Here is a 230,686-nt window from a genome sequence, read left to right on the forward strand (position 1 = left end):
ACGAGCGCGTTGCCCAGGCGATGAGCGTCTTCCTGAAGATGATCAAGGATTCGTCCCAGCACGTCGATCGTCTGGACAGAAGTCTGCTCGACTTTCATATCGAACACCTTGACCAGCAGATCAGCCGTCAACTTGACGCGATCATGCACAACGAGACCTTTCAGCGGATCGAATCGGCATGGCGTGGGTTGAAGTTCCTGGTTGATCGTACCGATTTCCGCAAGAACGTCAGGATCGAAGTGCTTGACGTATCGAAGGATGCGCTGCGCCAGGACTTTGAAGACACGCCGGAAGTCATCCAGAGTGGCCTGTACCTGCATACGTATATCCAGGAATACGACACGCCGGGTGGCCAGCCTATCGGCTCGATCATCTCGAACTACGCGTTCGACCGTAGCACGCAGGACATTACGCTGCTGCGCAACATATCGAAGGTGTCAGCCGCCGCACACATGCCGTTTATTGGTTCGGTGTCGCCGAAATTTTTCGGCAAGGAGTCGATGGAAGAGGTGGCAAGCATCCGCGACATTGGCAATTACTTCGATCGCGCCGAATATCTGAAGTGGAAGAGCTTCCGCGACTCGGACGATGCGCGCTACATCGGCCTCACGCTGCCACGCTTCCTCGCGCGTCTTCCGTACGGTCCAGAGACAGTTCCGGTACGCGCGTTCAACTACACGGAAGCAGTCAAAGGTCCGGACCATAGCCGTTACCTGTGGGCGAATGCATCGTTCGCGTTTGGCGCGAACATGGTGAGGAGTTTCATCAGGAACGGTTGGTGTGTGCAGATCCGCGGTCCTCAGGCGGGCGGTCTCGTTGAAGACCTGCCGATCCACCTGTACGACCTTGGCACTGGCAACCAGGCAAAGATTCCTAGCGAGGTGCTGATTCCGGAAACGCGCGAGTTCGAATTCGCCAATCTAGGTTTCATCCCACTTTCGTACTACAAGAATCACGACTTCGCGTGCTTCTTTTCAGCGCATTCGGCACAGAAGCCGGCACTTTACGACACGAAAGAAGCTTCAGCGAACAGTCGCGTCAACGCGCGCCTGCCGTATATCTTCCTGCTTTCGCGCATCGCACACTATCTCAAGCTGATTCAGCGCGAGAACATTGGCACAACCAAGGACCGGCGCCTGCTGGAGTTGGAACTTAACACGTGGGTCAAGACGCTCGTGACGGAGATGACTGATCCGGGCGACGACCTGCAGGCGTCGCACCCGTTGCGCGAAGCGAAGGTGATTGTCGAGGATATCGAGGACAACCCGGGCTTCTTCCGCGTGAAGCTGTTCATCGTGCCGCATTTCCAGGTCGAAGGGATGGATATCAATCTGTCACTTGTCTCGCAGATGCCCAAGGCCAAGAACTGAGCATCCATTGCAGAAGTAGTTATCGCCGCGATGTGCTGAGAGGGCGCGCGCGGCGAATGATCCGCAGGGTACCGGTGGATTGCTGATCGATCCGCATATAAACCAATGAAGATGAAGATAACAAGACCGCTGTGGGCTCAGGGGATTTTCATGACACCCCAGCATTTCCAGCAGCAGGCCCTGTGGGACCGGTTCGCCGATGAGCGTGTCGCGCGTATTGCCAGTCCTGAGCCGTGGGGAATAAGCAGGGTTGCCTTGGACGCGCACGCACTGGCGATCCATCGGCTTCAGATGACCACGCTGGACTTGCGGCTACCTGACGGCACGTTTGTCGATAGTGAAACAGCCGACTGGCTGCCCGCCGTACGCGATCTGGGCGATGTCCCTTCGGACACGGAGGCCGTGGTCGTACTGGCAGGCCTGCCGCTCTTCGACGCGCAAGGCGGCAACTGCATCGAGGCGGGCGTGAAGCCCGCTCGTCCACGCCGTCTAGTCCGCGAGTATCTGCAAGTCGCGGACCTCAACGGTGAAGGCAAGGAAGAAATTAGCGTCGAGCGTCATGCATTGGCGCTGCTGTTCGACTTCGAAAAGTATGGCGACTACGTAACGTGTCCGGTCGCCCGCCTTGTGCGCAATGCGCAAGGCCACTTCGAGATCGACCCAACATTTGTGCCTCCGTGTCTCGTTCTGTCGGCAAGCAGCCAATTGACGGCACGCATGAACCGCTTGGCAGAAGTGCTTGCCGCGAAAAACGCGAGTCTCGCCGTGCGTCGGCGCGAGCGCTCCGACCAGATCGCCGACTATGCGGTTGCGGACGTATCGCTATTCTGGCTGCTTCACAGCGTGAACAGCACGTGGCCCGAACTCGCAAGACTGTGCCAGGCGCCGCATCAGCATCCCGAGCGCTTATACGGTGTGCTTGCGCGCCTTGCCGGTTCATTGCTCACGTTCTCGACCACCGAAACGCTTCAGGCGATCCCGCCGTACGACCATTACGCGCCCGAACCGGTGTTCGCGGAACTGGAATCGCTGATTCGTACATTGCTCGACACAGTAATCCCGTCGCGCGTTGTGCCGATTACGCTCGAGCGTGCAAGAGGAACGGTTTGGGTCGGAAAAATCAACGACGAACGGCTCGTCGAAGGGGCTGACTATTACCTGTCGGTCCAGTCCGGCGTGCCGGCTCACGTATTGCTTGAGCAGTTGCCGCGCTTGTGCAAAGCAGGTGCTCCGGATGAAGTCGAGCAGATTGTAAATTCGGCGTTACCGGGTATCCCGTTGCGCGCGATGTCGCGCCTGCCGGCAGCCATCCCGATCCGCATTGAGAATCAATATTTCGCGCTCGATAGCACGCACCCCGCGTTCCAGCGAATGGTCGCCGCGCGCGCGTGCCAGTTTTACGTCCCGGCTTCGATTCCAGACGTGTCGCTTGAACTCTACGCGGTGCTCCCGACATGACGTCCGTCGAAACTGCCTACCCTACGCTCCTGCCGGTCGCGTTGCGCGACACGGCGTTAACGGTCACGAGTCTGTCCAGTGACGCCGCGCCGGCATCGTCCTTTGACGACTTCCGCCGCAAATGCAAAAAACAGATCGAAGGGCTCCGTGCAGAGCTGAGGTCGGCAGGGCATCCACGCGACGTGGTCGAAGATGCGGCCTATGCGCAATGCGCATTGCTCGACGAAGCGGCACTCAACATGCTCAAGGGCAGCGACCGCGATGCCTGGGAACGTGAACCTCTGCAGGTGGTCGAGTTCCAGAGTCACGATGCTGGCCAGGAACTCATTACTCGTATCGAGCGGCGTCTGGCCGAGCCGCAACCCGTGCTACCGCTTCTCGCCATCTTTGGCGCCGTGTTAAGTCTTGGCTTCACCGGCAAGTTCGCGATCGACGGACGTGATGCGCGTGCGGCGCTGATGCGCGCTGTCGATGAGCGCCTTGCCCGTGGTATCGGCCGCACGGACCCGACAGGTGCCGTGATAGTCACGCAAGGAGTCGGACATCGCTGGCTCGACAAGCTGTCGCCAATTGCATGGGTCATGATTGCCAGCGTCGCCGCGGCGGTCGTCTATTTCGCGATTGATCAATGGCTAAACGCCTCGATCGCCCAAATTGCGCAATGACGGGGATACGCTTGTCTGGTTATCCCTATCGAACGCTTTTTGTATGGATTGCGACGCTCGCGCTGATCTGGCTTGCGGCGTTCTCGCCGTGGTCGTTCACGTGGAATGCAGTTTGTGCAGCCCTGGTCGTTCTCATGGTGGTCGTCGCCATCGTCATTGCGACGCGACGCATCCGTGAGCTCCGGCAAGCCACACGGTACGTGCTATCCGCGATCGATACCGCGCTGGCTTCACTGCCATCCGACATCAAACGCAATACGCCACTGGTAATCGTCGTCGTCGGCGCACCGTACATCGAACGAACGGTCCGCGAGACACGTCCCGAAGGAACACCTCTCGAGGAAGGGGGAGACCCTGAAGGCTCGCTCGCGGACCTGTTTGGCCCCGACCTCGTGCGCATTACCGACACGGCAATCTGGGTGCGCTCAAATGATCCGACACGGCTCGCGCAACTAGCGGACGCGCTCAAGCGGTGGCGCAATGGTCAAGGTCCGGATGCGGTCGCGTATCCGATCGCCGCTGACCGGATCGACAGCCAGCCCAGTTTGGCTGCCGCACTGAAGCGCTGGCGTGTGGCCATCGCCGAGGCGAGCCGTGCTGTCGGCTATCCGTTACCGGTGTGTGTCGCAGTGTACGCGGAGGAAACCGATCCAGCGGCCGACGACTGTCCCTGGTTTGGCGTCTCTGGCGGCGGCGACCTGCGGATCGAAGCCTTGCCTGCACTCGTCTCGTCGCGTCTCGAGCATTACACGCGCGTGGGCATGTCAATCGACCCTGAACCCCGCGCACGTCGCGCTGCACGACTGGACGCCCTCGCACGCTGGGCCTGCGACGCAGTGCTACCTGCACTAATCGACGTTCAGCGCGGCAGTCACCCGTTGCGCGTCAACGGGTTCGGCGTAACCGCGATCGAAGGGCGCCCATCCCCGCACTCGCTATACAGCCAGTTCGTTGCGTCCATTACCGGCTTGGCACTTTCTACCGTCAACGGCGCGCGACTCGCCTGTCCGTTTCCAGAGACGCTAATCCGTGGCATCCCGCCTCAACCTGTAAGACGATCTTTGCCGCGGGCACTGGCTCATACATTCGCCTGTCTTGCGGCGTGCTTCTGCGCTGCTGCAGCCGCTTCGGCCTGGCAGAATCGCGGGCTGGTTGAACGTGTCGTGGCTGACATATCCCGCTACAAGGCAATCGTGCCTGGCCAGGATGCGGCGCGCGTCGACGCGCTGAAGGCAGTCAAGCGCGACCGTGACGAACTCGAGCGCTACGCCACCTCCGGTGTGCCGCCACGGCTGGGACTGGGTCTCTATCGAGGCGCGCCGCTGTTGCCGATCGCCAATGCGCTGATTGCAGGCTATCAGCCGCCGGCACTGCCGCCGCCGACCATCGAACTCGACAGTCTGTCGCTGTTCAGTACCGGCAGGGCTGTCCTGAATCGCGGTTCGAACCGCGTTCTGGTCCGCGCGCTGGAAATGATCAAGGCGCACCCGGGCAAGCGCGTTCTTGTCGCCGGCCATACCGATTCGGTGGGCGGTTCATACAGCAATCTGAAACTCTCCGAGGCGCGCGCCGCCTCCGTGCGCGACTGGCTGGCAGATGCTTCCGGTATCCCGCCGACGCACTTCGCGATTCAAGGCTACGGCGACACCCGCCCGAAAGCCTCCAATGACACAGAGGCTGGGCGTGCGGCTAACCGTCGTGTCGAAATTACGCTCATTCCTGACTGTCGCGACGATCGCAGTAGCGGTTTAACCCCCCAAGGCCATCCGGCCTGTTCATTCGAGTAAAAGGAGAAAAAACAATGGCAATTCCTGCATACATGTGGATCAAGGACGATGGCGGCGCCGATATCAAGGGTTCAGTGACGGTTCAGGGCCGCGAAGGCAGCGTCGAGATCGTCGCGCTCGATCATGGCGTGAACATCCCGACCGATGCGAACACCGGCAAGTTGACCGGCACGCGCGTGCACAAGCCGATCACCTTCACGAAGGAAACCGACGCATCGACGCCGTACCTTTACAAGGCGGTGACAAGTGGTCAGACGCTCAAGTCAATCGAGATCAAGTGGTACAAGATTGATGACGCGGGTAAGGAAAAAGAATACTTCAACACGAAGCTCGACAACGTGAAGGTCGTAGCGGTCAAGCCGAAGATGCTGGATATCAAGAACCCGGCCTACGAAAAGCACAATCATCTGGAAGACGTCGAACTGCGCTACGAGAAAATCACGTGGTCGTATAAGGACGGCAACATCATCCACGCCGATAGCTGGAACGAACGTTCGTAGAAGGGACGAGTCACGGTGCCTCTTCACTTCTCCCGCGGGGGCACCGTCTTTAACGCACGTACCGTCCTCAATCCGGTTCGTGCGATTTTTATCTATATCGCTCCTGCTATCCATTGCCATGACTGTCCGAGACCCTTCTCAATTTCTGCGCCGCCTCAACGATCATTGCGCCCGCTCGCTTGCCGAGGCGGCCAGCCTGTGCGAAATGCGCGCTCATCGCGATATTGAAATTGAACACTGGTTGATCAAGCTGCTGGAGTTGGGCGAAGGCGACCTCGTGGCGATCGTGCGCCGTTATGAACTCGACGCGGACGGCATCTGGAACGGCTTGCTCAGCGCGATCGACCGGCTTCCGGGCGAGTTGCGCGGCAAACCAGGTCTCTCCCGTCGGCTCGGACAATTGCTGGAAGCGGCATGGATGTACGCCTCGCTTGATGCTCGTGCCACCTCGATCCGCTCGGCGCACCTGCTGGCCGCGCTCGCTGACGCTCCCCATCTGTTACGCGCGCCGGACGCGTGGCCGTTGCTCTCCGTGTCGGCTGCGCAGATCGGACGCTTGATGCCTGCACTCGACAGGATGTCGGTGGAAGCAGCGGGCGCATCTATACAGCCAGACGGCGATGCCGATACTGCGTCTGAGCGCGTGAGTAGAGCGCCTGGCAATGCCGAGGTCGGCTGCGCCACGGACGAAACCGCATTTCACGCCGCTTTCAGCGATCAACCCTCATTGCCGGTAGCCAGGTCGCGCGGACCCTTTCCCGGGCAGCCGGGATCTGACGCGCTGCAACACTTCACCGTCGACATCACTCAGAAAGCGCGCGACGGCAGAATCGATCCGGTTTTCGGCCGGGATGTGGAAATCCGGCAGATGGTCGATATTCTTGCACGGCGCCGTAAGAACAATCCGATCCTCGTCGGCGAACCGGGTGTCGGCAAGACTGCGCTGGTCGAAGGACTCGCGCTGAAGATCGCTGAAGGTGACGTGCCGGCGGTGATCCGCGAAGTCAGCGTGCTAACGCTCGACCTCGGTCTGCTTCAGGCTGGTGCCGGCGTCAAAGGCGAATTCGAGCAGCGACTGAAGAATGTGATCGACGCGATACAACGGTCGCCGACACCGATCCTGCTGTTCATCGACGAAGCGCATACGCTGATCGGCGCGGGCAACGCCGCAGGCGGCGCAGATGCTGCTAATCTGCTCAAGCCGGCACTGGCGCGCGGCGAACTGCGCACGATTGCCGCAACCACCTGGTCCGAATACAAGCAGTACTTCGAGCGCGACGCTGCACTCGAACGGCGTTTCCAGATGGTCAAGGTGGATGAGCCCGACGATAACAATGCATGCCTGATGCTGCGCGGCCTGAAGGAGCGCTACGCGAAGCACCACGGCGTGCACATCACCGACGCGGCGGTCTCCGCCGCGGTGCGTCTCTCGCGTCGCTATCTGACCGGCCGTCAGTTGCCGGACAAGGCTGTCGATCTGCTCGATACTGCTGCGGCGCGCGTCCGTATGAGTTCGGAAATCACCCCCATCGCGATCTCCGCCTGTCACGCCGAACAGGCTGCGCTCCAGGTCGAACGCAGTGCGTTAGTCGAGGATCATGTCGCCACGTCCGTGGATGTCGGCGAACGGCTGGTCGCGATCGACATTCGCCTCGCCAATCTCAAGGTCGAACTCGATGCGCTTGAATCCACGTTCGCCGAACAGAAAGATGCCGTTGCCACGCTGCAAAAACTGCGTGAACAATGGCACGCGGCAGCGGAAGAAAGCGCACGTCGCGACTTGCAACAATCTATTCGCGCCGCCCATGAAGTACTGGCCAGACACGGCGCCGACGCGTTGATTCAAGCGGAAGTGGACGAAGCGGCCGTTGCCCGCGTGATCGCCGATTGGACCGGCGTGCCGGTCGGCAGTTTGCTGGAAGACGAACTCGCGACGCTGCTCGAGATCGAGACGCGCCTCGGCCGTGTCGTAGTTGGTCAGGATGGCGCTCTCGCCGCGCTTGGCAAGAGTCTGCGCGCCGCCAAAACTGGCCTCACGTCTGACGAAGCGCCGCTTGGCGTGTTTTTGCTGGTTGGTCCGTCTGGCGTGGGCAAGACGGAAACGGCCCGCGTGCTGGCCGACCTGATGTTCGGCGGGGAACGTGCGCTGATCACAATCAACCTGTCCGAATACAAGGAAGCACACACGGTCTCGCAACTGAAGGGCTCTCCGCCGGGTTATGTCGGATACGGAGTGGGGGGCGTATTGACGGAAGCCGTGCGCCAGCGCCCGTACAGCGTGGTTCTGCTGGACGAGGTCGAAAAGGCGCACCGTGACGTGCTGAACCTGTTCTATCAGGTGTTCGACCGTGGCTTGATGCGCGATGGTGAAGGCCGCGTGATCGACTTCCGCAATACGGTGATTCTGATGACGTCGAACCTTGGCAGCGAACAGATCATGGCCGCGACGGAGGCTGTCGCGGAGGCCGGCGACATTACTACTTCGATGCTGATGGAAACGATTCGGCCGCTCCTGATCGAGCACTTCCAGCCGGCGCTGCTCGCGCGTTTCCAGACCGTCGTGTACCGGCCGCTTTCAGCCGGGGCGCTGGCGTCGATCGTGCGAATGAAACTCGACAAGGTGGCACATCGCATCGAGCGCCGGTTTGGCGTACCGCTCGTATGTGATGACTCGCTGGTACGCGAACTTGTGCGCGCGTGCCAATTACCTGACTCCGGCGCGCGCAATATTGACAGTCTGCTCGATCAGCAGATTCTGCCGATCCTGTCGCGCGGATTGCTCATACGCGTGGCCGCGCGGCAATTGCCACGCGAAATTACGCTGTCGTTCACCGAGGAAGGTGGCATTGCGGTGAACTTTGACAGCACGATTGAGGCAGCGGTATGACCCGCGGTGGGCCGGGTCTCTTCGAGGCGGTGACGGGTCATTTTGCCAACGGCGCTGCCGTCGCTGATTTCGATGCCGCGACTCAGACCTTCCTGTCCGTGCAGGACAATATCCAACGTATCCTGAACAGCCGGCGCAACGGGCTCGCGCACCTTCCCGATTACGGACTCGACGACTTGTCGGAAATCTATCGCCATTTGCCGTCGTCTGCGCACAAGCTCAGAGGTGCGATCGAGGCGACGCTACTGAAGTACGAGCCACGCCTGGAATCGATCGACATCGATATCGAAGACACCGAACCGGGCATGTTGCTGAGTTTCACGATGGGGTGTCATCTGCGTCAGGCAGGGCTGGTTCGCTTCGGCACGCACTTCACGCCCGATGGGCAGACGCGACTCAAGATGCTGCAGGCCGATCATGACCGCGACTAACGGGGCGGCGTGTCCGGATTGCGTCGGCCTTCGGCGAACTGCTACCCAGGCCCAAGCTGGCACCAACAATTTCCAATAAGAAACGAACGCACAAGCTACACCGCGTTGCCCCGCCATCAACAGCAGCCGCCCACGGCACCGCCCAACGCCACGTCACTCCTGCCTTGCATCAAGCTCACAAGCCCATCCGGCCTGATCCGCCGCCCGGCCCCGGGCAAATACGCTTGCCGCCATAAAATCCCGCGTGTATAGTTTCCGAACTTACTCTTGTTTCGTATCGGAAATTAAAGGGATTCTCATGGACGCTTCCACCATCCTCGCCGACCTCGGCATCGCCCACGCGGCGCAAGCCGGCGACATCGCGGTTCATTCGCCGATCACCGGTGAACTCATCGGCCGCGTGGCCAGCAACACGGTGGCGGAAGTCGACGTGGCCCTTGCCAATGCGAAAGAGGCATACACGGCGTGGCGCAACGTCCCGGCGCCGCGCCGCGGCGAACTGGTGCGCCTGCTGGGCAACCGTCTGCGTGAAAAGAAGCAGGCGCTGGGCAGCATCATCACGCTTGAAACCGGCAAGATCCTGCAGGAAGGCATGGGCGAAGTGCAGGAAATGATCGACATCTGCGACTTCGCGGTCGGTCTGTCGCGCCAGTTGTATGGCCTGACGATCGCTTCGGAACGCCCGGGCCATCGTATGGCTGAAACGTGGCATCCGATGGGTACGTGCGTCGTGATCTCGGCGTTCAACTTCCCGGCGGCGGTGTGGTCGTGGAATGCAGCGCTGGCGCTGGTCTGCGGGAACGCGGTGATCTGGAAGCCGTCGGAAAAGACGCCGTTGACCGCGCTTGCCGTCAACCAGATTCTCAGCGAGGCACTGAAGGAATTCGGCGATGCGCCGGCAGGTCTCACCGCGCTGATCAACGGTGGCCGCGATGTCGGCGCGAAGCTGGTGGCCGACCCGCGTGCGTCGGTCGTCAGCGCGACGGGCAGCACGGAAATGGGCCGCACGGTCGGGGTTGAGGTGGCGAAGCGCTTCGGCCGCTCGCTGCTCGAACTCGGCGGCAACAACGCGGGTATCGTCGCGCAAAGCGCGGATCACGAGCTCGCGATGCGCGGCATCCTGTTCTCCGCGGTGGGTACGGCGGGGCAGCGTTGCACGTCGCTACGGCGTCTGTTCGTGCACGAGAGCGTGTATGACAAAACCATCGAACGTCTGAAGCAACTGTACAGCAAGGTGCCGATCGGCAATCCGCTCGAAAAAGGCACGCTGATGGGGCCGCTGATCGACAAGCAATCGTACGCTCGCATGCAGGAAGCGCTGCAGCAGGCCACGGCCGAAGGCGGCAAGGTGTTCGGCGGCGAGCGCGTCGAGGTAAAGGGTCATGAAGGCGGGTACTACGTGCGTCCGGCCATCGTCGAAATGCCGTCGCAAACGGAGGTGGTGCTGAAGGAAACCTTCGCCCCGATTCTGTATGTGTTGCGCTATTCGGATTTCGCAGATGCGGTCGACGCGAACAATGCGGCGGTGCACGGTTTGTCGTCGTGCGTGTTCACGACCGATCTGCGCGAAGCTGAACGCTTCCTGTCCGACTCGGGTAGCGACTGCGGTATCGCTAACGTGAACATCGGACCGAGTGGCGCGGAAATCGGCGGCGCGTTCGGTGGCGAGAAGGAAACCGGCGGCGGTCGTGAGTCGGGTTCGGATGCGTGGAAGGCCTACATGCGCCGCGCGACCAACACGGTCAACTATTCGTCGGCGTTGCCGCTCGCGCAGGGCATTGATTTCAATATCGCCTGATCCTGTAAGTAGCAACACAGTAAAAAAACAATAAAGCGGTAGAGCACTCAGCGGAAAACAGCGGCGCATTCATGCGCCGCTGTTCACAACCTCTTTCATCAATCCGTTTGCGCCGCCGGCCGTTTCTGAGCGGCTATGCTACTCGTGGAGTAAGACGTGAGTTCCAAGGTCGTGATCGTCGGCGGTGGGGTGATCGGCAGCTCGATTGCGTATTTTCTGCGGCTGTCCGATCCGACGGTCAGCGTCACGGTCATCGAACGCGATCCGACTTATGCGCGTTCGTCGTCGGCATTGTCGGCGGCATCCATTCGTCAGCAATTCTCTACGCCGCTTTCTATTCAGATGTCGCTATTCGGCATCGAGTTTCTGCGCTCGATCGGCGAGCGGCTCGATATCGACGGCGCGAAACCGTCGATCGATCTGCACGAAGGTGGCTATCTCTTTCTCGCCACACCCGCCGGTGAGGCGACGCTGCGTGAGAATCACGCACTGCAAAAGAGTCTCGGCGCCGATATCAGTTTGCTCGACAAAGATGCGTTGCAAGCGCGCTTTCCCTGGCTCAATACGGAAGACCTCATTGCCGGCGCTTATGGCGAAAGCGGTGAGGGCTGGTTCGACGGCTATGGTTTGGTGCAGGCGCTGCGCAAGAAAGCGCAGGCACTTGGCGCGCACTATGTTGCCGCCGACGTCGCCGCGCTGCATCGCCAAGGCAAACATGTCACGCAAGTTCAAACCGCGAATGGCGAGGTCTACGCCTGCGACGTGGTGGTGAACGCTGCGGGTGCCTGGTCGCGCAAAGTCGCGCAGTTGGCCGGCATCGACCTTCCGGTGTTCGCACGACGCCGCAGTATTTTCAATGTTACGTCGCCCGCGCGGCTCGAACATTGTCCCTTGCTGATCGATCCGAGCGGCGTGTATTTTCGGCCCGAAGGCAAATCGTTCATCTGCGGTACGTCACCGTCAGCGGATAACGATCCTGACGATTTGCCGCTCGATGAAGTCGATCACGCACTATTCGACGACGTGATCTGGCCGACGCTCGCGCACCGCGTGCCGCAATTCGAAGCGTTGCGCGTGCAGAATTGTTGGTCAGGCTATTACGAATACAACGTGCTCGATCAGAACGCGATCATCGGTTATCACCCTAGCGTCGATAACTGCATTTTTGCCAATGGGTTTAGCGGGCACGGTCTGCAGCAGGGCCCGGCAACCGGTCGGGGCATCAGCGAATTGATTCTGCATGGCCGCTATACGACGCTTGATCTTGGTTCGTTGAGCTTCGCTCGTGTGCTCGAAAACCGGCCGATCGTGGAGAAGAACGTGGTTTAGCCGGTGCGTTGGAGGTGATGCGGAAAACGCAATATGTAGTGCATAGATATCGTTTGCCGCCCACCCCGACGATCGCCACAATCGATGCCGATCTTCCATCGACAAGATAAGCGGCCTGCCACTATGTTCACGTTCAACCCCGCATTCGAAGCGCCGGCTGGTTCGCCGATTCGCGAGCTGTTCAAGTATCTGGCGCAGCCCGGCATGATTTCGTTTGCCGGCGGCTATCCGGCAAGCGACCTGTTCGACAGCGAAGGTCTCGATGCGGCCGCGGCGCGTGCGTCGCAGCAGGCTACGCTCTGTCTGCAATATGGTCCGACGGATGGCCTGCCCGTCCTCAAGGAACAACTCGCGCATCTGATGACACGGCGCGGTACGTCCTGTACGCCGCAGGCATTGCTCGTCACGACCGGTTCGCAGCAAGGCTTCGATCTACTGCTGCGCGTGATGGTCGCGCCTGGCGACGTGGTGCTGGTCGAGCAACCCGCTTATCCGGCGACCTTGCAGGCGCTGAAGTTGCAGGAGGCCGATGTCGTGACCGTGCCTGTCGATCAGGACGGGCTCGATGTCGCCGCGCTCGCCGCGTTGCTCGAAGCGGGCACACTAGCGCGACCACCGAAGCTGCTCTACACCGTACCGACCTTTGCTAATCCGACTGGCGCAACCTTGTCGCACGAGCGCCGTATGGCGTTGTTGAAGCTAGCGGCGCGTCACCATTTTCTGATCGTCGAAGACGATCCCTATGGCGACTTGCGTTTCAGTGGCGCGGCGTTACCGTCGCTGCTCGCGTTGAGCGATCAGGTGCCCGGTTCACGCGACTGGGTTGTCCATTTTTCGAGTTTGTCGAAGATCGTCGCGCCGGGTTTGCGGGTCGGCTGGATGGTCGCGCATGCGGAAATTTTGCGCCGTTGCGTGGTCGCCAAGCAAACGGTCGACCTGTGCAGTTCGCCCTGGGCCCAGGTGATCGCCGCCGAATATCTTGCGAGCGGCGCGCTGGAGCGTCATCTGCCGCGAATCATCGACGCCTACGCTGGGAAGTGCCGCGCGCTATGCGACGCACTCGATGAGCGTTTGGGTCGTGCCATCGCGTTTCATCGTCCTGCCGGCGGCATGTTCGTGTGGGCGCGATTGACGGGTGGACAGAACGCATCCGATTATCTGCATGCCTGTATCGAGCGCAACGTCATGTTCGTACCGGGCGTCGCATTCTATAAAGACAATATCGATCTGACGGCACTGCGCCTGTCATTTGCCGCGCCCGGTGTAGCCGAAATCGAAACCGGTGTGCAGAGAATGAAGCAGGCGCTCGCACTCTTTTGACGACAGCTAACTCGGCTAACGCGGTATTGGTGGCAAAACTGTATGAACAGTGCTTGAAATAACCCGGTGAGCACGAACTGCGCAACCGGGTTTTTTATGCAGATGCTAAATCGCGGAGATTTAGGATAAACATCCCGGTCCGCTAAAGCGGCGTAAGGTCGCCGCGGCCGGACAGCGCTCGACAGCCTTCCCTGCATTGTTGGGCACGGCAGCAAGCGTACGTGCTGCTTTCTCCGCAGACCGGCGCCGTCTTCCCATGCTGTTTAACTCAAGTCGCTGCTTCGAGCCGACACGCTTTCTAATGATTTAATCCCACTCGCTCGATATTTCCGTCAAACTCCTGAAACATGGCTGATTGTTAAATGAAGAGTCTCACTGGTTTGGGGTTAAAAATATCGGTTATCATCGCTGCCTTCGGCGAATGCTTCCGATGAGTTAATTCATCGGTCATCCACGTTAATACCGTCGCATCGAACCAGAAAAAATCAGATGAAGATGTCGCGTAAAAAGATTGCAATCCTGGTAGTCGGTCTTCTGGTCGTGGCCGGCGTGGTCATTCAGGCGGTGTGGCGTCCATTCGCGCATCGCAAAGCCGCCGAGACCGCCGAAGTCGTGCTCGATATTCATCATCCGGATGCGGTGATCGACAGCGAAGCGCTCTCGCGTTTGCCGCGCGACATCTTGCGCGTGCCACTGTTGCACGACGTGTTGACTCAGGACTTCGTCGACTATTACGAATCGAACGACACGCGGTTGTCCACAGAAGGCGCGCTGCGGCGTCTCGCATTCGAACATCAACTGGACTGGCGCGATGAATTGATCCGCCGTGTATTCGACGAACCCGCGCACGTGCTGCTGTGGCGCTCGCCGGATGGCCGCCTCGGCTACTGGGTGATGTCGATGCACCGTAACGGTCTGGCGAAGCTGCTGCAAGGCTTCGGCAACGTTGCTGCCAGCGACTCGCAGTTGAGCCAGGTGGCCAGGCTCTCCGGCGACGTACCGGTTTACGCGTTGAAGCTGGCAGTTGGCCGCACGATTCTGTTCGCAACGAAAGACGACCGCCTTGTCGTGATGTCCGCACCCGGCGTGCTGCTCGACGCGAAAGGCAGCTTGCTGAGCGAGCGGGCCGACGCCGTGTCCGAGATGCTTTCGTCGGGCCGCGACGATGCGGCGCGCGCCTATCAACTGGACGCGCCCGGCGATGCACCGAAGGGGCACCGGCTGGTGGTGTCGGCGAATTATTTGTCGTTTGGCTATCAGGCGTTTTTCTCGGGTATTGATGCGCTGCGCTTCGACTTTTCGTCGAACGGCAATGCCGCGGCGAACTGGCAGACCTCCGCGCTGATCGAGCCGGGCAAGTTGCCTCAGGAGTGGAACAGCGCCGATTTGTGGCGCGCGTTGCCGGCCAATCCGGCAGCGTGCACGAGCTTGCCGGCCGACTGGAAAGAGGCATCGGGTCTGTTGGGCAAGGTCGCGGATGTTGGCGCGGATGGCGCCGCTGTGATCGGCGATCAGCTCGCCGGCCCCGCGGCCGTCTGCTGGTATGCGAAGTCCACTTTGGTCGCGCCGGTCTTCGTCGCTCGCGTGAAGACGCAGGACGTGGCGAACCTCGCTGTGCTGAAGACCGCACTCGGTAAAACCTTTGGCGACGTGATCGGCGCGTACGAGGCGAAGGCCGCCAAATCCGGCGAAGCTGACGCGGGCTATCGTCGCTTGCCGGTCACGAAGCACGACCAGGGCGCCAGCGTCACCGTGTGGCAACGGCCGGTCAGTGCGCGCTCTGGCACTGCCGTGTCGAGCAAGGCGTCGTTCGCATCGCAACTGTCGGCGGAGCGCTATTTCCCGGTGACGCTCGCACTGGCGCACGGTTATCTGATTTTCTCTCCTGATTCGCGTCTCGTCGACGATACGCTCGCTGTGCTCGACAAGCGCTATCCGGCGCTCGCCGATACGCTCGCGCCGCAGCGTCTGCCGCACACGATTCTCACGCTGACGCCTTCGTCCGCGGCTGCGTTGATCGAACGCGAAGCGGGCGCGGCGTTGCCGGCGGATCAGGAAGCGGTGTTCCGCAATGCCTCGCGTACTCATCTCGTGCCGAAGCTGCATGCGCTCGCACATTACCCGCCGGTTTCGTTGACGCTGCCGCAGAACTTGCCCGGCTCCACAGGTTGGGTGCCGGTGGAGTGGTGGTTCGATCGTGCGAAGGCGGGCGCAGGTGCGGATGCCACCACGGGCGCGGCCGATGCGCCTGCGGATCAGCCCGGCACCGAGGGCGATTGAGTGCGCCGCGTTCACGTCTCCGGCGCGGCGCCGGTGATCACGCGCCGCGCCTGGCTCGCGCGCGCGGCTTCCGCGTTCATGATGGCCGGCCTCGCGCCCTGTGCAAACGCGCTCACGAGCACCGCCGCGTCGCCCGACCCCGACGCGCTCTCACCGCAGCAATCCGCCGCGTTTCGCGCCTGGTTCGTGCGCATCGTCGACCAGCAAATGCGCCGCGGCCCGACGCCGCGCTGGACGCAACGCGATTGCGCGGGTCTCGTGCGCTTTGCCGTCGGCGAAACGCTCAAGCCGCATGACAGCAAATGGTTGCGCGCCAACGGCATGACCAGTCTCGCGGACACCAGCAGCATGCCGCCCGAACTGCAACTGTCCGCATCGCAACGCGGAATCGCGAACCGCTGGACCCAGCTCGACGGTTCCAGCGGCGCATACGCCTCGGCGATCGCACTGATTCAACGCAATAGCCGTTTTGTTTCGAAGGACGTCAACCAGGCGCTGCCTGGCGACCTGCTGTTCTTCGACCAGGGCGACGACCAGCATCTGATGATCTGGCTGGATCGCTACATCGCTTATCACACAGGCACCGTTACGCCGACCGATACCGGTCTGCGCGCCGTGGCCGTCTCCGACCTGATGCAATGGAAAGATTCCCGCTGGCAGCCGCTCGACGGCAATCCGAATTTCGTTGGCGTGTTTCGTTTGGACTTTCTGACACCATGACCCGAATGAACTTCGTCACTGCGTCGCGCGCCTGGCTCGGCAACTTGCATCGTCGCGCGGGCTTCGCTGCGGTCGCGCTTCTCGCGGCCATGACGCTCGTCATCGCACCGGCGGCCCATGCCGACGACGACGCTTCGAGCACCGCCGCCGACACCAACATCGCCGCGAACCCGACCTTGCAACCGGCGCCGTCGAGCAATTTCGCTTCGCAGAAGGTCGACGGTCAACCGTTCTTTCTGCTCTCGGACGCGAGCTTCGGCAGCGATCAGTTGGCGCAGGTGCGGCTGGAAGCGCCCGGCCGCGACTTCAAGGATGCACTGCAAGCGTATGGCGGCGCGGACATCGTCGTGTATCGCGTGCCAAAGCCGTTGGATTTTTTGAAGGCGCAGAAGAATCTGCATCGCCTGAATGTCGCGCCGAACTATCAGGGCGAAGGGCTGGCGAATACGCTGGCTTATCTGTGGGACCGCTGGTTCACCGAAGCACGCCGCGCCTGGCAACGCGTGCTGTCGTTCGCGACACGCAGCAAGGCGACTGAAGCCGAACCGCAATTCAAGCTCGGCGAGCAGGCCGGCAAGCAGACGCAATTCCAGCAGAACTCCCAATTCGCGCCGCTGAAAGGCTATGACATGGTCGCGCGCTTTCGCTATCCGATCTGGGACGCGAAGGTGATTGCGCCGCCGAAGGGTGTGAACCTCGAGGGCAGCAGTAGTAACTTTATCGAAGCGAGTTCGGGCAACGTAATGATTCCGGTCGGCAAACTGCCGCCGGGGCTGTATATCGTCGAGGCGGTGATCGGCAACTATCGCGCGCATACCTTGCTGTTCGTATCGGACACGGTCGCGGTCGTGAAAGCGGCGTCGAGCGGCATGCTGGTGTGGACCGCACGGCGCGATAACGGCAAGCCGGTGCCGAATACCGACGTGAGCTGGACCGACGGCGTAGGCGTGCTGCAAAGTGGCGCCACCGGCAGTGACGGTGCACTGGTGCTGCAACACGTGAGCCCCGAGCGCAGTTACGTGCTCGGCACCGATCCGCAAGGCGGCGTGTTCGTCTCGGAGAATTTCTATTACGACAGCGAGATCTACAACACCAAGATCTACGCGGTGACCGACCGTCCGATGTACCGTGCCGGCGATGCGGTGCATGTGAAGTTCATCGGTCGTACGTTCCAGAACGCGACGCAATCTACCGCGCCTGCCGACGCCGATATCAAGCTCGACGTACTCGACCCGAACGGTTCGCCGGTCGCGACCAGCAAGGTGCATTTTGCTTCCGATACGGGCGCGGAGTTGTCTTTCACGCTGCCCGCCGATGCAACCGCCGGCGGCTACACGCTACGCTTCGATTACAACGGCGATGTATACGGCAGCGCATTTCGCGTCGCCGAATACGTGAAGCCGCATTTCGACGTCAATCTGTCGATGGATAAAGCCGACTATGCGACAGGCGAGCAACTGAAGGGCAAGATCCAGTTGCGCTATCCGGACGGCAAGCCGGTGCGCGACAGCAAGGTTTCGGTCACGCTGCGAGCGCAGAAAGTGACGATCGTCGATGGTGAACTGCGCTATGCAGGGCTGTTTCCGGTCAAACTGGAACAGCAGGAACTCACAACCGACAGCGACGGCAACGCGAGCCTCACGCTGCCCGCAGCCAAAGAACCGAGCCGTTATGCGTTGACGCTGTTCGCGCAGGACGGCGCGGCCTACAAGGTGCGTGTGACGCGTGAGGTGCTGATTGCACGCGGCGCGACGCCTTATCGCCTGTCGACGGCCAAGTCGTTTTCGCAACCTAAGGAAGCGGTCAATTTCGATCTGCAAGCACTCGGTACGATCGACCCGTCTTCACATGCGCCGACCAAGTGGGAATGGACGCGGCTGGAATCGCAGACGCACGGCGAAGGCGCGCTCAAAGGCACAACGGCAGGCGGCAAGCTGTCGTTCCCGGTGCAATTCGACGAACCGGGTTCGTACATGCTGTCGGTCAAGGACGACACAGGTAATCTGCTCGCCGCTGCGAGTCATTGGGTTGCGGGCGATGGCCTGAAGGCGATTCCGGGTAGCGTCGAGATCGTGTTCGATCGCGACAAATACAAGATCGGCGATACCGCCGAGGCGCTGATCACGTTCCCCATGCCGGTCGACGATGCCTTGCTGACACTGGAGCGCGACAACGTTGAACACCGTGCCTTGCTGACAGCCGGCGGCGACTGGCTGCAACTGCAACGCGTGGCGCCGTCGCAGTGGAAAGCACGCATTAAGGTCGGCGAAGAATTCGCGCCGAACATGACGTTCTCGGTGCTGTACGTGCACGCCGGCGAATACGTGTTCCAGAACGCCGGCATCGTGGTCGCGCAACCGCAGATCGAACTGAATGTGAAGAGCGACAAGCCGGTGTACGGTCCGGGTGATACGGTCACGCTGAACTTCGACAGCACGCTGAATGGCAAGCCGGAAGCGGCGAATCTGACGGTGAGTGTGGTCGATGAAATGGTCTACGTGTTGCAACCGGAAATCGCGCCGAATATCGTCGACTTTTTCTATCACCCGCGCCGTAATAATGTGCGGACGTCGTCGAGTCTGTCGTTCATTACGTACGACCTGGCGCGCTCGCCGTTGAAGGGCGCGCCAGGCGGCCCGCAACGCGCGAACTACAACGAGCGCGGCGTGAAAGTGCTCGAACGGCCGCGTCGTGACGATCAGGACACGGCCGCGTGGGAAGGCACGTTGAAGACGGACGCGAACGGTCACGCCACCATGACGTTCAAGATGCCGGACTCGCTGGCCCGCTGGCGCGTCACCGTGCGCGCGGTGGCGCCGGACGGCATGGTTGGTCAACGCACCGCATACGTGCGTTCGGACAAGGCGCTGTATCTCAAGTGGAGCGGGCCTTCGCATTTCCGCGCCAACGATCAGCCGGCCATCGACATGATCGCCTTCAATCAGACCGACGCGGATAAGGACGCCGAGTGGGTGGTCGACGGCGGCGGTCTCTCGTTGAACCAGAAGGTCACGCTCAAGCGCGGCGCCAACTATTTGCGTCTGCCGACTGGCGCGTTGAAGGCGGGTGTGATCAACGCGACCTTGCGTCGTGCGGGTAAGGATGTGGATCGCTTGCAGACCACTATCCATCTCGATGCGAGCGGCTGGCTCGATCTGCATCAGAGCACGGTGACGCTCGACGGCTCGAACAAGCCGCTCAATCTGCCGCAAGATGCGCAGGACGTCAGCGTGCGTTTCATCGGCAGTGCAGCGAGCCAATTCGCGCGCGTCGCCGACGATCTGATCAATTACCCGTACGGTTGCGCCGAGCAGACGTCGAGTCGCCTGGTTCCTTTGGCGCTTGCTCACGATGCCATTGGCCGTGGTGACAACGCCAGTTCGACGCAAGGACTCGAAGCGCTGTTGCGTAATCAGCGGCAACGTCTGGCGATGCTGGCGGGTGTCGGCGGCACGTTCGGCTGGTGGGGCGATACGACCGGCGGCAGTTCGCTGATTACCGCCTATGCGTACTACGCGGACTGGCTCGCGAGCCGCAGCCTCGGCATTACGCTGCCTGCCGACAACTGGCAGCATGCGATGGACGTCTATCGCGATGCGGGGGCGAAAGAGCCGCTGTTGCATCGTGCGCTGGCGCTCTGGTTCATGCAGCAGATGGGCTTGCCGGTCGCAACGCCGGTGTCGGGCGTCGCGGCGGACTTGATGAGCGATGCAGCGGCTACGGGCAATGCTTCGACCCCTGCGCGCAACGGCACGTATGGCGCGTCGGACAGCATCGTGTTCGCGCAAGCCGATTCGCCGCGCGGCAAGCAAATGGCGACGCTGCTGGTCGCCAACATGGCGCGCAGTACGAGTGCTCAACTGCCGGATGGCTTCGATGCCACGATGAGCGCCGCGCGTACGGCATTGGCTAACGATCCCGCACCGCTTGTGCAGAGCCTGCTTTATATGACGGGTGGCGACGGTGGCGCGGCGGTCGATGCATCGGCCTTGCTCGCGAAGAGCAGCGCCGACTATCCGACACTCGATCGCGCGCTCACGTTGCTGTGGGTGCGCAAAGCGCTCGGAGGCGACGCGGCGCCGGCTTCGCTGCCGTCGCTGCAAGGAGCGGGCTGGACGCGCGCTTCGACGCCGACCGGCACGCCGCTGTGGAAATGGACCGGCGTGGCACTTCCGACCACGCTCGATGCAGGCGGCGCGCGCACCGACGTGAACGCACTGGTCTCATTCCGCAGCCATACGAGCGAGGACAGTCGTCTGAACATCACCGTCGAACGTCGTTTCTACAAGCTGGAGCCGCTTGAAGTGAAAGCCGATCCGAAGAAGGCGGGTGATGCCGAAAGCCAACTGGGCCGCTCGGCGTTCACCGCACGTCGGGTAAAGCCAGGCGATGCGATCGACAGCAATGCGTTGTACGTCGACGAAGTCACGCTCACGCCGCGCTCCGGCAACGCCTACCACTACGGTTTGCTCGACGTGCCGCTGCCACCGGGCGGCGATGTGGAGGCGACCAGTTGGGGTGTGTCGATCGATGGTTTGCCGGGCGAGAAAGAAGGGGTAAGCGGTCCACAGCCGTTCGCGCGTGCCGCTTCGTATGAGATGGGCGAGTTGGCCTATCACCAGCCGGTGCCCTTGCTCGATCGTCCGGTGACGCTGCGGCAACTGGTGCGTTTTGCTTTGCCGGGCACGTTCGCGTTGCCGCCCGCCCGCTACTTCCGCATGTATCAGCCGGACGCCAAGGCGTTTGAAGGCGGCAAGAGCGATCGCGTGACGACCCTGCGCATCCAGTAAGCGAGATCGCCATGTTCTTCGCTCTTCGGCACTCGCGCGATCGTCTGGCAGCTACGCTGCGGATCGCGCTCGCCGTGGGGGCTGGGTGTGTTTTTGGTGGAACAGGTGCGGCAGCGGCTGCGGTGATGGCATCGTCGAGTGCGTCACTAGCTGCGGGGGCGAGCTCGTCGCCGATTGCGTCGTCAAGCTCATCGCGAGGCTCAACGTCGAGCTCGTCGTTCGCCGCGTCCTCGTCGCAAACGCTGCACTTCGCCTGGTTGCGCGACGGCCAATCGCAGCTTTGGCAGTTCAACGCCCGTGGCGCCGCGGACGATCTCGTGCCGCAGTCCGCGCGTCCGTTGCCGACGACCCTGGAGACGCCGCTCGGCAGCGTGTGGAAGCTGTTCGTTTACGGTTATCTGGTCGATCGCAATATCGCCACGCCGGATTACACCTGCAGCGGCGGCGATCCTGAGGAAGTGTATTGCTGCATGACGGGTGGTCACATCGACCGCGAACATGCGCTGGTGCAATCGTGCGGACGTTTTTTCGAGCCTGCACGCCTTCAACTCGATCCCGCCGATTGGCGCAAGTATTGGACGGCCGCGCATGCGCCCGTCTGGCTGCGCGATCTGCACGCGATGACGCCCACGCGCCGCGAGCCGGTGACCGACCTGCTCGCCGCATTGCAGGCGATGCCGGCACGGCCACGCGAAGCGGCGGCGAGTACGCTGGTGTCGGTGCTGACGAGCGGACGCGGTGAGGGCACCGTATCGCTGTATGGCAGCGTGCTGCGCGCCAAAACGTGGACGATGCCGGACCCGGCGCGGCCTGGCGCCTCGATTGGCGGCGCGGCGGGCTGGCTCGCTGACGGCACGCCAGTGTGGTTGGGCGGCCTCGGCGGCAGCGTGCGCGTACTGGCCGCCGCGGCGCCGCGCATCGCGCCCTTGCTCAAGCAAATCACCGTACCGGACGACAACGCGTGCGTACTGGTCGATTTCTTCAGCCGCTATCCGATTCGTCAAGTGCTCGGTGACAAAGGGCCTGCAGCGGCACCCGATGGTCCGCTGCGTGGCGATTTCCGGATCGGTTTCGTCAACGGCAACTGGGCGCGTGTGGAAAGCCGTGGCGAACTGCGACTCGATCGCGACGCCGCAGGTGCGCCACAAGTGGTCGGCCGCTTCGGCATGAATGACTACGTCGCACGAGTGGTCGAGCGCGAAGGCGACACGAGCCAGCCGGAAGCGGCGAAAGCGCTGGCGGTGGCGGCGCGGTCCTACGTCGTGCAGCACGGCAATCACGACCACGGCTGTTTCCGTATTGACGATAGCAGCAGCACGCAGCGCGTCCTGCCGCGCGTGCCGACCGCTGCGGCGCGCCGTGCGGCTGATATGACTGACGCACTGGTGCTCACCGGTGTGCCGGTTCAGTATCACCACGACAAGGCCGCGCCCGGTCAGATGAGCTGGCTTGCCGCGAAGGCGCTCGCGCAAACCGGTCTCACTTTCGACGCCATCCTCTCGCGCACCTGGCCGCAGGCGACCCTGACGTCGTTCGAGAGCCCGTTGTCCGGCGATTGCATCCAGGTGGCCGGCGCCCAGCAATGGCTGCAGCGCAACGCGCCGTTGTGGGCGCGGCGCATGGACGGTGCGGCCGGCTACGAGACGCCCGATCTGCCGGCCGTGTGCGCGGTGCGTGAGGGGCGGCCCTATGCGGACGCGCAGCGCAATCGCGTGTACGTGTATCGCCTGCAAACTGAAGAAGATCGCATCGCGTTGGCGCATGAATATATTCACCTCGCGTTCCAGCATCATCCGCGTGGCCTCGATGAAGCGTTCGTCGAACGTACCGCGCGCACGCTGATTCGTACCGACAATCCGATCCAATGAATACCGTCTCGCGCTCGCTTTCCGCCATGTTCCGCGCGCTCCCTGTGATGCGCCGCGTTCGAATTCTTGCGGCCGTTGCTTTGGCGCCTCTTATGCGGTGCGTTCGAGTTCGCGTGGCAGTTACCTTGCCACCTCATACGCGCGGTGTTCGAGTTTGCACGGCAATTGCCGTGGCCTCGGCTGCGCTGGCGGCGAGTATGGCGACGAATGTACAAGCTGCCGGCGCAAATGACGGCGGCGGTGGCGGCGCGCTCGCCGATCTCACCGGCGCGTTCGGTGGCTGGCGTCACAGCGGACTGACGAACGAAGGCGAGCACTTCGTCGCGGCATATCCCCGGCCGCCGGTCGATCGTGGCGCGCAGCGCTATCGCACGCTGATTGAAGGACGCCTGAAGCACATCGACAAACACGCCCGCAAGCCGCCGACGCTGGTCGTCAACGGCAATCCGACGCCGCTCTATACCGACGACGAAGGTGCATTCGCGCGTCCGTGGGCATTCGGCGCGGGTTCGAACAGCATCGAATTGATTTCCGCCGACGGCAAACAACGCCAGCGCATGCAGTTCTACGAAGCCGACCGCAGCAAGCCGCAAGCGAAGCTGCGCGCGATCGTCACGTGGGATGATCCGAAAGCGCAGGTGGATCTGCACGTGATCACGCCGGACGGTCTGCACGCGTTCTTCGCCAACCCGACGCTCGAAGACGGCAGCGGTTTCGACGTCGATTCGGTGGACGGTGCGGGGCCGGGGATATTTTCGTCGGCGGCGCCCGAGCACGGTACGTGGCTGTTCTTTCTGAATTACTGGGGCAACTTCGATTCGACCGGCTACAACTTCGACGCCGCCGCGCACGAGCGCGACGTGATTACCGCGACGTTGACGCTGGTGTTCAATGAAAACACGCCGAACGAGCGGCGTGAAACGATGGTCGTGCCGCTGCGCAAGATCGGCGACCTGCTACTCGTGAAAAGCGAACGACTCTGACAGCGGGATGGGAGCAGTGACGATGAAGGTCAAGACGACGGGTTGGGTGAAGGCTGGCTGGATGGTGCTCGTCGTCGCCTGTTTGCAGGCTGCGACGGTGGCGTACGCGAGCGATATCGACTTCGGCGCGCCGCTGAATGGCTGGCGCAACACCAGCGGCGACAGCGAGCGCTATACGCAGGACGTGCATTACCCGGCGGTGTCGGTCACGACGCCCGAGGGGCAGTCGAGGTTCGCGCTGATCGAGGGGCAAATCCGCAACGCGCCGAAGAAAAAGGGCACGTCGGTAGGCACGCTGGTGGTCGACGGTACGCCGTTGCCTCAGCGGGTGGAAGAGGACGGCAAATTTTCGCGGCCTTACGCCTTTCCGTCCGGCAGCAACAGCGTTGAACTGCGGGCGCCGGATGGTTCGCGCAAGCGCGTCCAGTTTTACGACGCGTACAGCGGCAAGACCCAGCCGAAGTTGCGCGTGGTGCTCGCGTGGGACACCGACGGGACCGATCTGGATTTGCACGTTGTCTCGCCGGACGGAGTGCATACCTGGTATGGGGACCGCGTGGCGCCAAACGGCGGCGCGCTCGACGTGGATGTGACGACCGGCTACGGGCCGGAGATTTACTCGTCGGCGGCGCCGTTGAAGGGTACGTATCTGGTGTACGTAAATTATTACGGCAACGGAAACAGCGGCAGCGATATCACCGTCGCGCAGGTAACGATCATCACGAACGAAAATACGCCGGACGAGAAGAGCGAAACGATTCGCGTGCCGATGCGTAAGCCCGGCGAACTGACGCTCGTGAAGACGTTTGTGATGCCCTAAGCCTAAGGCAATGCATTTTGCCCGCGGAGCCGCACGCTCCGCTGCTTGCGACCCGGTGCGAGCAGAGGGTGAAATCTCAACATGCTCAACGACTTGTGTGAGTCTTGCGCAGGATACGCTCGGCCTCGAGCGGCCGGATCTGCCTCAGGAAACACGCAATGCGTTTTACACGGCGGGGCGTTGGCTGGCAGCGGGTATTACTATCGGCGGGAACATTTCTTTGCTTGCTTGAGGCGTCGCCGTCGAACCGGTCGACGCGCTACGCATTCCGGCGATGGCCATGTACACGTCACGCGGGATCGAATGGCTCGACGACAGCCTCCCCGATCTGGCCGAGGGGCATGCAAGGAATCAAACGTATGACGTGGTAATGCTCACCGCAGTGTGGATGAGCCTGGATGCGCAGCAACGTGTGCGGCATGCGCTTGCCATGCGTGACGCACGACAAGCGCAACCCGTTTTAACGGTCGAGGAACGACTTCAGGCGATCTGCGCGGCTCGGATGCATCAGCTTACGCATTGCCTTGCTTTCGATCTGACGAATCCGCTCGCGCGTGACGTCGAACTGCTTGCCGACTTCTTCAAGCGTGTGGTCCGACTTCGTGTTGATGCCGTAGCGCATACGCAGCACCTTTGCTTCGCGCGGCGACAGCGAGTCGAGCGCGTCGTCGATGGCGGCGCGTAAGTCGGCCTGCATCGCTGCATCAGCCGGCGAGGACGCGGCCGAATCTTCGATCATGTCGCCGAGCGTGGCGTCGCCGTCGTCGCCGACTGGCGTCTCCATCGACACAGGCTGCTTGGCGATCTTCAGAATGCCGCGCACCTTCTCTTCCGACAGTTCCATGCGTTCGGCGAGCACCGACGGATGGGCTTCCTGACCGGTCTGCTGCAAGATCTCGCGCGAAATGCGGTTGAGCTTGTTGATCGTTTCGATCATGTGCACCGGCACGCGAATCGTGCGCGCCTGATCGGCGAGCGAGCGCGTCACGGCCTGGCGAACCCACCACGTTGCATACGTCGAAAACTTCCAGCCGCGGCGGTATTCGAACTTGTCCACCGCCTTCATCAAACCGATGTTGCCTTCCTGGATCAGGTCGAGGAACAGCATGCCGCGGTTCACGTATTTCTTCGCGATCGAGATCACGAGACGCAGATTCGCCTCGATCATCTCGCTCTTGGCCTTGCGCATCTTCGACTCAGCCGCGACCATCTGACGATTGATCTCTTTCAGATGCTTGAGCGGCAGCGAAACGGTCGCCTCGATGTCGATCAGCTTTTGCTGCTCCGATTGGATCGCCGGCAGATGGCGTTCCAGCGCCGCGCCGAACGCCGACGCACCGCGCGCGGCACGTTCAGTCCAACCCAGGTCGGCTTCATGACCCGAAAACGACTCGATGAACTGCTCGCGCGGCATGCCGCTCTTCGTCACGACGATTTGCAGAATGCGACGCTCGATCGCGCGAACCTGCGCGACCTGATGTTGCACGTCGCCACACAAACGGTCGATGGTGCGTGCCGTGAAGCGGATCTTGGCAAGGTGCTGCTGGGTCTCCTGGCGGGCACGCAGGTAGGCCTTCGAGCTGACGTCGCCGCGCGTGTGCGAGGCGTTCATCTGGTCGGACAGGATGCCGACCTGGGCGAAGATTTCGAGGCAGTCGTTCGTGAGCTGCTTCAGACGTGCTTCGTCCGCTGCCGAGGAATCGGCCGGGCCGGCGTCGTCGTCGTCTTCGCTATCGCTGTCGTCATCGTCGGTCGCGTCGGTGTCAACGTCCGCCGCGGCGTCCGCGCTCGCACTGGCGTCTTCCGCAGCGACCGTGTCCTCATTCAGACCGTCGACCAGCTCGTCGATGCGCAATTCGCCGTCCGCGACCTGCTGGGCGCTCGCCAGAATGGCGGAAATCGCGAGTGGGCAAGCGGCAATCGCCTGCACCATTTCGTGAAGACCGTCTTCGATGCGCTTCGCAATCGCGATTTCGCCCGCGCGGGTCAGCAGCTCGGTTGCGCCCATTTCGCGCATGTACATGCGCACGGGGTCGGTCGTACGGCCAAACTCGGAATCGACAGTGGACAACGCGACTTCGGTTTCCTCGTCTGCCTGATCGTCCGACACCACGGCGGGGGCGTTCGAGTTGAGCAGCAGGGTTTCCGCATCCGGAGCCTGCTCGTAGACCGCCACGCCCATGTCATTGAAGGCGCTGACGATGCTGTCGATAGCCGCCGTTTGCGCGAAGTTGTCGGGCAGGTGGTCGTTGATCTGCGCGTGGGTCAGGTAGCCTTGCTCCTTGCCCAGCTGGATCAGCGCGCGCATCTGGCGCTGGCGTTCTTCGGCTTGTTGCGGCGCAAGTTCAGCCGCTACGGGGATCGCTTTGCCGCCGCCTTTGCCCTTGGCTGTGCGGCCAGCGGGCGCCTTGGCGGTGTAGCCGGCAGTTTCGTGTTGCGAATCTTCGCGATCAAAAGGGTTCACGTATTCTCCTCTAGAGGCTTCGCTATGAGACGCAAGACGCGACCGTCAGGCGTTTCGAGCATGGCTCAACATCACCTGAGTGACTCAACGCGGTTGTTTGGCTGTGCTCTGGGGAGCAAAAAAGATGAGCCCGCGTGAAGCGGGCCGATAGAAAAGTGCGAAATTCGCGCGGCTCGCATTATATACGACCTTGCGCCTTCGCGCTCATTGTGAGCACACCATTTTGTCGTGCACTCCTGTCGCAGACTCCCTCGCGCCCCGCTGGTCATGGGCGGGTGCTCGTTACGAACGGCGTGCCGGCCATTCGTCGCGCCTAACGACAAGCCTCTTACTATAGATGAACTCACGCGTCCTCGCACGGCGTGCTCACATTTTGCCGCCTCACTATATATAGGGGCGCTATAGCTGGACGCAAGTTCTGGCGTTGATTCGCTTTTGCCCCAAAGAAAATTCACAAAAGGGGGTTGACGACATGCCGGCCGTTCTTCATAATCTCGTTTCTCTGCTGCAGATGCAGCGACGCAGAACGAAGCGGTGCCGGGTGGTTGTGAGGTTGACGACACGCGGTGCGGTTTTTGGTAGTGAATGCGAAATCGATCTTTAAAAATTAACAGCCGATAAGTGTGGGCGCTTGATGCGCGACGCGGCGGTGGGTCCTTCGGGGCCTGCTGCAAAAGCGAAAGTATCAAGTCTCACACTAGTATTAAAGGAAGGTTTTCCTGCTGGGGTGGAAACACGGCGGCAGGATGATCATTCGTCAGTACGTTGAGTGAGCGACCGGGTTCGAAAGAGCCCGAAAAACAGTAACAGGTTTGAACTGAAGAGTTTGATCCTGGCTCAGATTGAACGCTGGCGGCATGCCTTACACATGCAAGTCGAACGGCAGCACGGGGGTAACCCTGGTGGCGAGTGGCGAACGGGTGAGTAATACATCGGAACGTGTCCTGTAGTGGGGGATAGCCCGGCGAAAGCCGGATTAATACCGCATACGCTCTACGGAGGAAAGGGGGGGATCTTAGGACCTCTCGCTACAGGGGCGGCCGATGGCAGATTAGCTAGTTGGTGGGGTAAAGGCCTACCAAGGCGACGATCTGTAGCTGGTCTGAGAGGACGACCAGCCACACTGGGACTGAGACACGGCCCAGACTCCTACGGGAGGCAGCAGTGGGGAATTTTGGACAATGGGGGCAACCCTGATCCAGCAATGCCGCGTGTGTGAAGAAGGCCTTCGGGTTGTAAAGCACTTTTGTCCGGAAAGAAAACTTCTGCCCTAATACGGCGGGAGGATGACGGTACCGGAAGAATAAGCACCGGCTAACTACGTGCCAGCAGCCGCGGTAATACGTAGGGTGCAAGCGTTAATCGGAATTACTGGGCGTAAAGCGTGCGCAGGCGGTCCGCTAAGACAGATGTGAAATCCCCGGGCTTAACCTGGGAACTGCATTTGTGACTGGCGGGCTAGAGTATGGCAGAGGGGGGTAGAATTCCACGTGTAGCAGTGAAATGCGTAGAGATGTGGAGGAATACCGATGGCGAAGGCAGCCCCCTGGGCCAATACTGACGCTCATGCACGAAAGCGTGGGGAGCAAACAGGATTAGATACCCTGGTAGTCCACGCCCTAAACGATGTCAACTAGTTGTCGGGTCTTCATTGACTTGGTAACGAAGCTAACGCGTGAAGTTGACCGCCTGGGGAGTACGGTCGCAAGATTAAAACTCAAAGGAATTGACGGGGACCCGCACAAGCGGTGGATGATGTGGATTAATTCGATGCAACGCGAAAAACCTTACCTACCCTTGACATGTATGGAACCTGGCTGAAAGGTCGGGGTGCCCGAAAGGGAGCCATAACACAGGTGCTGCATGGCTGTCGTCAGCTCGTGTCGTGAGATGTTGGGTTAAGTCCCGCAACGAGCGCAACCCTTGTCCCTAGTTGCTACGCAAGAGCACTCTAGGGAGACTGCCGGTGACAAACCGGAGGAAGGTGGGGATGACGTCAAGTCCTCATGGCCCTTATGGGTAGGGCTTCACACGTCATACAATGGTCGGAACAGAGGGTCGCCAACCCGCGAGGGGGAGCCAATCCCAGAAAACCGATCGTAGTCCGGATCGCACTCTGCAACTCGAGTGCGTGAAGCTGGAATCGCTAGTAATCGCGGATCAGCATGCCGCGGTGAATACGTTCCCGGGTCTTGTACACACCGCCCGTCACACCATGGGAGTGGGTTTTACCAGAAGTGGCTAGTCTAACCGCAAGGAGGACGGTCACCACGGTAGGATTCATGACTGGGGTGAAGTCGTAACAAGGTAGCCGTATCGGAAGGTGCGGCTGGATCACCTCCTTTCTCGAGCTAGACGTGTCAAAGCGTTGAGCGCTCACGCTTATCGGCTGTGAAATCAGGACAGATACGCAGACAGACTCAGGGGTCTGTAGCTCAGTTGGTTAGAGCACCGTCTTGATAAGGCGGGGGTCGATGGTTCGAATCCATCCAGACCCACCACTGTTTCTGCGGTGGCTGCAGCTAACCGGTGAGGACCCCGGGGCGAACAGGTTGCGTGATCTGTATGACTGGGGGATTAGCTCAGCTGGGAGAGCACCTGCTTTGCAAGCAGGGGGTCGTCGGTTCGATCCCGTCATCCTCCACCAATCTTCAATGCCTAGCGTTCGGTATTTACCGAGCTTTATGCATTGGCGATTGAGCCAGTCAGAGTGATATGAAGCAGAGCTTTATATCGGCTGTCGTTCTTTAACAATCAGGAAGAAGTAGTAAAGAGATTCACGAAAGCGTGTCTAGAGATGGGCATGTGAGTAGGTGAATCAGGGTTGTGATTGTATCAATGTATGAAAAGGGAAATCGAAAGATTGCTCTTGGAATACGGCGCAACACGAATACTCAACCTGTAGCGACTGTGACGAAACACTTCATCCCCCGTGGATGCAGTGCGAGACACACCCGTTATAGGGTCAAGCGAACAAGTGCATGTGGTGGATGCCTTGGCGATCACAGGCGATGAAGGACGCGGTAGCCTGCGAAAAGCGGGGGGGAGCTGGCAAACGAGCTTTGATCCCCCGATGTCCGAATGGGGAAACCCACCTCTATTGAGGTATCCATGGCTGAATACATAGGCCATGAGAAGCGAACGCGGTGAACTGAAACATCTAAGTAACCGCAGGAAAAGAAATCAACCGAGATTCCCAGAGTAGTGGCGAGCGAAATGGGACCAGCCTGTACTCTTTATCTTCATTGTTAGTCGAAGGCTCTGGAAAGTGCCGCCATAGCAGGTGATAGCCCTGTAGACGAAAACAGCGAGGAAGAACTGGGTGTACGACAAGTAGGGCGGGACACGTGAAATCCTGTCTGAAGATGGGGGGACCATCCTCCAAGGCTAAATACTCGTGATCGACCGATAGTGAACCAGTACCGTGAGGGAAAGGCGAAAAGAACCCCGGGAGGGGAGTGAAATAGATCCTGAAACCGCATGCATACAAACAGTAGGAGCCTCCTTGTGGGGTGACTGCGTACCTTTTGTATAATGGGTCAGCGACTTACATTCAGTGGCAAGCTTAACCGATTAGGGAAGGCGTAGCGAAAGCGAGTCCGAACAGGGCGTTCAGTCGCTGGGTGTAGACCCGAAACCAGGTGATCTATCCATGGCCAGGATGAAGGTGCGGTAACACGTACTGGAGGTCCGAACCCACTAACGTTGAAAAGTTAGGGGATGAGCTGTGGATAGGGGTGAAAGGCTAAACAAACCTGGAAATAGCTGGTTCTCTCCGAAAACTATTTAGGTAGTGCCTCGTGTATCACCTTCGGGGGTAGAGCACTGTCATGGTTGTGGGGTCCATTGCGGATTACTACGCCATAGCAAACTCCGAATACCGAAGAGTGCAATCACGGGAGACAGACATCGGGTGCTAACGTCCGGTGTCAAGAGGGAAACAACCCAGACCGCCAGCTAAGGTCCCCAAATATTGCTAAGTGGGAAACGAAGTGGGAAGGCTAAAACAGTCAGGAGGTTGGCTTAGAAGCAGCCATCCTTTAAAGAAAGCGTAATAGCTCACTGATCGAGTCGTCCTGCGCGGAAGATGTAACGGGGCTAAGCAATATACCGAAGCTGCGGATGCACATTTATGTGCATGGTAGGAGAGCGTTCCGTAAGCCTGCGAAGGTGCATTGAAAAGTGCGCTGGAGGTATCGGAAGTGCGAATGCTGACATGAGTAGCGATAAAGGGGGTGAAAGGCCCCCTCGCCGTAAGCCCAAGGTTTCCTACGCAACGTTCATCGGCGTAGGGTGAGTCGGCCCCTAAGGCGAGGCAGAAATGCGTAGCTGATGGGAAGCAGGTTAATATTCCTGCACCATTGTTAAATGCGATGGGGGGACGGATCGCGGAAGGTTGTCCGGGTGTTGGAAGTCCCGGTTCCTGTGTTGGAGAAGGCGCTCAGGCAAATCCGGGCGCGCAATTCAAGGGCATGGGACGAGCCGCTTAGGCGGTGAAGCAACTGGAAGTGGTTCCAAGAAAAGCCTCTAAGCTTCAGTTTAACAAGACCGTACCGCAAACCGACACAGGTGGGCGAGATGAGTATTCTAAGGCGCTTGAGAGAACTCGGGAGAAGGAACTCGGCAAATTGGTACCGTAACTTCGGGATAAGGTACGCCCCTGTAGCTTGATGCGCCTGCGCGCAAAGGGTGAAGGGGTTGCAATAAACTGGTGGCTGCGACTGTTTAATAAAAACACAGCACTCTGCAAACACGAAAGTGGACGTATAGGGTGTGACGCCTGCCCGGTGCCGGAAGATTAAATGATGGGGTGCAAGCTCTTGATTGAAGTCCCGGTAAACGGCGGCCGTAACTATAACGGTCCTAAGGTAGCGAAATTCCTTGTCGGGTAAGTTCCGACCTGCACGAATGGCGTAACGATGGCCACACTGTCTCCTCCCGAGACTCAGCGAAGTTGAAGTGTTTGTGATGATGCAATCTCCCCGCGGCTAGACGGAAAGACCCCATGAACCTTTACTGTAGCTTTGCATTGGACTTTGAACCGATCTGTGTAGGATAGGTGGGAGGCTATGAAGCGTGGACGCCAGTCTGCGTGGAGCCGTCCTTGAAATACCACCCTGGTTTGTTTGAGGTTCTAACCTTGGCCCGTGATCCGGGTCGGGGACAGTGCATGGTAGGCAGTTTGACTGGGGCGGTCTCCTCCCAAAGTGTAACGGAGGAGTACGAAGGTACGCTAGGTACGGTCGGAAATCGTGCTGATAGTGCAATGGCATAAGCGTGCTTAACTGCGAGACCGACAAGTCGAGCAGGTGCGAAAGCAGGTCATAGTGATCCGGTGGTTCTGTATGGAAGGGCCATCGCTCAACGGATAAAAGGTACTCTGGGGATAACAGGCTGATACCGCCCAAGAGTTCATATCGACGGCGGTGTTTGGCACCTCGATGTCGGCTCATCTCATCCTGGGGCTGTAGCCGGTCCCAAGGGTATGGCTGTTCGCCATTTAAAGAGGTACGTGAGCTGGGTTTAAAACGTCGTGAGACAGTTTGGTCCCTATCTGCCGTGGGCGCTGGATATTTGAAGGGGGCTGCTCCTAGTACGAGAGGACCGGAGTGGACGAACCTCTGGTGTACCGGTTGTCACGCCAGTGGCATCGCCGGGTAGCTATGTTCGGAAGAGATAACCGCTGAAAGCATCTAAGCGGGAAACTCGCCTTAAGATGAGATATCCCCGGGGCTTCGAGCCCCTTGAAGGGTCGTTCAAGACCAGGACGTTGATAGGTCAGGTGTGGAAGCGCAGTAATGCGTTAAGCTAACTGATACTAATTGCCCGTAAGGCTTGATCCTATAACAGGTGTGTTTTGCGTGATGAGTTAGCACTTCAGTGCTTACTCAGGACCACCCCCGAAGGGGGCAGGGACACACGACGCACGGTTGAGATCAGTGTTGTGCCAGAAACAACACAACTCCCGCTGGTGAGCATCACCAGAAACTACTTCTTCCAGATTGGCTGTATTGCTCCCCGAGCAGTACGGCAACAAGTCATGCCTGATGACCATAGCGAGTCGGTCCCACCCCTTCCCATCCCGAACAGGACCGTGAAACGACTCCACGCCGATGATAGTGCGGATTCCCGTGTGAAAGTAGGTAATCGTCAGGCTCCCCTGCAGTAACAGAAACCCCACCCCTCAACGGTGGGGTTTCTGCGTTTACCGCAGCAAAAACGGCGTCAATATTGCCGAAAAATCGCCGACGGGGGACCCCCGCCGACCTAAGCTATCCCATCCCGCTAAGCCCGTTTCCGCATCGGCATCTGATACGACAAGCCTGCGGTAAAGCGGTCGAGTCGTTCGCTGGCATCGGTGATCGCCCAAAGGGGTGCGCTGTGCAGTTGCCGATCGTAATTTGTTGTGATTTCGGCGAAAAGCGCGAAGCCTGCGCTGTCCAATCTCCACTCGCCGGTCTCACGGCCGATATCGAAAACCGTCGATACCGCGCCCTCTGCCGCGCCAAGTTGCTCGCCGGTCACCGAGCCGAAGCCAGACTCAGCCAGAAAGCCCGCCAGCAGCATGACTTGCGTGAGTGTTTGCGCGTCGCTCGTGCTGCCGGCGCCGCGGCGCAAGGCGTCGAGTGCCAGATGTACGCGCAGAGCGAGGTCGTCGGCGATCTGCCGGGCGATCGGCAGCAGCATCGCCTTGGCATGCCGCGCACGCGCCACGCCGGCGTTACGGGAAAATGGGATAGCTTGTGCCATGAAGGTCCAATGTTTATGCTTGTGCAGATGCAATAACGGCGCGGGCGGCAAAAGGTTGAGGCCCCGTCGCGCCAATCCCACGCTAACCGGCCGTCAGGCCCGGCAGCCGGCCGTTTTGCGGGGACAAGCGGTTGCCTCGCAAGCAGCCGATCGCAGATATGACGTGATGGTGTCGCCTTCGCGCACGTCGCTGTCGAGGCGCACCGCGCTACCGTGGCACACCTCACGCGCCTAAGCTTTCATTCCGCTCGCCTGCTGACTTTCGTTTTCCCGCCATCCTGTCGCAATGTTTCGTTGACCAACCCTCGGAACCATCGATGTCCCGCGTCATTGTGATACCGGGCGTGCCAGAACTGTTGCACGGTCAGATCGGGTAGTTCGATCGGTAGCTCAAACACGTCGACATTGGCAAGCCGGGCGAACAGATCCGCGAGCTCGTCCGGTACGGCCGCGACAAAGTCTGACGTCGCCACGAGACTCGGTACCGCCAGCAGGTACGGCACATCCACGCCGACTTTCAAACGCGCGCCGTGGCGCCTCAATTCTTTCTCGAGCAGTTGATTGGTCAGTGCTAACGTGCCGGCGACCACATGCTTTCTCTCCATGAATTGCTCGAGCGTCATGCGCACTTTCTTGCGCGTCTTGCCGCCCCGGACGATGCCGACCAGCGACCGGCGAAATAGCGGTTGCTGACGAAGATTCTCTCCGAGCTTGCCGAGATAGCCGATTGCCAGATCCACGGCGCCGTCCTGAAGCGCGCTTGCGAGTTCGAGGGACGGTACCTGAATCGGCTTCAGTGAAGCCAGCGGTGCACGTTCGCGCAGCGCTGCCAGCAGCCTCGGCAGCAGCACGATCACACCCATGTCGCTCAGGCAAACCGAGAACGTGCGGATGGACGTGCTGGCATCGAATGATTTCGCACTCCAGATTTCCTGTTGCACGACATTCAGCACATGCGCAACACCTTCGATCAGACGCTCGCCAACCGGTGTCGGCGCCATCACAGAACCGGCGCGGACGAACAGATCGTCCTGAAACAGGGTGCGTAGTTTACCGAGTGCATGACTCACCGCCGGTTGTGTGAGACCCAACCGGTCTGCCGCTCGCGACACGCTTCGCTCATCGGCCAGCGCTTGAATGACATACAGGAAGTTAAGGTCGGGTGGCGTCATCTATGCACCAGTTTCATAATGAATATGAAAGTCATTGTATAGATTTATACAGTGTCGACGTTTATTGTCCCACCACGGACACAAAAGGATAGGAGACGGAAGTGGTGGACTGCGACGTAATCATCGTGGGCGGCGGCCCAGTTGGGTTGTTTTTAGCTGCTGAACTTGGGCAGCGTGGCATCAGCGTCGAAGTATTCGACTGCAAGCCTGGCACCAGTACACACCCCGCCGCGAACGCCAATAGCGCACGGACAATGGAACATTTCCGCCGTATCGGCATTTCCTCCACCGTTCGTTCGCTGGGTTTGCCGCGCGACTACGCGCCGGATGTCGCTTACTTCACGTCGATCGTGGGTCATGAGCTGGCTCGCCTTTCGCAGCCCGCATCGCGTGATGCCGTGGAGTGGGCCAAAGCACACTCGTTTACGTGGGCGACGGCTGAGCCGCCGCACCGCTGCTCACAACTCTATGTCGAGCCTGTTCTGCTGAATGTGGCGCGTAGCAATACCACCTGCCGTGTGCATTTCAGTGCAACTGTCGTTGAGTTTTCGCAAAACGACGAGGCGGTCGAGGTGACTGTCGAAATGAATGCAACCGCTGCACGTCCAGCACAAACGCGGACCGTTACCGCGCGCTATCTGATCGGCTGCGACGGCCCGCGCAGTTTCGTGCGCAAATCATTGGGCGTGCGGTACGAAGGTGTCGCCGGCGAAAAGCGGGAATTCATGGGTGGGCAGATGTCCGCCGTATACTTTTACGCTCCGGACATCTATCGCGTTAGCCCGCACGCTCCTGCCTGGCAGTACTGGACATTCAGCCAGAAGCAACGTGCGCTAATCATCGCAGTCGACGGTCAAGGTCATTTCATCATGAACGTGCAGATGCGCGACGATGAAGTGCCCGACGACGGCAGTGTTAGACGGCGTATCGCCGAAGCGATCGGTGCCGACATTCCTTTTGAGTTGAAAAGCAGTTCGACGTGGACCGCGGGTTTCACGCTGGTCGCGGAACAGTTCTCCGTTGGCCGGGTGTTCCTCGCCGGCGATGCGGCCCATCTCTTCACGCCCACAGGCGGCCTTGGTTACAACACGGGGATTGAAGACGCGGCGAATCTCGCCTGGAAACTCGAGGCAATGATCAAGGGCATCGCGGGCGAAGCGCTCGCCACTAGCTACGAAGCCGAACGCCGTCCCGCCGCACTGAGAAACACCGCGTTCGCACGCGGATTCGCCGACAGCATTGGCCATTTACAGGTGCCTGCCGAGACGCATGTGAACGGAGCAAGCGGTGAAGCAGCGCGCGCTGCAGTGGGCGATTACCTCGCGTTTCATGCCACGGCCGAATTCGTGATTCCAGGTGTTCACCTGGGCACGCGCTACGAGTCGTCACCGCTTGTCGAGGCGGAACCAGGTCCTCAATCGCCTGATACCGCGAACCTTTACGTGCCATCCGCGCGGCCCGGTCATCGTGCACCGCATGCGTGGCTCGCCGATGGCGCCTCTCTGTACGATCGTTTCGGGGCCGGTTTCACATTGCTCTGCACGGGTAGCGCCGGCGCCAGTGCCGAAGGGCAATGCGAGGGTCCCCTTCATCGCGCAAAAGTAACGCTTCCGGATCTCACTGTCGTTCATATCGATGATGTGCACATCGCGGAACTCTATAAGGCTGCTTTCGTACTGATACGACCAGACCAGCATGTTGCATGGCGCGGTGACGTACTGAATGCCAGCTTTGAGAGCGCTGCATTGAGGGCGGTGGGACGCGCTCCGGAAGGCATTGCTTCATCGACAGATGTCGCTTATCCGTCTGCGGCATAGCGAACTCAAACCAGCGTCAAAAAACAAGCGACGCAAAGATATTCGAAATAAAAAGATATACCGCATAAATCAGAAATAGTTTCGCACCAAAGCGAACCCAATATTTGGAGACAAAAATGCATGCGCAAGCAATTACGCCTCATAACCTGGTGGACGACAGAAAGACGTCATCGCTACAAATTCTCACGCTGATCCTGTGTTTTTTCGTTGTCGCGGCCGACGGTTTCGATGTCGCCTCGGTGGGTTATGTAGCGCCCTTGCTAAAGAAAGCATGGTCACTGAGTCCAGCTCAGCTGGGCCCGATTTTCGGCGCAGGGCTATTTGGCCTGACGATCGGTAGTTTCCTGTTCGGGCCGCTTGCCGATCGCATCGGACGCAAGCGCGTCATTACGATCTCGCTGGTGCTGTTCGGCATCGGCAGCTTCGGGTGCGCTTATGCACCGTCGCCGATATGGCTGATTGGGCTGCGTTTCGCTACGGGGGCGGGTTTGGGCGGCGCCATGCCGAATGCGATCACATTGTCGTCCGAGTTCAGTCCGGCGCGCAGCCGCGCATTACTGGTCACGCTGATGTTCTGCGGCTTCACGCTTGGGCTGGCCTTCGGGGGTGCAGTCGCGGCATTACTGATTCCGAGCTTCGGCTGGCCGGGCGTATTCATTTTCGGTGGCCTGTTTCCGTTGCTGCTCACGCCAGTTGTCTGGCTCTGGATGCCTGAATCACTTCGCTTCATGGCAGGCAAGCCGCGTTACGAGCGGGAAGCGCGTCAGGTTCTCAGGCGGCTGACGGGAGACCCAGATACGCCTTTCGAGCAGGTGATACCCGAAGACGCCAGGACCGGTGCGGCCCGCGAAACGGCGATCGGGACGCTGTTCAGCCGTCGTTATCGCAGCGGCACCTTGCTGTTGTGGCTGGCGTTTTTCTGCACGCTCTGGGTCTACTACCAGGTCAGCAGCTGGCTGCCGACTGTCATCACCAGCGCAGGTATCGATGCTGCGCACGCCGCGCGTGTCGGCGCCATGTTGCCGTTGGGCGGCACCATCGGCGCGCTGATCAATGCACGCCTGATGGACCGCGTGAATCCGTTCTTCGTGCTGGCCGGCTCCTACGCCGTGGCTGCTGTTTCGATCGGGTTGATTGGCTTCTCGATCAACGAACCCACGTGGGTCTATGTGACCGTCTTCATGGCAGGGCTGGGGCTGTCTGGGGCACAGACCGGCGCCAATGTGCTCGTCGCCGGCTTCTATACGACTGCCGCACGCGCCACCGGCGTGAGCTGGGCGCTCGGGGTCGGCCGTATCGGCTCGATCATCGGCTCGATGACAGGTGGTGTTCTGCTGGTCGCATTTCATTCTGTCGAGGCTGCGTTCGTCGCGTTTGCCGCGCCCGTGGTCATTGCGGGTGTCGCGATGCTTGCTAACGGCTGGTTCTATCGCGATACAGACACTGCACAGGCCTGACATTCCGGTAACTGCGCGTCGTGGTCCGGGCTTTATCGAATGGACCTCGGCCGGGCTGGGCGACTTTGCCTGCAGCACGGAAGCATGACGATAGCTGACGTCATGTAAAGCTCAATTCAGCCATAAAAAATCAACGATCAGGTTCGGAGACATGAAATACAAAACGATTGCCGCAGCCGCCGCGCTCGCCATCAGCGGTTCCGCTCATGCCCAGAGCAGCGTCACGCTTTACGGGATTATCGACACCGGGATCGAGCTGGTGACGCATGCCGATGCCGCTGGCGACAAGGTCATCCGCATGCCGGGCATTACCGGCTCGATGCCGTCACGCTGGGGGCTCCGTGGCAGGGAGGACCTGGGTGGTGGACTCGCCGCGATCTTCACATTGGAAGATGGCTTCAACACGAGGGCCGGCGACATCAACCAGGGTGGTCGACTATTCGGCCGGCAGGCGTGGGTCGGATTGACCAACCAGTACGGCGCACTTACTTTTGGTCGCCAGTACACGATGACCTTCTGGGCCATCGCCGATTCCGACGCGCTTGGACCGGATATTTACGGTGGTGTCGGATCGATTGATGCGTATATCCCGAACGCGCGCAGTGATAACACGGTCGCATACAAGGGCACATTCGGTGGGCTCACGGTTGGTGCGACCTATTCGTTTGGCCGCGACTCGGCCGGTACCGGCAACTCACCCGGTCAGGGTACCTGCGCAGGCTCGATTCCCGGAAATTCTCAGGCTTGCCGACAATGGTCAGCACTGCTTCGCTATGACGCGAGTTTTTTCGGCGTTGCGGCATCGTATGACGAACAGCGCGGTGGTCCGGGCGCTGCTGCGAATATCTTCAACGGTATCGCACCAATCGCGCTGACCAACAGCGGCGATAAGGATGTGCGCACGCAATTGAATGGCTACTTCAAAGCGGGACAGTTGAAAGTGGGCGGCGGCTGGCTGGGACGTCGTGTTGAAACGGTCGCCCCCGCGTTGCCCGACGTGCATACGGATATCTTTTATCTGACCGCTACGTACTACGTGACGCCTGCTGTGGTGCTGGACGGTGGCGTGTACCGGACCGTCGATACAAAGCAGGACACGCGCGGTACCTTGACCGCACTGCGCGGCACCTATCTGCTGTCGAAGCGGACCAGCGTCTATCTGCAAAGCGGGTATCTGTTCAATAGCGCGAAGGCGCGCTATACGCTGAGTCAGGGTGGCCCCGGCACCACGCCGGCCGCCGGTATTGGACAACTCGGCGTTATGGCGGGGATCAAGCACTCATTCTAAAGAGCAGTTAGCGGACGCTCGTGATTCGCCAATACAACGGAGACAACACTCAATGCCTCGCACAACAACACTGCGCCGCGGCGCTGCAATATCGTTCATCGCCATCGTATTGGGCGGTTGCGGTAGCAACGATGTGACGCCCGAACAGTCGGCCGCGCCGTTAAACAACAACGTGACGATTGTCTCAGGTAGTCTCGTGGGCAATCCCGCGGACGCGTCGGGTATCGTCAGCTTCAGGGGGATTCCCTACGCGGCCGCGCCAGTGGGTAATCTACGCTGGAAGGAACCGCAAGCGGTGCAGCCATGGAGCGGCGTGCGGAATGCGACCACGTTCGGCGCGAAATGCTGGGCCGCGGCGGCCATGGGCGGTCCGATCGCGACGGCGAACGTCAGCGAGGACTGCCTTTACCTGAACGTCTGGAGTGGTGCGAAAACGCGCGGCGCCAAATTGCCGGTGATGGTGTGGATTCACGGTGGTGGTTTTCAGTTCGGCACGGCGTCGGACGACTCGCTGGACGGCACCGCACTGGCGAAGAAAGGTGTGGTGCTGGTGACGCTGAATTATCGGCTTGGCGTTTTCGGTCACCTGTCGAGACCGGATCTCGACGCCGAGTCGAATGGTCACAAGTCAGGGATGTACGGTATCGAGGATCAGATCGCGGCGCTCATGTGGGTGAAGAACAACATCGCTGCGTTCGGCGGTGACCCGGCTAACGTGACCGTGTTCGGCGAATCGGCGGGCTCTCATTCGGTGGGCTTGCTGATGGCGTCGCCACTTGCTACCGGCCTGTTCCAGAAAGCTATCGGCGAGAGTGGCGCATTCTGGGAAAGTGAACACGGTGAAATGAAGCCCTACGCCAATGCCCAGACGATGGGCATCGCGTTGGGCACTCAGTTCAACGCCGACACGCTCGACAAGCTGAGAGCCGTCCCCGCGCTGGCTCTGGAGAATGCGACCAACTGGACCTTTGCGACCGATCCCGGGTTGACTAACTATTCGCCGATCGTCGACGGTTATGTGTTGCCTGAAAATCCCTACGTCCGCTTCATGAATGGACGCCAGAACGACGTACCGTTGCTCGCCGGCTGGAATGCCGACGAAGGCCTGGCGTTTTTCAATCGCGCGTTGCCGAACACCAGCGTTCAGGCTTACACCGATGCTGCGTCGGCTGAATTCGGCGCCGCGAATCTGGCGAGCTTCCTTCAACTCTATCCGGCTTCGTCGGTTGCTGAGGCGGAGCAGTCGGCTCAAGTGCTGATTGGCGATCAGGTCATCAAGTACCAGACGTGGGGTTGGGTCACGCAGCAGAAGAAGACCGGCCATTCACCGGTGTTCGTCTACCACTTTGAACAGACCTCGGCGTACAACCCAATCGCCACGCACTCGACGGACGTGGCCTATGTATTCGGCAATTTTCCCGCTAAAGGGGCGGTCACGGCGAGCAGTCAGGATATGTCAGTATCCAATGCGATGCAGTCATACTGGACGAACTTCGCCCGTACGGGGAATCCGAATGGAGCCGGCCTGCCGCAATGGCCGCAGTATGCGGGAGCGGGCAGCCAGACTATGCGACTAGGTGCGGTTATCCAGGCTGGACCCGAAGAGGGCACGGCGCGCTTCCAGTTTCTGGATCGCTTCCGGGGCAACGGTCTGATTTCGGTGAGTCAGCAAAATTAGTCAGCAGAGTGCGCGGTGGCTTGCGGCCGCCGCGTCTTGCTGAATCCGGCTCACTCTTCCTCCTTCTCATCAGCCGGCGCCACACTACGCGCCCTGACGCGCCGACGAATCTCCGAATCGAGAATCAGTCGGCCGCGCAGCTTGCCCTTCATCCGCTTCACATAGCGTGGCGCTTCGGTCATGTGGACCACCATTAACTCGCGCACCTTTTCCACGTCACGTTCGCGCGCCGCTTTCGTGATCGCTTTGTGAATCTTCACGTTGGCGAGGCCGAAGCGTTCGTGTTCGACTTGCGGTGTGTCGTTACGAAACTCGATCAATTGCCGAATCATTTCGTTGATCAGTTCGCAACTGAAGCGCAGAAACGGATTCGGATTTGCCGCCGCGAGGATGTCGTGAAAATTCACGTCTTCCTGACGTTGCCGCACGATGTCCTGTCCGCCACGCGACGAAGCCGGTCGATCACAGCACGCAATGCTCGCGTCGAGTGCCTCGAAATCCTGCTCCGTCAGATGTGGCACCGCACCGGCCGCCAACTCCGGCTCCAGCAATTTACGCACGGTGTAAATGTCGTCGATCGAGACATCCTTGAAGAACAAGTAGTTCTGCAAGAGCTGTAACGTGCGGTCGAGTGGCACTTCGACCACCATGCCGCCGCCGCTTGGACCGGTGGTCACCTTGATGAGACCTTGTACCTCGAGCGACTTCAGCGCCTCGCGAATCGTGCTTTTGCTCACCGAAAAGAGCTGCTGCAGTTCCACCTCGCGCGGCAGGCGGTCACCCGGTTTCAGGTCCTTCTCCGTAATGAGCCGCTTGATCTCCTCGGCGACCAGATCGCCGCGCTTTTGCTGCTTGATCTCAATCGCGGCGCCAGCCCTGGCGCGGTCCATGGCCATTTTCGTGACTCCCTGTTTGTCCTGCATGCTCTTTCAACGGGCCCGTCGTGGCACGGAAAGCCGTACCGTCGCGGCCAGGAATTTTGCCTTATTGACACTCGAATTTATTGTACCTACGATCGAGTCCAACCTATTTATCATGATAAATAGAATAAAGTCGGCGTGATGGAAAACTTTCCGATGGCCAGCAAGCTTTCGCAGTCGTTCGCGCAGTCTTTCAGTTTCGCAGCCGGTCCGTGCGTGTCTTTTTCTTAAGGAGCGTCATTTTGAATCGCCGAAATATGTTGAAGCTGGCCGCATTGTCGGCCGTTCCGGGGACGTTGGGCTCGTTGGTTGCGCGTAGTGCTTTTGCGCAGGCCGGGGCTCTGCAGTTCGCCTGTCCGGTGCCGATGTCGGGCCCGTTCGCCGCGAACGGCAAGTACGCCGACCTCGGCATGAAACTCGCGATCGAACAGTACGGCAAGGTACTCGGCCAACCGCTTGCTTATACCGTGCTCGATACGGAAGGCAAGCCCGCGACAGCCGTGCGTCGCGTGCAGGAAATCGCGCAGCAGAAGAATGCGCGTTTCTTTGCCGGTGGCATTTTGTCCTCCGAAGCTTTGGCGATGGGCAAGGAAGTGCAGAAGGCCGGCGGCATCTTTATCACCACGGCAGGCGCAGACGAAATCACCGGGAAGGACTGCAACGACGCGACTTTCCGCTGGTCCGTGCCGACCTACGGTGCGATCGAACAGACCGTGCGCCCGCTGATTCAGATGATGCCGAAAGCAAAGCGCTGGTACACCATCACGCCGCAGTACGTATTCGGCGATGGTTTGCTATCGGCGGCCAAGGCGATTTTCAAAGAGAAGGGTATTGAGCATGTGGGCAATAGCTATCACTCGCTCAACGAGAAGGAATTCAGCGGTTATCTGACGAATGCGGTTGCTGCGAAGCCTGACGTACTGCTGATTCTCAACTTCGGGTCGCAATCGTCCGATACGTTGCGCCAGGCCGTGAGCTTCGGTATGAAGAACAATTGCACGATTCTGCTTGCGTGGGCCTCCGGCCTGGAGCAGTTCGAATCGCTCGGGGCAGACCTGTGCGAAGGCGTCTATTTCGGCGCACAGTATTGGCATGACATCGACTCGCCGCTCAATCGTGATCTCGTCAAACGCAGCAATGCCGCGTTCAAGGCCAATCCCAATTACAGCCTCGCGGGTTCTTACATCTGCACAAAGATCTTGCTCGACGGCATTGTGAAAGCGGGCACGGTCGATCCAAAGAAGGTGGCCGCGACGCTCGAGGGTATGAAGTATGACGGCTTGACCGGTCCGGAGGAAGTCCGCAAGGGCGACCATCAGGTGCTGAAGAACTACTATCTGTTGAAGGGCAAGGCGAAGAACAAGATGAAAAACGCCGACGACTACGCGGATATCGTGAGTTCCGGCCAGTCGTTCCTGCCGCTCGACAAGACCGGCTGCAAGATGACCTGATGCATCCGTGCCGCAATACTGCATACACTGTGGCACGCCCATTAGCGAAACCCCATCGCTAAACTCTTTAGACGGACGCCATGAACGTTTATCTCCTGCAGATCGTCAACGGCATCGGAGTGGGGATGCTGTATTTCCTGCTCGCGGTTGGGTTGTCCATCGTGTTCGGCTTGCTGCGCTTCGTGAATTTCGCGCACGGTGCGTTCTATCTGCTCGGCGCGTATTTCTGTTATCAAGCAATGCAGTGGTCGATGAATTTCTGGACTGCGCTCGTCGTCGTGCCGATCGTCGTCGGTGCGCTTGCGTGGGTTGTCGAGAAGCTGATCCTGCGGCACGTTTACGCACAACAGCACGAGTTTCATATTCTCGTGACGGTCGGCCTTGCTCTCGTCGTGCAGGAATGCGCGATTCTGATCTGGGGCCCGCTCGGCGACAATGTACCGGTTCCCGACATGCTGAACGGCGTGGTGATCTGGGGCAGCTTCGTGTATCCGAAGTACCGCCTGTTCGTGATCGGATTCACGGCCGTATTGGCTGCGCTGTTGTGGTGGGTGCTGGAAGGCACGCGGCTCGGTAGCGCGGTGCGCGCTGGCAGCGAATCGACGGAGATGGTGTCGCTGCTTGGCATCAACGTGACGCGCGTCTTCAGTCTGGTGTTTGCGCTGGGCGCCGCCACTGCCGCGTTGGCGGGTGTGCTCGCCGCACCGATTCGCGGCGTCGATCCGTTCATGGGTATCGAGGCGCTCAGCGTCGCATTCGTTGTGGTGGTGGTTGGCGGGATGGGCAATTTTCTGGGGGCGCTCGTCGGCGGATTGCTGGTTGGAATCGTGCAGAGCGTGATGAGTACGCTGTGGCCGGAGGGCGCGCGGTTGATGATCTATGTCGCGATGGCCGCGGTGCTGTTATTACGCCCGAATGGTCTGCTCGGGAGAGCGGCATGATCGATACCTCGAAACCTGGCGTGCAAGCCGCCTCTTCCCGGCCGGCTCAACGTAGCTTGAAACACGCGTTGCATCGCTATCGCTTCCTGTTGTTTGCGCTGCTGGTCGTGTGCGTGCTGCCTCTCACGCTACGCTCCGGATCGCTTGCTACGGAAGTGCTGGTGTTCGCGCTCGCCGCACTCGGTTGCAATCTGCTGCTCGGCCACACGGGCTTGCTCTCGTTCGGCCAGGGCATTTTCTTCGGGCTCGGCAGCTATTGCGCGGGCCTTGTCCTCACTAGAACGGCGATGCCGATACCCGTGGCACTCTTTGCCGCGATCGTGGCCGGCGGAGTTGCCGCTGCACTGGTCGGCTGGTTTTCGATCCGTCAGCGCGGCACGTACTTCGTGATGTTGACGCTCGCATTCGGGCAACTCTTCTACTTCCTCGCTTACACCACGCCCGATCTGACCGGTGGCGACAACGGCTTGCTCGACATCCCACGCCCGGCACTGGGGTTGTTCGGCAAAGCACTCGTGCCGTTGACCTCGCCGTGGCAGTACTACGGGTTCGTGGCCGTGCTGTTCCTCGTGGTGTTCTGGTTGCTAATGCGTGTCTCGCATTCGGTATTCGGCCGCACGCTGCTGGCGATCCGCGACAACGAGGCGCGCGCGGCCGCGGTCGGCTACGACGTCAAACGTTTCAAGCTCATGGCGTTCGTGATCTCTGGCGCGGTGACGGGCCTCGCTGGTGCGTTGCATGCACTGATGACCGGTATCGCGCCGCTGTCCAACATTGATTACCACACGAGCGAGATGATTCTCGTGATGACCGTGATCGGCGGGACCGGCAATCTGTTCGCGTCGGTGCTAGGCGCGGCGTTCTATGTGCTGTTCGCCGATTGGCTGTCCACGCTGTGGCCGCGCTGGCTGTTGCTGCTCGGCATCGTGCTGATCGCCGTTAGCCTTTTCATGCAGCGCGGGCTATGGGGTTTGGGCGAACGAATCTGGCAAGCACTGCGGCGCAAAGCATCCGTCGATGCTGACAACGATACCGGTGACCGCGCAGCCAGGGAGCGCGTATGAGCGAAGCGATTCTGCAAGCGAGCGGTGTGGTGAAGCGGTATGGCAAATTCACGGCGCTCTCCGAAGTCAATCTGCGCGTCATGCCACGTACCGTGCATTCGGTGATCGGTCCAAATGGCGCGGGCAAAACGACGCTGTTTCACGTGTTGACAGGCACGTTGCCCATTACCGAAGGGAAGATCATCTTCGACGGCCATGACGTGACGCGCGAACCCGATCATAAACGCGTGCGCCGCGGCGTCGCGCGTTCGTTTCAGGTGACGAGCCTGTTCGCCAATCTAAGCGTGCGCGAGAATCTGCGGCTCGCCGCGCAAGGTGTCGACGCGGTGCGTGCGTTGAACGCGTGGACGCCGCCGCATGGCGCGCTCACCCATGCGGATACTGTCGACGGTGTGCTTGAACGCCTAGCATTGCAGCGCTTTAGCGAGGTGCCTGCGGGCGCGCTGTCGCATGGTCAGCAGCGGCGGCTTGAGGTCGGCATGGCGCTCGCTGCGCGGCCCAAGGCGATCTTTCTGGATGAACCGACTTCCGGCATGGGCATCGACGACCTCGAGGACATGAAGCAACTGATCCGTGGCCTGCGCGACGATTACACCGTCGTGCTGATCGAACACAACATGGGCATTGTGATGGACATCTCGGACACGATCACCGTCATGCAGCAAGGGCGCGTGCTGGTGGAAGGACGCCCGGACGATATTCGCGGCGACGAGCGTGTACGCAGCGCCTATCTCGGCAACATGATCACCGGAGGCCGTGCATGATTCTCGACGTGCAGCAGATTCACGGCTTCTACGGTAAGAGTCACATCCTGCAAGGTGTGTCCCTGCAAATCAACGATGGCGAGACGGTCACATTGTTAGGCCGTAACGGCGCCGGTAAGTCGACCACGCTCAAGGCCATTGCCGGTGTGATCGCGCCACAGCAAGGTACGGTGACATTTAACGGCAATGCAATTGCCGGCATGCCGTCGCACAAGATCGCTTCGCGCGGCGTGTGCTTCGTGCCCGAACATCGCGGCGTCTTTCGTCTGTTGACTGTCGAAGAAAATCTGCGGCTCGGCGCGCGCAAGGATTCACCCTGGCAACTCGACGATATCTACCGAATCTTCCCGCGCCTGAAAGAGCGGCGTACGAACGGTGGCGCGCAACTCTCCGGCGGCGAACAGCAGATGCTCGCGATCGGTCGCGCGTTGATGAATCATCCGCGACTGTTGATGCTCGACGAACCGGTTGAAGGTCTCGCACCGGTGATCGTCGAAGAGATCGTCGCACAACTCAAGTTGATTCGTGAAGCGGGCGTCGCGATTCTGCTGGTCGAGCAGAACCTGGAAGTCTGCACGCAACTTGCGGATCGCCACTACATCATCGAACAGGGCGTGATCGTCTACGAAGGCAGCAACGCTTCGTTCGCCGCCGACGATTCGATCAAGGACCGTTATCTCGGCGTCGGCGTCGTCTGACGCGTACGCAGTCTTCACTAAGAGGAAGCATCGATGCAAGTTCATGAATCAACAACCGCCGGGACGCTCGCTGATCTGCGTATCGACGGCGGGCGGCTCTGGGACAGTCTCATGCAACTCGCGCAAATCGGCGCGACGGATAAAGGCGGTGTGTGCCGGCTCGCGTTGACCGAACTGGACCGTAAGGCGCGCGACCTATTTAAAGCGTGGGCGAAGGAGATTGGCTGCAGCGTGCGAATTGACGCGATCGGCAATATCTTCGCGCGTCGCGCGGGTTTGCGTGACGACCTGCCGCCGGTGATGACCGGCAGCCACATCGATACGCAGCCCACGGGCGGTAAATTCGACGGCAATTACGGCGTGCTGGCCGGTCTCGAAGTGTTGCGCACGCTGGCCGACGCCAATGTGCGGACGCTCGCGCCGCTGGAAGTCGCGGTATGGACCAATGAAGAAGGCTCGCGTTTCGTGCCGGTGATGATGGGCTCAGGCGTGTTCACGGGTGCGTTCACGTTGGAGCACGCGCTCGAACAGCGCGATCGCGAGGGCATTTCGGTGCGCGACGCACTCGCGTCAATCGGTTATACGGGCGAAAACGGCAAGCCCCATGCAGTCGGCGCGTACTTTGAAGCGCATATCGAACAGGGGCCCGTGCTGGAGGCGCATGACGTGACGATTGGCGTCGTACAGGGCGCGTTAGGTCAACGCTGGTACGACGTGACGGTGCACGGCATGGAGGCGCACGCGGGCCCCACGCCGATGGAGCTGCGCCGCGACGCGTTGCTCGTCGCGGCGGATCTGATTCATGCGGTGAATCGCATTGCCCTCGATCACGCGCCGCATGGACGCGGGACGGTCGGCTGGCTCGACGTGCATCCGAATTCGCGCAACGTGATTCCTGGCCGCGTCACCCTCACGGTCGATCTGCGGGCAGCCGACGATGCCTCGCTCTCTGAGATGGATGCCGCGCTACGCGCTGTTTGCGCGGCCGCGGGTAAGCAGGCAGGCATCACCGTCGACGTCGAACAAGTGGTGTATTTCCCACCCCAACCGTTTGCGGCGGATCTGGTCGCCGCAGTTCAGCGCGGTGCGGACACGTTCGGTTTTTCGTCGATGGATGTCATCAGCGGCGCCGGCCACGACGCCGTCTACCTCGCGCGTGTGGCGCCGGCCGCCATGATCTTTGTGCCGTGCAAGGACGGCATTAGCCATAACGAAATCGAAGATGCGCGTGCGGATCACCTGGAAGCCGGCTGCAACGTTCTGTTGCAGGCCATGCTGAACGCCGCACAAACGGCAGGGAGCACGCAGGTATGAAGATCCTGATTGCAAGGATGAATCACGAGACGAACACGTTCTCGCCGGTGGCCACGCCGCTTGCAGCGTTCGGCCGCAACGGCCCGACCTACGGCGAAGATGCGTTCAAGGAAAACAAGGGCATGCAGACGGCAATGGCCGCGTTCATCGACGCAGCCGAGCGCGAGCATGCCGGGATCGTGACGCCCATTTCCGCATCGGCGAATCCGAGCGGCCGGGTCGAGGCCGCCGCTTATGACGCGATCTGCGACGCGATCGTTGCGGCCGCAACAGGTTGCGATGCCGTGATGCTCGACCTGCACGGCGCGATGGTCGCCGAGAATTCGAACGACGGTGAGGGCGATCTGCTCGAACGCGTACGCGCCGCATTGCCTGATGCACCTATTGCGGTTGCACTCGATTTGCATGGCAACGTCACGCAAAAGATGATCGATAACGCCGACGTGATCGTCAGTTTCAAAACTTATCCACATGTCGATATGTACGAGACTGGCGCGCATGCGGCGCGTCTGATGTTCGACCTGGTCCACGGCAACGCGAAGCCGGTGATCGCGTGGCGCCAACCGCCGTTGCTCACGCATACGCTGCGCAGTGCGACGGCCGAAGGCGCGATGAAACGTGCCGTGGACGCCGCACGCGCAGCAGAGGCCAATGGCATGCTCGCGGTGTCGGTGCTGTCCGGTTTCTCGCTAGCCGATATCGAGGCGCCGTGTATCAGCATCGTCGTGGTGGCGAACGGTGAGCGTGAGCAGGCGGAAGCGGTGGCGGAACGCATCGCGCGGCAGATATGGAACGAGCGCGAGGATTTCGTTTATCGCAGCGCGCCGCTGGCGGAGTCGGTGGCGCAGGCCGCAGCGTTTGCGCAGGGCGCCGACAAACCGGTGCTGTTGCTCGATCATGGCGACAACTGCATGTCGGGCGGCACGTGCGACACGATGGATCTGCTGGACGAAGCGCTCAAGCAGAAGCTCGAAGGGATCGTCAGTGGGCCGTTGTGCGATCCGCAAGCCGTCGCGGCACTGATGGCGGCGGGCGTCGGCAGCACGGTGACGGTGACGATCGGCAACAAGGTCTCAGGCAGCGCGGTGACCCCGCAGCCACCGGTTGCCGTGACCGGTGTGGTGCGTGCGCTGACCGATGGCGAATACATCATCAGCGGCCCGACCTACACAGGTCAGCGTGCGTTCATGGGGCGCGCGGCGGTACTCGACACCGGCACGGTCAAGCTCGTGATGACCGAGCGCACGCACGAACCATGGGATCTCGGCGTATTCGAGAGCGTCGGCATCGATCCGCGCCGTGCGCGTTTCCTGTTGCTCAAATCGCGCATGTACTGCCGCCCGGTCTTTGTGCCGATCGCCGCAGCGTTGGTGGAGTGCGATAGCCGCGGCGTGACGAGTTCGGATTACGGGCTGTTCAAGTTCAAACACGTGAGGCGGCCGGTTTTTCCGCTGGATACGCAGACCGAGTGGGCGTCGACGAACTGAAGCGAGTTGCTTGAGGAACCGCGCGGCGAACCCAATGAACCCCCGCTCGCAAACATACTTGCTGTGTGGGACTTGTGCGTCGCTCCCGGAGTCTCTATAATTCGCGCCTCTAAAGGCTCGTAGCTCAGTTGGTTAGAGCACCACCTTGACATGGTGGGGGTCGTTGGTTCGAATCCAATCGAGCCTACCAACGCATAGTGACGCAGACGAAAGCGGTTCAGCTTTCGTCTGCTGTCATGTTCTTGCTTCCTAGGCGCACATTGTCATCGTGCGACCGTCCCGCCAGTCTCTCCCCTCCGTATTGCTTGTATTTCGCCACAGCTTGACTCGTTCGCGATGTCTTCGCGCGCTCGCTGCATGTCGATGCATTTTCACTAGCGCATGGCGGTCACGCATGCCGGGGCATTTGCGTAAGTACTGCCGCCGCTTCACGTCGCATTCTTCCAATGCTTGGTACAGTTGAGCCTTCAGGTTTCGCAACTGCATAAACTGCCGTGAGCTCGCGACATAGCGCCGGCAGCTTAATAGGATGCTGACACAATGAAGAAGCTCATCAACGACGTCTCCGCAGTCGTCCCCGACATGCTCGACGGACTCGCGGCGCTCAATCCCAATCTCTTGTTGTTGCAAGGCAGCACGATTGTCGTGCGCGCCGACGCCGAGGCTGTTGCCGCGCGCGGAGAAGTCGCGTTGATCTCGGGTGGCGGCTCGGGCCACGAACCGGCTCATGGCGGCTACGTAGGTCATGGCATGCTGAGTGCAGCGGTAGCGGGCGAGGTGTTCACGTCGCCCTCCACGGACGCCGTGCTCGACGCGATCCGCGCGGTAGCCGGTGTCGCGGGTGTTCTGCTGATCGTGAAGAACTACACGGGCGACCGCTTCAACTTCGGCCTCGCTGCCGAGATCGCACGCACGGAAGGCATCCCCACAGAAATGGTGATCGTCGCCGACGACGTCGCCTTGACGGCGAGCGGTGACCACGCGGGCCGTCGCGGGCTCGCGGGGACCGTGCTGGTTCACAAGATTGCCGGCGCGGTCGCCGCAGCAGGACGTCCATTGACCGAGGTTGCACAGATTGCGCGCGACGTGGCCGCCTCGCTCGGCACAATGGGCGTCGCGCTCACGCCGTGCACGGTGCCGGCCGCAGGCAAGCCGGGCTTCGAGCTGGCCGATGGCGAAATCGAATGGGGCCTCGGCATTCATGGCGAACCCGGTGTGGAGCGCGGCGCGCTGGAACCCGCCGACGCCATCGTCGAAAGACTGCTGGCGAAGATCGTCGACGACTTGTCGTTGCAACCTGGCGCGCGGGTGGCTTTGCTGGTGAACAATCTCGGCGGCACGCCTGCCAGCGAATTGAGCATCGTGGCCGGGTCTGCGCTTCGTTATCTGGGGGCACACGGCATCCATGTCGAACGTGCGTGGGCCGGTACATTCCTGAGCGCGCTCGAGATGTCGGGCGTCTCGTTGACATTGCTGCGCGTGGACGACGAGCGGCTCGGCTGGCTCGACGCCGCCGCGCACACCAGCGCATGGCCCGCGCTGAGCGGGCGCGTCGCGCAGGTTTCTGTGCGGCCCGCACCTGCTACGCCCGATCGTACAAACGGCGCGACACTCACGCGGGAGGCAACTCTGCGCCACGTGATCGAAGCCGTTTGCGCGTGCCTGCTCGAAGCCGAACCCACCTTGACCGACATGGATCAACGCGTCGGCGATGGCGACCTCGGTATCAGTCTGTCACGCGGGGCGCGTGGCATTCTCCATGAACTCGATACCTATCCTGCGGAAACAACACCGGGCGCCGTGTTGCGCAGTATGTCCGCAACAGTCCGGCGCGTGGTCGGCGGCACGTCGGGCCCGCTTTACGCAGTGATGTTGTTGCGCGCCGCGGTCGCGCTCGAACAATCGGGTGGATCGTCGGCGAGGGTGTGGTCGGCGGCGTTTAGTGATGGCGTCGCTGGATTGATGGATTTAGGCGGTGCGCATCCGGGCGATCGCACGATGGTCGACGCGCTGAAACCCGCCGCCGATGCATTGCACGCTGCGCTCGCCAAGTCAGAAGACGGGCTTGACGCGGTATTGAAAGCAGCGGTCGATGCTGCAACCGAAGGCGCGGCGCAAACAGCATTGATGCATCCGCGGCGCGGACGGTCGAGTTATGTTGGCGATCGCGTGCTCGGTTATGCGGACCCGGGTGCGCATGCCGTGGCGTTGTGGCTCGCTGCGATTCGCGCGGCGCTGGCTGATTGAGCGGCTAAATCGCTAGCCGAGCACCGAGCACCGACAACCACGGCCGCAAAAACATGCAAAAGCCCGTACGACTAACGCCGGGCCCACGCGCATACGCCTAACTCAAAGACAGCACTCGCCATCGAAATACGCCTTGCGCCAGCGCGTGATCGTCACGCGCTCGAACAAGTCGACCAGAGAAAATGGATCGGCGGCAATAAACTTTTCAGCTTCCTCGCGCGTTTCCAGATCGACGACATACACGCCGCCGCCCGCGCCGCTACCGTCGTCGTTCAGCTTTGCGCCGCAGGCGAGCAGCAGCGCCTTGTTCTTTTCCAGAAACGCCAGGTGCGTCTCGCGCTCGCGCGTGCGGACGTCGGCGTGACCGGGCTTGTCGAAAGTTTCGATGATATAGGGCATGCGTGTTCCTTTCAGTTCGGCGCGATAGCGGACGGATGCTGCGCGAGCGGCGTAACGTTGACAACCATATACGGAAACAGCGGCAGCGAACTGAGCAGCGTATGCAGCTCGTCGTTCGACTCGACGTCAAACACACTGTAATTCGCGTACTGTCCGGCCACGCGCCAAAGATGACGCCACGTGCCCTCATGTTGCAGCTTCTGCGAAAACGCCTTCTCTTCGGCCTTCAGGCGATCAGTGAGTGCCTTATCGGCGTCGGCAGGAATCTGAACCTGCATATGAACGAGATACAGCATTCGAACTTCTCCATCGAATGAATAGACCGCCTTGCGGCGGCCGCATGTTTGCTCAACCCCAGGCGAGAATCGCCACGGTGTACACGATGCCGATCCAGAACATCATGATGACCGTATAGCCCATGATGTCCTTCAGTTTCAGCTTCGACAGCGCGAGCGCCGGCAGGATCCAGAACGGCTGCACCAGATCGTTCCATGCGTTGCCGAGCATCACGGCGGTCGCGGTATGTGCCACCGATGCGCCAATCGACTTGGCCGCCTCGATCATGAACGGCCCTTGAATCACCCAGTGACCGCCGCCCGAAGGTGCGAAGAAATTGATGAAAAACGAACTGATCAAGCCCCAGAACGGCAACGTCGCAGGCGTCGCGATCTTGACGAAGAAATGCGAGAACGTGTTGACCAGGCCTGAAGACGCCATGATCGCCATGATGCCCGCATAAAACGGATACTGCAGGATGATGCCGCCGATCGTGCGAATGCCTTCGTTCAGCTTCTCGACATAGCGAATCGGCGTGCCCAGCAGGATGATGCCCAGAAACAGAATGATGAAGTTGATCAGGTTCAGGTCCATGGAACCGCCGCCGTGGAAGTACAGCACCACGTAGACCACGCCGATGGCGCCGATCAGGTAACTCAGCAGGCGGCTGTTGTTCAGGCGATTGGCAATCGTGTTGCTTTCGTCGACATCCACTGCCGGTGCCATTGCTTTGGGCGCGTCGTTCAACGCACGGTCGATCTCCGTAACCGGCTGGCCCGGCTTGGGATGCAGCCAGGCATTCAGCAGCGGCAGTGTGATGATGACGACGAGGCTCGTGATCAGCATCGCAGGCGAGAAAATCGTTTCCGACAGCGGAATCACACCCATCTGCGCTTCCATCGGGTGACCCTTGGTGGAGATCAGCACCGGAATACTCGCCGACAAACCGAGACCGTACATCGTAAAGCCGCTATAGGCCGACGCGATGATCAGTGGGTAATGCACGCCTTTGATGCTCATCGCCAGCTTGCGCGCAACGATCCCACCGATCACCAGACCGAAGCCCCAGTTCAGGTAGCTGCCGATACCGCCAACGAGCGTCGCGACGATCACCGCCATGCGCGGATCGTGCACCCGAGCGACGAGTCGATCGAGAAAGCGTTCGGTGAGCGGTGCGGTGGCGAGCACATAGCCCATCGCGAGAATCACAGCCATTTGCGTCGTAAACGCGAGCAGCGCCCAGAAGCCTTTACCCCAACTCAGCGTGAGCGCGCTCACCGCCTGGCCTTGAACCAGCACGGCGAGAATCATCGTGAGCAGGGTGAGGCCGATGGCGAAGACGAACGGATCGGGCAGATACTTGCGCATCAGCTCCGTGAAGAAAGCGGTAATTTTCTGCATGTGACTGTCTCTAGCTTTGGTCGAATAGTATTTATCGGGTCATGCGGCGGGTACGACGGATACAGTGGATGAATCCGGATGTGACTTATGAATCGTTTTGAGCGGAGTCCTTGCGATAGCGGGCCAGCCTCATCAATGCGCGGTCACGCCACGCAACGCGTTGTTCCCACTGTTCGAGCGGCAACGCGCTGCGTCGCGCGGCTTCCACGCCGGCGACGAGTTCCGGCGTCCACGGATCGTTCTGGCCGCGCTCCGCGCCCATGCGCGCATACGACGGTCCCATCTTCTGCGCATGCGAAGCGATGCCGCCGCGCGTATTCAGATCGGCGGTTTCGAACGGCCCGATCACCGACCAGCGCAACCCCAGTCCTTCGCGTACGACGGTATCGACGTCGTCCACTGACGCAACGCCGTCGCGCACGAGGCAATACGCTTCGCGCAATAACGCGCCTTGCAGCCGGTTGAAGATGAAACCTTCCACTTCTTTCGCGACGCGCACCGGCTTGAGGCCGGCCTCGGTGAAGAGGCCGATTGCACGGATAACGGCGTCGTCATTGGTAAAGGGCGCGGGCACGATTTCAACGACGGGAATCAGATACGGCGGATTGCCCGGATGAGCGACGAGGCACCGGCCACGACCCGGCAGTGTTTCATCGACAAAGCGTGAAGTCGCCAGAAACGACGACGCGCTCGCCAGAATCGCTTGCGGCGGCGCAGCGCGATCGAGTTCGATGAACAACTCACGTTTAATTTCTTCACGCTCCGGTGCGCATTCCTGCACGAGATCGGCGTCAGCCGCTGCTTCTTCTAAAGTCGCGACGATTTCAACGCGTGCTGCTACATCGTGGGGGGATTCGTCGAGCAGACCGAAGCGCGTCAACTCGATAAGCCGTTGCATGACTTCGGCCTGCGCAAGTTCACGCCGCTCGGCCGCTGGATCGAATAGACGCACTTGCCAGCCGGCCCGCGCGAATACCACGGCGAAGGCAATGCCGATACTCCCACCACCGATAATTCCCACACGCCGCGTAGCCTGTGCGTCCATGCTCAGACTCCCGCGACGCCGACAGTCATACCGCCGCACACGTACAACACCTGGCCCGTGACGAACCCGCTGCGTGCATCGAGCAGATAGGACGCGGCATGCGCGACGTCTTCCGGCGTTCCCACACGCTTGACCGGCACGCTGTCGATGATCGCGCGCGTGCGCGGTGCATCCGGTGGATTCGCGCGATCGAACAGTTCAGTGCGGATCGGGCCCGGACCGATCGCATTGGCGGTGACGCCGAACGCGCCGAGTTCGAGCGCCCACACACGCGTCATGCCGATCAGTGCGGCTTTGGTTGCCGAATAGGCGGTGCGCAATTCCTTGCCGAGCGCCGCGCGCGACGACATATTCACGATGCGACCGAACCCCGCTGCCTTCATGCCCGGCAACAACGCCTGCATGCATTGCAGCGAACAGCGCACGTTGAGCGCCCACGCGCGTTCGAGTTCTTCGAGCGATTGCTCTTCCGCAGTCGCTGGCATCACGACGCCGACGTTGTTCACGAGACGCGTGATCGGACCGTTTTCGAGTGCGCGTTCGAGCGCCGCCGCTGTTGCCTGCGGGTCCGACAGATCGGCAATCAGTCCATTGCCGACGCGATCGATCACGACCACGTCGTAACCATCCGTCTTGCAACGCTCAGCGCATGCCGCGCCGATGCCGGCAGCGCCGCCGGTAATCAAAACTCGTTCTTTGGCCATGTTTCGGATTCAGGGTAATAAAAGAGGAAAGGCTCAGACGGTGGCAATCGGCGTAACTGGCGAACCCATCGCGCCCGGCAACCTGAGCGGCGGCGCCGTCAGCATGAAATGCGAGCGGCCGTTGGCGCGCAGCCACACGGCGAGATCGCGCAAGTACCAGAGTTCTCCGAGCGGCAAACCAAGCTTGAAGAGGCAATGGTGATGCAGTGGCATCAACGGATGCTCGCCAGGCCTGGCCGGTGCGCGTGCTGGATAGCGTTCCACTGCGTAGTTATCCGCAGCGAGCGCGGCGATGCCGGAATCGGTGATCCATTGCAGCAGGCGTTCGTCGCGGCCGTCGAGTGCGCAGCAGTGGCTATTGAGCACGCTTTCGTCAGGCTGGCGATTCATTTCCAGCACCATCTCGGCGAAACCGGTACGCAGCACCAGCATGTCGCCGCGTTCGATCTCGACGTGATCGGCTTCGATCGCAAACATCAGATCGTCATAGCCGACCGTTCGATGTTCGCGCGCATAGTGCGCCACCAGATCGACCAGTACGCCGCGACCCTGCATGCCCTTCACGGCGAGGTTCTCAATGCCGAGCACGTCGGCATGGCTGTGTTCGCTGCCGCAAGCATGTGGCGCGAAGCCTTCGTCCGCCCGGTACTCGATCGGCCCGACGATATCTGTATTGGCGCGATAGCCGTTGTAGTAGACGCTTTCCGGCACGCCGTCGCCGTCCGCATCGAAGCGTGCGCCCACGTGCGCGAGCGAATCCCATTGCGTCGAGTACTGCAGGCTCAACAGCACCTGGTCGTCGCTGACCACGTCGGTCGCGCCGGCTTCGTTGCGCGCGAACGGGAAGTTGACGTAGGGCAAGCCGTCTTTGAACGTCGGCCGTAGCACGGGGGGATGACGGCGCACGTTGAGCTTGCTGTCGCCGGGAAAGTCGAGCGGCAACGACAGGCAGAAGCTCAACCCTGCACGGATTTCACGCGCGCCTTTGAGGACCTGTTCCGTGCCGATCAGATTCGGCCTGCCGAGTTGATCGTCGGGGCCGAAGTCGCCCCAGTTCGATCCTTCGGGTTTGTTCTTCCAGCGCATTTCACGTTCCTTTGCTGATCTGGCCTGTGCGCTTCGCCGTTCGGAGCGCAAGCAATGAACGGCAGTGCGCGTTGTCACGCGAGCAGTGCAGGCGGGATCTGGCCATAAATTTCAAGCAGCGCTTCGATCGCGCGGGGTTCGTTTTTCAACAGCCGCGCCTTCGGGCCGCCAATCACGAGCGCGAACGCCTCGCCATGAATCAGGAAACCGCGTGCCAGTCCAGCCACGTCTTCGACGTTTTCGCCCGTCGAGCGATGCCAGCCGTTCTTCACGCCCTGCTCCACTTCGACCTCCAGCGTCTTCCGGTCGATCACCGAACCATCGGTCGATGCGGTCAGGGGCTCGCAACTGTCGAGCAGCTTGCGCCGCGCGTCTGTGGAAAGGGCGCCGAGCAAAGCCTTGCCCGCCGCGCTGGCATGCAGGTACATGAAGCCGCCAGGCTCGTCGCTATAACGGATTTTCTGGCGCGATTCCATCACGTCGAGATAGACGACGCGGTTGCCGGCCAGCGTGGCGAGCGCCGCGGTCTCGCCGGTGGCGTCGCGCAGGGAGGTGAGCAGCGGCTGGAACAGCAGCGTCAACGGGTCCTCGCTGCAAATGTCGCGAGCGACATGCAACAGCCGTTGCGTTGGGTAATAGCCGGCCTTCACGCCCGGTGCGTAGAGATAGCCCTTGGCCACCATCGTTTGCAAGAGCGCGTGACAACTCGATAGCGGGATCTCGGTTCGACGCGCGATCTCGCTATAGATCATGGGCTGCCGCACTTCGGCAAAGAGATTTATCACGTCGAAGACGCGCACTGCAGTTTTCACATCCATGAGAACATTATCGGTATTTCGATAACACGATGGCAATAGGGTGCGGGGTATACACCTATGCCCTGATGTCCTGCTATGGAGTGGTTTAAGGGTAATCCCTTAATTGACGCCCGTTAGGAGCGATCCCTATAGTCGCGCTTTCTGTTCGCTAAAGGAATGTAAGTTCTTTGTGCGAACAAAAGCGATGAGCGGACGCTGAGTCCGTCTCGTGCATTCGCGACACAAAATGGAGACGTACCACGATGGCGCTCACGCTCGAAACGCAACACCGAAATGCCCGCAAAGCGGGCATTGCATCATTCGTTGGGACAACGATCGAATGGTATGACTTCTATGCGTACAGCACGGCGGCGGCGCTAGTGCTCGGCAAGATCTTCTTCCCGACAACCTCGGCGTTGGCCGGCACGCTCGCGGCGTTCGCAACTTTCTGGGTCGGCTTTCTGGCGCGGCCGATCGGCGGGATCATCTTCGGTCACCTCGGCGATAAGGTCGGCCGCAAGAAGACGCTGATCATCACGCTGATGCTGATGGGTTGTTGCACGACTGGCATGGGTCTGCTGCCCACCTACAACCAGGTCGGGCTATTAGCGCCCGCGTTGCTGATTCTGCTCCGTCTGATGCAGGGTATTGCGATGGGCGGTGAGTGGGGCGGCGCCGTGGTGCTGTCGTCGGAACACGCGCCGAAGGGCAAGGAGATTCTCTATTCCGCTTTCGCGCAGCAAGGCTCGCCTGCGGGCAACCTGCTGGCGACCGTGGCTTTCCTGCTGATTTCGATGCTGCCCGATCACCAGTTTATGACGTGGGGCTGGCGCATTCCGTTTCTGTTCTCAGCGTTGCTGGTGGTGGTTGGCATGTTTATCCGCATGAGCGTTGAAGAGTCGCCGGCCATGCAGGAGTTGAAGGACAGGAACCAGGTCGCGAAACTGCCAATCGGCGAAGTCTTGCGCAACCATAAAGGCCTGGTGGCGATGGGCGTGGGCGCCTGCGTGATCGGCCTGTCGGCAACTTACTTCAAAACGACTTTTGCGTTGTCGTGGGCGGTAACGAGCATCGGTTTCGACCGCACGCAGTTTCTCACGGTGATTACCGGCGCGATCATTGTGCAACTCATTGTGCAGCCGTTCGGCGCGGTACTCGCCACGAAAATGGACTTGAAAAAAGCGGTCATTTACATGCTGGTGCCTGAAATTGTCGCACTGCCGCTGATGTTCTCGCTGATCGCCACCGGCTCGACGAAACTGGCGATGCTGGGCATGGCACTCGCCTCGATTCCGCACTCGCTGTACTACGCCGCGATGGCCGGCATTCTGGCGAAGTCGTTCCCGGTTCAGGTGCGCTACACCGGTATTTCGCTTTCCTATCAGATTTGCGGCATGGTGTTCGCCGGTACTACGCCGATTCTCGGACAGTACTTGCTGGGCGCGACCGGATCGATTCTTTCAGTCGTCGCGTTGGGGATTTTGCATGTACTGATTACGCTGTTCTGTGCGCTGGGATTGATCACGCGTATGCATCAGGAGGGGGCGCGCGACGCAGCCCGTTCGGCTGCGCTGGCGCAGAACTGATCGCTCTCTGGCCGAAAGCGTGCTGCCACTAGCCTGAAGAAGCAGTCCGCCGTCGCCGACGAGGCGGACTTTGGCCTGGCCGCTTCGCTCAGGAACCGCGCTGCAGTGCCGTCGTTGTCGACACGCTGCAGTTCCCGGATTCCTGCTCGAAGCTGTAGAACGAGGCAGGGGTTGTGCATAGAATCGCGTCGACCACCGCTGCGTCCAGGCTGAGTTCCAATAGCGTCGATAACGACTGGCCGTAGTTCATCACCTGTTCGTACTGGGTATGGGGCCAGTCGCTTCCCCACATCAGCCGCTCAGCGCCGAAGTGTTCGACAAGCCGACTCGTCGCCTCATGCACAAAGTCAGAACCGGCAAGCGCACATCGGTAGGCGCCCGAGACCTTGACCCACACGCGGCCAGTTCTGCCATACCCGAGCAACGTTTTGAAGCCGGGATCGTGAATTCCTTTCTCAGGGTCGGGTCGTCCAAAATGATCGACGACCACGGGTACCCCGGCCTCCAGCAGCCGGTCGAGCATCGGCGCCAGGTCCCGCGCATTCCGGTGTAGTTCGACGTGCCAACCCAGTCTTGACAATCGTTCGAGCAAGGGTGTCCATGATTTCGCTGCGAGATCCGGCAATGGCTGATCGATCAGGTTGAGCCGTATACCGGCTATCCCTTGACCATGCAGTTCGACCAACTCTTCCTCGGAAACATCAGGCGCGACGACCGCTACGCCTCTTAAGCGGCGTGTGTCTCGGGACAGTGCTCCCAACAGGTATCGATTGTCTATCCCGAGAAAGCTCGGCTGTACCAGAACCGCGTGCCCGATGTCGTGCGTGTCCAGCAGTTGCAAATAGGTGTCGAGCGTTGCGTCGTAGCCAGGTGCGTAGCGTCGGCTATCCGCGAGCGGCAAGCCTCTCTGGAAGACGTGCGCGTGAGTGTCCACGCGGGAGGAGTGAAACCGGGTGAGGGAGGAGGCGGGCGCACTCATGGTCAGTTCCGCGGCGAGTCCAGGGTCAATCGTGCATTGTCGGCGGCATCGGGCGCAGATTCAGGTACCACGCCACGCAGACGTTTGCCGCGCGTCTCGGGAAGCAGCAACACAGCGATCATTGCGAGGCCGTAAGCAATGGCTGCGTCGATGCCGATCGCCATACCGAGCGACATCGAATGACTCATGTAGCCGACGAGGACAGGAAAGCCCGCCGAGGCGATCCGTCCGAAGTTGTAGCAGAATCCGACGCCCGTGCCGCGCATGTCGGCCGGATACAGTTCATTGAAAAGCGGTCCGAGGCTTGCCGGGATGCCCGCGGCGAACAAGCCGAGTGGGAAGCCCAGCACGAGCATTTGCGTGTTGGTCAGCGGCAGCATCACATAAGCGAGAACCGTAACGATGCAGCAGAACGCGAAGAGGGCGACGTTGCGCCGGCGGCCAATGCGGTCGAGCAGATAGGCGCTTGCCATACAGCCGCACCAGAAAGCCACGATCACGACCGCCAGATAGCCACCGGTGTTCAGGACCGACAGGTGCCGTTCTTTGGCAAGGAAGGTGGGCAGCCAGGTCATGATCGCGTAGTACCCGCCATGAGCGCCGGTGCCTAGCACGGCGCCGATTATGGTGGTCCGGAGCACACGCGGCTGGAAGACCTGGGTTATCTGCCCGAGCACCGAGACCTTGGGTGCTGTGCTTGCAGGCGCAATGCGTACCGGTTCTTTCAGATTGCGGCGTACGAATAGAACAAGGCACGCCGGCACCAGGCCGACGGCGAACATCACGCGCCATGCAGTGTCCGACGGCAACCAGGAGAACGCCGCGGCATACACCAGCACGGCCGCGCCCCACCCAACCGCCCAGGCGCTTTGTACTGCACCCATCGCCTTGCCGCGGTGTTCGGTACGAACGGTTTCCGCCATCAGTACGGCACCTGCGGCCCACTCGCCGCCGAATCCGAATCCTTGCAGCGCCTTGAGAATCAGGAGTTGCGGGAAGTTTTGCGCGAACGCGCAGAGAAAGGTGAAGCCGGCGAACCAGAGGATCGTCATTTGCAACGTCCGGACTCGCCCAATGCGGTCCGACAACGCACCTGCGATCCAGCCGCCGAGTGCCGACGATATCAACGTCACGCTGCTGATCGCGCCGGCCTGCGTATGGTCGATGCCATACGCGGCAATGATCGCGGGAATGGCGAGGGTGAACATCTGCACGTCGAGCGCGTCGAGCCCCCAACCCGCAAAGCACCCCCAAAAGGTGTTGCGTTCGAGGGGCGTGCCCTGCTTGTACCACGTGAACATAGCTATCTCCGTCATGCTTATCATATTGTCATATATATGACTATATGAATGGTGGTCGCAAAGCCATGAAAAGTCATTGAGTATTAACCCTTGCTCACGCCGCCGCCGCGGGATGTTGTACAGTAGTTACTCCTCTGAACAACTATATGATTACTATGGAAGCGGCCTCTTTCGTGACCAAGCCGGATGGTCGGTTGCCCCGTTATCAGCAATTGCGTGACGACCTGGTTGGCCGCATTGCCGCAGGTGAGTGGGCGCTGGAGGAAGCCATCGCCACAGAGGCGGAGTTGGGGCAGTTCTATAACGTCTCCACTGGAACGGTTCGTAAGGCAATTGATCTGCTCGTTGTCGACGGCGTGCTTACGCGTAGCCAGGGCAAGGGCACGTTCATTCGCCGGCCTCGTTTCGATTCGTCGCTGTTTCGCTTCTTCCGTTTCAAGTCGCGCACTGGTGAGCCGGTGCGGCCGACAGCGCGCGTGCTCAAGCGTGAAATCGTGAAGCCTGGCGAAGAAATTCGCTCTACTTTGCGGATGAAAGCCTCCGAGAAAGCCATCCACCTGTCGCGTGTGCGACTGATCGAAGGTCAGGCGGTTCTGTCTGAAGAAATCTGGTTGCCGCGCGGGCGTTTTGAACCGTTGGCCACGTTGCCGCTCGGTGATTTCGAGGACTTGCTGTATCCGTTGTACGAGCGCCTTTGCCGGCAGATCGTGGCGTCCGCTACGGAAATTCTAAAAGTAGAGCAAGCCACGTCCGACGACGCCTCGCTTCTCGATGTGAAACTCAGCAGCCCCGTCATTCAGGTTCAGCGTGTCGCGTCGGACTTTGCGGGTACGCCGTTCGAATGGCGCAGCACGCGCGGGGCCGCCACGGCGTTTCAGTACCAGGTGGAAATTCGCTGAGCCAACGGCCCGCTGGAATACCGCAGGGCTGATCCGGCGTGTGATCGATCGCGCTGTATCAGGCCTCGCTTCATCGGCTGCGACGGGGTCTATCTTGATCGGTCCCGCGCTTGCTGGTGCGCCTCAGCCTCAGCCTTACCCACCGTTTCTTGAACACAGCGCCGCCAGGATCGCTAGGACGGTACGCGCCTATTCGGGTATCACCTCATGGCGTCCAATGCCAATTCATATAAACATATATATGACTACATCATATCTGGCCGTTTTCTCGACGTAGCGGCTGCTGTGCCGTGAGACGAGTGTCGATGGCGGCCGGCGAAACCCGGAGCAGACATGTCGACGCAGGCAGGATTTGAGCAGCAGGTAATGAAGAAGATGGCGTGGCGGCTCATGCCGCTTCTGATCGTCATGTTTCTGATTTCGTTTATCGACCGCCAGAACGTCGGTTTCGCCAAGCTGGAGATGGTGCACGCCCTCGGCATGACGGAAGCTTCATACGGGCTGGGGGCCTCGCTGTTCTTCATCGGCTACCTTATCTTCGAGGTGCCGAGCACATTGGCGCTGCATCGTTTCGGCGCGCGGACCTGGCTCGCACGCATCATGATGACCTGGGGTGTGGTCACGGTGCTGATGGCGTTCGCGCGCTCGTTGCCCGCCTTCTATTCCTTTCGCTTCGCACTGGGCGTTGCCGAAGCCGGTTTTTATCCCGGCGTCATCTACTACCTCACGCAGTGGTTCCCACAAAGCTATCGCACCAAAGTACTGGGGTTCTTCACGCTGGGCAGTTCGCTTGCCAATATGCTGGGCTCGCTGGTCGGCGGTCTTCTGCTGACGCTCGGCGGCACGTGGGGCTTCGCGGGTTGGCAGTGGGTGTTTATCGCCACCGGCATTCCTGCCATTCTGATTGCGTTCGTCGCGCTTAAATATTTGCCGAATTCGGTGAAGGATGCGCCGTTCCTTTCGCAACAGGAGAAAGACGTCGTCATCGCCGCGCTCAAGCGGGAAGCGTCGGATGACGCTAAAGCGACGCGGCCTTGGGGCGCGTTGCTCGATCCGAAGGTTCTCATGTTCGCGTTGACGTACATGCTGATGTCGACGTCGCTGTACGGGGTGACCTACTGGATGCCGACGCTGCTGAAAAGCGACGGCGTATCGTCGTCACTGAACGGTGTGCTGAACATGATTCCGTGGGCGCTCGCAACGCTGCTTCTGCTGTGGCTGCCGGGCAAGCTCAAGCGTGAGCGCGTCGTCCTGAAGGCGATGAGCGTGGTGGCGGGCATCGGCGTCGTTTGCTTCGCGTCGAGCCTCGTCCTGCCGACCGCGTCGATGCGCTTCGCCGCGCTGTGCCTTGGCGGAGCATGTATTCCCTTGCTTTATCCGTGTTTCTGGTCGCTGCCCCCGCGGTTCTTTTCGGGCGCGAGAGCCGCGGCTAGCGTGGCGGCGATCAACGCGATTGGCAATCTCGGCGGCTTTGCCGGGCAGAACCTGATGCCTTATGTCGGCAAGGTGGCACACAGCCACGTCGCGCCGATGCTGGTGCCTACGGCGTGCCTGTTCGCGTTGGGGATCGGCACGGCGCTCGCCGCGCTGATCGGCGCGCGTCGCAGGATGACGCTCGAGTCGCCGACGATTCGTCCGACTTAAGTCGTCTCGTTGATCCCCTCAAGGGCGGAGCAGATCGAAGCCGGCTAGCGCGACGACCCCACTGACGACGATCAGGGCCACCGAATGCTGTCCGAAGTAGAGAAGGCCCGCGGCCGACCAGCTCGTTAGACAGAATGCTGCAATACGTTTCATCGTTTAGAAGCCCAAAGCAATAGCCAATAACCCGCTGACCACCCCGCAAGCCACCACTGCCAGCGTCACCACCGTCAGCACGCGACTGGGAAACGAACGGCCGAGCATCGCCATTGATGGCACGCTGATCAGCGGCAGCGTCATCAGCAATGCGCCAGCCGGTCCGGCGGCCATGCCGAAGGAGAGCATGGCCTGAATGATCGGCACTTCGCCAGCGGTCGGAATCACGAACAAGGTGCCGGCAATCGACAACGCAATGATCCACAGCAGGCTGTTATCGATGCTGGGTCCGATGTGCGGAAACAGCCATGCCCGCGCTGCGCCGAGAATCAGCACCAGCACGATGTATTCAGGAATCAGCCGCAGCGTCATGGTTCCGAGGATCTTCACCCAGCGCGTGAACGCGGTGCCTGGATCGTCGCGGGTGACCAGTTGCGCCATGGCTTCGCGCGATGCTTCGGCTTCTTTCGGCGTGACCATACGGTTCACCAGATAGCCGAGTCCGAACACCATCAGGAGGCCCAGGGCAAGCCGCAAGCCCATCCATTGCCAGCCGAGCACGAAGCCCATAAAGATCAATGTGGCCGGATTGAGGGCCGTGTTACCCAGCCAGAACGCGATCGCCGCGCCCGGTGCGGCTTGACGGGCGCGCAAGCCGGCCACGACCGGCGCCGCGCAGCACGTGCACATCATGCCCGGCAACGACATCAGGCCACCCTTCACCACACTGCTGAAGTCGCTCCGGCCGAGCGCACGCGCGACCCACTGTGGCGGAATCAACGCCTGCACCGCCGAGCCCAGCAGAAGGCCCAGCACCATGGCTTGCCAGATCGCCTTGCCGTAGGCCAGCGCGTAATCGATGGCCGCCTGCCACGACGCCGCCGGTGCGCTCGACGACGTGCCCATCAGGATCGACTTGCCGATGGAGTGCTGGCTCGCGGCGACGAAGGCGCGGTTGTAGTACGGGAACCACTTCACATAGAAGAGGCCGACGACGGCGATCAGCAGAAACACGATCCAGCCAAGGGCGACACGGGGCTGCCGAAGGGTTGATTGCATGATGAATGGTCTTAACTTTAGTTTTTGGATCAGATGACGGCGAGTGCGCTGTTATCGAGTTGAGCGAGGAGTGCTTGTGCCTGCTCGACGACATCGGCGTCGTTGGGTCGAAAATTCATTTGCAATGCACGCGGCAGGTGGACGAAATGCTGATGGCTGCTGCGCGCGTATGCCGGATCATAGTGCCGTTCGATCAGCTCGCGGGCGAGTTCGGCCCGGCTATTTTCATCGACGAGGTGTTGCCATCCCATAACACGCTCGCGGCTATGCAAACCGATCATCTTCTGCAGTTGCGCTTTCAACGATTCCGGATCGTCGAACAGATGCGCATAGTCGTGCAGCAGGAACGCCGCGCGGTCTTCGTGGCTCGATAACACGTCGACGCAGGCGCCCTGATGAAACGTATCGAGGAGCGCGAGCGGCAGCGAAATCGAACCAATCCGCCGGCTTTCCGCTTCGACGAATACCGGCCGTTTGGGATCGAACGTGCGCAGGGCGCTCACCAGCAGCGTGTCGAAGCGCTTCTGCGACGGTTGCGCAACGCCTGCCCACGCGCCGAGCAGCGAGCCGCGATGGGCCGCCAGCGCTTCGAGATCCAACGTCTGCGCACCGGCCTGATTCAGCGCTTCGAGCAGGCGTGTCTTGCCGCTGCCTGTCGGGCCTACCAGCGCGATGTAGTTGAATGCCTTCGGCAATGAGTCGAGGGTGTCCAGCGTTGCGCGCCGATAGCCTTTATAGCCGCCGTCCAGCTGACGTGCCGGCCAGCCGATCATATTGAAGAGCGTTGTGACCGAACCTGAGCGCTTCCCGCCGCGCCAGCAATAGATCAGCGGCCGCCAGTTGCGTGGCCGGTCGGCAAAAGTCGTTTCCAGGTGATGCGCGATATTGCGCGCAACCAGCGCCGCGCCGATCCGCGTGCCTTCGAACGGCGAGACCTGTTTGTAAGTCGTACCGACCAGAACCCGCTCTTCGTTGCTCAGCACAGGCGCATTGAGCGCGCCGGGAATGTGGTCTTCGGCGAATTCGAGAGGCGTGCGCACATCGATGATTTCATCGAAATCACCGGCTTGATCGAGGCGGACGAGTAGGTTTTTCAAGGGCTTACGGACGAAACGAACCGGCAGGAGGAGCGAAATTATCGCATGCTCCGTGAATGCCGGCTGGCGGGCCGTTCAGCCCCGCTTCCAGACCGTGCGCCTTGCCTCGCCCACAAACCCCACTTGCTGGTCAGATCACCTCGACTCGCTTTTCTCCGCTGACCATTTCCCCGATTACGCGCGCCTCGTCGAAACCGTCGGCGCGGAATAGGGCGAGCACCTCGTCGACCGTTTCCGACGCGCACGATACCAGCAGACCGCCCGAGGTTTGCGGATCGGTGAGCAGGGTGCGGGCAGTCGACGGCAATGAGTTCGGCAACAGGATGTCTTTGCCGTAAGCGTCCCAGTTACGCCCCGAAGCACCGGTAAAAATGCCGGCCTCCGCAAAGCTGAGCACGCCCGGCAGCCAAGGCAAATCCGCATAGCGCACGCGAGCGGTCAGATTCGAGCCGCGCGCCAATTCCAGCGTATGACCCAGCAAGCCGAAACCGGTGATGTCCGTGAGGGCGTGCACGCCGTCGAGCGCGGACAGCGCCGCGCCCGGCCGGTTGAGCTTGGTCGTGGCCGCGATCATCGCGGCATAGCCGTTTGAATCGAGCCGGTCCTTTTTCAATGCCGCCGATAGCACGCCCACGCCCAGCGGCTTGCCGAGGATCAGCACGTCGCCCGCTTGCGCACCGGCATTACGTTTGACCCGGCGCGGATCGACCACACCGATCGCAACCAGGCCGTATATGGGTTCCACCGAATCGATCGAATGGCCGCCAGCGAGCGGAATGCCGGCCTCGGCGCAGACGGACTCGCCGCCCATCAGCACCGCTGCGATCACGTCGTGCGGCAGCACATTGATCGGCATGCCGACAATCGCCAGCGCCATGAGTGGCTTGCCGCCCATGGCATAGACATCGGACAGCGCATTGGTTGCGGCGATGCGGCCGAAATCGAACGGATCGTCGACGATCGGCATGAAGAAGTCGGTGGTGGCGACGATCGCCTGCTCATCGTTGAGCCTGTAGACAGCCGCGTCGTCGGCGGTATTGTTGCCGACCAGCAGGTCGGGAAAGAACGGCAGCGGCGCGCTGCGCTTGAGCAGATCGGCGAGCAGGCCGGGGGCGATCTTGCAGCCGCAGCCTCCGCCGTGCGACAGGCTGGTCAGGCGGGGTGAATGGCTTGCGGCAGGGAGGGTATCGGTCATTGTGGAGCGGATTTCGGGCTTCGAATGACCGCATTATGGCGGTTGTTCGCGCGTGGCGCAGGACGGCGGCCACCCACCGGCTTCGTTGAAATCGGCTGCGGCGCTTCATATTTGACAATGTCAATCAGATGCACAGTCTCGCTGCAGGACTTCATATCGGCTTCTATAATCGATTTTAGTATCCCCAAAAAAGCTGAGGCCATTACATGACCCACATGTCCCGGCGACAGTTTCTGAAGGTCTCCGCCAGCACGCTCGCCGGATCAAGTTTGGCCCTCATGGGCTTCTCTCCGGCACCCGCGCTAGCCGAAGTCCGTCAGTACAAACTGTCGCGCACAACTGAAACCCGCAACACCTGCCCGTACTGTTCGGTGGGCTGCGGCATCCTGATGTATGGACTTGGCGACAACGCCAAGAACGCAAAGTCCAGCATCATCCATATTGAAGGCGATCCCGATCACCCGGTGAATCGCGGCACGTTGTCCCGAAGGGCGCGAGCCTGATCGACTTCATTCACAGTCCGAGCCGTCTGAAGTATCCGGAGTACCGCGCGGCTGGATCGAATGAATGGACGCGGATTTCGTGGGAAGACGCGCTAGACCGTATCGCCAAGCTGATGAAGGAAGACCGCGATGCCAATTTCGTCGAGACGACGGAAGACGGCAAGAAGGTCAACCGCTGGCTGACCACCGGCATGCTCGCTGCATCGGCCGGTAGTAATGAAGTGGGATATTTGACGCACAAGACTGTTCGCAGTCTTGGCATGCTCGCATTCGATAATCAGGCACGTGTCTGACATGGCCCGACGGTGGCAGGTCTTGCCCCGACGTTTGGCCGTGGAGCGATGACGAACCATTGGGTCGACATCAAGAACGCGGACGTGATTCTGGTAATGGGTGGCAATGCGGCCGAGGCGCACCCGTGCGGGTTCAAGTGGGTCACGGAAGCGAAGGCGCATCGCAAGGCAAGGTTGATCGTGGTCGATCCGCGCTTTACGCGTACGGCATCGGTCGCGGACTACTACGCGCAGATTCGAACCGGCTCGGACATCGTGTTCCTGGGCGGGGTGATCAACTATTTACTCACCAACGACAAGATTCAGCACGAGTACGTCAAAAATTACACGGATATGCCGTTCATCGTGCGCGAGGATTTCTCGTTCACGGATGGTCTGTATTCCGGCTACAACGCGGATAAGCGCAGCTACGACAAGAGTTCGTGGGATTACGAGCTCGGCGACGACGGCTTTGCCAAAGTCGATCCGACGCTGCAACACCCGCGCTGTGTCTATCAATTGATGAAGCAGCACTACTCGCGCTATACGCCCGAGCAGGTCGAAAAAGTCTGCGGCACGCCAAAGGAAAAATTCCTGAAGGTGTGCGAGATGCTGGCATCGACGGCCGTCCCTGGGCGCGCCGGTACGATCCTGTACGCGCTCGGCTGGACGCATCACTCGGTCGGCTCGCAAATCATCCGCACCGGCGCGATGGTGCAATTGCTGCTGGGCAACATCGGCATTGCGGGCGGCGGTATGAATGCGTTGCGCGGTCACTCGAACATCCAGGGTTTGACCGACCTCGGCCTGATGTCGAACCTGTTGCCAGGCTACATGACTTTGCCGATGGAAGCTGAGCAGGACTTCGACGCGTACATCAAGAAGCGCGCAACCCAGCCGTTGCGTCCGAACCAGCTCAGCTACTGGCGTAACTACCGCGCGTTCCACGTCAGCTTCATGAAGTCGTGGTGGGGCGATAACGCGACCGCCGGGAACAACTTCGGTTTCGACTATCTGCCGAAGCTCGACAAGTCGTACGACATGCTGCAGGTCTTCGAGCTGATGAACCAGGGCAAGATGACCGGCTATATCGCGCAGGGCTTCAACCCGCTCGCCGCGGCGCCCAACAAGGCGAAGATCGGCGCGAGTCTGGCCAAGCTGAAGTGGCTCGTCATCATGGATCCGCTCGCCACTGAAACCTCCGAGTTCTGGAAGAACTTCGGCGAGTTCAACGACGTCGATCCAGCGACGATCCAGACGGAAGTGTTCCGGCTGCCAACCACGTGTTTCGCGGAAGAGCGCGGCTCGCTGGTCAGTTCCAGCCGCGTGCTGCAGTGGCACTGGCAGGGCGCGGAAGGCCCGGGCGAATCGAAGAGCGACCTGGAAATCATGTCAGGGCTCTGGCTGCGCATTCGTAAGGCTTATAGGGAGAACGGCGGCAAGTATCCCGATCCGATTCTCAACATGAGCTGGCCGTATTCGGACCCGGAAAGCCCGACGCCTGAAGAGATCGCCATGGAGTTCAATGGCAAAGCGCTGGCTGACGTGACCGACGCTACCGACAAAACCAAGGTGCTCGCCAAACAGGGCGAGCAGTTGGCGGGCTTCGCGCAGCTTCGGGACGACGGCAGCACCGCAAGCGGCTGCTGGATCTTCTGCGGTGCATGGACTCAGGCGGGCAACCAGATGGGGCGCCGCGACAACTCCGACCCGACCGGCATCGGCAATACGCTGAACTGGGCGTGGGCGTGGCCCGCGAACCGGCGGATTCTGTACAACCGTGCTTCGTGCGATGTCGCTGGCAAGCCGTTCGATCCCACGCGCAAGCTGATTGCGTGGAACGGCAAGGCGTGGACAGGAGCGGATATTCCTGACTTCAAGGTCGACGAACCGCCTGAAAACGGCATGAATCCGTTCATCATGAACCCTGAGGGCGTCGCGCGTTTCTTCGCGCGTGACGGTTTGGTGGAAGGTCCGTTCCCCGAGCACTACGAACCGTTTGAAACACCGCTCGGCTACAACCCGCTGCATCCGGACAACAAGGCGGTCGTCAGCAATCCGGCGGCGCGCGTGTTCCCGGACGATCGGGCCGCGTTCGGCACGCATGAGAACTTCCCGCATACGGCGACCACCTATCGTCTGACCGAACATTTCCACTACTGGACCAAGCACGCGCATTTGAATGCGATTGTGCAGCCGCAACAGTTCGTGGAAATCGGCGAGGATCTGGCGAAGGAGGTGGGCGTAGTCGCGGGGGATCGCGTCAAGGTGTCCTCCAACCGCGGGCACATCATTGCCGTGGCGGTCGTAACCAAGCGGATCAAGCCGCTGATGATCGAAGGGAAAATGGTCCAGACAGTCGGGTTGCCGCTGCATTGGGGCTTCAAGGGACTCGCGAAGCCGGGCTATCTCGTCAATACGCTGACGCCTTCTGTGGGCGATGGGAATTCGCAAACACCGGAATTCAAGTCGTTTCTTGTGAAGGTCGAAAAGGCATAAGGAAAAGAGATGGCACTGCAATCACTGGATATCAAACGCCTCTCGGCTACCACCGTGCCGGAGACCCAAATCCGCGAGCCGGTCACGGGAACGGTCGCCAAGCTCATCGATGTGTCGAAGTGCATCGGTTGCAAGGCGTGTCAGACAGCGTGTATGGAATGGAACGATCTGCGCGACGAGGTGGGCGTCAATCACGGGGTATACGACAACCCGATGGATCTCACTGAGCATTCGTGGACGGTGATGCGGTTCTCGGAATACGAGAACACCGAGGGCGATCTCGAATGGCTGATCCGCAAGGATGGCTGCATGCACTGTGAAGATCCGGGCTGTCTGAAGGCCTGCCCGTCGCCGGGCGCGATCGTGCAGTACACGAACGGCATCGTGGATTTTCATGAGGAAAACTGCATCGGCTGCGGCTATTGCATAACCGGTTGCCCGTTCAACGTGCCGCGCATTTCGAAGAAGGACAACCGCGCGTACAAGTGCACGCTGTGTTCGGACCGCGTGGCTGTCGGTCAGGAACCGGCGTGCGTGAAAACCTGTCCGACCGGCGCGATCATGTTCGGCACCAAGGAGGACATGAAGCAACAGGCGGCGGATCGGATCGTCGATCTGAAGGAGCGCGGTTTCCAGAACGCGGGTCTGTACGATCCTGCCGGCGTGGGCGGCACGCACGTGATGTACGTGCTCCATCACGCCGACAAAGCCAATCTGTATCACGGCTTGCCGCAGAATCCGAAGATCAGCGCGATGGTTTATCTGTGGAAGGGGCTGGCGAAACCGCTAGCGCTGGCTGGTATCGCGTTTGCCGCGTTGGCGGGGTTCTTCCACTACACGCGCGTCGGCCCGAACGAGGTGACGGAGGCGGAAGAAGCCGAAGCACAGCACGAAGCCGATGAAGCACGCCGTTCGCAGGAGGCATCCGATGAAGCACGCTGAAAACCATGAGCACGTTGTGTTGAAAGACGTGAAGGGCAACAGTCTGATCCAGCGCTATACGCCGAATGAACGGACGAATCACTGGATCACCGCCATCACGTTCGTCTTGCTGGCGCTCTCCGGCCTCGCCATGTTTCATCCGGCGATGTCGTGGCTCTACGCGATCTTCGGCGGCGGGCAATGGACGCGAATTCTGCATCCGTTTGTCGGCTGCGTGATGTTCCTGTCGTTCCTGATTCTTGCGTTGCGTTTCTGGCACCACAATTATCTCGACCGCGCCGACATCCAGTGGATGAGGCAGATCGACGACGTGCTCAACAATCGCGAGGAAAAGCTCCCCGCGATCGGTAAGTACAACGCCGGTCAAAAGCTGCTATTTTTCATGATGGTGATCTGCCTGCTGCTGTTGCTGGCGAGCGGCATCGTGATCTGGCGGCGCTATTTCTCGTTCTATTTCCCGATCGAGGTCATCCGCCTCGCAGCACTGGTTCATGCCGCTACTGCGTTCGTGCTGATCGTGGGAATCGTCGTGCATATTTATGCGGCGCTGTGGATCAAGGGATCGATCGGGGCGATGACGCGTGGTACCGTGACCTACGGCTGGGCGAGAAAGCATCATCCGAACTGGTTCAAGGAAATAATCGGCAAGTAGGATCGGTAAGAAGCGCGGCGCAACTTGCCGCGCACCGCACCTCGAGCCGCCGCGGCTGTTCGATGAACTGCGGCGGTTCTTCAGTTTTCAGCGCAGTTTTTAGAGGTTGATACTTTGGTTCAACGCATTCTTGAAGCCGGCGATATCGAGTCGCTCGATCACACCGCGATTCCCCGCATCCGTACACCGGAACGGCTGGTGGTCTTTTCGGCGCGCGCCGCGCGGTTGCGCCAGCTCGCGGCGCGCAGCAATCCGATTGCCGGCTATTTGCGCCTGATGGCCGTGCTGGCAGATGCGCAGCAAGCCGTGATCACCGGCTTCAAGGCGAAGCCGCCCAGCGCCGAACTGATCGCGAGCGCGCAACAGCATTCCATGCCGCTGATTCCGGCGCTCTCTGGCGTACGCGATCCGGCGTGGCACGACGTTTTGCGTCAATTGCTCGACAAGGTGAAAGCCGCGGGTCCGCTCACGCCGCCGCTCGAAGCGCTCATTGAAAAGCTGCGAACACTCGATCAAGCCACCCTCGATACTCAGGCTGACGCGATCTTCGCGCAGCGCTTCGGGGAAGTCGATCCTGCGAGCGCACCGTTCATCATGGCCGCGCTACAAGTGGTGTGGACTGACCTCGCCGCCGATATCGACAAGCGCGCGGTGCCGTACATCGAGACGCTCGGCCTGTGTCCCGTATGCGGATCGCATCCAGTCGCAAGCATGGTGCGCGTAGGCGGCACATATGACAATTACCGCTACCTGCAATGCGGCCTGTGCGCGACTGAGTGGCACATGGTCCGTTCGAAATGTTCGACCTGCGACTCGACCAAGGGCATTGCCTATCATGCCGTCGGCTCGCAGGACGCCGACGAAGCCACCCGGGAAGCCGATACGAGGAATGCGTTTTTGAAGGCGGAGTCGTGCGACGAATGCCATACTTACCGGAAGATCGGCATTCAGTCGAAGGACTACGATTTCGAACCGTTCGCGGACGATCTCGCCAGTCTCACGCTGGACCTGCTGATGGGAGCGGAAGGTTACCGGCGCGCGTCGCCGCATCCGTGGCTCTGGCCGGAGCGGGCCGATAGCGCGGCTGAGCCTTCCGGCGTATCTGGCTGAAGCGCGACTGAGAAAAAGGATTGCCTGGTGAGCGATGTAACCGGCTCTGAATTGCGCGCGCTGATGGCGCGTGTGCCGTCGGTGGAAAAAGTGATGGCGTCGGCCGAGTTTGCGGCGGTACTGACGGAGTTCGGCCGCACGCAGGTGTTGGGTGCCTTGCGTCACGCGCTCGACACCTGGCGTGCCAGCGCGCAGCTAGGCGCCGCGTCGGTGAGCGCGCTCGATGTCGCGCAACTGCAGGTATCGGTCGAGGCCGCGCTGCGCCGGCGCAACGCAGCCCGCTTGCGCAGCGTCTTCAATTTGACCGGCACCGTGCTGCATACCAATCTCGGCCGCGCGTTGCTGCCGGACGAAGCGGTACAGGCCGTGATGAAAGCGCTCACGCAGCCGGCCAATCTCGAGTTCGATCTCGGCACCGGCAAGCGCGGTGATCGCGACGATCTGATCGACGAACTCATCTGCGAACTGACCGGCGCCGAAGCGGCGACCGTGGTCAACAACAATGCCGCCGCCGTATTGCTCACGCTATCCGCGTTGGCGTCGAAAAAAGAAGTGATCGTATCGCGTGGGGAACTGGTTGAAATCGGCGGCGCGTTTCGCATTCCCGACATCATGAGCCGTGCGGGCGCGAGGCTGCGCGAAGTCGGCACCACGAATCGCACGCACCTGAAGGACTACGACGAAGCCATTGGTCCGCAAACCGCCCTGCTGATGAAAGTCCACGCGAGCAACTACGCGATCAACGGATTCACCAAAGAGGTCAGTGTTGGCGCCATCGCACCGCTGGCCCACGCGCACGGCATTGCCGTTGCCGTCGACCTGGGCAGCGGCACGCTGGTCGATCTGACGCAATGGGGCTTGCCACGCGAGACGACGGTGCGCGAAACCATCGAAGCCGGTGCCGACCTTGTCACGTTCAGCGGCGACAAGCTGCTTGGCGGCCCGCAAGCCGGGTTGATCGTCGGCCGGCGTGATTTGATCGCGAAGATCAAGAAGCATCCCCTCAAGCGCGCGCTGCGGGTCGGCAAATTGACGCTCGCGGCGCTGGAACCCGTGCTTCAGATGTATCGTGCACCGGAGAAGCTCGCTGAGCGGCTGACTACGCTGCGCTTGCTCACGCGCCCGAGCGACGACATCCGGCTCGCCGCGGAGCGGGTGCAGCCTGCGCTGCAGCGTGCGGCTGGAGAGCGCTACGTCGTGGTGGCCGAGCCTATGTTTAGCCAGATCGGCAGCGGGGCGTTGCCCGTCGATGTGCTGCCGAGCTACGGCCTCGTCGTCAGAGTTGCAGACGGCAAACGTGGCGGCCGTCAATTGCTCGCGCTCGAGAAGCGGTTGCGGGAGATGGCGCGTCCGGTCATCGGCCGTATCGCGGACGACGCGTTGCGCCTCGACCTACGCTGTCTCGAAGCCGCCGACGAAGCGCAATTGATCGAGCAACTGACGAGCATGCACGCATGATCGTAGGTACGGCCGGACATATCGACCACGGCAAAACGAGTCTGGTGAGGGCGCTGTCGGGCGTCGATACGGATCGTCTCAAGGAAGAAAAAGCGCGCGGCATTTCGATCGAGCTAGGCTATGCCTACGTGCCGCTCGAAAACGGCGACGTGCTCGGCCTGATCGACGTGCCGGGCCACGAAAAGCTCGTCCACACCATGACGGCGGGCGCGAGCGGAATCGATTTCGTGCTGCTCGTGATTGCTGCTGACGACGGCGTGATGCCGCAAACGCGCGAACATCTGGCGATTGTGGAACTGCTGGGCATCAAGCGTGGCGCGATAGCGTTGACCAAGATAGACCGCGTTGACGCGCAGCGGCTGCAGGAAGTGCACGACGAGATCGCCGTGTTTCTGAGCGGCAGCGTGCTGCAGGATGCACCCGTGTTCGACACCTGCGCGACGCGTGACGACGATCCAGGCGTGGCCGCGTTGAAGGCGCATCTGCACGAAGCGGCAGCAGCGTGGCGTATGAAGCGCGACGATGGGCTGTTCCGTCTCGCGGTCGACAGGGTCTTCACGCTCTCAGGCCAAGGCACGATCGTGACAGGGACGGTGGTATCGGGACGCGTGGCGGTAGGCGATATGATGCTGCTCGCGCCGAAAGATCAGCCCGTGCGCGTGCGTAGCATTCATGCGCAGAATCGTCCGGCCGAGATCGGGCGGGCAGGCGAGCGCTGCGCATTGAACCTTGCGGGCATCGACAAAAGCGTGATTGATCGGGGCGACTGGATTGTCGATCCGCGTCTGTCGCAAGCCTCGGAACGTATCGACGTCATGCTGACGCTGCTTGCCGATGCCCCATTGACGCTGGAACATTGGGCGCCGCTGCATGTGCATCTGGGCACGCAGCATCAGGTGGCGCATGCCGCGTTGCTCGATGGCGAGTCGCTCGGCGCAGGTCAACGGGCGCGTGTGCAGCTTGTGTTCGAGCGGCCGGTATGTGCGCTTCCCGGCGACCGGTTTGTCGTGCGCAATGCGCAGGCCAATCGCACGATTGGCGGAGGGCATGTGCTCGATCCGTTTGCGCCTTCACGCAAGCGTCGCTCCCCTGAGCGGCTGGCGTGGCTCGACGCGATTCAGATCATGCTCGACACCGGCACACTGGATCCGCTGCTCGCAAGGGCTCCGCATGGGTTGTCCCGATCGTTGCTGGAACGGCTGACGGGCATGCAGGCAGCCGCGCTCGAGTTGCCGTCTAACACGCGCGTCGTGGAGCTTTCCGGTAGCGATGCGTTGTTGATCGCAGATGCGTCATGGCGGACCCTGGCTACGCGGCTGACCACGGCACTCAGGCAGTACCACGAACGCTCGCCGGACGAACTGGGCCCGGATGTATCGCGCTTGCGGCGGATCGCGGCACCTCTCGTTGACGATGCTTTGTGGCGTGCGTTAGTCGACGATGCGGCGGCTCGCGGCGAGATTGTCAGACGCGGACCCTGGTTGCATCTGCCTGAGCACGCAGTGACACTCGACGACGCCGACCGCGCGCTCGCGCCGGCGCTGCTGACGGCGCTGAAAGACGGACGTTTCGATCCGCCATGGGTGCGCGATCTGGCCAACGCGCATGGCGTACCCGAAGACCGCGTGCGGCAGCTGCTGCGTAAGCTCGCGCGGCAAGGCGAGCTTTTTCAGGTCGTGCGTGATCTCTTTTATCACCAGGAGGTGATTCGCGAACTGGCTTCGATTGCTGCCTTAGAAGCACAAAAGAACGCGGGTACGGTAGCGGCTGCACCGTTTCGCGATGTTACCGGTCTTGGCCGAAAACGCGCGATTCAGCTTTTGGAATTCTTCGACCGGGTTGGATATACTCGCTTTCACCGTGGCCTGCATCTGATGCGCACGGATAGTCGCGGGTTTGATCTGTTTTGATTCAGCGTTTGAGTTGCGAAGTGTCGTTCAGGGTTCTGTCGTTCAGGTAGTTCAATCACCGTAGGAAGGCATTCGTGTCCGGTGGCGCGGCTGGGCTTCAAACCCAGTTGAGGGCGTCAGACGCTCTCAGGTCGGTTCGACTCCGGCTGCCTTCCGCCGGAACGCCCTGCGGGCTCCCCGGCAGGCTATCGTCGACGCTGTGACTCTTTTGGCCTTCTTAGGCCGCCAGAGCGCCGAAGTTGGGAGGACGCCACGGAATTCGAAAATCGCTCGCGCCACGGCTTGGCACAATCCATGTGCCGTGCCGGAAGGGGGCGGTCCGAGTCGTCAGAGCATCGCAGCAAAGCATGTCGTCGCGTTATTGCGGTGATAACGCGGGTTATCACCGCTCAGATACGCTATTAAGCGCAATCCTGATAATGGCGATTATCAGGATTGGACGGACGTAAAAAAACGGCCTGCACAGCGCGGACCGGGTCTGGCGGAGCCGCTACCGAGACCTGATCGCCACCGACCATCTGGTGAGGCAAGCTGAACGTACGCCTCGAACATACGGTCAAGTTGCGACGCCGGGATGCCGATTCCTTTGTCGCTCACGACGATCTCCACCTGGTCATCGTGGACTGTTGCGTCGATCGTTATCTCGCTGTCGTCGTCCGAGTATTTGATTGCGTTGTCCAGCAGATTGGAAACGACCTGGGTCAGCCTGGTTCGGTCGCCGTTCACCAGTACAGACTCGCCGGGCATACTGACGTTGATACGGTCCCGGTGCTCGTTCGCGATCGGCAAGTTGATCTCGACTGCGCTCTGTATGGCGTCCCTGATGTCGAACACTTCGCGTCGCAGACGGATCTTTCCACTGCTGGGCTCAAATCGAGGTGAAGGCCGCCGAACTCACCAAGGCGGCCGTGCTCGAGCAAGTCGTTACTCGCCAAGCGCTTAAACGCGAGCGTCTCCGTCAATACGTCGAGAAGCAGGCTCCCTGGTACAAACCGTTGATGAAAAGCGTCGATGCTTCGACGTTGTCTTCCGCAGCTACAGAGTCCGGCATAGGTTCGCACGTTCGAACGCATCGTGCGAACGGACGCTCCTTGATTGAGGGTGCCTTCCCGGAATCCGTCACCAATTTGTGCATAACATGGGTATGCTGACGCGTCGGTCACATCCCTTTACCCAGTGGAGACGCCTATATGCGACTTGCTGACTTTATCTTGCGAGACGAGGAGCCGATTCTGGCCCAGTGGGAGGCGTTCGCAGGTACCCTCCTGCCGGCGGCGGCAAACATGGAGTCATCCGGGCTGCGCGACCACGCGCAGCAAATCCTGCACGCTGTGGCAAAGGATTTGCGGACTTCGCAAACCAGGGACGCCCAACTCGAAAAATCGCTGGGTCGAGCTCCCACAATGATCGATGCGACCGAAACAGCCGCGCAAACGCATGCCCTTCTGAGGGCAAGGGCCGGCTTCAATATCAACCAACTCGCCGCAGAATATCGCGCGCTACGCGCAAGCGTACTTCGCCTGTGGATAGACGATTGTGAGCCCGAAGCGCCTGATCTGGACGACGTCATTCGCTTCAATGAAGCCATCGATCAAGCCCTTGCCGAATCGGTCACCTTTTTCAGTATGCAGGTTGAGCAGAGTCGGAACCTCCTACTTGGCATGCTGGGACACGACATGCGCAGCCCTCTCCAGGCGATTCAGGTGACTGCATCTTATCTGGCAGCGCTGAATGTTGGCGAACAGGTATCGGAAGCCGCTGCCCGCCTGATACGTAGCGGGGGGCGGATGCAAGCGTTGTTGGATGACTTGAGCGATTTCAACCGAAGCAAGCTGGGCTTGGGTATTAACGTCGTCCCTAAGGATGTCAATCTGGCGGACGTGCTTGCCGACGAACTGGACGAATTGCGTGCGGTTCATCCCAACAGGCAGCTTGTGCTGCACGTGAGTGGTGATTTACGGGGAGTCTGGGACGGCCAGCGCCTGCAGCAATTGCTTCAAAATCTGGTGCTCAATGCCATCAAGTATGGGGCGGAGGACACTCCCGTGCGAGTGGAGGTGACTGGCGACGCAACGCATGTTCGTATCGAAGTCAGAAACTGCGGGCCTGTCATCGGGCGAGCAACGCTGGCATGCATTTTCGATCCGCTGACGCGGGGGGCGGACCATCAGAGCGAATATGACAGAGCGGGAAACCTCGGACTGGGTCTGTATATTGCCAGCGAAATCGCCAAGGCCCATCAAGGTGCGATCGAGGCACGGTCAGACGAGACGGAGACCTCATTCTCAGTGTCGCTCCCGCGTGCGGATGGGACCGCATTTGGGCGCTGACGGTCCGGGGCAGCGGAGAGAAGCGCCTTACTCAATGTTGTATCGCGGGCTTTTGCTGCGCGGAAAACCGTCATCGGGGCGAGCACAGACCACTAGCGGCTCACGGCATTCGTGGGCGCTTGATCTTTCGGGCAACGCTCACTGGAAGGCCGTTCGCGTGCTTTTTTCTTGCGATCATTATCCGGTCACCTAGGGGGCTCGAACGCCTGAACCGCCGGGGCACGCATAACGAAGCCGACCGCACCGCCTCGCCAAATCGCAAGAGTGCACTCATTGACCCGGATACGCTGGTGTATTCCTCGCGTCCGATCCTGGCGTCCAGGACTATTGCCAGTCCTGACTCGCGCGCAATTTTTAGCATGTCCATCTCGCCACCTCCGACTATCTCGCCGATCCGCACTTCGGGTGCGCGTGCTGGCATCAATAAAGTCGCATTTCGTATGCCTGGTATACGCGGGTGAAAATTCGCTTTACGGAGTGGGCCAGGCTGCATCGCCTGATCGGTCGTCATCGCGTGCCTTACCGTCGGCGATGTCGCAGGGGGTATCTGTGTCGCTTGCTGCCAATCACAACTTTGCGCGCTTCAAGCGCGCATGCTTTTTTATAAGGCGACATACGACCACAAAGGGACGATGAGGGTCTCCGGTAAATAATCGCTGTGTGGGAATATCGGCCGTCCGGCCGCTTACATGCAGCCGATGTGCCCGCCATCATTTCCCGAAATCTACGAGCACACCGACTCAGTGACAAACAGCCACCCGTCGTTCTCTTGAAATCATTGGTAGGCGGCTCGAGTGCCTTCAGGAAGCGCCTCGACCTAAGCCGCTGGTATGGCCTACCAATGCGCGGCGCGCGAAGCTGTTCTTCGCAGAGAATCACAGGCCCGGAAGAACGCTGCAAACCTTGCGGAACCATTTCATCGTAGTCCGCCATGTATGTTGCTTAAATGCAGGACAACATTCTGGAGCCAGTTATGACTATCAAGCCTGCCGCAACTTCGCCGACTGACGAACTGGACACCGTCCCAGATACATCGAGCCCCGCATATGCGGGCCGTCATCCGCTGACCACGTATTCGGCCGGTTCGCAAGCCGTGTCACTCAATGGGTCGGCTCGCCTGCTGCATTTTGTCTAGCTTGGATCGTAACAGGGCCAATCTTCCACTACTCTGACGGATGGCAGCTAGTCATCAACACGAGTACAACGATCGTTACATTTCTGATGGTTTTCCTGATCCAGCCGGGCTGGACCAAGGATAGCGTGCGCGTTGCACCTGAAGCTAAATGAACTGCTTTCTCGTATCGCGCGGCGAACAATCATCTGATTGGCAGCGATCGGCCAATTAACTGCCCGATCGACCGCTAACGCCTCGCGCGAAAAGTGCCCGATCTTATCCTGATCGATCGTTTCGGCAGTAAGCCCGCTTACTGTGGATCGCGTGCGACGACGCGAGCATGCGCGACGTAGGCGCCCAACCGGGGGGCGGGTCCATCGTGAACCCCTTGTACTGGGATCGCATCGTATTTACATCAGACTTTTAAGCCGGCTGAATCCTTTGCGCGACACAGCGGTCCTATTGAGACCGCCGTCTCCCTTTGTAAGCACGCTCGAGCATCGTCAAAGGCACGTGTAATCAGGTATGCGGGTTGCTCGACCGCTGAACCAGACCATGTAGCCGAGGCGTTATGAGCGCAGATTCGAAACAGCCCCCCGAATACCGGGAGATCGAAGTCCGCAAGGGACAGGTTACCGAAAAGATGTCACGCGAAGCGTTCCGCGGACGTTTCATGGCCCGCTTCTACGATCCCGCCTTTCGCACCGAAGATGAATCGCTCGCGCGACTTGAGGCCATCGCGTGGGACGCCTACTCCAACGCGCGCAAATCACCGATTACCGAAAAGGCCGGCCCCGGCTTCCAGGACCCGGACTACGAACTGTCCGTTGAATGGCGCGCTGCGAGCGACCGGATCAAGGCCGCCCAGGCGCGGCAGCAGGATAGGGGGGCGCCTTCGCGCGTGCTGATCGTCAACGCTTCGGCGCGCAACGACTATACCTGCCCGAGTGAAATGTCGAAGAGCTTCCGGCTCGGTAAGCTCGCCCAGCAAACCCTCGAGGGACGCTCCTGCGAAGTAGACTTCCTCGATCTCTCGCATCTGAATTCGGACCGTGATCTGCATATCCACCCTTGCAAAGGCTGCGTATCGACGGCGATGCCGCTTTGTCACTGGCCGTGCAGTTGCTATCCCAATCATTCGCTGGGTCTGGTGAACGACTGGATGAACGATATCTACGAACGGTTCGCGGCCTGTCACGGCGTGCTGTTCGTCACGCCGGTGTACTGGTATCAGGTCGCGAGCCCGCTCAAGCTGCTGATGGACCGCCTCGTTTGCGCGGACGGCGGCAATCCTGATCCCACCACCACGCATGGCAAGAATGCGGATGAAGCCAAGCGGATCGAACTCGCCGGATGGCATTATCCGAAACATCTCGCGGGGCGCGCGTATGGCCTTGTCGTCCACGGCGATGTTGCCGGAATCGATGGATCGCGTCGCGCGCTGACCGACTGGCTTAACTGGATGGGATTCGTCGAGTCCGGTGCGAAGTCCCGTCTCGATCGCTTTATCGGCTACTACGAACCGTACGCGACCAGCCACGCGACACTCGATCGCGACGACGACATGCAGAAAGAAGTTGTCAATGTCGCGGAGGCCGTTGCGGTTTGCGTCGAGCAGATTCGCAACGGACACAAGGAGCCTGATCATCGCCTCGAAGCGGTTCGAGCGAAATGATTCGCGCCTGTACTCACCAGTCCGGCCGGTTTGGCGCATGCATCGGCGTTTGTTTCGTCATGGCCGGCAACCTCTGAATAGGACGACGCATGGCGGACACGGAGAAGGACCCGCGCACAGAGCGACATCGCCTGGGCGAATGGCTTCCGCGTAACGAAGCACATCTGGCGCAGTATCGTTTGGAGCTTGCCGCAAAAGCATACGAGCGGGGAGCCGTTGCGGCCCGCATGAGCGCAGTCGAAGAACTGGCGGCACTGATCGACGGCGATCCGGTTCTCAGGATGGACATGACGAGAGCGATAGCGCAGGCACAGGAAGAGGGATTCGAACTGGGCTATTCGACGATCGAAGAACTGATGTCGATCGTCGACTACCTGATGACCTACTCGCCGCCCTTCAGCGAAACGAGCCTGATCCATTGCCCTTTGAACGCCGTGCTGGACTGGCCGATGTGCATGCCGTCGGGCTACGCGCTCTTTCGCGACCCCGCGCTCAATGCGCAACTCAAGCGCGTGCTGAACTGCTGGTGCGGATTTCTTGGCGGCCCGCATTCGCGTGAGCATCTGAATACGTCACCACCCAATGGCTGGTTCTCCGCGGAGGCCGACAGGCGGATTGGCCTGTCGCAATTCATTTGCGATCCGGATCAACCGTATTGGGGTTTCGCGTCATGGAACGACTTTTTTACACGACGTTTCCGCAACGGTGTACGGCCCGTCGACGAACCCGATAACGACAAAATCATCGTGAGTGCATGCGAGGCCGCGCCGTATAACATGCGGCACGATGTGCAACTGCGTGACACGTTCTGGATAAAGTCGCAGCCTTATTCGTTGCTGGAGATGTTCACGTCGGGTCATGCCGAAGTGGCGCGAGATTTTGTCGGCGGTTCGGTTTATCAGGCTTTTCTGAGCGCCTTCAACTATCATCGCTGGCATGCTCCGGTGAGCGGCGTCATTTCGAAGGCCTACGCCGTGGACGGCACGTATTACTCGGACGCGGATTCAGAGGGAGAAGACCCGGGCGGCTTGAACGATTCGCAAGGTTACATCACCGCAGTGGCCGCGAGAGCGGTGATCGTGATTGACTGTAATGATCGCTCGATCGGCAAGGTTGGCTGTGTATTCGTGGGAATGGCGGACGTGTCGTCCTGCGTGATCGAAGCGCTTCCTGGCCAACGCGTCGCAAAGGGCGACGAACTCGGCTTTTTCCAGTACGGCGGCTCGACATGTTGCCTGGTCTTCGAGCGCGACGTTGTTGGCGAATTCGTTCCACGGCCGTCGTTGGATGCTACGGCCGTGCCGATCAAGGTAAATACGCGCATCGCGACCGCAAAGTAAAGCGAGCGCCTCCAATGGAGACCGTCGCGCGTCGAGGCGCGGCGGTCTGTTTCACTCAGGCGGCAGGTTTCAGCACGACCTTGGTCCAGCCGTCCTCGCGTTCGTCGAAGTGCTGGTAACCCTCAGGTGCCTTATCGAGCGGCAATTCATGCGAGATGATCTGGGATGGCTCGGCCTTGCCGGCCGTGATCAGGTCCCGCAGTTTGCGGTTATACGCCTTGACGTTGGCCTGGCCCGTGGCGATATGCTGGCCTTTCATCCATAGCTGCCCGAAATCGAGTGCTAGTTGACCTCCCTTCGCGAGCTTGTCTCCGGCTTTCGGATCCTCGGCAACGAATACGCCGACCACGCCGATGCCCCCCGTCGGACGTACGGCCTTGATGAGATTGTTCATTGTCAGGTTCGGCACTTCGTGACCCTTGCAACTGCACTGATAGCCCACACATTCGCAGCCACGGTCAGCGCCTTCGCCTTCGGTCATTTCAAGTATCCGGTCGGCCGACAAGCCATCGCTGTCGTCAACAGGAATCGCGCCCAGTTTTTCCGCGAGCTTGAGTCGGTCGGGGTGGCTATCCACCACCATAACCTTGCTCGCGCCCTTGATCGACGCCGACAGTGCCGCCATCAAGCCCACTGGCCCGGCACCGTAGATCACGACGCTGTCGCCTGGTTCAACGCCAGCGAGCACCGTCGCGTGATAACCGGTCGGGAAGATATCCGACAGCATCACGTAGTCGTTTTCCTTCTCTTCGGCGTCCGGCGGCAGGACGAGGCAGTTGAAATCGGCGAACGGCACGCGCAGGTATTCCGCCTGACCGCCGCTATAGGGTCCCATTCCGGCAAAACCGTATGCGGCGCCGGCCATGCCAGGATTCGCAGTAAGGCAGAAACCCGTTAGCCCGCGCTCGCAATTCTTGCAAAAGCCGCAACCGATATTGAACGGCAGACACACGCGATCGCCGACCTTGATCCGCTCGACCCCGTTGCCGATTTCCGTCACAACGCCAAGATTCTCATGTCCCAGGATACGACCCGTTTCCATATTGGTGCGGCCTTCGTACATATGAAGGTCGGAACCGCAGATGTTTGTGGTAGTGATCTTGACCAGAACGTCCGTCGGACGCTCGATTCTTGCATCAGGCATTTCCTTGACGGCAACTTTACGTGGACCTTCGTAAACCAGTGCTTTCATGCTGATCTCCTGAGAACACAACGGGCAGTCGACGTGACTGCTATGTGGAAAACCGAGCAGCACGCATGCCTGATTGCGCTGCGCAAGAAGGAACACTGCTTGCGCCCAGTCTGAACCGGAAGTACGTGATGCCCTGGCTCGATGCGGAGGGCGTGTTCTTGCGTCACACTTTTTTCGGGGAGGCAAACATGAACACCATGCTCGCTTATCGCATTCATGGCTTTGACGGTCCCGAGGTTTTCGGGTCGGAGAAGATCGACGTGCCCGAACCGGGCGCTAACGAAGTGCTCGCACGCGTGCGAGCGGCGAACGCTACACGGCGCGGCCCGACGGCGGTCAGCTAACCGTCATCGCCGAGTTGATCGACAAGGGCCGCGTTCAGGTGCGCATAGCCGACACGTGTGCCTTCAGCGCGCTGCCGAAAGCACTTGCACGACTGGAAGAGGAACATGTACGCGGGAAAATCGTCGTTCTGGGCCCGAACAAACGGTGATACGGCATGGGGCGGCCAACCGGCATCGCGCGCTAAAGTTGTATCGCTCGCGAAGACTGACGACCTCCCAGGGTGGCGGGGCCTCGCAAGGAACAGCGCTTGCTGTGCTCCAGATTGCCGTTTCCCAACGGGCATGACGCTTGCGCGCGGTTTTCGTAGCCATTCGACTTACCAGAGTCAAGGAGCGCCAGATGAACACACTGAACTCGCGAGACGCCCCTGCCTCGTTGGACGTCGGTGATCAGGACGTGCAGCGCGTGGCCGTCACCTTCAAGATCAACCGCTCGCGGTACGCGTTCGACGTCGTCAATCCGCCAGGCGTGAAGGGCGTGGGAGAAATCGGCGTGGTCGGTGTCGCGGCGGCGAATGCGAACTGGCATGCGACGGGAAAGCGTATCCGCGATCTGCCGATTACGCGGGACAAGGTATTCGCCTGATTTCAGTGCTTACTTTTATGAAACCCCGTTCATCACCGCATCCATCGCCGGGCCGGCAGGAACTGACGCCCGCAGTTCAGAGTTTGCGTGCGCTGAATTCGCTGGCCAGCGGCGTTGTGGTGATCGCCGCACTGTATGTCGGGCGGGGCGTGCTGATCCCGATTACGCTGGCGGTGCTGCTCAGCTTCATCGTTGCGCCGCTTGTCGGATTGCTAAGGCGGTTCCGCTTCGGCCAGTTGCCGTCGGTGATCGTCGCGGTGCTATTCGCGCTTTCCGTACTGTCGGCTGTCGGTGTGCTGATCGGTGCGCAGGTGGCGCAACTGGCGGAGGATCTGCCGCAGTATCAGTGGACGGTCGAGCACAAGATCCGTGTCGTGCAGGAAAAAACCTTCGGCCGCGCGGATACGCTGCTCGCGAGCGCATCGAATGCGCTGAAGCGCTTCACGCCGCCGCCAGGCGACGCACACAAGAAAGACAATCCGGCTTTTGCGAACAGCGGTGCGCCGATGCCCGTCGAAGTGCACGAGCCGACGCCGTCGCCGATCGAACTGGCGCAGCGCTATCTTTCGCCGGTGGTCAGCCCGCTCGAAACAGCCGGTATCGTGCTGGTGGTCGTCATCTTCATTCTGCTGGAACGCGAGCGGTTGCGAGATCGGATGATCCGGCTATTCGGCTCGAGCGACCTGCATCGCACATCAACGGCAATCAGTGAGGCCGCCGGTCGCCTGAGCCACTATTTCGCGATGCAACTGGCGATAAATACCGGCGTCGGTGTTTTCGTTGCAATCGGCCTTGCGATCATCGGGATGCCGGGCTCGCTGCTGTTCGGCGTCATAACGGCGTTGCTGCGATTCGTGCCGTACGTCGGCGCGTGGATCGCGGCGCTGATGGCGATGGTCATGGCCGCGGCGGTTAGCCCAGGATGGTGGATGGCGGCCGGCACGGCAGGTCTCTTTGCCGTGACCGAGGGAATCTCGAGTCAGCTGATCGAGCCGCTGCTGTACGGGCGCGGCAATGGACTCTCGCCACTAGCCGTGATCGTCGCGGCGATTTTCTGGAGCTGGCTGTGGGGGCCGGTGGGACTGGTGCTATCGACTCCGCTGATGCTGTGCGTGGTCACGCTTGGCCGCCACGTCGAACGGCTCGAATTCCTGGACGTCCTGTTCGGCGATCGCCCTGGTCTGACGCCCGCCGAAAATCTTTATCAGAGACTGCTGGCCAACGATTCACTGGAGGCGTTGCAGCAGGCGGGCGCATTGCTGAAAGAATGCTCGCTGACGGCGTACTACGACGACGCGGTGCTGGCCGGCCTGCGGATCGCACATGCCGACGTCCGGCGCGGTGTCGTGCCGGCCACCCAGCTCAGGCTGGTCCGCTCAGCGACGCACACGATCATCGCCGACCTGGAGGCGGTCAGCGATGTGACGATGATCACGCCGGACGGTGAACGGGGGCAGCCGGTGTCCGTGTTATGTATCAGCGGTCGGGGCAAGCTGGACGATCTGTTGACTGCAATCGCTGTGCAACTGCTGAATAAACATGGTTTCGAAGCATCACACGCGACCTATGAGCGGTTTGCCGCTGGGCGCCTCAATGAAGCGCGGCTTGCGTCCTGTCCAGTGGTCTGCGTGATTTCGTTCGACGCGGGCGAGCCTTTGCCATATCTGCGCAACCTGCTGCAGCGATTGAGCGAGGGACGGGTTCCCCGTGAATCAATACTGGGCATGACGACAGAAGACGAACCCGCTAGTGAATCTTCACCTTTCGCGGTACCGGGACACGCGATTCCCGTCGTTGCGTCGTTCCAGCAGTTACTGCGGGCGTGTGCACAGGCTGCGCAAATGCAGGGACGGGAGCAGACACAAGTACAAGGACAAGGACAAGGACAAGGACAGGAAGCTGGCAATGCCGATCCTGTCCGCACAGGAACGGACGCATGATGTCCTGGCTCCGGACCAGATTCACGCGTAATTTTTATACTCAGGAAGACAGTGGGATCGACAATATTCCGTATGCGCGGCCCGAATGGGCCGCGCGGTCCATCAGCGGTCAATAGTACGGCTCAGCGCTCACCGCTATTGGCCGTTTTGCGGCGTACCCGGTTGCGGCTGGTTGATGCCGTTGCCGTTCATGCCCGCCGCGCCGTTTGCCCGGTTCGGGTACGTCGAATTCGTGCCCTTCGGTGTCGTAGGGTTGGGCGAGGCGCCCGTGCCCGTACCTTGTCCTCCGCCGGTGGCGGTATTACCCGGGCTACCGTAACCGCTCGAATTCGGTGCTCGCGAGGCGCCCGGCTGAACCATGGTGCCGCCGCCTCCCGTTCCCATACCACCTCCGCCACCGGCACCCCCTGCCCCCGTGGCAGCACCACCGCCCATTCCTGCACCACCGGCGCCTCCCCCGGCACCACCACCGCCTGCCTGCGCATACGCGCCGCCCGCACATGCCATCAGCAGCGCCGAAACCATCAGTTTCTTCGTTAAGGTTTTCATCATCGAGTCCTCCAGAAGTAGGGTTACGTTGCAGCGAGTCTGCGACAACCCGCGTGAGAACAAAGCCGCAAGGGCTGTGCCTCGTGGAGTAGTGCGGCGAGCATGCTTGCTGCGCCGGAAAAATGAGACCATAGGCACCGCGCTTGCTCGTATAAATGGAAGGCCGCTTCGCCGGGCGTCGAGCTATCGGACTCGATACCAGGTCGTCGCGGAATTTCCCTACTTCCCAATGGAGTACGACAAATGGCTAAAGAACTCGCAGGATGCAAGGTAGCGGTGCTCGCGGTTGACGGTTTCGAACAAGCGGAGTTGCTCGAACCGAAACGTGCACTGACGCAAGCCGGAGCCGAGGTGCATGTGGTCTCGGCAAAGCCGGGCAAAATTCAGGGCTTCCAGCACGTCGACAAAGGTGAAAAGGTCGACGTGGACGCCACGTTCGGCGAGGTTCGTCCCGACGATTACGATGCGGTCGTGTTGCCCGGCGGCGTGGTGAACGGCGACGCGATCCGGCTGATTCCGGAAGCACAGGCCTTCGTGCGCGCTATCGACGGGGCGAAGAAGCCCCTGGCGGTGATCTGTCACGGTGGATGGCTGCCTATCTCGGCGGGCATCGTCAAGGGCCACAAGATGACGAGCTGGCCCAGCTTGCAGGACGACATCCGCAATGCCGGGGGCACATGGGTCGACGAGCAGGTTGTCGAGGATGACAACTTCATCACGAGCCGCAAGCCGGACGATCTTCCCGCATTCAACAAGAAACTGATCGCGCAGCTGTCGAGTCACAGCCGGCGCGCCTGAGATGCATGCGTGCCTGGGTGAACGAATCACTCAGGCCACTACGCGATAGCGCAGCACCAGACCTTCATCCATCAGATCCGTTTCGATTGCCTTTGCCGTTCCCGTGACCCGTGGATCGCCGACAGGCAAAAAATCCTGTCGCGGGAATCAACAGGCATCATTTGTCGCGATGCCCCGGCAACACGGCGTCGAGCACCTGTTTCGCCGTTTCGACAATAACGTTGCCTTCGTTCGGATCGCGCTTGATTAGCGTCGATGCGAATGCTTTGGCTTGCGCCAGCGTGATATGCGGCGGTAGCGGCGGAATATCCGGATCGGCCTTTACCTCGATCACCACCGGCTGGTCCGACATGAGCGCCTCATCCCATGCTGCGCCCATGCGTTCGGCGTCATCGACATAAATGCCTTTCAGGCCGATCAGTTCCGCAAAGCGGTGATAGGGCACGGATGGAATATCCTGCGACGCCTCGAACTTCGGGTCGCCTTCCATCGCACGCTGCTCCCACGTCACCTGATTCAAATCGCTGTTGTTGAGCACCATGCAGATCCAGCGCGGATTGGCCCACAGTTTCCAGTACTTGGCCACGGTGATCAATTCGGCCATATTGTTCATCTGCATCGCGCCATCGCCGACTAGCGCGATGACGGGACGCTCGGGGTACGCGAATTTTGCGGCGATCGCATACGGCACTGCGGCACCCATCGAGGCAAGACCTCCCGACAACGAGCACATCATGCCGCGCTGTACTTTCAGGTCGCGTGCATACCAGTTCGCACAAGAGCCGGAATCGCTTGTAACGATTGCATTGGCCGGTATGCGCGAAGAGAGTTCCCACACGCTGCGCTGAGGGTTCATGCCGTTCTTGCCGATCTCATGGGCTCGCTTGTCGAGCGTCTTCCACCAGTCGGCAGTCCAACCCTCGATCTTCTTGCGCCAGGCGCGATCCTGTTTCTGTTCGAGCAACGGCAGCAAGGCGCGCAGCGTCTCGGCGCTGTCGCCCACCAGGTTGACTTCCATGGGATAGCGCAGGCTGAGCATGTCAGCCTTGAGGTCGATCTGCACGCCGCGGGCCGAGCCTTCTTTCGGGAGGAATTCAGAGTATGGGAAACCGGAGCCGATCATCAGCAGGGTGTCGCATTCGCTCATCAGGTCGTAGCTGGGTTTAGTGCCGAGCAGTCCGATCGACCCGGTGACCCAAGGCAAATCATCCGGCAACGCGGCCTTTCCCAGCAGGGCCTTGGCAACGCCCGCCGCGAGTTTTTCCGCTACGGCGATGACTTCGTCTGTGGCATGCAGCGCACCTGCGCCGACCAGAATGGCGACTTTTTTACCGGCGTTGAGCACGTCGGCGGCCTGCTGCAGATCGTCCGGGTAGGGGACGAGTCGCGGGGTGCGATAGCCGACGCCCGAATGCAGCGCGCCGTGTTTGCGACTGGGTGCTTCATAGGCAAGGTCCTGCAGGTCGTTGGGCAGCACGATTGCCGTGACCTTGCGTTCCGAAAGCGCGGTGCGTATCGCACGGTCGACCAGATGCCGGACCTGCGAAGGCACGGTAGCCTGCTCCACGAACGCACCGGCCACGTCCTTGAACATCGAAACCAGATCCAGTTCCTGCTGGTAGTGGCCGCCGAGCGCAGCACGCGCTTGCTGTCCGGCAATCGCCAGTACGGGCATGTGGTCCATGCGAGCGTCGTAAAGCCCGGTGATCAGATGCGAGGCGCCCGGTCCGGAAGTGGCGATGCAGACACCCAGTTCACCGGTGAACTTTGCATGTGCCGAGGCCATGAATGCGGCCATTTCCTCATGGCGAACCTGCACGAATTCGATCTTCCCCTTCGCCCGGTTCAGCGCACCGAAGACACCGTTGATGCCGTCTCCCGGATACCCGTAGATACGCCGGACGCCCCATGCATGCAGTCTTTCTACAATAAAGTCACCGACGGTCTGGGTCATTGCAGTCTCCACAAACGGATGGCAAGCACGGCGTCACACGTTACGCCATATCGCGCCGTTGCTGCCACGTATGATGTTTCTTCTGCGCCGTTCAGAGGCCCCGTGGTGGGGTAGACACTGGCGCACATATTTCAAAGCCGAGCAACGCATGTACCTGCCTCCCGCATGCGGCGTGAGCGCCAGAGCGTATCGCCGAAGGCGAGCGTAACGCGCACTTCACCAGGAACAGCGCTTGCTCATTCTGACCAGTTCGGACGATGGCACCGCCGCGACCGGCGACGGCTACGCGTGGCGCCACGCGTATGTCGCCCATCCTTCGTGACTGAACCTATGCGCTTTGTTCCACCAGCCCGGATTTGCGCAGCCGCACTGGAATCGACTTGGCGGCCGGCACCAGGCTGTCTTTCGCGTGATGCGACAGTGGGATCAACGGATTGCACTCGGGGTAATAGCCCATCAGGCAACCTTGCGGAATATCGTACGCATGCACTCGCATACCGTCGATTTCGCGCGCAATACCGTCTCTCGACACAGTTGCGATGCATACCTCGCTGCCCTCGTCGAACCCCAGGCGTGTCATGTCGTCCCGATGCATCAGCAATACATCGCGAGTGCCCTTGACGCCGCGAAAGCGGTCGTCAAGCGAATAGACCGTAGTATTGAACTGGCTGTCGCCGCGCGTTGTCATCAGCCGAAGCACGTCCTCGCCTGTTGCCGGCATGTCTGCGTCTTCGTCGAGCGTATCTGGCGCAATGAAATTCGCCTTACCGTTCGGCGTTTGCCACTTGCGTTCGCATGCAGCAATCGGCCGGTGAAATCCGCCGGGCTGCCTGAAACGCTGATTGAAATCGCGGAACTGGTCAGGGTAGGTTCGTTCGATTGCGTCGCGAACCCGCGCGTAATCGCCTACCCATGCATCCCAGTCGATGCGCGGATTGCGCGGCAGCAGCGCCTTCGCGAGTCCTGCGACGATCGCCGGTTCCGACAGCAGCATCTCGCTGGCGGGCTGCGCATAGCCGTGAGAGCCGTGAACGCAGGCAGTGCTGTCCTCGACGCTTATCGCCTGCTCGCCGCTCAACTGGCGGTCGATTTCGATGCGGCCAAGACATGGCAGCAGATAGGCCACTTCGCCGTGGATCAGGTGACTGCGGTTGAGCTTGGTCGCGATCTGCACGGTGAGCCGCAGTTTGCGCCATGCAGGGCCCATCACGCGGTGATCGGGCGTGGCAACCTGAAAGTTGCCGCCCAATCCGATGAAGGCCTTCACCTTGCCGTCGAGCACACCCTGACAGACTTCGACCGTGCTCATGCCCTTGTCGCGCGGCGGCTCGAAATCATAGAGTTCGGCCAAGTTGTCGAGCGGCGCGAGTTCGGGCTTCTCGGTAATGCCCACCGTGCGTTGTCCCTGTACGTTCGAATGGCCGCGAATCGGGCAGATGCCGGCGCCGGGCCGTCCGATATTGCCGCGCAGAAGTAGCAGATTGGTCAGCATCTGTACGTTGTGCACGCCGTTATGATGCTGGGTGATGCCCATCCCGTACAGCACCATCACTGCTTTTGCCTTCGCGTATTCGCCGGCGGCGGCTTCAAGCGCTGCGCGGGTCAACTTCGAGTAGTGCTCGATGGTCTCCCAAGGGGTGTCCCGCATCGCCTGCGCGAAGCCTTCAAAGCCGTGCGTGTGTTCGGCTATGAACGCCGCGTCGAGCACGCGCGGCGCGCCGGTGCGCCACGCCTCATCGTCCCATTCGATTAACAGCTTGCAAATTCCGGCAACGGCTGCCGCGTCGCCGCCTACCTTAACCTGATGGTACTGGGTGCTGATCTGCGTCTCGCTGGAAGTGAGCATCTCAAGCGGCGCTTGCGGATTCGCGAAGCTCACGAGTCCGCGCTCTTTCAGCGGATTGAACGTGATGATCTGCACGCCGCGTTTGCGCGCGTCCTGCAACTGATGCAGCATGCGTGGCGCGTTCGTGCCGGTGTTGTGGCCGAAAAAGAACAGGCAGTCGGCTTGCGCGAAATCGTCGAGTGTCACGGTGCCGACCGGCGCACCGATGCTTTTCGGCAAGCCGACCGAGGTGCTTTCGTGACACATGTTAGAACTGTCCGGCAAGTTGTTGGTGCCGTACATCCGCGCAAGCAACTGATACATATACGAGGTCTCGAGCGACGCCCGGCCCGACGCATAGAATACCGCTTCGTTTGGGTTCAGCGTTTTCAGTTCTTTCGCGATGTCGGTAAACGCATGTTCCCAAGTGGTTTGTACGTAGCGATCGCTTGCCGAGTCCCAACGGAGCGGCACGGTCAGTCGTCCACTCGATTCCAGCTCAAAACCGGACCATGATTCCAGCTCGGTGAGCGTATGGGCCGCGAAGAAGTCCGGATCCAGGCGCTTGCTGGTGATCTCCCATGCCGTAGCCTTCGCGCCGTTTTCGCAGAACTCGAACAGGTGCGGATCGGCAGGCTTTGCCCACGAACAGCTGACACAGGCAAAGCCGTCCGGCTTGTTCTGATGGATGAGGATGTGACTGCCATGCAGCGCAACATGCTCCTTTACGAGAATCGAAACGACCGCTTTGGCCGAACCCCAGCCGCCGGCTGGATGACGATATTCCTTGAGGGGTGTGTCTGAGCTCATGGCAACTCCTTCGCGAACGGGCCGGCAGGCACAAGCCGGTTTCACGAATGGTGGCGCAATATGCGGACCCGCAAGCGAGTGGAGGGCGCGTCGCGACCCTCACGCAGAATGGCGAACGAGCCGGCGCCAGGATATCTACAGCGGATGGCTACCGTGTTCGCGCAATTTGGGCTCGAAGAATATCCACTTTGCTAGCGGAAACGCGCTCTTCAGATCGTTTCCGATCCGGTCGATGGTGCGCACGAGCTCGTCGGCGCTGCCGTGCGGCCGCAACTCAGCCTGGATCGCCACCACCAGATGGTCGGCCCACTTCAGTACGATCAGGCTCACCACGTGCCCAACCACGGGCCTTTGTGAAAGCCACGCATGCATGGCTTGCCTCACGTGACGATGGGCCGCTTCACCTACGATCAATGACCTGATCTCCCGCATCGAGAAAATCGCGGTGCTCATCAGGATTAGCCCGACGGCGATGCCGCCGCACGCATCGAAGACCGGGCTGCCGGTCAGAACCGACAGGACGACCGCCACGAGCGATGCCAGCACCCCGCCCAGCGCGGCGACGTCTTCGCCGATCGCGAGCAGCAACTGCGGCTGACCGGTCTCGCGGAACCACTTCCATAGTCCAGCCTTGCGGCGGCTTTCGTCAATCGTGCCGATCGACGCCTGCAACGCACTGGCTTCGATCACGCCCGATACGCATAGCACGGCAATCACTACGTACGGATGCTCGAGCGGTGAACGATGCAGCAGCCGCACCACGCCCACCGTGACCGAGGCGACACCGCCCACCAGAAAGATCTGCAAAGCCACCAGCAGCGCGTAGAAATACGTCTCACGGCCGAATCCGAGCGGATGTTGTTTGTCCGCGCGATTGCTGGCGGCCCGGCTGCCCATCAGCAGCAGGAGCTGGTTCACGCAGTCGGCGCTGGAATGGATTGCTTCGGCCAACGCCGAACCGGAATTGGTATAAGCCGCCGCGGCGTATTGGCAGAGCGCCACGGCGACGTTGGACGCCAGCGCGTAATACGCCGCTCGCGGCGCAGTGTTGTTCACGCCTCGATGGACCATGATGCGGCGTGGCTGCTGGTGCTGACGAGCGCACTCATCGCGCGTTCGACCGCGTTGCTGTTCAGCGGCGCGCGCCAGTGAATCTCGAAGCGCTCTTCAAGCAGCCCGTTGCTCGCGGCCATGCGTACCCCCCTCGAATCCACGTTGCAGCGTTGCTGTTGAAGACGCGCGATCAGTTCGTCGCGCTCGCGCGACGCCGCGGCGTACTCAATCGTGAGCCACGCGCGATGGTTGCGCGGCAGGTGGCGCTCGAGCACGCCGAGCACTTCCAGTACGATCAGGCCGAGCGCGGTGCCGGTCACCGCCAGCGCGATCTGACCGCCGCCTGCGCACAATCCGATCACGGTGACGAACCATAGCGTCGCGGCGGTCGTCAGCCCCATAACGAGACCGTCCTTGCGCAGAATTGCGCCCGCGCCGATGAAACCGACGCCGGACAGGATGCCAAGCGGCAGACGCATCAAGTCGAGCACTACGAACGAATGCTCCGGCTTGCCGGCTTGCGGCAGCAACACGTTTACCGGAAGCATTGCGATGCAGGCGGCAAGGCAAACCAGCAGGGTCGTGCGCAAGCCTGCGGCCTTGCCCGATTCGCCGCGATTCAGGCCGATCGCGGCGCCGCCAATGAACGCTACCGCGAGGCGGATTGCGAAGTCTTGCCAGCCAGGGACAAGTGGCATCGGTTGCATGGTGGTGGGGCTCTCTCTATTTCTATTAGACGGTCGATTGGAGCAGTCGATTGGCGCCTCGCATGCTGGGTTGCCGGTCGGCTGGCGTGAGCCGGACATGTCAGATAAGAGCGCACGCAATGCACATGCCAAACCGCTTTGCCGGTGTTTTTGGATGTGGGGAACAGGAATTGCATACCCGAGTCACTCAATCCAGGAGTCGCGGCAACCGCTAACCCGCGCTGCTTTGAAAAAAATGCGCGGTGCAATGAAAAACTTTGCTGAACGCAGTGCCTTACATCGCACGCTATAGCGCTGCCTGCACGCCCAGTTCGACGACGTTCTCCGCGCGCGACCGGTGGTACTCCGCACTCGATGCCTGTCGGTTTGACGACTTCTGATCCGTACCTCTCTTCTGGAGCAAGACCATGAGCGAAATGCAAGCTTATCGAATCGACCGCTTCGGCGGTCCGGACGTTCTCCAACTCGACACCGTCCCCGTTCCGCAGCCCGGGTCCGGCGAAGTGATCGTGCGAATGCGCGCGGCAGGCGTCAATCCTGTCGATCTGAAAACTCGCGCAGGCCACTATCCCATGATTGGCGAAGATGCCTTGCCATACACGCTGGGCCGCGACTGCTGCGGCGTGGTGGAGCAGACCGGGGAAAACCTGAAGTGGGTGCCGGGCGACGAGGTATTCGCCTTTGTTGGCCAGGGACCTGGCGCGTACGCCGAATACGTGAAGCTCGATGCGTCCGCGCTCGCGCGGCGTCCCGCCTCGATCGAGGCCACTGTCGCCGGCGCGGTGCCGCTCGCGGCGTTGACCGCCTGGCAAGGACTCTTTGATCACGGCTGTCTCGAGCGCGGCGAGCGAGTGCTGGTTCATGCGGGCGCGGGCGGCGTTGGCCATTTCGCAGTGCAGTTCGCGAAGGAAAAGGGCGCCGAGGTATTTGTCACCGCGTCAGGGGACGGCGTCGAGTTTGTCCGCTCGCTGGGTGCCGATCACGTGATCGATTATCGCCGGCACCGTTTCGAGGACCTCGTTCCCGAGGTCGATCTGGTATTCGATCTGGTTGGCGGCGAGACGCAGACGCGCTCGTGGAACCTTGTTGCCAAAGGCGGCGCGCTGATTTCGACGATCGCCGAACCCTCGCAAACCGAAGCGGCCCGCCGTGGCGCGCGCGGCGAACGCTACACGGCGCGGCCCGACGGCGGTCAGCTAACCGTCATCGCCGAGTTGATCGACAAGGGCCGCGTTCAGGTGCGCATTGCCGGGACGTTTGCCTTCAGCGCGCTGCCGCAGGCACTCGCGCGACTGGAAGAGGGCCATGTACGCGGGAAAATCGTCGTTCTGAGCCCGATCAATTCCACCCGGCGGTGATGCCGCGCGGGACGGCCGTCGGCGTCACGCACTCAAGCGGTGACATGCACGAAGACGGACGACTTGCCCGGGCAGTGGGCTCCAGCAAGGAACGGCGTTTGCTATGCTTCCGTTGCCGCCGTGCATGCCGTTGCAAACAGTAAGTTCCGCAATCTCGGAGCGGATATTTTTCCTGGTCTCACGAGGAGTATGAACATGACATACATGTCGGTGGAAGAGCGCATCAGGACCCGAGCCTACCACTTGTGGGAAAAGGCGGCCGAGCCCAAAGGGACACCGGAGGACTATTGGGGACAGGCGCGTGCCGAGGTCGATGATGAAGACGCGCATGCCGATGCTTCGGGCGTGCCCACGGAGCCGCCTGGAACGCTGTGACGGTCTCCTGCGAACCGCCGCCCGCACGGTTTCAGTGAATCTTGATGCAAGGCGGCATGATCGCGAATCGGATAAATGAGCGGGCGGTACTGCGGCAGTGGGCTGCGCGGCTACGGTGCGCGCGGCGCCACGGCTGCAGTTGCCGTGTCCTGCCAGCCGCCGCCAAGCGACTTGTATAGCGCCACCAGATCGGTACTCACCTGCGTCGTGCCCTGCGCGTCCTGCTGTTGGGCCTGCGCGAGTTGCCGCTCGGCATCGAGCACGTTGATGAACGTGACAAGTCCCTTCCGGTAGCTGTCGCGCGCCAGCTCGAAGGCGGTTTGTTGTGCGGCGACGTCCGCATCGAGCGCGACGCGGCGATCCTGATCGGTACGGTACACCGCCAGCGCGTTGTCGACGTCGCGCAGCGCCATCAGCACGGTCTTGCGGTAGTCGAGCGCCGCTTCGGCCTGCTGCGCCTGCGATAGACGCAGATTCGACACTAGCGCGCCGCCTTCGAACACCGGCAGCGAAATGCTCGGACCGAACGAATAGAACAGATGCGACCAGCGCGATAGATCGCTCGCGTTGGTCGCGCGCGTGCCGATTTCGCCGGTGAGCGAGATGTCCGGGTAGAACTGCGCGACCGCCACACCGACATTCGCCGTTGCCGCGTGCAGATTGGCCTCGGCGCGGCGAATATCCGGGCGCCGCCGCGCCAGTGTCGCAGGCAGGCCGACAGGCACCGCGGGCGGCACCGGCGGCACGGCGGCGGGCGCCGAGAGTTCGGCGGCGAGCGAACCCGGCGGTTGGCCGAGCAGATACGACAGCGCGTTCAGCGTCTGAGCGATCTGCTGATCGAACTGCGGCAACTGCGCCTGCGTTTGCGCGAGCTGCGCAGCCGCGCTTTTTACGTCGAGCTCGCTTGCGAGGCCGACGCGTGCCTGGCTTTGCGTGAGCGTCACGATCGCATGCTGCTGTTCGACAAGGCTTGCGCCGATCTGCCGTTGCGCCTGCGCGCCACGCAATTGCACATAGGTTTGCGCCACCTCCGCTTCGAGCGACAGCAACGCGTCGTTGCGGCTTTCGATGGCGGCCTGCGTTTGCGCCTCGGTGGCTTCGACCGAACGGCGCACGCGGCCAAACAGGTCGAGTTCCCACGACGCGTCGAAGCCAGCTTGCCAGAGATTGATCGGTGCCGTCAGTTGATTGAGGACGTTGTTGGCACCGCTCTGCAGTGCGGCGCCCGCACCAGGTGCGATCTGGTTGACCGGTGAGTTCGGCGTACTCAGTTGATCGACCTTGTTGTACACGCCCTGCGATTCGAGAAAACCTTTGACGCCAAGCTGCTCGCGCGTATAGCTGGCGGTGGCGCGCACATCCGGCAATCCCTGGGAAGCGGCGCTTTGCACCTGGATGCGCGCTTCGACGATGCGCAGCACCGCCTCCTGCAGATCGAGATTTCCTTGCACGGCGCGATCGATGAGCGCATCCAGTGTCGGGTCGCAGAAGGTGTGCCACCAGCGCGGATCGGGATCGGAATCTTCCGTCGGCCGAGAAGCCGCCGCTCCGGACGCCGTGCTTGTCGCAGACGCCGCCTGCTGCGGATCGTGCCATTGCGTGGGCATGTCGGCATGCGGCGCATGAAAGTCCGGACCGACCGTACAAGCGGCAACGAGCGAGGCGAGGGCAAGAATCGTCACGCGCAGCGTGAGAGAAGGGGCCTTGTGCGACATGTCAGTGGCCTCCCCCGCCACCGGCCGCTTTGGCCGGCGAAAAGAAGAACGTGACCGGAATGCACAAAAAGCAGAACACCGCGAGGATCGCGAATACGTCGACATAGGCCAGGATGGTGGCTTGCGAAACGAATGTTTCGTAGAGGCGGCCGGAAGCTGTTTGCAGCGCCTGCGCGAAGGGCTGGCCGGTCATATCCGCGATGGTTTTCGCGGTGCGTTGCAGCGTGTCGTTATAGTTTTGCGAGAGCGGCGAAAGATGGCCGGACAGATGCGCCATACGCGCCTGGGTGCGCTCGCGAATCAACGCGGTCGACACGGAGATGCCGATCGAGCCGGCCACGTTGCGAAACATGGTGAAGAGCGCGGACGCATCGTCGTTCAGGCGTTGCGGTACGGTCAGATAAGCGAGTGTGGTGATCGGCACGAACAGGAAGCCGATCGCGGGGGACTGCGCGCTGCGCATCTTGACGAGCGTGGCGTAGTCGATATCTGGCACGAGCGTATGCGAATAGGCGAGTGCGCAGGCCAGCAGAAAAAACCCGCAGGTGACGAGAAAGCGCGTTTGCACATGGGGCATCAACCGACCGATGATGGGAATCTCCATCGTGATCAGCAGCGCGCCGGGCGATAGCACAAGCCCGGCGAGCATCGCTGTATAACCCAGCTGCTGCTGCGCGAGTTGCGGCACCAGCACTGCGCTGCCATAGAGAACCGAGGCAAAGGCGGCGATCGTCACGCAGCCGAGTGCGAAATTGCGGTCTTTCAGGCAGCTCAGATCGACTACGGGTTTCCTGGCATATAACAGCCAGCAGATCGCGCCAACGATCCCCAGCACCGCTAGCAGCGCAAAAGTGCGGATGAAGGGCGACGAGAACCAATCGTCGTCCTCGCCGCGATCGAGCATGACTTGCAGGCAACCGAGACCGATGGCGATCAGCGTAATGCCGATATAGTCGATCGAAACCCTGGATTCGCGCTTGCGCCATGGTGGATCTTCGACCAGTTGCATCACCGCGAGCGAAGTGAGCACGCCGACGGGCACGTTGAGCAGGAACACCCAGCGCCAGGAGAAGTTGTCGGTGATCCAGCCGCCGAGCGTAGGTCCCAACACGGGGGCGACGACGATCGCGACTGCCGAGATCGAAAACGCGCGGCCGCGCTGCGCGGGCGGGAAGGTGTCGAGAATGATCGACTGCTGGTTCGGTTGCAGACCGCCGCCGAAAAAACCCTGCAGCAGCCGGAACACGATCAGTTGCCCGAGATTGGTCGCGATGCCGCACAGGAGCGAGCAGATCGTGAACGCGACGATGCAGACGAGGAAGTAGCGCTTGCGGCCCAGCCAGCGCCCAAGAAATCCTGAGATCGGCAAGACAATGCCATTGGCGACCAGGTACGACGTGAGCGTCCAGGTGGCCTCGTCGTAACTCGCTGACATGGTGCCGGCAATGTGCGGCAGCGCGACGTTGACGATCGTCGTATCGAGCACTTCCATGAACGCGGCGAGCGTGACGACGATGGCAATCAGCCAGGGGTTACCTGCCGGCCGCCAGTTCGACTGACCGCCGTCCTGCGGCTGGTTCGAGCTTTTTGCGTCCTCTGCGCTCATTTGAGGTAAACCTTGGGCGTCACCGACAAGCCAAGACCCAGTGGCTGGTCGCGTGGCAAGCCATCGTCGATTACGATCTTCACGGGCACGCGCTGGACGATCTTGACGAAGTTTCCAGTTGCATTTTCGGCGGGGAACGCCGAGAAGCGTGAGCCGCTGCCAAGCTGGATGCTATCGACATGGCCGTGCAGATCGAGCTTCGGATACGCATCGACTTCGACGTTTACCTTGTCGCCCGGACGCATTCGCTCGAGCTGTGATTCTTTGAAGTTGGCGGTGATCCAGATCTGCGGCGTCACGATCGAAAAGAGCGACACGCCCGCCTGCAGGAATGTGCCGTACTGCACGTTGCGGCGCGTGATCCAGCCATCGGATGGCGAGCGCACCTCGCAATACGACAGGTTGAGTTCGGCCTGTTCAAGCTGCGCCTGCGCTTGCTGAACCTGCTGGCGGCGTTCTTCGACGGCGGCTGCGGTTTGCCTGATCTGCTGCGGCACAAGGCTTGCCGTCTGCAGTTGTGCGCGCGCCTGTTCGACATTCGCGTTGGCAGTTTGCCGCTGCGCGTCGGCGGTATCGACGTTCTGCTGCGTGGTCGCGCGCTGGTCGACCGCATGCTGCCGCTCGTACGCGGCCTGTGCCTGATGGAAGTTCGCCTGAGCCGACGAGATCTGCGCCTTCGCCTGCCGGTATTGCGCCGGATACTGCACGCGCGCGATGTCGAGCTGCACCTGGGCCGCGTTCAACTGGGCCTGCGCAAGCCCCAGTTGCGCGCGAGCGGCGTCCACCTGGGCCTGATAGTCGCGCTTGTCGATGACGAGCAGCAGGTCACCCTTGTGCACATAGACGTTATCGTTGATCGCGAGCCGCACAACGTAACCCGATACCTTCGGCGCGATCGTGATTGCGTTGCCGTCTGTGTAGGCGTCGTCGGTGCTGACCTGGTTGCGTGTCGCGAACCACCAGATCAGGCCGACCACCGCAAGCAGAACGGCCACCGCGCCCAGGATGATCAATGGTTTCTTGCTGGAACGCTTGCGGGCGCCGGATTTGTCGTCTTTGCCATTGTCTTTACTGTCGGCGCCGTCTTCGTTCCGGTTTTCATTGCTGTCCTGCGGCGTCTGATCGCGGGAAGCGCGGGCGGACTGGTCCTCAGGTTTTTTACGATCCTGCTCATCGTGAGAGAGGGCGCTCTGATCTGACATTGGGATTCGTTCCGAAGAGTGCGACGGGACATTGCGCCGACCCGGATCCTCGGCGCACCGACGTCGAGCAAACGATGTGCCCGCTCTGAAATTTTCCCACGCCGTTTGCCGGCATGACATGGTCGCGCGGAATTGCCCGGCGTTTGTCCCAACCACTCTCGTGGCGCGGCCCGTTTTTTGCTGATCGCCCACACGCAGGACGTTCTCCTTCCGGATGGCCTGCCGCGAAACCAGGACTCACGGAGATGGGACGGATGCTGATACGGCAACAGTTCACGATGGCATTGCGCGGCAACCTTGCAATGCGCACGTGTGCCGCATCGGCCTGGCTTGCCGCGACGTCAGCCGTCGCGCAACCGGCACCGGGCATCGCACCTCTCAATTATTTCCTGCACGCTGCCGGCCCCGCTGCGGAGCCCACCATGCACCTGGGCTGGATGCTCACGGCGCTGGCAGTAGCGGTGTCGTCGCTGGTGACAGTGCTGTTGTTCGTCGCCATTATGCGACGCCGGCCGCGTGCCGACCCGGCGGTGCTCCATGCGGATAGCGGCGGGCTGGCGTGGATCTATATCGGCACAGGCGTGTCATCGGCCGTGCTGCTCATGACGCTTATTTATGTGCTGATGACGCTCGAAACTGTGGCCGCACCCGCGCGGCAGCCGAATCTGACAATCACCGTCACCGCGTACGACTGGTGGTGGAAAGTGGCCTACAGCGACGCGCCCGATCGGGCACGCAACTTCGTGACTGCTAATGAAATTCATATTCCTGTCGGCGAACCGGTAAAGGTCGAGTTGCAAAGCGCCGATGTGATCCACGCGTTCTGGGTGCCGCAACTCGCCGGCAAGACGCAGACGATTCCCGGCCAGATCAACGAGCAATGGGTCGAGGCCGACCGGCCCGGCACCTATCGCGGCCAGTGTTCGCAATTCTGCGGCGCGCAGCATGCGCACATGGCGTTCGAAGTGATCGCGCAAAGCGCCCAGGATTTCGATGCGTGGCGCCTCGCTCAGGGGCAGGCCGCGCAACCGGTGAGCAGCGCCAATGCGGCCGCGGGGCAGCGGCTTTTCGGCGAGCGCTGTGCGGGGTGTCACACGGTGCGCGGCACCGATGCACTGGGCGCCCAAGCCCCTGATCTGACACATCTGAACGCGCGCCGCCTGCTGGCCGCCGGGGCGCTCACCAACACGCCCGCGCATCAGATCGACTGGATCCAGCACGCGCAACGGATCAAGCCTGACTCGCTGATGCCCTCCATTACATTGACCGCAGCGGATGCTGCTGCGCTGTCCGCCTATCTGTCCACGCTGCACTGACGAAGGAGCCAAGCCGATGGCCGATACCACCGTGTCTTCAGTGCAACCCGAAGCGTTGAGCGTGTCGCGCACGCTGCGCATCGGGCGCATCGAACCGGGCAGCGCGGAGGAGGCGCGCTTACGGGAACTATGGGAAGCGCGGCCAGGCTGGCGCGGCTGGTTCTCGACAGTCGACCACAAGACTATCGGCCTGCGCTATCTGGTGACGGCCTTTGTGTTCCTGCTGGCGGGCGGCATCGAAGCGCTGCTGATGCGCGTGCAACTGGCGCGCCCCAACGCCACAGTGCTGACGCCCGAACAGTACAACCAGCTCTTCACGATGCATGGCGTGACGATGATTTTCCTGTACGCGCTGCCCGTGCTATCCGGTTTCTCGAACTACCTGTGGCCACTGATTCTCGGCGCGCGCGATATGGCGTTTCCTCGTCTCAATGCGTTTTCTTACTGGGTGTTCCTGTTCGCCGGCCTGTTTCTCTACGCGAGCTTTCCGCTTGGCGAAGCACCGAATGCGGGCTGGTTCAACTACACGCCGCTCTCCGGACTGGAGTACAACACGGGACCCAACATCGACGTGTACGCGCTTGGCATGGTGTTGCTCGGCATTTCGACTACCGTCGGTTCGATCAACTTTGTTGTCACGCTGCTGCGCATGCGCGCGCCGGGCATGTCGCTCGACCGGATGCCGGTGCTGGTATGGGGCACGCTGACCGCATCGGGTGGCAACCTGCTGGCGGTGCCGTCGGTGAGCCTGGCGTTTTTTCTGCTGTGGCTGGACCGGCGCGTGGGCACTCATTTTTTCGACGTACTCAACGGCGGGCGGCCTATGCTCTGGCAGCACCTGTTCTGGATTTTCGCGCATCCATGGGTCTACGCAGTCGTGCTCCCGGCCATGGGCATCGTCTCCGATGCGCTGCCGGTGTTCTGCCGCAGACCGCTGGTCGGCTACGGGCCGGTGGCGCTCTCGACGGTGGCGACCATGCTGGTGGGATTTGTCGTGTGGATCCATCACATGTTTGCGACCGGCATCCCGGCGCTCGCACTGTCGTTTTTCGGCGCGGCCAGCATGGTGATCGCGGTGCCCAGCGCCGTGGCAACCTTCGCGTGGATCGCGACGATCTGGACGGGCAGGCCGGTCATGCGGGTACCGTTCCTGTTCTTCGCCGGTTTTGTGTTCCTGTTCGTGGTGGGCGGCGTGTCGGGTGTGATGACGGCCGCCATACCGTTCGACTGGCAACTGACCGACACGTATTTTGTCGTCGCGCATCTGCACTACGTGTTACTCGGCATCAATGTGTTTCCAGTGATTGGCGGCATCTACTTCTGGTTTCCGAAATTCACTGGCCGAATGATGAGTGAACGGCTCGGCAAGATCGATTTCTGGGTGATGTTCGTCGGCTTTAACGTCGCGTTCTTTCCGATGCATATCGCCGGGTTGCTTGGCATGCCGAGGCGCATCTACACCTATCCGGCCGACATGGGCTGGAACACCGTGAATCTGGTGACTTCGCTCGGCTCGTTCGTCTTCGCGTCCGGCGTGCTGATTTTTCTGGTTGATCTGCTCCATAGCGTCAAACGCGGCGCCATTGCCGGCGATAACCCGTGGGATGCGCCGACGCTCGAATGGTCCGTTGCGTCGCCGCCGCCGCCCTATAACTTCGCCGTGTTGCCGATCGTTGCGAGCCGGCATCCGTTGTGGGAAGGCCGGATGGAAGAGGGTACAGACGGCGGGGCGCTGCATCGCCGTTCGACACTCGACGAGGGCTTCCTGCTGGGCGAAGGTCGCGAGGCGCTCGGCACCACAGCGCTCGAAGGCAAGCCGGATGTGATCCTGAAGATGCCCGACGATTCGTACGCGCCGTTCTGGCTCGGCCTGTTCGCGACGCTCGTGTTCGCCGGGCTCGCGCTGCGCGCCGAACTCTTCACGGCGGCGACGCTGCTCGCTTGTGCAATAACCATCGTGGTGTGGCTGTGGCCCGAACGCGCGCTCATCCAGCGTGAGCCACAGACCGTGACCGACGCAGGAGACTGATATGCGCGAGGTCACGACACCTCACGAGACCACCTTGCCCGTTGGCAGTGCCGGTGAGCGCTCCGGCGGATGGTGGGGCTGTCTCACGCTGATCGTCACCGAAGGGGCGCTGTTCGGTTATCTGATCTTTTCGTATCTGTACCTTGCGTCGCAAACCGGCCAGCAATGGCCGCCCGAAGGAATGCCCACGCTCGGGCTCGGCGTTCTGAACACGGGCATCCTGTTGTCGAGCAGCGGCTTCGTCTGGTTCTGCGAGCGCTGCGTGCGGCGCAGACGGCTGCGCTGGGGTGTTGCCTCGATGGGTGTGGCGGTCGTGCTCGGCATCACGTTCGTCGGCATCCAGTTTCGCGAATGGCATAACCATCCGTATGGACTGACTGCGCAGCTTTACAGCTCACTTTACTTTACGATCACCGGGTTTCATATGATGCACGTCGCGGTGGGTATCGTCGTGCTGTTCCTGCTGTTGTTGTGGACGGCGTTCGGCTACTTCGACGAGCGGCGGTGCGTTGCGCTGACGATCGGCGGACTGTACTGGCACTTTGTCGATGTGGTGTGGTTGTTTATCTTCGCCACCTTGTATCTGACGCCGTATCTGTTCAGGCAAGCGTCATGAATCCCACCAGAACCAACGCGCCGTCAGCCGCGCAGGTTTCCGCATCGGCTGTTATGCCGGGCCTGCGCGGTTCGCACGCGCTGATCGGCATGCTCGTGACGCCGTTCGCCTGGGTCATGCAGATGGGCATCACTGAGGCATTGGCCGCACACAGTTGCTTTCCTCGCAATCATCCGCTGACGGCCCCGATATTGCCCTGGCTGGATACCGCCATTCTTGCCGTCAATCTCGCCTGTCTGGTGCTGGGCTGTTGGGGTGCCTTCGTTGCATGGTGCAATGTTCAGTTCGTCAAACGGATTCACGCTGGAATGCCAGATAGTGCGAGCGACGGCCAGGATCTGCTGGATGGTTTCCTCGCAAGAGTAGGGGCGATGTGCAGCACTCTGTTCGTGTTTGCGCTGATCGCCACCGATATCGCGGTGCTGATCGTCTCACCTTGCGGGTGGTGAAAATGAACGCGCGCCAATCCGCACGCCGAGCCACGCGAGGCCGTTTCAACGGCCGGCTCAGCCGCCAGCGCCTGCGCGTCGTGCTGGCGGTGGGTTGCGCAGCAGCTTTCGCGGGCATGCTGGCCGGATCAGCGGCACTGCGCGTGGCCCAACCGGTCGTGCCGGTCACGGGTGCCACGCAGGCCGCTGCGGATCCCGCTCTGATTGCCCGTGGCGCGTATCTGGCCAAAGCCGCCGATTGCGCGGGCTGCCATACCGCAGCGCCCACCGGCGGCCAGGCGGGCGGCGGAACGCCGCCCGCTCCCTTCGCTGGCGGCCTGGGCATGGCCTCGCCGTTCGGTACGATCTATTCGTCCAACATTACACCGGATCCGGCTAGTGGAATTGGGCGCTATACCTACGGCGACTTTGCCCGAGCGCTGCGCGAGGGGATCGCGCCCGGCGGAAAGCGGCTCTATCCGGCGATGCCGTTCCCGTCTTTTGCGAAGATCAACGACGACGATATGCGCGCGCTGTACGTGTACTTCATGCACGGCGTCAAACCAGTCGCACAGCCGGCGCCGCCGACGCGTCTGCCTTTTCCGTTCAGCCAGCGCTGGGCGCTGATGTTCTGGGACTGGGCGTTCGTGTCGAGCGGACAATACGTGTCACAAGCCGGGCACGACGCACAGTGGAATCGCGGTGCCTACCTCGTGCAATCGCTCGGTCATTGCGGCGCGTGCCATACACCGCGCGGGCCGGCCTATGAGGAACGCGGCTACGACGGCGATGCGCATCTTTACCTGACGGGCGGCACCAACGACCATTGGTTCGCACCGAACCTTACCGGCGATCCAGGTTCGGGTCTCGGACGCATGCCGGCGCAGGACATCGTAGCGTTTCTGAGAAGTGGGCACGGTGGGGGACTCGTCACGTTTGGCAGCATGGTTCAGGTCGTCGAAGACAGCACGCAGTATCTGAACGACGACGACCTGACCGCGATCGCCGCGTACCTGAAGAGCTTGCCATCGAGCGAGCCGGCCGGGCGCTACGACATGCATTCGCGCGCGGCGCAGCAAACGGTGCAGGCGCTGTACGCCGGCGACGTCGAGCGGCCGGGCGCCGGCATCTTCCAGAGCTATTGCGCGCGTTGTCACCAGTCAGACGGGCTCGGCGTCGTGCAGAAGTATCCGCGCCTTGCGGGCAACCCCGCGGTACTCGCGCCGCAGACCACGTCGCTCGTACGCCTGCTGGTCGAGGGGGGCGCGAGTCCGCAGACGGAGAATGGGCCACTCTCGCGCAAGATGCCGTCCTTCGCGGACAAACTCTCCAGCGAGGAAATGGCTCAGGTGCTGACGTTCATCCGCAATACATGGGGCAACGCGGCGCCGCCGGTCACGACGCGCGATGTGACTGGTGTGCGCAGCGCTATTCATAAATAGCGCGGGGGGCACTCATTCAGTGTGTCCGTGACGGCCGTCGCATGCAGGCTCACGGGCGTCGCTATGCGGGTGTGACGTGTGATCGGCTTCTCCCTTTGCCATCGTTCGCATCATGTCGGGGCCGCCGGTCCTGAGAAATACGACGGTCAGCACGACCAGGACGACGCCGAAGATGATGTCCAGAACCGTGGTGTAGTTGAAGCTGATCGATGCAGCTGCGACTGTTGCGTGGCGATCCTTTGGAATACCGCCCAACGCCTGGAACAGCGCCTCGATTATCAGCGCGGCAGTCACCATCGCGAAGTAGAACGTCACGGCGAGGAAAACGGTCATTCTGCCGCCGTAATACTTTCTGTAGATATTCAGGATCGGAATAATGATGAGGTCGCCAAAGATGAAAGACGCCACGCCGCCGAAACTGATGCCGCCATTCCAGAGCACCGCGGCAAGCGGAACGTTACCGACGGAGCAGGTGAAGGACGCCGCGGCAATCAACGGGCCGGCGAATGCGCCCCAGATCATCGCGGCTGCCGGGTGGCCGACCAGGAAGAATGTTTGCCAGAAATGGTCCGGGACCCAGGCCCCGAGCGCGCCCGCCACGAGCAAGCCGATGCCAATGTCGCGCCATAGCATCGCCCAGTTCATCACATAGCCGTGGCTGACGGCGATCCAGCCTTCCCTGGAAGACAGGCGATGCATCCACGTTCCGTGCTGCTGTGCCATCGACATCGCCGCATGGGCTTCCATATTACCGGCGATCCCCCTCCTGGCCTGCCTGATCGCGTCCTGTTCGAGCGGGTCTTTGAGAAAGAACCGGAAGAGCAGCCCGAGCACCACGATGATGATCAGACCACCGATGAACTCGGCGGCTGCGAATTGCCAGGCAATCAGCACCCACACCAGGACGCCGAGTTCGAGGACGAGATTCGTCGCGGCGAACTGAAACGCCATCGCGGAAGTGAAGTCGCCACCTTTTCGCACGATCGAGCGCGCCATGGCCACGGCGGCATAGGAGCAGGAGGAGGACGCGGCCCCGAGCAGGCTCGCGACTGTCAACGAGCGAGGCGAGGAATCTGGCAGAAGCCTCGACATTTCTGACTTCGTGACAGCAACCTCAATCACGGCGGAAAACAGAAAGCCGAGGCTCAATCCCCAGAATATTTGCCACAGCATGGCGAAGGCCATCCACAGCGCGTGACCGAGTGCGGCGAAAAACTGCATGACGATCTCCCTGTCTGCTGCATTCGTCGATGCCGCGAGCCGGCATCGCATGCCGTCGCGTCAGGCTCCGGTCGTATAGGTGGCCGCCTGAGCGCGTCGTTGCGGATATTGAGCATTTGCGGCGCGATGACCATCAGCATCAGCGTCATGAGTCGCGTTGTGCGCTCCCGATGAGCCGCCGCGCCGCATCCACCGTGAGCGGGTCACGCAGCATTTCCGCCAGGCACGCGCTCACATGTTCGCGATTGCAGGCGAGCACAGCCAGCACCGTGTTATCGCGTGCGAACAGCGTGACGAAGTCATCGCGCTCAAGCGAGCCGATCGTGACCAGTTTATCCCAGTCGCCAGCGCGCACGTGGCCGAGATAATCGAAGCGTTTGCCGTAGTGGTAGGTCCAGAAAAATGGCACTAGCGGCGGTGCCGCGTCGAGGCCGAGCATCGCTCGTGCGGCGGCACGGGCCTGCTGTTGTGCGACCCGCCAGTGTTCGATACGAATGCACCTGCTGCCGGGTGCGGGTAGGAACGCGGCGATGTCGCCGGCTGCATAAAGTGCTTCGGCGACCCGCATCGATTCGTCGACGTCGACCCCGCCGTCGTCATTGCGCGCCACGCCTTCCAGACACGCCGTCGCCGGCTGGGCGCCCGTGCCGACGATCACAAAGTCACAATCCAACCCGGTGCCGTCATCGAATTCGAGGCGAAGCGGATGGTCCGGCTGGATGGCCGCAACGTGCGCATCCATCCGGAACGCGGTGCCGTTCTGTTCGTGCAGGGTGCGGAAGTGCGCGCCGATCTCGTCACCGAACTGCGTCGCGAACGGCGTCTTCGCCGGCGAGACGACGGTCACCCGAAGCTTGCGTTTGCGCAACGCGGAAGCGACCTCCAGGCCGATGAAACTGCTGCCAATCACGGCCGCGTGACCTCCCGCGGCGGCAAGGCGGTCGAGCTTTAGCGCATCGTCCAGGCCGCTCAGCAGCACGACGCGCTTGCGGACGGCCGGATTGTCGAGTCCGCGTATGCGGGGAGCTTTGGGTACGCTGCCAGGAGCGAAGAGTGCGGCGTCGTAGTTCAGCGTGAGCGAACCGTCGATTGCTATCTCGCGCGTGCTCGCGTTCAGCCTCGTCACCCGCCCGCGAGTGCGCTCAACGTGGTGTTGATGGAAGAAATCCGGAGGTAACAGCGGATAGACTTCGCTCGGGTTCAGTTCGCCGGAGGGAACGAATTTGCTGAGTGCAGTGCGGTCGTAGGGCTCGCTTGTCTCCGCGTCGATCAGCACGAGGCGGCCGGCGAAACCGAATTCCCGCAGCGACGCGCACGCGGCTGCACCCGCTGCGCCGCCGCCGACAATGGCGAAGGTGTCGGCCTTACGCCGTTTTCCTTCGCGAACCTGCGCGGCGGGCTGCGGTTCCCCGGCTTCGCCACAGACGAGCACGTCGTCACCGTCCAGTGTGACCGCGTAGCGCATCAGCCCGTGTAGGGCCGGCGGTTCGAGCAGCGCGCCGGAATCGGTGTCGAAGGTGCCCTTGTGCCACGGGCAGACGAGTCTGCCACGGCAGACTGCGCCTTCGTCAAGCGGTGCGCCTGCATGCGGGCAGTCGGCCTGAAAGGCGCGAATCTCTTCGCCCTTGCGGATGAGCAGGATCGGCGTATCGCCCGCCTTGACACGCTTCGGCACGCCGTCGCGCAATTCGTTGGTTTTGGCAACGCGGTGCGCGGATGAGGAGTCTGACATCGTTGAGCCTCCGAATCGATGTTCGCCGAAAACGACGCGGGTGCGTCGTCAGCCTGCCCACTGCGCCGCAAGCGGCATTCCATGACAGCGGGCGCTGCGTCATAAAGGATGCTGGCGACGCGTGCTCAGGAGGAACGGGCAAACTGACCAGCATCCCGTGGGGTGGACATAAGCCCGGCCGCCATCACGTGGCCGATTCCGCGCGCTACGCGACCGACGGACAACCGCCGCAGTGCAGGGCGGTATGCGTCTTGCTTGTCAGGGAGAACCTTGTCATCAGAAGCGAGCCGCATCATGCCTGTACGCGACATCGTGGTGGTCGGCGGATCGCTTGGCGGTCTGGACGCGCTGCGCAGTATCCTGGATGGTCTTCCTCGTCCGTTCCCAGGCTGCATGCTCGTGGTGTTGCATACGGGTCCGTCAAGCCCAGGTTTGCTGGCGAAAATGGTCGCGCCATTCACTTCGCTGAAGGCGGCGTATGCAAATGGCGGTGAAGCCGTCGAAGCAGGGCGCCTGTTCATCGCGCCGGCGGGCTGTCATATGACGATCGGTCCGGGCGGCTCGGTCAAACTGGAAGATGGACCGAAGGTGCGGCACGCGCGGCCTGCGGCCGACCGGTTATTCGAATCCGCCGCCCGGGCGTTTGGACCCCGGGTAGTTGGCGTTGTGCTAACCGGGGGTGACCACGACGGCACCGACGGATTGCAAGCCATCAAGGATGCGGGTGGAATCTGTATCGTTCAGGATCCAGCCGACGCGCGGAATCCAGACATGCCGCTTAGCGCAATCCGGGGCGATCACCCACACATCGTCTTGCCGCTATCGGAGATACCGCTGTTGCTTGCTTCCCTTGTTCGTGGGTGACGGCGCGCGCCGCCGAGGTTCGATAGCACGCCGCAAATGCTTTCACTGAGAACCTTTGGTCGACTTCCAGACTCTGCATCCTTTGACGCAATTTTGCAAAAAGTAGCGTGCTGCTTGTCGCAATTTCGCATTCCCAATGTGATGCCCGCACTGGTAGTCATGGGAACTCATCTGGCACGTCAAGTTCCACTGCGCAGTCTCCCTGCAATGCGGGTGGATTTTGTCGCTCGACAAACCGTTGACGCACCCACTCGGCGAGGCGCGCTTGAAACGCCTTGCGTTGCGCAGTGTCCAGCGACGCATAGCGATCGAACTGCTCCCGCTTCAGGACAAGGGTGATGACGCACCGCGCGTCGAGTGACGTATCGCGATGCGATTCGACCACCCAGGATAATTGGAGGAACAAGCGAGCGCCTTCGTCATAGCTGCTGACAGCCGGTGCTTTGGCCGATTCGAAAATACCGGCCAGCGCCAATTCGATTTCTTCGAGGCGTTGGTCAAATTCTGCTTCATTCATCTGCCCCTCCAGCAAGTTGGTGTGCTGCCCTGGTACGCCAGCGACGCGTAAACTACCCATCATCAGAATTTGCAGCAACGGCCGTTCCTCGTATCGCCGGGCCTCGTTTGCCAGACCCGAAACCAGCGCGAGGTGCGATCGGACGAGTCCGGTTCGATCTGACCCTGCGCTGCGCGCGACATTCTGAAATGACCCGCTGGCGCCCGCGGCATGGTGCTGATTCGCGGTAGGCTCGACGCTTGCTCATTATTCAGATCGAAGGCACGCGCTGCGAAGAACACCGGGCACCCATCGGGCCGGGGCTGTGGTGCAAATAGCGGTCAACGAATCGGTTAGAGTATCGGCGCGACCGATTCGAGAGCCCGCGATGAGAAAACTGGAGAGTCTGGACGGGCTGTTCGCCGGCCGTCACTTTGACCGTGATGTGATCATTCTTTGTGTGCGCTGGTATCTGCGCTACAAGCTCAGCCTGCGCGATCTCGTCGAGATGATGGCTGAGCGAGGGTCGTCGCTTGCTCACACGACGATCCTGCGTTGGGTGCAGCGCTATACGCCCGAGTTCGTCAAGCGCTGGAACCGTTTTGCAACACCTGCGGGACGGTCGTGGCGGGTTGACGAGACGTACCTGAAGATCCGAGGCAAATGGGTTTATCTATATCGGGCAGTGGATCGGGCCGGCCAGACGGTAGATTTCATGCTCAGGGCAAAGCGCGATGTGGCTGCGGCAAAGGCATTTTTCAGCAAGGCCATCAGGCATCAGGGCCAGTCACCGAAGACCATCACGCTCGACGGCTATGCGGCCTCACATCGCGCTGTGCGCGAGATGGAGGCCGAAAGCCTGCTGCCTGAGGACACGAAGGTGCGGTCTTCGAAATATCTCAACAATCTGATCGAACAGGATCATCGTCACATCAAGTCCAGAACGAACGTGATGCTCGGATTCAAACGGTTCAGGAGTGCCGCAACCACGATTTCCGGCATCGAGTTGATGCATCGCATTCGCAAGGGGCAGTTCAACTTCTCCGCTCTCGCGCGCGAGGACATCGCTACACCCTCCGCCTGGAATGTGGTCCTTGTCAATCGATAAGGTATCCATATATATATAAGAAACATCTCCGCCACGCCACTTATTTGCACCAGATCCCGGAGGACAACCTTCAAACCTTCAGAGCTGAGATTCCAGCGGAATTCTGGGCCGAACTTAAACGCCGCGCGTTGATCCGGCAGGATGCACCGACGCCTCAATAGCGTTTGCCCGCAGACTGCGCGTTAGCGGTCGTGAATACCGCCAACGCGTAGTTCGCGATTATCCGGACGTTGCGATGTTCGTCTAATCTCAGCTCAGGAAAGTATCTGATCGATGACCCGCTGATTGCCGAGCGAATTCTCGAGGGTGAAAGCCAGATTCGCCTTCTGCCCAAGCGCTACTCTCGCAAAGTCTTCGACCATCAGTTGATATTGGTCTACGTCGCCGAACTCAATGGTGCGTGTTTGACCTGTTTCATCGGAACGATGGCGAATTTGCGCCGGGCCATATATGCCCGGATTGAACGGTGCGTCAACGCTTAACCAGCCTTTCGTTCCGAGAAAGATCATGTGCTGCCGGCGCGACAGTTGCGTGCCGCAGTAGAACGTCATCGAGAAATCAGGGAAGTCGGCGGTGCATCGTGCGAATCGGTCCGTGCCGAAGCGGGGGTCGAGCAGGACCTCTGCATGCACGCTAGCCGGTTCAAGTCCTGTCGCAAGACGCGTGGTCACGACCGGGTAGACGCCGATGTCACGGACTCCGCCGCCACCGAGTGACAGATTGTTCTTGAGCGCGTTGGGATCGTCGTTGAAGTAAGTGAACGATCCTTCGATCAGTTTGAGTTCACCGAGCATTCCCTGAGCGAGGCTGTCGCGAACAAAATCCCACTGCGGATGATGTGCCACCATGAATGCTTCGCCACATAGAAGCCCGGTTTTGTCGCGCAAAGCGATCAATTCGAGCACCTCGCCGGCACTCATTGCAATTGGTTTCTCACACAGCACGTGTTTGCCACCGAGCAGGGCCTTTTTGCACCATTCCACGTGGCTGGCCGTCGGCAGCGGGATATAGATCGCGTCTACGTCGCTGCTCGCAATAACCTCATCGTAGCTGGTCAATACATGGTCGATGCCATGCCTGGTCGCGAAAGCCTGTGCGCGGTCACGGTCGCGGCTGGCGACCGTGGTCACCCAACCGTTGGACGAGCGTTGGATGGCCGGCACGACAAAGTTATCGGCGATCTTTGCGGCGCCTAGTAAGCCCCAGCGAATCTTTTCAGTCATTTTTCTTCCGTGTGTTCGTGTCGTTCAACGCGTTGCCGTCAACAAACAGTCTGCAAGCGTTCTGCGCAGATTGCGAGTACTTCGTCCGGCTCGCGCTGCCACCAGTTTTGCGCCGAAAAAATCTCGGTTTCGACCAGGCCGTCATATCCAGCGCGCTCGACGCACGACCGCACTGCCGGTAGATCGACGACACCATCGCCCATCATTCCACGATCCAGCAGCATGTCACTTGTTTCGTGCAGCCAGTCGCACACGTGATGCGCCAGAATACGTCCCGCTTGCCCAGCCGCTGCAATCGACCGCGTCAGTTCCGGGTCCCACCAACAGTGGTAAACGTCAACTGCAACACCGATAAGTCCTGACCGGCCCGGATCCACGGTTTCACAAATATTCACTGCCTGCGCAATGGTGTTGACCACGGCACGATTGGCTGCGTACATCGGGTGAAGAGGCTCGAGTGCGAGCGGCACGCCGCACTCGCGTGCTGTGTCCATCAGCATTGAAATACCGTCCACCACCTGGGTCCGTGCACCTTCCAGATCGCGGCTGCCCGGTACAATTCCACCAACTACCATCACGAAGCAATGTGCTCCGAGCACTGCCGCATCGCGCAATGCAGCCCGGTTTGCCTCGACATTCGCATTAAATTCGGCTGGCGTCGCTGCCGGCAACCGGGTCGAACGGCAATAGCCGGTCACAGTCAGATCGAGCGCTTTGATCTGCCGCGCAAACTGCGCGACGTCGCCTTCCTCGACCTCGCGGCGCCACGGCGCTATTCCACCAAAGCCCGCTTTGGCAATGCGATCAATCGTGCGACTGAGTGGCTCCCGATGGCCCAGCGTTGCGGTATTGATGGAGCACAGGTCGAGTCTTCCGTGAAGGTTTCTCATGAGTTTCCAGATCGATATCGAAGACGAGCAGACCTTGTGCACCGTCTTCAAGTGCCTCAAGAAGACGTGCCCCAATGGCTTGATGCGTGGGATGCGCCAGATAGGCAAAGCAGTCGTCGCGGCTCGCGAAATCCATCATGAAGCCGTCAGAGAACGTCATGCCATAGCCTTCCGGCGATACGTTGGGCCCGCACTGAAAGTTGGTGAAGGCGATGCCAGGTACTTCCGTCAGTCGCCGGATCTGCTCGAAGAACGCAAGGCGGCGTGCCGGTGTCACTTCGTTACGGAACCGGCAAAACACCATGTGTCGTACGGGTCCCCCAGATCGTGCCATGATCAGTCTCCGCATCCTAGTGGCGCCAAGATTTTCCGGATGCGAGTGACTGCATCGCCCGGATCGCGCAGCAGGCCGGCCTGGTCGGCGAGGCGGAACACGTCCGCCAGGTAAGCTGGTGGTCGCATACCGTGGTGACCGCCCGGCATGAAGAAGTGATCCTGGAAGCCGTTCAGGTACGCGAGGAACACCACGCCCGTCTTGTAGTACTGCGTCGGCGCGCGAAAAATGTGACGCGAGAGTGGCACCGTCGGCCCTAGCAACCGGTTGAAGGTCTCGACGTCGCCCGCGGAGAGGGCCGCCAGCGCCTGAGACGCCGCGGGTGCAATGGCGTCGAAAATGCCGAGAAGCGCATGTGAGAAATGCGTGCCGTCGCCGGCGATCAGCGTGGGATAGTTGAAATCGTCGCCTGTGTACATCTTCACGCTTTGCGGCAGACGACGGCGGAACGTGATCTCTTTCTGCTCGTCGAGCAACGAGATCTTGATGCCGTCAACTTTCGCCGCATTGGCCTCGATGATATCGAGGCAGACTTCCGCTGCGTCCGGAAATCCGCTTGCGCCCCAGTAGCCCGCGAGTTCAGGGTCGAACATGTCGCCGAGCCAATGCAGAATGACCGGCTGATCGCACATGGCGAGCACTTCGCGATAGGCGCGCCGATAATCGTCCGGTGAGCGCGCCACTTTCGCAAGCGCACGGCTCGCCATCAGGATCACGCGTCCACCCACGCGTTGCACGGCTTCGAGTTGCTCCGCATACGCGCGAATCACCTGATCGCAGTTCGTCACCGAAGCGGGCGTAATGTGGTCGGTGCCGCAACCCGATGCGATGGCCGCCCCAGTAATATCGCGCGTGCCTTCGATACTGCGTGTGATCAGTTCAAGTGCCGTGCTCCACGGCAAACCCATACCGCGTTGCGCCGTGTCCATGGCTTCTGCAATGCCCAATCCCTGTTGGAGGAGATAGCGCCGGTAGGCGATCGTGCGGTCCCAGTCGATGGCGGGCTCGGCGTTCAGTTCACCCGCGCGAAGCGGATCGGCCACAACGTGCGCGGCCGAATAGGCAATGCGGTTGAATTCGCGCACAGGCGGTCGTACCTCAAGTGGCGTGCCCTGCACGAAATACGTTTCCAGTGCGCCGGACGCGGCCGGAAGTCTGATTGACAGATTCATATGTGGGCTCAGTATTTGGTGACCAGCAAGCCGCCGTCGATACGGATCGCCTGGCCGACGCTATAGGGGAGGCCGCCGGTGGCAAGCGTTCGCACGGTGATTGCAACTTCCTGCGGCGTGCCCCAGCGTTTGATGGCGGTCAGTCCTTGTTCGATCTGCGTGTCGTAGCGCGCTTGGGACGGCGCGGTCATTTCAGTTTCGATCAAGCCAGGCTGCACTTCATAAACGCTGATGCCGTGTTCAGCGAGGCGCAACGAGAAAAGTGTGTTCGCCATCGAAAGCCCGGCCTTGGATACGCAATATTCGCTGCGCAAAGGCGAGGCCGCGATCGCGTTGGACGATGTGATAGTGATGATCGACGGATGCGCAGCAACGGCTGCGCCCGAACGTGCAAGGCAGTGCTTCGCGAAGGCCTGCATGAGAAAAAAGGTGCCGCGTGTATTCACCGCGATGCAGCGGTCGAAACTTTCCGCTGTGACATCGAGCAGGTCGCCGCGCGACATCACGGAAACACCGGCGTTGTTCACCAGGCAATCGACCTGGCCGTCGAGAGAGGCTTCGATAGCGGATAACGTGGCCGGATGCGAATCGATGTCGGCGAGGTCGGAGAGCGTTGCGATCGCTCGTGCGCCAGTTTGTTCAACCTCGCGAACGGCATCGTTTAGTTCGTACGACGCGGTCGCATCGGTCAGCGCGATGTCGAACCCGGCGCGACCGAGTTCGATCGCGATGGCGCGGCCGATGCCGCGCCGGCTGCCCGTGACGAGAGCAATTGGACGCGCGCTCATACTGAGGCTCCGTTGGCGATCAGATCACGTGCAATGATCGTGCGCTGGATCTGATTCGTGCCTTCGTAGATCTGCGTGATCTTGGCGTCCCGATACAGGCGTTCGACTTCGTAGCCGCGAATGTAGCCGCTTCCGCCGAAAATCTGCACAGCGTTGGCGCTGTGCTTGACGGCGGTATCGCTGGCAAAGCACTTTGCCATTGAGCAGGCAATGCTGGCTCGGTCGCCCGATTCGAGTCGTTCCGCAGCGTCGAGGACGAGGAGACGCGCTGCCTGAATGTCCGTCGCCATATCCGCGAGCATCCATTGAATGCCTTGCAGTTCGGCGATATGACTGCCGAACTGTTTGCGCGTTTGCGAGTATTCGAGTGCCGCCTCGAGCCCCGCCTGCGCGATGCCCACGGCAAGCGAGGCGATACCCACGCGGCCCTTGTCGAGCGCGCTCATCATCATGTGAAAGCCGCGGCCTTCGGTGCCGAGCAGCGCATCGCGCGGCAACTTCACACGGTCGAAATTCAGTTCGCCGACCTGCGACGCGCGCTGCCCCATCTTGTGCTCTTTGGGACCTTTCGATACACCGGCCAACGAGCAGTCCACGATGAAGATACTCATGCCGCGCTTCCCCGCCGTGGGGTCGGTTCGAGCGAGCACGAAAGCGACTTCGGCAACCGGCGCGTTGTGAATCCAGAGCTTGGCGCCGTTAAGTTCCCACCCCCCTGCCGTACGGGTCGCGGTGGTGCGGATGCCGGAGACGTCGGTGCCTGCGTCGGCTTCAGTGATGCAATAAGCCGGCCGTAGTTTCGCGCGCAGAAGCGGCACCATGTAGGTCGCACGTTGCTCGTCGGTGCCGTGTACGGAAAGAAGGGTGCCGACCAGTTCCAGGAGGCCGCATTGGTCCGCGACCGAAGCGTAGCCGCGCGACAGTTCTTCCATCACGAGCGCATAAGCGATGACGTCGAGTCCGGCACCGCCAAATTCTTCCGGCACGGTAATGCCGAATAGGCCCAACTCGCCCATCTGGGCGTAGATCTCCGCTGGAAATCGTTCCTCGCGATCCAGCTCCTCGGCGAGCGGGCGGATCACTTCCTGAGCAAAGCGCCGGGTGGTTTCGCGAATCTGCTGATGCGTTTCTGAGAGTTTCATGCTGTCTCCGTCCTCATGATCGGCACCTGTTTGTGCCTGGTTTGCGCGAATGCAGGTAAACCCGAGCGTCGCGCATCACCGCTTGAATTACGTGATTTCCTGTGCCAACATTGGCATCAAGTAACCATCTGGATGGTTATTTAAAACCAACGAATGACCGATGTCAACGAGCTTTGTGGCCGATTTGATTGGAGGGTAGTTTGAAAAACTGGATGCAAGCCGAAGATGCGGTTGAGCAAATCTTCGATGGGGCGACCATTGCGTTGGCCAGCAACGGCGGCGGGATGCTTGAGCCGGACGCCGTGCTCGCGAAACTGGAGCAGCGATTCCTCGAGACCGGGCATCCACGCGATCTGACGGTGGTTCACGCGCTCGGAATCGGCGACGGGAAGGGCAGCGGTCTTGGGCGCTTCGCGCACCCGGGTATGGTGCGGCGCGTCATCGGTGGGCACTGGAGCTGGTCGCCGGCCATGCAGCAGATGGCGAAAGAGAATGCGTTCGAAGCGTATAGCTTCCCGGCGGGGGCAATCTCCACGTTGCTGCGCGAGATTGGCGCGGGACGGCCGGGGCTCGTCACGCACGTCGGCCTGCGTACGTTCGTCGATCCGCGCATCGACGGCGGCAAGATCAATGCGCGCGCTACCGAAGACCTCGTCGAACTGATTGAACTCGATGGGCGCGAGTACTTGCGCTACAAACCGTTCAAAGTCGATTTCGCGATCGTCCGCGGTTCATCCGCGGACGCGGCCGGCAATGTCACCTTGCGTCGCGAACCCGTTGACCTCGACACGTACGCAGCGGCTCTTGCTGCTCACAACAGTGGTGGTCACGTGATTGTGCAGGTCAAGGAGCGCGAGCCGGCCGGCTACGTGCCGGCGCGACTGGTGCGCATACCGGGTGTTCTCGTTGACACGCTTGTCGAGACGCCGGCGGCACCGCAGTGTGCGATCGCTGATTACGACTCCACGCTAAGTGGTGAAGCGCTCGGCACCATCGCCGACGGCTTCTATGAAGTGCCCACGGGTATTCGCCGCATCATTGCGGCGCGCGCAGCGCACGAACTGCACGAGGGCCATTCGGCGAATTTCGGTTTCGGCATCCCCGGTGGTATTCCGGGTTTGCTGGCGCAACAGGGACGACTTGGCACGTTCTGGGGAACGGTCGAGCAGGGCATCCACAACGGCGCCATGGTCGACGGTCCCATGTTCGGCTCTGCGCGCAACGCGGAAGCGATCCTCTCAAGCGTCGATCAATTCGATTTCTACAGCGGCGGCGGAGTCGACATCTCGTTTCTCGGCATGGGTGAAATGGATGGAGACGGAAATATCAACGTTTCGAAACTTGGCTCGACGGTGGTGGGACCAGGCGGTTTTATCGACATCACCCAAGGCGCCCGCAAGATCGTCTTCTGCGGCAGTTTCGAAGCAAAGGGCCTGCAGGTCGAGCAGATGGGCGAGCGCCTGAATATCGTGTCGCCGGGCAGTGTGCCGAAGCTCGTCGAGCGCGTGCAGCACATCACGTTCAGTGGCGTGCAGGCGCGTATCGCGAAGCAGGAAGTGCTGTATGTGACAGAGCGCGCAGTGTTCAGGCTCGAAGAGAGCGGTGTTCGGCTGATCGAAGTGGCGGAAGGTGTCGATGTCGAGCGGGACGTGCTGGCGCGAATGGGCTTTCACCCGCTTGTCGACGACGCATTGCTCGCGCGCGGTAAGGGCGCGGCGGACAAGCGGCGCGAGCAGCCGGCCTGATGAACGCCCACGCAATCGGGAGCGCCGCTGCTCGGCGCTCCGCAAGCGGCCACTCAGGCGCGCACGAGCCTCAGAACAGTTTCGATGTTGAAGTCGAGCCTGGCTTTCAACGCCTCCTTGCTCATGAAGTCGATGTCGAAGATCAGGCCGCTTGTGTGGCGATTGGTTAGGTAGTAGTAACCGATCGCAGCCATCGTAATGTGCAGTTGCCGGGCGTCGACGCCGCTGCGGAATACACCCGCTTCGACGCCACGGTCGAGTATGCGTTGCAACATCGAGATGAAATCATGGTGCAGTTCCTTGAATCGTTCGGACTTCTTCAGATGACGCGCCTTGTGCAGGTTCTCGCTGTTGACGAGTGTCATGAACTCGGGGTTCTTCAGGTAGTAATTCCATGTATGCGTGGCGAGCGCGACGATCGCATCTTCGGGCGACAGATGATCGAGATTGAGCTTCAGTTCGGCGGTGCGGATGTCGGCATAGGCGTCCTCGAGCACGGCAACGAACAGCTCCTCCTTGCTCCCGAAGTAGTGATAGATCATCCGCTTGTTGGCCTTCGAACGTGTCGCGATGGCTTCCACGCGCGCGCCGGCAAGACCGAGTTTCGCGAACTCCATTTTCGCGGCTTCGAGAATACGCGCCCGGGTCACCTCGGGATCCCGCTGCCTCGGCGGCTGCGTGGCGCCAGTCTTGGCGGTTTTGGATGCCCGGGTGGGACGCGTGGTCACAAGAGTCATGGTCGGTGATCGCTGCAAAGAGAGTCAGTGAGAACGGCGTCATTCGTGGCCGCGTTGTGTCAGCGACTATAGACCAAAAAGGCATTGTCAGGAAGTAACCGGATGGTGCAGAATGGGCGCAAAAACGGGTGGTACATCGTGCCACCCACACAATTTTCCGCACGCACGATGCGCTTTCCGTGTCCGTGTGAAAGCAAATCTCTGGAGGCAGGAATGAGCAATCTGAATGAACTGGCGGCAATGCTTCGTCTTCCGTCGGAACCTCTGCGCACGCCGATGTTCATCGACGGCAAGGACTATGTCGGGCTCGCTGGCGAATTCGTGACGCGCAAGAGTCCGGGCCACGGCGTGCCGGTGACGTCCACAGCGCGCGCATCAGTCGACGATCTGAATGTGGCGGTTGCTTCGGCGCGCCGGGCGTTCGACGACGGGCGCTGGTCGCGTCTGTCCGGTGAGCAGCGTGCAACGGTATTGCTCAAAACCGCGAGTCTTATCCGGGACAACGTGGAGACGCTCGCGTACCTTGAAACGCTGGAAAGCGGCAAGCCGATCGGCCAGTCACGTGGTGAGATCAACGGTGCCGCGGGCATCTGGGAATACGCGGCAGGTCTTGCCCGTGTTGCGCACGGCGATTCACATGACAATCTCGGCAACGACATGTTCGGTCTTGTCGTGCGCCAGCCGGTTGGCGTGGTGGGCATCGTCACGCCATGGAATTTCCCGTTCTTCATTCTCTCCGAGCGTCTGCCGTTTGTGCTGGCGGCGGGATGTACCGCGGTCGTTAAACCCGCCGAGCTCACCTCGACCACGACGCTCAAGCTCGCTGCTCTTCTGACCGAAGCCGGGTTGCCGGACGGCGTCGTGAACGTGGTCACCGGGCTCGGCTCGAAGATCGGACAGGCGCTCGCGGAACACATGGATGTCGACATGGTCTCGTTCACCGGTTCGACGCCCGTGGGTCGCTCCGTGCTGACGGCCGCGGGCGGCAACATGAAGAAAGTCGGGCTCGAACTGGGCGGCAAGAACCCGCAGATCGTGTTCGCGGACGCCGATCTCGACGATGCTGCGGACGCTATCGCCTTTGGCATCTGTTTCAATGCTGGCCAATGCTGTGTGTCGGGCAGCCGTCTCGTCGTGCATCGATCGGTGGAAGACGAGCTCGTCGCGCGGGTCAAGCGTGTTCTCGAGAAAGTTCGGGTGGGCGATCCGCTCGACGCCTCGAACCACGTAGGCGCGATCGTCGACCCGCGTCAGTTTGACAAGATCTGCGGTTTCATTGAATCAGGCGGCCGCGACGGCGCGCAGTTGGTGCACGGCGGCACGTCGAGCCAGGATGGCGAACGCTTCTTCATCCAGCCCACGATGTTCCGTAACGTGGAGCCGAACAGCACGCTCGCGCAGGAAGAAATTTTCGGGCCGGTCCTGTCGGTCACGTCATTCGACACTTTTGAGCAGGCCATTCAGATCGCGAACGGTGTGCCGTATGGCCTTGCAGCGAGCATCTGGACGCGCGATCTGCAGGGCGCGATCAAGAGCTTCCGCGACGTACAGGCCGGCCGGATCTGGGTCAACTGCACGATCACCGGCGGCCCGGAAATGCCGATCGGCGGTGTGAAGCAGTCGGGTATTGGCCGCGAAACGGGCCGTTACGGCATCGAGGAATATACCGAGCTGAAATCGGTACATGTTCAGTTGGGCAATCGGCCACGCTGGATCGCTTGAGACGGTCCGGTTCGAATCGAGCGGCCGCCAGGAGCCGTGAGCGCCTCAGGAATTACGAAGTCACGCGCAGCGTGTGACTGCAGAACACAGTATCGGAGACAGCAATGTATGACTATGTGATCGTAGGGGGCGGCGCCGCGGGTTGCGCGCTTGCTGCACGTCTGAGCGAGGATGCGGGCAACCGGGTGCTGCTTCTCGAAGCCGGACCCGCCGACACGGATCCGTATATCCACATGCCGGTTGGCTTCTTCAAGATGACGGGCGGCCCTTTGACTTGGGGCTATCGCACGGCTGCGGCAGCCGAAACACAAGGGCGGCAGATTCCGTTCGCGCAGGGCCGTGTGCTTGGCGGTGGCGGCTCGATCAATGCGATGGTCTACACACGTGGACAGCCTTCGGACTATGACGGCTGGGAGCGCGATGGCTGCACCGGCTGGGGCTTTCGCGATGGCGTGCTGCCGTACTTGCGCCGCATGGAAGACAACGAACGCCTGTGCAACGCGTATCACGGAGTCGGTGGCCCGCTCGGTGTGTCGGATCTCATCAGTGTCAACGAGTTGACCAAGGCGTTTGTCCTCGCTGGGCAGGAAGCCGGCATGCCACACAACAGCGACTTCAACGGCGCGCAACAGGAAGGCGTGGGTGTCTATCAGGTCACGCAGCGCAATGGCAAACGCTGCAGTGCGGCGGTCGGCTATCTGCGTGACGCTCGCTCGCGGCCCAATCTGACGGTGCGTACCGGTTGCCTCGTTTCTCGTGTGGTCATCGAAAACGGCCGCGCAATCGGCGTGGAATTTACACTTCGGGACGATCGCTCGAATGTGACCATTGCGCGTGCTGAACGCGAAGTCATCGTGACCGCTGGGGCCATTGGTTCGCCGAAGCTGCTGATGCTCTCCGGGATCGGACGCACGGAAGACCTGGAACGCGCCGGCGTGAAACCTGTGCATGCATTGAATGGTGTCGGGCAGAACCTGCAGGATCATTTCGATATCGATATCGTCTACGAGTTGAACGGTGCGTACAGTCTGGACAAGTATTCGAAGAAGCACATGATGCTGCTCGCCGGCCTCGAGTACAAACTCTTCAACAAAGGGCCGGTCACGTCCAACATCGCCGAAGGCGGCGCTTTCTGGTATTCGGACAGTAGCGTACCGACACCCGACCTGCAGTTTCACTTCTTGCCCGGCGCGGGTGTCGAGGCGGGTGTGCCGCCGGTCCCGTCAGGTTCGGGCTGTACGCTCAACTCGTATTTTCTCAGGCCACGCAGCCGTGGCAGTGTCACGCTGCACAGTGCCGATCCCGCCGACGCGCCGGTGATCGATCCTGCTTATATCCGTGACCCGTATGACCTGAAGGTGGCCGTCGACGGTATCCGCCAGAGCCGCGAAATCATGAGTCAGAAGGCGCTGAGCAAGTACATAAAGAGTGAGCACTTCCCTGGCGGCAACGTGCGTACACAGGCCGACTACGAGACCTACGCACAGCAGTACGGGCGCACCGGCTATCACCCGGTCGGCACCTGCAAGATGGGCATCGACGAATTGTCGGTCGTCGATCCGCAATTGCGCGTGCACGGTATCGAGGGGCTGCGGGTCGCTGATTCGTCGGTAATGCCGCGGATCGTGAGTTCGAATACGAATGCGCCCACGCTGATGATCGCGGAAAAGGCTGCGGATCTGATTCGGGGTCTGGCGGCAATGCCGCCCCCCGCGCCCGGCCGGCTCGCCAGTACCTCAGGTCGTGCGACGCACGAGGCAGCGGTGGCGGCTGTCTGACGCCAGGCGCCGAGGTTTGACGAGGAACACCCGGCTAAATCGGGTTTTTCTCACAGATTAATAAATATCCGGTTATTTATAACCAGCCCTGATGCATAGGGTCTTTTTTGGCTCGGAGGAGACATCATGTCGAAACAGGATCAACACACAGGCGTATCGCGCCGCGACTTTATCAAGCTAGGCGCAGGCGCGGTATTCGCCGTCGCAGGTGGCGGCATGTCGGGTCTTTCGTTCGGCGCAGGGCAGACCACGCTCGCCTGTTCGTTCCGCTCGCTGACCAATCCGTATTACACCGCGTTCAACAAGGGCGCACAGGCTTTCGCAAAGAGCGTCGGTCTGCCGTACGTGCCCCTGACGACCGAAGGCAGCTCGGAAAAAGGCATCGCGGATATCCGCGCCCTGCTGCAGAAAACCGGCGGCAACCTGGTGCTGAATGTCGACCCCAACGACTCGGCCGACGCGCGCGTGATCGTCGAAGCCTGCTCGAAAGCCGGTGCTTACGTCACGACGATCTGGAATAAACCCAAGGACCTGCATCCTTGGGATTTCAACCCGAACTACGTCGCGCACATGTCATTCGACGGCGTGGCCTACGGCGAATCGACCGCGACTGAGTTGTTCAAGGCGATGGGCGGCAAGGGTGGCGTTGTGGCAATCGGCGGCATTTTTAGCAACGTGCCTGCCATCGAGCGCAAGGCGGGTCTGATGGCAGCGTTGAAGAAATTCCCTGATATCCAGTTGCTGGACTTTCAGGTGGCGGACTGGGATTCGCAGAAGGCCTTTCCGATCATGCAGGCATGGATGACTCGCTTCAATTCGAAGATCAAGGGTGTGTGGGCCGCGAACGACGATATGGCGTTGGGTTCGATCGAAGCGTTGCGCGCAGAAGGGCTCGCGGGACAACTGCCGGTCTCCGGCATGGACGGCACGCAGCCGGGGCTCGCCGCGATCAAGGTGGGCGAACTCGTGACGACGGTCGACTGGGACCCGTACTGGCTCGGCGGCATTGGCCTTTCGATGGGGCTTCATGCGCAGCAGAAGAAGCTGGACGTGGCATCGCTGCCGAAGGACCAGCGCGAATCGTTTTGCAAGGCGACCCTTGTCACCAAGTCGAATGTGCAGGCAGTCATGGCGCGCGAAGCGGCGCCTAGCGCGGATTGGAACAGCCTTTACGCCCGCGTCGCGGGTCCCGTGGTGTATCGATGAGCAAGCTAACCGCAGCGCCTACCCGGCAGGCCGTAAGCACAACAACAACCGGGATTGGGTTCATGTCGATGCATTCCCTGCTGCAGCGCTTTGCGCCGCTGCTGGTCTTGCTGGCGCTCGGCCTTTGCATCGGCGCATTCAATCGAGATTTCTTCGATCCGATGAATCTGGCGCGAATCGCGATTTCCGCTGCGATTCCACTCACCATCGCACTCGGCGGCACGTTCGTGATTCAACTCGGCAGCATCGACCTGTCGGCGGAAGGGATTGTCGCGGTTTCCGCCATCACGGTGTCGATGCTGGTCGAGAACTCGTACAACGACAATCACTATGGGCTGTGGGTGCTGGCTGTCGCGATTGCGGCTGGCACGGTGCTGGGGTTCGCCAACGGCATGCTGCACGTATTCCTGCGCATCCCTTCGTTCATTGCCACACTCGCAGTCGGCTTTGTGGCAACCGGAATCGGGACGGCATGGCTATCGGGCAACACGATCCGCGTGAGCGACACGGGGCTGCGTTCGATTGCGATTACGCGTTACGTGGGCTTGCCGTTGTCGGTATGGATCGGCTTACTCACGCTCGCCGTCGCGTGGTTCATCTATCGGCATACGTTGCTCGGACGACACACGCTGGCGATCGGTGGCGGCGAGGATCTTGCGCGTCTGAACGGGGTGCGGGTGCGGCGCGTACGGATTGTGATCTTTGCACTGGCTGGCGCCTTCTATGGCGTGGCCGGCATCCTCGCGGTCGCGCAATACGGGCAGGGTCACGCGCTCATTGCCGATGGCCAGTTGTTTGTTGCGATCACGGCCATCGTGGTAGGGGGGACCTCGCTGGCGGGCGGCAACGGCAGTCCGTTGAATACGCTGATCGGTACGTTGATCGTAGTGGTGCTCGGCAACGGCATGGTGCTGCTAGGCGTGCCGCCTTATGTGCAACAGGGCATTCAGGGCGTCTTGATTATCGTTGCAGTCACGCTTGCGCTCAATCGTTCACACCGGCGCATCGTCAAGTGAGCCTGGGAGATTCAACATGCTGAAACTCAAGAACATCACCAAACGCTTCCCAGGTGTGCTCGCTCTGGATGACGTATCGGTCGAAGTCCGACCCAACGAAATCGTCGGCCTGATTGGCGAGAACGGCGCGGGCAAATCGACGTTGATGAAACTATTGACCGGCGCGTACCACCAGGACTCCGGCGAAATCACGCTCTCCGGCCAACCGCTCGTGATTCGCAATCCACGCGATGCCACGGCGAAAGGCATCGCGATGGTGTATCAGGAACAGTCGATCCTGCCTAACCTGACGATTGCCGAGAACCTGTTTCTTGGGCGTGAGGAAAACTTCACGACGTTCGGCCGCATGAACTGGTCGAAGCTCAAACGCGCAGCGCAGGCTGAACTCGCCACCGTGCACCTCGACATTGATCCGTTGACGGTGTGTGAGGACCTTTCATTCGGGCAACGGCAGATGGTGGAGCTGGCGCGTGCGCTGTCGCTGGCGAGCCGCACCGGCGGCACACCGATCATTCTGCTCGACGAGCCGACGTCTGTTCTGGAAGCAGCCGAGATCGAGATTCTGTTCAGGCTGGTGCGCGAACTCAAGTCGCGCGCCTCGTTTGTGTTCGTCTCGCACCGTCTGGACGAACTACTTTTGTTGAGCGACCGCGTGTACGTCATGAAAGACGGCAAGGTGGTGGCGGAGATGGCCTCGGCTGATGCTTCCGTCAAGCAGCTTCATGAACTGATGGTGGGCCGCTCGATGCAAGGCGAGTACTACCGCGAGAATTTGCAGAAGCCGTGTCGCGCTGAGGTGGCGCTGTCGGTCTCGCATGCGTCGCTTGGTCATGCGTTGAACGACGTGTCGTTTGAAGTACGACAGGGTGAGGTCTTCGGTGTGGCGGGCGTAGTGGGCTCGGGGCGTGAAGAACTGTGTCGCGTGATCGCCGGACTGGAAAAACTCGATTCCGGCGAAGTGCGGATTGGCGGCACACTGCTCAAGCCACAGGCGAATCACGCGGTTGTGTTGGGGGTCGGCTACGTGCCGCGCGAGCGCAAGGTGGAGGGGCTCGTGACGCAGATGAGCGTCGCGGAAAATCTCACGTTGCCACGACTGAGTGCCGTGAGCCGGGGCGGCGTGGTGCGCAAAGGAAGCGAGCGCAAGATTGCCAACGAGTGGATCGAGCGTCTGCGTATCAAGACGCCGGGGCCGGACGCTTCTTGCCGCAATCTCTCGGGTGGCAACCAGCAAAAGGTCGTGCTCGCGAAATGGCGCTTTGCGGGCAGCCGGATTCTCGTGCTTGACCATCCGACCCGCGGCCTCGACGTCGGCGCGAAGGAAGAGGTCTATCAACTGATCCGCGAGTTGACGGCTGAAGGCGTGGCGGTCGTGCTGACGGGCGACACGCTCGAAGAGATTCTCGGCCTGAGCCATCGCATTATGGTGATGCGCGATGGCCGCGCGCAAAAGATTCTGCCGTGCGAAGTGGGCGCGAAGCCTTCGCAGGTTGAAATCGTCGAACATATGGTGTGAGGCTGCTATGTCATTACTGAAATCACCGTCGCGGGCGACGCTTCGCGACAACGCACCATTCGCGGCGTTAGTGGCGTTGTACGTGCTGATCGAAATCGCGCAACCAGGTTTTATGGAGCTATCGACGCAACTCGGGCTGCTCGCGGACAGTTCCACGCTGTTCATCATGGCTGCCGGTACGACCTTTGTGGTGCTGCTGGGCAGTATCGATTTGTCGCTGCAGGCGGTTGCATCGTTGGCGAGCGTGATGGTCGCGCTGTTCCTGCCGCGCTACGGTGCGTGGGCTGCGGTCATTGCACTCGGGGCATCGTTTGCGATCGGCCTCTTGAGCGGCGTGATCCAGACCGTGCTGCGCATTCCTTCCTTCATTGCGACTCTTGCCATCAGTGGCATTGCATCCGCTGCGGCGCTCACGCTGTCGGGCACCCGTTCCATTGCGATCAGCGACGACATGCGCAACGCTTCGCTGGGCTGGACGACGGGGACCTCATTCGGCATCCCGCATGAGATTTTTCTGGCGGTGGCGGTGTTTGCGTTTTGCTGGTTTCTGCATCGTTCGACTGTTTTTGGTCGTCACACCGATGCGATCGGCGCAGGCGAGCCAGCCGCTATTGCGTCGGGCGTACGTGTTTCCGTGACGAAATGCCTGGTGTTTGCAACGTCGTCCTTCTTTGCTGGCCTCGCGGGTGTCGTGATGGCGGGACGTCTTGGCAGCGGTTCGCCCACACTGGCCAATCAGTTTCTGTTGCCGGCAATCGCGGCAGTGATCGTCGGCGGCACAGCGTTGACGGGTGGGTCGGGCGGCATCGTGCGCACGCTGATCGGTGCGTTGCTGGTGTCGGTGGCGCGCGTGGGCATGACCTTTGTTGGCATTAGCGTGTTTGCACAGCAGATCGTATTCGGCGTGATTCTGATCATCGCAGTGACTGTGGCGTTCGATCGCTCGAAGGTGTTGGTCATCAAATAAGTTCACGCGTGGTCAGTTTCGGCTGACATGGGAAATCTGGTGGAGAAAGGTAGTTACGAATGAAAGTGCTAATAGCAGTGAAGAGAGTAGTCGATTACAACGTGAAAGTCCGGGTGAAGTCGGACGGCACGGGCGTCGACATCGCGAACGTGAAGATGTCGATGAATCCGTTCGACGAAATCGCGGTGGAAGAAGCGGTGCGTCTGCGCGAATCGGGCGTGGCGACCGAAGTGATCGCCGTGTCGGCCGGTGTGACGCAAGCGCAGGAAACGCTGCGCACGGCGCTCGCGATTGGTGCGGACCGCGCGATCCTGATCGAGTCGAATGAAGAACTGCAGCCGCTGGCGGTTGCCAAGCTGCTCAAGGCACTGGTCGACAAGGAACAGCCGGGGCTGGTCATTCTGGGCAAACAGGCGATCGACGACGATTCGAACCAGACCGGCCAGATGCTGGCTGCGCTGGCTAACCTGCCGCAAGCCACGTTCGCGTCGAAGGTTGTCGTGGCCGACGGTAAAGCTACGGTGTCGCGCGAAGTGGACGGTGGTGCTGAAACGCTGTCGCTGAGCTTGCCGGCTGTGATCACGACCGATCTGCGCCTGAACGAGCCGCGCTATGTGACGCTGCCGAACATCATGAAGGCGAAGAAGAAGTCGCTGGAAATCGTCAAGCCGGAAGACCTGGGTGTCGACGTTACACCGCGTCTGAAGACGCTGAAGGTTGTCGAGCCGCCGAAGCGCTCCGCCGGTGTGAAGGTGCCGGATGTGAAGACGCTGGTCGAGAAGCTGAAGACCGAAGCCAAGGTGCTGTAAGGAGACGGACGAAATGACGAATCTGGTAATTGCAGAACACGATAACGCATCGATCAAGGCCGCGACGCTGAACACGATTGCAGCCGCGCAGAAGATCGGTGGTGATATTCACGTGCTGGTGGCAGGTCACAACGCACAGGCCGCGGCCGATGCCGCAGCGAAGATCGCAGGTGTTTCGAAGGTGTTGCTGGCCGACGCGCCGCAGCTCGAGGCAGGGCTGGCCGAAAACGTCGAAGCGACGGTGCTGAACATCGCGAAGGACTATTCGCACATCCTCACGCCGGCGACGGCTTACGGCAAGAACATCGCGCCGCGTATCGCCGCGAAGCTGGACGTCGCGCAGATCAGCGACATCACGGCTGTGGACAGCGCTGACACGTTCGAGCGCCCGATCTACGCAGGCAACGCGATTGCAACGGTTCAATCCCAGGATCCGATCAAGGTCATCACGGTCCGCACGACCGGCTTCGATCCAGTGGCGGCCGTTGGCGGCAGCGCAACGGTCGAGAAGATCGAAGCCGCAGCCGACAGCGGCCTGCTGCAGTTCGTCAGCCGTGAAGTGACGAAGCTGGATCGTCCGGAACTGACGTCGGCGAAGATCATCGTCTCGGGCGGCCGTGGTCTCGGCAACGGCGAGAACTACACGAAGGTTCTCGAACCGCTGGCCGATAAGCTGAACGCAGCGCTGGGCGCATCGCGCGCGGCTGTCGATGCGGGCTTCGTGCCGAACGACTATCAGGTCGGCCAGACCGGCAAGATCGTCGCGCCGCAACTGTATGTGGCGGTCGGCATCTCGGGTGCGATCCAGCATCTGGCCGGCATGAAAGACTCGAAGGTGATTGTCGCGATCAACAAGGACCCGGAAGCGCCGATTTTCAGCGTCGCCGATTATGGTCTGGTGGGCGACCTGTTCGATATGGTGCCCGAACTGACCGCGTCCGTTTGAGGCGACCCGACATGGAGCCCGACATGCCCAGGACCCGGATTGCAATCGTCGGCGTCGGGCTCGCCGCTACACCTCACGCGCTTGCGCTCAATGACCTGCGCGACGAAGTCGAGGTGGTCGGCGTGCTGGGACGCTCGCGCGAACGGCTGGAACCGTTCGCCAACCTGTACGGCTTTCCGCTCGGCGAATCGTTCGAGAGGGTGCTTGAAGATCCCAGCGTCGATGCCATTCTGGTATTGACACCGCCGCACACGCATCTCGATCTCGTCCTGCAAGCCGCGGCGGCCGGCAAGCACGTGCTGTTGGAGAAGCCGCTCGACATCTCGGCGCAACGCGCGGAACACCTGGTGCTAGCGTGCCGTGACGCTCACGTACGTCTCGGAGTCGTGTTTCAGAACCGCTTTCGTCCGGCGGTGCAACGGTTTGCCGCTTTGGTGCACGGAGGTGCTCTCGGCGCGCTCGCTTATGCAGGACTCGATATGCGCTGGTGGCGACCGCAGTCTTACTACGATGAACCGGGCAGGGGCACCTATGCGCGCGATGGCGGCGGCGTGCTGATGACGCAGGCGATCCACTCGCTCGATCTACTCATGTGGCTGGCAGGTGACGTGTCTTCGGTGACAGGCGCAACGGCGACGACCCTATTGCACTCGATGGAAGCGGAGGACTTCGCAAGCGCTGCGCTCAGCTTCGAAAGCGGCGCCGCAGGTTATGTGCTTGCTACCACCGCTGCGTTTCCAGGTTTTCCCGAGCGCATCGAACTCGTCGGGCAAAAAGGCACGGCAGTCCTCGAAGGCGGCGCTTTGCGCGTGACCTTCCATGATGGCTGCACCGACGAATTTCATGATCCGTCGTCGTCGGGCTTCGGCGCGAAGCCGATGGATTTTTCTCACACAGCGCATCGCGACCTGATCAGGGATTTTTGCGCAGCGATCCGCGAAAATCGGGCACCTTCAGTCGTCGGCGACGATGCGCTGCGCGTGCAACGGTTGATCGAACGCATCACGCTTAGAGAGGGAGATTGCTTGTAATGCAGATCGACGGAGAAACAAAAATCGTCGCAATTGTTGGGGATCCCATCGCGCAGGCGAAATCGCCCGAGCTGTTCAACGCGCTGTTCGAGCGTTGCGAAGCGAATGCGGTGCTGATTCCGTTGCATGTGCCGCCCGCGGAACTTGGCGCGGTACTCGAGGGCATGCGCGGCATCGCCAACCTGGCGGGCGTAGTCGTCACGGTGCCGCACAAGATTGCTGCCGCCGCTTATGCCACGGATTTGTCTGATTCGGCTCGACAGACGGGCGGTGTGAACTGTCTGCGCCGGGAAGTGGATGGCACGTGGTCTGGTGCCATGTTCGACGGTAGCGGGTTCGTGAAAGGACTCGATGCCTGCGGGCATGCAGTGCACAACAAGTCGGTGCTGCTTGTCGGAACAGGCGGCGCAGGCGCGGGAGTCGCACACGCGCTGGTCGATGCCGGAGTTGCTTCGCTTGACCTGTTCGATACCAATACAGAATCGCTGCAACGACTTGAAGACGCCTTGCGTTCGCGCCGAGGCACGACGCTTATACGTCGAAGCGTGCCATCCGCACATGCGGCGCACGACCTTATTGTGAACGCGACCCCGTGCGGGATGAGCGCTGGCGATCCGCTGCCTATCGACCTGACTGGCGCGAATCCGGACGCGGTGGTTGCAGACCTCATCATGAAACCCACGCAAACGCGCCTGCTTGAAGACGCTGAGGCGCGCGGTCTCACGACGCATTTGGGCCGTCATCTGCTCGAAAACTCGGTAGAAGCGATGGCCACTTTTCTGCGACTTGTGCCCTGATCATTCGGATCGAATGGGCGCTGCAGGGCCGGCTGGTAAATGTTTAACATAAAGCCGCGAAAAGTCAGGGAAAACCCGCTTGATCGATGTTTCGGTGCGGCCTAATATCATCATTAAGTAACTATCCGGTGAGTTACTGAAACTCTAGTCGGATGAACAACTCAAGTCATGGCAGCAAACACCTTGCATGGGGCTAGAGCCAGCGTTAAAGCGCTAACTCTGGCCAACACAGGAGACAAAGATGGATCCGGTAGCAAAACGTAAATGGCCGCGTTCAGGGCTCGAGACAACCGTAATGGGCTTCGGCGCCGCGCCGATTGGCAACATCTTCAGGCCGATCAGTGAGGAGGACTCGGCCGCCTTGGTCAAGGCAGCGTGGGACGCGGGCGTTCGCTACTTTGACACCGCGCCGATGTATGGCCACGGGTTGAGCGAGGCGCGCTGCGGGCAGGGGCTGCGCTGGTATCCGCGCGACCAGTATGTGCTGTCCACCAAGGTCGGGCGCATTCTGAAGCCGCGCAAGCGCGCTGAGATCAACTTCGAGCCTTGGGTTGACGGGCTACCGTTCGAACCTGTTTTCGACTACAGCTACGACGGCACGATGCGCTCGATCGAGGACAGTCTGCAGCGTCTGGCGCTGGAGCACATCGATATCGCGCTGATCCACGACATCGACGTCTTTACCCACGGAGAACGTCAGCCCGAGATGTTCGAAGCGGCGATGTCAGGCGCGTCGAAAGCCCTGTTGAAGCTCCGTGACGAAGGGGTAGTGAAAGCGGTGGGCCTGGGTGTCAACGAGTGGCAAGTCGCGCACGAAGCAATTCGCCGGCAGGATTTCGACTGCCTGCTGCTGGCCGGCCGCTACACGCTGCTCGAGCAGGATGCACTGGATGGTTTCCTGCCGATGTGCGAAGAGAAGCAGGTGTCGGTGATTCTCGGCGGCGGCTACAACAGCGGCATTCTTGCGACGGGCGCGGTGCCCGGTGCCAAATACAACTACGCACCCGCGCCGGAAGCCATTCTGGAACGCGTGCGCAAGATGGAGCAGGTATGCCGGGAATACTCGGTGCCGCTCAAAGCCGCAGCACTGCAATTCGTCCTCGGTCATCCCGCTATCCCGACCAACATTCCGGGCGTACGTACGATTGCACAACTGGAAGACAACCTGCAAACCTTCCGGGCTGACATTCCACCGGAATTCTGGGCCGAACTGAAGCGCCGCGCGTTGATCCGCCAGGATGCGCCGACACCTCAATAGCGTCTGACTCAGACCACTGCCGCGCAGTAACGAACTGCCTGGCACGCGACAGACCCACGAGCAGCACCGCCACGGATTGCCATGGCGGAGGGGTCGTGTCGTCCTCGCGCTTTATCGTCAGAGAGAAAGTCATGAAAGCTGCTGTACTCGTCGCACCCAGGCAGTTCGAGTTGCGTGACGTACCGGTTCCTGAATGCGGTGCGTCCGATGTGTTGATCAAGGTAGAACGCTGCGGTATCTGCGGCACCGACTTGCATATCTATCACGGCAATTATTCGGCCGATCGCCTGCCATTGATTCCTGGCCATGAATTCTCCGGGACGATTGCGGAGATGGGTTCGGATGTGAAAGGGCTGCGTGTCGGTCAGCCGGTGACGGCCGATATCAATCTCGGTTGCCGCAGCTGCTTTTACTGCCGCAAGAATGAAATCCTCAATTGCGCGCAGATGGTTCAACTGGGGATCCACGTGAACGGCGGCATGGCCGAGTACGTGCGGGTGCCGGCATACGCCGTCGTTCCGTTGCCGGCGGCAATGCCGATCGAAGAGGGCGCGATGGTCGAACCGCTTTCGTGCATCGTGCGCGCGTTTCGCAAGAGTCATCTGCGGCTCGGCGAAAGCGTATTGGTCATCGGCGCAGGTCCGATCGGCCAGATGCACTTGCAGCTAGCGCTGCGTTCAGGCGCAGCACCTGTGATCGTGATCGAGCCGAACGCGCAGCGCGCGCAACTCGCGAAGGATCTGGGCGCGGACTTCGTCGTGACCGATGCGGTGGAGTTGGAAACCACCGTGCGGGCGGCAACGGATGGACGCGGTGTCGACGTGGCGATTGAGAGCGTCGGCTCTACTGAACTTTACGAACGCGCATTGGCATTGATCCGCCCGGGCGGGCGCGTGATCGCCTTCGGCCTTGCCAAGCCGGGCCACACGTTCCGCATTTCGGCGCTCGATTTTGTTCTGCGTGAGCAGGGCGTCCAGGCGAGCGTCGCGGGAATGGGCGACGACATGCACGAGGCCGCCACGTTGCTCGGCTACAAACGTATCGATGTCGCGCCGTTTCTGACCACGATTTATCGGCTCGACGACGTAGAACACGCATTTGCCCGTCTCGCCGAAGACAAGAGCGTGTTGAAGATCCAGTTGCAAGTCGCCTGAACGACCGATTTTTTCGCGTCGTCAACTCAAGAGGTGCGCCATGAATGCCCTTGAAGTACGAGGAATCAGCAAGACTTACCCGGGCGTCCGCGCCCTTGATCAGATCGCCTTCACGTGCGGTAAAGGGTCGGTCCATGCATTAGTCGGCGAGAACGGGGCAGGCAAGTCGACGCTCATCAAGATCCTGAGTGGCGCGGTTGCACCGGACAAAGGCGAGTTGCTGCTGGACGGACAGCCCTACGCGCCGGAGTCGCCGAGCGAAGCCGCCGAAGCGGGCGTATCGACGATCTATCAGGAATTCAATCTGATACCGGGATTGAACGTTGCAGAGAACATCTTCCTGGGGCGCGAACGCATCGAAAAAGGGCTACTTGACAGTAAGTCCATGCGCAAGGAAGCACAGGGGCTGCTGGAGCGGATCGGCGCGCCAATCGATGTACGCCGGCGTGTCGGTACTTTGTCAGTCGCCGAACAGCAACTCGTGGAAATTGCGAAGTCGCTGGCCATATCCGCGCGTGTGCTGATCATGGACGAACCATCGGCAACGTTGTCCGACCACGAAATGACCTTGCTTTATAACGTGGTCAGAAAACTCTCCAGCGAGGGCGTGACGATCATCTATGTGTCGCACCGGATGGATGAAATTTTCGATCTCTGCGACACCTGTACGGTGATGAAAGACGGGAGGTCGGTATGCACGCGGCCCGTCGCCGAACTGAGTCGGGAGGCTTTGATCCAGCTCATGGTTGGCCGCGAGCTCGACACGCGCTTTCCCGACAAGCGGCCGGCCGCGACCGGCGAAATCGTACTCGAGGTCGAGGGTCTGCGCCTCGAACAACGTGTGCGTGACGTCACTTTTAGCGTTCGTGCGGGCGAGGTGGTGGGACTGGCCGGACTCGTCGGCGCAGGTAGAACGGAGGTGGCAAGAGCCATCTTCGGCCTCGAGAACGTGACGGGTGGCCGCATTTCGCTCCGAGGCCAAAGTCATCGGCCCGAATCTCCATCACAGGCAATCGAGGCGGGTATCGCGCTTGTTCCTGAAGATCGTAAGACGCAAGGTCTCGTGCTGGGATTAAGCATTCGCGAGAACGCCATTTTGCCCACGCTAAAAAGCATTTGCCGGTTCGGCTTTGTTGACGGCCGCAAAGAGCGGGCCCGGGTTGCCAAAGTCTGCAAGCAACTGGCGGTAACGGCCTCGAGCGTGGAAGTGTCGGTCGTGACACTTTCCGGCGGCAATCAGCAGAAGGTTGTTTTCGGCAAGTGGATGGCGCATTCCTTTTCGCTGCTGATTCTGGACGAGCCGACCCGCGGTGTCGACGTGGGCGCGAAGACGGAGTTCTACAAGCTCATCGATGAAATTGCACGTTCAGGTAAAGCGGTACTCCTGATCTCTTCGGAATTGCCGGAATTGATCGGCATGGCCGACCGCATCGTCGGCGTGCGCGACGGCGTGGTCACGGGTGAGGCCATGGCGCTCGGAGCAACCGAAGAGTCCGTTCTACAAATGATTGCGAGGTAATCATGGCCATTGCCGAATCACTATCGAATGTCAGTTCCAGCGAGCGTTTCTCGAACAGCGCATACCGGCGCATCGAGCTTGTTCAGCGCTACGGCATTCTGGCGATCTTTCTGTTGCTTTGCGTCACGGCAGCGCTGTCGTCGCCGTTCTTTTTAACACCGGAAAATCTACTCAATGTAGTCAGACAGGTGTCGGTAGTCGGGCTGACCGCACTGGGTATGACGTTCGTCATCTTGACGGCCGGGATTGACCTATCGGTCGGTTCGATCCTCGCGTTGACCACACTTGCCGTTGCTGGTCTGAAGCCTTATGGACCGGTTGCATCGCTTGCCGGCGGACTTGCTATAGCGCTGGCTTGTGGGTGGCTGAACGGCTTTATCACGACAAAAGGGCGCATCCAGCCGTTCATTGTCACCCTCGGGATGATGACGGCGCTTGTCGGCGTCGGGCTTGCCTACTCGGATGGGCAACCGGTGATCGGCGTACCTGTCTCGCTCGGATGGATTGGTCGTGGTCGGCTCGGCGGTGTCCCGGTGCAAGCCATTCTGTTCATCCTGATGGCGCTGGCCTCCATCGTGATCCTGAAGAAGACGCGCTACGGACGCCATATCTATGCGGTGGGCGGCAACATTGAGGCAGCCCGCCTCTCGGGTGTTGCGGTGGATCGGGTTCGGGTGATCGCTTACTGCTTGTCCGGTCTTTTCGCCGGACTGGGCGGCATCGTCATGGCGGCGCAGTTGAACATCGGCGAGGCGAATCTCGGGAAAGGCCTCGAACTTGATGCCATCGCGGCTGTTGTGGTGGGAGGGACAAGTCTTGCGGGCGGCGCCGGCGGCATTGGCGGGACGATTATCGGTGTGCTGCTGATCGGCGTGCTCAACAATCTACTCAACCTTCTCAACATTCCCGCTTATACGCAATTGATCGTGAAGGGCGCCATCATCGTGATTGCCGTCCTGATTCACGCTCAGCTTAGTCGTTCGAGGGGCCGATAGGTCACCCGACACAAAGGAGACAGAATGAAACCCTCAAAAATCGCGCTGGCGTTAGCTGCGGCGACATTGTTGCTCGGTGGCATGAGCGCGGCGTGGGCCGCACCGGACACCATCGGACTCTCGCAGGAGAGTCTGGACCATCCGTGGCTTGCAACTCAGCGTAAGCAGATCGATGCAGCTTGCAAAGCTGCTGGTATCAGGCTCCTTGCCACCGATGGACAAGGAAATGTAGCGACGCAAATTGCCGGCATTGAGGACATGCAGTCGAAGGGCATCAAATTGTTGCTGGTTCAGGCGGGCAAAGCGGAAGGGTTGCGACAGGAACTGGAGAGTTTGAAAGAGCGCGGAATCCCGTACATGTTCGTTGGCAAGCCGATTGAAAATGCCGGCGCGATTACCATGGTCTCCGGAGACAACCGCGCCTTGGGTGCCGACGCGGGCCAATTCATTGTCGACAGCCTGACCCAGAAGAACGGCAAGCCCAAGGGCAATCTCATCGTGCTCGAAGGTATACCCGGTGACGAAACATCGCTCAACCGGGTCGGCGGAGCTGTGTCAGTCGTCAAGAAGTATCCGGATATCAAGATCGTTGCGTCGCAGCCCGGCGACTACCGCAGGCCTAAAGCGTATTCGGTCATGCAGAACCTTCTTCAGGCACACCCCCCTGGCACGCTGGATATCGTATTCGCCGCAAACGGGGAGATGGCACTAGGTGCGATTCAGGCGATCAAGGAAAGCGGGCGGTCCAAGGAGATCAAGGTAGTTGGACTTGATGGGCAGAAAGAAGAGTTCGATGCCATCCGTGCGGGTGATGAAGCAGCCACGTGGCTGTACCCGCCGGCAGGAACCGAGGGCATGGCGATCGCGCTCAAAGTCCTGAAGGGCGAAAAGGTGCCCCCTAAAGTCCTCCTGCCGACCGTGCGTGTCACGAAAGACAACGTGAATTCGGTCCAGCCGGCGTTTTAGGCATGACCACCTTCGCGGCGCCCTTGGCGGCAGGGGCGAATCAATCGATCTTCCCGCGGGTACCAGCAAACGGAAATACATGATGAAAATTTACGGCATGGAGCATGTAGGCTTTACGGTCCCTAACCTTGACGAAGCAGTGCACTTCTTTGAAACGGCTTTTGGTGCGGTCACTGCTATGGAAACGGGACCGGTCGTGGTGGATGACGCGTTCATGGCGCGGCGCCTCGGTGTGCCCGAACATTGCCGCATCGAGAACATCAAGGTGTTGCGCTGCGGAAACGGTGCGAATCTCGAACTGTTCGAATACTCAGGCGAGACGCAGCAATCAGCACTCAAGCGCAACAGTGAAGTGGGCGGCTTCCATTTTGCTTTTCAGGTCCACGATGCCGTCGCCGCAGCCGATAACCTGAGAGAGAAGGGGGTGGATGTTCTGGAGGGACCCACTTACATCGACGCAGGACCGATGAAAGGTCTTACGTGGGTATATCTGCGCTCTCCGTGGGGGCAATACCTCGAACTGGTAAGCCGAAACGGCCCGCTCGGATATGAAGAGGCTGGCGGCCCGACCCTTTGGGCACTGCAATCCGCGTAGAACAGATTCTGGTCTCGCTCCTGATATCCGGTTCGACGGGCGTCTCAGGTCATCATCTTCGGGAATCGGTAGCAAGATCTGCATAGCGGTGCTGATTGGCCCGCTGGGAGACATCATATGCAAGAAATGGAAATCTGCTTTCCAGGGAAGGAGCAATTCGTTCTGCAGCCCTGTGAACAGTCGGAGGCGCTGCTTCCCAATCAGGTACGTGGGCGCACGATCGCGACGCTCGTTAGCCCCGGGACGGAACTGGCATGGGCGACCGGAGAGGATTTTCCGATCAAACCGGGTTATTCCGCTGTGTTTGAGGTTCAGGAACGTGGCGCGGACGTTTCCGGCGCGTCTATCGGTGATCTGTTGTTCTGCATGGGCAGTCACCGGAGTTACCAGCAAGTCGACGTTGCCCATACAGTCGCGATACCCAGCGGGATTAAGCCGGAGATTGCACTGCTCGCACGCCTCGTGGGCGTATCGATGACCACGTTAATGACGACCAAAGCGCGGCCTGGAGACCCCGTGGTGATTTGCGGAGCGGGTCCGGTCGGCTATCTGGCTGCGCACATTTTCCGGATTGGCGGCTACGACGTCACTGTCGTTGAGCCCGATGCTAAACGACGCGCTCAGGCCCAGGAGTCGGGGCTGGATTCGACATTTGCAGCGTTTCCATTCGAGCGACCGGAACTGGCAGGTCAAGTCGCACTGGTGGTCGACTGTTCGGGGCACGAGCAGGCCATTCTGGATGGTTGTCGCATCGTACGCCAGAACGGTGAGGTCGTACTGGTCGGTGTGCCCTGGCGGCGCCAGACGGAACTGTCCGCTCATGAACTGCTTAACGCAGTGTTCAATGGTTTCGTAGAGTTGCGCAGCGGCTGGGAATGGGCGTTCCCGTTAGTCTCCCGAAGTTTTAAATGGGAGGCGCTTCTGGAGGGCTACAACAATAGTTCACAAAGCATCATGGCCGGCTTTCGCAAGGCGATGAAATGGCTGGCCGAGGATCGTATTCCGTTGCAAGGGATGGTGCGGATCGAAGCGCCTGATGAACCGGAGAAAGTCTACCGTGCGCTGCTGAAGCGGAGTATTGACGAACCATTTGTAGTTCTCGATTGGCGTCAGCTTCACGCCCGCCACTGAGGTGGCGTGACCTCCATGACAAGTTCGCAGATCGCACAGCATCAGGGCGAAAAGAGGTGATACGGCGCTGTATCACGTCGCCTGACCCTGCACGTTAAATAGTCCACGCTTAGCAGGGTCTATCAGAGATTCTGGAGATCACGGGTGGATAAATCCAACTATAGATGGCGTATTTGTGCGCTGCTTTTCTTCGCAACAACGATCGACTACCTGGATCGGCAAGTTCTCGGGCTGCTCAAGCTGCCGCATCATGTGGCCCGCCACCAGAATCACGTCACTGGCTTCAGTCGCGGGGATCAGATCGTCGAAACTGTCGCTCCCCATCACCACGCGCCTGGCAAAGCCATCGGGCGTGCGCAAGTCCCGTTGAATCGAACAGTGCAGTTCGCGAGCGCCTAACCTGCGCAATCAGGCTTTTAAGATGCCCCGTTGAACGCGGCAGGTTGTTGGAACGGCAGGGCGAATTCAGCGTCCGAACACGTTGCGATAAAGTTTGCCACGCCGTCCCGCAGCGCGACGGGTGGAAGCCACGGATAAGATAAGGATCCCTGCAGCGCGCTTAACTTTGCCGCGTCTGGATCGGGGACGGCGTCCATGCGTTCAATATGGATGTGCAGTCTGGCGATGGCATATGCGCCTCCTGCCTCATGTCCGAAACGCCACTGATACACACCTTTTCCTATCCGCAGCAACCCGGTGTCCTTCTGCCGCATGACTACTAGCCATGGCATCACACAGGCTCCACTTTCGTCCACCTGCGGTTCCGTGCAGACATAGTAGGTCCGGCACCGTTCGAAGCACTCTCCGAAATCAGCCACCAGTGTTTTGGCGATCGCCGGAGCGCCGACCACGAGACGGGGAAAATCGATATCGTCGGTTGCAATCGAAAAGGTCAACTCGGCATTGGGGGAGAAGCACTCGGATATCAACGCCGGGTGGTTCAGATCCTTGGCGCGAAGGTAACCTTCGAGAAGGGACCGGGCGGACGAAGATGGGGAGGTTTTCATGTATCAGTCTCAGGTCGAAGTGAGAGAGGTGGCGGGTGCTGAGCCTGAACGGGGTCCACTCACCTTTGAAGTATAATTACCTTTCAAAGGTAAAGGTGCATGCAGTATTTGGAGTGGAAATGTCATGGCCAAGCATCAAGAGGAGGTTGTTCTGACCGTAACGAACCCTGCCTGTCTGGTCGACGGCACGGACGCGGAGTTTCGGCATCTTGTCAACGGGTTGCTGCCGTTTGCAGCCCGGTTACTGTCGGTTCGTGACGGTTTCGGCACGCTAATCGGCCTCACGGGAATCCAGTACTCGTTGCTTATCGCGATCGCTCAGCTTTCGCACGAGGACGTCGTCACGGTCAATCAGTTGGCGGACCATCTGCATTTGAGCGGTGCGTTCATTACCATCGAAACCGGAAAGCTTAAAAAATTGGGATTGATCGACAAACGATCCCACCCTGACGACAAGCGGAAGATGCGGCTGACGGTGACATCGGCGGGATCGAAGCTGCTCAAGGAGCTTGCCGCGAAGCAACAGCACATCAACGACGTCCTGTTTGAAGGGGTGACCAAAACCGAGTTCAAGGTGCTCTGTTCGGTGGTGGATCGACTGGTCGCCAACGGCGATCGCGCCACGCTCGATCTTTCGCACCTGATCGCGCGGCAGGAGAAGCGCTAAGCGATTCGCCCACCGCTGTTTGACGTGAAGGCGCTGATCGGCGAGTCCCTTCACGTGTTTTGGTGTTAGTGCGCAGCCCATTGAATCGCGCTGATGTCGATTCCTTCAAGGTGCATGTCCCACAGCGGACTCAGCGCGCGCAGTTTCGCCACGGTGCTTTGCACCTGGCGAATCACCTCGTCCACTTCTTCCTCCGTGGTGAACCGTCCCAACGTGAAGCGAATCGAGCTATGCGCCAGCTCGTCGCTACGGCCGAGCGCTCGCAAGACATACGAGGGTTCGAGCGACGCCGACGTGCACGCCGATCCTGAGGACACCGCGACGCCCTTGATACCCATGATCAAGGATTCGCCTTCCACGAAATTGAAGCTGACGTTGAGGTTATGCGGAATGCGCTGCGTCATGTCGCCGTTGACGTAAACCTCCTTCATCTGCGTCAGGCCTTCCAGCAGTCGATTGCGCAAGGTCTCGACGCGGCGGCTTTCGGACACCATTTCTTCCTTCGCGATTCGAAAAGCTTCGCCCATCCCGACAATCTGATGGGTGGGCAGCGTTCCCGAGCGCATTCCCCGCTCATGGCCACCACCATGCATCTGTGCTTCGATCCGCACGCGCGGCTTGCGGCGGACATACAGCGCACCAATACCTTTCGGACCGTACACCTTATGGGCGGTCACGGTCAGAAGGTCCACATTCAGCGCATTGACATCGATGGCAATCTTGCCGGCTGCCTGCACGGCATCGCAATGGAAGATGACGCCTTTGGCGCGGCACATGGCACCAATATCGGCGATGGGTTGAACGACGCCGGTCTCGTTGTTGACCATCATGACCGAAACGAGAATCGTGTCGGGACGCAACGCTTCTTGCAGCGCACCCAGGTCTAGCAGGCCGTCCTGCTGGACGTCCAGGTAGGTCACCTCGAAATCCTGCCGTTCCAGCTCGCGGCACGTGTCTAGTACCGCTTTGTGTTCGGTTTTCACCGTCACGATATGCCGGCCTTTTCCCTTGTAGAAATTGGCCGCGCCCTTAATCGCCAGATTGTTGCCTTCGGTCGCGCCGGAGGTCCAGACGATCTCTCGCGGGTCGGCTCCAAGAAGCCCGGCAACGTGTGCGCGAGCCGTTTCCACAGCGTCATCCGCTTCCCACCCGTAACTGTGGCTTCGGGACGCCGGGTTGCCGAAGCTCTCGTTCAGGAACGGAAGCATGGTTGCGACGACCCGTGGATCTACCGGTGTCGTTGCGCTGTAGTCCATATAAATCGGACGAGATGACTGTTTGGTTTGCATGGTTCTTACTCCAGAGGGCCCGGTCTCTTCACATCGAGCGAATGCCGGCAGATGCAGCGGACGCAGTTTAGCTTGGAGTCGTCCGCATTCCCGTCAACATCCATCCGCCGAGTAGGGTTGTCGTTTCCCTGCCGACCTCAAATCGGGGTTTAGGATAGCTTGTTTAGCTTTATTGAAACGACTTTAATAAAAGCTAAATAACAAAGCTAATAAACAACGCTTTGTGTGATTAATTGTAGCATCGCCGGGCCGGCGGTGCGTTAGAGGGAGAGCGAGATGGGAGATAGCACTGTGACGTCGAGCGGCAGCCCGGACGCGCAGCGTCGGTTCCGGACGGCGTTGTCGATGTTTGCGACAGGCGTGGCCGTGATCACGGCGCCGAGAAAGAATGCGCCGCCGATCGGTATCACAGTTGCGTCATTCAACTCCGTCTCACTCGATCCGCCTCTGATTCTGTTTTCCGTTGACCGGCGAAACCTGAGCTTGCCTGACCTGAGTGCCGTTGGCACCTATGCGGTCAATGTTCTCGACGAAGCTCAGCAAGATATGTCGAATCGATTCGCGAAGGCGAATAGCGACAAATGGGGAGGCATGCCCGGAGTCTCGAGCGAGTGCCCCGAAGTCGTCCTGCTTCCCAACGCATTAGCCACTTTCGAATGCGAACCGTATGCGCAATACGACGGGGGAGACCACGTCATCTTCATCGGTCGCGTCAAAAAACATCAATCCCGGTCGGAAGGACGTCCGCTCGTCTTTTTTGGCGGCCGATACCACACGCTCAACGATGCTCATCAGCCGTCTGTCTGAACACCCATCCGACCCAATTTCCGGAGAACATCATGATCAAGAACGGGACCCAACATATTGCGTCGCTGCGCGACGGACGGCAGGTCTATATCAACGGTCAAGCCGTCGGCGATGTGACATCGCATCCCGCGTTCCGCAACTCGATTCGCAGCTACGCCAATCTGTACGACTTCCAGGCGCGTCCGGAGAACGTTGAAAAAATGACCTTCGCGTCGCCCGACACGGGGCGGCGCATCAGCAAGATCTGGCAACTGCCGACCTCTTATGGCGAGTTGGTGGAGCGGCGGTCCGCGCTTGAGGCATGGACGGAGCTTCACTACGGCTTCATGGGCCGCTCGCCGGACCACGTCGCTTCATGCATCTCGGGCATGTATATGGGCATCGACGTGTTCGAGCAGTACGATCCGGCGCGCGCCGGTGCCTTGCGCGACTACTACAAATACGCCCGTGATAACGACCTCTTCCTCACTTATGTGATTGTGAATCCGCAGGCCAATCAGGCTAAAGCGGCGCACGAACAGGAGGACAAATACCTAGCCGTCGGTATCGTCGATCAGGACGCGGAAGGCATTACGGTGCGTGGCGCGAAGATGCTTGCCACCAGCGGCATCATGGCGAACGAGGTGTTCTGCAGTTGCATCCAGCCGTTGCGCCAGGGCGACGAAATGTATGCGCTGTCGTTCGCGGTGCCGATGAATGCTCCGGGCATGAAGGTGATGTCACGCAAATCGTACGAGGAGAACTCGCCTTCGGTTTTCGATAATCCGCTGTCGAGCCGGTACGACGAAAACGACGCAGTGCTCTATTTCGATGACGTCAAGGTGCCGTGGGAGCGCATTTTCGTGGCCGGCGACGTGGCGATGTGCGCGAAGCAATTCCATGCGACGCCGGCACACAGCTACCAGAACTACCAATGCCAGGTGCGCTTGATGGTCAAGTTGCGCTTTCTCGTCGGTCTCGCCTTGAAGATCACGGAAATCAACGGTACCAACAGCTTCCCGCAAGTCCGTGAAACGTTGGGCCAACTCGCCTCTGAAGCGTCGATGGTGGAAGCCTGGGTGTACGGCATGGAGGCGAAGGGTCGCATCGAAAATGGCTACTACGTGCCGGATCGCAACATGCTTTACGGCTCACAGGTGGTGACCCAGCAACTGTATTCGAAGGTGCTCAATACGCTGCGCGAACTGGCGGGGGGCGGAATGATCATGCTGCCCTCGAGCATTCGCGATTTCGAGAATCCGGACCTCCTCCGAATCATCGAGAAAACCCAGAAGTCGCCTGTCTGCAGCCCGGAGGAACGCGTCAAGTTCTTCAAGCTCGCATGGGATGCCGTCGGCTCCGAGTTCGCGTCGCGTCACAACCAATATGAACTTTTCTACGCGGGCGCATCGTTCGTGACGAAGGGCCACGCCTTCCGCACCTACGACTGGCCACGCGCGACGAGTCTCGTCGACGATCTGTTGTCGACCTACTCGCTCGATGCTGAGCTCACAACGTTGCGGGCCGCCTGATTCCGGATTTCACCCGATTCCAATTCACACAGGAGAACAGTATGGCAATCAACAAACTTCATGACGAGTTTCGCACGCTGGGAATGGATCAGGGCTGGCAGTTGCCCGAAGGCTACGATCCGGCTTCCGGCGCGCAGGAACTGATCCTTTCCGGCTCGCTCGACACCGTCAACAAAGCAGGCAGCCGCACGCGCCTGCTGCGCCTGCCGGGCGGGCTCTTTACGAAGAAGCCGTTCGTCCACGATTACTGGGAAGAGGTGTTTCTCGTGGAGGGCGACCTGACGGTTGGCAACGACGAGAATGGCCACGGCGGCACGCCGTTCAAGGGCTACACCTACGCGGTGCGGCCGCCTGGCGCCTACCACGGTCCGTTCAAGTCGGAGAAGGGCTGCGTCCTGCTTGAGATTCATTACTTCGATCCGGCCTGATCATGCTGCCTGCGATCGATGCTTTGCGCATTCAGCTTGCCAATCGCCATCTCGACGAGCAGGCGCTCCTCGCCTCATGTGTCGGGAACATCGAAGCCGATGCGGGTGAGGGCCAGAGAGTCTTCCCGTATGGAATCAGTCCAGCGGCGACGACCCAGGCAATGACAAGCGATGCGCTGCGTCGATATGGCGTCGCAGGACCGCTCTCTGGCATTCCTATCTCGGTCAAGGATCTCTTCAACGTACAAGGGGAGATCACCCGGGCGGGGGCGCACGTCCTGCCGGAGCAGGCGGCGACCCGCGATGCCGTGGCGATTGCCCGGTTGCGCGCCGTCGGCGCGGTGTTCGTGGGCCGAACCCACATGACAGAGTTCGCGTACTCGGGACTGGGTATCAATCCCCATTACGGCACGCCCACGAATCCGTTTGATCGCGAGGCGGCGCGCATTCCTGGCGGTTCGTCGTCCGGTGCCGCGGTATCGGTGGCGGACGGTACGGCGGTGGCCGCAATCGGCTCCGACACAGGTGGGTCGTGCCGGATTCCCGCTGCCTTATGCGGTGTCGTCGGCTTCAAGTCCACTGCGTCCCGCATCTCACTGGACGGCATGGTGCCCTTGTCGCCCAGTTACGACTCGGTCGGATCGATGGCGCCGAGCGTCGCTTGCTGTGCCTCGATCGATTCGGTCATGGCAGGCGAGCCTGAAGCGATGCTGCCGCCTTTTGCGATGCATGGCTTGCGGCTGGCTGTGCCGACGAAACTGGTGTTCGACGATATGGACGCGCATGTGGCCACCACCTTTGAGCGCGCTCTCTCAAGGCTGGCTGCGGCCGGCGCGATGCTGAAAGAAGTGAAATTCGATAGCTGGAACGCCCTCTCCGAGTTGGGGCGGCACGGAGGCCTGGTGGCGGCAGAAGCGTGGGCATGGCACCTCCGTCGCGCTGGCCGTGTCGAACGTGGCGAAGGAAAAGCATCGGATCGCCATTGCAAGCGGTGCTGGAACCACGCGGCTAAGCAATGAAGACTGCTCGCCGTACACGATTCAGTACTCGTACGACACGTATGCGTTCACGACGAGCCTCGTGAAGTCGATGGCGATGGTACAGCGATGTGATTGTCTTCATCGCAGCACTCTACCAAGTCGACCAGTCACCGTGACAACGTCTCTGTCAGCAGCGGCTGATTGACGATGAATAACGGCGCGGCCGCAGACCTGTATGAAACCAATCGACCATCGACACGATATCGAACACCGGCACGTCGAAACGCTCCGCGATCAATGCGGAATAGGGGGCGAAATTGCTGCATTCGCTGACGATCGCTCCCACCTCCGGATGACGCGTCAGCAGACGTTCTGCGCATTCGAGCACGTCGTTGGCCTGTTCGTCGAAGCTCACATGAGGCGCGTTGGCGAGGTTGTTTTGCAGAAAACGGCTGTCGTCCGACAGACCGGCGACCGGCAGATCGAGCGGTGCGTTGGCCGCATGAAGATGCGTGGCGGTGAGCGACATTTCGCGCGCCGTCAAAATGCCGACGCGCTGCCGAGCTGGCAGCAGTGCCGCAATCGATGGAATCTGCAGCAGGCTCGACGTCGCGACCGGCACCCGGCATCGCTCGGTGAGCGACTGTTGGAACGACACGAGAAAGCCGCAACTGGTCGTGATGCCGTCGACACCCAACGCGGCCAGTTCGTTCGCCGCTTCGACGAAACGGTCGAGCAGCGGCGCTGCTGCAACCGGATCGCCGCAGGTCGCAGCCATCACGTCCGGTCCCGTCAAGCCTTTCAGTCGCGCGTATTGCACCGGAAACTGCCATGTTTCGCCGTGCCCGATGTCGCCTGGCAAGCGCTCGAAGCCCGTATCCAGCATCAGGATGCCGATGCTCACGCCGTGGATCGTGCGGCTGCGCTGTTGCGCAGTGGTCATGCTAGACGAGGCGGAATCAACCATATTCAATTGACGAAGCAGTTGCATTGATCGAGCGCGGCTGGCAACGGCAAGCCGAGTTCCTTCAGCTTACGACGGTTGATCAGTGCCACATAGTCCGAGGGCACCGCGCGATAGGTGGGCAGTGAGGCGGGCTTGGTGCCGTGCAGCATTTGCACTGCGAGGTCGGCGGCATGCGCGCCTTGCGATTCATACGAGGGTGCGTATGCGACCGCGATGATGTCGCCCTTGCGGATCAACTCGTGCTCCGCGCTGAGAATCGGAATGTGCATGCGATCCGTGACCGACGCGACCGCCGGTAACGACGATTGCACCAGGTTCGAGCCTATCGCATAGAAGAAATCGACACCGCGCATTGTGCCCGTGCGTTGCGGGACATCGACGGTGGAATCGACCGAATTGGCAACCATTGTCAGGCCGGCTTTATTGGCGGCCTCTTTCAGGCTTGCGATCGCGGCGACGTCGTTCACTTCGCCCGCGTTATAGAGCACGCCGAAGGTCTTCGCCTTCGGGAACACCTGCTTCGCAAACGCCAGCACCGCGTTGTAATTGGTCGCGCTCGACGTTCCGGTGATCCGCGCGCCGCCGTGTTGCCAGTCGGGGACGATGCCGGCCTTGACTGGATCGGTGATCTGCGAAAACACGAGTGGAATGCTCGTGTCGTTGACGTTGCGCACGGCGGCTTGCGCGACCGGCGTCGTGATCGTCAGGATCACTGCCGGATGTTGCGACAGAATTTGCGCAAGCGACTGCGGAATCAGGCTCGGCGTGAAATTCGCGTCGCTATACGCGTATCTGACGGTCTTGCCTTCGACGTAACCGTCTTTTTCCATCTGCTGTTTGAATCCGGCGATTGTGCGCGCCAACGCCGGGTGGGGGCCGAAATTTGCAATGCCGACGACGAGCGGTGTCGCGATGTTCGGCGCCGGTGCGTCGGCGGCAAGCGTCGGCAGGCTGGCTAAAATCGCGGCGATGGCGGCAAGCGCGGAGCCGAGACGGCGCGGTTGCGTGCCGGTGTGCCGGGCAATCTTTTGTTGGAGATTCATATCGAGGCTGCCTTGAAGAAGCGGTGGCGAAGGGATCGGTAAAACAGCAACCGCAATAAGCCGTACGTGAGAGTTCCGATTGTCTTCACCCGGGAGGCGCCTGCCCATCCCGACAAAATAAACAGTTCCGATCGCCTATCAATTCCGGCGTCTCGCTGCGATTGCCCATTTCGCGAGGGTTTACACCCAACTGGAAAACCGCTTTCTGCGCGCTCTAGTCAAGCGATTCTCAGATGGAGGAAATCGGTTCTAACTATTTTGAGCCGATTGCCAGCCCAGTCGATGCTTTTTAGTCTTCGTCCTGGCGCGGCATTCCCGCTTCAGCACGCGACCCATTTCATAACCGAGGCTGCTCGCCAGCCTGTTATTGGCGTATCAACCGGACCTTTTAACATGAAACGAATCTGTCTTGCAGCGTTGCTCCTTTCGATCGCAGCCGTCGCAGAGGCACAAAGCGCCTCGGGTTCCAGCGTCACGCTATACGGCGTGTTGATGGAAGGACTGATCTACTCGAACAACTCGCTGAAGGGACCGTCGGTCGGCACCGCGAACGGTCCGAGCCGCTGGGGTTTCAGGGGCGTCGAAGACCTGGGCGCCGGCATGCGCACCCTGTTCGTACTCGAAGGCGGCTTCAACCCCAACACCGGTACGGCCGCACAGGGTGGCCGGGAATTCGGCCGCCAGGCATACGTGGGCCTGCAAGATGACAGCTGGGGTACGCTGACCTTCGGCCGCCAGTATGATCTGACGCAGGACTGGCTCGCGCAATATTCGTCGCCGTTGATGTGGAATGGCTATACGGCCACCGTCGGCGACAACAACAATTTCAACTACCAGTTCCGCACGAACAATGCAGTCAAATACGTATCGCCATCATATCGTGGCTTGCAGGCAGGCCTGCTGTACAGCTTCGGCGGGGTGGCAGGTAGCTTCGGCAATCAAAGCGCGGTCGGCTTCGGTTTGAACTATGCGCAAGGGCCGCTCAAGCTGTCGGCAGCGTATATGCGAATGAATCACCCGGCGTCGGCGGCAAGCGAAGGCTTGTGGACGACATCTCAGTTCGCTTCAATTTCGGCGAATTCACCGGCCCTTTCTTATGCGATCGCGCCGTCGAGCATGGAGCTGTACGGCGCAGGCGGTTCGTATGCGATCACGAGCACCACCTCAGTCGCAATGGTGGTCACGCATAGCCGGTTCGACGATCTGGGTGTAGCCCAACTCGGCCTGGCGAATGGCCGGGCCAGCTACACCAACATCGAAGCGAACGCGAGCCACTTCTTCACGCCGGCCTATCAGATGGCGGCCGACTACGTGTACACGATGGGTAAGGTTGAACCAACCGATTTCTCGCCGAAATATCATCAGATTTCGCTGATCAACAACTACTTCCTGTCCAAGCGTACCGCGCTGTATCTGACCGGCATCTTCCAGCTCGCCGCGGGCGACGCGCAGCATGCCAATATTGAGTACGCTAGCGGCAACGGCGGCGCGTCAGGCAGCAAGCGTCAGGTCGCGGTTACTGCGGGCATTTTTCACCGGTTCTAATGAGGGCTGGCAACGCCGTTCACAGGTGTGCCGCACCGCGTGACGCTGCGTCGTCATGCGGTGCCGACGTTTGGGACACGTGTTCATGAGCGGTGACCGTTGGCGCACACGATGAGCTTCCGTAATGAAATCTGGAGTGAGTGTGGATTCGAATGTCGATTTGAACGCGATGCGCCCCGCAGCGGAAGAAGCGCAGCCCGCTGCCCGCAATGGCGCGGAGATTCTCGCGGATGCGCTGCGTGGCTTCGACGTACCGGTAGTGAGCTTCATCCCCGGCGAGGGCATTCTGGAGCTGGTCGATGCGCTGGCAGTCCGGGCTCCGTCCATTCGACTCGCGAGCTTTCGTCACGAGGCAGGCATGGCCTACGCCGCGCAGGCGATCGGTCAGTTGAGCGGCCGGCCCGGCGTCTGCCTCGCGGCGCGCGCGCCAGGTGCGCTGAACACGACGCTCGCCATTCACACGGCCTACACTGACAGTGCCCCGCTGATCATGATCGTCGGTCAGGCGAGCGTGGAATCGTCGGGGCGCGAAGCGATGCTCAATGCGGATGACTTTCAGCGAGTGTTCGGGCCGTTGACGAAGTGGGTCGGCGTGGTCGATGTGCCGGCGCGGATCGGTGAGATGCTGGCGCGTGCGTGGCATGTCGCCATGACCGGCCGTCGCGGACCTGTCGTGCTGGTGATGCCGGAAAACGTTGCGCAGGAACGCACGGTTGTGCCCGATCCGATGTTGCCGAACCTGCCGCGCCCGGCGATCGGCAATGCGGATCTCACTGTGCTGCGCGACATGCTGAGTCTCGCGCGCAGACCCGTCCTGCTGATCGGCGGCACGGGCTGGCAAGCCGGCGCGCTACATGAACTGACTGCGCTCGCTGCGCGGCATGCGGTGCCGGTTGCGACGACGTACCGGCGCCGCGATCTGATCGATCACGACGACGCGGGCTTTATCGGCGAAATCGGTCTTGGGGTCGACGCCGCGCTTGCTGCACGGATTGCCGAGGCCGATCTGCTGATCGTGCTGAACGGCCGGCTCGGCGAGCTGAATACGGTCGGCGCAGGCTCGTTCAAGGGCTTCACGCTGCTCGATCCGGCGCGTCGTCCGGGGCGCGATGCGCAGCGCCTCGTGCATCTCCACGCGGATGCAAACGAAATCAACACCGTCTATCATCCGGACCTCGCGGTCCAATGCGAGCCGAATGGCTTTGTCGCGTCGTGGTCCGAGATGACCGCCGCGCAAGACGATGCCGCATGGCTCGCGCCCGAGCTCGCGGAGACGCGGGCGCAATGGCGCGATGACGCACGGCGCGACCGGCTGGCGTTCATCGAAAGCGGCCGGTGTGAAGGCCCACTCGATCTGCGAGCGGTCTACGCCACGCTCGACGCCGCGCTCGAGCCCGACGCGCTGATCACGTCTGGCGCGGGTGCGTATGCGGTGTGGCCGCAGCGTTATCTGAAGCATCGCCGCTACGGCACGCAACTGGGCCCGAAAAGCGGCGCCATGGGCTACGGGCTGTCGGCGGCGATCGGAGCAGCACTGACGTCCGGCACGCCGCGGCAAATCGTTGCGATTGCCGGCGACGGGTGTCTGATGATGCACGCGGAAGAACTCGAAACAGCCGTCAGGTTGCGCGTGTCGCTGTTAGTGATCGTCGTCAACAACTGCTCGTATGGCGCGATCGACAGTGCGCAACGCCGGATGTTCGGCCGTTCGACCGGGACCGCGCTGGGGCCGATCGATTTCGCCGCGCTCGCGCGCGCGTTCGGCGCCGACGGCACGACCGTTACCGACACCGCTGGCTTCGCCCCCGCACTCGAGCGCGCGCTGCACCTGCCCGGCGTCAAGCTGATCGAATTGCGCGTGCCGTCATCGGTCGGCAAACCGCTGTCGTGACGCGATTTTCCCGATCTCTCCACAGAAACCCATGAACTCCCCGACAGATCACCCCGCAGTCCATCAACGCGACGGGCAGCTATCAGCGCCGCGCACCCCGTGGCAGCTAGCCGGTTCGATACCGCAGAGCGTCGCCGTGGTCGGCGCCGGCCTCGCTGGGCTGACCGCCGCATACCGCCTGAAGCAGGCCGGCATGCAAGTGACGGTATTCGAAAGCGAGAACGTCGTCGGCGGGCGAATGGGCGATCGCAAGGTCGGCGATATCGCCTTCAATAGCGGCGCCCGGCTCGTCTATCCGTTCGGCCGGGCATTCAACCGGCTGGTCGAGGACCTGTCGCTGAACGACATCCTCGTGCCGTTGCGCAATCTGACCGCGCAATGCGTCGCGCCGGGCGGCACCCATACGATCGAACTGATGCCGTCGTTCCGCTCGCTCGCGACGCCGGGTCTGCGCGTCACCGAACGGATCGCGATGATTCGGCATGCGTTGCAGATGCGTGCGCTGAAGAGTCGCGTGGACCCGGACTGGGCGATCAGTGCGCTCGATGTTGACCGGGCATTCGACCAGATGACGCTCGCTGACTACACGCGCGAACGGATCGGCCCGAACGTGCTGGCGAGGATGGTCGAACCGGTCTTCCGCGCGACGCGCAGCTTCAACCCGGAAACGCTGTCGGCGCTGTTCTATCTGACGACCGTGCCGCATCTGATCGGCGAGACCACCGTTTATACGTTGAAGGGTGGGATGGGCCGCGTGTGCGAGGTACTCGCGGCGCAACTGACGGTGCGCACCGGCATACGCGTCGCGTCGATCAGCCGAGCCGTCCCGCCTGCCGCGCCGTCGGCTGCCGGCCATGGCGCCTGGCAGCAGCCGGCGATGACGCTGACGCTGGCCGGTGGTGAGGTGCTGCGCTTCGATCATATCGTCTGCGCGGTGGAAGGCTCTCTCGCGCGGCAGTTGGTCGACGCGCCGCTCGACGCGGAGCGCGCGATGCTCGACAGTGTGCGCTACAACGCGCTCGGGGTCGTGCATTACGGTTTCGCGAGGCCGCTGCCGCCGGTGATGAATTTTGCGACGCGCGGCACGCCAAGCCGGATTGCGACGTATCAGCAACTGCCCGCCGCGCCCGTGCAAGGCCGGCCGCTGACACAGATCTACTGCCAGTTGACGCCCGAAGCCGCCGAAGAAGCGATGGACCGCGGCCTGACCGGCGATCTCGACGCGTTACTGCGTGACGAACTGCGCCAGCGCATCCCCAATTTCGACGCACAGGTGGTTAGCGTTGTGAATCAGTGGATCCCGCGCAAGCTGCCGGTGTTCGCGCCGGGCTATGGCGCGCGTTTGCAAACGTTCTGGCAATGGCAGGAAGATCCGGCGCGCGCGCTGGATCGGCCGGTTGTCTATTGCGGCGACTGGACCTCGCAGGCGCTGCTGACGGGTGCATGCGCCAGCGGCGAGCGGGCCGCGCAGATCGTTCTGGCTCGCGTGCTGAATCACACACCCGAGCGCGGGCAAAACTAGGCAAAACGTCGCAACTTTTAGCGAAACGGCAATAGCGCGACCGCGAATAAATTCAGTGTTGGTATCGATGCTACAAAGTCATCATGCCAATCAGCTAACAGGAAATCTTGCAATGAAGTTATTTTCTAGGGGTTTACGAGCTTCTGCCAATCCGTGCGGTACCCTGTTTTCCTCGCTGCGCATGACGAGGCTGCGCGGCGCGTTGATCGGCGGTGCGGTGGTGGTGCTGAGCCTGAACGCGCCGTCGGTCCCGGCACAGACCGCGGGCGTCACGACGATCGGCATTGCCAGCCTTGGGCCCCATCCGTCGCTAGCGAAGACGATCCAGGGTTTCAAGGACGAGATGTCGAAAGAGGGCTATGTAGACGGCAAGAATGTCGACTATGTCTACAGCGACGCGAATTTCACGCAGGCGCTGATGTCGCAGATGTTCTCGCAGATCCTGTCGAAGCATCCGGCGATGATCCTCACGGTCACAACGTCCGTGTCGCAGGTTGCTCGGGCGGCGGTAACAGATCACACGCTTCCACTCATCTTTACCGAAGTCACCGATCCCGTGGCAGCCGGGCTCGTGCCTGACTGGTCGCACGGCGGCGATCGTTTCACCGGCTCATCGGACCTGCAGAATTTCGACGCGGTACTCGACTTCGCGAAGAAGGCGTTCCCTGGCGTGAAGTCGTTCGGCACGCTCTACAACCCCGGCGAAGCGAACGACGTCGTGACGACCAAGGCACTCTCCGACGCCGCGAAACGCGCCGGACTCGAATTCAAACCCGTCAGCGTCGACAGCGTCAACGATATCGAGCAACGCGCGCAAATGCTCAAGGGCGTAGGTTTCGTCTACATCACCGGCTCGAATCTCGTACAGTCCGCGATTCCCGCAGTCGCTGCCAGCATGATGCGGATGAAGGTGCCGGTGCTGAGCTCGGAAACGGAAGCAATCAAGAAGGGCATGGCGACCGCGTCATATGCAGTGTCTCTGGAATCGGTCGGCGCGAATGCGGCGAAACAGGCCGTGCGCGTGCTGAAGGGCGAGCACACGTCCGCTGTGCCAGTTTTAAAACCCGCGCCGACGGACTACGTGACGTCGTTGAGCAAAACCCAGTTCGCGAAGCTGGGGCTGATGATTCCCAAGCGCTTCGAGGACTGCAAATGCTTCATCAATTAAGCGGCCAACGGCAGGCCAAGGTCACGACCATGCGCGAGAAACACATTGCGATGCTGTCGGTCGAGAAAGTCAGCAAGACCTTTCATGCGGGCACCGTCGACGAGCGCATCGCACTGACCGATGTGTCGTTGAAACTCGCCGCCGGCGATTTCGCCGTTGTCGTCGGCGGCAACGGCGCAGGCAAATCGACGTTCCTGAACATGCTCGCCGGCGAAGTGACGCCGGATACCGGCGTAATCGCGATCGACGGCGACGACATCACGTCGTTGCCGACCCATAAGCGCGCGAAGCATATCGCACGGGTGTTTCAGGACCCGGCGATCGGCACGGCAGCCGCGTTGAGCCTCGAGGAAAACCTTGCAGTCGCGAACATGCGTGGCCTGAAGCGCGGTTTCGGGTTGGGCATCACGCGTGCGCAGTCGAAGGAATTTCACGACCGCCTCGCATCGTTCGATCTGGGATTGGAAAGCGGCTGAAGGCGAAGACGTCCTTGCTGTCGGGTGGTCAGCGGCAGGCGCTGTCATTGCTAATGGCGGTGTTGCAGCGTCCGCACCTGCTGTTGCTCGACGAGCACACCGCGGCGCTCGATCCGCGTACCGCCGCGATCGTCATGCGCGTGACGGAGCAGGTAGTGCGCGAAGCGAATCTGACGACGCTGATGGTGACACACAACATGCAGCACGCACTTGACTACGGCAACCGTCTGGTGATGATGCGCGACGGCCGGATCGTCGGCGATCTGACCGGCGAGGCGAAGCGCACGATGACGATGGAGAAACTGATGGCGACCTTCAACGAAGAGCCGCCGATATCATTAACGGTGAACGCATGAATCTACTGAGCGGTTTTATCGATCTCGTGCCGGTGGGCATGATGCAAGGGCTGACCTACGCGCTCATTGCGATTGCAATCATGATTCCTTTCCGGATTCTGAATTTTTCGGACATGACGGGCGAAGGCGCATTTCCATTTGGCGCGTGCGTGTGCGCGAAACTGCTGATGGTCGGTCTGAATCCGGTGATGGCACTGCTGGGCGGCGCGTTGGCGGGCTTCGTTGCGGGCGTGGTGACGGGCTACATCCACGAGAAAGCGAAGATCAATACGCTGCTGTGCGGGATTCTGGTCCTGTCGATGCTGTACTCGGTCAATATTCGCGTGATGGGGCAGCCGAATTCGGCGCTGTTTGCATTCCCGAGCATTTTCTCGTGGCTGCCGGAGGACGGCGGTGGTTATCTGCCGCGCATTCTGATGCTGGCCGTGATCGATATCGCGATCGGCGCGTGCGTGCTTTGGTTCCTGGGTACGCAACATGGTCTCGCGATGCGCGCCATCGGTTCAAGTCCGTCGATGGCAAAAGCGCAGGGCATCAACGTGAAGGTCTATACGCTGCTCGGTCTCGGGCTTGCGAACCTGTTCGCCGCGCTGGGCGGCGCCATGCTGGCACAGAACCAGGGTTTTGCCGATGTCAACATGGGCTTCGGCGTGCTGGTGAATGGACTTGCTGCGCTGCTGCTGGGCGAAGCGGTGATTGGCAATCGTTCGATGACGCGTCAGGTGATTGCCCCGGTGCTCGGCTCGATCATCTACTTCCAGCTGATTTCAGCTGTTCTGGCGATTGGCTTCCAGCCGTCGGATCTGAAACTGGTGACCGCACTGTTCGTGTTGTTGACGCTGCTCTCAATGGCGGCGCGCAAGAAGCGCGCGTCGGTGGGCCGCAAGAAAGTGGGCACGGCGACTGCCTGAATTCCAGTTCGCGCAGTCCGGGAATTCACAAGGCCCGGGTTGAAAGACCCGCGCCTTTTGTGTTTTGTGCGATGTTTCCGTGAAAAAAAATCCGCGTGTTCAAGACGCGGATTTTTTGCATTGACGATGAGGTCATGAGGTCACGCGCGATGCGCCAAGTCCCGCCCAGCGCCGATAAGCATCGTCGCGGTTCAGTCCAAGCTGGTCGAGTACGCGTTGCACCGTGTAACCGACCATCGTCTCGATGCAGTCGGGTTTTGCGTAGAACGCCGGCAACGGCGGCATCACGATCGCGCCCATCTCCGTGACCAGCGTCATGTTGCGCAGATGCGCAAGCGTCAACGGTGTCTCGCGTGCGAGCATCACGAGCTTGCGGCGCTCCTTCAGCGTCACGTCGGCGGCCCGTGAAATCAGGTTATCGTCGAGACCGTGCGCGACGGCCGCAAGCGTCTTCATCGAACACGGCGCGATGACCATGCCATCGTGCCGGAACGAACCGCTCGCGATACTCGCGCCCACCTCATTCTGATCGTGATACACGCTCGCTACGTCACGCAATGCCGCCCGGTCGAGTCCCATCTCGTCCTGCAATGTCAGCCAGCCGGCCCGTGACACCACCAGATGCGTTTCCGCGCCGCAGGCACGCAGCGCAACCAGCAGACGGACGCCGTAGATTGCACCTGTGGCGCCAGTAATCGCGACCACGAGCTTTGGCTGCGTCGGTGTGTCGGCGCGCATCATGATGTGGCGTGCTTGTCGAATTGCGGAAGATAATCACCCAGTACGATACTGTCTAACCCCGGAATCTTCTTGCGTTCGAATTCGGCTTCGCGGCCCCACGGCTTGGTAGCATCGATTGCAAGACGACCCCAATGGTCCTTGTGCGGATCGCGATAGAAGCCGGGCACGTCGTGCAGCACCATCGTCCGCGTATCGGCGCGCCCGCGGGTGAGAAATGCCCAGATCACCTCGTCGAGGTTGTAGATATCGACGTCCTTATCGACGACTATAACCAGCTTGTTGTAGTCCAGATGAGAACCGAGCGCGGCAAGCAAGGCGTGCTGCGCGTGACCGTCGTATTGCTTGTCGATCTTGATGATCGTATTCATCACAGTCGGCTGGCAACTGACGTCGAGCACGCCGCGCACCTGGCTCGCGACGTTCTTGTAGATGCGAGCGGCGGTCGCGGCTTCGAGCGGGCGCAAATCTTCGTCGGAACCACAAATCAAGCCCTGAAACACCGCGCCCTGGCGCCAACCCACGTGCGTCACTTCGAAAACGTGGTTGTCACCGACTTCGACGTAATAGCCCATGAACTCGCCGAATGGACCTTCGGGGCGACGCACATTTGGGAGAATGCGGCCTTCGATCACGATCTCAGCCGACAGCGGCACATCGAGATCGACGGTCAGCGCGCGCCGCATCGCGATCGGGCCACCGCGCATTGTCGCGGCCAACGACATTTCATCGCCGTCGGGCGGTAGAGACACGCATGCGCTCATAAAAATTTCCGGCGCCGGGCCGATCAGTATTACCGCTTCGAGCGCCTCGCCGCGCGCTTCCGCGCGCGCCTGAAATCGTGCGAGATCATGACTGCTCCCAAGACGGATACGCAGTTCGTCGTCGGATACGACCATCGAGCGATGAAACGACAGATTGCTGCGGCCAGTGTCCGGGTCCTTCGCAAGAAACACGCCGGCGGTAATGTACGGCGCACCGTCGCGTTCATGATAGGTGGGGATTGGCAGATCGGAGAGTTTGCCGGTGATCCAGTCGGCTGGATGCGCTACGGTTTCGGTCGGCGTATCGAGCGTTGCGGCTAGCGTGATTTCGCGGTCCAGCCGCGCGCAAAAGGTTTCGTCCGGATTGCAGCGAATGATTTCGCGCAGCCGGTCATGGTCGGTGTACAGGTTCAGCAGAACAGGCATGGTGCTGCCGCGAACGTTTTCGAACAGCACGGGCTTAGTCGTTTCCTGCTGCAACCGGCGTGCGACCGCGGCCAGTTCATAGCGCGGGTCGACTTCACGCGTGACGCTCAATAGTTCACCGCGTGCGCGCAGCCGGGAAAGGTAATGTCTCATCGTGCAAGGTCTCTCATGCGAAGTCGGGGACGGATTCATTCGGGATGACGAGCGTGGAGCCGGGCCGATAGTCGGGGGCACGGATCGAATCCGCACGCGCGCCGCGTCCAGGCTATTTATAACCGGTCGATTCGCGCACGGGCTTCGGCGATCGGCACACCGTTCTAGGCAAAGCGGTTTTTTGTGCGTCGATGGTTGAATCGTGTCAAATATGCGACAGGGCGGTTTTTTTGGCCACTTGATAATAGGTTTTTGGCGTCACTCCGCGCCAGACCGTCTGGAGCGTCTGATATGACCTGTGCCCCTGGCCTCTTTCGCACGTCGCTTGCCGGTCCGCAAGCGCGCCTCACCGAGGCGTTTGACCGGCTTCGCACGCGGCCGGATTGTGTGAGCCTGCCTGAATTCGGTCTTTATGGCGCCGTGGTGCCGGTGCCGGGCGATGCGGAAGAGGGCTCGTGGAAGATGGCCAGCATTCGCGATGAAATCTTCCTTGTCGTGTCTGATTGCAACTACGCGCATAGCCGTTCGGAGAGCGTGTTGCCGGAGTCGTTCGTCGAGTTTCATTTCTCGCTGTCGGGACCGGCGAGTGTCGACTTCTCCGATACCGGACATCTGCATGTGAACGCGCCGAATCTGCTTGTGTGCAGCCAGGGCAGCGATGTGCGCTATCAGGTGACATGCGGGCCGGGTCCGTGGCAATCGGTCGGCATGTATGTGACGCAGCGCTATTTCGACCGGCTGGTGCGCTCGCTAGGCGGCGAGGCCGACCGGATTTGTGCCGAACTGGCCTCCGTCGAACACGATCAGATCTATAACCGGCAGATGCCATTCAGCGTCGAAGCCTTGCAGATCGCCGAGCAACTGCTCGCATCGCCGTATCGCGGCGCGCGGCAGATGCTGTATCTGGAAGGCAAATGCACGGAGATTCTGTGCGCGTGCATCGAAATGTGGCTTGCGCATCTGAATGTCGATAAACCGAACGAAACGCTGTCCGCACGCGATCTGCGTCTGATCGAAGCCGCACGTGAAATGATCGTCGCCGATTTGCGTCTCGCACCGACGATCCCCGAACTCGCGCGCGCAGTAGGCACGAATGCATCCAAGCTCAAGCGCGGTTTCAAATTCCTCTACGGGATGACGATCTTCGAATATGGACATCGTTGGCGGATGAATCATGCGCTGCATCTGCTGGTCGACGAACGCTTGCCGGTCGGACAGGTTGCGCTTGCGGCAGGCTATCAGCATCAAACCAGTTTTACCGCTGCATTCAGGGAATATTTCGGCTTTGCGCCGAAGGATGCGCGCCGCCTTGCGAGTCCTGTCACGCATCAGCCTGCGGCGGCCGCGAACGCGGCGAGCACCATTGAGCGGGTTGCACCGTCGAGTGCGTCGAAAAGCGCGGCAAGCCAAGGCAATGCCGACGCGTCCGCCGACACCCATCCGGCCGGCCCGACTTCGGCAAAATGGTGAAGCGGCCGCGCGCGGTATTGGAGCGACGCACTTTGATTTAGGAAATCGGCAGGATCGCGCAAGCATACGTGTGATTCGTTTTTTCCGTTGTTAGCATGGCTGCATCGTCGGATGAATTGCTGGCCTGAGCCGCTTTTCACGATGCATGACACGGCCCGTTATCGCACGGGCGACTAACACGGAAAAGGAAATACGATGACGTCTATCGCAGTACGCAACCCTCGCACCGGCGAAACCGATTATCAGATCGAATCCGCCGATGCGTCGCAGATCAACGCGGTCATCAGTGACGCCCGCATTGCCCAGCGCGGATGGGTCGCTGGCGGCCTCGAGCACCGTATCGCGACGCTGTCTGCGTGGTCAGAGCAACTCGAAATATTCGGCGAGGAGATCGTCGCCGCGTTGTCGGTCGATACCGCACGCCACCGCATTTCAACCGAAGAACTCGGCGCGGTGATCCATTTCATTCATGGGTTCTGCGAGGCCGCGCCCGAAGTACTGGCGACGCCGTTCCGCAAGCTTGATGCGCATCCCGACATCGTATTCAAGGTTACGTATTCGCCCTACCCGGTTGTCGGCGTAATCAGCCCATGGAATTTTCCACTCGTCCTGTCGTTCATCGACGCGATTCCGGCGCTGGTCGCGGGGGCGGCCGTCGTTATCAAGCCGAGCGAAGTCACGCCGCGTTTCATCGAGCCGCTGCGACGTTCGATCGAGGCGGTGCCGGCCCTGAAGAGCGTCATTAATCTGGTGACGGGCGGCGCGGGAACCGGCGCGGCGATCGTCTCGCAATCGGATGCGGTGGTGTTCACCGGTAGCGTGCCGACCGGTCAAAAGATCGCCGCAGCGGCTGCACAGGCGTTCGTTCCGGCGTTCCTGGAACTGGGTGGCAAGGATGCGGCGGTGGTGCTTGCGGGTTCCGACGTCGCACGTGCGGCTACCAGCATTCTGCGCAGCGCGCTCTACAACTCAGGGCAGGTCTGTTATGCGATCGAACGCGTGTATGCGCACGATTCGCTGTATGACTCGCTGGTCGCGGAGCTGTGCCGTCAGGCTGCTGGAATGCGCCGCAGTCATGCAGCCGGCGACGGTGGCCATTACGGCCCGATGATTTTCGACAAGCAGGTAGTGACGATTGATGCGCAATTGGCCGATGCCGTGGAGAAGGGCGCGAAGATCGTGGTGGGTGGTAAGAGCGAGCGCATCAACGGCGCAGTGTGGGTCGACCCGACGATCGTGACGGACGTCGATCATACAATGAGCCTGATGACTGAAGAGACGTTCGGTCCTGTGGTTCCTGTGATGCGTTTCACCGACGAGGCACAAGCCGAATTTCTGATGAATGACTCGATCTTCGGTTTGAGCGGCGCGGTGTTTGGCCCGGACACCCATACGGCAGGTGATTTCGCAACGAAGATGGAAGCCGGCGGAGTCAGTATCAACGATACGGAATTGCCACGGGTGATGATGTTCGACGGCGAGAAGACTGCGTTCAAGAAGTCCGGTATGGGTGGTTCGCGTTATGGCGCGACCAGCATCATGCGCTATGTAAGAAAACGTGCGTTGCTGGCAAATGAAGGCGCGGTGCCGTCGCTCGATAAATTGGCGGAAGTGGCAGACTGAGCGCTCAATCGAGAGAAGACATCTCGCTTCGTGCTCGCGCGGAGTTCAGTTCGGGGGCGCTCGCGTAACGCACCTGCGCAATGTTCAGAGCACAAGTGCGCAGGTGCGAGCGATGGCACTGCGAATGTCCGCAAGCGGCGTTTTGTGAGGCCGGACAACGGAAGGATCTCCGCGCCACCGTCACCGTATTTCGACTCCTCAATATAGCTAAATGATACTTAGTTGAAGGAAAGCGAACTTAACCCTTTCTTGTTGATTGTCAACGGACAGCATCATTTGTAGTCTGTGTTCTCGCGAAAACGTACAAGCAAGAGAGAAGCTCCATTGGGAATGAAGGATACGAATCCTACCAGGTAGTGGAACATGAATAATCTTCAGTTGGGACAACCGCTTAACCTACGCCATATTTTTACGTTGACGCCTGATCTAGCCCTTCCAATTATGGGCTGCTTTGAGCATATGATGCGTGATGCATCTGCTTTGTCCCAGGCCGAGCGGGAACTCATCTACTCATACACTTCTGCTGTAAATAACGTTCATTTTTGTGCTTTCTCGCACCGGCACTGTGCGATCGGACTGGGTATTCCGGAGGCTGTATTTGACACCCCCCGTCACGCAATCAATTCAGCAGCAATTCGCGATGATGCTCGGGTCCGACTTACTTTTGCGTGTTCCTTGCAGATGCTCGAACACGAGCAGCTAGCGTCTGCTGCTCGTGCATTATCAGCGCAGTCAAAGGAGGCTCGCGAAGACACGATTCGCGTTGTTGGACTAACCGCTTTCATGAATCGGCTTATCGATGGATTAGGAGCAGTTTCTCCCGACGAATCCCACGTCAAAGGCGGGAAGAGCTTGGCGGAATTCGGTTACAGACGGGTTAGCGAAGATGTGGAAAGGATGATTATCGAGGCCGGGAACCACCCGGCCCAGACCTTGCAGAACCAGCCGCAAGAATGGGCGAGTGCGCCAACTCCGTTCTATGCAACGCTCGGCTGGGTCAACTCGCTGAAGAACTATGTACTGGTACTCAATTCTGGTGTGCCATTTGCGTTGCGCGCCGCGATCATGGAGGCGATTCGCGAAGCTGCAATCACTGGGACGGGTGCTCTTCAGCGTCTTGAACTGGCCAATGACAGCGAGAATGCTCTCTTCAAATTTGCTGTCGCTGTGGGCGTCTCCACGCGCCGAAGTGTCCCTGAGGATTTCACCACACTTCGCTCGTACGGTTGGACCAATGATCGAGATATTATTGATGCGGTATTGGTCGCGGCAGTAGCGGCCTGCTCGGCGCGAATCGAAGTGGGTGCGAAGCATCTAAATATAGAGATTATTGGGAACTGAGGCGCTGTCACATTGACCGGTCGACGTCGGGCCCAAACGCCCCGAAACGCAAGCACGCAAGCTGTTCAGCTGCATATCCGAACAGCGACGGCGAAAAGCAACCCGCGAAGTGGCCGCCGGACGCTGCGAGCGTGCCCGGATCGCTGTATATCTTCTCCTCCGAGCCTCGTACTACATTGCTTTTCCCTCAGAGGCTGGTGTCGAGAGCCGACGCAGGGAGCTAGCCCCGAGCGAATCAGATTCGTCTCATGTTAGGATCGACTAACTCCTGCGCAACCTTTCTGGGCCGCGTCGCCGATACCGAGGGTAATCAGCATGCCCATCAATTATCTTCGCGGTTTCACGAAGCCTGAGCGCAGCGACGCGACGAATCGCCGCCTCGGGCGATCGCTCGCGTTCGTCGCCGGTGCGGCCAACGCTGGCGGATTCCTTGCTGTGGGGCAGTACACATCCCACATGTCTGGCATTGTGTCGGCGCTTGCCGATAACCTCGCGCTTGGCGACATCAATGTGGTCGTGGCGGGATTGAGTTCCTTGCTGTCGTTCCTTGTCGGGGCTGCCACGTCTGCGATCCTGATCAACTGGGGGCGTTGTAGGCGCCTGCATAGCCAATATGCGATGCCATTGATGCTCGAAGCGTCGCTGCTTCTCATCTTCGGCTTTCTCGGCTCGAATCTGGAAACGCACCGCGTGCTGTTCGTGCCGGCCACCGTCTGTCTTCTCTGCTACGTGATGGGACTGCAGAACGCCATGATCACAAAGATTTCAAAGGCGGAGATTCGGACGACGCACGTCACCGGTCTTGTGACAGATATTGGCATCGAGCTTGGCAAGCTGTTTTATTGGAATGCCGGGGCAATGCCCGGCAATTTGGTCTGCGGAGATCGACAGAAACTAGGACTTCTCGGATCGCTCTTACTGTCGTTCCTGATGGGCGGGCTTGCTGGCGCGGTAGGCTTTAGACACCTAGTATTCTGTCCCAGAAATAACTTGTCGTAAATTTCGATTGTTCTATGATCAAATCCGGGAGAACAGGAGGCGACCATGGGACGCAAGGGAATCGAGGTTGTGGTGTCGGAACTGGAACGAGAGCAATTGCTGTCAATGAGCCGCTCACGTTCGCTGCCTCATTCTCTGGTCCGTCGTGCAAAGATTGTTTTGATGGCGGCTGATGGCCATACGAGCCAGGAAATTGCGATGCAGTGCGAAGTGACGCCACCGGCGATCACACACTGGAAGAAGCGGTTTGTCGCGCACGGGCTTGCCGGCCTGCATGATGAAGCCCGCCCGGGCCGCCCGCGCACACATGACGATGAGGTGGTAGCGGAACTGCTCGCCAGGGTACTGCATGAGAAGCCGAACGGGGCGACGCACTGGAGCGTGCGTTCCGCTGCTGCGCAGACAGGGATTTCAAAGAGTTCGGTGGCCCGATATCTATCGCTGTTCGGTGTGCAGCCCCATCGTTCAAAGAGCTTCAAACTGTCTACCGATCCGTACTTCGTCGAGAAGGTGCGCGATATTGTCGGGCTGTACCTGAGCCCACCGATCAATGCCCTGGTGCTGTGCGTGGACGAGAAGAGCCAGTGCCAGGCGCTGGAGCGTACGCAGCCGATGTTGCCGATGGGGTTAGGCTATCTCGAAGGGGTGACGCATGATTACGTCCGGCATGGCACCACGACCCTGTTCGCTGCGCTCAACACTGCAACAGGGGAAGTCATTGCGCAATGCAAGCCGCGCCACCGGCATCAGGAATTTCTGGCGTTTCTCAGGCATATTGACCTGGCGGTGCCGGCCAATCTCGATGTGCATCTGATTGTCGATAACTATGCGACACACAAGCATCCGAAGGTCAAGGCATGGCTGGCCAGGCACACGCGCTACCACATGCATTTCACGCCGACCTACTCGAGCTGGCTCAATCAGGTTGAACGCTGGTTTGGCCTGATTACGCAGCAGGCGATCCGTCGAGGGTCGTTCAGGAACGTGCGCCAACTCATTGCCGACATCGAGCGTTACATCGAGCAATACAACGAGCACAAGCGGGCTTTCGTCTGGACCGCGACAGCCGATTCCATTCTCCGGAAAGTGGCTCGGTTATGCAAAGTTATTTCTGGGACAGAATACTAGCAGGCCGGTGAAATACCTCATGTAGCGGTCATCCGGGACGCAGGTGTAAACGTTGAACTGATGTCATCAATGAGAGCGAGATGGAACGGATGCGTGGGCCAGATGGTTTTACCGAGTCAATGTTCACCGTGTTGAAGCTGGATGATTTCGTGCCGAAGGACCATCCGTTGCGTCCGATTCGCAGTTGGCTCAATGACGCGCTCAAGCGCATGGACGACGTTTTCGCGCGGATGTACGAAGCTGACGCGAAAGGTGGCCGGCCGAGCATCGCGCCGGAGAAGCTGGTGCGAGCTTTTGCTGCAGGTGCTGTACTCAGTTCGTAGCGAGCGCATGCTGGTGGAACAGATTTCCTACAACATGTTGTTCCGCTGGTTCGTCGGCCTGCCGATGGACGGGACCGTGTGGGACCACTCGACGTTCAGCAAGAACCGCGACCGGTTGCTCGAACACGATGTGCTGGTGTTGCTCTTCAACGAGACAGTCGAGACCGCGCGCGAGCGCGGATATCTTTCTGGAGAGCACTTTAGCGTTGACGGCACGTTGATTCAGGCATGGGCCGGGCACAAGAGCTTTGTGCCCAAGGCAAGTCCGGACAAAGACGACACGCCTCCTGACGAACCGCCCGCGCCGAATGACAACTGGCACGGACAGAAGCGCAGTAACGAGACGCACCAATCCACGACGGACGAGCAGGCGCGCCTGTTTCGCAAGAGCAAAGGAACCGGAGCGATGCTCTGTTACATGGGCCACGTGCTGACCGACAACCGGCATGGCCTGGTGGTCAACGCACAGGTGACGCTGGCGACGGGCACCGCCGAGCGCGACGCGGCCGGGCGGATGCTTGCTGATGCCGCAAGTGTTGCACCGGGCGCCATCACGGTCGGGGCGGACAAGAACTACGACACCGCCGGCTTCGTGGCCAGTTGTCGAGCGAACCGTGTAACGCCGCATGTGGCACAAAACGATGGGCGTCCAGGCGGTTCAGCAATTGACGAGCGAACTACGCGCTGGCCGGGTTACGCGGTCAGCCAGCAAAAACGTAAGCGCATTGAGCAGGTGTTCGGATGGGGCAAGACAGTCGGACGAATTCGACAAGCGATGTATCGAGGACTTGAACGCGTAGACCAGCTCTTCGTGTTGACGCAGGTCGGCTACAACCTGACGCGTATGCGCACACTTTCCGGTTGAGGAGCAGGAAGTAATGGATAACACCGATATGATGAACCCGCGAGCAACGTCGAATGCCCGCAAACGTGTTCCGCGTTTCAAAAATGCGAACCGAGCATCCGTCGTAATGCACCTGAGCGCATCAACGACGGATATTTCAACGGCCTGCTAGTATTCTGTCCCAGAAATAACTTTGCATAACCGAGCCACTTTCCGGAGAATGGAATCGGCTGTCGCGGTCCAGACGAAAGCCCGCTTGTGCTCGTTGTATTGCTCGATGTAACGCTCGATGTCGGCAATGAGTTGGCGCACGTTCCTGAACGACCCTCGACGGATCGCCTGCTGCGTAATCAGGCCAAACCAGCGTTCAACCTGATTGAGCCAGCTCGAGTAGGTCGGCGTGAAATGCATGTGGTAGCGCGTGTGCCTGGCCAGCCATGCCTTGACCTTCGGATGCTTGTGTGTCGCATAGTTATCGACAATCAGATGCACATCGAGATTGGCCGGCACCGCCAGGTCAATATGCCTGAGAAACGCCAGAAATTCCTGATGCCGGTGGCGCGGCTTGCATTGCGCAATGACTTCCCCTGTTGCAGTGTTGAGCGCAGCGAACAGGGTCGTGGTGCCATGCCGGACGTAATCATGCGTCACCCCTTCGAGATAGCCTAACCCCATCGGCAACATCGGCTGCGTACGCTCCAGCGCCTGGCACTGGCTCTTCTCGTCCACGCACAGCACCAGGGCATTGATCGGTGGGCTCAGGTACAGCCCGACAATATCGCGCACCTTCTCGACGAAGTACGGATCGGTAGACAGTTTGAAGCTCTTTGAACGATGGGGCTGCACACCGAACAGCGATAGATATCGGGCCACCGAACTCTTTGAAATCCCTGTCTGCGCAGCAGCGGAACGCACGCTCCAGTGCGTCGCCCCGTTCGGCTTCTCATGCAGTACCCTGGCGAGCAGTTCCGCTACCACCTCATCGTCATGTGTGCGCGGGCGGCCCGGGCGGGCTTCATCATGCAGGCCGGCAAGCCCGTGCGCGACAAACCGCTTCTTCCAGTGTGTGATCGCCGGTGGCGTCACTTCGCACTGCATCGCAATTTCCTGGCTCGTATGGCCATCAGCCGCCATCAAAACAATCTTTGCACGACGGACCAGAGAATGAGGCAGCGAACGTGAGCGGCTCATTGACAGCAATTGCTCTCGTTCCAGTTCCGACACCACAACCTCGATTCCCTTGCGTCCCATGGTCGCCTCCTGTTCTCCCGGATTTGATCATAGAACAATCGAAATTTACGACAAGTTATTTCTGGGACAGAATACTAGGGTTTGTGTCGACCGTTCCTCTTGCGATTGTCCTTCTTACTCTCGCGGTTGTCCCAATCGTCGACGATATGCTTGCTTATCGCAGTTAGGCGAAACGCCAAGCGGCATAGCTTGATAGGTGTCTGCATTCGCGTGCAAAGGGGACACGGCTCGGCGTTGGTTGAATCCAAGGTCGAACTGGGCCGCCCAAGTCACTTTGACTGACCTTCCTTGAGTGACGATAGTTCAGAGTGAGGATGACAGGCGCAAGGCCCGTCAGGTATGGATTGCTACTATTGCTGTAGCAGATCTGTAGCCCCCCCGCTAGAGCATCAACCGACTGTTGGAGCATCAACCGACTGTTTCGCAGTTCCGGCTCGGGACGCGCTCATCCTGCGACAATTGTTTAGGTTTGTAGGATGCCGGCCCTTGACCGTGCGCATGGGCGGACGCCACAGGAGCATGCGGGCAGGCTCCTACAAACCTAAACAAACTCAGCCACACGCGTGCGAGCATGTCCTGATCCGCTGCGCGAATAGCGCGAGTTCCCCGATGCGGTGCTTCGCGAGGATCGTATGGCAGAAAAGGGCATTTAGGAATGTCGATGCACGATTGCCCCCGACATGGGCTTGATCGCGCCGGTTGAATCTCGAGACACTTGTCGGGCGTGGTTGCGCAGCATCTTCCTGTCGAGCGGCTACTGCGTTTCGCTGACCACGGTTGCGACACGCGTTGTATGCTTTCTGAGCGGAGGCGCGACCGCAGTTGGGATCATGGCTTCTTCAAGCTTTGCCAGGATCGCGTTGGAAAGTGGTTGACGGTATCGATGACGGTATCCCCGCAGAAGTGGTATTCGGGTGCCCAGTGTCCGTGATGTTTGAACGAAAGCGCACGTTGATTCTCCGATGCAGTCTGGCCAAAGCTGATAACTGCCGATTGGATTTTTCGGTATGGCTGACGGTATGGTCGCTACCCGACCGGGCGGAAAGGTCGTCTTCACAAGGGTCCCGGTCGACAATTGACGATCGAGTGGGGATTCGGGATTGCGCCACAACGACCGGATCGGAAGCGCCATGCGCGCCAGTTTCTGCTCTGTAGCCGCCATTGATCTTGCAGTATGGGTAGGATGATGGGTAGGCTGTGGTCAGGCAGGGCGGGATTCAAACCTGGCGGGGCATTGAACGCGGTTGTTGGAGTCGGCTGCCTTCCGCCAGTCAAGGCTTCCGGGCAATTCCAATATCTTCCGAAAACGTCCTCCAGATCGCCGATTTCAAATCGGTTTATGGGTAACGACGTGCTTGCTGCTTCCATCAAGGTCCCGCACAATTTCCGCACGAAGTATGGGTAGCGACATGGGTTTTGTGGGTAGGAATGGAGGGCAATATGGCAGGACGACAGTTGCACCGGCTCAGCGCACGGCGGGTCGCCAAGGAAGTGGCTCCGGGCCAGGCGGTGGCCTCTGCGTTCCCTTCGAGAATATGCCGGTTGAAATGTTATTCGATCGCGCGAAAAGCGATGCACATGGCCCAATTGCGATGCACTTCGGCCCTGTCGCGGGAGTGTATTGAGGCGTAGCTTGCTAGCATCGTTTGTGTTTGCGCAGGCTGCAAACCTTAGCAGTAGCCACTCCCATTCAAGACACCTTCAGACCTATGAAAATTGCCTTTATCGGCGGCGGCAACATGGCCTTCGCGCTGATCGGCGGCCTTCTCAGATGCGGCATCGCACCGGCCGATCTGCACGTCATCGATGTGAACGAAGACGCGCGCCATCGTGTAGCCGATCAGTTCGCGGTTTCGAGCAGCGCTATTATCGACACCGCGCTTGCGCGCTACGACGCCGTTGTGCTGGCCGTCAAACCACAGGCGCTCAAGGTGGTCGCAACAACCCTGGCGCCGCACCTCGGCACACAACTGGTCATCAGCATCGCGGCAGGCGTGCGTTTGAGCGATCTATGTCAATGGCTCGGCGGATACCGCCGCGTGGTACGTGCGATGCCGAACACGCCGGCGCTGATCGGCATGGGCATGACGGCACTCGCAGCGACGGCCGCCGTCGATGCGTCGGGCAGGCAGGCGGCTGAGAGAATAGTCGGTGCGGCGGGTGCGCATTTATGGCTCGACGACGAGTCGGACCTTGACGCCGTCACCGCGATCTCAGGCAGCGGACCGGCGTATGTGTTCTATTTCATCGAGGCGCTGCAGGAAGCGGCGCGTCGACTCGGTCTGAGCGAAAAGCAAAGCGCGACGCTTGCTGTCGCGACGTTTCGCGGCGCGGTGCAGCTGGCTGTCGAATCGGTCGAACCGGTCAGTGTCTTGCGCGAGCGTGTGACTTCCAGCGGCGGCACGACCGCTGCCGCGCTCAACGCGTTCGACGTGCAGCACGTGAAAGAGGCAATTATCAACGGCGCACTCGCAGCCGCAGCGCGCGCTAGCCAGATCGGCGACGAACTGGGAGCGCAGTAAGAACTGCTCGGCAGACAAAAAAGGATGGCGAGGACCGTGAAGCCCGATGCCATCCAAAACCTGCCCTGGAGACTGCTCAGTTGTGCTCCTGTTCCGAGACGTATGACGTTGTGATTGTCGTGACGGACGCTGCCTTCAGCACGGTATCCGGCTGAATTAGAACTTCGCGCGAATTCCCGCGCGTGCGAGCAACTGATTCGTGCTGCTCGATTGACCTGCGGGGAACCCGTCGTAGATATCGGCGAGCGCACCGCCCGAGGCCTTCTGATACACGCCCATCAGATAGACGTCGGTGCGTTTGGACAGCGCATAGTCGGCCATCAGATTGAACTGGTTATATTTCGGTCGATTGCCACTTTCCAGATAGTTGACCCGCACCGCAGTGAACGTGTAGCCCGCCGAAAGCGTAGCGGCGGGTGTCACCCGATATTGCCCCCACAGCTCGTAGTTGTCGAAGTTCACTGAACTGTTCGTGCCATTGGCTGAACCAAACCGCGTGTTCGTGTAGTCGAGACCGATCATCGCGCTGCCGATCGCATAGGTACCGCCCACACCGATCACCCGCATGTTGGCGGGCTGACCGACGTAACCGAACGGTCCATTCACGCTCGGCGTGACCTGGTTCGCAACGAAGTTGCCGTCGGCGAACTGTGTCGCGGGTGTCTTCGCGCTCTCGTAGACCGCCGCGAGGTAGACCGGACCGTTCGTATAGCCGATGCCTGCGGAGAACGTATTGTTTGCCGTTGCTGATCCGGCCACGCCGCCAAGCGAATACAGTGCTTCGAACTGGAACCCGGCGAAAACAGGGCTGTTGTACTTGATCGCATTGTTGATGCGAAAGCCATTATCCGAGTTGTCAATGTCGCCGGCGTGCGAGAAATAGGCTCCCCAGTTGCCGTTCATCGTGGTCGGCTGCAAATAGTCCTGAATCGAATCGTACTGGCGGCCAAGCGTGAACGTGCCGAACCTGTCGCTGTCGATCCCGACGTAAGCCTGGCGGCCGAACAGCAGACCGCCCTGGCCCAGCTTGCCATTGTCGGCATTAAAGCCGTTTTCGAGCTGGAAGATGGTCTTGAATCCGCCGCCCAGATCTTCCGATCCCTTCAGGCCCCAGCGGCTGCCTTGTTCGACGCCGCTGACCAGCGCGACGACCGAGCCGTGCCCGGCATTGTTCACGTAGGTGACGCCATTTTCGACGATACCGTATAGCGTGACGCTGCTTTGCGCATGCGCGGTCAGTGCGAACGTGCCACTTACCGCTACGACTACTGCGATCTTCCTCATGGAAACCCCTTTGTCGGTCAATTAACCTGCAATCCATGCCGCTTGTGCGGCATGCGAAAGACGGTGCGCACGAAGCATCTTCGTTCCACCGCATTCTTCAATTTTTGATTTGTGGTACTAATGTATTGATGTAGTGCTTACCATGCGTGATGGCCATTCATTACATCTTCACGGCATCGAGTAACGTCTTCTTGCCTGCCCGGTAGGTGTAAAGCGAAATGACGCCGTGGCGCAGATCGCCGTGCTCATCGAACTGCGTCTGGCCAATCACACCGGAATGGTCGGTCTGCGGCATTGCCGCAATGATCTTGCTCGAGCTGGTCGAGTTCGCACGCTTCATCGCATCGACAACGATATAAACGGCGTCGTACGAAAACGGTGCGTAGATCAGGATCGGCTGGTGAAAGCGTGCTTCGTATTTCTTCACGAAAGTCGCGCCGCCGGGCATTTTCTCCAGCCCGAGGCCCGCTTCGGAGCAAACGATCGCATTGGATGCCGTGCCAGCGAGATCCGCCAGTTGCTCGGTGCAGACGCCGTCGCCCGCGAGAATCTTCGCCCTGATGCCGAGTTGCCCAGCTTGCTTCGCGAACGGCCCCGCCGTTGCGTCCAGGCCGCCGTACATGATCGCGTCGGGCGATTCGCCTTTTATCTTCGTCAAAATCGCGCGGAAATCGATGGCCTTGTCGTTGGTAGCATCGTGCGACAGCACCGTTACGCCCAGTGCCTTCGCCTTCTTTGCAAACTCGTCGGCGAGCCCTTGGCCGTAGGCCGTTGAATCGTCAACCACCGCCACGCGTTTCACTTTCAGCGAGCCGGCGGCGTAAGTGGCGAGCGCCGGTCCCTGTTGCGCATCGGTCGCGACGACACGGTAAGTCGTCTTGAATCCCTGCAGCGTGTACTGCGGGTTCGTGGCGGATGGCGAGATCTGGACGATGCCCGCGTCGCTGTAGATCTTCGACGCTGGAATCGAGGTGCCCGAATTCATGTGCCCGATCACGGCAACGACCTTATCGTCGGCGAGCTTTTGCGCGACCTGCGTTGCAGTGCGCGGATCGCCCGCGTCATCCTGTGAATCGAGTGCTAGCGCGACCTTGTTGCCGCCTATGATAAGACGCGCTAGCGTTGATTTCCTCGACCGCGAGGCGGGCGCCGTTTTCCTGATCCTTGCCAGCGTGCGCGCTGCCGCCGGTCAGTGGCGCGGAGAAGCCGATGCGCACGACCTGGTCGGCAAATGCGCCGGGCATATGCGCCGACAGGAGCGCCGCGGTGACGGCGACGAAGAGGGGATGAAGTTTTGCCGTTTTCATGATGTGTCGTTTAAAAGGGGAAGAGATCCAGCGGATCGGGACCGCACATGTCGCGTTGATATGTCAATTTCGATGTCGATTCTTTTCCTCCATTCGTGTTGCCAGCGGACATCCGCCGTCGTGTTGTAGATGCTCAATGGCGGCGCGTGTGTCGGGCAGGCGTTCGTCCTGGCCGAGCTTGAATTTCGCGTCGAGCCGCTCGATAGACAATTCGAACGCCACGATGTTTGCCACCCGCCGCGCGGTGCCCTCGTCGCCGAGTTCGTTGATGTCCCACGGCTTGTCGCGTCCCTGCTCGAGATGACGAACGGCGTCGCGCAGATGCGCGGTCGCGCCGTCTGCGTCCAGCGCGCGCGGGCGGCCGTGGCAGTGGACGACCGAGAAGTTCCAGGTGGGCGCGCTGTCGCGCACGGGGTAGCCGGGATACCAGGATGAGGAAATGTAGCCGTGTTCTCCGACAAAGATCGCTGCTGATTCGGCGCCTTGCAGAATCAGACTGGCGTGCTCGTTTGCCCGTGAAAGATGCGACACGAGCGTGCCGTGCGGACCCCGGGTGCGGTCCACCATAAAGATCACGTGCGAGATAACGAGCGAGTCCGGCGACCGTGTCACGAGCGTCCCGAACACTGTCCGGTCGATAAAGTCGTGCACTTCGTGCGTATTTGCCGGGGCAAAGGCGGGCTTGGAATACATGGCGGGGCCTTATTGAATAGATGACGCGAGTTGCCTGCGCAGCCATGTGCTGGTGTCGTCGAGCGCCGTGTTGCTCACTGCAGCAATCGACACCGCTTCGAGAAAGCTGTGGACGGTGCCCGGATAAACGACCTGTGTGACGTCCGTCTGCGCCTCTCTTAGCCGCTCGGCCATGCGCAGGTTTTCATCACGCAGGACGTCGAGTTCGGTGATCGCGAAGAAGCTTGGCGGCAGATCGACGAGGTCGGCGAGGATCGGTGCGGCCAATGGATCGCGAGCGTCCTGGGAGTCGCGCAGGTAGTCGTTCCAGAACGCCTTCATTTCGTGTGACGACAGCAGATAGCGGCCGTCGCCGAACGCTTTGTACGAGTGATACGAGGGCGATGGATCAAACGCGCCATAGTTGATCACGAGCGCGCGCAGCAGATCCGCTTTGCCGATGTTCCGCAGACGCAGTGCGGTGGCCATGGCGAGGTTTGCGCCTGCCGAATCGCCGCCGATGGCCAGGCGGCGTACATCGACGCCTGGCAGCGCACCGGGCTGCGTGAGCCACTGGATCACGTCCACCACCTGATCGAGAGCGACCGGGAACCGATGCTCGGGCGCGAGCGCATAGTCGACGCCGATCACAACGACGCCTGCGCGCGCCGCGTATTCACGCATCAGGCGGTCATGCGTGTCGATGCTGAACATTGTCCAGCCGCCGCCGTGCAGATAGACGAAGGCCGGCAGATCGCCGTCGAGAGGCGGGCGCAGCACGCGCACACGCACGCTCGTGCACGCACGGGGCGTGGGCACATCGGTATCGTCGACGTGCGCCATGGCTGGGCCGCCGGCGGCCCACGGCGCCCGGACCTGCTCTGCAACGGCACGGCGAGTGACGAGCGGCAACGTGTCCAGGTACGGCTGCCGCGCGTAAGCCGCCGTGACGGTGTCGACGAACCGGCGAATACCGGATTCCAGTGGATCGCCGGAGGCTGTGATGGAGGATACGGTCATAGGTTGGGCAAGATTGGGTTGATTCGAAGGCGATGCATGTCAGAGGCTGCGGACGGTGAAATATAGGCGGCCAGTATTCGGCCCGTATGATAGAGTGGGTCGATTAACGTAGCGATTGGGCCATTCATGCGCAGCATCGAATCGGGCGACTATCAGGACGTACCGCGCCCTGTCGCGGCGATGGCGGTCGAGTACCGCAGCGGCAGCCGCGACGGCCGGCACAAGCACCGCCGGGCGCAGCTGCTTTACTCGACAACGGGTGTACTGACCGTCGTGACCGACGAGGGGACGTGGACCGTGCCGCCGCAACGTGCGGTCTGGTTGCCGGGCGGCGTCGAGCATGAAGTCATCTTTCGTGGGGACGTGTCGTTCCGCACTTTGTATGTCGAGCCGCTTGCCGTGAGTCAGCCGTTGCCGTTACGTTGCAAGGTGATCGAGGTATCGGAATTACTGCGCAGCTTGATTCTCGAAGCAATGCTGGTGCCGACCGAATACGAGTTGGGCGGACGCGACGAGCGTCTGATGCTGCTGCTTCTCGACGAGATGGTGCGTCTGCCGACCGCGCCCTTGTACATGCGAATGCCCGCCGATGAACGTCTGCTACGCGTGTGCCGCGCGCTCGTCGCAGCGCCTGCCGATGCGCGCGACATGGACGAGTGGGCTGCTCTCGCGAACATGTCGCGCCGCACGTTTACGCGCACGTTCAGGAACGAAACGGGATTGAGCTTTTCGGACTGGCGCCAGCAGGCGCGGATCTTCGAGGCGCTGGCGCTGCTCGCAACGGGGAAGTCGGTCACGGCGACGGCACTCGAAGTCGGCTACGGCAGTGTGAGTGCGTTCACGGCGATGTTCCGCCGCAGCTTCGGCATTGCGCCAACCGCGTATTTGAATGAGCGAGTGGACTAGGTTAGACCCTTGTTGTCCCGGCCAGCACATCTGTCATTCGATGGCTCGATCCAAGCTTGAAGCGGCCAGTCAGACGAAAACCATGAGCGGCTGTAACTGGCTGAACCCGGTCCAATAACGACCGGTTCAGTTCGACCCACAACGATCCCTCACATTTCAGTCGTACGCGCTCTGTCCGCACATGACGCTGTACGAACTCCTGTCTAATCTCAATGCCGCCCAGCGCGTCAAGATGCGTCTCGAATTCGCGCGTCTGCACGACGAACTGAAGACGACGATGATCGACGTGACACAGGCCATGCAGACGGGAGGAACTGTATTGGGTTGTAGCGCCTGAGCACTGCCATGTCTTCGACGTCGACGGGATTGCATTCAAAAGAGGCAGCGCTCATCGCGAGCCCTCGCATCGGTCGGGCCGACACGCTAAACGATTCGTTGATCGCTATTTTCACCACAGCCCTGCAGAGCATAGGCGCTTATTTTGGTGCGACCCCCATAAGACAAAAGCATCATTAGCCAATTATTTTGGCATTGGACTCGTTCCAGGCGGCTCGATAGCCTCTCCTGCAACGACGCCGCACCTCCGAACGTGGCCAGATCGCTACATCGATTGACGCGATCTAGCGCGTGTCCCGCAGGTCGCTCGGCTATATTGGTTCGACGTTGCGCATCGCTGTGCGGCCCGAAAAACATCGGCAAGAAACAGGAATTCTTATGTATTCGAAAGCGGTCTTCGCGCCAGGTGGCGCGGACGAGGTCCACGAGCTGATCCGCCGGACAGTATTCGGCACATTGATTACGAAATCGTCCGATTCACTTGTCATCTCACATCTGATCTTTATGCTCGACCGCGATCGGGGACCTCACGGCACGTTGATATCGCATCTGTCGAAAGCGAATGAACATTGCGCGCTGATTGAGCAGGGCGCGGAATCGGCGGTCGTCTTCGTCGCCGAGCAAGGCTATATATCGTCGTCGTGGTATCCGGGATATCCAGTTCGCGACAGCGCGCCGACGTGGAATTTCTCCGTGGTCCATTGCCATGGACGGACTCGCGCGCTCGACTCGCGTGGCACGCTCGCGCATCTGCAGCAGGCAGTCGCGCATCTCGAACAGGGACGCGAGCGTGCATGGAACATGCAGGAACTTGGCGACGAAGGCGTCGCCCGCCGGCTCAGGAATATCGTCGGCTTCGAATTGCCGATCGAGCGTTTGGAAGCCAAGTTCAAGATGGGACAGGACGAACGCCCGCTCGACACGCAGGCCGCCATTGAACGCCTCGAGTTGGCGGGCGCATGTCCGCTCGCCATGCAGATGGAGCAGAAGAACCGAAACCGAATCTGACCCGTGGCGCACCACGCGTCGAACACCACCCGTTGTTGATCCAGTTCCAATCAATCACCCCATCATGAACACAACCTCAATCCATTGCGCTGTGCTCGCAGTCGCTGCATTGGCGTTTCACGCAGGCGCCGCTTCGGCTGAACAGGTGGTTCGCATTGGTTTCGCCGCGCCGTTGACGGGCGGCAGCGCGCGCGCCGGTAAGGATCAGGAGAACGGCGCGCAGCTTGCCGTCGAAGAAATTAACGCCAAAGGGCTAACCATCGGCGGCAACAAGGTTGTCCTTCAACTCGATCCGCAAGACGACGCCGGCGACCCCCGCACCGCAACCCAGGTCGCGCAGAAGCTCGTCGACAACCACGCGGCCGCCGTGGTCGGCCATCTGAACTCGGGCACGTCGATACCCGCGTCGAAGATATACAGCGACGCGGGTATCGTCCAGATCTCGCCGTCCGCGACCAGCCCGCTCTATACGCAACAAGGGTTCAAGACGACCTATCGCGTGGTCGCTACCGATGCGCAACAGGGTCCCGCGCTTGCGAAGTACGCGGCGAGCGTGATGAAGGTCAAGCGGGTCGCGGTGGTCGACGACACGACGGCGTACGGTCAGGGTCTCGCGGACGAATTCGTCAAAGAAGCGAAAGCGCTCGGTATCGAAGTGGTCTCGCGCGACGCGACGAGTCCGAATGCACTCGATTTTCGCGGCCTCCTCACGAAGATCAAGGGCGAGCAGCCCGACGCACTGATGTACGGCGGGATGGATTTCACGGTGGGTCCGTTCGCGAAGCAGGCAGTCGGGCTGAATATCAAGACGAAGGTGCTGTCGGGCGATGGCGTCTGCGGCGAGGATCTGTCGAGAGTCGCGGGCACGGCGACAGACCAGATTGTCTGTTCAGAGGCCGGCGTGGGTCTCGAAAAGATGCCGGGCGGCGAGGCCTTCAGCAAACGCTTCGAACAGCGCTTTCATAACGCGGTGCAGATCTACGCGCCCTACGCCTACGACGCGGTGTACGTGATCGTCGACGCGATGAAGCGGGCTGGGTCGACCGATCCGGTCAGCATCCTTGCCGCGATGCCGAAGACTAACTTCGACGGCGTGATCGGCAACGTGCGGTTTGATTCGCACGGCGATCTGAGAGACGGCGTGATCTCGATCTATCAATACCGTTCGGGCAAGAAGACGCTGGTCGATCTCGTCAGGATGTGATGCACGTTCGACTCGACGCGCGAGCTCGCGAAGAGATGGGCTCGCACGCCGCTTTACAAGGAGACCTGATGAAAAGCATGCAGGTAACGGAGTTCGGCGCGCCGCTCGCGGCGATCGAGAACGTGACGCCAGTCCCACGAGGACGCGAAGTGCTTCTGCGGGTGCGCGCGGCGGCCATTTGCCATACAGATCTGCATCTGTGGCATGGTGGCTATGACCTCGGGCACGGCCGCACGCTGTCGCTGAAGGAGCGCGGCATCAAACTGCCGCTGACGATGGGGCACGAAACTGTAGGCGTTGTGGAAGCCGTAGGCGAGGCAGTCACGGACGTCGCGCCTGGCGACACGCGCCTCGTTTATCCATGGATCGGCTGCGGTCGATGCGACGTGTGCCGCGACGGTCACGAGAATCTTTGTCTCACGCCAGGCACGATCGGCATCAATCGTCCGGGCGGCTACGCAGATCGCCTGCTTGTGCCGGACTCACGCTATCTCGTCGACTTGCGCGGACTCGATCCCGCTCACGCCGCGCCGCTCGCGTGCTCGGGGCTTACCTGCTTCTCGGCGCTGCGCAAGATCGGCGAAGCCACGCTCTCGCGCGCGCCGCTCGTCGTGATCGGCGCGGGCGGGCTCGGTTTGATGTGCATCCGGTTGCTCGGCGCTCTCGGGGGCAATGGCGCGATCGTCGTCGAACCCGACGCGCAACGGCGGGTTGCGGCGCTCGAAGCGGGTGCGCTCGCCGCGATCGATCCCGCGAGCGACGATCCCGCCGGCCAGATCCGCCGCGCGGCCAACCAGCCGGTTCAGGCGGTCGTCGATCTCGTCGGGAATCCGGCGTCGGCGGCGCTCGGCTTCGACGTGCTGACAAAGGGCGGCAAGCTGGTGATGGTCGGCCTGTTCGGCGGCGGCTCGCCCTGGGCCTTGCCACTCATTCCGATCAAGGCGATCACGATTCAGGGGAGCTATGTCGGCTCGCTCGCCGAGCTGCAGGAACTCGTCGAACTGGTCGCGACACAGCAATTGCCGTTGATTCCCGTGACCACGTGCGCGATGAACGCGCTGAACGACGGCCTGCACAAACTCGAAGCGGGCAACGTGATTGGGCGTCTGGTGATGACACCCGACCTCGCCGCCGAATAGCGGTGCACTAAGCGGCGCCGCATTGCCGCGCCGCGCGCATCGCGTGATTCGCTCCGTCATTGCTGGCGAGGCGCGTTGTGTGTTCCTTCGGCGTCTGTCCCATCACTCGTCGGAACATCGCGCTGAACGCGCTGGGGCTTTCATAGCCGAGGTCGAGCGCGACAGCCGTAACCGAGGCGCCCGCTGCGAGACGCGCGAGCGCCTCGGTCAGACGGACCTGCTGACGCCACATCGAAAACGTCATGCCGGTCTCGTCACGAAAGAGTCGCGTAAGCGTGCGCAGTCCGATTGAGCCGAAACGCGCCCAGTCTCCGAGATTGTCTTCGTTGCCAGGATTGTCGAGCAATGCATGGCACACGCGCAGCAAGCGCGGATCGCGTGGCATGGGCAGACGCAACGGAATGACGGGCGCACCGCAGATTTCGTCGACGATCAGACCCATGACGCGGCCGTCGCGACCTTGCTCGTCGTAATGAAGCGGAATCTCGACGGCCTTTGCGACCAGTTCGCGCAGCAGCGGTGAGACCTCGATGACGCGGCATTCGCGCGGGAGCCGTGGCGACGCGTCGGCGGCGACGTACAACAGCGCCGACGACACCGACTGGCCGCGTTCGGCGAAACGGCCCGAGAAACGATGCAGCGTGCCGGGCGGAATCCATACCGCGTGACGCGGCGGCACGAGCCACGAGCCCTCCGGCACTTCGATTGCGTGGAGGCCGCGCGACACGAGCACCAGCTGTCCACGCGAATGCGTGTGAGCAGGTGTCGCGTCAAGGAGACCTGGCTCCGAATACTCGGTGTGCATCGCGGTCACGCGGCAGCGCGGATTTATTTCGTCGATCGAACGTGAGTCGCTTTGCATGGAAGAAGTGAAATTCATTCGAGTGACGGCGGTGGAAAAATTCTCGCGGTTTTCAAAAACATTGGCAATCGGGAGACACCCGTGGGCGCGATGCACAGCGAGCGCCATTGCAGCGGCAGGGCGGGGCACATCCTGATAGTCACGCGATTCGTTGCTACGCATGAATGGCCAGATCTCTATGCTAGTTGGCCTAAGTTGACGTGCGGGACGAATACTGGCTACCTATATTTCAGCGTCCGCAGCTCTTCGTATGAGCTGCGTTTGAATCGGCACTAGTCTGGCCCAACGCATGTCATCACGGTTGAGAGTACGGTCGACACCGGCATGGTGGGTAAAGAATCGGCGGGGGAAACATAATTTACTGCCGTCTGCTGACCGCTTTAAGAGGAAACAACTGGAAAGTGGCTCTAGCGCAAATTTAAATGGTTTTCAATTCATTCGTATGGCTAATTTAAGTTCGAGAAATTGTTTAGACGAATGTCATATGGGTCGTTGTTGCGTCTGTTGTATCGCAGTACAAGTACGGGGCAATCGAGAAATTACGCGAGGCCGAACGCCGGAAAGGACGCGCGCTGCTGTCAAGGAAATCGGCGGTTCACGCCGGGAGGAGTAAATGTTGAGTACGAAAGTGGAAGGAAAATTTCCGGCGGCAAATGTGCGGGTGGCAAGGTTAGGACGTCCCCACGAATTCGGGAAGAAGCCGCAAAACCCGGTACGCCGCTTTGGTGGTATCGCGGTCGTCATCGTTCTGCACATAGTGCTGGTCTACGCACTGCTCAATGGTTTGGCCACCAAAGTGGTGCAGGTCATTCAGCACCCCATCGAAACCAGGATCATCGAACCGGTGAAGCCGCCGCCTCCGCCGCCGTTGCCCGTCGTGCAACTGCCGCCGCCGAAGTTCGCGCCGCCTCCGCCGCCGTTCGTGCCGCCGCCGGAAGTGAACGTGCCGACGCCGCAGCAGCCCACCATTACGCACCAGGCCGCACCGGTCGTGGCCCAGCCCGCACCGCCGCCCGCGCCGCCGACGCCGTCCAGGCCGGTGAGCGCGCAGGTTGACGTGGCTTGCCCGAACTCCGATCAGGTCCGCTCATCCGTGGTCTATCCGAAGCAAGCTCAGGAAAACAACGTCACGGGTGACGTACTCATCGAATTCGTAGTCGATCCGCAGGGCCATATTACGGATGAGCATGTCGCGAAGTCGTCGGAAGACTCTTCACTCGATCGCGCGGCGTTCAATGCTGTAAAGAAGTTTAGTTGCGTTTCCCAAGGCCAGCCTGTCCGTGTCCAGGTTCCGTTCTCGTTTAACCTGAACTGAACCCACGAACCGAGCGGTACCGGTAGCGATTTATTAGTCACGTTGTACAAGTTCAACGGATGAACTGGAGCAGACATGAATAAGCGTACTCTCGCCGCCATTGCGGCAAGCATGGCGATCGGCGTATCGGCGGTGGGTTCCTTCGTCGTGCCGCAGGTGGCCTACGGACAAGCTAGCGACGCAACCGCCGCCGCTTCGGCGCCGGCTACCGCGACGACGCAAACCGCAGCGCCTGCGGCCGACCTGGCGGCGCCACCGCCCGCGCCGGCTACGTCGGAAACCGTCAACAATCCCTATGGTCTCGGCGCGCTCTGGAAGAACGGTGACTTCGTTGCCCGTTTCGTGCTGATCCTGCTGGTGATCATGTCGATGGGTAGCTGGTACATCATGATCACCAAGTTCTTCGAGCAGTTCCGTGCGAACCGCCGTGCGAAGAGTGCCGACGAGCAACTGTGGACCGCGCCATCGCTAGTCGACGGCGCGAAGATGCTCGACGAGTCATCGCCGTTCCGCTTCATCGCCGAAACCGCGATCGAAGCCGGCGAACATCACGACGAAGCGCTGCTGGAAGCCGTCGACCGCAACACGTGGATCGACGCGTCGGTTGATCGCGCCATCACCAATGTATCGAATCGTCTGCAGGACGGTCTGGCTTTCCTCGGCACAGTCGGCTCCACGGCCCCGTTCGTCGGCCTGTTCGGCACGGTCTGGGGTATTTATCACGCGCTGACGGCAATCGGTATCGCCGGCCAGGCTTCGATCGATAAGGTCGCGGGCCCGGTCGGTGAAGCGCTGATCATGACGGCGATCGGTCTCGCCGTGGCCGTGCCGGCGGTGCTCGGCTACAACTTCCTGGTTCGCCGCAACAAGTCGGTGATGGAACGTGTCCGTGCCTTCGGTGCACAACTGCACACCGTCCTGCTGGCTGGCAGCCGTCGCTCGAAGCGCGGCGTTGCAGGTCAGAAGGCTACGTTGGTCGAACGGGCGGGGTAAGTCATGGCTATGAGCGTTGGGCAAGATGGGGACGACGACGAAGTCATCTCCAACATCAACACCACGCCGCTAGTCGATGTGATGCTGGTTTTGCTGATCATCTTCCTGATCACGATTCCTGTTGTTACGCACACGGTGCCGGTGAAGTTGCCGAATGAGGCGATCCAGCCGCTGCAGACCTCGCCCAAAAGTATCGTGATCGCGGTCAACCGCGATGGCGATTTCTTCTGGAATGAGAAACATGTGGATGCAGTCACGCTGCTCACGCAACTCAAGACCGTGTCGGTCATGACGCCGCAACCGGAAGTCGACGTGCGCGGCGACCAGAACACGCGTTATGAGTTTATCGGGCGCGTGATTACCGCGTGCGAGCGCGCTGGCATCGCCAAGGTGTCATTTATCACTGAGCCGCCGCCGCGCGGAGGCTAAGGAAGGAGCCGATTATGGGGATGAACGTATCTTCGGGCGGCGGTAGTGAACCGGATGTGATGGTCGACATCAACACCACGCCGCTGATCGACGTGATGCTGGTGCTGCTGATCATGCTGATCATCACGATTCCGATTCAGACGCACGCCATCAAAATGAACCTGCCGGTCGGCAAACCACCACCCCCAGCGGTTCAGCCGGAGGTGGTGCAGATCGACATCGACTTCGACGGGACGATGATGTGGAACGGCACGGTCGTGCCCGACAAGGCCGCGCTTGACGCCAAGCTGACGCAGGTTGCTGCTGAGCCGGTGCAGGCCGAGATTCATCTGCTGCCGAACAAGCTGGTGCCGTACAGGGACGTGGCTGCCGTGTTGGCCGCGGCACAACGCACCGGCGCAACGAAAATCGGTCTGATCGGCAACGAGCAGTACATGCAATAAGGAAGTGGGAGCGCTAATGATTCATCAACGGTTCAAGCGTGCCGTGATTGCGGCCGCTTTCGGGGGGCTGTCTGCCCTCGTCGTGCTGCCGACAGCGTACGCCGCCGACATGCTGCGTCCCGAAGTGGCCAGGCCGCTCAACGCGGCGCAGGATTCGTACAGGGCTCACAAGTACCAGGACGCGCTGGCGAAGATCGCCCAGGCGGATGCCGTGCCGAACAAGACGCCCTATGAAAGCTATATGGTCGAGGAAATGCGCGGCGCGGCAGCTGCGGCGGCGGGCGACTCCGGTACCGCAGCCAAAGCCTACGAAATGCTGCTGGCTTCCGGCAAGCTGACGGGCGCGGACGAGCAGCGCACCACGGCTGCCCTCGCCGGCATTTACTTCCAGGAAAAGAGCTATCCGCAGGCCATCAGGACTGCGCAGCGTTACCTGAAGGCAGGCGGTACGGATCCGGACATGCGGACCTTGCTGATTCAGTCCTACTACCTGTCGAACGACTGCGGGAACGTGGTGAGCCTGCTCAAGCCCACTGTGGACGCACAGGCGCGCGCTGGCCACGCGCCTGACGAGTCGCAGCTACAGTTGCTGGGCACGTGCGCGCAACGCTCCAACGATTCGGCCACCTATCGCGGTGCGCTCGAAAAGCTGGTGGCGTTCCACCCGAAGCAATCGTACTGGGATGACCTGTTCTCGGCGATTCGCAGCAAGCCGGGGTACGCGTCGGGTCTGGATATCGACACCTACCGTCTGCGCCGTGCTACCGGTTCGCTGACGACGGCTGGCGACTACATGCAGATGACGCAGCTGGCGATCGTTGCGGGCACGACGGCCGAAGGCAAGCAGGTGATCGATCAGGGCTTCTCGTCTGGCGTGCTGGGTCACGATGCCGGTGCGGATCGCGAGAAGCGCCTGCAGGCGTTGGCTGCCAAACGTGCGACCAGCACGGTGGATAGCAACGGCGTGCCGATTCCGCCGTTTGATGCGGCCTTCAATCAGGTGTTCGCGGGTCAGGCACAGCAGGGTCTGGCGAAGATGGAAGCGTTGATTGCCAAGGGTGGTCTCGAACATCCGGATCAGGCGCAACTGCATCTGGGTGAAGCGTATTTCATCGCTGGGCAGAAGGCGAAGGCGGTTCAGGCGTTCCGTGCGGTCAAGGGCGACGATGGATCGGCTGACCTTGCCCGTTTTTGGGTGCTGGTCGCAGCGAAGTAACGTAAAGATGCGATGAGGGGCTGACGACCGTCAACACGCGCTGTGCCCTGGCGATGCGAGCGACGGTAGCCCGCCGTCCTGGTGTCAATCCGATGAACAGCATGCCGGTGATCCACCGGAGCGCATTTTCTCGCACTTAGATGATGAAACTTGTGAAATTTTGGGAGCTGCGCGGCTTGGCGCGACGGCACGGGTCGCTGCGGTCAGCTTTGGGCGCGCTGCTCGTGGTGGCGCTCGGTGCGGCACACGCGCTGCCGGCAGACGCGAAGTCTGCGATCGCGCAGTTCGGCGAGCCCAAATATCCGGCTGATTTCACGCACTTCGCCTACGCGGACCCGAACGCGCCGACGCACGGCGAGCTCAATTTCCAGAACTACGAGGAGTCGCAAAGCTACGACTCGCTGAACCCGTTCATTGCGCGAGGCCAACCAGCGCCGGATATCCGGAACCTGATGTTCGACACGCTGATGCAGCGCAGCTGGGACGAACTCGCTTCCGAATATCCGCTGATCGCGGACGATGTCGAAGTGGCCCCTGACGGCCGCTGGGCGACGTTTCACATCAATCCGGCCGCGCGCTTCTCGAACGGCGACCCGATCACGGCCGTCGACGTCAAGTATTCGCTCGATACGCTCAAGAGCCAGCAGGCGTCGCCGATGCTTTCGTCGCAATTCGCGGTAATCAAGAGCGCGACCGTTGTCGACAGCCTGACAGTGCGCTTCGATTTCAACGATTCGGGCCGTGGCTCGCCGTTGATCGCGGGCGACCTGCCGGTGTTCTCGTCGAAGTGGGGCCAACTGCCGGACGGCAAGCACGTGCCGTTCAATCAGATCGCCACTCAGCCGCCGATCGCGAGCGGTCCCTACCTCGTCGAGTCGCGCAAGAACGACAAGGGGATCACCTACCGCCGCCGCGACGACTATTGGGCGGCGAACCTGTCGTCGCGGCGCGGCATGTTCAACTTCAAGCGGATCACGTTCCGGCTTTATCTGGACGGATCTGTGAAGCTCGAAGCGTTCAAGGCCGCCAACGACGACATTGACGTCGAAGACAGCGCGAGGCAATGGGCGCGCAAGTACATCGGCAGGAACTTCGACTCGGGGTTGCTCGCCAAGGGCGAGTTTCCCGGAGGCCCGGCGCAGATGCAGGGCTTCATAATTAACATGCGCAAGGACAAGTTCAAGGACCAGCGCGTGCGCGAGGCGCTTGCGCTTGCGTTCGACTACGACTGGTTGAACCGGATGATGTTCTACGGCCAGTACGTGCGCTTGAACAGCTTCTTCGAGGGCAGCCCATTTGGCGCGACCGGCATGCCGAACGAGAAGGAGCTTGCGTTGCTCGATCCGTTCAGGAACTCGCTGCCGCCGGCCGTATTCGGTCCGATGACCCAGCAGCCGAACACGCTGCCGCCGAACACGCAGCGCGGCAATTTGAGCAAGGCTCGCGACCTGCTTGCCGAAGCGGGATGGCACTTTCGCGACGGTGCGCTGCGCGATGCGAACGGCACGCCGATGACGATTGAAATCATGGACGCCGAACCCGGCTTCGACCGCATCCTGATTCCCTATGCACAGGCGCTGCAAATCCTCGGCATCGACGCGCACGTGCGCGAGATCGACAGCGCGCTCTTTCAGAAGCGGCTCGACAGCTTTCAGTTCGACATGACGTCGTACCTCTATCCGCCGGTGACGATTCCGGGCGTCGAGCTGGCGCGCCGCTTCGGCAGCAAGGCGGCAGACCAGACCGCTTCGGAAAACTATTCCGGCATCAAGTCGCCCGTAGTCGACGCGCTCGTGCATGCCGCAATCAACGCCAAGGCGCTCGACGATCTCGAAGCCGCGACTCGAGCGCTCGACCGCGTGCTGATCAACGAGTACTACGTCGTGCCGCAGTACTACGAGCCGCACGCGCGCATCGGCTACAAGACGACGCTCGGTTTCCCGAAGGTCGTGCCGGACTCGTACCAGTTCGACGACTGGATCATCGACTACTGGTATCGCAAGCCGCAGGGCGTGCCGTCCGTATCACTTGCAACGCCCGCCACCGCAGCACATTGAGGAGCTCCATGCTTGCTTACATTCTCAGACGTCTGTTGTTGATGGTGCCGACCTTGATCGGCGTCGTGACGCTTACCTTTCTCGTCACGCAGTTCGTGCCGGGTGGGCCGGTCGAACAGGTGATGACGCAACTCCGCCACGGCACAAGCCGTGGCGGAGAGGTGGGGGCGGCCGGAGGCTATCACGGCAGTCAGGGCGTCGATCCGCAGCAGCTCGATCAGATCAAGAAGCAGTTCGGTTTCGACAAGCCGCCGCTCACGCGCTACTTTCTGATGCTGAAGCGCTATGCGACATTCGATCTCGGACAGTCGTATTTCCAGCACGAAAGCGTGTGGGGTGTGATCAAGTCGAAGCTGCCGGTGTCTATCTCGCTCGGGCTTTGGACTGTGTTTCTCACCTACGCGATCTCGGTGCCGCTTGGCATCGCCAAGGCCGTGCGCAATGGCTCGCGCTTTGATACGGCAACCAGTGTGCTCGTGCTCGTCGGTTATGCGATTCCCGGCTTCGTACTCGGGGTGCTATTGCTAATGCTGTTCGGCGGTGGCACGTTCTGGCAGGTGTTCCCGATGCGCGGGCTGACCTCGGATAACTTCCAGGACCTGAGTCTCGTCGGCAAGGCGCTCGACTACCTGTGGCACATCGTGCTGCCGGTGACGGCGGCGGTTGTCGGAAATTTTGCGATCGTCACGATCCTCACTAAAAACACGTTCCTCGAAGAAATCGGCCGTCAATACGTGCTGACCGCGCGCGCGAAGGGCACGCCCGAACGCGACGTGCTCTGGAAGCACGTGCTGCGCAACGCCGCGATTCCGCTGCTAACGGGGCTGCCCGCCGCGTTCGTCGGCGCGTTCCTGAACGGCAACCTGCTGATCGAAACACTGTTCTCGCTGGATGGGATGGGCCAGCTCTCGTACGACTCGGTGATTCGCCGCGACTACCCGGTGGTGCTGGGCTCGCTGTTCTTGTTCACCCTGATCGGCCTCGTAACCAAACTCATTGCTGACGTCTCCTATGTCCTCGTTGATCCCCGCATCCAATTCGACCGCCTGGGCCACTGATCCGGCGGCGGTCGCGCTCGTCGCGTCGGTGTCGCCGTGGCGGCGCACGTGGCTGCGCTTCAAGGCGCAGCGGCTCGGCTACTGGAGCCTTGTGATCTTCGCCACGCTGTTCGTGATCAGCCTCTTCGGCGAAGTGATCTGCAACGACAAGCCACTCGTCGTGCGCTACGAAGGCCGTTACTACTTCCCGATCGTGAAGACGTACCCCGAGGCGACGTTCGGCGGCGGCTTCCCGACGAAGGCGAACTACCTCGATCCGTATATCCGCTCGCGGATCACGACCCACGGCAACTTCGCGATCTATCCGCCGAACCACAACTACTACGATACGATCGACTATTTCGCGTCGCAGCCGTTTCCGGCGCCGCCGTCGTCGCAGAACTGGTTCGGCACTGATCAGTTCGGTCGCGACGTGTTGGCGCGCTTGCTGTACGGCTTTCGCGTGTCGGTGCTCATGGCGCTAGCGCTGGCTTTCTCTGGTGTCCTGTTCGGTGTGCTGACGGGCGCGGTGCAAGGGTTCTACGGCGGACGCACCGACCTGATCGGCCAGCGCCTGATCGAGATCTGGAGTTCGATGCCGGACCTGTATCTCCTGATTATCTTCGCGTCGATCTTCGAGCCGACGTTGTGGCTCCTGTTCATCCTGCTGTCGATGTTCGGCTGGCTCCAGCTCTCCGATTACGTGCGCGCCGAGTTCCTGCGAAACCGCTCGCTCGACTACGTGAAGGCCGCGCGCACGATGGGTCTCTCGAACTGGGAGATCATCTGGCGCCACGTGTTGCCCAACAGCATGACGGCCGTGATCACGTTCCTGCCGTTCCGCATGAGCGCGGCGATTCTCTCTCTGACGAGTCTCGACTTCCTCGGTCTCGGCGTGCCGCCGCCGACGCCGAGCCTGGGCGAACTCGTACAGGAAGGCAAGAACAACCTCGACGCCTGGTGGATCTCGATTTCGGCGTTCTCGGTGCTCGTCGTGACGCTGCTGTTACTTACCTTTATGGGCGACGCGTTGCGTAATGCACTCGACACGCGTTCGCGTGGCTCGGCATTCGGTGGGGGCAAGTGATGACGAAGCCATTGCTGGATATTCAGAATTTCTCGGTCGCGTTCGGCGACAAGGTCTGCGTGCGCGACCTGAACCTCGCAATCGAGTGTGGTGAACGCGTCGCGCTCGTCGGCGAATCAGGTTCGGGCAAGAGCCTGACCGCGCTGTCGATCCTCGGGCTCGTGCCGCACGCGAAACTGAGCGGGCGCATGCTGCTCGACGGCGAGGATCTGCTGCGCAAGACGGAGCAGCAGATGCGCGGCATTCGCGGCGCCGACGTCGCGATGGTGTTCCAGGAGCCGATGAGCGCGCTCAACCCGCTTTACACCGTGGGCAAGCAGATCGCAGAGAGCCTGCGGCTGCACGAGGGCCTGCGCCCGAACGCGGCGCGCGAACGCGGCATCGAGCTTTTGCACCGCACCGGGATTCGCGAGCCCGAGCGCCGCATCGACAGCTTTCCGCACCAGCTCTCGGGCGGCCAACTCCAGCGTGTGATGATCGCGATGGCGCTCGCTTGCCGGCCGCGCCTGTTGCTTGCCGACGAGCCGACGACGGCGCTCGACGTGACGGTGCGCCAGCAGATCGTCGAACTGTTGATCGGCTTGCAGGAGCAGGAAGCGGCCGAGCGCGGAATGGCGGTGCTGTTGATCACGCACGATTTGAATCTCGTGAAGCGTTTCGCGCAGCGGGTCGCCGTGATGGAAAAGGGCCTGCTCGTCGAAACGAACGTGACCGAAGCGCTGTTTTCGAATCCGCAGCATCCGTATACGAAGCGCCTCCTCGATAGCGAACCGCGCCGCTGCGTCGACCCGGTGCCGGCCGATTCCGCGAACATCCTCGACGTCAAGGGCCTCGCGGTCGACTATCGGATGAGCGCGAAAGGTCTCAAATCGCTGTTCGGCAGCGCAAGGTTCCGCGCGCTGCAAGAGGTCGACCTGACTTTGCGTCGCGGCGAGACGCTCGGCATTGTCGGCGAATCTGGGTCGGGGAAGTCGACGCTCGCGACGACCGTGCTTGGCTTGCAACGTGCGGCCGAAGGCGAGATCGCGATCGACGGCAAGCCTTGGTCGACCTTGCGTACGGCTGCCCAGCGCCGCGCGCTGTGCGCGCAGATGCAGGTCGTGTTCCAGAACCCGTTCGGCTCGCTTTCGCCACGCATGACGGTCGAGCAAATTGTCTGCGAAGGGGTGCGCATACACCGGCCGGATATCGATCCGAAGGAGCGCCGCAACCGTGCAGCAGCGCTTCTGGAAGAGGTGGGTTTGCCCGCCGATGCATTGGAGCGTTATCCCCACGAGTTCTCCGGCGGCCAGCGCCAGCGCATCGCGATTGCGCGCGCACTGGCGGTCGAGCCGGAGTTGCTCGTGCTTGACGAACCTACTAGCGCGCTAGACGTGTCTATCCAGCAGCAGGTGCTCAATCTGCTGACGCGCTTGCAGAAGAAGTACGGGTTGAGCTATTTGTTCATTACCCACGACCTCGCGGTGATGCGCGCGATGGCCCATCGGGTGATCGTCATGAAGTCGGGGCGCATCGTCGAAGCCGGCGATACCCTCGACGTGCTGCGCGCCCCGGCGCATCCGTATACACGCTCGCTGCTGGCCGCGTCGATGCAGACGCCGGTCTTCGTATAACCCGACAACGAACCACACTATTTTCCTTCGAAATCCATGACCGATATCACGACCGCAGCCATCATCCACCGTGCCGACTATGCGCCTCCGGCCTTCCTGATCGATTCCGTGGCGCTCGAGTTCGACCTCGTACCCGCGCGCACAATTGTCAGGAATACGATGCGCATACGGCGCAATCCCGACGCCGCGCCCACCTCACGCCTCGAATTGGTGGGCGAGCAACTCGAGCTCGTCTCGGTCGCCGTGAACGGCTCGCCGCACGCGGCTGCCCGAGCGCACGGGCGCGGCCTCACGCTCGACGACGTGCCCGACACGTTCGAGTTGACCATCGTGAGCGCCTGCGCTCCCGCCGAGAACACGAGGCTCTCGGGCCTCTATGTGTCGAGCGAAAACTTCTTCACCCAATGCGAAGCCGAAGGCTTTCGCCGTATCACCTACTTCCTCGACCGGCCCGACGTGATGGCCACCTACACGGTCACGCTGCGCGCGAACAAGGCCGCGTTCCCAGTGTTGCTCTCGAACGGCAACCTGATCGAGGAAGGCGACCTCCCTGACGGCCGCCACTTCGCGAAGTGGGAAGACCCGTTCAGGAAGCCGAGCTATCTGTTCGCGCTCGTCGCAGGCCGCCTCGTCGCGCTCGAGGAGCGCATCAAGAGCATATCGGGGAAGGAAAAACTGTTGCAGGTGTGGGTCGAGCCGCACGACCTCGACAAAACACGGCACGCGATGGAGTCTCTGATCCATTCGATCCGCTGGGACGAGGAGCGCTTCGGGTTGGAACTCGATCTGGACCGCTTCATGATCGTCGCCGTGAGCGACTTCAACGCGGGCGCGATGGAGAACAAAGGGCTCAACATCTTCAACACGAAGTACGTGCTCGCGAATCCGGAAACGGCGACCGATACCGACTTCGCGAACATCGAGACCGTGGTCGGCCACGAGTACTTCCACAACTGGACCGGCAATCGCGTGACGTGCCGTGACTGGTTCCAACTGAGCCTGAAAGAAGGCCTGACCGTGTTCCGCGACCAGGAATTCTCGGCCGACATGGCAGGCGCGACGAACGAAGCTGCGCGCGCCGTGAAGCGCATTGAGGACGTGCGCGTGCTACGCCAGATACAGTTCGCCGAGGATTCCGGCCCGATGGCGCATCCGGTGCGCCCCGAGAGCTACGTCCAGATCAACAACTTCTACACGGCGACCGTCTATAGGAAAGGCGCCGAAGTCGTGCGGATGTATCAAACGCTCTTTGGCCGCGATGGTTTCAGGCGCGGCATGGACTTGTATCTCAAACGGCACGACGGGCAGGCCATCACCTGCGACGACTTCCGCCTCGCGCTCGCCGATGCGAACGGCCGCGACCTTGCGCAATTCGAGCGCTGGTACAGCCAGGCGGCCACGCCGCGCGTGACGGTGAAAACGGCTTACGACGCCGACCGTCAGCGCTACACGGTCACGCTGACGCAAGGTTGTGGCGACACCGGTCCGGCCGCGCAAGAAACGCAGAAGGGCCCGCTGCTGATCCCGTTCGCAATCGGCCTGATCGGCAAGGATGGCCGCGATCTGCCGCTGCAACTTGAAGGCGAAACCAGGGCTCCGGACTCCACCACGCGCGTGCTGGAATTCACGCAGAGCGAACAAACCTTCACGTTCGTCGATGTGCGCGAGGCGCCGCTGCCCTCGCTCCTGCGCAATTTCTCGGCGCCCGTCGTCGTTGAATATGACTACACGGCTGACGAACTCGCGTTCCTGCTCGCCCACGACAGCGACCCGTTCAACCGGTGGGAAGCCGGCCAGCGACTCGCGACGCGCGAGCTGCTGACACTCGCCGGGCGCGCCGCACAGAACGCGCCGCTGCAGTTCGACGACTCGGTCGTGGCCGCGTTCGCGCGCGTGCTGACGGATGAAAGCCTGTCGCCGGCATTCCGCGAGCTTGCGCTGGTGCTGCCGTCCGAAGCCTATCTGGCCGAGCAGATGGCCGAGTCGAATCCAGCTGCCGTACATCGCGCGCGGCAGTTCGTGCGCAAGCGCCTCGCCGTGGCCCTGCGCGAGGAATGGCTTACGATCTATGACCGGCATCGTACGCCGGGCGCCTACGCGCCTACGCCAGAAGCAGCAGGGCATCGCGGCCTCAAGAACCTCGCGCTCGCCTATCTCGCCGAGCTCGATGACCCGGCCGACGCGATCCGGCTCGCCACTGCGCAATACGCCGAGGCTGACAACATGACCGATCGCGCGGCGGCGCTGTCGGCGCTGCTCGCCGCGTCCGCGGCGAAGGAAACCCTGGTGGCCGAAAGCGCGCTGGCGGACTTCTACCGCCGCTTCGAGAAAGAGCCGCTCGTCATCGACAAGTGGTTCGCCCTGCAAGCGATGCAGCACGGCACCGAATCGCGGCCGATCATCGACGTCGTGCGCAAGCTCATGGCCCACCCTGCATTCACCCTGAAGAATCCAAACCGGGCGCGCTCGCTGATCTTCAGCTTCTGCTCGGCGAACCCGTCGCAATTCCACGCCGAAGACGGCTCGGGCTACGCATTCTGGGCGGAGCAGGTAATCGCACTCGATGCATTTAATCCGAACGTCGCGGCACGCCTTGCGCGCGCGCTCGAATTGTGGCGGCGCCATACGCCGGTGCTGCGCGAGAAGATGCGCGCGGCGCTCGAGCAAGTGGCGGCACAGGTGAAATCGCGCGACGTGCGCGAGATCGTCGAGAAAGCGCTTGCGTGAGCTTGACGCCACCTACTGAATGATGGCCAGTTCGCGACAGCGATTGACGCGATCCAACGGGTGGCAAAAAAAATGAATCGATATATTGCCGTATCGATAGCCCCTGCATGCAGATTTTCTGCATGGCTATTAAGCAGGGTGCGGAGTCGGCAGTAGTGTTCATCGGCGCGCACGGTGAACTGAAGAACGGTGTGATTTCAATCTACCAGTACCGTTCGGGGAAGAAGACGCTGGTGGACGTGGTTAGGAAGGAATTCAGTAGTCCTAGTTCATCAATGCCATTGATAACGTATCGTTCAGAGACCTATATATGCAGTTAGATGATCCTGCCGTCAGCATCCCTACCGGAGTCCCCTCGCCGTTGGGATCGTTTTCCCGTGGCTCCAGCCGTGCCCCGTCGCTTCTCAGTGCTGCGCTGCTGGCCAGTGTGGGTCTCTCGCTGTCCACGCTGTCATTGCCCGGATGGGCTCAAGCCGCTTCGGCGGATGCTGTCACGCTGCCGGTTCTGACCGTGACAGGGTCGCATGACGAGCCCGTCAGCGCCGGCGCGCTGGGTACGCGCAAGGCGGTCGACACACCTTTCACCACCCACGCCGTCTCGAGCGGCGAGGCTCAGAATCTGATGGCATCGACTGCCAACGATCTCTTCAAGTACGATCCGGCTGCCTCAGTCACCGGGGATAATACAGTTACCGAGAACGCGACGTTTAGCGTGCGCGGGATGCCGATCGACACGCTGAACGGTATCAAGGTGGACGGCGAGGGTTTCCCGTCGTGGGACGCCGATCTTCCGCTCGAGCCGTTCGAGCAGATGGAACTGCTGAAGGGCGCGAGTGGGTTCATGTACGGGTTCGGCGCACCGGGCGGGATCATCAACTATGTGCTGAAGCGGCCTACCGATGAACCGTACCGGAGCATTTCGGTTGGTTACGAGTCTGCCGGCGTCTTCAGCGAGAAGGTCGATCTGGGCGGCCGCTTCGGCAACGACGATCGTTTCGGTTACCGGCTGAACCTGGTGAACGAAGACGGGAACACCGCCGAGGCCAACGGTCACGTGCGGCGCCAGGTGGCATCGCTTGCGTTGGACTTCCGCATTACGCCGGATCTGACCTGGAGTGCCGACGCGTTCTACCAGAAACGTAAAACCGAAGGCACGCTGTTCGGCTTGTTTTTTTATCCGGGGCTGGGCATTCCCGACGTGAGCAAGATCAGCCATGACCTCACGCAGCCGCAGAATTTCTACGAGACTGAAATGGTCTCGTTCGGCACGGGCCTCGACTATCGCCTCTCCGACAAGTGGCATGCGAGCCTGAAGTACCGGTTCGCCAAGGAAAGCCGCACCAACTCGGACAGCGAGCTAGACGTTTACAACAGCGCTGGTGACTACTCGAACACGTTGTACGCCGGGTTGTCGCGTTATTTCTATCAGAACGTCGATGCGATGGTGCAGGGCAAGTTCAATACGGGCAGTGTGAAGCACGACGTCGTGCTCGGCGCCTCCTTCCTGTCGCAAACTAGCGAATACGACAACAGCGACGGCGCGAACAACGGCTTTAACCTTGGCAACGGCAATCTGTATAGCACCACGTTGTTGACCAACGCCGAAGTCAACATCGCCGACGATCTTTACAGGCAGTCGCGCACGACGCAGGCCGCGCTCTACGCGAGCGATACGGTGCAGTTCACCTCGCGCCTGTCCGCGCTGCTCGGCTTGCGTTACACGCAATTCCGCGAGCACGTCTACGATCCGACCGCCGCGGTATCGTCGCAATACAGCGCCGATCCGGTCAGCCCGACCGTGGCGCTGATGTACAAGACCGATCCGTACTCGACGCTCTATGCGAGCTACGTCGAGTCGTTGGAGCAGGGCGGTTCGGCATCGAACACCAACGCCAATTATCCGATGACATACGGTCCGCTAAAGAGCAAGCAGTACGAAGTCGGCTTCAAGTCGGATCACCGGAAGTGGGGCGCCAGTGTTGCGCTGTTTCGCGTCGATCGGGGCTATAGCTACACGAATACAGCCAACGTCTTCGTGCAAAGCGGCACCGAGCGTTACACCGGTGTCGATGCGAGCGGCTGGTTTGCGCTGTCTAACGAGTGGCGCCTGCTTGGCGGTGTGATGTGGCTCGATGCGAAGGCTGTCGACGTTGACGACGTCACCGTCGAAGGCAAGCGCGTGTACGCCGCACCGCGTTTCGTCGCAACGGGTCGCGTGGAATACAACCCGTCTTACCTGCGTCAACTCACGCTCGCCTTTGGCGGCAAGTATGTCGGCAACATGGCCGTCGATGCCGCGAACACGCAATTCGTGCCGTCCTACGTCACGTACGATCTGAGCGGCAAGTACCAAACCCGGATCGCCGGCAAGGACGTGACGCTGCGCGCCGGTATCAACAATCTGTTCAACCGTCGCTACTGGACAACGTCGTTTGGTTATTACGTGGCGCCCTCGCCGACGCGAACCGCAGTGGCGAGTGCGACGGTGCAGTTCTGATGGGTTCCCCCACATGAGACCGGTTCTTGTCCGCCTTCATCGATGGTCCGGGCTCGGGATGGCGCTGTTCCTGTTCGTTTCCGGTTTCACGGGTGCAGTCATCGCGTGGAATCAGGAACTCGATGCCGTGTTAAATCCTGAGTTCTATTACGCGCATTCGAATGCACCCGCGCTTTCGCCGCTCGCACTCGCCAACCGGCTCGAGGCGGCAGACCCGCGCCTGCGGGTGACGTATCTGCCGCTGGGTGTCGAACCCGGCCGAACGCTCCAAGTGCGCGTTGAAGGCCGGCTCGATCCGGCGACACGCCAGCCCTATGAGCTTGGCTTCAATCAACTCGCCATCGATCCGGGTGTCGGGATCATTCAAGCTCGCCGCGAATGGGGCGCATTGTCAGTCAAGCCGCTTAACCTGCTGCCTTTCATCTATCAGATGCATTACACGCTTTATTTGCCCACCACCGGAAGCGGAGTCGCCATTGGCGTCTGGCTGTTGGGCATCGTCGCGATTGTATGGCTCTTCGATAGCGTGATCGCGTTGGTTCTGGCGTTTCCCAGCGTCAAGACGTGGCGCAAATCGTTCGCGTTCCGTGTGCGACGCGGCGGCTATGCACTGGTGTTCGACCTGCACCGCTCCGGCGGCGTGTGGGTATGGGGGATCCTGTGCGTGATTGCGGTGACAGCCATTTCGATGAACCTGGAGCGGTCCGTCATGCGTCCGGTCGTGTCAGTGTTCTCGAGATTGACGCCCGAGCCTGAAGACAATCCTGAACTGCAACTGGCTTCGAAGTCCGGTGCCGGCATGCTGAGCCGGGAACGCATCGTCGAACTGGCAACCGCCGCCGGACAAAAAATGAAGTTGAATACCGCGCCTGGCGCGGTGTTCCAGATCTCCGGGCGCAATCTCTATGGCGTGGCCTATTTCAAGCCGGGCGATGATGACGTCAACGGCGGCCTCGGCAACGCTTCGACCTATTGGGACGCTACAACCGGCCAGCAGGTTGGTGGCACGATCCCGGGTCGCGGCACCGCCGGCGATATCTTCCTGCAGGCGCAATACCCATTGCATTCGGGGCGTATCCTGGGCGTGCCGGGACGAATCATGATGAGCTTCATGGGCGTGATGGTGGCGCTGCTGAGCGCGACCGGCCTGGCCATCTGGCTGAAGAAGCTGAAGGCTCGACGCAGCGCGGCCCGGCGCACGAAGGTCAAGAAGACGATGGGGCGTGCGTCGTAGCAATTGGCGGTACGGTTCGAGCGGCCTGGTGGCCAGACTGAGTCGACTCGTTTAGAAATTCAGAAAGAAAAAAAATGACACACGTCGTCACTGAGAACTGCATCAGGTGTAAATACACGGACTGCGTGGATGTCTGTCCGGTGGATTGCTTTCGAGAAGGGCCTAATTTTCTTGTCATCGATCCAGATGAATGCATTGACTGCGCGATCTGCGTTGCGGAGTGTCCCGCAAACGCAATCTTTTCGATGGAAGAGGTGCCAGAGGCACAGCGGCACTTTATTCAACTGAATGCTGAGTTGGCTGCAGAGTTCTCTTTGATCAACAGGTCAAAAGGATCTCTGGATGATGCTGATGAGTGGAACGGGGCGAGGGGGAAGTTGAAGATGCTGGAAATGCGGCGCTGAACATCACTTCGCGGCACTCTGCAACGCCGATCGTGAGCGTGTAATCGATGGCGTGGGAGCGGCACCCTGGTTCCGGTAGGTGGCCAGGTATTCCTTGGGTGAACATCCCACCGCGCGCCTGAACATTGCAGTGAACGCGCTAGGGCTGTCGTAGCCTAGTTCGAGTGCGATGGACGTGACCGACCCTCCGGCACCGAGGCGGGTGAGTGCTTCCATCAGGCGGACCTGCTGGCGCCACATTGAAAAAGTCAGTCCTGTCTCGTCACGGAAAAGCCGTGTGAGTGATCGCAAACTGAGGGCACCGTGCCGGGCCCAGTCTTCCAGATTGCCCTCGTGCCCGGGTTCGTCGACCAGTGCCCGGCAAATCCGCTGCAAACGGGGATCGCGTGGCATGGGCAGATGCAACAGCATGGGCGGCGCTCGGCAAATCTCATCGACGATCAGACCCGTGATTCGGCACTCACGACTGTTGAGCCGATACTCCGATGGCATTTCGATGGCGGCCGATATGAGCTCGGACAGCAGCGCCGAGACTTCGATGACACGACAGTCGCGCGGCAGATCGGCGGAGGCGTTGGTCGGAATGTAAAGCGAGCAGTCCGAGACGGGTTGTCCAGGCGCGGAGAATCGACCCGAAAACCGATGTCGCACACCGCTGGGAATCCACACGGCCTTGCGTGTCGGGATAAGCCACGACCTGCCCGGTATCTCGATGGAGTAAAGCCCACGAACGGCAACCAGCAACTGCCCCCAATCGTGCTCGTGAGCGGGCGTCGAATCGACAGGGAGCGGACTCGGATGCTCCGTCAGCATCACGGAAGTAATTGCACGACCATGTTGATATTGGATCATTGGGGCGCTTCCTTTCACCGCATTACGCAGACTGCGCCGCAGGCGCTTATAGCAGCGGATGATATGACCGGCTTTGTTCGCAAGGGTGAAAATCTCCCCGCTGCGAACGCTGAAATATAGGCAGCCAGTATTCGGCCCGCATGCTAGGGTGGGTCGATTGACGTAGCGATCGGGCCAATCATGCGCCGCATCGAATCTAGCGACTATCAGGACGTTCCGCGCCCCCGTTTATCCCAACCCCAATGGTTCCCTGTATTGACGGGCCTGGCTTTCGATCCACGTTCGGAAGACGGACAGGGACGGTTTATCGGACTTGAGTTCTGGATAGATAAGATGGTAGGAACGGGCACTTAAATATTTATGATTGGCAACCTGAATCAGGACGCCACGCTGCAACTCTTCGTCAACGAGAAGCCGCGGAATCAACGCGATTCCGATGGCGTGAATGGCTGCGTTCGCAAGCATCGAAAACAGCTCATACCGAGGACCGGACATGTCACCCTCGATCGCCATGCCGCGGGACGCGAACCACTCGCGCCAGGCGTATGGCTGGGTGCTCTGCTGTAAGAGTGGGTATCGCTGCCAGTCTCTGACGCCTAACTTTGTACGTGGCGTTATCAGCGCGGGGCTGCAGACTGCAATCAGGCTTTCGCGCATCAGAAACCGGCCTTCGGTTCCGGGCCACGTTCCAGTGCCAGCGTGAATGGCAGCGTCAAATTCGGTCTCTTCAAAGAGGAAAGGACGCGTCTGCGTGGTCAGATTAACGGTGACGTCCGGATATTCTCTGATGAACATCGGCAACCTGGGCAATAGCCATTTGGTTGCGAACGTCGGTACAACGGCTAGCTCGAGCGTTCCGCCTAGACCGCCTTTAGCCATGAGTTCGAGTGTGTCCCGTTCCACCTCATCCAGCCGCGACGCGACCTTGCGGCTATAAACAATCCCGGCCTCGGTCAGCGACACACCTCTACGATCGCGTCGAAACAGTTTGACGCCCAAAAACTCTTCCAGGGAGGCGATCTGTCGGCAGATCGCACTTTGCGTGACGGAGAGCTCGTCTGCAGCCTTTGTAAAGCTCTGGTGACGTGCCGCAGTTTCAAAGGCCGACAGCGCTGCGGTAGACGGTATTTTACGCCGCATGATCGTTTTGTCCGGTTGCCACACATGTGTGCGATTTTCGCACAGGTTGGTGAAAATATATCGTTTGTAGTCTTATGAATCGGCTCTTAAAGTAGGTGCACGAAAACCTTTACAGAGCGAGAAATGAGTATCCAGCACAGGTCCGCATCGTTTGATTGGGAAAATCCGCTGCTGCTGGACCAGGCGTTGACGGACGACGAACGCATGGTTCTCGAGTCAGCACGATCCTGCTCGGGCCGCATGAAGGACGACGGGACCGCCGCAGTCGAGATCACGTCAATCATGAAACGCAATTCATGCGGCGTTCTGACAGCATGAATGACATTCTTAAGCAGGGCGCGCTTTCGGGATTGCGCGTCCTTGACCTGTCACGGGTGCTGGCAGGGCCGTGGTCAGGCCAGTTGTTGGCGGATCTGGGTGCGGATGTAGTGAAAATTGAACGCCCGGATACCGGAGACGACACGCGGGCCTGGGGGCCGCCATGGCTGTGCGATGAGGATGGCACGTCGACTGGCGAGTCTGTCTACTACCTGAGCGCCAACCGCAACAAGAGGTCCGTCACCATAGACATCAGCCGGCCCGAAGGCCAAAGCCTGGTGAAAAAGCTGGCTTGCAAGGCGGACGTCTTAATCGAGAACTTCAAGGTTGGAGGGCTTGCCCAGTATGGTCTGGATTACGCCAATCTGAAGGCTCTGAATTCAAGATTGATTTACTGCTCGATTACCGGATTTGGTCAGACGGGACCGTATGCGTCGCGCGCCGGATACGACTTCCTCATTCAGGGCATGGGCGGACTAATGAGTCTGACCGGGCGCGAAGACGGCACTGAAGGCGAGGGACCGCTCAAGGTTGGAGTCGCACTGACAGACATAATGACGGGCCTTTATGCGACTGTCGCAATCCTCGCTGCATTGTCCCGACGTGAACGCACCGGCGAAGGACAAAACATCGATCTTGCATTGCTGGACGTGCAGATCGCCTGCCTTGCAAATCAGGCGGCGAACTATCTTGTCGGTGGCCTGTTACCACAACGCATGGGAAATGCGCATCCCAACATTGTGCCTTATCAGGACTTTCCGACGGCGGACGGCTACATGATTATCGCGGTCGGCAACGACGGCCAGTTCGCGAAACTCTGCTCTGCACTCGGCAGCGCGGAATGGGCAACAGACGAGCGGTTTGCCACGAACCCGCAGCGGGTGAAGCACAGACAGGAGCTGATCGACCTGATTCGGGCTGTCACGAGGCGTCGCAATACCGACGAATGGATCTCTATCATGGAGGCGGTCGGGGTGCCATGCGGTCCGATCAACAAACTGGATAAGGTATTTTCCGATCCACATGTGCAGTCGCGCGAGATGCGGATTGAAATGGATCACCCGCTCTCGAAGGTAGTACCGCTTGTCGCGAATCCGATCCACATGTCCGAGTCGCCTGTCGACTATCACCGAGCACCACCGACGCTCGGACAGCATACAAGCGAGGTCTTGAACTCATGGCTTGACCTCAGAGACGCGGACCTCGACCAGCTGCGCAGAGATAGCATTGTTTAACGGAACGTGCACCGCCTCCGGTGTAACTGCCGAAGAAGACTTGAGCATCGATCACCAATGGGATGCCGACGTCCGGAGGCAGCGTATGCGACACTTTATCTCCCTGCGGTGCTTTCTGTAGTTGCCTGAATCCTGGATACGTCTGTATGAATATTGTCGGTCATAGCGACTCGCGCGAGTCGATGGAATACGACGTGGTGATCGTCGGCGGCGGCCCGGCTGGCCTGTCCGCAGCGATCCGCCTGAAGCAGCTGGCGGCTGAAAAAGGCGTCGAGATTGGCGTGTGCGTACTGGAAAAAGGCTCGGAGATCGGGGCGCATATCCTGTCGGGCGCGGTGATGGATCCGCGCGCCATCACCGAACTGATTCCGGACTGGAAAGAAAAAGGCGCGCCGCTGACGGTGGACGTGACCGAAGACAAATTCCTGTTCCTCACGGAAACCGGTTCGAAGAGCGTGCCGACCTGGGCGCTCCCGGAAAACTTCAAGAACCACGGCAACTACGTGATCAGCCTCGCGAACGTCACGCGCTGGCTGGGTCAGCAGGCCGAAGCGGCGGGCGTCGAGATCTTCCCGGGCTTTCCGGCGGCTGAAATCCTCTATAACGACGATGGGTCGGTCAAAGGCGTCGCCACCGGCAACCTGGGCATCGGCAAGGACGGCGAGCCGACCGGGAATTTCCAGCTCGGCATGGAACTGCACGCGAAGTACACGCTGTTCTGCGAAGGCGCGCGCGGGCATCTGGGCCGCCAGTTGAACGATAAGTTCAAGCTGCGCGAAGGCGTCGATCCGCAGGTCTACGGGATCGGCATCAAGGAACTGTGGGAAATCGATCCGGGCAAGCACAAGCCGGGGCTGGTGATGCATACCGCCGGCTGGCCGCTCGAAAACGATACGTACGGTGGCTCGTTCCTCTATCACATGGACAACAACCAGGTGGTGGTGGGCTTCGTGGTCGGCCTCGGCTACACAAACCCGTATCTGTCACCGTTCGAGGAATTTCAGCGTTACAAGACCCATCCGGCGATTCGCGCAGTGCTCGAAGGCGGCAAACGCGTGTCGTACGGCGCGCGGGCGATTACCGCGGGCGGCCTGCTGTCGCTGCCGAAGCTGGTGTTCCCGGGCGGCGCGCTGGTGGGCGACGATGCCGGCTTCCTGAACGCATCGCGGATCAAGGGTTCGCATGCGGCGATCAAGACCGGCATGCTGGCGGCTGACGCGGCATTCGATGCCGTGCAGGCAGGCCGCACCAGCGATGAACTGACGGCCTATCCGGAGTCGTTCAAGACGTCGTGGCTGCACACGGAACTGCATCGTGCGCGCAACTTCAAGCAATGGATGAGCAAGGGCCTGTACCTTGGTACCTTGATGGTCGGCGTCGAGCAGAAGCTGCTGGGCGGCAACGTGCCCTGGACGCTGCATCACCAGCACTCGGACCACGAGATGCTCAAACCCGCTTCGCAGTGCAAGCAGATCGTCTATCCGAAGCCGGATGGCAAGCTGACGTTCGACCGGCTCTCTTCAGTGTTCATCTCGAACACTAATCATGAAGAGAACCAGCCGGCTCACCTGACGCTGAAAGATCCTTCGGTGCCGGTGAACGTGAACTGGCAGACCTATGCCGGTCCGGAAGCGCGTTACTGCCCGGCCGCGGTGTATGAGTTCGTGAAGAACGATGATGGCAGCGAGCGTCTGGTGATCAACGCGCAGAACTGCGTGCACTGCAAGACCTGCGATATCAAGGACCCGACCCAGAACATCGTCTGGGTGACGCCGGAAGGCGGCGGCGGGCCGAACTATCCAAACATGTGAATGATGGCCAGATATCGACAGCGATTGACGTGATCGAACGGGTAGCGAAAAAAACAATCGATATATTGCTGTATCCCGCAGCGGGGATATCCTCACTCTTTCGAATAAAGGCCGTCGCGCTTTGGCGAGAAACGGCACTGTGCTCGAGAGAACTTCATAATGCGGACTGTCAAAAAAACCATGAGTAATCTAAATCCTCAATCCGTTTTGAGTGTCCATCACTGGACTGACACGTTGTTCAGCTTCACCTGCACACGCGATTCAGCGCTCCGTTTCGAAAACGGCCAGTTCACGATGGTCGGTCTGGAAGTCGATGGGAAGCCGCTGCTCCGCGCTTATAGCCTGGCGAGTGCGAATTACGAAGAGCACCTCGAATTTCTCAGCATCAAGGTGCAGGACGGTCCGCTGACCTCGCGTCTGCAGCACTTGAAGGTGGGCGATCCGGTGCTGATCGGCAAGAAGCCGACAGGCACGCTGGTCGCCGACAACCTGCTGCCCGGCAAGACGCTGTGGCTGTTGTCGACCGGGACGGGCCTGGCGCCATTCATGTCGATCATTAAGGACCCGGACGTGTACGACCGTTTCGACAAGATCGTGCTCACGCATACCTGCCGATTCGTCGATGAACTCGCGTATAAGGATTTCATCACCGAGCACCTTCCGGCACACGAACATCTGGGCGAACTGATCCAGGAAAAGCTGGTGTATTACCCGACGGTGACGCGCGAAGAGTTCGCCAATCGCGGCAGGATCACGGACCTGATCGAAACGAAGAAGCTGTTCGCCGATCTGGACGTGGCGCCGTTCTCGGTGGAAAACGACCGCGTCATGCTCTGCGGCAGCCCGCACATGCTGCGCGACACGCGTCAGATCCTCGATCAAATGGGCTTCCAGGAAGGCAGCAACAATCGTCCGGGACACTACGTTGTCGAAAGGGCATTTGTGGATTAGGAGCGCCTCATCCAATCCATATAAGACAACGGCATCGCCAACCAATTGTTTTGGCATTGGACACGCCAAAACCCTGTTTGTACTCTTGCGCCGTGACGTCACGGAGCGTGCTTCGCGCCGCTTCCGGACAGGTCGCGTGCGCGCTGCGCGTTCATACGCGTCGCGGTTTTCCAACTACAAGGAGAAATCGTGGCTTCCATCTCCGACTTGCCGATGCCGGCGTTTGCCGCAGTGTCGGCCACACAGATTGCCGCCGCAGTGCAAGCGACGGTCCCGTACATGACCGATACCCTGGCGCGGTTCGTCGCGGCGCAAAGCCTTTCCGGCGAGGAAATGCCGGCGGCGCAGTTCGTCGAGGATGTCCTCGGCGAGTTGGGCCTGGCTTCGGAGAGGATCGTGTTGCGTACCGACCAGCTCAGGGACGAGCCGCTCTTCTCGCCGCCGTGCTGCGCGGACGGCGGCCGCTACAACGTGCTCGCCATGCATCGTCCGACGCGCGGTGGCGGTCGCTCGGTACTGTTCAACGGCCATCTCGACGTGGTGCCGACCGGTCCGGCCGAATTGTGGAGCAGCCCGCCCTTTCGCGGCGAGCTTCGCGACGGATGGCTGTTCGGCCGCGGCGCAGGCGATATGAAGGCAGGTCTCGTGTGTGCGTTCGCCGCTTACCGTGCGTTGCGCCTGCTTGGCGTGCAGCCGGCCGGCGTGGTCGGTTTCAATGGCGTACTCGAAGAAGAGAACACCGGCAACGGGACGCTCGCTACCGTCTCCGCGCTGCGCCAGGCGGTGAATGCTGCGCGGCTCACCGCGTTCGACGCGGTTGTGATTCCCGAGCCGACCGGCGAAGCCCTGGTCGACGCCCAGCTTGGTGTGTTCTGGATGTACATCGACATCACAGGCAAGCCCGTGCATGCGGCCTATATGAGCACCGGCGTTAGCGCACTGGAGGCGGGCCTGCGCATCGTTGACGCGCTCAAGGCGCTCGAGCGCGAGTGGAATTTGCCGGAGAATCGCCACCCGCGCTATCGCGAGCACGATCATCCGATCAACTTCAATGTCGGGCAACTGCACGCCGGCGACTGGAACTCATCGGTACCGAGCGCGTGCACGCTCGGCCTGCGGCTCGCCTGCTATCCGGACATGCCGATAGACCACGCGAAACAGCGCGTTGAAGCGTGCGTGCGTGCGGGCCGCGCAAGCCGCGCTGAACCGCGACGATATCCGCGTCGAATTCCGCTACGAGGGATTCCACGCGCCGGGCTGTGAGTATGACCTCGACGTGCCGGCGATGCAAAGGCTGGCCGACGCCCATGTATGCGTAACCGGCGCGCCCGCGCACCGCGCTGCCCTGACCGCGACAACCGACGCGCGTCACTTCAGAAAGATGCTCGACGTGCCGGTGACCTGCTACGGACCGATCGCCCGCAACATTCACGGCTTCGACGAGTGCGTATCGGTCGACAGCATGGTGAACGTAGCGACCGTATTCGCCCACTTCATCGCCGACTGGTGCGGCGTGGAGCCCATCCCGGCATAGAGCGCGGCGCCTCACAGCAGTTGCCCCGCTGCGCGTATTCGTGCCCCGGGTTCCCTTACTGTGTCTTTCAAAATGACAACGATCCTCCTTTGCAGTGGCACGCATGACCTTTCGCGTCTGCAGTCGATTCTCCAGCGCATCGCGCCCGAGTTCGACGTTCGGCTCTGGCCGGCGCCCGATCTCGACCCCGCTGACGTCGGCGTCGCGGTGTGCTGGTATCCGCCGCCCGGCGTACTAAGCGGTTTTCCGAGCCTGCGCATGATCTCTTCATTGGCCGCTGGCGTCGACAGCATCCTCGCCGATCCGGAGCTGCCAGACGTGCCGGTGTGCCGCGTAATCGATCCGAACCTCGCGCCAGGCATGGCCGAATACGTCGGCTGGGCGACGCTCTACTTCCATCGCCGCTTCGACGAAGCGGTGGCATTGCACCGCTTGCGCGAATGGCGTACACCCGAGCAACGCGCCGCCGCGCAGACGCGCGTCGGCGTGATGGGGCTTGGCGTGCTGGGCCTCGCGGTAGCGAACTTTTTGCGCGGATTGAGCTTCGACGTAAGCGGATGGTCGCGCACGCAAAAGCAGGGCGCGGACATGACTACCTTTGCCGGGTTCGACGAGCTACCGGCATTTCTCGAAGATCGCGACATCGTCGTCTGCCTGTTGCCGCTGACGCCACTCACGCGAGGCATCCTGGGCGAGTCCACCTTTGCGCTGATGAAGCGCGGCGCTGCGTTGATCAATTGCGGGCGTGGCGAACATCTGGTGGTGCCCGATCTGATCGCGGCGCTCGATGCCGGCCATTTGCGCGGTGCGGTGCTCGACGTATTCCCGGTCGAACCACTCGCGGCGGACAGTCCGCTATGGGGCGACCCGCGAGTCGTGGTGACGCCCCACATGGCATCTGCGGCGCGTCTGGAGGTGATCGCCGAGCAAGTCGTGGCAAATGCGCGCAAGGTCTTCGCCGGTGCGCAACCGCTCAACACGGTCGATTGCGTTCGCGGCTACTGACGAGCATCGCAGGCAGCGTGATCAGCGGCGTTCGATATACGCCTGCAGCTCGTTCACCAGTTGCTCGAGCGTGGCTGCGCCATAGTGGGTGGGGTCCCATGCGGCGTACAGCGTCACTGCGAGCCGCGCGCGGTCCCGCCCCCCGGCCGTGTCCGGATCGCCGCCCCCCGGCTCCTCGATGTCGACGCCGACCGCGCCGAACTGAGCCTGTTCGGTCGTAACCGCGACACCCTTTCCGCTTGCCGCCAGCGCGAGGATGGTATGAGCGTCGTCGCATTCCTCGAGCCGGTCGTACCGTAGTCCATGCTGGGCCACGGTCAGGTCGAGCATGCGCCGGCTTACGCTGTGCGCGGTGTGCGCGATCAGCGGTTGTTCGAGCAGGGTGGCGAGCCCGATGCTGACGAGGCCTTGCTGCGCCCACGGATGGCTCGGCGACACATACGCGCGTAAGGGGAATCGTCCCAGCACCCGATAGGCGAAGTCTTTCGGGCAGGGCGCGGGCGAGATCACGAGGTCGTTGCCATTAAGCAGCGTATCGTACACGTGGAAATGGTCGACTTCATGCGTCAGGATCATCGGCGCCGTGCTGGGCAGCGTCGCCAGAAACGGGGCGACGATGGAGCGCACCGTGGTGGGCGTCGCCGCAACGTGCAGGCGCTGTACCTGGCCGCCGGCGAGCGCGCGGGCGGCGCCGTCGACATGCTTCGCCATGGTGAGCAGCGAGCGCGCCATGGGTACAAATTCGCGCCCCGCCGGCGTGAGTTGCAGCCGGTTGCGAGTGTTGTAGAACAGCTTGAACCCCAGTTCTTCCTCGAGCGTTTGCACATGCCGGCTGAGCGCCGGCTGTGCGATGAAGCACTGAGCGGCTGCCGCGGTGATGGTCCCGGTGTCGACGACGGTCAGGAAGTATTCGATTCGGCGCAGGTTCATGGCGGCAAGCTTATAAGACAAAGGCATCGTCAGCCAATTGTTTCGGTATTGGACGGGGCAATAGTGAATTTATAACCTTGCGCTTGACTATTCGATCGGCCAGGCCGGGCAAGCCGGAAAGCGGTTCTTCCGGGGTGGTAGGCGCTCAGCGCCGACCTGATCCGCCGCCGGAGAGCATTTGCTTTTGACAGAGGGGCTGGGATGAACAAGCGAGACTTCAACAAACTGCTGGTCGCGGCCGCTGCAATGGGCCTCGTCGAGTTTCCCCTGGGTATTACGCGGGCGATGGGCCAGACGCGGGGGGGGACGCTCAACTCGATACTGCAGCCCGAGCCGCCAATGCTCAACATCGCGGTCAATCAGCAGACGCCGACGCAGACGGTGGCCGGCAAGATTTTCCTTAGCCTGCTGACCTACGATTTCAACCTGAAGCCGCTGCCCAGTCTCGCTACGTCGTGGAATGTTTCGGCGGACTCGCTGACCTATACGTTCCACCTTGCCCAAGGCGTGAAATGGCACGATGGCAAGCCCTTCAGCGCGGACGACGTGGTCTACACCGCCACGGAGTTCCTGCCGCAGACCAGCCCGCGCGCGCGCGATATATTTGGCCGCTGTGCGTCCATTACGGCACCCGACCCCAACACCGTGGTCTTCAAGCTGAAGTCGCCGTTCGGCCCGTTCCTTAACGCGTTCGACATCGCTAATCTGCCGGTGATGCCCAAGCACATCTACGCGGGCACCGACGTGGTCAAGAATCCCGCCAACCTCAAGCCGGTCGGTACGGGACCGTTCAAACTTCAGGAGTGGGTGCGCGGCTCACACATCCGTCTTGTACGCAACGACGAGTACTTCAAGAAAGGCGCGCCGTATCTCGACGCGATTATTTATCACATCATTCCGGACGGCGCGTCCCGTGCACTAGCCCTCGAAGAGGGTAGTGCCCAGCTCACGCAGTGGACCGACCTCGAGCTGTTCGACGCGAAGCGCCTCGCCGCCGAGCCGCAACTGGCGATGACGACCAAAGGGTACGAATATTTCTCGCCGATCATGTGGCTGGAGATGAACAATCGTGTCCCGCCGATGAACGACAAGCGGTTCCGTCAGGCCGTCATGTACGCGATCGACCGGGAGTTCATCCGCTCGAAAATCCTCTATGGCTTTGGCCGGGTCGCCACCGGTCCGGTGAATTCACGCACCCGCTTCTACGAGCCCAACGTCAAGAAGTACGACTACTCGCTCGCCAAGGCTACCGCGCTGCTCGATCAGATGGGTCTCAAGCCAGATGCGAGCGGCGTGCGCGTTCGGTTGAATCTGCTGGTTGCGCCGTACGGCGAGATGGTCAGCCGCACTTGCGAGTTTCTGCGCCAGTCGCTCGCCAAAGTCGGAATCGCAGTCACATTGCAGACCACCGACGCAGGCGGATGGGCGCAGCGCATCGCAAATTGGGACTACCAGATGACTATTAACTGGCTGTACCAGTTCGGCGACCCCGCGCTTGGTGTTACCCGAAGCTACGTGTCGTCGAATATCCGCAAGATCCTGTTCTCGAACACCGAGGGTTATTCGAACCCCGAAGTGGACAAGCTGGCTGACCAGGCCGCAAGCGAGACGGTCGATGCGAAGCGCCAGGCGCTCTACAGCCAGATGCAGAACGTCCTCGTCGAAGATGTGCCGATCGCGTGGCTGGTCGAGCTGGAGTTCCCGACGATCTACGACAAGCGCTTGCAGAACCTGGTGACGACCGCTATCGGCGTTCACGAGAGTTTCGATAACGTCTACTTCAAGGGTTGAAGCGATGAGTGCGGATGTCTTGCGGCCCACTGCGGTTGTACAGTCCAGACGAGCGCCGTGGGGGTCCGCGGTGGCGCTCGGCAAACAGATCGTGAAGATGATCTGCATCGTGTTGCTGATCGCCGTGTTCAATTTCCTGCTGATCCGCGCGGCGCCGGGCGACCCGGCGCTCGTGATCGCGGTCCAGTCGGGTGCTGTAGACGCGCAGTTCGTCGCCCGTATCCGCACTGAGTACGGTCTGGACAAACCGATGGCGGTCCAGCTCGGCACGTATCTCGGCAAGATCGCGCACCTCGACCTCGGCTATTCGTACCGGCAACAGCGTCCTGTGCTCTCGCTCATTATCGAGCGTTTGCCCGCGACACTGCTCCTCGCGCTCAGCGCATTCGCGTTGTCGCTGGTGGGCGGCGTTCTGCTCGGCTGCCTCGCCGGCGTGCGAGCCGGGCGATGGTCGGACACCGTCATCACGGTCATCTCACTCGTGGTGTACGCCACGCCCGTATTCTGGCTCGGCCTGATGCTGGTGCTGCTGTTCGCGGTGCATCTGGAATGGCTGCCGGCGTTCGGGTATCGGGACGTCTCCCAGGAGCTCACCGGCTGGGCCGCAGTTTTCGACGTGGCGCGGCACCTGGTGCTGCCCGCGGTAACGCTCGGCATGCTGTACCTCGCGGTCTATACGCGGTTGATGCGGGCGTCGATCATCGAGGTGAGTCATCAGGACTATGTCAAGACCGCGCGAGCGAAGGGCGCTGCGCCTCGCCGGATTCTGTGGCGGCACATGGTACGCAACGCGTTGCTGCCGGTGGTGACGATGGCTGGATTACAGGCCGGTACGCTGATCGGCGGCTCGGTGGTGATCGAAACCGTCTTCGCGTGGCCCGGGCTCGGACGCCTGACTTACGAAGCTGTGCTGGCGCGCGACTATCAGGTGCTCCAGGGCGTGTTCTTCGTGCTGTCGGTCGTGGTGGTCCTGTTCAACTGGCTGACTGATCTGCTGTATCGCGTCGTCGATCCGCGCATTCGTGCCGGCTAGCTGCGCGGCCCTGCCGATGTCGCATCCGCTTACGTCTTCTACACCATGGTCCCGTTATGCGAGCATTGATTCGTTCCTATTTGCGTCACCCGAGCGGCATGATCGGGTTGGTCATCCTGCTGTCGATTATCGTGCTGGCGGTGTTCGCGCCGCTGATCTGCCCGGGCAGTCCGTGGGACTCGGTGGGCCAGCCGTTCATGCGCCCTGACAGCCCAGGGCTGCTGCTCGGCAGCGACAGCCTCGGCCGCGACATCGCGTCCGGCATCGTGCACGGCGCCAGCGTCTCACTGCTGATCGGCTGCGTGTCGACGCTTGCCGCGGTGCTGATCGGCCTGGCTATCGGCGCGACCGCCGGTTATCTGGGCGGTCGCGTGGGCGACTGGTTGATGCGTTTCACCGAGCTGTTCCAGGTCATCCCCGCGTTCCTGCTGGCGATTCTTCTGGTCGCGATCCTCACGCCTTCGATCAGGACGCTCACCGCGGCGATCGCGCTGGTGAGCTGGCCGCAGCTCGCGCGGCTCACGCGGGCTGAATTCATTGCCTTGCGTGAGCGTGAGTTCGTTCAGGCGGCCCGCTGCCAGGGCGAGTCCGGAATCGCGATCGTGCTGCGCCAGATTCTGCCCAATGCGCTGTCGCCGATCATTGTCACCGCGTCGCTTAGCGTCGCCAATGCTGTTCTGATGGAAAGCGCGCTGAGCTTCATGGGTCTGGGTGACCCAAACCTGATGAGCTGGGGCTTCATGATCGGCGAGGCGCGCACGATGATTCGCGTTGCCTGGTGGATGAGTGCTTTTCCCGGACTGGCGATCCTGCTAACAGTGATGGCGATCAACCTGGTGGGCGAAGGCCTGAATGACGTCCTTAACCCGAGAATCTCGCGTCGATGATGAACTCCATTACCCTACCGAGCCAGCAGGACGCAGCGCTACTCGCGGTCCGCAATCTGTCGATTGCATTGCCGAGCGCCGCAGACCGCGACCGGGCGGTCGACGATCTTTCGTTCGAGGTGCACGCGGGCGAAATCGTCTGCCTCGTCGGCGAATCGGGCTCGGGAAAATCGATGACTGCGCATTCGATTCTCGGCCTGCTGCCGCGAGGCGTGCGAACGCTAGCTGGGAGCAGTGTGTGCCTGGCCGGCAAGCAACTGATCGGCCTCGACGACTTGCGGATGCGCGCGCTGCGCGGACGCGACGTCGCGATGATTTTCCAGGACCCGATGAGCGCGCTGAACCCGCTGCAGACGATCGGGCGTCAACTGGCCGAGGCGGTCCGGTTGCATGACGGCGGCCGTTCGCCGGCACGTGAGCTCGACGCGCGCTGCATCGCTATGATCGGCTCGGTGGGGCTGCCCGCGCCGCAGCAGATCATGCGCAGCTACCCGTTCCAGCTGTCAGGTGGACAGCGCCAGCGCGTGATGATCGCGATGGCGCTGATCAACCGGCCGGGATTGCTGATCGCAGACGAGCCGACCACTGCACTGGATGTGACGACACAGCGACAGATTCTGGACCTGGTGCGCGACTTGCAGCTCGAGCGACGTATGGGCGTTCTGTTCATTACGCACGACTTCGGCGTGGTGGCGGACATCGCAGACCGGGTGATTGTGATGCGCCAGGGCAGGCTCGTCGAGCAGGGCACACGCGGACAGATTCTTATGCAGCCGGCCGAGTCGTACACCCGGCAATTGATCGACGCGGTGCCCGGGCGCCGGCCAGTTGCTGGGACAGGCGCCCAGGCCGCACCGCGCCGTGCCACGCCGCCGGTGCTAGAAGTCGCCGGTCTGCACAAGACGTTCGTGTCGCGCAGTGGCTGGTTCGGTCCCGCGCGTGTCGTAGTGGCTGCCGATAACATCAATTTCGTGGTGCGCGCGGGCGAGACGGTGTCGATCGTCGGCGAGTCGGGTTCGGGCAAAACCACGCTCGGCCGCATGATCATGCGGCTGACCGACCCTGATGCCGGCGCGATCAAGCTCGCCGGTAGCGACGTGCTGCGGGCGTCCGGCGCACAGTTGCGGGCGTATCGCCGCCAGGTGCAGATCGTCTTCCAGGATCCGTTTGCGTCGCTCAATCCGCGACAGCCGATCGGCGACGCCATCATGCGAGGTCCCGTTGCGTTCGGCACGTCGCGCGCCGATGCGCGCGCGCTTACCGCTCGCCTGCTTGAGCGCGTCGGGCTCGGCGCAGCGGCGATGCCGCGCTATCCGCACGAGTTCTCGGGCGGCCAACGCCAGCGCATCGCGATTGCCCGGGCACTGGCGCTGCAGCCACGCGTGTTGATCGCCGACGAGGCGGTGTCCGCGCTCGACGTCTCGGTGCAGGCACAAGTCCTCGCGTTGCTCGAGGAGCTGAAGACCGAGTTCGGACTGACGATGCTCTTTATCACTCACGACTTGCGCGTGGCGGCGGAAATTTCCGACCGGGTCGTCGTGCTGCGGCGGGGGCAGGTCGTGGAGGAGGGAGCATCTGCACAGATTTTTGGTGCCCCTCAGCATGCGTACACACGGCAACTGCTCGATGCGATGCCCGGCAAGGACATCTTTGCGCATCCCGGTAGCACGGTGCAGTCCGCCTGCGGCTAATTCGGCGGCGTGACGCGCGGCGGACTCATGTAGACCCGGCGCCGTTACGGAGGTAGAGAATTTTTCAATCTCGTTTTTAATATTAATAGGTCTACTAAAAAAGTAACGTAACGTTATGGGGGTTTTGAATGCGATTCAAATCGATGCTTGGGCTGCTTGCAGCGGTGCCTGCTCTTTCCTATGCACAAAGCAGCGTCACGCTCTATGGAATGCTCGACACCGGCATGCAGTACCTGAACCACGCGAGCGCGGCCGGCGGCTCCCAGATCGGAATGATCAACGCGGGCTTCTGGCCGTCGCGCTTCGGCTTCCGCGGTCAGGAGGATATTGGCGGCGGCACCACGGTACTGTTCCAGCTTGAGAATGGTTTCGACTCGACCAGTGGTGCACTGGTGTCATCCGGCACGCTGTTCAACCGGAGCGCGCTGGTCGGCGCAACGAACAACAGTTTCGGTACGCTCACCGCCGGCCGCCAATACAGTGTGCAGTACGACAAGACCCTGTACTACGATCCGACTGCGCTCGCGTCGTATTCGATCCTTTCGATCAATCCGATTCCATTGACGACCTTGCGTCTGAACAATTCGGTGAAGTACCTGTCGCCGACGCTTGCCGGATTCAATATCGAGGCGATGTACGGTTTCGGGCAGCAACTGGCCGGCAACACGCTGGCTGGCCGCTATATCGGCTCTTCGCTCGAGTACGGTCTGGGTCCTTTCGCCATGCGCTTCGTGTACGAAGAGAGCCGCGGCACGGTGGGCACCGGAATCGATCAGTCGGGGCTCGCCGATCGCCGCTACAGCCTCGCGGCGCGCTGGTCGGTGCCGAACAGCTATATCGTGTCGGCGGGCGTCACGCGGGTCGGTGGAGACCTGCAATTGACGCCTCGCGGTACTGTCTACTGGGCCACCGGCGGCGTGTGGTTATCGCCGGAACTCAACATCGACCTGACGGCGGGCCGGTACGACTATCAGGGCAAGGGCCAGCATTCACAGATGCTGACGACGAGCGGCCGCTACTTTCTGTCCAAGACCACTTACCTATACGCGAATGTCGGCTACATGGCCAACCAGGGCGACGCTGACCTGAGTATCTACAACTACGCGACAACCCAGGCCGGAAAGAACCAACTCGGCACGTCGGTGGGCATCAACAAACGTTTCTGAACATTGCATCCGGCAACCGGCGGCTATTGGCGGCGCGAGCCGCCGAGCGCCGCCATTCACCGACTTCATAGCGGAGCTACCATGGATTTCGACGATCCCGCCTTCACCATTCCCACTGGTTTGCCTGCGCCGCTCGACCCGCAGATTACGCAGTTCATTCAGCAAATGGCGGCGGAGGGCAGCAAATATCCGCGTCGCGACACCATGCCGATCGACGAGGCGCGGCGGATCGCGGCAAAGGTGCGCGCGCCTTGGGCCGCCGGAGGCCCGGCGATGGCGAATGTGGACGAGCATCGCGTGCCGACCCGACACGGTGACGTGCGCATTCGTGTCTATCGTCCAGCGGGGTGTCGCCAGCCGGGCGCGCTCATATATCTGCCCGGCGGCGGCTTCGTGCTGTTCAGTGTCGATACTCATGACCGACTGATGCGCGAGTATGCCGAGCGTGCCGGCATGATCGTGATTGGCATCGACTACCCGCGTGCGCCCGAAGCGCGATTTCCGCGGCCTCTCGAAGCCTGCATCGATGCAGTGCAATGGATCGGCGCGAATGCGGCGGGGTTGCACATCGGCGCTGGTCCGCTCTTCATCGGCGGTGATTCGGCCGGAGCGAATCTTTCTGTCGGTACTGCGCTGGCGTTGCGCGACGAGGGCGGCGTTGCGCTGGCTGGCCTCGTGCTGAACTATGGGACATTCGGCAATAACCTGTTTCGCAATTCCGTAGTGCGCTACGGAGCGGGCGACTACGGCTTGTCGGCGCACATGATGATCTGGTTCCGCGGCATGTACATCGAACGCGGACAGGACTTCCGCGATCCGCGCTACGACCTGATGCAGGCTGATGTCGCCGGTCTGCCGCCGGTGTGGATGGTCATCACCGAATGTGATCCGTTACACGACGACAGCGTCGCGTTCCAGCACAAGCTGGAGCAGGCTGGCGTCGACGTGCTGGCCAGGACCTATCGCGGCACGGTGCACAGCTTCCTTGAGGCGGTGTCTATTGCCGAGGTGGCCGCAACGGCGTTCGACGATACCGCCCAATGGCTTCATCGAATTGCGGCCCGCACAGCGGGCCGCTGACGATATGAGACCGGTCGACGGGCATCGCCCGCCGCACCGGTGAGATTTTCTGTCCGGAGAGAAGCAAGATGTACATCAAGCCCCCTTATGCCGAGAACGATCTTTCGGTGCAGCATGCGCGCATGAAAGAGTGGAGCTTCGCGACGCTGATCAGCCACTCTAACGCGGGTCTGCACGTTTCACACTTGCCGTTTCTGCTCGACCCACAGCGTGGTCCGCTGGGAACGCTGACTACTCACCTCGCGCGCGCTAATCCACATTGCGACGCCTTGCGCACCGCTACCGAGGCTCTGGTTGTCTTCAATGGCCCCCATGCTTTTGTTTCGCCGAGCTGGTACAGCGACCAGAGAACCTTTCCGACCTGGAACTACGCGGCGATTCATGCGCATGTGCGGCTTGAATGGATCGATGATCCGGCAGCCATCCGTGACATCCTCACGCGCACGGTGGGCACTTATGACACGCCGCTCGGCGGCTCATGGTCATTCGGCGCGATGCCGGAAGATCTCATCGTGCCGCGGCTGCGAGCGATCGCCGGCGTCGAGTTGACGATCACCGGCATTGAAGGCAAGTTCAAGCTGAATCAGGATCGCTCGGCAGATGATCGCCACGGCGTGATCGCCGCGCTGCAGCGACTGGGCACCGCGCAGGACAAGGCACTGGCCCAGCTAATGGCCGACAGGGAAACGCTCCAGCCTTTACCGACTGATTAACGTAACTCGAGGAACGAAGATGGAAACCACTATCGAACCCGGCATCGCATCGCATCGCAACGAAGCGACGCGGAGATGAAGACGCGGCGCGATTTGTCGGCGCTTTATCGGCTCATCGCGCATTTCCGGATGACCGACCTGATCGACACGCACATCAGCGCGCGTGTGCCCGGCACTGACAACTACTTCCTGATCAATCACTATGGGGTGATGTTTCACGAGATGACACCCGACGACCTGGTGAAGATCGATATTGACGGAAAGCCTGTCGAGCCGGGCGACGAAGACAGCCAGCGCGTGAATGCGGCGGGCTTTACCATCCATTCGGCGATTCACTCGGCCCGGCACGACCTCGTCTGTGTGGTACATACGCATACCGCAGACGGCATCGCCGTCGCCTGCCAGCAGGAGGGGCTGTTGCCGATCACGCAGCACGCGCTGCGCTACTACAACCGGATCGGCTATCACGCGTACGAGGGCATCGCGCTGGATCTCGACGAGCGCGAACGGCTTATTCGCAATCTCGGCACGCATCGCGCGATGATTCTACGCAATCATGGACTACTGGCTGCCGGGCGCACCATCGCGGAAGCATTCGTCAACATTCATTTCCTGGAGCGTGCTTGTCAGGCGCAGGTGAAGGCGATGTCGGGTGGCACCCGGCTGACTTTCCCTGCGGCAGAGGTTTGCGAGCGTACGGCGCGTCAGTTTGAGCGTCCGGGCGCTCTCGAGTATTGCGAGCGGGCATTTGCTGCTGCGCAGCGGCTTCTATGAGTATCGGGCCGGAGCGCGCCGCTAGAGCCTTAGCACTTCTGGATGCATCGGCCGCAGCAGGTGGCTGCTGAGAAGTGACGCAGGCAACCGTGCGTTCGCTTTAGGTTTATTTCAACCGACCCGCGGCACCTTTCGGCTCGAGGAGCACCGTGCGCCCCGTTGCGGCGCGCACGACGAGCGCGTGAAAACCTTACGCGCACAAAAGTGACCTTGAAATCGATGGCGCGGAAGAGGCACCTCGGCCCCGGTCGGTTGCCAGGTATTCCTTTGGCGAACATCCCACCGCACGCCTGAACATTGCAGTGAACGCACTCGGGCTGTCGTAGCCGAGTTCGAGTGCGATGGACGTGACCGATGCGCCTGCACCTAGACGAGTGAGCGCTTCAATCAAACGGACCTGCTGGCGCCACATTGAAAAGGTGAGCCCCGTCTCATCCCGGAATAGCCGCGTGAGTGAGCGCAGACTGAGCGCGCCGTGACGCGCCCAGTCTTCCAGATTGCCTTCGTGCCCGGGTTCGTCGACCAGCGCTCTGCAGATCCGCTGCAAGCGGGGGTCGCGGGGCATCGGCAGATGTAACAGCACGGACGGTGCACAGCAAATCTCATCGACGATCAATCCCGTGATTCGGCACTCACGACTGTTGAGCAGATACTCCGATGGCATTTCGATGGCAGCCGATATGAGCTCGGACAGCAGCGCCGAGACTTCGATGACACGACAGTCGCGCGGCAGATCGGGGGAGGCATTGGTCGGAATGTAAAGCGAGCAGTCCGAGACGGGTTGTCCCGGCTCGGAAAATCGGCCTGAAAACCGATGCCGCACACCGCTGGGAATCCACACGGCCTTGCGTGTCGGGATAAGCCACGACCTGCCCGGTATCTCGATGGAGTAAAGCCCACGAACGGCAACCAGCAACTGCCCCCAATCGTGCTCGTGAGCGGGCGTCGAATCGACAGGGAGCGGACTCGGATGCTCCGTCAGCATCACGGAAGTAATTGCACGACCATGTTGGTGTTGGATCATTGGGGAGCTTCCTTTCACCGCGTCGCAGTGCTTATTGACAGAGGATAAAGTGATTCAGGAAATTATCACATTGGTCAAAAATCATGACAATCAGTAGCTTCCCTGCGCGAGCGATGGTTTGCCATATGTTCCAGGCTGACCACGGTCGCGTCCGGGCATATTGAATGATGGCCAGATCTCGACAGCGATTGACGCGATCCAACGGGTAGCGGGAAAGGAGACTCGATACATTGCTGCATCGATAGTCCTTGTGCGCGATTTTCGGCATGGCTCTTAAGCAAGACGCTAGAAAGGCCGGAGTTTCGATGTATTTCAAGCCAATTTTTTCCGACAGGCGACGCCGAAATGCAAGACCTGATTGATCGGACGTGGACGTGGTTGGGATGTAATTCTGTAGTCCCGGTTCACCATGCCATTGATAACGTATCTCTCTGAGAGCTATATATGCAGTTAGATGATCCCGCGTTCAGCATCCCTACCGGAGCCCCCTCGCCGCTGGATCCGCAGATGCGTGAGTTTTTGAATCGCATGAGCGAGGGCTATCGACGCTTTCCGCGCTGTGACACGCTGACGATTTCCGAGGCGCGCGAGGTCGCGGAGCAGGTGCGCGCGCCGTGGGCCGCTGGTGGCCCTTCAATGAGTCGCACCGTTGAACATCGCGTGCCTACCCGTCACGGTGATGTACGAGTCCGCATCCACTATCCGGCGGGGCGGTCGTTGCGTGGTGCACTTGTGTACCTCCACGGTGGAGGATTCGTGCTCTTCAGCATCGATACACATGATCGTCTGATGCGCGAGTACGCCCAACGCGCCGGCATCGCGGTGATCGGCGTTGATTACACGCGCGCGCCGGACGCGCGGTTTCCTCGCCCCCTCGATGAGTGCGTGGATGTTGTCCGCTGGGTGGCGGATCAAGCCGCGGTACTGGACGTCGACGCGACGCAACTCTTCGTCGGCGGGGATTCCGCCGGGGCGTCGTTGTCGATGGGCGTCGCACTGACGCTGCGCGATGCAAACGAACACCTGCTCAAGGGATTGGTGCTGAACTATGGCAGCTTCGGTACGAACCTGTACCGGAACTCAATGGTGCGATATGGAGCGGGCGACTACGGCCTTTCTTTGCATGACATCATCTGGTTCCGGGGACTGTATCTCAGTAAGGGGAGTGACTTCGGCGATCCGCGCGTGAACATTCTGAACGCTGACCTGAGTGGCCTACCGTCTGTTTGCATGGCGGTCGCGGAGTGCGACCCGCTGTGCGACGATAGTCTCGAGTTAGAGGACAGGTTGCTGGCCGTGGGTGTCGACGTGACAGCGCGGACTTATCCGGGCACGGTACACAGCTTCCTCGAAGCTATCTCAATCGCCGAGGTCGCGGCCCGTGCGCTGGACGATACCGCACTCTGGTTACGGAGCCGGTCAGACGCATGTTAAAAACAGGAGTTTGGAAATGTCCGAAATAATTGCTGGGAGACCGGACGAGACGGCCGTCCCGTATCAACATCCACAGCCCGACTTTATGTCGCCTGATCTTGTCCACCCGAGGGTCCTCAGCGAGTGGTTGGCGGACGATAAGCTATGGGTGCCGATTACTGGATCGGTTGCGTTCAAGCCTTTGCTTCTGAACGCGAGTCAGGGGTATTTCGTCACGTTATTGCGGGTGCGCCAAGCGGGCGTGCTGTCCCGGCACCGGCATGCCGGCCCAGTCCATGCGCTTGTGCTCAAGGGTCGCTGGTACTACCTCGAACACGATTGGGTGGCGGAAGAGGGTTCCTATGCGTATGAGCCTGCCGGCGAGACGCATACGCTGTACGTTCCACCTGAGGTCGATGAAATGATCACGTGGTTCCACGTCACTGGTGGTTACACCTATGTTGATCCTCAGGGACAAGCATTGGCGTACGAAGACGTGTTCACGCGGATCGAGACAGCCAGACGGCATTATGAGGCGATTGGCCTTGGTTCCGACTACGTGAAGCAGTTCGTTCGGTAGCCGTTTTCGTCCAGCGCGCAGCGAGCGTGCAGGGGAAAGTCCCAAGATAATTAAATACTACTGATGAATAAACCTATAGCGATCGTGACGGGCGGCGGGACAGGAATCGGTCGCGCTGTTGCAGAAGAGTTGCACCGAAGCGGCATGCGAGTCCGGTGCCTTGGAATTGACGTGGATATTGACGTGCCCGGCGAGTTGGAATTCACGAAAACCGACGTCACCGTACCGGATGCGGTGAGGGTCGCACTCGCAGATCTAGACAAGGTGGCGGTCCTGGTGAATGCTGCAGGCATCATCAAGCACGAAGGACGGGAGTTCACCCCGGAGGGCTTCCGCTCCGTTCTTGACGTGAATCTGTGCGGAACACAGATCCTGATCAGTGCGCTACAGGAGCGTTTAATCGCATCAGCGGGCGCGGTGGTTAATGTCGCTTCAATGTGGAGTTTCTTTGGCTCGGAAAAAAATCCGGCTTACGCCACAAGCAAGGCTGGCATTGTCGGGCTGACGCGCTCCTATGCCGTCGCGCTTGCGGCCCGCGGCGTAAGGGTGAATGCCGTGGCGCCGGGGTGGATCCGCACGCGATTGTCGGTCGCCGCGCTCGACGATCCCTCGCGAAGTGACGCGATCATGGCACGGTTGCCTATGCGACGTTGGGGTACGCCGAGCGAAGTCGCGAGAGTAGTTCGCTTCTTGTGCTCGGAGGAGTCACAGTATGTAACAGGTGTGGTTCTTCCGGTAGATGGCGGGTTCAGTGTCGCTTGATACTCGGCTCGGCTGGCTGTGCCGGCCGAGCGGCGGGCGCTGTGAGGCGAAGCCAGCGCAAAAGCCAGAGTGCGACCCTGCGCCTTTTGTATTCTGGAACCGGTTGCCGTGCCAGATCGGACCGACTGCAGTCGGCTTCACTGGCCCGGTGCGCGGATCCGAAGGCTGTTTCGTACCTCGCGAACGCCGCTAACGCCCTGTGCTGTGGTTACGGCGAACTGGACCTGGTCGCCCGCGGGCACCGTGCCGCCCAGCAGAATCGAGCCATTTTTCGCGGAGACGACGATATTGGTCGAATCCAGATCTTTGACCTTGACGAGCGCACGCCGAACGTCCTTGGCGAGCAACCGATTGGCCTTGCGCATTGCCTTTGGACTCGATGGCGCGCTTGCTGTGACAGGCGCGCTGGCGGTGGCGTCACTGGCCTGGTTTTGCGCCCAGGCGCTTGCCGTGCCGAGGGCGAGCAGTGAACAAATCGCAGTCGTGATGAGGTTAGTCTTTTTCATATTTTCTCTTCCTTTCCTGAGGTTGATGACTCGCTGTGCGGCGGGGTTGTTGATTAGAAAGCGTGGTGGATATTCCACAGGACTCGGAGGCGTGCCGCGTACTTCATCAATTCAGGCTGCCCAATGCCTTGGCGCGGCTCGATCGAGGCGGTTGACTATCGCTGCGGAATGATGGGCACCAGCAGATACGAAGACATGCTGTTACCCGCATGCAGCGTGGTTCGTCCCGCAAAGACCGACGGCGGCCGATCCTCCGGATCGTCGTGCAGGAATGGTCCGCAACCCTTCATCGGAAACTTCACGTTCGACAACTGCGTGGCAGCCCCTTCGTACTCGTAGTCCTTGCCCCGAACCGTCAGTCCGATTCGCCAGCCGACAGGGACGACGATAGAGGTGGGCCAGATCTCGATGTCCAACTCGACAGGCTTGCCCGGCTCAAGTGGTTGTCTCGATCGGTGGGCATGGAGCGGGCGCCACTCAAGCGTGCGCTTCGGATCCAGTTCACGGCGGGACGCACGCAGCCAGCCTTGCGCTACTGGCGTATGCGGGTCGAGTGCATCCTGGAATACGACCTCCTTTCCTTCGGGGTTGTAGAGACCGACAACGAGGAAAAGGTCGGCGTCGGGCGTCGTCGAGGAAACGAACACCTTGCAGGCCAATGGCCCCGTAATCTCCGTCTCTTGCTCGAACGGAGCGGACATGAAGCGGACGCCGTCGCCCATTGCTTCGAACGTGGCAGTCGATGTCCCGTCGGCCGCCTCGGGCGACAACTTCTGACCATCGAGGTCCAGATATAGTTTGGTCCACTGGGTATTCGCAAGCGGCCACTCGTGCTCGGCGCGCTCGACGAACTTGTCGACATGCCGGACATGGAGCAGTACTGGTGGCCGTTCTTCCCAGCCTGTCTCTTTGCCTTTCAGATACTGGTCGAAGAACTGTTTCTGCAGGCCGACGCCGTAGCGGGTATAGAACGAAGTCCAATGTTCGCCGCCGTGAATCTCGAGCCATTTCTGGGACGAACCGGCTTGCAGGAAGCCTTCGATGTTGCCACGCAGGTGCAGCCCCTGGCCTCCCCAATTCGCTGCGGACAGGACCGGAACCTGCAGTTGTGATAGCTTGGCCCGGCGTTCTTCGAAGAATTTGTCATCGAAACGATGGTCGGCCGCATGCCGGGACATGTCGCCTCGGTTGGTCTCAAGTTCTTCTTCGGTCAGGTTCACATCGCCGCAGACGAATTCGCCGGTTACGCTACTGCGAGGGCCCCGATCTCCTCGGCCATGCTGGACGGTCTTGACCTGGATTTCCTGCCAGTTCTTCCCGAAGGAACATAGTCTTACTGTGTCACATATTCTCCAGGCCACCGCTGCAATGAATGGTGCAAGCGTTGCGTGAGCCGTAGTCCGAGCAAGATACGCAACGTAGTGATGGAGTCAGGAACGTGACGTTGTGCGCGCTGGACTGCCGCGTGCGATGTAATCCGCGGGAAGCGCAGGCAGCGCGCGTTCAATGAAGTTTTTTTTATCGCCGCTACCTGATCCCATCCTGAGTCTTTGGGCCATCAGAAACCCATATGCGGCGATACTCAGCGTGGCGTGGTGGTGAAAGCCGCGCCAGCCGCGACCTTCGTAGTGACCCAGTCCGAACTCCTGCTTCAGGTCCTGATAATCGCGCTCGATACGCCAGCGCATCCTGGTCACCAATACGAGTTGTTCAAGTGTCGCCTCCCCGGGAGCGGTACTGAGAAAGTACTTGAGCGGCTCTGTATCTCCCTCGGGCCATTCGACGAGTAGCCACTCTTCAGCGCGCTGGGTACTGCGCCAATAGTCCTGATGAGCGGGACGAACCCGCACGGCGGCAAAGCGTGAGGAGAGTGCCGCGTTGCTGCCTTCTCTCCAGCTTATGGTCTGCCAGGCATTCGCGGGTAATTGCATGGCCAGCGCCTTGAGCGCTTGTGGTTCGTGGCCGGGCGCACGACGCAGCAGTGTAGGTGGCTTGCCACGCCCACTCCATGGCCTGGGCGGCAACGGTGCCGTACCTCGTGCCCATACTGAGGTGCCCGGGCGAATCCCCACGGCGTATAACAAACCCAGTTCGCTTATCCCTTCCCGAAAGGCCGTTTCATCACCATATCCTGCATCGGCCAGCACGATACCCGGCACAATCCCGGATGCAATCGCCTCGCGCAGTTGGGCCAATGCGATCTGTGGTTTGGTTGCGAAGGCCTGATCGTCAGGAATGCCCGCACGACGGGCACGTTCCCGATCGTCAAGCCATTCCTTGGGGACATACAGTTGCCAGGCGATTGGCAGGCTGCCGCGTTGCGTCGCGATCGATAAACTCACTGCAACCTGACAGTTGTCCTGTTTGCCGAGCTGGCCACAATACTGGCGCGCCACCCCCACCGAGTGGCGGCCCTTCTTTGGAAAACCCGTGTCGTCGATAATCCAGTAGTAGCCGGCTTCTGCAGCCGCATGCACGTCCAGCGCCGGCATCACCCACTCGCGCACCCGCTGCATGATCGCCTTGTCCGACCACTCCGCCCTGGCAACAAAATGATGGAGCGACTGATGCTTCGCACTCGCGTGAAGCGGATCAATATGCGCGGCCATCGGTTCGACGCTCTTTCGTGACAGTGGCATCACCAGACCGGAACAGTAGCCTTTAAGGCCGGCGTGGCGATCACGCGTGCCCTAATTCCTGGGCCAGATGGTTGAGATACACGTCAAATTCATCGAGATCGTTTGACATTGCAATACCCCGTAGTCGCGATTACTTCATACTGCCAGGTATCGCTTTTAGTTGACACAGTAAGACTAAAGAGCCCGATCCCGGAAACAGCGCGGAATCAAATTGTAGCCCGCCTTGCGCTCCTTCGGTCGCGGCGCTTCGCCCTGATTCGTCCTCGGTGGCGAGCCCGATGCGCGCCGGTCATCACGCTGCGCCTGGATCACCTGCGCCATCTGCAGCGCGTGACCCAGCCGCTTGTTGTCGACCACGGCCGCCTGATCAATCTCCGAGAGCCGGTCATACGGCACACAGGGCAGGGCAGCGCCATTGACCCGGACCTCGATGCGCCCGTCCGGATACGCGAACACGTCCAGATAACTGTGAATGAGGCTGCGGTTTGCCACCGTGTCTTCAAGCAGATAGATCACCCGAATTAGTAAGGACTTTCCCGATCTCGTGGCGTCGCGATATGCAAGGATTGTTGGTGCTGGGCAACCCATCTGAGAAGGGGAAAGTCATGGACAAGATTACTCGTATCGGCGTGGATCTGGCCAAGAACATCATCCAGGTACACGGCGTGGACTGCATGGAACGCGTGGTGATCAGGAAAGCAATCTCGCGGCAGAAGTTTCCCGAATGGTTTGCCAACCTTGGGCCTTGCCTGGTCGCAATGGAAGCGTGCAGCGTAGCACGCTACAGGGCGCGCAAGCTGCGCGCGCTCGGCCACGAGGTTCGCCTGATCGCGCCGCAGTTTGCCGTGCCATACCGCAAGGGCGGCAAGCACGTGAAGAACGACAGGCTGGATGCCGAGGCCATCGGCATCGGTCCGCTCACCGCGTCGGCTGCGGTGGCCACTGTTGGCGATGCGCGTGTGTTCAAAAATGGTCGCCAATTTTCCGCGTGGCTTGGCTCGATGCCCAAGCAGGCGAGCAGCGGCGGCAAGAACCGACTGGGCCGCATCACCAAACAGGGCAACACGTATCTGCGCACGCTGCTGTTTCAAGGCGCACGCTCGGCCGTAACGAGCGGCTCTGGTGCAAATAGCGGAGCTTGTCGAGCAAGTTGGTTTGATAGGATGCCTCACTGAGCCGAGAGGACCGCATTCCAAACCGCAGGCACAGTGAAATCCTTGAGGCGCAGTTGGGTGAGGCTAAATTGTCATTTGCGAATGCGATGCATCAATTCAACGCCCGCCAGCGTGATCGCGGCGTTCTTGAATTGCTTGAAACCAAGCATGACGTTCGTCCTTGACTTGATGTTGCGATGGTCTTGCTCGACCTGGTTGTTCAGGTACTTCGAGGACCGGACCTTGGTGTCTTCGGGAAGCACGCCGTCTTCCTTCATCTCACGAACCGCGCGATGCGAAGCCGCGGAGCCATCGAGCGTGATGGTTTTCGGCGGGTGGCCCTGATGCTTGATGGCCTTTCTTGAAAAATGCTTTTGCTGCGGCCACGTCGCGTTTGGCGCGGAGCATGAAGTCTACTGTCTGGCCTGCCCGATCCACCGCTCGATAAAGGTAGACCCATTTGCCACGCAGTTTGATATACGTCTCATCGACACGCCATGACTGGCCGGTGGGCGTGCCAAACCGGTTCCAGCGTTTGACGAATTCGGGCGAATAGCGCTTCACCCAACGCAAGATCGTGGTGTGCGCCAGCGACAGTCCTCGCTCGGCCATCATTTCCACCAGATCTCAGCAAGCTGAGCTTGTAGCGCAGGTACCAGCGAACACACAGGATGATCACCTCGCGATCAAAGTGGCGCCCCGCGAACAACTCCTCCAGACTCTTAAACTTACTCATCGTAGGCTCTCAAATTCGTTCAGCCCGAGACTGTAACCGTTTCGACCACGCTATTTGCACCAGAGCCGGATGCCGCGGGTTGTTCTTAACTCGCTGTCGGTTGCTGCACGCCTAAACTGAAGTCGCAGCAACGCCGTGCTACGTCGGCAACCACGTGCCCCAGCGCGGAATGTGATTGCTTCTGAAAAATCGCGTCGTAGCGAACCATCGGTGCAGGAGGGTTGGTCATCACGATCTGCATGAGCCGGTTCTGGATTTGCTGCCTGAAAAGTTCGACCGGCAGCAAGCTCACGCCAACCCCGGCCGCCACGAGGCCGCCTACTACCACCGCATTGTTGCCGCCGCAAATACGCTCAGGCTCGACGCCCGCACTTTCGAAGCTCCTGGAGCTCAGGATCGTGATGATGGATGCCGGAATTTGCTCGATGACCGGAACAGTGCCCAGTTCGTGCAGCGACACTGTGCGCTTGCTGTCGAACATGCCGGGACGGCAGAACCAGGCGAAGCGGGCACTCCCGAGCATCACGCGCTCGACTGATACGTGCAGCTCTGCCTCGGGCAAAATCGCGAAGTCGAGGCGTCCATCAATCACCCGCTCTTGCAGCGGCCCGGACATGTCGACATGGGGTTGCAGGATGAGATTTGGAAAAAGCTCGCGCATCTGCTGGAGGAACGCTGGGAACCACGTCAATGCAACCAGTTCGGTCAGACCGATGTGTAGCACGCGGGCAATATGCCGGTCGGCGTCCTGATAGGCTTCCAGTCGCCCAATGCTGTCCAGCAAGCCTTCGCACAGCGTGAACATCTCGCGTCCTTTCGCGGACAACCTTGCTTTCTTGCCGCTCCCTTCAAACAAACGTGCTGCGGACTTTGCTTCGACATCCTGCAGGCGCTTGGTCGCCGCGGACTGCGTGACATGGAGCTTGTCGGCCGCCCGCTGAACGGTGCCGAGCTTCGCTACCCAGTAGAACGTCTCGATCTGCTTGACGGTCAGCATCGTTATTCAGCCTCGTTGACGAGCGATTCGCGTGCGCGTGCGTCCTGATAGCGCATTCCATAATCACACATCACGCGCGCGAGGGTAATGACCTTGCGGTGGAACGGTGTCAGCGCGTCTTGCCGCGCAACAGCGACATAGCGCACCGGCGGCATCACCGGTGTCACATGGACGGCACGCAACAGACCCAGCGTCACGAGTTCACCGGAGATGGCGTCTGGCAGACAAGCGATACCCAAACCGGCGCTCGCCATGCCGCCAAGCGCCGCGAAGTTGTTGCAGGTCAGAATGCTGCGCGGTTGCATACCGTTGCGCTCCAGCCAATTGCTCATGACATGTCCCACCGCCGAGTCCGCAGACTGCGACAGCAGCGTCAACTGGCCGAGTTCCGATACGGCGAGCCTGCGCCGCTTGAGGCTGAACGTGGGACTGCAGAACCAGCCGTTACGCACGTTGGCGAGCGGGAACCTCACCATGTCCGCCCAGCGTGGCGTGTCGGGCACGATGGCCAGATCCAGCTGCGCCAGTCTGAGCTTTTCGTAGAGTTCCACAGCGACGCCACCCACCTCCAGTTCGACATCCACCAGCGGATAGGTAGAACGCAGTGCATTGATGAAGCCAGGCAACCAGGTCAGCGCGGCGAGCTCAGTCACGCCCAGCCTTAACGAGCGCCGCAATACTTTCTCGCTCGCATACTGACTCAACAGGGCATCACGTTGCTGAAGAATCGCGCGCGCCTGCGAGAGTATCTCGAGACCGTCGACGGTCAGCCGTGCCGATCGCGAACCACGGTCGAATAGCGGCTTCGGGAACCGGCTCTCCAGCTCGCGAACGTGGCGCGACACACCGGACTGAACGCTGCCGAGCTTGCGCCCGGCCGCCTCGAATGAGCCCATATCCGCGATTGCAACCAGTGCTTCGAGTTGCAGGAAAGTGATCTGGTGTGCCACGCGGCCCCTCTTAAATCGATCTCATTTTGGAATGGATAAGTATGCACAAATATCTCTTTATTTGGAATTTTTTTCGGCCAAGAATACATTCTCCAAGTCCCCTTGCAATGCAGATCGAGCACATCAACAGCTCGCGGTTGCGCTTTGAAGCACCTGTCTACGGAGATCGCATGAAATCGTCTAACAAACTAGCCGCGGCATTGCTTGGCTTCACCCTGACCCTGCTTACGGGTACAGCACAGGCAGACCAGCTTGCAGTCATCAAGGCGCGCGGAACGCTGGTATGCGGGGTACTGGCCAACTTCGAGCCATTCGGCTTTCAGGATCCGGCGTCTCGGGAGATCGTTGGTTACGACGTCGACTACTGCAAGGGCGTCGCGAAGGCTTTGGGCGTCAAGCCGCAGTTGCAGGTGGTGTCGATGGAGGCCCGCATTCCGGAACTGCTGCAAGGCCGTGTCGATGTACTCGCCGCGGTGCTCGGCTACTCCCCGGCGCGCGCCGAACAACTCACATTCACGCACCAGTACTACGTCGCCAAGCAGGTCATTGCCGTGAAGACAGGTGGCCCGTTCAAAGCGCGGGACGATCTCGACGGCAAGCGGGTCAGTACGATCAAAGGCTCCAGCAATATCGCCATCATGGGGCGGGTCATGCCGAGCGTGCAGCTCGTCAGCTATGACGACTCGCCGTCGGCTTTCCTGGCCATGGTGCAGGGCAAGGTCAATGGCTTTGTCGTCTCCGAACCCATCATGCATCGCTTTGCCGCGAAACTCGGTCACGACACCAATGTAGAGGCGCTGTCGCCGCCGGTGGGTCTCGAATACTGGGGACTCGGTATCAAGAAGGGCGAGCCAGCGTTGCTCGACGCGGTGAACAACGCGCTGGACGGAATGGAAAAATCAGGCGAAGCACAGCAGATTTTCGATAAATGGCTTGGCCCCAACACGATCTATCAGCTGCATCGCGATTTCAGGATCGGGTCGATCAAAGGCTGACCTCCATGTCGTTCTGTGTAACGGGGATTACTCATGTTAGCGCATCTCAACTTCTCGAGCATCTTCACAGATCAGAATCTGAAGCACCTCATGTGGGGATTGCAGTACACCGTGTTGCTCACACTGACGAGTTGGCTGCTTGCGGTCGCGCTCGGCACGGTGCTGGCGACGCTGCGCGCGATAGGTAACCCGTTTATCGAGAGGGTCGTCGCCGGCTACGTTGCCTACCATCAGAACGTGCCGATGCTTGCGCAACTGTTCCTCTGGTATTTCGGGTTTCCAACGCTGCTGCCGGAAATCGTGCAAGGATGGATTAACGCCCATGGGGGCGAATTCATTTTCGCGTCGATTGCCATTGGCCTGTGCATGGCGGCGTACTACTCGGAGGATATTAGAAGTGGCCTGCGGGCAGTACCGGCTGGTCAACTTGAGGCTGCCCGCTCGCTGGGTTTGAGCTTTCCGAAGTCGATGCGTTACGTGATCCTGCCGCAAGGCTTTCGCATCGCCATGCCGCCGTTCATCAATCATACGGTGGTGCTCTTCAAGAATACGAGTCTGGCGATGGCGATCGGGGTTGCGGAGTTGACATACACGGTACGCGACATCGAGAACCAGACGTTTCAAACCTTTGAGATCTATCTCGTTGGAACGGTCATCTACCTGGCCATTTCATTGGGTCTGATGGGCGTGGGCGCGGCGATCACGCGCCGCACCCGTATCTTGGCGAAATAAGCGATGCTCGACATACTCATCCACAACGCGCATTTCCTGCTGCTCGGGCAATATCCGAACGGCCCGGTCGGTGGTCTCGCGCTCACGCTGATTCTCGCGCTGCTCGGTCTCGTTTTTGCCTTTCCGCTTGGCCTGCTGTTGGCGTTATGCCGGGTCTCGCCCTACAGGGTGTTGAGCGTGCCATCGACGGTGCTCGTCTATATCGTGCGCGGTGTGCCGCTTGTAATGCTGGTGTTCTGGAGTTATTTCCTCGTGCCGGGCCTGATCGGCCATCTGGTGAGCGCATTTACGACCATGGTCGTCACGCTGGTGATCTATCAGGCGGCCTACCTGAGTGAGATTTTCCGGGCCGGCATCGAATCCTTGCCCAAAGGGCAGACCGAGTCCGCACGCTCGCTCGGGATGAGTTACGGTGCGACGATGCGTCACGTGATTCTGCCGCAAGCGCTGTACAACATGCTGCCGACTATTCTCAGCCAATGCGTATCGACGGTGAAGGACACATCGATAGGTTATGTGATCAGTGTCCAGGAACTGACGTTTTCGGCCCAGCAGATTAACGCCCAGCTTCTTACACAACCGTTCCAGGTCTTCTTCATTCTCGCGCTGACCTACTTCGTGGTGTGCTACACGCTCACCCAATGCGCGCACGTCATGGAACGTCGCATCGCGCATCGGCGTGCCTCAGGAAAAATGCAAAAAGTCAGGAGCGTCATCAATGATTCAATTCTCCAAAGTTAATAAGTGGTACGGCGAGTATCAGGCGCTCGTCGACGTCACTGCAGAGGTGAAGCGAGGCGAGGTGGTGGTCGTGTGCGGCCCTTCCGGGTCGGGCAAGTCGACGCTGATCCGTACCGTCAACCGCCTCGAGGAGATTCAGGGGGGCGGGATCACGGTCGACGGAACCAGCGTCCATCAGGCTTCGTTGAACCTGAACCGGTTCCGCACCCGTATTGGCTTCGTGTTTCAGCAGTTCAATCTGTTTCCTCATTTGTCGGCGCTCGACAACGTGTGCCTCGCGCCGACGAAGGCGGCCGGAAAAAGCCGCGCGGAGGCGAAGCGGCAGGCATTGGCACTGCTCGATCGCGTGGGTTTGGCCAGCAAGGCGAACTCATATCCGCAGCAGTTGTCTGGAGGGCAGCAGCAACGCGTTGCGATCGCTCGCGCATTGGCAATGGAGCCGCCGGTGATGCTGTTCGACGAGCCGACGAGCGCGCTTGATCCTGAGATGGTTGGCGAGGTGCTCAGCGTCATGAAATCGCTTGCCAGAGACGGGATGACGATGATGTGCGTGACCCACGAGATGGGATTCGCGCGCGAGGTGAGCGACAGCGTCTGGTTCATGGATCGCGGCGCGATTCTCGAGGTGGCCGATCCGCAAACGTTCTTCCGGTCTCCGCAGCACCCGCGCGCGCAGGCATTCCTGTCCGACTTGCGTCACTAGCCACGCATCATCGATACGAAGCCGCTCACCGACGAGATTCATGCCGGCGAAGCGACCTCGGTATTCCTAACTATGACTCTATGACAACGAGCAACATGATTAATCCAATTGCCGAGGACCTGGTGCCGGCGGTTGCAACACCTTGCTTTGTGGTGATGGAAGACCGCGTTCTGCACAATCTAGCGGTCACCGCACTTGCGTGCGGCGGCGTTGAGCGCCTGATGCCGCACGTGAAGACTCACCGCGCGGCGTGGCT

General features: G+C 60.6%; 185 protein-coding genes, 4 tRNA genes, 3 rRNA genes and 10 pseudogenes (2 of these 202 only partly in view). 143 read left to right on the forward strand and 59 right to left on the reverse strand.

Features of this window, described 5'->3' with window-relative positions; translation table 11 throughout:
• The 16 genes from tssC to ACUN0E_RS07715 all read left to right on the forward strand — a co-directional run.
• Window positions 1-1,370, forward strand: the 3' portion of a protein-coding gene (gene tssC, locus ACUN0E_RS07640; protein WP_445566161.1) for a type VI secretion system contractile sheath large subunit. Its footprint begins 172 nt before the window's first position; only the last 1,370 of its 1,542 coding nucleotides appear in the window; its start codon lies beyond the left edge, outside the window; it ends in the stop codon at window positions 1,368-1,370.
• A gap of 111 nt (window positions 1,371-1,481) precedes the next feature.
• Window positions 1,482-2,828: a type VI secretion system baseplate subunit TssK gene (gene tssK, locus ACUN0E_RS07645; protein ID WP_445570397.1), complete on the forward strand. Its 1,347-nt coding sequence runs from the start codon at window positions 1,482-1,484 to the stop codon at window positions 2,826-2,828.
• Window positions 2,825-3,493, forward strand: coding sequence for a DotU family type IV/VI secretion system protein (locus ACUN0E_RS07650; RefSeq protein WP_445566162.1), 669 nt, complete (start codon window positions 2,825-2,827; stop codon window positions 3,491-3,493). The genes tssK and ACUN0E_RS07650 overlap by 4 nt, the downstream gene beginning before the upstream one ends.
• Entirely contained in the window at window positions 3,490-5,280 is a 1,791-nt protein-coding gene (locus ACUN0E_RS07655; RefSeq protein ID WP_445566163.1) for an OmpA family protein, read from the forward strand. The genes ACUN0E_RS07650 and ACUN0E_RS07655 overlap by 4 nt, the downstream gene beginning before the upstream one ends.
• Window positions 5,281-5,294: 14 nt before the next feature.
• Entirely contained in the window at window positions 5,295-5,780 is a 486-nt protein-coding gene (locus ACUN0E_RS07660; protein ID WP_370712168.1) for an Hcp family type VI secretion system effector, read from the forward strand.
• A gap of 118 nt (window positions 5,781-5,898) precedes the next feature.
• Window positions 5,899-8,667, forward strand: coding sequence for a type VI secretion system ATPase TssH (tssH, locus tag ACUN0E_RS07665; protein ID WP_445566164.1), 2,769 nt, complete (start codon window positions 5,899-5,901; stop codon window positions 8,665-8,667).
• Window positions 8,664-9,098: a type VI secretion system baseplate subunit TssE gene (gene tssE, locus ACUN0E_RS07670; RefSeq protein WP_445566165.1), complete on the forward strand. Its 435-nt coding sequence runs from the start codon at window positions 8,664-8,666 to the stop codon at window positions 9,096-9,098. Before tssH ends, tssE begins: the two co-directional genes overlap by 4 nt.
• 298 nt (window positions 9,099-9,396) lie before the next feature.
• Window positions 9,397-10,896 carry an L-piperidine-6-carboxylate dehydrogenase gene (gene amaB / locus ACUN0E_RS07675; RefSeq protein WP_445566166.1) on the forward strand — a complete coding sequence of 500 codons (1,500 nt, stop codon included), beginning with the start codon at window positions 9,397-9,399 and terminating at the stop codon, window positions 10,894-10,896.
• 156 nt (window positions 10,897-11,052) lie between these two features.
• Window positions 11,053-12,225 carry an NAD(P)/FAD-dependent oxidoreductase gene (locus ACUN0E_RS07680; RefSeq protein ID WP_445566167.1) on the forward strand — a complete coding sequence of 391 codons (1,173 nt, stop codon included), beginning with the start codon at window positions 11,053-11,055 and terminating at the stop codon, window positions 12,223-12,225.
• Window positions 12,226-12,348: 123 nt separating this feature from the next.
• Complete coding sequence (locus ACUN0E_RS07685) at window positions 12,349-13,545, forward strand: aminotransferase-like domain-containing protein (protein WP_445566168.1); 1,197 nt, start codon at window positions 12,349-12,351, stop codon at window positions 13,543-13,545.
• 489 nt (window positions 13,546-14,034) lie between these two features.
• A complete protein-coding gene (locus ACUN0E_RS07690) occupies window positions 14,035-15,825 on the forward strand; it encodes a DUF2138 domain-containing protein (RefSeq protein ID WP_445566169.1) in 1,791 nt (596 codons plus the stop codon).
• Window positions 15,826-16,545: a DUF1175 domain-containing protein gene (locus ACUN0E_RS07695; RefSeq protein WP_408339783.1), complete on the forward strand. Its 720-nt coding sequence runs from the start codon at window positions 15,826-15,828 to the stop codon at window positions 16,543-16,545. It begins immediately after the preceding gene.
• Window positions 16,542-21,335: an alpha-2-macroglobulin family protein gene (locus tag ACUN0E_RS07700; protein ID WP_445566170.1), complete on the forward strand. Its 4,794-nt coding sequence runs from the start codon at window positions 16,542-16,544 to the stop codon at window positions 21,333-21,335. The genes ACUN0E_RS07695 and ACUN0E_RS07700 overlap by 4 nt, the downstream gene beginning before the upstream one ends.
• A gap of 11 nt (window positions 21,336-21,346) precedes the next feature.
• Complete coding sequence (locus ACUN0E_RS07705; RefSeq protein ID WP_445566171.1) at window positions 21,347-23,203, forward strand: DUF2300 domain-containing protein; 1,857 nt, start codon at window positions 21,347-21,349, stop codon at window positions 23,201-23,203.
• A 197-nt stretch (window positions 23,204-23,400) separates the two neighbouring features.
• Window positions 23,401-24,186 carry a YfaP family protein gene (locus ACUN0E_RS07710; protein WP_408238704.1) on the forward strand — a complete coding sequence of 262 codons (786 nt, stop codon included), beginning with the start codon at window positions 23,401-23,403 and terminating at the stop codon, window positions 24,184-24,186.
• Window positions 24,187-24,208: 22 nt separating this feature from the next.
• A complete protein-coding gene (locus ACUN0E_RS07715; protein WP_445566172.1) occupies window positions 24,209-25,006 on the forward strand; it encodes a YfaP family protein in 798 nt (265 codons plus the stop codon).
• Between the two features lie 460 nt (window positions 25,007-25,466).
• Here ACUN0E_RS07715 and rpoD read toward each other — a convergent pair whose 3' ends face one another.
• A complete protein-coding gene (rpoD, locus tag ACUN0E_RS07720; RefSeq protein ID WP_408238516.1) occupies window positions 25,467-27,470 on the reverse strand; it encodes an RNA polymerase sigma factor RpoD in 2,004 nt (667 codons plus the stop codon).
• 814 nt (window positions 27,471-28,284) lie between these two features.
• Between rpoD and ACUN0E_RS07725 the strand changes: the two genes are divergently transcribed.
• The 5 genes from ACUN0E_RS07725 to rrf all read left to right on the forward strand — a co-directional run bounded on the left by ACUN0E_RS07725 (window position 28,285) and on the right by rrf (window position 33,626).
• Window positions 28,285-29,815: ribosomal RNA gene (locus tag ACUN0E_RS07725) — 16S ribosomal RNA — on the forward strand.
• Window positions 29,816-29,894: 79 nt separating this feature from the next.
• Window positions 29,895-29,971: transfer RNA gene (locus tag ACUN0E_RS07730), tRNA-Ile, on the forward strand.
• Window positions 29,972-30,041: 70 nt separating this feature from the next.
• Window positions 30,042-30,117: transfer RNA gene (locus ACUN0E_RS07735), tRNA-Ala, on the forward strand.
• A gap of 316 nt (window positions 30,118-30,433) precedes the next feature.
• Window positions 30,434-33,313, forward strand: a 23S ribosomal RNA gene (locus tag ACUN0E_RS07740).
• Between the two features lie 200 nt (window positions 33,314-33,513).
• Window positions 33,514-33,626, forward strand: a 5S ribosomal RNA gene (rrf, locus tag ACUN0E_RS07745).
• The 16S, 23S and 5S rRNA genes sit together here with 2 tRNA genes alongside, the layout of an rRNA operon.
• Window positions 33,627-33,755: 129 nt before the next feature.
• On the opposite strand, the gene ACUN0E_RS07750 is transcribed toward rrf, so the two are convergent.
• Complete coding sequence (locus tag ACUN0E_RS07750; RefSeq protein ID WP_445566173.1) at window positions 33,756-34,220, reverse strand: hypothetical protein; 465 nt, start codon at window positions 34,218-34,220, stop codon at window positions 33,756-33,758.
• A 239-nt stretch (window positions 34,221-34,459) separates the two neighbouring features.
• Window positions 34,460-35,392: a LysR family transcriptional regulator gene (locus ACUN0E_RS07755; RefSeq protein ID WP_445566174.1), complete on the reverse strand. Its 933-nt coding sequence runs from the start codon at window positions 35,390-35,392 to the stop codon at window positions 34,460-34,462.
• Window positions 35,393-35,496: 104 nt separating this feature from the next.
• On the opposite strand from ACUN0E_RS07755, the gene ACUN0E_RS07760 reads away from it, so the two are divergent.
• The 4 genes from ACUN0E_RS07760 (at window position 35,497) to ACUN0E_RS07775 (ending at window position 41,632) form a co-directional block, all read left to right on the forward strand.
• The gene (locus tag ACUN0E_RS07760; protein ID WP_445566175.1) at window positions 35,497-37,209 is read left to right on the forward strand and encodes an FAD-dependent monooxygenase; all 1,713 of its coding nucleotides are present in this window, start codon (window positions 35,497-35,499) and stop codon (window positions 37,207-37,209) included.
• Window positions 37,210-37,325: 116 nt separating this feature from the next.
• Entirely contained in the window at window positions 37,326-38,666 is a 1,341-nt protein-coding gene (locus tag ACUN0E_RS07765) for an MFS transporter (RefSeq protein ID WP_445566176.1), read from the forward strand.
• 151 nt (window positions 38,667-38,817) lie between these two features.
• Window positions 38,818-39,954, forward strand: coding sequence for a porin (locus tag ACUN0E_RS07770; protein ID WP_445566177.1), 1,137 nt, complete (start codon window positions 38,818-38,820; stop codon window positions 39,952-39,954).
• Window positions 39,955-40,006: 52 nt separating this feature from the next.
• The gene (locus ACUN0E_RS07775) at window positions 40,007-41,632 is read left to right on the forward strand and encodes a carboxylesterase/lipase family protein (RefSeq protein ID WP_445566178.1); all 1,626 of its coding nucleotides are present in this window, start codon (window positions 40,007-40,009) and stop codon (window positions 41,630-41,632) included.
• 50 nt (window positions 41,633-41,682) lie between these two features.
• Here ACUN0E_RS07775 and ACUN0E_RS07780 read toward each other — a convergent pair whose 3' ends face one another.
• Window positions 41,683-42,528: a FadR/GntR family transcriptional regulator gene (locus ACUN0E_RS07780; RefSeq protein WP_445570398.1), complete on the reverse strand. Its 846-nt coding sequence runs from the start codon at window positions 42,526-42,528 to the stop codon at window positions 41,683-41,685.
• A gap of 266 nt (window positions 42,529-42,794) precedes the next feature.
• Here ACUN0E_RS07780 and ACUN0E_RS07785 point away from each other — a divergent pair, with 266 nt between their 5' ends.
• The 9 genes from ACUN0E_RS07785 to dhaK all read left to right on the forward strand — a co-directional run bounded on the left by ACUN0E_RS07785 (window position 42,795) and on the right by dhaK (window position 52,518).
• Complete coding sequence (locus ACUN0E_RS07785) at window positions 42,795-44,003, forward strand: ABC transporter substrate-binding protein (RefSeq protein ID WP_408521112.1); 1,209 nt, start codon at window positions 42,795-42,797, stop codon at window positions 44,001-44,003.
• An 80-nt stretch (window positions 44,004-44,083) separates the two neighbouring features.
• Window positions 44,084-44,944 (forward strand): branched-chain amino acid ABC transporter permease, encoded by an 861-nt coding sequence (locus ACUN0E_RS07790; RefSeq protein ID WP_408240199.1) that lies wholly within the window; start codon window positions 44,084-44,086, stop codon window positions 44,942-44,944.
• Window positions 44,941-46,008: a branched-chain amino acid ABC transporter permease gene (locus tag ACUN0E_RS07795; RefSeq protein WP_445566179.1), complete on the forward strand. Its 1,068-nt coding sequence runs from the start codon at window positions 44,941-44,943 to the stop codon at window positions 46,006-46,008. Before ACUN0E_RS07790 ends, ACUN0E_RS07795 begins: the two co-directional genes overlap by 4 nt.
• Window positions 46,005-46,772, forward strand: a complete 768-nt coding sequence (locus ACUN0E_RS07800) for an ABC transporter ATP-binding protein (protein ID WP_408240203.1) — start codon at window positions 46,005-46,007, stop codon at window positions 46,770-46,772. Before ACUN0E_RS07795 ends, ACUN0E_RS07800 begins: the two co-directional genes overlap by 4 nt.
• Window positions 46,769-47,470 (forward strand): ABC transporter ATP-binding protein, encoded by a 702-nt coding sequence (locus ACUN0E_RS07805; protein ID WP_445566180.1) that lies wholly within the window; start codon window positions 46,769-46,771, stop codon window positions 47,468-47,470. The genes ACUN0E_RS07800 and ACUN0E_RS07805 overlap by 4 nt, the downstream gene beginning before the upstream one ends.
• A gap of 33 nt (window positions 47,471-47,503) precedes the next feature.
• Complete coding sequence (locus ACUN0E_RS07810; protein ID WP_445566181.1) at window positions 47,504-48,784, forward strand: Zn-dependent hydrolase; 1,281 nt, start codon at window positions 47,504-47,506, stop codon at window positions 48,782-48,784.
• Window positions 48,781-50,271, forward strand: a complete 1,491-nt coding sequence (locus ACUN0E_RS07815) for a M81 family metallopeptidase (protein ID WP_445566182.1) — start codon at window positions 48,781-48,783, stop codon at window positions 50,269-50,271. The genes ACUN0E_RS07810 and ACUN0E_RS07815 overlap by 4 nt, the downstream gene beginning before the upstream one ends.
• A gap of 113 nt (window positions 50,272-50,384) precedes the next feature.
• A tRNA-Val gene (locus ACUN0E_RS07820) sits at window positions 50,385-50,461 on the forward strand.
• Between the two features lie 350 nt (window positions 50,462-50,811).
• Window positions 50,812-52,518 carry a dihydroxyacetone kinase subunit DhaK gene (dhaK, locus tag ACUN0E_RS07825; protein WP_445566183.1) on the forward strand — a complete coding sequence of 569 codons (1,707 nt, stop codon included), beginning with the start codon at window positions 50,812-50,814 and terminating at the stop codon, window positions 52,516-52,518.
• Between the two features lie 102 nt (window positions 52,519-52,620).
• Here the strand turns inward: dhaK and ACUN0E_RS07830 are convergent, their stop codons facing one another.
• The 7 genes from ACUN0E_RS07830 to ACUN0E_RS07860 form a co-directional block, all read right to left on the reverse strand.
• Complete coding sequence (locus tag ACUN0E_RS07830) at window positions 52,621-52,917, reverse strand: YciI family protein (protein WP_325046042.1); 297 nt, start codon at window positions 52,915-52,917, stop codon at window positions 52,621-52,623.
• A gap of 11 nt (window positions 52,918-52,928) precedes the next feature.
• On the reverse strand, window positions 52,929-53,213 hold the full coding sequence (gene catC, locus ACUN0E_RS07835; RefSeq protein WP_408240218.1) for a muconolactone Delta-isomerase: 285 nt from the start codon (window positions 53,211-53,213) through the stop codon (window positions 52,929-52,931).
• A 52-nt stretch (window positions 53,214-53,265) separates the two neighbouring features.
• Window positions 53,266-54,594 carry a short-chain fatty acid transporter gene (locus ACUN0E_RS07840; RefSeq protein WP_408240221.1) on the reverse strand — a complete coding sequence of 443 codons (1,329 nt, stop codon included), beginning with the start codon at window positions 54,592-54,594 and terminating at the stop codon, window positions 53,266-53,268.
• An 85-nt stretch (window positions 54,595-54,679) separates the two neighbouring features.
• The gene (locus ACUN0E_RS07845) at window positions 54,680-55,639 is read right to left on the reverse strand and encodes a 3-hydroxyacyl-CoA dehydrogenase (RefSeq protein WP_445566184.1); all 960 of its coding nucleotides are present in this window, start codon (window positions 55,637-55,639) and stop codon (window positions 54,680-54,682) included.
• Window positions 55,640-55,641: 2 nt separating this feature from the next.
• Complete coding sequence (locus ACUN0E_RS07850) at window positions 55,642-56,343, reverse strand: SDR family oxidoreductase (RefSeq protein ID WP_408240227.1); 702 nt, start codon at window positions 56,341-56,343, stop codon at window positions 55,642-55,644.
• 33 nt (window positions 56,344-56,376) lie between these two features.
• Window positions 56,377-57,429 (reverse strand): cyclase family protein, encoded by a 1,053-nt coding sequence (locus ACUN0E_RS07855; RefSeq protein ID WP_445566185.1) that lies wholly within the window; start codon window positions 57,427-57,429, stop codon window positions 56,377-56,379.
• 74 nt (window positions 57,430-57,503) lie between these two features.
• Entirely contained in the window at window positions 57,504-58,247 is a 744-nt protein-coding gene (locus tag ACUN0E_RS07860) for an IclR family transcriptional regulator (protein WP_408219793.1), read from the reverse strand.
• Between the two features lie 242 nt (window positions 58,248-58,489).
• Between ACUN0E_RS07860 and ACUN0E_RS07865 the strand changes: the two genes are divergently transcribed.
• Window positions 58,490-59,812, forward strand: a complete 1,323-nt coding sequence (locus ACUN0E_RS07865) for an MFS transporter (RefSeq protein ID WP_445566186.1) — start codon at window positions 58,490-58,492, stop codon at window positions 59,810-59,812.
• Window positions 59,813-59,900: 88 nt separating this feature from the next.
• Here ACUN0E_RS07865 and ACUN0E_RS07870 read toward each other — a convergent pair whose 3' ends face one another.
• Both ACUN0E_RS07870 and ACUN0E_RS07875 read right to left on the reverse strand, forming a co-directional pair.
• Window positions 59,901-60,791, reverse strand: coding sequence for an amidohydrolase family protein (locus ACUN0E_RS07870; protein ID WP_445566187.1), 891 nt, complete (start codon window positions 60,789-60,791; stop codon window positions 59,901-59,903).
• A gap of 2 nt (window positions 60,792-60,793) precedes the next feature.
• Window positions 60,794-62,092 carry an MFS transporter gene (locus ACUN0E_RS07875; protein WP_445570399.1) on the reverse strand — a complete coding sequence of 433 codons (1,299 nt, stop codon included), beginning with the start codon at window positions 62,090-62,092 and terminating at the stop codon, window positions 60,794-60,796.
• A gap of 155 nt (window positions 62,093-62,247) precedes the next feature.
• Here ACUN0E_RS07875 and ACUN0E_RS07880 point away from each other — a divergent pair, with 155 nt between their 5' ends.
• Together ACUN0E_RS07880 and ACUN0E_RS07885 are read left to right on the forward strand one after the other, a co-directional pair.
• Window positions 62,248-62,991, forward strand: a complete 744-nt coding sequence (locus tag ACUN0E_RS07880) for a GntR family transcriptional regulator (RefSeq protein ID WP_445570400.1) — start codon at window positions 62,248-62,250, stop codon at window positions 62,989-62,991.
• 333 nt (window positions 62,992-63,324) lie between these two features.
• Window positions 63,325-64,635, forward strand: a complete 1,311-nt coding sequence (locus tag ACUN0E_RS07885) for an MFS transporter (RefSeq protein WP_445566188.1) — start codon at window positions 63,325-63,327, stop codon at window positions 64,633-64,635.
• Between the two features lie 156 nt (window positions 64,636-64,791).
• Here the strand turns inward: ACUN0E_RS07885 and ACUN0E_RS07890 are convergent, their stop codons facing one another.
• From ACUN0E_RS07890 to selD, 3 genes are all read right to left on the reverse strand, one after another.
• Window positions 64,792-65,847: a permease gene (locus ACUN0E_RS07890; protein ID WP_445566189.1), complete on the reverse strand. Its 1,056-nt coding sequence runs from the start codon at window positions 65,845-65,847 to the stop codon at window positions 64,792-64,794.
• Between the two features lie 29 nt (window positions 65,848-65,876).
• Window positions 65,877-66,944, reverse strand: a complete 1,068-nt coding sequence (gene mnmH / locus ACUN0E_RS07895) for a tRNA 2-selenouridine(34) synthase MnmH (RefSeq protein ID WP_445566190.1) — start codon at window positions 66,942-66,944, stop codon at window positions 65,877-65,879.
• 130 nt (window positions 66,945-67,074) lie between these two features.
• A complete protein-coding gene (gene selD / locus ACUN0E_RS07900) occupies window positions 67,075-68,139 on the reverse strand; it encodes a selenide, water dikinase SelD (protein ID WP_445566191.1) in 1,065 nt (354 codons plus the stop codon).
• A gap of 206 nt (window positions 68,140-68,345) precedes the next feature.
• Between selD and fdnG the strand changes: the two are divergent.
• The 7 genes and pseudogenes from fdnG to ACUN0E_RS07935 all read left to right on the forward strand — a co-directional run bounded on the left by fdnG (window position 68,346) and on the right by ACUN0E_RS07935 (window position 77,641).
• Window positions 68,346-71,413 (forward strand): annotated as a pseudogene (gene fdnG / locus ACUN0E_RS07905) (formate dehydrogenase-N subunit alpha).
• Between the two features lie 9 nt (window positions 71,414-71,422).
• Window positions 71,423-72,355, forward strand: a complete 933-nt coding sequence (fdxH, locus tag ACUN0E_RS07910; RefSeq protein WP_445566192.1) for a formate dehydrogenase subunit beta — start codon at window positions 71,423-71,425, stop codon at window positions 72,353-72,355.
• Window positions 72,342-73,007, forward strand: coding sequence for a formate dehydrogenase subunit gamma (locus ACUN0E_RS07915; protein WP_445566193.1), 666 nt, complete (start codon window positions 72,342-72,344; stop codon window positions 73,005-73,007). The genes fdxH and ACUN0E_RS07915 overlap by 14 nt, the downstream gene beginning before the upstream one ends.
• A gap of 114 nt (window positions 73,008-73,121) precedes the next feature.
• Window positions 73,122-74,117 carry a formate dehydrogenase accessory protein FdhE gene (gene fdhE, locus ACUN0E_RS07920; protein ID WP_408240266.1) on the forward strand — a complete coding sequence of 332 codons (996 nt, stop codon included), beginning with the start codon at window positions 73,122-73,124 and terminating at the stop codon, window positions 74,115-74,117.
• Between the two features lie 27 nt (window positions 74,118-74,144).
• Complete coding sequence (selA, locus tag ACUN0E_RS07925) at window positions 74,145-75,575, forward strand: L-seryl-tRNA(Sec) selenium transferase (protein WP_445566194.1); 1,431 nt, start codon at window positions 74,145-74,147, stop codon at window positions 75,573-75,575.
• Complete coding sequence (selB, locus tag ACUN0E_RS07930) at window positions 75,572-77,485, forward strand: selenocysteine-specific translation elongation factor (RefSeq protein WP_445566195.1); 1,914 nt, start codon at window positions 75,572-75,574, stop codon at window positions 77,483-77,485. Before selA ends, selB begins: the two co-directional genes overlap by 4 nt.
• 63 nt (window positions 77,486-77,548) lie before the next feature.
• Window positions 77,549-77,641, forward strand: a tRNA-Sec gene (locus ACUN0E_RS07935).
• A gap of 273 nt (window positions 77,642-77,914) precedes the next feature.
• Here ACUN0E_RS07935 and ACUN0E_RS07940 read toward each other — a convergent pair.
• Complete coding sequence (locus tag ACUN0E_RS07940; RefSeq protein ID WP_445566196.1) at window positions 77,915-78,274, reverse strand: sensor histidine kinase; 360 nt, start codon at window positions 78,272-78,274, stop codon at window positions 77,915-77,917.
• Between the two features lie 401 nt (window positions 78,275-78,675).
• Here ACUN0E_RS07940 and ACUN0E_RS07945 point away from each other — a divergent pair, with 401 nt between their 5' ends.
• The 4 genes and pseudogenes from ACUN0E_RS07945 to ACUN0E_RS07960 all read left to right on the forward strand — a co-directional run bounded on the left by ACUN0E_RS07945 (window position 78,676) and on the right by ACUN0E_RS07960 (window position 83,944).
• A complete protein-coding gene (locus ACUN0E_RS07945; RefSeq protein WP_445566197.1) occupies window positions 78,676-79,815 on the forward strand; it encodes an ATP-binding protein in 1,140 nt (379 codons plus the stop codon).
• Between the two features lie 973 nt (window positions 79,816-80,788).
• A pseudogene (locus ACUN0E_RS07950) lies at window positions 80,789-81,144 on the forward strand (low affinity iron permease family protein); the annotation flags it as partial.
• Between the two features lie 428 nt (window positions 81,145-81,572).
• Complete coding sequence (locus ACUN0E_RS07955; protein ID WP_445570401.1) at window positions 81,573-82,604, forward strand: flavodoxin family protein; 1,032 nt, start codon at window positions 81,573-81,575, stop codon at window positions 82,602-82,604.
• A gap of 89 nt (window positions 82,605-82,693) precedes the next feature.
• Window positions 82,694-83,944: a phosphatidylserine decarboxylase family protein gene (locus tag ACUN0E_RS07960; protein WP_445566198.1), complete on the forward strand. Its 1,251-nt coding sequence runs from the start codon at window positions 82,694-82,696 to the stop codon at window positions 83,942-83,944.
• A gap of 55 nt (window positions 83,945-83,999) precedes the next feature.
• Here ACUN0E_RS07960 and ACUN0E_RS07965 read toward each other — a convergent pair whose 3' ends face one another.
• Complete coding sequence (locus ACUN0E_RS07965) at window positions 84,000-85,136, reverse strand: glutathione-independent formaldehyde dehydrogenase (RefSeq protein ID WP_445566199.1); 1,137 nt, start codon at window positions 85,134-85,136, stop codon at window positions 84,000-84,002.
• A 188-nt stretch (window positions 85,137-85,324) separates the two neighbouring features.
• Between ACUN0E_RS07965 and ACUN0E_RS07970 the strand changes: the two genes are divergently transcribed.
• From ACUN0E_RS07970 to ACUN0E_RS07985, 4 genes are all read left to right on the forward strand, one after another.
• Window positions 85,325-85,480: a hypothetical protein gene (locus ACUN0E_RS07970; protein ID WP_445566200.1), complete on the forward strand. Its 156-nt coding sequence runs from the start codon at window positions 85,325-85,327 to the stop codon at window positions 85,478-85,480.
• A gap of 14 nt (window positions 85,481-85,494) precedes the next feature.
• Window positions 85,495-85,629 (forward strand): zinc-binding dehydrogenase, encoded by a 135-nt coding sequence (locus tag ACUN0E_RS07975; protein WP_445566201.1) that lies wholly within the window; start codon window positions 85,495-85,497, stop codon window positions 85,627-85,629.
• Window positions 85,630-85,820: 191 nt separating this feature from the next.
• Window positions 85,821-86,066, forward strand: coding sequence for a hypothetical protein (locus tag ACUN0E_RS07980; RefSeq protein WP_445570611.1), 246 nt, complete (start codon window positions 85,821-85,823; stop codon window positions 86,064-86,066).
• Window positions 86,067-86,083: 17 nt separating this feature from the next.
• Window positions 86,084-88,006, forward strand: a complete 1,923-nt coding sequence (locus ACUN0E_RS07985; RefSeq protein WP_445566202.1) for an AI-2E family transporter — start codon at window positions 86,084-86,086, stop codon at window positions 88,004-88,006.
• A gap of 135 nt (window positions 88,007-88,141) precedes the next feature.
• Here ACUN0E_RS07985 and ACUN0E_RS07990 read toward each other — a convergent pair whose 3' ends face one another.
• Window positions 88,142-88,558, reverse strand: coding sequence for a hypothetical protein (locus tag ACUN0E_RS07990; protein WP_445566203.1), 417 nt, complete (start codon window positions 88,556-88,558; stop codon window positions 88,142-88,144).
• Between the two features lie 240 nt (window positions 88,559-88,798).
• Here ACUN0E_RS07990 and ACUN0E_RS07995 point away from each other — a divergent pair, with 240 nt between their 5' ends.
• Complete coding sequence (locus tag ACUN0E_RS07995) at window positions 88,799-89,353, forward strand: type 1 glutamine amidotransferase domain-containing protein (protein WP_445566204.1); 555 nt, start codon at window positions 88,799-88,801, stop codon at window positions 89,351-89,353.
• 157 nt (window positions 89,354-89,510) lie between these two features.
• On the opposite strand, the gene ACUN0E_RS08000 is transcribed toward ACUN0E_RS07995, so the two are convergent.
• The 4 genes from ACUN0E_RS08000 to ACUN0E_RS08015 all read right to left on the reverse strand — a co-directional run bounded on the left by ACUN0E_RS08000 (window position 89,511) and on the right by ACUN0E_RS08015 (window position 95,702).
• Window positions 89,511-91,307: a thiamine pyrophosphate-requiring protein gene (locus ACUN0E_RS08000; protein WP_445566205.1), complete on the reverse strand. Its 1,797-nt coding sequence runs from the start codon at window positions 91,305-91,307 to the stop codon at window positions 89,511-89,513.
• 328 nt (window positions 91,308-91,635) lie between these two features.
• Window positions 91,636-93,942 carry an FdhF/YdeP family oxidoreductase gene (locus ACUN0E_RS08005; protein WP_445566206.1) on the reverse strand — a complete coding sequence of 769 codons (2,307 nt, stop codon included), beginning with the start codon at window positions 93,940-93,942 and terminating at the stop codon, window positions 91,636-91,638.
• Window positions 93,943-94,077: 135 nt separating this feature from the next.
• Window positions 94,078-95,013, reverse strand: a complete 936-nt coding sequence (locus tag ACUN0E_RS08010) for a cation diffusion facilitator family transporter (RefSeq protein ID WP_445566207.1) — start codon at window positions 95,011-95,013, stop codon at window positions 94,078-94,080.
• On the reverse strand, window positions 94,995-95,702 hold the full coding sequence (locus ACUN0E_RS08015; protein WP_445566208.1) for an MgtC/SapB family protein: 708 nt from the start codon (window positions 95,700-95,702) through the stop codon (window positions 94,995-94,997). Before ACUN0E_RS08015 ends, ACUN0E_RS08010 begins: the two co-directional genes overlap by 19 nt.
• 407 nt (window positions 95,703-96,109) lie before the next feature.
• Here ACUN0E_RS08015 and ACUN0E_RS08020 point away from each other — a divergent pair, with 407 nt between their 5' ends.
• Complete coding sequence (locus ACUN0E_RS08020; RefSeq protein WP_445566209.1) at window positions 96,110-97,060, forward strand: NADP-dependent oxidoreductase; 951 nt, start codon at window positions 96,110-96,112, stop codon at window positions 97,058-97,060.
• Between the two features lie 195 nt (window positions 97,061-97,255).
• Window positions 97,256-97,435 (forward strand): DUF2934 domain-containing protein, encoded by a 180-nt coding sequence (locus tag ACUN0E_RS08025; RefSeq protein ID WP_445566210.1) that lies wholly within the window; start codon window positions 97,256-97,258, stop codon window positions 97,433-97,435.
• Between the two features lie 110 nt (window positions 97,436-97,545).
• On the opposite strand, the gene ACUN0E_RS08030 is transcribed toward ACUN0E_RS08025, so the two are convergent.
• From ACUN0E_RS08030 to ACUN0E_RS08040, 3 genes are read right to left on the reverse strand one after another with little or no spacing between them, the layout of a single operon-like run.
• On the reverse strand, window positions 97,546-99,150 hold the full coding sequence (locus ACUN0E_RS08030; protein ID WP_445566211.1) for an efflux transporter outer membrane subunit: 1,605 nt from the start codon (window positions 99,148-99,150) through the stop codon (window positions 97,546-97,548).
• Window position 99,151: 1 nt separating this feature from the next.
• A complete protein-coding gene (locus ACUN0E_RS08035; protein ID WP_445566212.1) occupies window positions 99,152-100,756 on the reverse strand; it encodes a DHA2 family efflux MFS transporter permease subunit in 1,605 nt (534 codons plus the stop codon).
• On the reverse strand, window positions 100,753-101,958 hold the full coding sequence (locus ACUN0E_RS08040) for an HlyD family secretion protein (RefSeq protein WP_445566213.1): 1,206 nt from the start codon (window positions 101,956-101,958) through the stop codon (window positions 100,753-100,755). Before ACUN0E_RS08040 ends, ACUN0E_RS08035 begins: the two co-directional genes overlap by 4 nt.
• 254 nt (window positions 101,959-102,212) lie before the next feature.
• On the opposite strand from ACUN0E_RS08040, the gene coxB reads away from it, so the two are divergent.
• From coxB to ACUN0E_RS08065, 5 genes are read left to right on the forward strand one after another with little or no spacing between them, the layout of a single operon-like run.
• Window positions 102,213-103,274: a cytochrome c oxidase subunit II gene (gene coxB, locus ACUN0E_RS08045; RefSeq protein WP_445566214.1), complete on the forward strand. Its 1,062-nt coding sequence runs from the start codon at window positions 102,213-102,215 to the stop codon at window positions 103,272-103,274.
• A 16-nt stretch (window positions 103,275-103,290) separates the two neighbouring features.
• Window positions 103,291-105,303, forward strand: a complete 2,013-nt coding sequence (gene ctaD, locus ACUN0E_RS08050) for a cytochrome c oxidase subunit I (RefSeq protein WP_445566215.1) — start codon at window positions 103,291-103,293, stop codon at window positions 105,301-105,303.
• A 1-nt stretch (window position 105,304) separates the two neighbouring features.
• Complete coding sequence (locus tag ACUN0E_RS08055; RefSeq protein WP_445566216.1) at window positions 105,305-105,919, forward strand: cytochrome c oxidase subunit 3; 615 nt, start codon at window positions 105,305-105,307, stop codon at window positions 105,917-105,919.
• Complete coding sequence (locus ACUN0E_RS08060) at window positions 105,916-106,368, forward strand: hypothetical protein (protein ID WP_445566217.1); 453 nt, start codon at window positions 105,916-105,918, stop codon at window positions 106,366-106,368. The genes ACUN0E_RS08055 and ACUN0E_RS08060 overlap by 4 nt, the downstream gene beginning before the upstream one ends.
• A gap of 2 nt (window positions 106,369-106,370) precedes the next feature.
• Window positions 106,371-107,789, forward strand: a complete 1,419-nt coding sequence (locus ACUN0E_RS08065; protein WP_445566218.1) for a c-type cytochrome — start codon at window positions 106,371-106,373, stop codon at window positions 107,787-107,789.
• A gap of 12 nt (window positions 107,790-107,801) precedes the next feature.
• Here the strand turns inward: ACUN0E_RS08065 and ACUN0E_RS08070 are convergent, their stop codons facing one another.
• A complete protein-coding gene (locus ACUN0E_RS08070; RefSeq protein WP_445566219.1) occupies window positions 107,802-109,010 on the reverse strand; it encodes a permease in 1,209 nt (402 codons plus the stop codon).
• A 145-nt stretch (window positions 109,011-109,155) separates the two neighbouring features.
• Window positions 109,156-110,742, reverse strand: coding sequence for an FAD-dependent oxidoreductase (locus ACUN0E_RS08075; protein ID WP_445566220.1), 1,587 nt, complete (start codon window positions 110,740-110,742; stop codon window positions 109,156-109,158).
• A gap of 294 nt (window positions 110,743-111,036) precedes the next feature.
• Here ACUN0E_RS08075 and ACUN0E_RS08080 point away from each other — a divergent pair, with 294 nt between their 5' ends.
• Window positions 111,037-111,606, forward strand: a complete 570-nt coding sequence (locus ACUN0E_RS08080; RefSeq protein WP_445566221.1) for a chemotaxis protein CheB — start codon at window positions 111,037-111,039, stop codon at window positions 111,604-111,606.
• 157 nt (window positions 111,607-111,763) lie between these two features.
• On the opposite strand, the gene ACUN0E_RS08085 is transcribed toward ACUN0E_RS08080, so the two are convergent.
• Entirely contained in the window at window positions 111,764-112,201 is a 438-nt protein-coding gene (locus ACUN0E_RS08085) for a DUF3022 domain-containing protein (protein WP_445566222.1), read from the reverse strand.
• Between the two features lie 289 nt (window positions 112,202-112,490).
• On the opposite strand from ACUN0E_RS08085, the gene ACUN0E_RS08090 reads away from it, so the two are divergent.
• Window positions 112,491-113,210: an IS6 family transposase gene (locus ACUN0E_RS08090; RefSeq protein ID WP_445566223.1), complete on the forward strand. Its 720-nt coding sequence runs from the start codon at window positions 112,491-112,493 to the stop codon at window positions 113,208-113,210.
• Between the two features lie 254 nt (window positions 113,211-113,464).
• Here the strand turns inward: ACUN0E_RS08090 and ACUN0E_RS08095 are convergent, their stop codons facing one another.
• Genes ACUN0E_RS08095 through ACUN0E_RS08120 form a run of 6 tightly spaced genes read right to left on the reverse strand, consistent with a single transcriptional unit; the run spans window position 113,465 to window position 118,759 of the window.
• On the reverse strand, window positions 113,465-114,433 hold the full coding sequence (locus ACUN0E_RS08095) for a Gfo/Idh/MocA family protein (protein WP_445566224.1): 969 nt from the start codon (window positions 114,431-114,433) through the stop codon (window positions 113,465-113,467).
• 38 nt (window positions 114,434-114,471) lie between these two features.
• Window positions 114,472-115,323, reverse strand: coding sequence for a sugar phosphate isomerase/epimerase family protein (locus ACUN0E_RS08100; protein WP_408521088.1), 852 nt, complete (start codon window positions 115,321-115,323; stop codon window positions 114,472-114,474).
• A complete protein-coding gene (locus ACUN0E_RS08105) occupies window positions 115,238-115,657 on the reverse strand; it encodes a Dabb family protein (protein WP_408521089.1) in 420 nt (139 codons plus the stop codon). The genes ACUN0E_RS08100 and ACUN0E_RS08105 overlap by 86 nt, the downstream gene beginning before the upstream one ends.
• Window positions 115,658-115,659: 2 nt before the next feature.
• Window positions 115,660-116,829, reverse strand: coding sequence for a dihydrodipicolinate synthase family protein (locus ACUN0E_RS08110; RefSeq protein WP_408521090.1), 1,170 nt, complete (start codon window positions 116,827-116,829; stop codon window positions 115,660-115,662).
• An 8-nt stretch (window positions 116,830-116,837) separates the two neighbouring features.
• Entirely contained in the window at window positions 116,838-117,617 is a 780-nt protein-coding gene (locus tag ACUN0E_RS08115; protein ID WP_445566225.1) for a 3-ketoacyl-ACP reductase, read from the reverse strand.
• Entirely contained in the window at window positions 117,614-118,759 is a 1,146-nt protein-coding gene (locus tag ACUN0E_RS08120; protein WP_445566226.1) for an acyl-CoA dehydrogenase family protein, read from the reverse strand. The genes ACUN0E_RS08115 and ACUN0E_RS08120 overlap by 4 nt, the downstream gene beginning before the upstream one ends.
• A gap of 212 nt (window positions 118,760-118,971) precedes the next feature.
• On the opposite strand from ACUN0E_RS08120, the gene ACUN0E_RS08125 reads away from it, so the two are divergent.
• The gene (locus ACUN0E_RS08125) at window positions 118,972-120,504 is read left to right on the forward strand and encodes a CoA-transferase (RefSeq protein WP_408521099.1); all 1,533 of its coding nucleotides are present in this window, start codon (window positions 118,972-118,974) and stop codon (window positions 120,502-120,504) included.
• A gap of 53 nt (window positions 120,505-120,557) precedes the next feature.
• Here ACUN0E_RS08125 and ACUN0E_RS08130 read toward each other — a convergent pair whose 3' ends face one another.
• Window positions 120,558-121,241: a TetR/AcrR family transcriptional regulator gene (locus tag ACUN0E_RS08130; RefSeq protein ID WP_445566227.1), complete on the reverse strand. Its 684-nt coding sequence runs from the start codon at window positions 121,239-121,241 to the stop codon at window positions 120,558-120,560.
• A gap of 213 nt (window positions 121,242-121,454) precedes the next feature.
• On the opposite strand from ACUN0E_RS08130, the gene ACUN0E_RS08135 reads away from it, so the two are divergent.
• The 18 genes from ACUN0E_RS08135 to ACUN0E_RS08220 all read left to right on the forward strand — a co-directional run bounded on the left by ACUN0E_RS08135 (window position 121,455) and on the right by ACUN0E_RS08220 (window position 141,046).
• Window positions 121,455-122,963: an aldehyde dehydrogenase family protein gene (locus ACUN0E_RS08135; protein ID WP_445566228.1), complete on the forward strand. Its 1,509-nt coding sequence runs from the start codon at window positions 121,455-121,457 to the stop codon at window positions 122,961-122,963.
• 104 nt (window positions 122,964-123,067) lie between these two features.
• Entirely contained in the window at window positions 123,068-124,741 is a 1,674-nt protein-coding gene (locus tag ACUN0E_RS08140; protein WP_445566229.1) for a GMC family oxidoreductase, read from the forward strand.
• Window positions 124,742-124,867: 126 nt separating this feature from the next.
• The gene (locus ACUN0E_RS08145) at window positions 124,868-125,947 is read left to right on the forward strand and encodes a sugar ABC transporter substrate-binding protein (protein ID WP_445566230.1); all 1,080 of its coding nucleotides are present in this window, start codon (window positions 124,868-124,870) and stop codon (window positions 125,945-125,947) included.
• Window positions 125,948-126,009: 62 nt separating this feature from the next.
• Window positions 126,010-126,963 carry an ABC transporter permease gene (locus ACUN0E_RS08150; protein WP_408521096.1) on the forward strand — a complete coding sequence of 318 codons (954 nt, stop codon included), beginning with the start codon at window positions 126,010-126,012 and terminating at the stop codon, window positions 126,961-126,963.
• Window positions 126,964-126,979: 16 nt separating this feature from the next.
• Window positions 126,980-128,479 (forward strand): sugar ABC transporter ATP-binding protein, encoded by a 1,500-nt coding sequence (locus ACUN0E_RS08155; protein ID WP_445566231.1) that lies wholly within the window; start codon window positions 126,980-126,982, stop codon window positions 128,477-128,479.
• 7 nt (window positions 128,480-128,486) lie between these two features.
• Window positions 128,487-129,446 carry an ABC transporter permease gene (locus ACUN0E_RS08160; RefSeq protein WP_445566232.1) on the forward strand — a complete coding sequence of 320 codons (960 nt, stop codon included), beginning with the start codon at window positions 128,487-128,489 and terminating at the stop codon, window positions 129,444-129,446.
• 59 nt (window positions 129,447-129,505) lie between these two features.
• Window positions 129,506-130,255: an electron transfer flavoprotein subunit beta/FixA family protein gene (locus ACUN0E_RS08165; RefSeq protein WP_445566233.1), complete on the forward strand. Its 750-nt coding sequence runs from the start codon at window positions 129,506-129,508 to the stop codon at window positions 130,253-130,255.
• A 13-nt stretch (window positions 130,256-130,268) separates the two neighbouring features.
• Window positions 130,269-131,201 (forward strand): electron transfer flavoprotein subunit alpha/FixB family protein, encoded by a 933-nt coding sequence (locus tag ACUN0E_RS08170; protein ID WP_445566234.1) that lies wholly within the window; start codon window positions 130,269-130,271, stop codon window positions 131,199-131,201.
• Window positions 131,202-131,224: 23 nt separating this feature from the next.
• Entirely contained in the window at window positions 131,225-132,232 is a 1,008-nt protein-coding gene (locus ACUN0E_RS08175; RefSeq protein WP_408520916.1) for a Gfo/Idh/MocA family protein, read from the forward strand.
• Window positions 132,232-133,029, forward strand: coding sequence for a shikimate dehydrogenase family protein (locus tag ACUN0E_RS08180; protein WP_445566235.1), 798 nt, complete (start codon window positions 132,232-132,234; stop codon window positions 133,027-133,029). Before ACUN0E_RS08175 ends, ACUN0E_RS08180 begins: the two co-directional genes overlap by 1 nt.
• A 241-nt stretch (window positions 133,030-133,270) precedes the next feature.
• On the forward strand, window positions 133,271-134,287 hold the full coding sequence (locus tag ACUN0E_RS08185) for an aldo/keto reductase (RefSeq protein ID WP_445566236.1): 1,017 nt from the start codon (window positions 133,271-133,273) through the stop codon (window positions 134,285-134,287).
• Window positions 134,288-134,418: 131 nt separating this feature from the next.
• Entirely contained in the window at window positions 134,419-135,441 is a 1,023-nt protein-coding gene (locus ACUN0E_RS08190; protein WP_408520913.1) for a zinc-dependent alcohol dehydrogenase, read from the forward strand.
• A 40-nt stretch (window positions 135,442-135,481) separates the two neighbouring features.
• Entirely contained in the window at window positions 135,482-136,960 is a 1,479-nt protein-coding gene (locus tag ACUN0E_RS08195; RefSeq protein ID WP_408520912.1) for a sugar ABC transporter ATP-binding protein, read from the forward strand.
• Window positions 136,961-136,962: 2 nt separating this feature from the next.
• A complete protein-coding gene (locus ACUN0E_RS08200; RefSeq protein WP_408520911.1) occupies window positions 136,963-137,955 on the forward strand; it encodes an ABC transporter permease in 993 nt (330 codons plus the stop codon).
• A gap of 24 nt (window positions 137,956-137,979) precedes the next feature.
• Entirely contained in the window at window positions 137,980-138,921 is a 942-nt protein-coding gene (locus ACUN0E_RS08205) for a substrate-binding domain-containing protein (RefSeq protein ID WP_408520910.1), read from the forward strand.
• 82 nt (window positions 138,922-139,003) lie between these two features.
• Entirely contained in the window at window positions 139,004-139,516 is a 513-nt protein-coding gene (locus tag ACUN0E_RS08210) for a VOC family protein (protein ID WP_445566237.1), read from the forward strand.
• Window positions 139,517-139,633: 117 nt separating this feature from the next.
• Window positions 139,634-140,647, forward strand: coding sequence for a zinc-binding dehydrogenase (locus ACUN0E_RS08215; RefSeq protein ID WP_408520908.1), 1,014 nt, complete (start codon window positions 139,634-139,636; stop codon window positions 140,645-140,647).
• 144 nt (window positions 140,648-140,791) lie between these two features.
• Window positions 140,792-141,046 (forward strand): hypothetical protein, encoded by a 255-nt coding sequence (locus tag ACUN0E_RS08220; protein ID WP_408520921.1) that lies wholly within the window; start codon window positions 140,792-140,794, stop codon window positions 141,044-141,046.
• Window positions 141,047-141,063: 17 nt separating this feature from the next.
• Here ACUN0E_RS08220 and ACUN0E_RS08225 read toward each other — a convergent pair whose 3' ends face one another.
• Window positions 141,064-141,654, reverse strand: a complete 591-nt coding sequence (locus tag ACUN0E_RS08225; protein WP_408520907.1) for a hypothetical protein — start codon at window positions 141,652-141,654, stop codon at window positions 141,064-141,066.
• A gap of 124 nt (window positions 141,655-141,778) precedes the next feature.
• On the opposite strand from ACUN0E_RS08225, the gene ACUN0E_RS08230 reads away from it, so the two are divergent.
• A complete protein-coding gene (locus ACUN0E_RS08230; protein ID WP_445566238.1) occupies window positions 141,779-142,321 on the forward strand; it encodes a MarR family winged helix-turn-helix transcriptional regulator in 543 nt (180 codons plus the stop codon).
• 65 nt (window positions 142,322-142,386) lie between these two features.
• Here the strand turns inward: ACUN0E_RS08230 and ACUN0E_RS08235 are convergent, their stop codons facing one another.
• Window positions 142,387-143,610 carry an IscS subfamily cysteine desulfurase gene (locus ACUN0E_RS08235; RefSeq protein ID WP_445566239.1) on the reverse strand — a complete coding sequence of 408 codons (1,224 nt, stop codon included), beginning with the start codon at window positions 143,608-143,610 and terminating at the stop codon, window positions 142,387-142,389.
• A 276-nt stretch (window positions 143,611-143,886) separates the two neighbouring features.
• Between ACUN0E_RS08235 and ACUN0E_RS08240 the strand changes: the two genes are divergently transcribed.
• The 5 genes and pseudogenes from ACUN0E_RS08240 to ACUN0E_RS08260 all read left to right on the forward strand — a co-directional run.
• A complete protein-coding gene (locus ACUN0E_RS08240) occupies window positions 143,887-144,417 on the forward strand; it encodes a flavin reductase family protein (RefSeq protein WP_408520904.1) in 531 nt (176 codons plus the stop codon).
• 32 nt (window positions 144,418-144,449) lie between these two features.
• Window positions 144,450-145,928, forward strand: coding sequence for a 4-hydroxyphenylacetate 3-hydroxylase family protein (locus tag ACUN0E_RS08245; protein WP_445566240.1), 1,479 nt, complete (start codon window positions 144,450-144,452; stop codon window positions 145,926-145,928).
• A gap of 41 nt (window positions 145,929-145,969) precedes the next feature.
• Entirely contained in the window at window positions 145,970-146,356 is a 387-nt protein-coding gene (locus ACUN0E_RS08250; protein ID WP_408520902.1) for a cupin, read from the forward strand.
• A gap of 2 nt (window positions 146,357-146,358) precedes the next feature.
• Window positions 146,359-147,222, forward strand: a pseudogene (locus ACUN0E_RS08255) (amidase family protein); the annotation flags it as partial.
• Window positions 147,223-147,295: 73 nt separating this feature from the next.
• Window positions 147,296-147,421, forward strand: a pseudogene (locus ACUN0E_RS08260) (ABC transporter substrate-binding protein); the annotation flags it as partial.
• Window positions 147,422-147,523: 102 nt separating this feature from the next.
• Here ACUN0E_RS08260 and ACUN0E_RS08265 read toward each other — a convergent pair.
• Together ACUN0E_RS08265 and ACUN0E_RS08270 are read right to left on the reverse strand one after the other, a co-directional pair.
• Window positions 147,524-148,279, reverse strand: coding sequence for an aspartate/glutamate racemase family protein (locus ACUN0E_RS08265; protein ID WP_445566241.1), 756 nt, complete (start codon window positions 148,277-148,279; stop codon window positions 147,524-147,526).
• A gap of 26 nt (window positions 148,280-148,305) precedes the next feature.
• The gene (locus tag ACUN0E_RS08270) at window positions 148,306-149,346 is read right to left on the reverse strand and encodes an ABC transporter substrate-binding protein (RefSeq protein ID WP_408520900.1); all 1,041 of its coding nucleotides are present in this window, start codon (window positions 149,344-149,346) and stop codon (window positions 148,306-148,308) included.
• Window positions 149,347-149,739: 393 nt separating this feature from the next.
• On the opposite strand from ACUN0E_RS08270, the gene ACUN0E_RS08275 reads away from it, so the two are divergent.
• The 6 genes and pseudogenes from ACUN0E_RS08275 to ACUN0E_RS08300 all read left to right on the forward strand — a co-directional run bounded on the left by ACUN0E_RS08275 (window position 149,740) and on the right by ACUN0E_RS08300 (window position 157,215).
• The gene (locus tag ACUN0E_RS08275; protein WP_408520899.1) at window positions 149,740-150,891 is read left to right on the forward strand and encodes a porin; all 1,152 of its coding nucleotides are present in this window, start codon (window positions 149,740-149,742) and stop codon (window positions 150,889-150,891) included.
• A 124-nt stretch (window positions 150,892-151,015) separates the two neighbouring features.
• On the forward strand, window positions 151,016-152,782 hold the full coding sequence (locus tag ACUN0E_RS08280; protein ID WP_445566242.1) for a thiamine pyrophosphate-dependent enzyme: 1,767 nt from the start codon (window positions 151,016-151,018) through the stop codon (window positions 152,780-152,782).
• Window positions 152,783-152,813: 31 nt separating this feature from the next.
• Window positions 152,814-154,304, forward strand: coding sequence for a protoporphyrinogen/coproporphyrinogen oxidase (locus ACUN0E_RS08285; RefSeq protein WP_408520897.1), 1,491 nt, complete (start codon window positions 152,814-152,816; stop codon window positions 154,302-154,304).
• 112 nt (window positions 154,305-154,416) lie between these two features.
• Window positions 154,417-155,472 carry an ABC transporter substrate-binding protein gene (locus ACUN0E_RS08290; protein ID WP_445566243.1) on the forward strand — a complete coding sequence of 352 codons (1,056 nt, stop codon included), beginning with the start codon at window positions 154,417-154,419 and terminating at the stop codon, window positions 155,470-155,472.
• Between the two features lie 50 nt (window positions 155,473-155,522).
• Window positions 155,523-156,304 (forward strand): annotated as a pseudogene (locus ACUN0E_RS08295) (ABC transporter ATP-binding protein).
• A complete protein-coding gene (locus ACUN0E_RS08300) occupies window positions 156,301-157,215 on the forward strand; it encodes an ABC transporter permease (protein ID WP_408520894.1) in 915 nt (304 codons plus the stop codon). The pseudogene ACUN0E_RS08295 and the gene ACUN0E_RS08300 overlap by 4 nt, the downstream one beginning before the upstream one ends.
• Before the next feature lie 132 nt (window positions 157,216-157,347).
• On the opposite strand, the gene ACUN0E_RS08305 is transcribed toward ACUN0E_RS08300, so the two are convergent.
• Together ACUN0E_RS08305 and ACUN0E_RS08310 are read right to left on the reverse strand one after the other, a co-directional pair.
• Window positions 157,348-157,953, reverse strand: coding sequence for a UbiX family flavin prenyltransferase (locus ACUN0E_RS08305; protein WP_445570402.1), 606 nt, complete (start codon window positions 157,951-157,953; stop codon window positions 157,348-157,350).
• Entirely contained in the window at window positions 157,953-159,296 is a 1,344-nt protein-coding gene (locus tag ACUN0E_RS08310) for a UbiD family decarboxylase (protein WP_445566244.1), read from the reverse strand. The genes ACUN0E_RS08305 and ACUN0E_RS08310 overlap by 1 nt, the downstream gene beginning before the upstream one ends.
• A gap of 291 nt (window positions 159,297-159,587) precedes the next feature.
• Here ACUN0E_RS08310 and ACUN0E_RS08315 point away from each other — a divergent pair, with 291 nt between their 5' ends.
• The 7 genes from ACUN0E_RS08315 (at window position 159,588) to ACUN0E_RS08345 (ending at window position 167,045) form a co-directional block, all read left to right on the forward strand.
• Complete coding sequence (locus ACUN0E_RS08315) at window positions 159,588-160,766, forward strand: helix-turn-helix transcriptional regulator (RefSeq protein WP_445566245.1); 1,179 nt, start codon at window positions 159,588-159,590, stop codon at window positions 160,764-160,766.
• A 195-nt stretch (window positions 160,767-160,961) separates the two neighbouring features.
• Window positions 160,962-162,389, forward strand: coding sequence for an aldehyde dehydrogenase family protein (locus ACUN0E_RS08320; protein WP_445566246.1), 1,428 nt, complete (start codon window positions 160,962-160,964; stop codon window positions 162,387-162,389).
• 363 nt (window positions 162,390-162,752) lie between these two features.
• Window positions 162,753-163,730, forward strand: a complete 978-nt coding sequence (locus ACUN0E_RS08325) for a hypothetical protein (RefSeq protein ID WP_445566247.1) — start codon at window positions 162,753-162,755, stop codon at window positions 163,728-163,730.
• Between the two features lie 315 nt (window positions 163,731-164,045).
• Window positions 164,046-164,729 carry a YoaK family protein gene (locus ACUN0E_RS08330; RefSeq protein ID WP_445566248.1) on the forward strand — a complete coding sequence of 228 codons (684 nt, stop codon included), beginning with the start codon at window positions 164,046-164,048 and terminating at the stop codon, window positions 164,727-164,729.
• 45 nt (window positions 164,730-164,774) lie between these two features.
• A complete protein-coding gene (locus ACUN0E_RS08335) occupies window positions 164,775-165,857 on the forward strand; it encodes an IS630 family transposase (protein ID WP_445565654.1) in 1,083 nt (360 codons plus the stop codon).
• 80 nt (window positions 165,858-165,937) lie between these two features.
• Window positions 165,938-166,180 (forward strand): hypothetical protein, encoded by a 243-nt coding sequence (locus ACUN0E_RS08340; protein WP_445566249.1) that lies wholly within the window; start codon window positions 165,938-165,940, stop codon window positions 166,178-166,180.
• Window positions 166,110-167,045 (forward strand): IS5 family transposase, encoded by a 936-nt coding sequence (locus ACUN0E_RS08345; RefSeq protein WP_445566250.1) that lies wholly within the window; start codon window positions 166,110-166,112, stop codon window positions 167,043-167,045. Before ACUN0E_RS08340 ends, ACUN0E_RS08345 begins: the two co-directional genes overlap by 71 nt.
• A 147-nt stretch (window positions 167,046-167,192) precedes the next feature.
• Here ACUN0E_RS08345 and ACUN0E_RS08350 read toward each other — a convergent pair whose 3' ends face one another.
• Complete coding sequence (locus tag ACUN0E_RS08350; protein WP_445565654.1) at window positions 167,193-168,275, reverse strand: IS630 family transposase; 1,083 nt, start codon at window positions 168,273-168,275, stop codon at window positions 167,193-167,195.
• Window positions 168,276-168,343: 68 nt separating this feature from the next.
• Here ACUN0E_RS08350 and ACUN0E_RS08355 point away from each other — a divergent pair.
• Window positions 168,344-168,442: pseudogene (locus tag ACUN0E_RS08355) on the forward strand (DUF1275 domain-containing protein); the annotation flags it as partial.
• Between the two features lie 1,542 nt (window positions 168,443-169,984).
• Complete coding sequence (gene proC, locus ACUN0E_RS08360) at window positions 169,985-170,797, forward strand: pyrroline-5-carboxylate reductase (RefSeq protein ID WP_445566251.1); 813 nt, start codon at window positions 169,985-169,987, stop codon at window positions 170,795-170,797.
• A gap of 156 nt (window positions 170,798-170,953) precedes the next feature.
• On the opposite strand, the gene ACUN0E_RS08365 is transcribed toward proC, so the two are convergent.
• From ACUN0E_RS08365 to ACUN0E_RS08380, 4 genes and pseudogenes are all read right to left on the reverse strand, one after another.
• Entirely contained in the window at window positions 170,954-172,081 is a 1,128-nt protein-coding gene (locus ACUN0E_RS08365) for a porin (protein ID WP_445566252.1), read from the reverse strand.
• Window positions 172,082-172,241: 160 nt separating this feature from the next.
• A pseudogene (locus tag ACUN0E_RS08370) lies at window positions 172,242-173,388 on the reverse strand (branched-chain amino acid ABC transporter substrate-binding protein).
• A 63-nt stretch (window positions 173,389-173,451) separates the two neighbouring features.
• Window positions 173,452-174,081, reverse strand: coding sequence for an FMN-binding negative transcriptional regulator (locus ACUN0E_RS08375; protein ID WP_445566253.1), 630 nt, complete (start codon window positions 174,079-174,081; stop codon window positions 173,452-173,454).
• Window positions 174,082-174,090: 9 nt separating this feature from the next.
• The gene (locus ACUN0E_RS08380) at window positions 174,091-175,080 is read right to left on the reverse strand and encodes an alpha/beta hydrolase (protein WP_445566254.1); all 990 of its coding nucleotides are present in this window, start codon (window positions 175,078-175,080) and stop codon (window positions 174,091-174,093) included.
• Window positions 175,081-175,206: 126 nt separating this feature from the next.
• Here ACUN0E_RS08380 and ACUN0E_RS08385 point away from each other — a divergent pair, with 126 nt between their 5' ends.
• The 5 genes from ACUN0E_RS08385 (at window position 175,207) to ACUN0E_RS08405 (ending at window position 179,673) form a co-directional block, all read left to right on the forward strand.
• Window positions 175,207-175,986, forward strand: coding sequence for an AraC family transcriptional regulator (locus ACUN0E_RS08385; RefSeq protein WP_445566255.1), 780 nt, complete (start codon window positions 175,207-175,209; stop codon window positions 175,984-175,986).
• 181 nt (window positions 175,987-176,167) lie between these two features.
• Window positions 176,168-176,323, forward strand: a complete 156-nt coding sequence (locus tag ACUN0E_RS08390; protein ID WP_445570612.1) for a hypothetical protein — start codon at window positions 176,168-176,170, stop codon at window positions 176,321-176,323.
• Window positions 176,324-176,700: 377 nt separating this feature from the next.
• Complete coding sequence (locus ACUN0E_RS08395) at window positions 176,701-177,330, forward strand: FMN-binding negative transcriptional regulator (RefSeq protein ID WP_445566256.1); 630 nt, start codon at window positions 176,701-176,703, stop codon at window positions 177,328-177,330.
• Window positions 177,331-177,394: 64 nt separating this feature from the next.
• Window positions 177,395-178,534 (forward strand): branched-chain amino acid ABC transporter substrate-binding protein, encoded by a 1,140-nt coding sequence (locus ACUN0E_RS08400; RefSeq protein WP_445566257.1) that lies wholly within the window; start codon window positions 177,395-177,397, stop codon window positions 178,532-178,534.
• A gap of 68 nt (window positions 178,535-178,602) precedes the next feature.
• The gene (locus ACUN0E_RS08405) at window positions 178,603-179,673 is read left to right on the forward strand and encodes an alcohol dehydrogenase (protein ID WP_445566258.1); all 1,071 of its coding nucleotides are present in this window, start codon (window positions 178,603-178,605) and stop codon (window positions 179,671-179,673) included.
• A 7-nt stretch (window positions 179,674-179,680) separates the two neighbouring features.
• Here the strand turns inward: ACUN0E_RS08405 and ACUN0E_RS08410 are convergent, their stop codons facing one another.
• The gene (locus ACUN0E_RS08410; protein ID WP_445566259.1) at window positions 179,681-180,553 is read right to left on the reverse strand and encodes an AraC family transcriptional regulator; all 873 of its coding nucleotides are present in this window, start codon (window positions 180,551-180,553) and stop codon (window positions 179,681-179,683) included.
• Window positions 180,554-181,148: 595 nt separating this feature from the next.
• Here ACUN0E_RS08410 and ACUN0E_RS08415 point away from each other — a divergent pair.
• From ACUN0E_RS08415 to fdxA, 13 genes are all read left to right on the forward strand, one after another.
• Window positions 181,149-181,850, forward strand: a complete 702-nt coding sequence (locus tag ACUN0E_RS08415; RefSeq protein ID WP_445566260.1) for an energy transducer TonB — start codon at window positions 181,149-181,151, stop codon at window positions 181,848-181,850.
• A 75-nt stretch (window positions 181,851-181,925) separates the two neighbouring features.
• Window positions 181,926-182,843 (forward strand): MotA/TolQ/ExbB proton channel family protein, encoded by a 918-nt coding sequence (locus ACUN0E_RS08420; RefSeq protein WP_445566261.1) that lies wholly within the window; start codon window positions 181,926-181,928, stop codon window positions 182,841-182,843.
• A 3-nt stretch (window positions 182,844-182,846) separates the two neighbouring features.
• Complete coding sequence (locus ACUN0E_RS08425; RefSeq protein ID WP_445566262.1) at window positions 182,847-183,272, forward strand: ExbD/TolR family protein; 426 nt, start codon at window positions 182,847-182,849, stop codon at window positions 183,270-183,272.
• 14 nt (window positions 183,273-183,286) lie between these two features.
• Window positions 183,287-183,715, forward strand: coding sequence for an ExbD/TolR family protein (locus tag ACUN0E_RS08430; protein ID WP_445566263.1), 429 nt, complete (start codon window positions 183,287-183,289; stop codon window positions 183,713-183,715).
• A 16-nt stretch (window positions 183,716-183,731) separates the two neighbouring features.
• Complete coding sequence (locus ACUN0E_RS08435) at window positions 183,732-184,931, forward strand: tetratricopeptide repeat protein (RefSeq protein WP_445566264.1); 1,200 nt, start codon at window positions 183,732-183,734, stop codon at window positions 184,929-184,931.
• A gap of 143 nt (window positions 184,932-185,074) precedes the next feature.
• Complete coding sequence (locus ACUN0E_RS08440) at window positions 185,075-186,988, forward strand: extracellular solute-binding protein (RefSeq protein WP_445570403.1); 1,914 nt, start codon at window positions 185,075-185,077, stop codon at window positions 186,986-186,988.
• Between the two features lie 8 nt (window positions 186,989-186,996).
• On the forward strand, window positions 186,997-188,046 hold the full coding sequence (locus tag ACUN0E_RS08445) for a microcin C ABC transporter permease YejB (protein WP_445566265.1): 1,050 nt from the start codon (window positions 186,997-186,999) through the stop codon (window positions 188,044-188,046).
• Window positions 188,000-189,112: an ABC transporter permease gene (locus ACUN0E_RS08450; protein ID WP_445566266.1), complete on the forward strand. Its 1,113-nt coding sequence runs from the start codon at window positions 188,000-188,002 to the stop codon at window positions 189,110-189,112. Before ACUN0E_RS08445 ends, ACUN0E_RS08450 begins: the two co-directional genes overlap by 47 nt.
• On the forward strand, window positions 189,112-190,725 hold the full coding sequence (locus tag ACUN0E_RS08455) for an ABC transporter ATP-binding protein (RefSeq protein ID WP_445566267.1): 1,614 nt from the start codon (window positions 189,112-189,114) through the stop codon (window positions 190,723-190,725). The genes ACUN0E_RS08450 and ACUN0E_RS08455 overlap by 1 nt, the downstream gene beginning before the upstream one ends.
• A 36-nt stretch (window positions 190,726-190,761) precedes the next feature.
• Window positions 190,762-193,452 carry an aminopeptidase N gene (pepN, locus tag ACUN0E_RS08460; protein ID WP_445566268.1) on the forward strand — a complete coding sequence of 897 codons (2,691 nt, stop codon included), beginning with the start codon at window positions 190,762-190,764 and terminating at the stop codon, window positions 193,450-193,452.
• Window positions 193,453-193,762: 310 nt separating this feature from the next.
• Window positions 193,763-195,949, forward strand: coding sequence for a TonB-dependent siderophore receptor (locus ACUN0E_RS08465; RefSeq protein ID WP_445566269.1), 2,187 nt, complete (start codon window positions 193,763-193,765; stop codon window positions 195,947-195,949).
• 13 nt (window positions 195,950-195,962) lie between these two features.
• Window positions 195,963-197,183, forward strand: coding sequence for a PepSY-associated TM helix domain-containing protein (locus ACUN0E_RS08470; protein WP_445566270.1), 1,221 nt, complete (start codon window positions 195,963-195,965; stop codon window positions 197,181-197,183).
• Between the two features lie 74 nt (window positions 197,184-197,257).
• Complete coding sequence (gene fdxA, locus ACUN0E_RS08475; protein WP_445566271.1) at window positions 197,258-197,587, forward strand: ferredoxin FdxA; 330 nt, start codon at window positions 197,258-197,260, stop codon at window positions 197,585-197,587.
• Between the two features lie 3 nt (window positions 197,588-197,590).
• On the opposite strand, the gene ACUN0E_RS08480 is transcribed toward fdxA, so the two are convergent.
• Complete coding sequence (locus ACUN0E_RS08480; RefSeq protein ID WP_445566272.1) at window positions 197,591-198,439, reverse strand: AraC family transcriptional regulator; 849 nt, start codon at window positions 198,437-198,439, stop codon at window positions 197,591-197,593.
• Between the two features lie 228 nt (window positions 198,440-198,667).
• Window positions 198,668-199,579 (reverse strand): LysR family transcriptional regulator, encoded by a 912-nt coding sequence (locus tag ACUN0E_RS08485; protein WP_445566273.1) that lies wholly within the window; start codon window positions 199,577-199,579, stop codon window positions 198,668-198,670.
• A gap of 314 nt (window positions 199,580-199,893) precedes the next feature.
• Between ACUN0E_RS08485 and ACUN0E_RS08490 the strand changes: the two genes are divergently transcribed.
• The 6 genes from ACUN0E_RS08490 (at window position 199,894) to ACUN0E_RS08515 (ending at window position 206,433) form a co-directional block, all read left to right on the forward strand.
• Window positions 199,894-201,132, forward strand: a complete 1,239-nt coding sequence (locus ACUN0E_RS08490) for a CaiB/BaiF CoA transferase family protein (protein ID WP_445566274.1) — start codon at window positions 199,894-199,896, stop codon at window positions 201,130-201,132.
• A gap of 146 nt (window positions 201,133-201,278) precedes the next feature.
• The gene (locus tag ACUN0E_RS08495) at window positions 201,279-202,943 is read left to right on the forward strand and encodes an electron transfer flavoprotein-ubiquinone oxidoreductase (RefSeq protein ID WP_445566275.1); all 1,665 of its coding nucleotides are present in this window, start codon (window positions 201,279-201,281) and stop codon (window positions 202,941-202,943) included.
• A 180-nt stretch (window positions 202,944-203,123) separates the two neighbouring features.
• Window positions 203,124-203,894 (forward strand): ferredoxin--NADP reductase, encoded by a 771-nt coding sequence (locus ACUN0E_RS08500; protein ID WP_445566276.1) that lies wholly within the window; start codon window positions 203,124-203,126, stop codon window positions 203,892-203,894.
• Between the two features lie 189 nt (window positions 203,895-204,083).
• On the forward strand, window positions 204,084-205,157 hold the full coding sequence (locus ACUN0E_RS08505) for a M20/M25/M40 family metallo-hydrolase (protein ID WP_445566277.1): 1,074 nt from the start codon (window positions 204,084-204,086) through the stop codon (window positions 205,155-205,157).
• 13 nt (window positions 205,158-205,170) lie between these two features.
• Complete coding sequence (locus ACUN0E_RS08510; RefSeq protein WP_445566278.1) at window positions 205,171-205,428, forward strand: M20/M25/M40 family metallo-hydrolase; 258 nt, start codon at window positions 205,171-205,173, stop codon at window positions 205,426-205,428.
• 72 nt (window positions 205,429-205,500) lie between these two features.
• Window positions 205,501-206,433, forward strand: coding sequence for a 2-hydroxyacid dehydrogenase (locus tag ACUN0E_RS08515; RefSeq protein WP_445566279.1), 933 nt, complete (start codon window positions 205,501-205,503; stop codon window positions 206,431-206,433).
• 21 nt (window positions 206,434-206,454) lie between these two features.
• On the opposite strand, the gene ACUN0E_RS08520 is transcribed toward ACUN0E_RS08515, so the two are convergent.
• Window positions 206,455-207,363 carry a LysR family transcriptional regulator gene (locus ACUN0E_RS08520; protein ID WP_445566280.1) on the reverse strand — a complete coding sequence of 303 codons (909 nt, stop codon included), beginning with the start codon at window positions 207,361-207,363 and terminating at the stop codon, window positions 206,455-206,457.
• A 201-nt stretch (window positions 207,364-207,564) separates the two neighbouring features.
• On the opposite strand from ACUN0E_RS08520, the gene ACUN0E_RS08525 reads away from it, so the two are divergent.
• The 8 genes from ACUN0E_RS08525 (at window position 207,565) to ACUN0E_RS08560 (ending at window position 216,498) form a co-directional block, all read left to right on the forward strand.
• On the forward strand, window positions 207,565-209,154 hold the full coding sequence (locus ACUN0E_RS08525; protein WP_445566281.1) for an ABC transporter substrate-binding protein: 1,590 nt from the start codon (window positions 207,565-207,567) through the stop codon (window positions 209,152-209,154).
• A gap of 4 nt (window positions 209,155-209,158) precedes the next feature.
• Window positions 209,159-210,187 carry an ABC transporter permease gene (locus ACUN0E_RS08530; protein WP_445566282.1) on the forward strand — a complete coding sequence of 343 codons (1,029 nt, stop codon included), beginning with the start codon at window positions 209,159-209,161 and terminating at the stop codon, window positions 210,185-210,187.
• Window positions 210,188-210,243: 56 nt separating this feature from the next.
• Complete coding sequence (locus ACUN0E_RS08535) at window positions 210,244-211,074, forward strand: ABC transporter permease (RefSeq protein ID WP_445566283.1); 831 nt, start codon at window positions 210,244-210,246, stop codon at window positions 211,072-211,074.
• Window positions 211,071-212,765 (forward strand): ABC transporter ATP-binding protein, encoded by a 1,695-nt coding sequence (locus ACUN0E_RS08540; protein ID WP_445566284.1) that lies wholly within the window; start codon window positions 211,071-211,073, stop codon window positions 212,763-212,765. Before ACUN0E_RS08535 ends, ACUN0E_RS08540 begins: the two co-directional genes overlap by 4 nt.
• Before the next feature lie 128 nt (window positions 212,766-212,893).
• Window positions 212,894-213,931, forward strand: a complete 1,038-nt coding sequence (locus tag ACUN0E_RS08545) for a porin (RefSeq protein WP_445566285.1) — start codon at window positions 212,894-212,896, stop codon at window positions 213,929-213,931.
• An 81-nt stretch (window positions 213,932-214,012) separates the two neighbouring features.
• Window positions 214,013-215,011 carry an alpha/beta hydrolase gene (locus ACUN0E_RS08550; protein WP_445566286.1) on the forward strand — a complete coding sequence of 333 codons (999 nt, stop codon included), beginning with the start codon at window positions 214,013-214,015 and terminating at the stop codon, window positions 215,009-215,011.
• 68 nt (window positions 215,012-215,079) lie between these two features.
• On the forward strand, window positions 215,080-215,724 hold the full coding sequence (locus ACUN0E_RS08555; RefSeq protein WP_445566287.1) for an FMN-binding negative transcriptional regulator: 645 nt from the start codon (window positions 215,080-215,082) through the stop codon (window positions 215,722-215,724).
• Between the two features lie 48 nt (window positions 215,725-215,772).
• The gene (locus ACUN0E_RS08560; protein ID WP_445570404.1) at window positions 215,773-216,498 is read left to right on the forward strand and encodes a class II aldolase/adducin family protein; all 726 of its coding nucleotides are present in this window, start codon (window positions 215,773-215,775) and stop codon (window positions 216,496-216,498) included.
• Between the two features lie 190 nt (window positions 216,499-216,688).
• Here the strand turns inward: ACUN0E_RS08560 and ACUN0E_RS08565 are convergent, their stop codons facing one another.
• A complete protein-coding gene (locus tag ACUN0E_RS08565) occupies window positions 216,689-217,522 on the reverse strand; it encodes an AraC family transcriptional regulator (RefSeq protein ID WP_445566288.1) in 834 nt (277 codons plus the stop codon).
• Window positions 217,523-217,966: 444 nt separating this feature from the next.
• On the opposite strand from ACUN0E_RS08565, the gene ACUN0E_RS08570 reads away from it, so the two are divergent.
• From ACUN0E_RS08570 to ACUN0E_RS08580, 3 genes are all read left to right on the forward strand, one after another.
• On the forward strand, window positions 217,967-218,956 hold the full coding sequence (locus ACUN0E_RS08570; RefSeq protein ID WP_445566289.1) for an alpha/beta hydrolase fold domain-containing protein: 990 nt from the start codon (window positions 217,967-217,969) through the stop codon (window positions 218,954-218,956).
• Window positions 218,957-218,972: 16 nt separating this feature from the next.
• On the forward strand, window positions 218,973-219,515 hold the full coding sequence (locus ACUN0E_RS08575) for a 2,4'-dihydroxyacetophenone dioxygenase family protein (RefSeq protein WP_445566290.1): 543 nt from the start codon (window positions 218,973-218,975) through the stop codon (window positions 219,513-219,515).
• Between the two features lie 63 nt (window positions 219,516-219,578).
• Window positions 219,579-220,277, forward strand: a complete 699-nt coding sequence (locus ACUN0E_RS08580) for an SDR family NAD(P)-dependent oxidoreductase (RefSeq protein WP_445566291.1) — start codon at window positions 219,579-219,581, stop codon at window positions 220,275-220,277.
• A gap of 137 nt (window positions 220,278-220,414) precedes the next feature.
• Here ACUN0E_RS08580 and ACUN0E_RS08585 read toward each other — a convergent pair whose 3' ends face one another.
• From ACUN0E_RS08585 to ACUN0E_RS08600, 4 genes and pseudogenes are all read right to left on the reverse strand, one after another.
• Window positions 220,415-220,783, reverse strand: coding sequence for a BON domain-containing protein (locus ACUN0E_RS08585; protein WP_445566292.1), 369 nt, complete (start codon window positions 220,781-220,783; stop codon window positions 220,415-220,417).
• Window positions 220,784-220,938: 155 nt separating this feature from the next.
• Window positions 220,939-222,003, reverse strand: a complete 1,065-nt coding sequence (locus ACUN0E_RS08590) for a CocE/NonD family hydrolase C-terminal non-catalytic domain-containing protein (protein WP_445566293.1) — start codon at window positions 222,001-222,003, stop codon at window positions 220,939-220,941.
• Between the two features lie 210 nt (window positions 222,004-222,213).
• Window positions 222,214-223,531: pseudogene (locus tag ACUN0E_RS08595) on the reverse strand (IS701 family transposase).
• Window positions 223,532-223,596: 65 nt separating this feature from the next.
• Window positions 223,597-223,938: a hypothetical protein gene (locus ACUN0E_RS08600; protein WP_445566294.1), complete on the reverse strand. Its 342-nt coding sequence runs from the start codon at window positions 223,936-223,938 to the stop codon at window positions 223,597-223,599.
• A 380-nt stretch (window positions 223,939-224,318) separates the two neighbouring features.
• Here ACUN0E_RS08600 and ACUN0E_RS08605 point away from each other — a divergent pair.
• Window positions 224,319-224,531, forward strand: a pseudogene (locus ACUN0E_RS08605) (transposase); the annotation flags it as partial.
• Between the two features lie 59 nt (window positions 224,532-224,590).
• Here ACUN0E_RS08605 and ACUN0E_RS08610 read toward each other — a convergent pair.
• The 3 genes and pseudogenes from ACUN0E_RS08610 to ACUN0E_RS08620 all read right to left on the reverse strand — a co-directional run bounded on the left by ACUN0E_RS08610 (window position 224,591) and on the right by ACUN0E_RS08620 (window position 227,259).
• Window positions 224,591-225,312 (reverse strand): annotated as a pseudogene (locus ACUN0E_RS08610) (IS6 family transposase).
• An 85-nt stretch (window positions 225,313-225,397) separates the two neighbouring features.
• The gene (locus ACUN0E_RS08615) at window positions 225,398-226,309 is read right to left on the reverse strand and encodes a LysR family transcriptional regulator (RefSeq protein WP_445566295.1); all 912 of its coding nucleotides are present in this window, start codon (window positions 226,307-226,309) and stop codon (window positions 225,398-225,400) included.
• 2 nt (window positions 226,310-226,311) lie between these two features.
• Entirely contained in the window at window positions 226,312-227,259 is a 948-nt protein-coding gene (locus tag ACUN0E_RS08620; protein ID WP_445566296.1) for a LysR family transcriptional regulator, read from the reverse strand.
• Between the two features lie 170 nt (window positions 227,260-227,429).
• On the opposite strand from ACUN0E_RS08620, the gene ACUN0E_RS08625 reads away from it, so the two are divergent.
• The 5 genes from ACUN0E_RS08625 to ACUN0E_RS08645 all read left to right on the forward strand — a co-directional run.
• Entirely contained in the window at window positions 227,430-228,254 is an 825-nt protein-coding gene (locus ACUN0E_RS08625; RefSeq protein ID WP_445566297.1) for an ABC transporter substrate-binding protein, read from the forward strand.
• 33 nt (window positions 228,255-228,287) lie between these two features.
• Window positions 228,288-228,986 (forward strand): amino acid ABC transporter permease, encoded by a 699-nt coding sequence (locus ACUN0E_RS08630; protein WP_445566298.1) that lies wholly within the window; start codon window positions 228,288-228,290, stop codon window positions 228,984-228,986.
• 3 nt (window positions 228,987-228,989) lie between these two features.
• Window positions 228,990-229,727, forward strand: coding sequence for an amino acid ABC transporter permease (locus ACUN0E_RS08635; protein ID WP_445566299.1), 738 nt, complete (start codon window positions 228,990-228,992; stop codon window positions 229,725-229,727).
• Entirely contained in the window at window positions 229,705-230,430 is a 726-nt protein-coding gene (locus ACUN0E_RS08640; RefSeq protein ID WP_154561609.1) for an amino acid ABC transporter ATP-binding protein, read from the forward strand. The genes ACUN0E_RS08635 and ACUN0E_RS08640 overlap by 23 nt, the downstream gene beginning before the upstream one ends.
• 80 nt (window positions 230,431-230,510) lie before the next feature.
• On the forward strand, window positions 230,511-230,686 hold the 5' portion of the coding sequence (locus ACUN0E_RS08645; protein ID WP_445566300.1) for an alanine racemase. Its footprint extends 925 nt past the window's final position; 176 of the gene's 1,101 nt are visible here — the first part of the coding sequence; the start codon lies at window positions 230,511-230,513; its stop codon lies beyond the right edge, outside the window.

It is taken from the genome of Paraburkholderia sp. D1E, assembly GCF_052682275.1.

Excerpts from the sequence above, each read along its gene's own strand:
- tssK (WP_445570397.1), top strand. The coding sequence starts at position 1,482 with ATGAAGATAACAAGACCGCTGTGGGCTCAGGGGATTTTCATGACACCC.
- ACUN0E_RS07650 (WP_445566162.1), top strand. The coding sequence starts at position 2,825 with ATGACGTCCGTCGAAACTGCCTACCCTACGCTCCTGCCGGTCGCGTTG.
- ACUN0E_RS07655 (WP_445566163.1), top strand. The coding sequence starts at position 3,490 with ATGACGGGGATACGCTTGTCTGGTTATCCCTATCGAACGCTTTTTGTA.
- ACUN0E_RS07660 (WP_370712168.1), top strand. The coding sequence starts at position 5,295 with ATGGCAATTCCTGCATACATGTGGATCAAGGACGATGGCGGCGCCGAT.
- tssH (WP_445566164.1), top strand. The coding sequence starts at position 5,899 with ATGACTGTCCGAGACCCTTCTCAATTTCTGCGCCGCCTCAACGATCAT.
- tssE (WP_445566165.1), top strand. The coding sequence starts at position 8,664 with ATGACCCGCGGTGGGCCGGGTCTCTTCGAGGCGGTGACGGGTCATTTT.
- amaB (WP_445566166.1), top strand. The coding sequence starts at position 9,397 with ATGGACGCTTCCACCATCCTCGCCGACCTCGGCATCGCCCACGCGGCG.
- ACUN0E_RS07685 (WP_445566168.1), top strand. The coding sequence starts at position 12,349 with ATGTTCACGTTCAACCCCGCATTCGAAGCGCCGGCTGGTTCGCCGATT.
- ACUN0E_RS07690 (WP_445566169.1), top strand. The coding sequence starts at position 14,035 with ATGAAGATGTCGCGTAAAAAGATTGCAATCCTGGTAGTCGGTCTTCTG.
- ACUN0E_RS07700 (WP_445566170.1), top strand. The coding sequence starts at position 16,542 with ATGACCCGAATGAACTTCGTCACTGCGTCGCGCGCCTGGCTCGGCAAC.
- ACUN0E_RS07705 (WP_445566171.1), top strand. The coding sequence starts at position 21,347 with ATGTTCTTCGCTCTTCGGCACTCGCGCGATCGTCTGGCAGCTACGCTG.
- ACUN0E_RS07710 (WP_408238704.1), top strand. The coding sequence starts at position 23,401 with ATGGCGACGAATGTACAAGCTGCCGGCGCAAATGACGGCGGCGGTGGC.
- ACUN0E_RS07715 (WP_445566172.1), top strand. The coding sequence starts at position 24,209 with ATGAAGGTCAAGACGACGGGTTGGGTGAAGGCTGGCTGGATGGTGCTC.
- ACUN0E_RS07750 (WP_445566173.1), bottom strand. The coding sequence starts at position 34,220 with ATGGCACAAGCTATCCCATTTTCCCGTAACGCCGGCGTGGCGCGTGCG.
- ACUN0E_RS07755 (WP_445566174.1), bottom strand. The coding sequence starts at position 35,392 with ATGACGCCACCCGACCTTAACTTCCTGTATGTCATTCAAGCGCTGGCC.
- ACUN0E_RS07765 (WP_445566176.1), top strand. The coding sequence starts at position 37,326 with ATGCATGCGCAAGCAATTACGCCTCATAACCTGGTGGACGACAGAAAG.
- ACUN0E_RS07770 (WP_445566177.1), top strand. The coding sequence starts at position 38,818 with ATGAAATACAAAACGATTGCCGCAGCCGCCGCGCTCGCCATCAGCGGT.
- ACUN0E_RS07775 (WP_445566178.1), top strand. The coding sequence starts at position 40,007 with ATGCCTCGCACAACAACACTGCGCCGCGGCGCTGCAATATCGTTCATC.
- ACUN0E_RS07780 (WP_445570398.1), bottom strand. The coding sequence starts at position 42,528 with ATGGCCATGGACCGCGCCAGGGCTGGCGCCGCGATTGAGATCAAGCAG.
- ACUN0E_RS07790 (WP_408240199.1), top strand. The coding sequence starts at position 44,084 with ATGAACGTTTATCTCCTGCAGATCGTCAACGGCATCGGAGTGGGGATG.
- ACUN0E_RS07795 (WP_445566179.1), top strand. The coding sequence starts at position 44,941 with ATGATCGATACCTCGAAACCTGGCGTGCAAGCCGCCTCTTCCCGGCCG.
- ACUN0E_RS07800 (WP_408240203.1), top strand. The coding sequence starts at position 46,005 with ATGAGCGAAGCGATTCTGCAAGCGAGCGGTGTGGTGAAGCGGTATGGC.
- ACUN0E_RS07805 (WP_445566180.1), top strand. The coding sequence starts at position 46,769 with ATGATTCTCGACGTGCAGCAGATTCACGGCTTCTACGGTAAGAGTCAC.
- ACUN0E_RS07810 (WP_445566181.1), top strand. The coding sequence starts at position 47,504 with ATGCAAGTTCATGAATCAACAACCGCCGGGACGCTCGCTGATCTGCGT.
- ACUN0E_RS07815 (WP_445566182.1), top strand. The coding sequence starts at position 48,781 with ATGAAGATCCTGATTGCAAGGATGAATCACGAGACGAACACGTTCTCG.
- dhaK (WP_445566183.1), top strand. The coding sequence starts at position 50,812 with ATGAAGAAGCTCATCAACGACGTCTCCGCAGTCGTCCCCGACATGCTC.
- ACUN0E_RS07830 (WP_325046042.1), bottom strand. The coding sequence starts at position 52,917 with ATGCCCTATATCATCGAAACTTTCGACAAGCCCGGTCACGCCGACGTC.
- catC (WP_408240218.1), bottom strand. The coding sequence starts at position 53,213 with ATGCTGTATCTCGTTCATATGCAGGTTCAGATTCCTGCCGACGCCGAT.
- ACUN0E_RS07840 (WP_408240221.1), bottom strand. The coding sequence starts at position 54,594 with ATGCAGAAAATTACCGCTTTCTTCACGGAGCTGATGCGCAAGTATCTG.
- ACUN0E_RS07845 (WP_445566184.1), bottom strand. The coding sequence starts at position 55,639 with ATGGACGCACAGGCTACGCGGCGTGTGGGAATTATCGGTGGTGGGAGT.
- ACUN0E_RS07850 (WP_408240227.1), bottom strand. The coding sequence starts at position 56,343 with ATGGCCAAAGAACGAGTTTTGATTACCGGCGGCGCTGCCGGCATCGGC.
- ACUN0E_RS07855 (WP_445566185.1), bottom strand. The coding sequence starts at position 57,429 with ATGCGCTGGAAGAACAAACCCGAAGGATCGAACTGGGGCGACTTCGGC.
- ACUN0E_RS07860 (WP_408219793.1), bottom strand. The coding sequence starts at position 58,247 with ATGGATGTGAAAACTGCAGTGCGCGTCTTCGACGTGATAAATCTCTTT.
- ACUN0E_RS07865 (WP_445566186.1), top strand. The coding sequence starts at position 58,490 with ATGGCGCTCACGCTCGAAACGCAACACCGAAATGCCCGCAAAGCGGGC.
- ACUN0E_RS07870 (WP_445566187.1), bottom strand. The coding sequence starts at position 60,791 with ATGAGTGCGCCCGCCTCCTCCCTCACCCGGTTTCACTCCTCCCGCGTG.
- ACUN0E_RS07875 (WP_445570399.1), bottom strand. The coding sequence starts at position 62,092 with ATGTTCACGTGGTACAAGCAGGGCACGCCCCTCGAACGCAACACCTTT.
- ACUN0E_RS07880 (WP_445570400.1), top strand. The coding sequence starts at position 62,248 with ATGGAAGCGGCCTCTTTCGTGACCAAGCCGGATGGTCGGTTGCCCCGT.
- ACUN0E_RS07885 (WP_445566188.1), top strand. The coding sequence starts at position 63,325 with ATGTCGACGCAGGCAGGATTTGAGCAGCAGGTAATGAAGAAGATGGCG.
- ACUN0E_RS07890 (WP_445566189.1), bottom strand. The coding sequence starts at position 65,847 with ATGCAATCAACCCTTCGGCAGCCCCGTGTCGCCCTTGGCTGGATCGTG.
- selD (WP_445566191.1), bottom strand. The coding sequence starts at position 68,139 with ATGACCGATACCCTCCCTGCCGCAAGCCATTCACCCCGCCTGACCAGC.
- fdxH (WP_445566192.1), top strand. The coding sequence starts at position 71,423 with ATGGCACTGCAATCACTGGATATCAAACGCCTCTCGGCTACCACCGTG.
- ACUN0E_RS07915 (WP_445566193.1), top strand. The coding sequence starts at position 72,342 with ATGAAGCACGCTGAAAACCATGAGCACGTTGTGTTGAAAGACGTGAAG.
- selB (WP_445566195.1), top strand. The coding sequence starts at position 75,572 with ATGATCGTAGGTACGGCCGGACATATCGACCACGGCAAAACGAGTCTG.
- ACUN0E_RS07945 (WP_445566197.1), top strand. The coding sequence starts at position 78,676 with ATGCGACTTGCTGACTTTATCTTGCGAGACGAGGAGCCGATTCTGGCC.
- ACUN0E_RS07955 (WP_445570401.1), top strand. The coding sequence starts at position 81,573 with ATGTCACGCGAAGCGTTCCGCGGACGTTTCATGGCCCGCTTCTACGAT.
- ACUN0E_RS07960 (WP_445566198.1), top strand. The coding sequence starts at position 82,694 with ATGGCGGACACGGAGAAGGACCCGCGCACAGAGCGACATCGCCTGGGC.
- ACUN0E_RS07965 (WP_445566199.1), bottom strand. The coding sequence starts at position 85,136 with ATGAAAGCACTGGTTTACGAAGGTCCACGTAAAGTTGCCGTCAAGGAA.
- ACUN0E_RS07970 (WP_445566200.1), top strand. The coding sequence starts at position 85,325 with ATGAACACCATGCTCGCTTATCGCATTCATGGCTTTGACGGTCCCGAG.
- ACUN0E_RS07980 (WP_445570611.1), top strand. The coding sequence starts at position 85,821 with ATGAACACACTGAACTCGCGAGACGCCCCTGCCTCGTTGGACGTCGGT.
- ACUN0E_RS07985 (WP_445566202.1), top strand. The coding sequence starts at position 86,084 with ATGAAACCCCGTTCATCACCGCATCCATCGCCGGGCCGGCAGGAACTG.
- ACUN0E_RS07990 (WP_445566203.1), bottom strand. The coding sequence starts at position 88,558 with ATGATGAAAACCTTAACGAAGAAACTGATGGTTTCGGCGCTGCTGATG.
- ACUN0E_RS07995 (WP_445566204.1), top strand. The coding sequence starts at position 88,799 with ATGGCTAAAGAACTCGCAGGATGCAAGGTAGCGGTGCTCGCGGTTGAC.
- ACUN0E_RS08000 (WP_445566205.1), bottom strand. The coding sequence starts at position 91,307 with ATGACCCAGACCGTCGGTGACTTTATTGTAGAAAGACTGCATGCATGG.
- ACUN0E_RS08005 (WP_445566206.1), bottom strand. The coding sequence starts at position 93,942 with ATGAGCTCAGACACACCCCTCAAGGAATATCGTCATCCAGCCGGCGGC.
- ACUN0E_RS08010 (WP_445566207.1), bottom strand. The coding sequence starts at position 95,013 with ATGGTCCATCGAGGCGTGAACAACACTGCGCCGCGAGCGGCGTATTAC.
- ACUN0E_RS08015 (WP_445566208.1), bottom strand. The coding sequence starts at position 95,702 with ATGCAACCGATGCCACTTGTCCCTGGCTGGCAAGACTTCGCAATCCGC.
- ACUN0E_RS08020 (WP_445566209.1), top strand. The coding sequence starts at position 96,110 with ATGAGCGAAATGCAAGCTTATCGAATCGACCGCTTCGGCGGTCCGGAC.
- ACUN0E_RS08025 (WP_445566210.1), top strand. The coding sequence starts at position 97,256 with ATGACATACATGTCGGTGGAAGAGCGCATCAGGACCCGAGCCTACCAC.
- ACUN0E_RS08030 (WP_445566211.1), bottom strand. The coding sequence starts at position 99,150 with ATGTCGCACAAGGCCCCTTCTCTCACGCTGCGCGTGACGATTCTTGCC.
- ACUN0E_RS08035 (WP_445566212.1), bottom strand. The coding sequence starts at position 100,756 with ATGAGCGCAGAGGACGCAAAAAGCTCGAACCAGCCGCAGGACGGCGGT.
- ACUN0E_RS08040 (WP_445566213.1), bottom strand. The coding sequence starts at position 101,958 with ATGTCAGATCAGAGCGCCCTCTCTCACGATGAGCAGGATCGTAAAAAA.
- coxB (WP_445566214.1), top strand. The coding sequence starts at position 102,213 with ATGCTGATACGGCAACAGTTCACGATGGCATTGCGCGGCAACCTTGCA.
- ctaD (WP_445566215.1), top strand. The coding sequence starts at position 103,291 with ATGGCCGATACCACCGTGTCTTCAGTGCAACCCGAAGCGTTGAGCGTG.
- ACUN0E_RS08055 (WP_445566216.1), top strand. The coding sequence starts at position 105,305 with ATGCGCGAGGTCACGACACCTCACGAGACCACCTTGCCCGTTGGCAGT.
- ACUN0E_RS08060 (WP_445566217.1), top strand. The coding sequence starts at position 105,916 with ATGAATCCCACCAGAACCAACGCGCCGTCAGCCGCGCAGGTTTCCGCA.
- ACUN0E_RS08065 (WP_445566218.1), top strand. The coding sequence starts at position 106,371 with ATGAACGCGCGCCAATCCGCACGCCGAGCCACGCGAGGCCGTTTCAAC.
- ACUN0E_RS08070 (WP_445566219.1), bottom strand. The coding sequence starts at position 109,010 with ATGCAGTTTTTCGCCGCACTCGGTCACGCGCTGTGGATGGCCTTCGCC.
- ACUN0E_RS08075 (WP_445566220.1), bottom strand. The coding sequence starts at position 110,742 with ATGTCAGACTCCTCATCCGCGCACCGCGTTGCCAAAACCAACGAATTG.
- ACUN0E_RS08080 (WP_445566221.1), top strand. The coding sequence starts at position 111,037 with ATGCCTGTACGCGACATCGTGGTGGTCGGCGGATCGCTTGGCGGTCTG.
- ACUN0E_RS08090 (WP_445566223.1), top strand. The coding sequence starts at position 112,491 with ATGAGAAAACTGGAGAGTCTGGACGGGCTGTTCGCCGGCCGTCACTTT.
- ACUN0E_RS08095 (WP_445566224.1), bottom strand. The coding sequence starts at position 114,433 with ATGACTGAAAAGATTCGCTGGGGCTTACTAGGCGCCGCAAAGATCGCC.
- ACUN0E_RS08100 (WP_408521088.1), bottom strand. The coding sequence starts at position 115,323 with ATGAGAAACCTTCACGGAAGACTCGACCTGTGCTCCATCAATACCGCA.
- ACUN0E_RS08105 (WP_408521089.1), bottom strand. The coding sequence starts at position 115,657 with ATGGCACGATCTGGGGGACCCGTACGACACATGGTGTTTTGCCGGTTC.
- ACUN0E_RS08110 (WP_408521090.1), bottom strand. The coding sequence starts at position 116,829 with ATGAATCTGTCAATCAGACTTCCGGCCGCGTCCGGCGCACTGGAAACG.
- ACUN0E_RS08115 (WP_445566225.1), bottom strand. The coding sequence starts at position 117,617 with ATGAGCGCGCGTCCAATTGCTCTCGTCACGGGCAGCCGGCGCGGCATC.
- ACUN0E_RS08120 (WP_445566226.1), bottom strand. The coding sequence starts at position 118,759 with ATGAAACTCTCAGAAACGCATCAGCAGATTCGCGAAACCACCCGGCGC.
- ACUN0E_RS08125 (WP_408521099.1), top strand. The coding sequence starts at position 118,972 with ATGCAAGCCGAAGATGCGGTTGAGCAAATCTTCGATGGGGCGACCATT.
- ACUN0E_RS08130 (WP_445566227.1), bottom strand. The coding sequence starts at position 121,241 with ATGACTCTTGTGACCACGCGTCCCACCCGGGCATCCAAAACCGCCAAG.
- ACUN0E_RS08135 (WP_445566228.1), top strand. The coding sequence starts at position 121,455 with ATGAGCAATCTGAATGAACTGGCGGCAATGCTTCGTCTTCCGTCGGAA.
- ACUN0E_RS08140 (WP_445566229.1), top strand. The coding sequence starts at position 123,068 with ATGTATGACTATGTGATCGTAGGGGGCGGCGCCGCGGGTTGCGCGCTT.
- ACUN0E_RS08145 (WP_445566230.1), top strand. The coding sequence starts at position 124,868 with ATGTCGAAACAGGATCAACACACAGGCGTATCGCGCCGCGACTTTATC.
- ACUN0E_RS08150 (WP_408521096.1), top strand. The coding sequence starts at position 126,010 with ATGTCGATGCATTCCCTGCTGCAGCGCTTTGCGCCGCTGCTGGTCTTG.
- ACUN0E_RS08155 (WP_445566231.1), top strand. The coding sequence starts at position 126,980 with ATGCTGAAACTCAAGAACATCACCAAACGCTTCCCAGGTGTGCTCGCT.
- ACUN0E_RS08160 (WP_445566232.1), top strand. The coding sequence starts at position 128,487 with ATGTCATTACTGAAATCACCGTCGCGGGCGACGCTTCGCGACAACGCA.
- ACUN0E_RS08165 (WP_445566233.1), top strand. The coding sequence starts at position 129,506 with ATGAAAGTGCTAATAGCAGTGAAGAGAGTAGTCGATTACAACGTGAAA.
- ACUN0E_RS08170 (WP_445566234.1), top strand. The coding sequence starts at position 130,269 with ATGACGAATCTGGTAATTGCAGAACACGATAACGCATCGATCAAGGCC.
- ACUN0E_RS08175 (WP_408520916.1), top strand. The coding sequence starts at position 131,225 with ATGCCCAGGACCCGGATTGCAATCGTCGGCGTCGGGCTCGCCGCTACA.
- ACUN0E_RS08180 (WP_445566235.1), top strand. The coding sequence starts at position 132,232 with ATGCAGATCGACGGAGAAACAAAAATCGTCGCAATTGTTGGGGATCCC.
- ACUN0E_RS08185 (WP_445566236.1), top strand. The coding sequence starts at position 133,271 with ATGGATCCGGTAGCAAAACGTAAATGGCCGCGTTCAGGGCTCGAGACA.
- ACUN0E_RS08190 (WP_408520913.1), top strand. The coding sequence starts at position 134,419 with ATGAAAGCTGCTGTACTCGTCGCACCCAGGCAGTTCGAGTTGCGTGAC.
- ACUN0E_RS08195 (WP_408520912.1), top strand. The coding sequence starts at position 135,482 with ATGAATGCCCTTGAAGTACGAGGAATCAGCAAGACTTACCCGGGCGTC.
- ACUN0E_RS08200 (WP_408520911.1), top strand. The coding sequence starts at position 136,963 with ATGGCCATTGCCGAATCACTATCGAATGTCAGTTCCAGCGAGCGTTTC.
- ACUN0E_RS08205 (WP_408520910.1), top strand. The coding sequence starts at position 137,980 with ATGAAACCCTCAAAAATCGCGCTGGCGTTAGCTGCGGCGACATTGTTG.
- ACUN0E_RS08210 (WP_445566237.1), top strand. The coding sequence starts at position 139,004 with ATGAAAATTTACGGCATGGAGCATGTAGGCTTTACGGTCCCTAACCTT.
- ACUN0E_RS08215 (WP_408520908.1), top strand. The coding sequence starts at position 139,634 with ATGCAAGAAATGGAAATCTGCTTTCCAGGGAAGGAGCAATTCGTTCTG.
- ACUN0E_RS08225 (WP_408520907.1), bottom strand. The coding sequence starts at position 141,654 with ATGAAAACCTCCCCATCTTCGTCCGCCCGGTCCCTTCTCGAAGGTTAC.
- ACUN0E_RS08230 (WP_445566238.1), top strand. The coding sequence starts at position 141,779 with ATGGCCAAGCATCAAGAGGAGGTTGTTCTGACCGTAACGAACCCTGCC.
- ACUN0E_RS08235 (WP_445566239.1), bottom strand. The coding sequence starts at position 143,610 with ATGCAAACCAAACAGTCATCTCGTCCGATTTATATGGACTACAGCGCA.
- ACUN0E_RS08240 (WP_408520904.1), top strand. The coding sequence starts at position 143,887 with ATGGGAGATAGCACTGTGACGTCGAGCGGCAGCCCGGACGCGCAGCGT.
- ACUN0E_RS08245 (WP_445566240.1), top strand. The coding sequence starts at position 144,450 with ATGATCAAGAACGGGACCCAACATATTGCGTCGCTGCGCGACGGACGG.
- ACUN0E_RS08250 (WP_408520902.1), top strand. The coding sequence starts at position 145,970 with ATGGCAATCAACAAACTTCATGACGAGTTTCGCACGCTGGGAATGGAT.
- ACUN0E_RS08265 (WP_445566241.1), bottom strand. The coding sequence starts at position 148,279 with ATGACCACTGCGCAACAGCGCAGCCGCACGATCCACGGCGTGAGCATC.
- ACUN0E_RS08270 (WP_408520900.1), bottom strand. The coding sequence starts at position 149,346 with ATGAATCTCCAACAAAAGATTGCCCGGCACACCGGCACGCAACCGCGC.
- ACUN0E_RS08275 (WP_408520899.1), top strand. The coding sequence starts at position 149,740 with ATGAAACGAATCTGTCTTGCAGCGTTGCTCCTTTCGATCGCAGCCGTC.
- ACUN0E_RS08280 (WP_445566242.1), top strand. The coding sequence starts at position 151,016 with ATGAAATCTGGAGTGAGTGTGGATTCGAATGTCGATTTGAACGCGATG.
- ACUN0E_RS08285 (WP_408520897.1), top strand. The coding sequence starts at position 152,814 with ATGAACTCCCCGACAGATCACCCCGCAGTCCATCAACGCGACGGGCAG.
- ACUN0E_RS08290 (WP_445566243.1), top strand. The coding sequence starts at position 154,417 with ATGAAGTTATTTTCTAGGGGTTTACGAGCTTCTGCCAATCCGTGCGGT.
- ACUN0E_RS08300 (WP_408520894.1), top strand. The coding sequence starts at position 156,301 with ATGAATCTACTGAGCGGTTTTATCGATCTCGTGCCGGTGGGCATGATG.
- ACUN0E_RS08305 (WP_445570402.1), bottom strand. The coding sequence starts at position 157,953 with ATGCGCGCCGACACACCGACGCAGCCAAAGCTCGTGGTCGCGATTACT.
- ACUN0E_RS08310 (WP_445566244.1), bottom strand. The coding sequence starts at position 159,296 with ATGAGACATTACCTTTCCCGGCTGCGCGCACGCGGTGAACTATTGAGC.
- ACUN0E_RS08315 (WP_445566245.1), top strand. The coding sequence starts at position 159,588 with ATGACCTGTGCCCCTGGCCTCTTTCGCACGTCGCTTGCCGGTCCGCAA.
- ACUN0E_RS08320 (WP_445566246.1), top strand. The coding sequence starts at position 160,962 with ATGACGTCTATCGCAGTACGCAACCCTCGCACCGGCGAAACCGATTAT.
- ACUN0E_RS08325 (WP_445566247.1), top strand. The coding sequence starts at position 162,753 with ATGAATAATCTTCAGTTGGGACAACCGCTTAACCTACGCCATATTTTT.
- ACUN0E_RS08330 (WP_445566248.1), top strand. The coding sequence starts at position 164,046 with ATGCCCATCAATTATCTTCGCGGTTTCACGAAGCCTGAGCGCAGCGAC.
- ACUN0E_RS08335 (WP_445565654.1), top strand. The coding sequence starts at position 164,775 with ATGGGACGCAAGGGAATCGAGGTTGTGGTGTCGGAACTGGAACGAGAG.
- ACUN0E_RS08340 (WP_445566249.1), top strand. The coding sequence starts at position 165,938 with ATGGAACGGATGCGTGGGCCAGATGGTTTTACCGAGTCAATGTTCACC.
- ACUN0E_RS08350 (WP_445565654.1), bottom strand. The coding sequence starts at position 168,275 with ATGGGACGCAAGGGAATCGAGGTTGTGGTGTCGGAACTGGAACGAGAG.
- proC (WP_445566251.1), top strand. The coding sequence starts at position 169,985 with ATGAAAATTGCCTTTATCGGCGGCGGCAACATGGCCTTCGCGCTGATC.
- ACUN0E_RS08365 (WP_445566252.1), bottom strand. The coding sequence starts at position 172,081 with ATGAGGAAGATCGCAGTAGTCGTAGCGGTAAGTGGCACGTTCGCACTG.
- ACUN0E_RS08375 (WP_445566253.1), bottom strand. The coding sequence starts at position 174,081 with ATGTATTCCAAGCCCGCCTTTGCCCCGGCAAATACGCACGAAGTGCAC.
- ACUN0E_RS08380 (WP_445566254.1), bottom strand. The coding sequence starts at position 175,080 with ATGACCGTATCCTCCATCACAGCCTCCGGCGATCCACTGGAATCCGGT.
- ACUN0E_RS08385 (WP_445566255.1), top strand. The coding sequence starts at position 175,207 with ATGCGCAGCATCGAATCGGGCGACTATCAGGACGTACCGCGCCCTGTC.
- ACUN0E_RS08390 (WP_445570612.1), top strand. The coding sequence starts at position 176,168 with ATGACGCTGTACGAACTCCTGTCTAATCTCAATGCCGCCCAGCGCGTC.
- ACUN0E_RS08395 (WP_445566256.1), top strand. The coding sequence starts at position 176,701 with ATGTATTCGAAAGCGGTCTTCGCGCCAGGTGGCGCGGACGAGGTCCAC.
- ACUN0E_RS08400 (WP_445566257.1), top strand. The coding sequence starts at position 177,395 with ATGAACACAACCTCAATCCATTGCGCTGTGCTCGCAGTCGCTGCATTG.
- ACUN0E_RS08405 (WP_445566258.1), top strand. The coding sequence starts at position 178,603 with ATGAAAAGCATGCAGGTAACGGAGTTCGGCGCGCCGCTCGCGGCGATC.
- ACUN0E_RS08410 (WP_445566259.1), bottom strand. The coding sequence starts at position 180,553 with ATGAATTTCACTTCTTCCATGCAAAGCGACTCACGTTCGATCGACGAA.
- ACUN0E_RS08415 (WP_445566260.1), top strand. The coding sequence starts at position 181,149 with ATGTTGAGTACGAAAGTGGAAGGAAAATTTCCGGCGGCAAATGTGCGG.
- ACUN0E_RS08420 (WP_445566261.1), top strand. The coding sequence starts at position 181,926 with ATGAATAAGCGTACTCTCGCCGCCATTGCGGCAAGCATGGCGATCGGC.
- ACUN0E_RS08425 (WP_445566262.1), top strand. The coding sequence starts at position 182,847 with ATGGCTATGAGCGTTGGGCAAGATGGGGACGACGACGAAGTCATCTCC.
- ACUN0E_RS08430 (WP_445566263.1), top strand. The coding sequence starts at position 183,287 with ATGGGGATGAACGTATCTTCGGGCGGCGGTAGTGAACCGGATGTGATG.
- ACUN0E_RS08435 (WP_445566264.1), top strand. The coding sequence starts at position 183,732 with ATGATTCATCAACGGTTCAAGCGTGCCGTGATTGCGGCCGCTTTCGGG.
- ACUN0E_RS08440 (WP_445570403.1), top strand. The coding sequence starts at position 185,075 with ATGAAACTTGTGAAATTTTGGGAGCTGCGCGGCTTGGCGCGACGGCAC.
- ACUN0E_RS08445 (WP_445566265.1), top strand. The coding sequence starts at position 186,997 with ATGCTTGCTTACATTCTCAGACGTCTGTTGTTGATGGTGCCGACCTTG.
- ACUN0E_RS08450 (WP_445566266.1), top strand. The coding sequence starts at position 188,000 with ATGTCCTCGTTGATCCCCGCATCCAATTCGACCGCCTGGGCCACTGAT.
- ACUN0E_RS08455 (WP_445566267.1), top strand. The coding sequence starts at position 189,112 with ATGACGAAGCCATTGCTGGATATTCAGAATTTCTCGGTCGCGTTCGGC.
- pepN (WP_445566268.1), top strand. The coding sequence starts at position 190,762 with ATGACCGATATCACGACCGCAGCCATCATCCACCGTGCCGACTATGCG.
- ACUN0E_RS08465 (WP_445566269.1), top strand. The coding sequence starts at position 193,763 with ATGCAGTTAGATGATCCTGCCGTCAGCATCCCTACCGGAGTCCCCTCG.
- ACUN0E_RS08470 (WP_445566270.1), top strand. The coding sequence starts at position 195,963 with ATGAGACCGGTTCTTGTCCGCCTTCATCGATGGTCCGGGCTCGGGATG.
- fdxA (WP_445566271.1), top strand. The coding sequence starts at position 197,258 with ATGACACACGTCGTCACTGAGAACTGCATCAGGTGTAAATACACGGAC.
- ACUN0E_RS08480 (WP_445566272.1), bottom strand. The coding sequence starts at position 198,439 with ATGATCCAATATCAACATGGTCGTGCAATTACTTCCGTGATGCTGACG.
- ACUN0E_RS08485 (WP_445566273.1), bottom strand. The coding sequence starts at position 199,579 with ATGCGGCGTAAAATACCGTCTACCGCAGCGCTGTCGGCCTTTGAAACT.
- ACUN0E_RS08490 (WP_445566274.1), top strand. The coding sequence starts at position 199,894 with ATGAATGACATTCTTAAGCAGGGCGCGCTTTCGGGATTGCGCGTCCTT.
- ACUN0E_RS08495 (WP_445566275.1), top strand. The coding sequence starts at position 201,279 with ATGAATATTGTCGGTCATAGCGACTCGCGCGAGTCGATGGAATACGAC.
- ACUN0E_RS08500 (WP_445566276.1), top strand. The coding sequence starts at position 203,124 with ATGAGTAATCTAAATCCTCAATCCGTTTTGAGTGTCCATCACTGGACT.
- ACUN0E_RS08515 (WP_445566279.1), top strand. The coding sequence starts at position 205,501 with ATGACAACGATCCTCCTTTGCAGTGGCACGCATGACCTTTCGCGTCTG.
- ACUN0E_RS08520 (WP_445566280.1), bottom strand. The coding sequence starts at position 207,363 with ATGAACCTGCGCCGAATCGAATACTTCCTGACCGTCGTCGACACCGGG.
- ACUN0E_RS08525 (WP_445566281.1), top strand. The coding sequence starts at position 207,565 with ATGAACAAGCGAGACTTCAACAAACTGCTGGTCGCGGCCGCTGCAATG.
- ACUN0E_RS08530 (WP_445566282.1), top strand. The coding sequence starts at position 209,159 with ATGAGTGCGGATGTCTTGCGGCCCACTGCGGTTGTACAGTCCAGACGA.
- ACUN0E_RS08535 (WP_445566283.1), top strand. The coding sequence starts at position 210,244 with ATGCGAGCATTGATTCGTTCCTATTTGCGTCACCCGAGCGGCATGATC.
- ACUN0E_RS08540 (WP_445566284.1), top strand. The coding sequence starts at position 211,071 with ATGATGAACTCCATTACCCTACCGAGCCAGCAGGACGCAGCGCTACTC.
- ACUN0E_RS08545 (WP_445566285.1), top strand. The coding sequence starts at position 212,894 with ATGCGATTCAAATCGATGCTTGGGCTGCTTGCAGCGGTGCCTGCTCTT.
- ACUN0E_RS08550 (WP_445566286.1), top strand. The coding sequence starts at position 214,013 with ATGGATTTCGACGATCCCGCCTTCACCATTCCCACTGGTTTGCCTGCG.
- ACUN0E_RS08555 (WP_445566287.1), top strand. The coding sequence starts at position 215,080 with ATGTACATCAAGCCCCCTTATGCCGAGAACGATCTTTCGGTGCAGCAT.
- ACUN0E_RS08565 (WP_445566288.1), bottom strand. The coding sequence starts at position 217,522 with ATGATCCAACACCAACATGGTCGTGCAATTACTTCCGTGATGCTGACG.
- ACUN0E_RS08570 (WP_445566289.1), top strand. The coding sequence starts at position 217,967 with ATGCAGTTAGATGATCCCGCGTTCAGCATCCCTACCGGAGCCCCCTCG.
- ACUN0E_RS08575 (WP_445566290.1), top strand. The coding sequence starts at position 218,973 with ATGTCCGAAATAATTGCTGGGAGACCGGACGAGACGGCCGTCCCGTAT.
- ACUN0E_RS08580 (WP_445566291.1), top strand. The coding sequence starts at position 219,579 with ATGAATAAACCTATAGCGATCGTGACGGGCGGCGGGACAGGAATCGGT.
- ACUN0E_RS08585 (WP_445566292.1), bottom strand. The coding sequence starts at position 220,783 with ATGAAAAAGACTAACCTCATCACGACTGCGATTTGTTCACTGCTCGCC.
- ACUN0E_RS08615 (WP_445566295.1), bottom strand. The coding sequence starts at position 226,309 with ATGCTGACCGTCAAGCAGATCGAGACGTTCTACTGGGTAGCGAAGCTC.
- ACUN0E_RS08625 (WP_445566297.1), top strand. The coding sequence starts at position 227,430 with ATGAAATCGTCTAACAAACTAGCCGCGGCATTGCTTGGCTTCACCCTG.
- ACUN0E_RS08630 (WP_445566298.1), top strand. The coding sequence starts at position 228,288 with ATGTTAGCGCATCTCAACTTCTCGAGCATCTTCACAGATCAGAATCTG.
- ACUN0E_RS08635 (WP_445566299.1), top strand. The coding sequence starts at position 228,990 with ATGCTCGACATACTCATCCACAACGCGCATTTCCTGCTGCTCGGGCAA.
- ACUN0E_RS08640 (WP_154561609.1), top strand. The coding sequence starts at position 229,705 with ATGATTCAATTCTCCAAAGTTAATAAGTGGTACGGCGAGTATCAGGCG.